Source organism: Variovorax sp. P2_H12 (assembly GCF_056403395.1).
In genome coordinates, this window is record NZ_JBFUFO010000008.1 from 1 (window position 1) to 182419 (window position 182419).

171 protein-coding genes and 1 tRNA gene are annotated in these 182419 nt (G+C 68.8%); 97 read left to right on the forward strand and 75 right to left on the reverse strand.

The window, feature by feature from the left end; translation table 11 throughout:
* From AC1DYK_RS06860 to AC1DYK_RS06885, 6 genes are all read right to left on the reverse strand, one after another.
* Positions 1–468, reverse strand: a 468-nt coding sequence (locus AC1DYK_RS06860) for an SAF domain-containing protein (protein ID WP_478165573.1), incomplete at its 3' end; no start/stop codon positions are given.
* Between the two features lie 12 nt (positions 469–480).
* A complete protein-coding gene (locus AC1DYK_RS06865; RefSeq protein WP_478165574.1) occupies positions 481–1776 on the reverse strand; it encodes a TRAP transporter large permease in 1296 nt (431 codons plus the stop codon).
* A gap of 2 nt (positions 1777–1778) precedes the next feature.
* Positions 1779–2267: a TRAP transporter small permease gene (locus AC1DYK_RS06870; RefSeq protein ID WP_442281570.1), complete on the reverse strand. Its 489-nt coding sequence runs from the start codon at positions 2265–2267 to the stop codon at positions 1779–1781.
* 56 nt (positions 2268–2323) lie between these two features.
* Positions 2324–3295 carry a TRAP transporter substrate-binding protein gene (locus tag AC1DYK_RS06875; RefSeq protein ID WP_478165575.1) on the reverse strand — a complete coding sequence of 324 codons (972 nt, stop codon included), beginning with the start codon at positions 3293–3295 and terminating at the stop codon, positions 2324–2326.
* Between the two features lie 46 nt (positions 3296–3341).
* Positions 3342–4232, reverse strand: a complete 891-nt coding sequence (locus AC1DYK_RS06880; RefSeq protein WP_478165576.1) for an SMP-30/gluconolactonase/LRE family protein — start codon at positions 4230–4232, stop codon at positions 3342–3344.
* Positions 4233–4237: 5 nt separating this feature from the next.
* Positions 4238–5071 carry an NAD-dependent epimerase/dehydratase family protein gene (locus tag AC1DYK_RS06885; protein WP_478165577.1) on the reverse strand — a complete coding sequence of 278 codons (834 nt, stop codon included), beginning with the start codon at positions 5069–5071 and terminating at the stop codon, positions 4238–4240.
* A gap of 66 nt (positions 5072–5137) precedes the next feature.
* On the opposite strand from AC1DYK_RS06885, the gene AC1DYK_RS06890 reads away from it, so the two are divergent.
* The 4 genes from AC1DYK_RS06890 to AC1DYK_RS06905 all read left to right on the forward strand — a co-directional run bounded on the left by AC1DYK_RS06890 (position 5138) and on the right by AC1DYK_RS06905 (position 9474).
* Positions 5138–5950, forward strand: a complete 813-nt coding sequence (locus AC1DYK_RS06890; protein ID WP_478165578.1) for a FadR/GntR family transcriptional regulator — start codon at positions 5138–5140, stop codon at positions 5948–5950.
* Between the two features lie 104 nt (positions 5951–6054).
* Complete coding sequence (locus tag AC1DYK_RS06895; protein ID WP_478165579.1) at positions 6055–7029, forward strand: Bug family tripartite tricarboxylate transporter substrate binding protein; 975 nt, start codon at positions 6055–6057, stop codon at positions 7027–7029.
* 54 nt (positions 7030–7083) lie between these two features.
* The gene (kdgD, locus tag AC1DYK_RS06900; RefSeq protein ID WP_478165580.1) at positions 7084–7995 is read left to right on the forward strand and encodes a 5-dehydro-4-deoxyglucarate dehydratase; all 912 of its coding nucleotides are present in this window, start codon (positions 7084–7086) and stop codon (positions 7993–7995) included.
* A gap of 42 nt (positions 7996–8037) precedes the next feature.
* Positions 8038–9474, forward strand: a complete 1437-nt coding sequence (locus AC1DYK_RS06905; protein WP_478165581.1) for an aldehyde dehydrogenase family protein — start codon at positions 8038–8040, stop codon at positions 9472–9474.
* A gap of 66 nt (positions 9475–9540) precedes the next feature.
* On the opposite strand, the gene mog is transcribed toward AC1DYK_RS06905, so the two are convergent.
* Both mog and yjgA read right to left on the reverse strand, forming a co-directional pair.
* Positions 9541–10134 carry a molybdopterin adenylyltransferase gene (mog, locus tag AC1DYK_RS06910; protein WP_478165582.1) on the reverse strand — a complete coding sequence of 198 codons (594 nt, stop codon included), beginning with the start codon at positions 10132–10134 and terminating at the stop codon, positions 9541–9543.
* A complete protein-coding gene (gene yjgA / locus AC1DYK_RS06915; RefSeq protein WP_478165583.1) occupies positions 10131–10787 on the reverse strand; it encodes a ribosome biogenesis factor YjgA in 657 nt (218 codons plus the stop codon). Before yjgA ends, mog begins: the two co-directional genes overlap by 4 nt.
* A 58-nt stretch (positions 10788–10845) precedes the next feature.
* Here yjgA and pmbA point away from each other — a divergent pair, with 58 nt between their 5' ends.
* A complete protein-coding gene (pmbA, locus tag AC1DYK_RS06920) occupies positions 10846–12216 on the forward strand; it encodes a metalloprotease PmbA (protein WP_478165584.1) in 1371 nt (456 codons plus the stop codon).
* 417 nt (positions 12217–12633) lie between these two features.
* Positions 12634–13836 carry an ammonium transporter gene (locus AC1DYK_RS06925; RefSeq protein ID WP_478087937.1) on the forward strand — a complete coding sequence of 401 codons (1203 nt, stop codon included), beginning with the start codon at positions 12634–12636 and terminating at the stop codon, positions 13834–13836.
* Between the two features lie 139 nt (positions 13837–13975).
* On the opposite strand, the gene AC1DYK_RS06930 is transcribed toward AC1DYK_RS06925, so the two are convergent.
* The 9 genes from AC1DYK_RS06930 to nirB form a co-directional block, all read right to left on the reverse strand.
* Positions 13976–14428, reverse strand: a complete 453-nt coding sequence (locus AC1DYK_RS06930; RefSeq protein ID WP_478165585.1) for an NUDIX domain-containing protein — start codon at positions 14426–14428, stop codon at positions 13976–13978.
* A 2-nt stretch (positions 14429–14430) separates the two neighbouring features.
* On the reverse strand, positions 14431–14880 hold the full coding sequence (locus AC1DYK_RS06935) for a GatB/YqeY domain-containing protein (protein ID WP_478165586.1): 450 nt from the start codon (positions 14878–14880) through the stop codon (positions 14431–14433).
* 111 nt (positions 14881–14991) lie between these two features.
* A complete protein-coding gene (gene rpsU / locus AC1DYK_RS06940) occupies positions 14992–15204 on the reverse strand; it encodes a 30S ribosomal protein S21 (protein WP_007833691.1) in 213 nt (70 codons plus the stop codon).
* A gap of 99 nt (positions 15205–15303) precedes the next feature.
* Positions 15304–16545, reverse strand: coding sequence for a BaiN/RdsA family NAD(P)/FAD-dependent oxidoreductase (locus tag AC1DYK_RS06945; protein ID WP_478165587.1), 1242 nt, complete (start codon positions 16543–16545; stop codon positions 15304–15306).
* A 10-nt stretch (positions 16546–16555) separates the two neighbouring features.
* Positions 16556–17344, reverse strand: a complete 789-nt coding sequence (gene cobA / locus AC1DYK_RS06950; RefSeq protein WP_478165588.1) for a uroporphyrinogen-III C-methyltransferase — start codon at positions 17342–17344, stop codon at positions 16556–16558.
* Positions 17341–18273 carry a DNA-binding protein YbiB gene (ybiB, locus tag AC1DYK_RS06955; RefSeq protein ID WP_478165589.1) on the reverse strand — a complete coding sequence of 311 codons (933 nt, stop codon included), beginning with the start codon at positions 18271–18273 and terminating at the stop codon, positions 17341–17343. The genes cobA and ybiB overlap by 4 nt, the downstream gene beginning before the upstream one ends.
* A gap of 25 nt (positions 18274–18298) precedes the next feature.
* Positions 18299–21118 carry a nitrate reductase gene (locus tag AC1DYK_RS06960; RefSeq protein ID WP_478165590.1) on the reverse strand — a complete coding sequence of 940 codons (2820 nt, stop codon included), beginning with the start codon at positions 21116–21118 and terminating at the stop codon, positions 18299–18301.
* 13 nt (positions 21119–21131) lie between these two features.
* A complete protein-coding gene (gene nirD, locus AC1DYK_RS06965; protein WP_478087950.1) occupies positions 21132–21512 on the reverse strand; it encodes a nitrite reductase small subunit NirD in 381 nt (126 codons plus the stop codon).
* A gap of 20 nt (positions 21513–21532) precedes the next feature.
* Positions 21533–23989, reverse strand: a complete 2457-nt coding sequence (gene nirB, locus AC1DYK_RS06970) for a nitrite reductase large subunit NirB (RefSeq protein WP_478165591.1) — start codon at positions 23987–23989, stop codon at positions 21533–21535.
* Between the two features lie 64 nt (positions 23990–24053).
* On the opposite strand from nirB, the gene AC1DYK_RS06975 reads away from it, so the two are divergent.
* Entirely contained in the window at positions 24054–25763 is a 1710-nt protein-coding gene (locus AC1DYK_RS06975) for a bifunctional protein-serine/threonine kinase/phosphatase (RefSeq protein ID WP_478165592.1), read from the forward strand.
* 119 nt (positions 25764–25882) lie between these two features.
* Here AC1DYK_RS06975 and AC1DYK_RS06980 read toward each other — a convergent pair whose 3' ends face one another.
* Positions 25883–27148 (reverse strand): MFS transporter, encoded by a 1266-nt coding sequence (locus AC1DYK_RS06980; protein ID WP_478165593.1) that lies wholly within the window; start codon positions 27146–27148, stop codon positions 25883–25885.
* 254 nt (positions 27149–27402) lie between these two features.
* On the opposite strand from AC1DYK_RS06980, the gene AC1DYK_RS06985 reads away from it, so the two are divergent.
* The gene (locus AC1DYK_RS06985; protein ID WP_478165594.1) at positions 27403–28686 is read left to right on the forward strand and encodes an ANTAR domain-containing protein; all 1284 of its coding nucleotides are present in this window, start codon (positions 27403–27405) and stop codon (positions 28684–28686) included.
* A 46-nt stretch (positions 28687–28732) separates the two neighbouring features.
* Here the strand turns inward: AC1DYK_RS06985 and AC1DYK_RS06990 are convergent, their stop codons facing one another.
* The 4 genes from AC1DYK_RS06990 to AC1DYK_RS07005 form a co-directional block, all read right to left on the reverse strand.
* A complete protein-coding gene (locus tag AC1DYK_RS06990; RefSeq protein ID WP_478165595.1) occupies positions 28733–29542 on the reverse strand; it encodes an ABC transporter ATP-binding protein in 810 nt (269 codons plus the stop codon).
* Between the two features lie 55 nt (positions 29543–29597).
* Positions 29598–30509 (reverse strand): nitrate ABC transporter permease, encoded by a 912-nt coding sequence (ntrB, locus tag AC1DYK_RS06995; RefSeq protein WP_478165596.1) that lies wholly within the window; start codon positions 30507–30509, stop codon positions 29598–29600.
* Between the two features lie 10 nt (positions 30510–30519).
* Entirely contained in the window at positions 30520–31764 is a 1245-nt protein-coding gene (locus AC1DYK_RS07000; protein ID WP_478165597.1) for a CmpA/NrtA family ABC transporter substrate-binding protein, read from the reverse strand.
* Between the two features lie 323 nt (positions 31765–32087).
* Positions 32088–33365 carry a nitrate- and nitrite sensing domain-containing protein gene (locus tag AC1DYK_RS07005; protein ID WP_478165598.1) on the reverse strand — a complete coding sequence of 426 codons (1278 nt, stop codon included), beginning with the start codon at positions 33363–33365 and terminating at the stop codon, positions 32088–32090.
* A gap of 200 nt (positions 33366–33565) precedes the next feature.
* Between AC1DYK_RS07005 and tsaD the strand changes: the two genes are divergently transcribed.
* Positions 33566–34615: a tRNA (adenosine(37)-N6)-threonylcarbamoyltransferase complex transferase subunit TsaD gene (tsaD, locus tag AC1DYK_RS07010; protein WP_478165599.1), complete on the forward strand. Its 1050-nt coding sequence runs from the start codon at positions 33566–33568 to the stop codon at positions 34613–34615.
* Here tsaD and AC1DYK_RS07015 read toward each other — a convergent pair.
* Together AC1DYK_RS07015 and AC1DYK_RS07020 are read right to left on the reverse strand one after the other, a co-directional pair.
* The gene (locus tag AC1DYK_RS07015) at positions 34563–35354 is read right to left on the reverse strand and encodes an alpha/beta hydrolase (protein ID WP_478165600.1); all 792 of its coding nucleotides are present in this window, start codon (positions 35352–35354) and stop codon (positions 34563–34565) included. The two genes, tsaD and AC1DYK_RS07015, sit on opposite strands and share 53 nt — an antisense overlap.
* A 441-nt stretch (positions 35355–35795) precedes the next feature.
* A complete protein-coding gene (locus AC1DYK_RS07020) occupies positions 35796–36167 on the reverse strand; it encodes an Hsp20/alpha crystallin family protein (protein WP_478165601.1) in 372 nt (123 codons plus the stop codon).
* 126 nt (positions 36168–36293) lie between these two features.
* Between AC1DYK_RS07020 and AC1DYK_RS07025 the strand changes: the two genes are divergently transcribed.
* The 25 genes from AC1DYK_RS07025 (at position 36294) to AC1DYK_RS07145 (ending at position 60339) form a co-directional block, all read left to right on the forward strand.
* The gene (locus tag AC1DYK_RS07025) at positions 36294–37574 is read left to right on the forward strand and encodes a branched-chain amino acid ABC transporter substrate-binding protein (RefSeq protein ID WP_478165602.1); all 1281 of its coding nucleotides are present in this window, start codon (positions 36294–36296) and stop codon (positions 37572–37574) included.
* Between the two features lie 170 nt (positions 37575–37744).
* The gene (locus tag AC1DYK_RS07030) at positions 37745–38902 is read left to right on the forward strand and encodes a pyridoxal phosphate-dependent aminotransferase (protein WP_478165603.1); all 1158 of its coding nucleotides are present in this window, start codon (positions 37745–37747) and stop codon (positions 38900–38902) included.
* 251 nt (positions 38903–39153) lie between these two features.
* On the forward strand, positions 39154–39420 hold the full coding sequence (gene rpsO, locus AC1DYK_RS07035) for a 30S ribosomal protein S15 (RefSeq protein WP_007837783.1): 267 nt from the start codon (positions 39154–39156) through the stop codon (positions 39418–39420).
* A gap of 207 nt (positions 39421–39627) precedes the next feature.
* Positions 39628–41955, forward strand: a complete 2328-nt coding sequence (gene pnp / locus AC1DYK_RS07040) for a polyribonucleotide nucleotidyltransferase (protein ID WP_478165604.1) — start codon at positions 39628–39630, stop codon at positions 41953–41955.
* An 84-nt stretch (positions 41956–42039) separates the two neighbouring features.
* On the forward strand, positions 42040–43038 hold the full coding sequence (locus AC1DYK_RS07045) for an NAD(P)H-quinone oxidoreductase (protein ID WP_478165605.1): 999 nt from the start codon (positions 42040–42042) through the stop codon (positions 43036–43038).
* 11 nt (positions 43039–43049) lie between these two features.
* Positions 43050–43802, forward strand: a complete 753-nt coding sequence (gene tpiA / locus AC1DYK_RS07050; protein ID WP_478165606.1) for a triose-phosphate isomerase — start codon at positions 43050–43052, stop codon at positions 43800–43802.
* Between the two features lie 40 nt (positions 43803–43842).
* On the forward strand, positions 43843–44271 hold the full coding sequence (gene secG, locus AC1DYK_RS07055; RefSeq protein ID WP_478165607.1) for a preprotein translocase subunit SecG: 429 nt from the start codon (positions 43843–43845) through the stop codon (positions 44269–44271).
* Between the two features lie 120 nt (positions 44272–44391).
* Positions 44392–44476, forward strand: a tRNA-Leu gene (locus tag AC1DYK_RS07060).
* 58 nt (positions 44477–44534) lie between these two features.
* The gene (locus AC1DYK_RS07065) at positions 44535–44894 is read left to right on the forward strand and encodes an NADH-quinone oxidoreductase subunit A (RefSeq protein ID WP_478165608.1); all 360 of its coding nucleotides are present in this window, start codon (positions 44535–44537) and stop codon (positions 44892–44894) included.
* A gap of 15 nt (positions 44895–44909) precedes the next feature.
* Entirely contained in the window at positions 44910–45389 is a 480-nt protein-coding gene (locus AC1DYK_RS07070; RefSeq protein WP_021008163.1) for a NuoB/complex I 20 kDa subunit family protein, read from the forward strand.
* 12 nt (positions 45390–45401) lie between these two features.
* Positions 45402–46010, forward strand: a complete 609-nt coding sequence (locus tag AC1DYK_RS07075) for an NADH-quinone oxidoreductase subunit C (protein WP_478165609.1) — start codon at positions 45402–45404, stop codon at positions 46008–46010.
* Complete coding sequence (locus AC1DYK_RS07080) at positions 46010–47263, forward strand: NADH-quinone oxidoreductase subunit D (protein ID WP_478165610.1); 1254 nt, start codon at positions 46010–46012, stop codon at positions 47261–47263. The genes AC1DYK_RS07075 and AC1DYK_RS07080 overlap by 1 nt, the downstream gene beginning before the upstream one ends.
* Positions 47264–47271: 8 nt before the next feature.
* The gene (locus AC1DYK_RS07085) at positions 47272–47805 is read left to right on the forward strand and encodes an NADH-quinone oxidoreductase subunit NuoE family protein (RefSeq protein ID WP_478165611.1); all 534 of its coding nucleotides are present in this window, start codon (positions 47272–47274) and stop codon (positions 47803–47805) included.
* A complete protein-coding gene (nuoF, locus tag AC1DYK_RS07090) occupies positions 47805–49145 on the forward strand; it encodes an NADH-quinone oxidoreductase subunit NuoF (protein WP_478165612.1) in 1341 nt (446 codons plus the stop codon). The genes AC1DYK_RS07085 and nuoF overlap by 1 nt, the downstream gene beginning before the upstream one ends.
* Positions 49146–49165: 20 nt before the next feature.
* Positions 49166–51310: an NADH-quinone oxidoreductase subunit NuoG gene (gene nuoG / locus AC1DYK_RS07095; RefSeq protein ID WP_478165613.1), complete on the forward strand. Its 2145-nt coding sequence runs from the start codon at positions 49166–49168 to the stop codon at positions 51308–51310.
* Complete coding sequence (gene nuoH / locus AC1DYK_RS07100) at positions 51307–52383, forward strand: NADH-quinone oxidoreductase subunit NuoH (protein WP_478165614.1); 1077 nt, start codon at positions 51307–51309, stop codon at positions 52381–52383. The genes nuoG and nuoH overlap by 4 nt, the downstream gene beginning before the upstream one ends.
* Before the next feature lie 11 nt (positions 52384–52394).
* The gene (nuoI, locus tag AC1DYK_RS07105) at positions 52395–52937 is read left to right on the forward strand and encodes an NADH-quinone oxidoreductase subunit NuoI (RefSeq protein ID WP_286529791.1); all 543 of its coding nucleotides are present in this window, start codon (positions 52395–52397) and stop codon (positions 52935–52937) included.
* A 39-nt stretch (positions 52938–52976) separates the two neighbouring features.
* Positions 52977–53627 (forward strand): NADH-quinone oxidoreductase subunit J, encoded by a 651-nt coding sequence (locus AC1DYK_RS07110; protein ID WP_442281527.1) that lies wholly within the window; start codon positions 52977–52979, stop codon positions 53625–53627.
* Positions 53624–53932 (forward strand): NADH-quinone oxidoreductase subunit NuoK, encoded by a 309-nt coding sequence (nuoK, locus tag AC1DYK_RS07115; protein ID WP_286532244.1) that lies wholly within the window; start codon positions 53624–53626, stop codon positions 53930–53932. Before AC1DYK_RS07110 ends, nuoK begins: the two co-directional genes overlap by 4 nt.
* A gap of 13 nt (positions 53933–53945) precedes the next feature.
* Positions 53946–55961, forward strand: a complete 2016-nt coding sequence (nuoL, locus tag AC1DYK_RS07120; protein WP_478165615.1) for an NADH-quinone oxidoreductase subunit L — start codon at positions 53946–53948, stop codon at positions 55959–55961.
* A 24-nt stretch (positions 55962–55985) separates the two neighbouring features.
* Positions 55986–57461, forward strand: coding sequence for an NADH-quinone oxidoreductase subunit M (locus AC1DYK_RS07125; protein WP_478087719.1), 1476 nt, complete (start codon positions 55986–55988; stop codon positions 57459–57461).
* 9 nt (positions 57462–57470) lie between these two features.
* Complete coding sequence (gene nuoN / locus AC1DYK_RS07130; RefSeq protein ID WP_478165616.1) at positions 57471–58958, forward strand: NADH-quinone oxidoreductase subunit NuoN; 1488 nt, start codon at positions 57471–57473, stop codon at positions 58956–58958.
* Positions 58959–58966: 8 nt separating this feature from the next.
* The gene (locus tag AC1DYK_RS07135) at positions 58967–59299 is read left to right on the forward strand and encodes a DUF2818 family protein (protein ID WP_478165617.1); all 333 of its coding nucleotides are present in this window, start codon (positions 58967–58969) and stop codon (positions 59297–59299) included.
* A 1-nt stretch (position 59300) separates the two neighbouring features.
* The gene (locus tag AC1DYK_RS07140) at positions 59301–59891 is read left to right on the forward strand and encodes an NUDIX domain-containing protein (protein ID WP_478165618.1); all 591 of its coding nucleotides are present in this window, start codon (positions 59301–59303) and stop codon (positions 59889–59891) included.
* A 7-nt stretch (positions 59892–59898) separates the two neighbouring features.
* Positions 59899–60339 carry a DUF1178 family protein gene (locus tag AC1DYK_RS07145; RefSeq protein ID WP_478165619.1) on the forward strand — a complete coding sequence of 147 codons (441 nt, stop codon included), beginning with the start codon at positions 59899–59901 and terminating at the stop codon, positions 60337–60339.
* A 268-nt stretch (positions 60340–60607) separates the two neighbouring features.
* On the opposite strand, the gene AC1DYK_RS07150 is transcribed toward AC1DYK_RS07145, so the two are convergent.
* Entirely contained in the window at positions 60608–62389 is a 1782-nt protein-coding gene (locus AC1DYK_RS07150; RefSeq protein WP_478165620.1) for an ABC transporter transmembrane domain-containing protein, read from the reverse strand.
* Between the two features lie 79 nt (positions 62390–62468).
* Between AC1DYK_RS07150 and AC1DYK_RS07155 the strand changes: the two genes are divergently transcribed.
* Genes AC1DYK_RS07155 through AC1DYK_RS07170 form a run of 4 tightly spaced genes read left to right on the forward strand, consistent with a single transcriptional unit; the run spans position 62469 to position 67409 of the window.
* Positions 62469–63023, forward strand: a complete 555-nt coding sequence (locus tag AC1DYK_RS07155; protein ID WP_478165621.1) for a MarR family winged helix-turn-helix transcriptional regulator — start codon at positions 62469–62471, stop codon at positions 63021–63023.
* Complete coding sequence (locus tag AC1DYK_RS07160; protein WP_478165622.1) at positions 63004–64482, forward strand: efflux transporter outer membrane subunit; 1479 nt, start codon at positions 63004–63006, stop codon at positions 64480–64482. The genes AC1DYK_RS07155 and AC1DYK_RS07160 overlap by 20 nt, the downstream gene beginning before the upstream one ends.
* 39 nt (positions 64483–64521) lie before the next feature.
* A complete protein-coding gene (locus tag AC1DYK_RS07165; RefSeq protein WP_478165623.1) occupies positions 64522–65832 on the forward strand; it encodes an EmrA/EmrK family multidrug efflux transporter periplasmic adaptor subunit in 1311 nt (436 codons plus the stop codon).
* Entirely contained in the window at positions 65832–67409 is a 1578-nt protein-coding gene (locus AC1DYK_RS07170; RefSeq protein WP_478165714.1) for a DHA2 family efflux MFS transporter permease subunit, read from the forward strand. The genes AC1DYK_RS07165 and AC1DYK_RS07170 overlap by 1 nt, the downstream gene beginning before the upstream one ends.
* A gap of 8 nt (positions 67410–67417) precedes the next feature.
* Here the strand turns inward: AC1DYK_RS07170 and AC1DYK_RS07175 are convergent, their stop codons facing one another.
* Positions 67418–68308 (reverse strand): LysR family transcriptional regulator, encoded by an 891-nt coding sequence (locus AC1DYK_RS07175; protein ID WP_478165624.1) that lies wholly within the window; start codon positions 68306–68308, stop codon positions 67418–67420.
* Positions 68309–68439: 131 nt separating this feature from the next.
* Between AC1DYK_RS07175 and AC1DYK_RS07180 the strand changes: the two genes are divergently transcribed.
* The 11 genes from AC1DYK_RS07180 to AC1DYK_RS07230 all read left to right on the forward strand — a co-directional run bounded on the left by AC1DYK_RS07180 (position 68440) and on the right by AC1DYK_RS07230 (position 79352).
* Complete coding sequence (locus tag AC1DYK_RS07180) at positions 68440–69591, forward strand: CaiB/BaiF CoA transferase family protein (protein WP_478165625.1); 1152 nt, start codon at positions 68440–68442, stop codon at positions 69589–69591.
* A gap of 62 nt (positions 69592–69653) precedes the next feature.
* Positions 69654–70631, forward strand: coding sequence for a Bug family tripartite tricarboxylate transporter substrate binding protein (locus AC1DYK_RS07185; protein WP_478165626.1), 978 nt, complete (start codon positions 69654–69656; stop codon positions 70629–70631).
* Positions 70632–70657: 26 nt separating this feature from the next.
* The gene (locus AC1DYK_RS07190) at positions 70658–72502 is read left to right on the forward strand and encodes an acyclic terpene utilization AtuA family protein (protein WP_478165627.1); all 1845 of its coding nucleotides are present in this window, start codon (positions 70658–70660) and stop codon (positions 72500–72502) included.
* A 24-nt stretch (positions 72503–72526) separates the two neighbouring features.
* Complete coding sequence (locus tag AC1DYK_RS07195; RefSeq protein ID WP_478165715.1) at positions 72527–72808, forward strand: lanthionine synthetase LanC family protein; 282 nt, start codon at positions 72527–72529, stop codon at positions 72806–72808.
* Entirely contained in the window at positions 72805–73575 is a 771-nt protein-coding gene (locus AC1DYK_RS07200) for an ABC transporter ATP-binding protein (RefSeq protein ID WP_478165628.1), read from the forward strand. The genes AC1DYK_RS07195 and AC1DYK_RS07200 overlap by 4 nt, the downstream gene beginning before the upstream one ends.
* Entirely contained in the window at positions 73575–74285 is a 711-nt protein-coding gene (locus AC1DYK_RS07205) for an ABC transporter ATP-binding protein (RefSeq protein WP_478165629.1), read from the forward strand. Before AC1DYK_RS07200 ends, AC1DYK_RS07205 begins: the two co-directional genes overlap by 1 nt.
* A 59-nt stretch (positions 74286–74344) precedes the next feature.
* Positions 74345–75520: an ABC transporter substrate-binding protein gene (locus AC1DYK_RS07210; protein ID WP_478165716.1), complete on the forward strand. Its 1176-nt coding sequence runs from the start codon at positions 74345–74347 to the stop codon at positions 75518–75520.
* Between the two features lie 49 nt (positions 75521–75569).
* A complete protein-coding gene (locus AC1DYK_RS07215; protein ID WP_478165630.1) occupies positions 75570–76763 on the forward strand; it encodes an ABC transporter substrate-binding protein in 1194 nt (397 codons plus the stop codon).
* 133 nt (positions 76764–76896) lie between these two features.
* Positions 76897–77772 carry a branched-chain amino acid ABC transporter permease gene (locus AC1DYK_RS07220; RefSeq protein ID WP_478165631.1) on the forward strand — a complete coding sequence of 292 codons (876 nt, stop codon included), beginning with the start codon at positions 76897–76899 and terminating at the stop codon, positions 77770–77772.
* Between the two features lie 22 nt (positions 77773–77794).
* Complete coding sequence (locus AC1DYK_RS07225; protein ID WP_478165632.1) at positions 77795–78784, forward strand: branched-chain amino acid ABC transporter permease; 990 nt, start codon at positions 77795–77797, stop codon at positions 78782–78784.
* Between the two features lie 7 nt (positions 78785–78791).
* Positions 78792–79352, forward strand: coding sequence for a hypothetical protein (locus AC1DYK_RS07230; protein ID WP_478165633.1), 561 nt, complete (start codon positions 78792–78794; stop codon positions 79350–79352).
* Here the strand turns inward: AC1DYK_RS07230 and AC1DYK_RS07235 are convergent.
* Genes AC1DYK_RS07235 through AC1DYK_RS07250 form a run of 4 tightly spaced genes read right to left on the reverse strand, consistent with a single transcriptional unit; the run spans position 79328 to position 84580 of the window.
* Positions 79328–80383: a lipocalin-like domain-containing protein gene (locus AC1DYK_RS07235; protein ID WP_478165634.1), complete on the reverse strand. Its 1056-nt coding sequence runs from the start codon at positions 80381–80383 to the stop codon at positions 79328–79330. The two genes, AC1DYK_RS07230 and AC1DYK_RS07235, sit on opposite strands and share 25 nt — an antisense overlap.
* A gap of 11 nt (positions 80384–80394) precedes the next feature.
* The gene (locus AC1DYK_RS07240; RefSeq protein WP_478165635.1) at positions 80395–82959 is read right to left on the reverse strand and encodes an FtsX-like permease family protein; all 2565 of its coding nucleotides are present in this window, start codon (positions 82957–82959) and stop codon (positions 80395–80397) included.
* 26 nt (positions 82960–82985) lie between these two features.
* The gene (locus AC1DYK_RS07245; protein ID WP_478165636.1) at positions 82986–84227 is read right to left on the reverse strand and encodes an RNA polymerase sigma factor; all 1242 of its coding nucleotides are present in this window, start codon (positions 84225–84227) and stop codon (positions 82986–82988) included.
* A complete protein-coding gene (locus AC1DYK_RS07250; protein WP_478165637.1) occupies positions 84224–84580 on the reverse strand; it encodes a YciI family protein in 357 nt (118 codons plus the stop codon). The genes AC1DYK_RS07245 and AC1DYK_RS07250 overlap by 4 nt, the downstream gene beginning before the upstream one ends.
* Positions 84581–84709: 129 nt before the next feature.
* On the opposite strand from AC1DYK_RS07250, the gene AC1DYK_RS07255 reads away from it, so the two are divergent.
* A complete protein-coding gene (locus tag AC1DYK_RS07255) occupies positions 84710–85675 on the forward strand; it encodes a threo-3-hydroxy-L-aspartate ammonia-lyase (RefSeq protein WP_478165638.1) in 966 nt (321 codons plus the stop codon).
* On the opposite strand, the gene AC1DYK_RS07260 is transcribed toward AC1DYK_RS07255, so the two are convergent.
* The 5 genes from AC1DYK_RS07260 to mutL all read right to left on the reverse strand — a co-directional run bounded on the left by AC1DYK_RS07260 (position 85672) and on the right by mutL (position 91604).
* Positions 85672–86328, reverse strand: a complete 657-nt coding sequence (locus tag AC1DYK_RS07260; protein ID WP_478165639.1) for an ABC transporter ATP-binding protein — start codon at positions 86326–86328, stop codon at positions 85672–85674. The genes AC1DYK_RS07255 and AC1DYK_RS07260 overlap by 4 nt on opposite strands.
* The gene (gene miaA / locus AC1DYK_RS07265) at positions 86325–87272 is read right to left on the reverse strand and encodes a tRNA (adenosine(37)-N6)-dimethylallyltransferase MiaA (protein WP_478165640.1); all 948 of its coding nucleotides are present in this window, start codon (positions 87270–87272) and stop codon (positions 86325–86327) included. The genes AC1DYK_RS07260 and miaA overlap by 4 nt, the downstream gene beginning before the upstream one ends.
* Positions 87262–88506 (reverse strand): multidrug effflux MFS transporter, encoded by a 1245-nt coding sequence (locus tag AC1DYK_RS07270; RefSeq protein WP_478165641.1) that lies wholly within the window; start codon positions 88504–88506, stop codon positions 87262–87264. The genes miaA and AC1DYK_RS07270 overlap by 11 nt, the downstream gene beginning before the upstream one ends.
* A gap of 46 nt (positions 88507–88552) precedes the next feature.
* Positions 88553–89518 (reverse strand): alpha/beta hydrolase, encoded by a 966-nt coding sequence (locus tag AC1DYK_RS07275; RefSeq protein ID WP_478165642.1) that lies wholly within the window; start codon positions 89516–89518, stop codon positions 88553–88555.
* Positions 89519–89753: 235 nt separating this feature from the next.
* Positions 89754–91604, reverse strand: a complete 1851-nt coding sequence (gene mutL, locus AC1DYK_RS07280) for a DNA mismatch repair endonuclease MutL (protein WP_478165643.1) — start codon at positions 91602–91604, stop codon at positions 89754–89756.
* A 49-nt stretch (positions 91605–91653) separates the two neighbouring features.
* Between mutL and AC1DYK_RS07285 the strand changes: the two genes are divergently transcribed.
* The gene (locus AC1DYK_RS07285; RefSeq protein ID WP_478165644.1) at positions 91654–92301 is read left to right on the forward strand and encodes a DedA family protein; all 648 of its coding nucleotides are present in this window, start codon (positions 91654–91656) and stop codon (positions 92299–92301) included.
* A gap of 59 nt (positions 92302–92360) precedes the next feature.
* Here the strand turns inward: AC1DYK_RS07285 and AC1DYK_RS07290 are convergent, their stop codons facing one another.
* The 3 genes from AC1DYK_RS07290 to tsaE form a co-directional block, all read right to left on the reverse strand.
* Positions 92361–92657 carry a glycine zipper domain-containing protein gene (locus AC1DYK_RS07290; RefSeq protein WP_478165645.1) on the reverse strand — a complete coding sequence of 99 codons (297 nt, stop codon included), beginning with the start codon at positions 92655–92657 and terminating at the stop codon, positions 92361–92363.
* Positions 92658–92767: 110 nt separating this feature from the next.
* Positions 92768–94195: an N-acetylmuramoyl-L-alanine amidase gene (locus AC1DYK_RS07295; protein WP_478165646.1), complete on the reverse strand. Its 1428-nt coding sequence runs from the start codon at positions 94193–94195 to the stop codon at positions 92768–92770.
* Positions 94192–94689 carry a tRNA (adenosine(37)-N6)-threonylcarbamoyltransferase complex ATPase subunit type 1 TsaE gene (gene tsaE, locus AC1DYK_RS07300; RefSeq protein WP_478165647.1) on the reverse strand — a complete coding sequence of 166 codons (498 nt, stop codon included), beginning with the start codon at positions 94687–94689 and terminating at the stop codon, positions 94192–94194. Before tsaE ends, AC1DYK_RS07295 begins: the two co-directional genes overlap by 4 nt.
* On the opposite strand from tsaE, the gene queG reads away from it, so the two are divergent.
* On the forward strand, positions 94675–95745 hold the full coding sequence (queG, locus tag AC1DYK_RS07305; protein WP_478165648.1) for a tRNA epoxyqueuosine(34) reductase QueG: 1071 nt from the start codon (positions 94675–94677) through the stop codon (positions 95743–95745). The two genes, tsaE and queG, sit on opposite strands and share 15 nt — an antisense overlap.
* Here the strand turns inward: queG and AC1DYK_RS07310 are convergent.
* Positions 95732–96163 carry a hypothetical protein gene (locus AC1DYK_RS07310; RefSeq protein WP_478165649.1) on the reverse strand — a complete coding sequence of 144 codons (432 nt, stop codon included), beginning with the start codon at positions 96161–96163 and terminating at the stop codon, positions 95732–95734. The genes queG and AC1DYK_RS07310 overlap by 14 nt on opposite strands.
* A 43-nt stretch (positions 96164–96206) precedes the next feature.
* Entirely contained in the window at positions 96207–97124 is a 918-nt protein-coding gene (locus AC1DYK_RS07315) for an AEC family transporter (RefSeq protein WP_478165717.1), read from the reverse strand.
* 91 nt (positions 97125–97215) lie between these two features.
* Between AC1DYK_RS07315 and AC1DYK_RS07320 the strand changes: the two genes are divergently transcribed.
* The 6 genes from AC1DYK_RS07320 to AC1DYK_RS07345 all read left to right on the forward strand — a co-directional run bounded on the left by AC1DYK_RS07320 (position 97216) and on the right by AC1DYK_RS07345 (position 103118).
* Positions 97216–98190, forward strand: a complete 975-nt coding sequence (locus AC1DYK_RS07320) for a tripartite tricarboxylate transporter substrate binding protein BugE (protein WP_478165650.1) — start codon at positions 97216–97218, stop codon at positions 98188–98190.
* A 155-nt stretch (positions 98191–98345) separates the two neighbouring features.
* Positions 98346–99260 (forward strand): site-specific tyrosine recombinase XerD, encoded by a 915-nt coding sequence (gene xerD / locus AC1DYK_RS07325; protein ID WP_478165651.1) that lies wholly within the window; start codon positions 98346–98348, stop codon positions 99258–99260.
* Between the two features lie 547 nt (positions 99261–99807).
* Positions 99808–100782 carry a Bug family tripartite tricarboxylate transporter substrate binding protein gene (locus AC1DYK_RS07330; RefSeq protein ID WP_478165652.1) on the forward strand — a complete coding sequence of 325 codons (975 nt, stop codon included), beginning with the start codon at positions 99808–99810 and terminating at the stop codon, positions 100780–100782.
* Positions 100783–100832: 50 nt separating this feature from the next.
* The gene (locus AC1DYK_RS07335) at positions 100833–101396 is read left to right on the forward strand and encodes a TetR/AcrR family transcriptional regulator (RefSeq protein ID WP_478165653.1); all 564 of its coding nucleotides are present in this window, start codon (positions 100833–100835) and stop codon (positions 101394–101396) included.
* Between the two features lie 88 nt (positions 101397–101484).
* On the forward strand, positions 101485–102618 hold the full coding sequence (locus tag AC1DYK_RS07340) for a thiolase family protein (protein WP_478165654.1): 1134 nt from the start codon (positions 101485–101487) through the stop codon (positions 102616–102618).
* Positions 102619–102650: 32 nt separating this feature from the next.
* A complete protein-coding gene (locus AC1DYK_RS07345; RefSeq protein ID WP_478089007.1) occupies positions 102651–103118 on the forward strand; it encodes a MaoC family dehydratase in 468 nt (155 codons plus the stop codon).
* Between the two features lie 6 nt (positions 103119–103124).
* On the opposite strand, the gene AC1DYK_RS07350 is transcribed toward AC1DYK_RS07345, so the two are convergent.
* Complete coding sequence (locus AC1DYK_RS07350; RefSeq protein ID WP_478165655.1) at positions 103125–103928, reverse strand: ferritin-like domain-containing protein; 804 nt, start codon at positions 103926–103928, stop codon at positions 103125–103127.
* A 40-nt stretch (positions 103929–103968) separates the two neighbouring features.
* On the opposite strand from AC1DYK_RS07350, the gene AC1DYK_RS07355 reads away from it, so the two are divergent.
* From AC1DYK_RS07355 to AC1DYK_RS07380, 6 genes are all read left to right on the forward strand, one after another.
* Positions 103969–104493 carry a gamma carbonic anhydrase family protein gene (locus tag AC1DYK_RS07355; RefSeq protein WP_478165656.1) on the forward strand — a complete coding sequence of 175 codons (525 nt, stop codon included), beginning with the start codon at positions 103969–103971 and terminating at the stop codon, positions 104491–104493.
* A gap of 23 nt (positions 104494–104516) precedes the next feature.
* A complete protein-coding gene (gene hslO, locus AC1DYK_RS07360) occupies positions 104517–105515 on the forward strand; it encodes an Hsp33 family molecular chaperone HslO (protein WP_478165657.1) in 999 nt (332 codons plus the stop codon).
* 164 nt (positions 105516–105679) lie between these two features.
* A complete protein-coding gene (locus tag AC1DYK_RS07365) occupies positions 105680–106255 on the forward strand; it encodes an NnrU family protein (protein WP_478165658.1) in 576 nt (191 codons plus the stop codon).
* A 56-nt stretch (positions 106256–106311) separates the two neighbouring features.
* A complete protein-coding gene (locus tag AC1DYK_RS07370; RefSeq protein ID WP_478093002.1) occupies positions 106312–106512 on the forward strand; it encodes a DUF6494 family protein in 201 nt (66 codons plus the stop codon).
* An 83-nt stretch (positions 106513–106595) separates the two neighbouring features.
* On the forward strand, positions 106596–106805 hold the full coding sequence (locus tag AC1DYK_RS07375; protein ID WP_478165659.1) for a hypothetical protein: 210 nt from the start codon (positions 106596–106598) through the stop codon (positions 106803–106805).
* Between the two features lie 50 nt (positions 106806–106855).
* The gene (locus AC1DYK_RS07380; RefSeq protein ID WP_478165660.1) at positions 106856–107338 is read left to right on the forward strand and encodes an adenosine-specific kinase; all 483 of its coding nucleotides are present in this window, start codon (positions 106856–106858) and stop codon (positions 107336–107338) included.
* Positions 107339–107355: 17 nt separating this feature from the next.
* On the opposite strand, the gene AC1DYK_RS07385 is transcribed toward AC1DYK_RS07380, so the two are convergent.
* The 7 genes from AC1DYK_RS07385 to AC1DYK_RS07415 form a co-directional block, all read right to left on the reverse strand.
* Positions 107356–108324, reverse strand: coding sequence for a hypothetical protein (locus AC1DYK_RS07385; RefSeq protein ID WP_478165661.1), 969 nt, complete (start codon positions 108322–108324; stop codon positions 107356–107358).
* The gene (locus AC1DYK_RS07390) at positions 108321–108842 is read right to left on the reverse strand and encodes an ATPase (RefSeq protein WP_478165662.1); all 522 of its coding nucleotides are present in this window, start codon (positions 108840–108842) and stop codon (positions 108321–108323) included. The genes AC1DYK_RS07385 and AC1DYK_RS07390 overlap by 4 nt, the downstream gene beginning before the upstream one ends.
* 16 nt (positions 108843–108858) lie before the next feature.
* Positions 108859–109134 carry a cell division protein FtsB gene (gene ftsB / locus AC1DYK_RS07395; RefSeq protein WP_478092984.1) on the reverse strand — a complete coding sequence of 92 codons (276 nt, stop codon included), beginning with the start codon at positions 109132–109134 and terminating at the stop codon, positions 108859–108861.
* Between the two features lie 142 nt (positions 109135–109276).
* A complete protein-coding gene (gene eno / locus AC1DYK_RS07400) occupies positions 109277–110560 on the reverse strand; it encodes a phosphopyruvate hydratase (protein WP_478165663.1) in 1284 nt (427 codons plus the stop codon).
* Positions 110561–110722: 162 nt separating this feature from the next.
* Positions 110723–111013, reverse strand: a complete 291-nt coding sequence (locus AC1DYK_RS07405) for a DUF1330 domain-containing protein (protein ID WP_478165664.1) — start codon at positions 111011–111013, stop codon at positions 110723–110725.
* Positions 111010–111867 (reverse strand): 3-deoxy-8-phosphooctulonate synthase, encoded by an 858-nt coding sequence (gene kdsA / locus AC1DYK_RS07410; RefSeq protein WP_478088546.1) that lies wholly within the window; start codon positions 111865–111867, stop codon positions 111010–111012. Before kdsA ends, AC1DYK_RS07405 begins: the two co-directional genes overlap by 4 nt.
* A complete protein-coding gene (locus tag AC1DYK_RS07415) occupies positions 111864–113534 on the reverse strand; it encodes a CTP synthase (protein WP_478165665.1) in 1671 nt (556 codons plus the stop codon). Before AC1DYK_RS07415 ends, kdsA begins: the two co-directional genes overlap by 4 nt.
* A 129-nt stretch (positions 113535–113663) precedes the next feature.
* Here AC1DYK_RS07415 and coaBC point away from each other — a divergent pair, with 129 nt between their 5' ends.
* The 3 genes from coaBC to AC1DYK_RS07430 all read left to right on the forward strand — a co-directional run bounded on the left by coaBC (position 113664) and on the right by AC1DYK_RS07430 (position 116064).
* Entirely contained in the window at positions 113664–114893 is a 1230-nt protein-coding gene (coaBC, locus tag AC1DYK_RS07420) for a bifunctional phosphopantothenoylcysteine decarboxylase/phosphopantothenate--cysteine ligase CoaBC (protein WP_478165666.1), read from the forward strand.
* Between the two features lie 37 nt (positions 114894–114930).
* Entirely contained in the window at positions 114931–115377 is a 447-nt protein-coding gene (gene dut / locus AC1DYK_RS07425) for a dUTP diphosphatase (protein WP_478088553.1), read from the forward strand.
* A gap of 195 nt (positions 115378–115572) precedes the next feature.
* A complete protein-coding gene (locus tag AC1DYK_RS07430) occupies positions 115573–116064 on the forward strand; it encodes an outer membrane lipoprotein (protein ID WP_478165667.1) in 492 nt (163 codons plus the stop codon).
* A gap of 60 nt (positions 116065–116124) precedes the next feature.
* On the opposite strand, the gene AC1DYK_RS07435 is transcribed toward AC1DYK_RS07430, so the two are convergent.
* Positions 116125–116649, reverse strand: coding sequence for an FKBP-type peptidyl-prolyl cis-trans isomerase (locus AC1DYK_RS07435; RefSeq protein ID WP_478165668.1), 525 nt, complete (start codon positions 116647–116649; stop codon positions 116125–116127).
* 14 nt (positions 116650–116663) lie between these two features.
* On the opposite strand from AC1DYK_RS07435, the gene AC1DYK_RS07440 reads away from it, so the two are divergent.
* The 3 genes from AC1DYK_RS07440 to AC1DYK_RS07450 all read left to right on the forward strand — a co-directional run bounded on the left by AC1DYK_RS07440 (position 116664) and on the right by AC1DYK_RS07450 (position 118638).
* Positions 116664–117803, forward strand: coding sequence for a JmjC domain-containing protein (locus AC1DYK_RS07440; RefSeq protein WP_478165669.1), 1140 nt, complete (start codon positions 116664–116666; stop codon positions 117801–117803).
* A complete protein-coding gene (locus tag AC1DYK_RS07445; protein ID WP_478165670.1) occupies positions 117793–118296 on the forward strand; it encodes a hypothetical protein in 504 nt (167 codons plus the stop codon). Before AC1DYK_RS07440 ends, AC1DYK_RS07445 begins: the two co-directional genes overlap by 11 nt.
* 93 nt (positions 118297–118389) lie before the next feature.
* Complete coding sequence (locus AC1DYK_RS07450; protein ID WP_478165671.1) at positions 118390–118638, forward strand: hypothetical protein; 249 nt, start codon at positions 118390–118392, stop codon at positions 118636–118638.
* A 146-nt stretch (positions 118639–118784) separates the two neighbouring features.
* Here AC1DYK_RS07450 and AC1DYK_RS07455 read toward each other — a convergent pair whose 3' ends face one another.
* The 6 genes from AC1DYK_RS07455 to AC1DYK_RS07480 form a co-directional block, all read right to left on the reverse strand.
* A complete protein-coding gene (locus AC1DYK_RS07455) occupies positions 118785–119561 on the reverse strand; it encodes an MBL fold metallo-hydrolase (protein WP_478165672.1) in 777 nt (258 codons plus the stop codon).
* Positions 119562–119568: 7 nt separating this feature from the next.
* Positions 119569–120651, reverse strand: coding sequence for an outer membrane protein assembly factor BamC (gene bamC, locus AC1DYK_RS07460; protein ID WP_478165673.1), 1083 nt, complete (start codon positions 120649–120651; stop codon positions 119569–119571).
* A gap of 118 nt (positions 120652–120769) precedes the next feature.
* Entirely contained in the window at positions 120770–121696 is a 927-nt protein-coding gene (gene dapA / locus AC1DYK_RS07465; RefSeq protein ID WP_478165674.1) for a 4-hydroxy-tetrahydrodipicolinate synthase, read from the reverse strand.
* A 41-nt stretch (positions 121697–121737) separates the two neighbouring features.
* The gene (locus AC1DYK_RS07470; RefSeq protein ID WP_478165675.1) at positions 121738–122292 is read right to left on the reverse strand and encodes a class I SAM-dependent methyltransferase; all 555 of its coding nucleotides are present in this window, start codon (positions 122290–122292) and stop codon (positions 121738–121740) included.
* Complete coding sequence (locus AC1DYK_RS07475) at positions 122289–122438, reverse strand: hypothetical protein (RefSeq protein ID WP_478165676.1); 150 nt, start codon at positions 122436–122438, stop codon at positions 122289–122291. The genes AC1DYK_RS07470 and AC1DYK_RS07475 overlap by 4 nt, the downstream gene beginning before the upstream one ends.
* Positions 122439–122446: 8 nt before the next feature.
* Positions 122447–123661, reverse strand: coding sequence for an MFS transporter (locus AC1DYK_RS07480; protein WP_478165677.1), 1215 nt, complete (start codon positions 123659–123661; stop codon positions 122447–122449).
* Positions 123662–123801: 140 nt separating this feature from the next.
* Between AC1DYK_RS07480 and AC1DYK_RS07485 the strand changes: the two genes are divergently transcribed.
* From AC1DYK_RS07485 to AC1DYK_RS07500, 4 genes are all read left to right on the forward strand, one after another.
* The gene (locus tag AC1DYK_RS07485) at positions 123802–125799 is read left to right on the forward strand and encodes a DNA topoisomerase IV subunit B (protein WP_478165678.1); all 1998 of its coding nucleotides are present in this window, start codon (positions 123802–123804) and stop codon (positions 125797–125799) included.
* An 85-nt stretch (positions 125800–125884) separates the two neighbouring features.
* Positions 125885–126748: a lytic transglycosylase domain-containing protein gene (locus tag AC1DYK_RS07490; RefSeq protein ID WP_478165679.1), complete on the forward strand. Its 864-nt coding sequence runs from the start codon at positions 125885–125887 to the stop codon at positions 126746–126748.
* Positions 126749–126824: 76 nt separating this feature from the next.
* Positions 126825–129209, forward strand: coding sequence for a DNA topoisomerase IV subunit A (gene parC, locus AC1DYK_RS07495; protein ID WP_478165680.1), 2385 nt, complete (start codon positions 126825–126827; stop codon positions 129207–129209).
* Between the two features lie 11 nt (positions 129210–129220).
* Positions 129221–129400 carry a hypothetical protein gene (locus AC1DYK_RS07500; protein ID WP_478165681.1) on the forward strand — a complete coding sequence of 60 codons (180 nt, stop codon included), beginning with the start codon at positions 129221–129223 and terminating at the stop codon, positions 129398–129400.
* Positions 129401–129424: 24 nt separating this feature from the next.
* Here the strand turns inward: AC1DYK_RS07500 and AC1DYK_RS07505 are convergent, their stop codons facing one another.
* Positions 129425–130552 (reverse strand): MBL fold metallo-hydrolase, encoded by a 1128-nt coding sequence (locus AC1DYK_RS07505; protein WP_478165682.1) that lies wholly within the window; start codon positions 130550–130552, stop codon positions 129425–129427.
* Between the two features lie 162 nt (positions 130553–130714).
* Here AC1DYK_RS07505 and AC1DYK_RS07510 point away from each other — a divergent pair, with 162 nt between their 5' ends.
* The gene (locus AC1DYK_RS07510) at positions 130715–134215 is read left to right on the forward strand and encodes a patatin-like phospholipase family protein (protein ID WP_478165683.1); all 3501 of its coding nucleotides are present in this window, start codon (positions 130715–130717) and stop codon (positions 134213–134215) included.
* A gap of 27 nt (positions 134216–134242) precedes the next feature.
* Here AC1DYK_RS07510 and AC1DYK_RS07515 read toward each other — a convergent pair whose 3' ends face one another.
* Positions 134243–135841 carry a hypothetical protein gene (locus AC1DYK_RS07515; RefSeq protein ID WP_478165718.1) on the reverse strand — a complete coding sequence of 533 codons (1599 nt, stop codon included), beginning with the start codon at positions 135839–135841 and terminating at the stop codon, positions 134243–134245.
* Between the two features lie 262 nt (positions 135842–136103).
* On the opposite strand from AC1DYK_RS07515, the gene AC1DYK_RS07520 reads away from it, so the two are divergent.
* The 8 genes from AC1DYK_RS07520 (at position 136104) to AC1DYK_RS07555 (ending at position 143147) form a co-directional block, all read left to right on the forward strand.
* Positions 136104–136775, forward strand: a complete 672-nt coding sequence (locus AC1DYK_RS07520) for an amino acid ABC transporter permease (RefSeq protein WP_442281436.1) — start codon at positions 136104–136106, stop codon at positions 136773–136775.
* Positions 136776–136780: 5 nt separating this feature from the next.
* Positions 136781–137434, forward strand: a complete 654-nt coding sequence (locus AC1DYK_RS07525) for an amino acid ABC transporter permease (protein ID WP_478165684.1) — start codon at positions 136781–136783, stop codon at positions 137432–137434.
* 142 nt (positions 137435–137576) lie between these two features.
* Positions 137577–138374, forward strand: coding sequence for a transporter substrate-binding domain-containing protein (locus tag AC1DYK_RS07530; protein ID WP_478165685.1), 798 nt, complete (start codon positions 137577–137579; stop codon positions 138372–138374).
* 25 nt (positions 138375–138399) lie between these two features.
* Positions 138400–139179: an amino acid ABC transporter ATP-binding protein gene (locus tag AC1DYK_RS07535; protein WP_478165686.1), complete on the forward strand. Its 780-nt coding sequence runs from the start codon at positions 138400–138402 to the stop codon at positions 139177–139179.
* A 16-nt stretch (positions 139180–139195) separates the two neighbouring features.
* Complete coding sequence (locus AC1DYK_RS07540; RefSeq protein ID WP_478165687.1) at positions 139196–139933, forward strand: sugar phosphate isomerase/epimerase family protein; 738 nt, start codon at positions 139196–139198, stop codon at positions 139931–139933.
* 207 nt (positions 139934–140140) lie between these two features.
* Positions 140141–141118 carry a sugar kinase gene (locus tag AC1DYK_RS07545; protein WP_478165688.1) on the forward strand — a complete coding sequence of 326 codons (978 nt, stop codon included), beginning with the start codon at positions 140141–140143 and terminating at the stop codon, positions 141116–141118.
* A complete protein-coding gene (locus tag AC1DYK_RS07550; protein ID WP_478165689.1) occupies positions 141115–142107 on the forward strand; it encodes a 2-hydroxyacid dehydrogenase in 993 nt (330 codons plus the stop codon). The genes AC1DYK_RS07545 and AC1DYK_RS07550 overlap by 4 nt, the downstream gene beginning before the upstream one ends.
* A gap of 14 nt (positions 142108–142121) precedes the next feature.
* A complete protein-coding gene (locus AC1DYK_RS07555; RefSeq protein WP_478165719.1) occupies positions 142122–143147 on the forward strand; it encodes a LacI family DNA-binding transcriptional regulator in 1026 nt (341 codons plus the stop codon).
* A gap of 53 nt (positions 143148–143200) precedes the next feature.
* On the opposite strand, the gene AC1DYK_RS07560 is transcribed toward AC1DYK_RS07555, so the two are convergent.
* The 6 genes from AC1DYK_RS07560 to AC1DYK_RS07585 form a co-directional block, all read right to left on the reverse strand.
* Positions 143201–143797 (reverse strand): hypothetical protein, encoded by a 597-nt coding sequence (locus AC1DYK_RS07560; RefSeq protein ID WP_478165690.1) that lies wholly within the window; start codon positions 143795–143797, stop codon positions 143201–143203.
* A 123-nt stretch (positions 143798–143920) separates the two neighbouring features.
* Positions 143921–144712: a cyclase family protein gene (locus tag AC1DYK_RS07565; protein WP_478165691.1), complete on the reverse strand. Its 792-nt coding sequence runs from the start codon at positions 144710–144712 to the stop codon at positions 143921–143923.
* A gap of 32 nt (positions 144713–144744) precedes the next feature.
* Entirely contained in the window at positions 144745–145146 is a 402-nt protein-coding gene (locus AC1DYK_RS07570; protein WP_478165692.1) for a RidA family protein, read from the reverse strand.
* Positions 145143–146066, reverse strand: coding sequence for a Bug family tripartite tricarboxylate transporter substrate binding protein (locus tag AC1DYK_RS07575; protein ID WP_478165693.1), 924 nt, complete (start codon positions 146064–146066; stop codon positions 145143–145145). The genes AC1DYK_RS07570 and AC1DYK_RS07575 overlap by 4 nt, the downstream gene beginning before the upstream one ends.
* Before the next feature lie 10 nt (positions 146067–146076).
* On the reverse strand, positions 146077–146523 hold the full coding sequence (locus AC1DYK_RS07580; protein ID WP_478165694.1) for a hypothetical protein: 447 nt from the start codon (positions 146521–146523) through the stop codon (positions 146077–146079).
* Positions 146520–147602: an aminotransferase class V-fold PLP-dependent enzyme gene (locus AC1DYK_RS07585; protein ID WP_478086074.1), complete on the reverse strand. Its 1083-nt coding sequence runs from the start codon at positions 147600–147602 to the stop codon at positions 146520–146522. The genes AC1DYK_RS07580 and AC1DYK_RS07585 overlap by 4 nt, the downstream gene beginning before the upstream one ends.
* 89 nt (positions 147603–147691) lie before the next feature.
* Here AC1DYK_RS07585 and AC1DYK_RS07590 point away from each other — a divergent pair, with 89 nt between their 5' ends.
* Positions 147692–148384: a Crp/Fnr family transcriptional regulator gene (locus AC1DYK_RS07590; protein ID WP_478086073.1), complete on the forward strand. Its 693-nt coding sequence runs from the start codon at positions 147692–147694 to the stop codon at positions 148382–148384.
* 219 nt (positions 148385–148603) lie between these two features.
* Complete coding sequence (locus AC1DYK_RS07595; RefSeq protein ID WP_478156255.1) at positions 148604–149815, forward strand: saccharopine dehydrogenase family protein; 1212 nt, start codon at positions 148604–148606, stop codon at positions 149813–149815.
* A 45-nt stretch (positions 149816–149860) separates the two neighbouring features.
* On the opposite strand, the gene AC1DYK_RS07600 is transcribed toward AC1DYK_RS07595, so the two are convergent.
* The 10 genes from AC1DYK_RS07600 to AC1DYK_RS07645 form a co-directional block, all read right to left on the reverse strand.
* On the reverse strand, positions 149861–151444 hold the full coding sequence (locus AC1DYK_RS07600; protein ID WP_478165695.1) for an amidase: 1584 nt from the start codon (positions 151442–151444) through the stop codon (positions 149861–149863).
* A 48-nt stretch (positions 151445–151492) separates the two neighbouring features.
* On the reverse strand, positions 151493–153799 hold the full coding sequence (tynA, locus tag AC1DYK_RS07605) for a primary-amine oxidase (RefSeq protein WP_478165696.1): 2307 nt from the start codon (positions 153797–153799) through the stop codon (positions 151493–151495).
* Between the two features lie 125 nt (positions 153800–153924).
* Positions 153925–154914, reverse strand: a complete 990-nt coding sequence (locus AC1DYK_RS07610) for a helix-turn-helix domain-containing protein (protein WP_478165697.1) — start codon at positions 154912–154914, stop codon at positions 153925–153927.
* Positions 154915–155021: 107 nt separating this feature from the next.
* Positions 155022–156452, reverse strand: a complete 1431-nt coding sequence (locus AC1DYK_RS07615; RefSeq protein ID WP_478165698.1) for an aldehyde dehydrogenase family protein — start codon at positions 156450–156452, stop codon at positions 155022–155024.
* Positions 156453–156556: 104 nt separating this feature from the next.
* On the reverse strand, positions 156557–157372 hold the full coding sequence (locus AC1DYK_RS07620) for a helix-turn-helix transcriptional regulator (protein ID WP_478165699.1): 816 nt from the start codon (positions 157370–157372) through the stop codon (positions 156557–156559).
* Between the two features lie 25 nt (positions 157373–157397).
* Complete coding sequence (locus AC1DYK_RS07625) at positions 157398–157853, reverse strand: Lrp/AsnC family transcriptional regulator (RefSeq protein ID WP_478086111.1); 456 nt, start codon at positions 157851–157853, stop codon at positions 157398–157400.
* Positions 157850–158308, reverse strand: coding sequence for a RidA family protein (locus AC1DYK_RS07630; RefSeq protein WP_478086059.1), 459 nt, complete (start codon positions 158306–158308; stop codon positions 157850–157852). Before AC1DYK_RS07630 ends, AC1DYK_RS07625 begins: the two co-directional genes overlap by 4 nt.
* Positions 158305–159285: a transglutaminase family protein gene (locus AC1DYK_RS07635; protein WP_478165700.1), complete on the reverse strand. Its 981-nt coding sequence runs from the start codon at positions 159283–159285 to the stop codon at positions 158305–158307. Before AC1DYK_RS07635 ends, AC1DYK_RS07630 begins: the two co-directional genes overlap by 4 nt.
* A gap of 285 nt (positions 159286–159570) precedes the next feature.
* Positions 159571–162315, reverse strand: a complete 2745-nt coding sequence (locus tag AC1DYK_RS07640; protein ID WP_478165720.1) for a circularly permuted type 2 ATP-grasp protein — start codon at positions 162313–162315, stop codon at positions 159571–159573.
* A gap of 87 nt (positions 162316–162402) precedes the next feature.
* The gene (locus AC1DYK_RS07645) at positions 162403–165897 is read right to left on the reverse strand and encodes a transglutaminase family protein (protein WP_478165701.1); all 3495 of its coding nucleotides are present in this window, start codon (positions 165895–165897) and stop codon (positions 162403–162405) included.
* Positions 165898–166063: 166 nt separating this feature from the next.
* Here AC1DYK_RS07645 and AC1DYK_RS07650 point away from each other — a divergent pair, with 166 nt between their 5' ends.
* The 11 genes from AC1DYK_RS07650 (at position 166064) to AC1DYK_RS07700 (ending at position 179502) form a co-directional block, all read left to right on the forward strand.
* Entirely contained in the window at positions 166064–168481 is a 2418-nt protein-coding gene (locus tag AC1DYK_RS07650; RefSeq protein WP_478165721.1) for a DNA internalization-related competence protein ComEC/Rec2, read from the forward strand.
* A 108-nt stretch (positions 168482–168589) separates the two neighbouring features.
* The gene (locus AC1DYK_RS07655) at positions 168590–169441 is read left to right on the forward strand and encodes an IclR family transcriptional regulator (RefSeq protein ID WP_478165702.1); all 852 of its coding nucleotides are present in this window, start codon (positions 168590–168592) and stop codon (positions 169439–169441) included.
* Positions 169441–170592 carry a thiolase family protein gene (locus AC1DYK_RS07660; protein ID WP_478165703.1) on the forward strand — a complete coding sequence of 384 codons (1152 nt, stop codon included), beginning with the start codon at positions 169441–169443 and terminating at the stop codon, positions 170590–170592. The genes AC1DYK_RS07655 and AC1DYK_RS07660 overlap by 1 nt, the downstream gene beginning before the upstream one ends.
* On the forward strand, positions 170589–170969 hold the full coding sequence (locus AC1DYK_RS07665) for a Zn-ribbon domain-containing OB-fold protein (protein ID WP_478165704.1): 381 nt from the start codon (positions 170589–170591) through the stop codon (positions 170967–170969). Before AC1DYK_RS07660 ends, AC1DYK_RS07665 begins: the two co-directional genes overlap by 4 nt.
* Before the next feature lie 38 nt (positions 170970–171007).
* Entirely contained in the window at positions 171008–172006 is a 999-nt protein-coding gene (locus AC1DYK_RS07670) for a tripartite tricarboxylate transporter substrate binding protein (protein ID WP_478165705.1), read from the forward strand.
* Positions 172007–172010: 4 nt separating this feature from the next.
* The gene (locus tag AC1DYK_RS07675; RefSeq protein ID WP_478165706.1) at positions 172011–172889 is read left to right on the forward strand and encodes a MaoC family dehydratase; all 879 of its coding nucleotides are present in this window, start codon (positions 172011–172013) and stop codon (positions 172887–172889) included.
* Between the two features lie 239 nt (positions 172890–173128).
* Positions 173129–174037 carry a tripartite tricarboxylate transporter substrate binding protein gene (locus tag AC1DYK_RS07680; protein ID WP_478165722.1) on the forward strand — a complete coding sequence of 303 codons (909 nt, stop codon included), beginning with the start codon at positions 173129–173131 and terminating at the stop codon, positions 174035–174037.
* Positions 174037–174831, forward strand: a complete 795-nt coding sequence (locus AC1DYK_RS07685) for an oxepin-CoA hydrolase, alternative type (protein WP_478165707.1) — start codon at positions 174037–174039, stop codon at positions 174829–174831. Before AC1DYK_RS07680 ends, AC1DYK_RS07685 begins: the two co-directional genes overlap by 1 nt.
* A gap of 18 nt (positions 174832–174849) precedes the next feature.
* Positions 174850–176931, forward strand: a complete 2082-nt coding sequence (locus tag AC1DYK_RS07690; protein ID WP_478165708.1) for an acetate--CoA ligase family protein — start codon at positions 174850–174852, stop codon at positions 176929–176931.
* A 102-nt stretch (positions 176932–177033) separates the two neighbouring features.
* A complete protein-coding gene (locus AC1DYK_RS07695) occupies positions 177034–178530 on the forward strand; it encodes a circularly permuted type 2 ATP-grasp protein (RefSeq protein WP_478165709.1) in 1497 nt (498 codons plus the stop codon).
* 15 nt (positions 178531–178545) lie between these two features.
* Positions 178546–179502 carry an alpha-E domain-containing protein gene (locus AC1DYK_RS07700; RefSeq protein WP_478165710.1) on the forward strand — a complete coding sequence of 319 codons (957 nt, stop codon included), beginning with the start codon at positions 178546–178548 and terminating at the stop codon, positions 179500–179502.
* Between the two features lie 44 nt (positions 179503–179546).
* Here AC1DYK_RS07700 and glpK read toward each other — a convergent pair whose 3' ends face one another.
* Together glpK and AC1DYK_RS07710 are read right to left on the reverse strand one after the other, a co-directional pair.
* The gene (gene glpK, locus AC1DYK_RS07705) at positions 179547–181040 is read right to left on the reverse strand and encodes a glycerol kinase GlpK (protein ID WP_478165711.1); all 1494 of its coding nucleotides are present in this window, start codon (positions 181038–181040) and stop codon (positions 179547–179549) included.
* Between the two features lie 12 nt (positions 181041–181052).
* Positions 181053–181823, reverse strand: coding sequence for a DeoR/GlpR family DNA-binding transcription regulator (locus AC1DYK_RS07710; protein ID WP_478165712.1), 771 nt, complete (start codon positions 181821–181823; stop codon positions 181053–181055).
* A 99-nt stretch (positions 181824–181922) separates the two neighbouring features.
* Between AC1DYK_RS07710 and AC1DYK_RS07715 the strand changes: the two genes are divergently transcribed.
* The coding region (locus AC1DYK_RS07715; protein ID WP_478165713.1) for an FAD-dependent oxidoreductase at positions 181923–182419 on the forward strand (497 nt) is incomplete at its 3' end.

Here is a 182419-nt window from a genome sequence, read left to right on the forward strand (position 1 = left end):
CAGCAGCTCGGCCTTGATGCGCTGCACCGCGAACTCGGTGACGCCGGCGACGCACTGCACGGTCTGGGTGATCGCGAGGATGTTGCGCGATCCCACCGAGCCGTCCGGATTGCGGTAGCCCTCGAAGGTGTAGCCCTCGAGCGGCGGCATCGCGGGCGCCTTCACGGTGGCGATCGGCAGGCCTGCGAGCTCGCGCGCGGCGGGCATCTTCAGGAGCCGCTCGTGCACCCAGCTGCCGGCCGCGATGTCATTCAGCGCATAGCCGATCGCGACGTCGTAGCGACGGACCTCACCACCTTCGGGGATGTCCACCAGCGCCACCTTGTGGGCCTGCGGCACCTTCTCGCGCAGCGTCAGGCCGGACGGGAACACCGTGCCGGCCGCCAGCCCGCCGTCGTTGGCCACGATCGCGACGTTGTCGTTCGCATGCATGCGGATATAGAGCGGCGGCTTGACGGCTTCGGACATGGCGGTGTTCCTTTACTTGACGACCATGAAGAGACTCGGGAGCCAGGTCGAGAAGGCCGGCACGAAGGTGACGACGCCGAGCGCGAAGATCAGCGCGCCGTAGAAGGGCCAGATGGTCTTCATCACCGTGCCCACCGAGACGCCGCCGATCGCGCAGCCCACGAACTGCGTCGTGCCCACCGGCGGCGTGTTGAGGCCGAGCGCGCAGTTGATCAGCATCACGATGCCGAACTGCACCGAGCTCATGCCGTAGTGCTGGGCGATCGGCAGGAAGATCGGCGTGCACAGCAGGATGGTTGCCGCCATGTCGAGGAAGGTGCCCAGCACGAACAGGATGACGTTGATCAGCAGGAAGATCACCCACGGCGTGCTCGTGACCTCCGACAGCATCCGCCCCGTCAGCTCGGCCACGCCATAGAGGCTGATGAGGTAGCCGAAGGTGCTCGAGATGCCGATCAGCAGCAGGATCACGCCGGTGGTGCGCACCGCCTTCGAGGCCGCCTTGATGAAGTGCTCCCACTTGAGCGTGCGGTAGACGAAGATCGTCAGCGCCAGCGCATACAGCACGGCCACCGCGGCCGACTCGGTCGCGGTGAACACGCCCGACAGGATGCCGCCGAGGATCAGCACGACGATGAACAGGCCGGGCAGGGCGGCCGCGAAGGAGCGGCCGACGATCTGCCAGCCCGGGAAGCTGCCGGCCGGGTAGCCGCGCTTCACCGCCACCAGGTAGGCCGCCGCCAGGTTGCTGAGCGTGAGCACCGCGGCCGGCAGCAGCGCCGCCAGGATCAGCGCCGCGATCGAGACCTTGCCGCCGGCCGCGAGCGAATAGATGATCAGGTTGTGGCTGGTCGGCATCAGGGCGCCGACCAGTGCCGCGTGGGTCGTCACGTTGACCGCGTAGTCCGCGTGATAGCCCTCCTTCTTCATCATCGGGATCATCACCGCGCCCATCGCCGAGACGTCGGCCACGGGCGAGCCCGAGACGCCGCCGAACAGGGTGCAGGCGACCACGTTCGACATGCCCAGGCCGCCGCGCACGTGGCCCACCAGGTCGCGCGCCAGGTTGACGATGCGATCGGCGATGCCGCCGTAGAGCATCAGCTCGCCGGCGAAGATGAAAAACGGGATCGCGAGGAACGAGAAGATGCCCATGCCCGAGGTCATCTGCTGGAAGCCGACTTCCAGCGGCAGCCCTTCGTAGAGCAGCGTGGACAGGGCCGACAGGCCGATCGAGAACGCCACCGGCACGCCCAGCAGCAGGAACAGCGTGAAGCTCACGCACAGGATCAGGAGAGGAATGGTCATGCTCAGCCCCAGGCGGGTTCGACTTCGCGGCCTTTGGCGAGCGCGATGATGTGTTCGATCGAGAACATCACGATGAGGACGCCGGACACGGCGGCCGGCACGTACTTCCATCCCTCGGAGATCCACAGCGTGGGCAGCCGGTAGTCCCAGACCGACTCGGCCAGCGAGGCGCAGTTCCAGGCCATCGCGGCGCCGAACAGCAGGATCAGGAAATGGATCAGGAATTCCATCTTGAGGCGCAGCCAGTCGGGCGCCAGCACGAGGAAGGATTCGAGGCCGATGTGGCCCGCGTCGCGCACGCCGACGGCGACGCCGAGCATGGTCACGTAGAGCACCAGCAGCAGCGCCAGGCTCTCGGCCCAGGTGGGGGTGTTGTTGAGGACATAGCGGCCGAACACCTGCCAGCTCACAGCGCAGATCACCGCGACGAGGCCGAAGATGCCCAGCCACATGCAGGCGCGAGCCAGCGTGCGGCAGAGTTTCGTGTACATGGTTTGCCTTGGCCCCTCTCGCGTGCGGGAGAGGGGCAGGGTGGGAACGACCGGACCTACTTGGTTTCCTGCACGCGCTTGACCAGGTCCTTGAGCTTCGCGTCGACGATGAACTTGTCGTAGACCGGCTTCATCGCGGCCTGGAACGGGGCCTTGTCGACCTCGATGATCTCGGCGCCGCCGGCCTTCACGGTCGCGAGCGACTTCACTTCGCGCTCTTCCCACTGCCGGCGCATGTAGGGCACCGAATCCTTGGCGGCCTGGCGCAGCCAGCCCTGCTGCTCGGGCGTGAGCTTGTCCCAGGCACGCTTGGAGAACAGCAGCATCTCGGGGGCCATCGAGTGCTCGGTCTTGGTGTAGTACTTGGCGACCTCGAAGGCGCGTGCGCTTTCGTAGGTCGGGTAGTTGTTCTCGGCGGCGTCGATCAGGCCGGTCTTGAGGCCGGTGTAGACCTCGCCCATCGGCATCGGCGTGGCATTGGCCCCCATCGCCTCGAGCATCGAGACCCAGAGGTCGGACTGCTGCACGCGTACCTTGAGCCCCTTCATGTCGGCGAAGCTGCGCACCGGCTTCTTGGCGGTGAACATCGAGCGGGCGCCGCTGTCGTAGTAGGCCAGACCGATGAAGCCCTGCTTCTCGCAGGACTTGAGGATCTCCTCGCCGATCGGGCCGTCGAGCACCTTGTGCAGGTGGTCGACCGAGCGGAACAGGAAGGGCATGGTCGGCACCTGCGTCTCGGCACAGATGTTGTTCATCGGCGCGATGTTGACGCGCACCATCTGGAGCGCGCCGATCTTGGCCTGCTCGATCGTGTCCTTCTCGCTGCCCAGGGCGCTGTTGTTGAACACCTTGATGCTGTCCTTGCCGCCGGAGAGCTGCTTCAGGCGATCGCTCATGAACTTGACCGCGGTCACGGTGGGGTAGTCGTCGGGGTGGATGTCGGCCGACCGGAACTCGGTGGCCTGTGCGGCCATCGCGGTCATGCAGGCCGCGATGGCGACGATGAGTGCGTGCTTGTTGAACTTCATTTGTCTTCCTCTGCTGGTGGTTGTCGTGTTGCTTTGAATATCGGGTTCAGGCGCCGAAGGCCGGCTCCGGGATGCCCTGGGTGCCGGGCCGCAGCGCGAACACGCCGCCGGCCAGCGGCTGGTCCGCGAGGTCGCCGCCCGGGCGGATCGAGGTGACGAACAGCGTGTCGAGCTTCGGCCCGCCGAAGGCGCACATCGCCGGCTTCTTCACCGGCACCGCGAGCGAGCGGTCGAGCCGGCCCTCGGGCGTGAAGCGGTGCACCAGGCCGGCGTCGTTGCCGCAGATCCAGTAGCAGCCGTCGGCATCGACCGCTGCGCCGTCGGGTCGGCCGGGCAGGGGATTCATGTCGACGAAGACGCGCCGCCGCGAGGGCGTGCCGGTGGCGGTGTCGTAGTCGAAGGCCCAGATGGTCTGCACGCTCGGGTGCGAGTCGGAGAGGTACATCGTGCGGCCGTCGGGGCTGAAGGCGAGGCCGTTGGGAACGATCAGGTCTTCGAGTTGCAGCGAAGGCGCGGCGCTGTCCTTGTCATGCCGGTAGAGCCGGCCGACGCGCGCGCCGGCCGCCATGTCCATCTTCATCGTGCCGGCCCAGAAGCGGCCCTGGCGGTCGCAGCGGCCGTCGTTGAAGCGCATGCCGGGCGCGGCGTGCGCCACCTCGGCCAGCCGGGTGGCGGCGAGCCTTCCGTCGTCCTGCGGCGTGATCGAGAACAGGCCGCTTTCCATCCCGGCGATCCAGGCGCCGGGCAGGTCGGCGCGCGGCGCGATGCAGGCGGGCATTTCCTCGCTGGCCCATTGCGTGTGGCCGGCCGCGGACCGGCGGTGCAGCGCCCGTCCCGGAATGTCGACCCAGTACAAGGCCTCTTCGGCCATGGACCACACCGGGCTCTCGCCCGTGCCGCAGCGCGCGTCGACCACGAGTTCGGCCTGGCTCGCCATGGCGCTCAGTCTCCGAAGGGGCCCTGGGCGGTGAAGGCGCCGCCCTGGTAGATCGCATTCGGATCGCCGGGCGCCACCGGCGGCTGCGCCTCGACCTTGGCGCGAAAGACTTCCGAGCTGTCCTGCGGCACGAAGCCCAGGTGCGCGGCCGCCGCGTTGTCCCACCAGACGTCGCGGTTGGCCGACATGCCGTAGACCACCGTGTGCCCGACCTCGGGCGTGAAGAGCGACTTCTCGATCAGCGTGGTCAGGTCGCGGTAGCTGAGCCAGGTGCTCATCATCCGGCGGTTGAGGGGCTCGGGGAACGAGGAGCCGATGCGGATGCTCACGGTCTCGATGCCCCAGCGGTCGAAGTAGAACTGGGCGACGTCCTCGCCGAAGGATTTCGACAGGCCGTAGTAGCCGTCGGGCCGGCGTGCGACGTGCGCGTCCAGGTGCTCGGACTGCTTGTAGAAGCCGATCACGTGGTTGGAGCTGGCGAACACCACGCGCTTGACGCCGTGCCGGCGGGCGGCCTCATAGATATGGAACACGCCCTTGATGTTGGCTTCGAGGATTTCCTCGAAGGGCCGTTCGACCGAGACGCCGCCCAGGTGCACGATGGCGTCGCAGCCGGCCACCAGCGCGTCGACCGCCTGCTTGTCGGACAGGTCGCAGGCCACGACCTCTTCGTGCGGACCCTCGGCCGGCGCAACCGCCGCGATGTCGGACAGCCGCAGCACGGTCGCATACGGGCGCAGGCGTTCGCGCAGGACCTTGCCCAGGCCGCCCGCGGCACCGGTCAGGAGCAGGCGTGCGACTTGCGGCGCGAAGGAGTGCGGGGAAGAAGGGGCGCTCATTGTGTCTCTGTCTGAAGTCGTAAGTTATCGGTTGTCGTACAACGTGGAGACGATTATCATCATCGGATGTCGAACCTGTCAACGGGGTCAACCGCAACCTCCGAAGCCGCCGCCCTCGGCGCCACGCCGCGCCGCAAGGGGCGGGGTCTGGCGCATGGCCTGGTCGACGACCTGGGCGAGAAGATCCGCAGCCAGCAGCTGCGTCCGGGCGACAAGCTGCCGACCGAGTCGGCCATCATGCAGGCCTATGGCGTGAGCCGCACCGTGGTGCGGGAGGCGCTCTCCAAGCTGCAGGCCGGCGGGCTGGTGGAAACGCACCACGGCATCGGCACCTTCGTGCTCCAGCCACGGGCCGCGGGCATGTTCCGGCTCGAGGCCTCGGACATCGCCACCTCGGTCGACGTGCTGGCAGTGCTTGAACTGCGCATCAGCCTGGAGACCGAATCGGCAGGCCTGGCCGCGACCCGCCGCACCGAGGAACAACTCGCCGCCATGCGGCAGGCGCTCGATGATTTCGAGCACAACGTGGCCGTGGCCGGCGATACCGTGGCGCCCGATTTCCGCTTCCACCTGCAGATCGCGCAGGCCACCGGCAATCCCTACTTCGCGGACATCATGAGCCATCTCGGCACCACGATCATTCCGCGCACGCGCATCAGCGCGATCCGCAACCACGATCCGCGCGGCGAGTACCTGAGCCGGGTGAACCGCGAGCACGAGGAAATCTACGCGGCGATCGCGCGGCGCGATGCCGAATCGGCGCGCGCCGCCATGCGCATCCACCTGACCAACAGCCGCGAACGCCTGCGGATCGCCCAGGAGGCGGCCCGGCTCGACGCCGACAAGGCAGCGGCGGCCGGCCAGGCGTCGGCGGCCTGAGGGGCGAGCGGGCCATGGCTGGACAACTTTTCGAACTAGTTGTACGATGACTGATGACATCGCTGCCACGCGATGCTCATTCTTCAATATCCCGGAGACCACCCATGACCTTGAATCGACGCCATCTCGTGCTCGGCGCGCTCGGCGGCAGCCTGCTGGCGGCCGGTGCGGCCCAAGCCGCTGACGCCTGGCCTTCGAAGCCGATCCGCATCGTCGTTCCGTACCCGCCCGGCGGGTCGTCCGACATCATTGCGCGCTCCATCAGCCAGCCCTTGTCGGAAGCGCTGAAGCAATCGGTGATCGTCGAGAACCGGGCCGGCGCCAACGGCAACCTCGGCGCCGACCTGGTGTCGAAGGCACAGCCGGACGGCTACACGCTGCTGCTGTGCGACGTCGGTGCGCTGGCGATCAGTCCGTCGGTCTATACCAAGCTGTCCTTCGACCCCGCCAGGGATCTGCGCGGCGTGACCATGCTGGCCTATTCGCCGCACCTGCTGGTGGTGCATCCGTCGGTGCCGGCCAGCAACCTCAAGGAACTGGTCGCGCTGTCGAAGAAGTCGGACCTCAATTTCGCGGTCACCGCCACCGGCAGTGCGCCGCACCTGGCCGGGGTCGCGCTGGAACGCGCGAGCGGCGCGCGCTGGCAATACGTGCCCTACAAGGGCGGCGTGCAGGCAGTGCAGGACACCGTGGCCGGCCAGACCCAGGTGCTGATGAACGGCATGCTGGCGACGCTGCCGCACGTGCAGAGCGGCAAGCTCAAGGTGCTGGGCGTGTCCAAGGGCACGCGCATGCCGCTGATCGGCGAGGTGCCGACGATCGCTGAGCAGGGTGTGCCCGGCTTCGAATCCGGCACCTGGCAGGGCGTGCTGGCGCCACGCGGCACGCCCGAGGCGCTGGTGCAGCGCCTCAACAAGGAACTGATCGCGATCATCCGCTCGCCCGACATCCGCTCGCGCCTGGCCGGCCAGGGGGCCGAGGTCGTGACCATGACCCCGCCCGAGCAGGACCAGTTCTTCGAGAAGGAACGCGCCCGCTGGGCCAAGGTCGTGACCGCCGCCCAGATCAGGCTGGACTAGTCCGGGCGTCTTGCGACCCCTCCAACCCTTACTTCCACCCACCCCGTTCTTCACATGAATCCCCAAGAACTCAAATCCATCATGGGCTCCGGCCTGCTGTCGTTTCCGCTGACCGACTTCGACCGCAACGGCGACTTCGACCGGAAAAGCTACGAGAAGCGCCTCGAATGGCTGGCGCCCTATGGCGCGAGCGCGCTGTTCGCGGCCGGCGGCACCGGCGAGTTCTTCTCGCTGACCGGCGACGAGTACCCCGGGATCATCCAGGCCGCGGTCGACACCTGCCGTGGGAAAGTGCCGATCATCGCGGGCGCCGGCGGCCCCACGCGCTTCGCGATCCAGTGCGCCCAGGCCGCCGAGAAGGCCGGCGCGCACGGCGTGCTGCTGCTGCCGCACTACCTCACCGAGGCCGGCCAGGAAGGCCTGGCGGCGCATGTCGAGGCGGTCTGCAAGAGCGTCAGCTTCGGCGTCATCGTCTACAACCGCGGCCAGAGCAAGCTCTATCCCGCGACGCTCGAAAAGCTGGCCGAGCGCTGCCCGAACCTGGTGGGCTTCAAGGACGGCATCGGCGACATCGAGCTCATGAGCGCGATCCACCTGCGCCTGGGCGATCGCTTCGCCTACCTTGGCGGTTTGCCGACGGCGGAGGTCTATGCCGCGGCCTACAAGGCGCTCGGCACGCCGGTGTACTCGTCGGCGGTGTTCAACTTCATCCCCCGGACCGCGATGGATTTCTACGCCGCGGTGGCCAGGGACGACACCGCGACCCAGCACCGGCTGCTGAAGGACTTTTTCATGCCCTACCTGGAGATCCGCAACAAGGGCCAGGGCTACGCGGTGAGCATCGTGAAGGCCGGCGCGAAGATCGTCGGCCACGACGCCGGTCCGGTGCGCACGCCGCTGACCGAGCTCAAGCCCGACGAGTACCAGGCGCTGGAAGCGCTGATCGCGAAGCTCGGGCCGCAGTAAGCTGCCCCTTTTTCACCACCTCGATTCCCAAGGATCCCGGCCATGCAGAACTTCGACAACCTCATCAACGGCGAATGGCGCGCCGGTGCCAGCTACAGCGCCAACGTCAACCCGAGCAACCTCGGCGACGTGTTGGGCCAGTATGCGCAGGGCGACGGCGCCCAGGTGGAGGCGGCGGTCGCGGCCGCCACCGCCGCCTTCCCGGCCTGGGCCACCGGCGGCATCCAGGCGCGCTCCGAGGCGCTGGAGAAGATCGGCAACGAGATCCTGGCGCGCAAGGAAGAGCTCGGCACGCTGCTCGCGCGTGAGGAGGGCAAGACGAAGGCCGAAGGCATCGGCGAGGCCACCCGCGCCGGCCAGATCTTCAAGTTCTTCGCCGGCGAGTGCCTGCGCCTCTCGGGTGAAGTGCTCCCCTCGGTGCGCCCGGGCATCGGCGTCGAGATCACGCGCGAGCCGGTGGGCGTGGTCGGCCTGATCACGCCGTGGAACTTCCCTATCGCGATTCCGGCCTGGAAGATCGCACCGGCGCTGGCCTTCGGCAATTGCGTCGTCCTGAAGCCCGCCGACCTGGTGCCGGGCTGTGCCTGGGCGCTGGCCGAGATCATCAGCCGCTCGGGCATTCCGGCCGGTGTGTTCAACCTCGTGATGGGCCGCGGCAGCGTGATCGGCGATGCGCTGGTGAACCATCCGGGCATCCATGCGATCAGCTTCACCGGCTCGGTCGGCGTCGGCCGCAACATCGCGGTGCAGTGCGCCACGAACCACAAGAAAGTGCAGCTCGAGATGGGCGGCAAGAACCCGCAGGTGGTGCTGGACGATGCCGACCTGAACCAGGCGGTCGAGCTCAGCGTGCAGAGCGCCTTCTATTCGACCGGCCAGCGCTGCACAGCGTCGAGCCGGCTGATCGTGACCGAGGGCATCTATCCGAAGTTCATCGAGGCCATGAAAGCCCGGATGGCCAGGATCAAGGTCGGCGATGCGCTGGCGCAGGGCACCGACATCGGCCCGGTGTCGAGCGAGAGCCAGCTCCGGCAGGACCTGAACTACGTCGAGATCGGCCAGGCCGAGGGCGCCACGCTGGCGGCCGGCGGCGAGCGCCTCAAGCTCGATACCGACGGCTTCTACATGTCGCCCGCACTGTTCAGCGAGTCGGTAGCCTCGATGCGCATCAACAAGGAAGAGATCTTCGGCCCGGTTGCGAGCGTGATCCGGGTGAAGAACTACGAGGAAGCGCTGGCCACCGCCAACGACACCGAGTTCGGCCTGTCGGCCGGCATCGCCACGACCTCGCTGAAGTACGCGACCCACTTCAAGCGCCACAGCCAGGCCGGGATGGTGATGGTGAACCTGCCGACCGCGGGCGTGGACTACCACGTGCCCTTCGGCGGCCGCAAGGGATCGAGCTACGGCCCGCGCGAGCAGGGCAAGTACGCGCAGGAGTTCTTCACCGTGGTGAAGACGGCCTACACGCTCTCCTGAGACCTTGCGGGACAGACCAAGAACTGCGCAGCAGTTTTGCTCTGTCCTCAACTGACCAGGCGAGGCCTACGCCGGGCGAATCGCCGACTTGGGCCGGAAGGCCTTGCAGACCGCGTCATCGGTTTCCAGGTAGGGCCCGCCGATCAGGTCGACGCAGTAGGGCACGGCGGCGAAGATGCCCGCCACCGCCTGCGAGCCGTCGGCATTGCGCAGGCCTTCGAGCGTCTCGGCGATCGCCTTGGGCTGACCCGGCAGGTTGATGATCAGGCTGCGGTCGCGGATCACCGCGACCTGCCGCGACAGGATCGCGGTCGGCACGAAGCGCAGGCTGACCTGCCGCATCTGCTCGCCGAAGCCCGGCATTTCCTTGTGGGCCACGGCCAGCGTGGCTTCGGGCGTGACGTCGCGCGGGGCCGGGCCGGTGCCGCCGGTGGTCAGCACCAGCGAGCAGCCGGCGTCCACCAGGTCGATCAGCGCGGCGCTGATGCCGGCCCGCTCGTCGGGGATCAGGCGCGACTCGAAGGTGATCGGATTGCGCAACGCGCGCTGCAGCCATTCCTGCAGGGCGGGCAGGCCCTTGTCCTCGTAGACGCCGCTGGACGCGCGGTCGCTGATCGAGACGATGCCGATGCGCACCGGATCCAGCGCCGGCGCCATCATGCGTCCTCCTCGCGCGACTGGGCCGCGGCCTCGTCCGCGTGGTCCGCGCTGCCATGCACGCGCAGCTGGGCGCGCACGATCTGGAACACCTCGCGATAGGCCTTGCCCTGGCGCGGCGCTTCGCCGGGCGGGCCGGCCTTGATGTCCTTGCGGGCCTGGCGCACCAGCGCGCGCAGCTGCTGGGCATCGGTCGCGGGGTGGGTCTCGATCCAGCCGCCGAGCGCGTCGTCGTCGGCGATCAGCCGGTCGCGCCAGCGCTCGGCCTCGTGCAGCGCCGCGGTTTCCTCGGCCGGCAGGCGATCCTGTTCGGCCAGGGCGGAACGGATCGTGTCGAGGGTCGGGGCGTCGAGGCCGCGCATCAGCTTGCCGATGAACTGCATCTGGCGCCGCTTGCCCTCGAAGTTGGTGATGCGCTTGGCGTCCTCGATCGCGTCCCTGAGCTTGTCGCCCAGGTCGAGCTTGTCGAAGAGGCCGGCGCGCAGGCCGAGCAGGGCTTCGCCCAGCGCCTGCAGTTCGGCGCTTTCGCGTTTGAGGTCGGTCTTGCTGGCTGCGTCGGTGCCCTTGAGCTCGCGTTTGAGCTCCAGATCGAGTTCGCTGCCTTCGGCGACGAACTCGCCACGGACGAAGTAGCCTTTTTTGGGTTTGCGGGACATAGAGGCAATCGTTGGCCGCACCATCGGGAACAGGGGGCGCAAGTATCATAGCCAACACATGACCACATCTTCCTCGCGCGCCGATTCCGGCTTCGCCTACAGCCGTCCCTTTTTCGAAAACCTGGTCGATTCGGCCCTGGCGCACGCCAAGAAGCTCGGGGCCACCGATGCCGGCGCGGAAGCGTCCGAGGGTTGCGGCCTGAGCGTCTCGGTGCGCAAGGGCGAGCTCGAGAACGTCGAGCGCAACCGCGACAAGTCGCTCGGCGTCACGGTCTACGTGGGCCATCGCCGCGGCAACGCCAGCACCTCCGACTTCTCCGAAGCCGCGATCGCCCAGACCGTGCAGGCGGCCTACGACATCGCGCGCTTCACGGCCGAGGATCCGGTCAGCGGCCTGCCCGACGAGGCCGACATCGCCAAGGAGCAGCCCGACCTCGACCTGTTCCATCCCTGGGCTGTCACCAGCGAGCAGGCGGCCCGGCTGGCGCTCGAATGCGAGGCGGCGGCGCTTTCCACGGACAAGCGCATCACCAACAGCGAAGGCGCGGGCGTCTCGGCCCAGCAGAGCCATTTCTTCAGCGCCCACACGCACGGCTTCCGCGGCGGCTACGCGAGCTCGCGCCATTCGATCTCGGTGGCGCCGATTGCTGGCCGCGGCGACGACATGCAGCGCGACGCCTGGTACAGCTCGATGCGCTCGGCCGACGAGCTCGCGAGCCCCGCGGCGGTCGGGCGCTATGCGGCCGAACGCGCGCTGAGCCGTCTCCAGTCGCGCAAGATCAAGACCACCGAATGCCCGGTGCTGTTCGAGTCGCCGCTGGCGGCCGGGCTGCTGGGTGGCCTGGTGCAGGCCACCAGCGGCGGCGCGCTCTACCGCAAGAGCAGCTTCCTGCTCGATTCCCTGGGCAAGAAGGTGCTGCCCAAGCACATCGACGTGGTCGAGGACCCGCATGTGCTGCGCGGCAAGGGAAGCTCGCCGTTCGACGACGAAGGCGTGGTCACCCGCAAGCGCAGGGTGGTCGATGCCGGCCGGCTCGAGGGCTATTTCCTCAGCACCTATTCGGCGCGCAAGCTGGGCATGAAGACCACCGGCAACGCCGGCGGCTCGCACAACCTCACGTTGACTTCGCGCCTGACGAAGAAGGGCGACGACCTCGACGCCATGCTCGCCAAGCTCGGCACCGGCCTGCTGGTGATCGAGCTGATGGGGCAGGGCGTCAATTACGTCACCGGCGACTATTCGCGCGGCGCCAGCGGCTTCTGGGTCGAGAAGGGGCGGATCGCGTTCCCGGTGCAGGAGATCACCATCGCCGGCAACCTCAAGGACATGCTGCTGGGGATCGAGGCGGTGGGGGCGGATGTCTACAACTACGGCGCAAAGACCACCGGCTCCGTGCTGGTCAATCGCATGAAGGTCGCGGGGGCATAGGCTCGCCCCCAGGTCGGGCTCACTGCGTGTAGCCCTCCCACCCCCTACCGGGGGCGCAGTCAGCGGCCCGGCGAAGCCGGTTCCGCGACTGCCCGCCAACAGGCGCGCTGCGCGCAGCCGTAGAAAAACCCCCAGCGCCGATGGCTTTGGCCGGCGCAGCCAGGCCGGTTGGTGAAACACCGCGGAACCGGCTTCGCCGGGCCGCTGGTGTTGCCCCCGGCAGGGGGTGGGCGCCCGGACACGAAGTGCCGGGCAACCTGGGGGCGAGCAACATTTCAGTGCGTCATGCAACGGTATGGGACGGTGGGGCACCGCGGTGAAGCGTATTTGGCACCATTATTGCTTTCGATGGACGTGCCAGCCCCTGATTCAGGGCTGAGAGCACCACATCGACGCAACTTCAACAAGCCAAATTTCATGGATGCACTGACTCGGGGCACGAACGCGCTTTTTCTTCTTCTGGGCGCCATCATGGTGTTGTCGATGCATGCGGGCTTCGCCTTTCTCGAACTGGGAACGGTACGCAAAAAGAACCAGGTCAACGCGCTGGTGAAGATCCTGGTCGATTTCTCGGTCTCGACCATCGTCTACTTCCTCGTCGGCTTCGGCGTCGCCTATGGCACGCATTTCTTCGTCGGCGCCGAGCAGCTGGCGCTCGGTAGCGGCTTCGAGCTGGTGCGCTTCTTCTTCCTGCTCACCTTCGCCGCCGCGATCCCGGCGATCATTTCGGGCGGTATCGCCGAGCGCGCCAAGTTCTGGCCGCAGCTCATCGCCACGGCGGTCATCGTGGGCTTCGTCTACCCGCTGTACGAGGGCATCGCCTGGAACCGGGCCTTTGGCATCCAGGACTGGCTGGTGCGGGTGACGGGCCATGAATTCCACGACTTCGCGGGCTCGGTCGTGGTCCACGCGATGGGCGGCTGGCTCGCCCTGCCGGCGGTGCTGCTGCTGGGCGCGCGCCGCAACCGCTACCGCGGCGACGGCTCGTTGAGCGCCCATCCACCGTCGAACATCCCGTTCCTGGCCCTCGGCGCCTGGGTCTTGTGCGTGGGCTGGTTCGGCTTCAACGTGATGAGCGCGCAGACGATCGACAAGATCTCCGGCCTGGTGGCGGTGAATTCGCTGATGGCCATGGTGGGCGGGACGCTGGTGGCGCTGGCGCTCGGCAAGAACGATCCGGGGTTCGTCTACAACGGCCCGCTGGCGGGCCTGGTGGCCGTTTGCGCGGGCTCCGACCTGATGCACCCGATCGGTGCGCTGGTGGTGGGTGGCGTGGCCGGCGCGATCTTCGTCAAGCTCTTCACCCTGACGCAGAACAAATGGAAGATCGACGACGTGCTCGGCGTCTGGCCGCTCCACGGGTTGTGCGGCACCTGGGGCGGCATCGCGGCGGGCATCTTCGGCACCCGGGCGCTGGGCGGCATCGGCGGCGTGAACCTGTGGGCCCAGCTCATCGGCGTCGCGATCGGCGTGGCTTGGGCACTGGTGGCGGGCGGCGCGGTCTACGGCGTGCTGCAGGCCACCCTCGGACTGCGTCTGTCGCAGGAAGAGGAGTACGAAGGAGCGGATTTGTCGATCCACCACATCAGCGCCACGCCGGAGCGCGAAGCGAGTTGGTGACTCGCCCCCAGGTTGCCCGGCACTTCGTGTCCGGGCGCCCACCCCCTACCGGGGGCAACACCAGCGGCCCGGCGAAGCCGGTTCCGCGGTGTTTCACCAACGGGCCTGGCTGCGCCGGCCAAGCACGCGCGGGTGCGGTTCAGGGGGCCAGGACGGCGCGGACTTTCTCGATGACCCGGACGTAAGGGGCGGCGAAGTGATCCAGCGGCGCGTCGTGCGTTAGCCAGCTGAAGCTGAACACCAGGCCGTCTTCCTCGGGGCTGCCCGAGGCGACGTGTTCGAAAGTCTCGGGCAGCGGCGCTTCGGCGCGCATCAGGTACAGATGCCAGAGCTGCGGGTGGCGGCGCTTGTTGCCTTCGACACCGGCCTCGCAGTCGCGGTCGATGGTGCCAAGCGGCAGCAGTTCACCCAGGTAGTCGATGCCGGACTCCTCCAGCAGTTCGCGCCGCACCGCGGCCTCGGGCGCTTCCCCGGCCTCGATGGTGCCCTTGGGCAGCTGCATGCCCCGGTCCTCGGGGTGGTGGAACACCAGCAGCCGGCCCCGGCCGTCGACCAGGCAGGCGCAGGCCTTGAGGACCGGGCTCGCCTTCACGTTCAGGCGCCCGCGAGCGCTGCCTTCACGGCGGCGCTGACCTGGCCCATGTCGGCCTTGCCGGCCAGCCGGGTCTTGACCGCGCCCATCACCTTGCCCATGTCGCCCGGGCCCTTGGCGCCGAGCTCGGCGACGATCGCCTTGACCTCGACCGCGACCTCTTCGGCGCTCATGCGCTGCGGCAGGTAGACCTCGAGCACCTTGATCTCGGCGGCTTCCTTGTCGGCCAGGTCGGTGCGGCCGCCCTGGGTGAAGGCGGTGACCGAGTCCTTGCGCTGCTTGACCAGCTTGTCGACGATCGCAACGACCATCGCGTCGTCGAGTTCGACCCGTTCGTCGACTTCCTTCTGCTTGAGGGCCGCGAGCAGCAGGCGGATGGTGCCCAGGCGCTCGGAGTCCTTGGCGCGCATCGCGGTCTTCATGTCTTCGGTGATCTGGTCCTTGAGGCTCATGGCAGGCTTTCGTAGATGGAGCGAAAAAACAAAAGCCGCGGCAGGTATTCCCTGGCGCGGCTCGATCCGGGCTGAACCGGGCGTTGGCCCGGGGGCCAACGCTGCAGGTGCTTAGTACAGCTTCTTGGGCAGCTGCATGCTGCGCACGCGCTTGTAGTGGCGCTTGACGGCCGCGGCCTTCTTGCGCTTGCGCTCGGCGGTCGGCTTTTCGTAGAACTCGCGGGCACGCAGGTCGGTCAGCAGGCCGAGCTTTTCGATGGTGCGCTTGAAGCGGCGCAGTGCGACGTCGAACGGCTCGTTTTCTTTTACGCGGATGGTGGTCATTTATGGATCGGTTGGTTGGATTTGGCCCGGAGAGATCGAAGCCCCGGGCCGGGGTTCCTCAACTGAAAAAAGGGGTGGGCCGTTGAGGGGTGGCCGAAGTTAGCCCGAGATTATAGCGTCAGCTTGGGGTCCCGGCGCCAGTGCCTGGGCGCAGGCGTGCGCGCTGGCCCAGGCCCACTGGAAGTTGTAACCGCCGAGCCAGCCCGTGACGTCCACCACCTCGCCGATGAAATAGAGGCCGGGCTGCTTCGATTCCATGGTCTGCGACGACAGGTCGCGAGTGTCGACGCCGCCGGCCGTGACCTCGGCCTTCTTGTAGCCCTCGGTGCCGCTGGGCGTGATCTGCCAGCGCGCGATGCGCTCCGCCAGCGCGGCCAGCGCCCGGTCGGCGGCTTCGTTGATGGGGCGCTGCAGCCCCGCGTCCTGGCCGACCCAGGCGTCCGCCAGCCGGGAGGGCACGAGCGCCGCCAATTCGTTGCCGATCCGCTTGCGGGAGCGCTGCTTGGCATCGCCCAGCGCGGCCGCGACATCGGTGCCGGGCGCGAAATCGATGGTCAGCGGCGCCCCGGGCTTCCAGTAGCTCGAGATCTGCAGCACCGCCGGCCCCGACAGCCCGCGATGCGTGAACAGCAGGTCCTCGTGGAACGTCATCCGTTCCTTCTTGCTGCCGGTTTCGATCTGCACCGGCAGCGCGAGGCCGGCGAGGCCCGCATACGGCTCCCAGGCCTCGCCGCCGAAGGTCAGCGGCACCAGCGCCGGCCGCGGCGCGACCACGCGCAGGCCGAACTGTGCGGCGATCCGGTAGCCGAAGTCGCTGGCGCCGATCTGCGGGATCGAGAGGCCGCCGGTGGCGACCACCACGCGCGGCGCCCGGACCGGGCCGCGGCTGGTCTCGATCCGGTAGCCGCCCTCGTCGGAAAAGGCGATCTCGCCGACGCTGCAGGGCTGCCAGTGCGCCACCCCGCCGGCCGCGCATTCGGCCAGCAGCATGTTGATGATCTGCTGCGAGGGGCCGTCGCAGAACAGCTGGCCCTTGTGCTTCTCGTGGAACGCGATGCCGTGGCGCTGCACCAGCGCGATGAACTGCTGCGGCGTGTAGCGCGACAGCGCCGAGCGGCAGAAGTTGGGGTTGTCGCCGATGAAGTGGCGCTGCGGCGCGCGCACGTCGAGATCGCGGTTGGTGAAGTTGGCGCGGCCGCCGCCCGAGATGCGGATCTTCTCGGCGATGCGCTCGGTGTGGTCGACGAGCAGCACCTTCAGGCCGCGCTGGCCCGCGAGGCTGGCGCAGAAGAGGCCGGCGGCGCCCGCGCCGATGACGACGACGTCGAAGGAAGAGTTCAACGCGCGGTGCTCAGGTGCCGAAGCGCGTCGACGGCACGCCAGCCGCGGTCAATCCGCGCAACACGTCGCCGACCACGATCACCGAAGGGCTCGCCATTTCCGCATTCGCGAGGTCCGCGCGCAGTTCGGCGAGGGTGGTCACGATGTGGCGCTGCTGAGGCAGGCTGGCGTGCTGGATCACGGCCACCGGCGTCGGGCCCGGCAGCCCGTGCAGCAATTCGTCCTGGATGTGGGCCACGCCCGAGACGCCCATGTAGATCACCAGCGTGAGGCGGGCGTCGCGCGCGGTGGCGGCCAGTTGCCGCCAGTCGGTCGGATGATCGCCGGCCGCATGCCCGGTCTTCGCATGGCCGGTGACGAACACCACGCCCTGCGCATGGTCGCGGTGCGTGAGCGGCACGCCGAGTGCCGTGACCGCAGCCAGCCCGGCCGTGATGCCGTTGACCACCCGCACCTCGATGCCGGCGTCGCGCAGGTGCTCGACCTCCTCGCCGCCGCGGCCGAAGATGAAGGGGTCGCCGCCCTTCAAACGCACCACGGTCTCGCCCTCCTGGACCGCGGTGATCATGAGTCGCTCGATGAAGGCCTGCGGCGTGCTGCGGCAGCCGCCGCGCTTGCCGACGTGGACGATGCGCGCGCCCGGCCGGGCATAGGCCAGGATCTCGTCGTTGACCAGGTCGTCGACCAGCAGCACGGTGGCGGCCTGGATCGCCTTGACCGCCTTGAGGGTCAGCAGTTCGGGGTCGCCGGGGCCGGCGCCGACCAGCGTGCAACTGCCCTGGAATGAAAGAGGGATCATGGGGTCTCCGCGGTTTCGGTTTCTTGCGCCAGCTGCGCCAGTTGAAGGATCTGCGCGACCTGCTGCGCGATGGCCTGAGGCAGCGGCAGCTCGCCGGCCAGCACGCGCCGCGTGTAGCCGGCGGTGGTCTCGATGTCGATCTCCCTGGGCAGGCCGGGCACCTCGGCCTGGGTGCCGGGCTGCTGCGCCTGCAGCGCGATGCGTTGCCCGCGCACGAAGCCGTCGACCTGCGCGGTGCGGCGCGGGTCGGCCACGCTCTCGCCCTCGAGGCCGCGCGAGAGCAGGGCGGTCATGCCGGTCAGCTCGAAGGTGGCGGCCATCGAGCGCGCGTATTCGGGATGGGTGTAGCTGCCGACCACCACGCAGTCGCCGAGGCCGGGTTGCATCAGCTTGACCACGCTGTGGCCGGGGTTGCGCAGGCCGACCACGCGGCGCACGTCGAGCAGTCGCTTGAGGCCGGGGCTCAACAGTTCGGTGGGGGCGAACACCGTCTCGCCGTCGGCGATCGGGCGGATCGCCGCCAGCGCCGGCACGTCGAGCGCGGCGAGCACGTTGGACGCCAGCACCCGGGTCGATTCGGTGGCCGCGCCATGCACCAGCACCGGCAGCCCTTCACGCGCCAGCAGCAGCGCCAGCAGCGGCGTCAGCACCGGCAGCCGGCGGGCGCCGTTGTAGCTCGGCAGCACCACCAGCGGCCGCCCGGTGGCGGGAAAGCGCGCCAGCCGGGCATGGGTGGCGTCGAGGAAGCCGGCCATCTCCTCGGGCGTCTCGCCCTTGATGCGCATCGCCAGGCAGAAGGCGCCCATCTCCAGGTCGGTGATGCTGCCGTCCAGCACCTGGCCGAACAGGTCCGTGGCCTGCGCGCGGTCGAGCGACTTGGCGCCGCGCGCGCCGCGACCGATTTCCTTGATGTAGTGGCTGATTCCCATGGGTGCCCGGATTGTCCCGCATGCCTTATGCCGGTTGGGCAGTGGGCTTATGCCTCGCGGCGGAAGTGGCGCGCACCATGCGCTTGAGCTCGGGCAGGCAGGAGCCGCAGTTGGTGCCGCATTTCAAGGCCCCTTGCAGCCCCGCCAGCCGCTCATCGTCGGTCCCGGACCCGGCGGCCAGCTGCGCCTCGATCGCGGTCTGCGAGACGCCGAAGCAACTGCAGATGACCTTGCCGCGCGCCGCCACGCCGGCCGGTGCCGCCGCCCCGGGGCGCAGCAGCTGGCGGCCGTAGGCCTGGGCCGGCAGGCGGTCCTGCAGCAGCGCCTTGATCCAGGCTTCGGCGCGGGTGTCGCCGCCGAGCAGGAATCCCTCGAGACGGGCGTCGTCGCCGTCGCGCACGAGGCGCACCGCGCGCCGTTGACCGCGTTTGGCATCGGCGTAGCGCAGGGTGTCGCTGCCACCCAGTGCCAGCAGGCCTTCGATCTGCGCCAGGACGGCATCGGGCGGGGCCTCGTAGGCCGCGGCGCGGAACAGGATGCCGGTGCGTTCGGGGGCGCCGCCTTCCAGCGCGCTGCCGGCGCCGAAGGGCACGCAGCTCGCGAACGGAAAGGACTGCATCAGCCCGCGCAGCACGCCGGCGGTGTCCAGCGCCGCATCCTGCGGCAGCCAGGCGGCGGCGAGCAGCGACCAGGGCAGCTCGGCCTTCAGGATCTTGACGGCCGCATGCTTGAGCTCGGGCTGCTTCGAGTCGGGGCAGAAGCTCGGCGTCGTGAGCGCGTTGACGCCCGCCAGCCGCTGGCCCGTGCTCGAGCTGCCGCTCAGGTACTCGCCGCCCCAGTGCATCGCGATGAAGGCCTGGGACAGGCCGACCTCGGCACTGGCGGCGAGGGGCAGCACGATCGATCCGCGGCGCGAGGTCACATGCACCAGGTCGCCCTCCGCCAGCTGGCGGCGCGCCATGTCCTGCGGGTGCATCTGCACGCTCGGCTCGGCGGCGTGGCCGAACAGCCGGCCCAGCGTGCCGGTGCGGCTCATGCCGTGCCATTGGTCGCGCAGCCGGCCGGTGTTGAGCGAGAACGGATAGCGCGCCTCGCGCGCTTCGGCCACCGGCTTGTAGGGCGTGTCGACGAAGCGGGCGCGGCCGTCGGGGGTCGGGAAGACGCCGTCCTCGTAGAGCCGCGCGCGGCCGGTGGCTTCGCCCTCGCGCAGCGGCCATTGCTGGGGCGCGGCTTCGAGCATCGCGTAGCTCATGCCGGTGATGTCGAGGTCGCGGCCACGGGTGGTCTCGCGGTGCTCGTTCCAGACCGATTCGGCGTCGGCGTAGGGGAAGAGGGTGCTGGAGATGTCCGGGCGCGCCAGGCGTGCCTCGAGCTTGCGCGCGAAGTCCACGCCGATCGCCCAGTCGCCGTGCGACTGGCCGGGTGCCGGCACCGCCGGGCGCACGCGCGAGATGCGCCGCTCGCTGTTGGTGACCGTGCCTTCCTTCTCGCCCCAGGTGGTGGCCGGCAGCAGCAGGTCGGCGAAATCGCAGGTCGAGGTGGTGGAGAAGGCCTCTTGCACCACCACGAACTCGCAGCGCTCGAGCGCGCGGCGCACGGTCGCCTGGTCGGGCATCGACTGGGCGGGATTGGTGCAGGCGATCCACAGCGCGCGGATCTCGCCATCGGCTGCGGCCTGGAACATCTCGACCGCGGTCTTGCCGGGTGTGGCGGGAACGGCCGGCACGCCCCACAGGGCGGCGACTTCTTCGCGGTGCTGCGGGTTCGCCAGGTCGCGGTGCGCCGACAGCAGGTTGGCCAGGCCACCCACTTCGCGGCCGCCCATCGCATTGGGCTGCCCGGTCAGCGAGAACGGTCCGGCGCCGGGCTTGCCGATCTGCGCGCTCGCCAGGTGCAGGTTGATCAGCGCGGCGTTCTTCGCCGTGCCCGAGGAGGACTGATTGAGCCCCTGGCAATAGAGGCTCAGTGTCGCCGCCGAGGTGGCGAACAGGCGCGCGGCCTGCAGCAGGTCGTCCTTGTCGATGCCGCAGATCTGCGCCACGCGGTCGGGGGTGCAATCGCGTACGGTGGCCTTGAGAGCGTCGAAGCCGCTGGTGTGCTCGGCGATGTAGCGGGCGTCGGTCCAGCCTTCCCACAGCATCAGGTGCAGCATGCCGTTGAACAGCATCACGTCGGTGCCGGGCTGGATGGGCAGGAACAGGTCGGCGATCTCGACCGTGTCAGTGCGGCGCGGGTCGGCCACGACGATCTTGAGCGCCGGGTTGGCGGCCTTCGCATCCTCGATGCGCCGGAACAGGATCGGGTGTGCCCAGGCCGTGTTGCTGCCGACGATGAACAGGCAGTCGGCGAACTGGAGGTCGTCGTAGCAGGTCGGCGGCGCATCGGCGCCAAGCGTCTTCTTGTAGCCGGCCACCGCGCTGCTCATGCACAGGCGCGAGTTGGTGTCGATGTTGTTGGTGCCGATCAGGCCCTTGGCGAGCTTGTTGAAGACGTAGTAGTCCTCGGTCAGCAACTGGCCGGAAACATAGAAGCCGACCGCGTCCGGGCCGTGGTCGCGAATCACCTGGGCGAACTTGTCGGCGGCCAGGTCGAGCGCCGGTTCCCAGCCGATGGCAACGGGTGCGGCCGTGCGCTCGGCCCGGCGCATCGGCTGCAGCAGCCGCGTCTGCAGCGTGACGGCCGCGCTCGCGGTCAGGTGCAGCGTCGAGCCCTTGGTGCAGAGCCGGCCGAAGTTGGCCGGGTGGTCCGGGTCGCCGCGCACACCGGTGATCTGCGCGCCATCGGATTCGATGATCACGCCGCAGCCCACGCCGCAATAGGGGCAGGTGGAGCGTGTTTGGTTCATGGTGTTCCTGAGGTCAAGCTGCGACGGGTCGTTTCGGGCCGGCGACCGGCCGCTCGAGGTCGGTGGCGTGGCTCGCCAGTTCCTCGCTGTCCAGATGCACCACGCCCTCCGTCACCTTGACCGCGAAGCGCGGCGTGCAGCCCTCGTCGGGCGACTTCGCGCAGCCGTCGTCGAGCCCGATGGCCCAGTTGTGCAGCGGACAGGCCACGCTGGTGCCGAACACGATGCCCTGGCTCAGCGGTCCGCCCTTGTGCGGGCAGCGGTCGAGCAGCGCGAAGACCTGGTTCTCGGCATTGCGGAACACCGCGACGTCGACACCCGCGGGACGGGCCACGCGCCGCGCACCCAGCACGGGGATGTCGTCGACGCGGCAGATGGGTTTCCATTCGTTCATGGTCGTGCTCTCCCTTTTCTTCAAACGGTTTGTGCCAGCTTGTCGACCACCGCCACCGGGGTGAACTGCCGGACGTCGACCGAGGCCTGGCTCGACTCGAACCACGGATCGGGCTCGCCGTCGAGCGCGAACTGCAGCCGCTCCCACAGGGTCTTGCGGCCCTCGGCGTCCTCGAGGATCTTCTTCTTCACGTAGTCGAGCCCGACGCGCCCGATGTAGTGCACCGTGCGCTCCAGGTACCAGCCTTCCTCGCGGTACAGCTGCAGGAAGGCGCCCGCGTACTCCATCACCTCCTCGGAGGTCTTCACCTTGATCAGGAACTGCGCCACCTCGGTCTTGATGCCGCCGTTGCCGCCGACATAGATCTCCCAGCCCGAGTCGACGCCGATCACGCCGACGTCCTTGATGCCCGATTCGGCGCAGTTGCGCGGGCAGCCCGAGACCGCCAGCTTGACCTTGTGCGGCGAGTACATCGCCCACAGCGCGCGTTCCAGGTCCTTGCCCAGCTGGGTCGAATCCTGGGTGCCGAAGCGGCACCACTCGCTGCCGACGCAGGTCTTCACGGTCCGCAGCGACTTGGCATAGGCAAAGCCGGAGGGCATGCCGATGTCCTTCCAGACGTTCTCGAGGTCTTCCTTCTTCACGCCCAAGAGGTCGATGCGCTGGCCGCCCGTGACCTTGACGGTCGGGATCTTGTACTTGTCGGCGGCATCCGCGATGCGGCGCAGCTCGTCGGGGGTGGTGTGGCCGCCCCACATGCGCGGAATCACCGAATAGGTGCCGTCCTTCTGGATGTTGGCGTGGCTGCGCTCGTTGATGAAGCGGCTCTGCGGGTCGTCCTTGGCCTCCTTGGGCCAGGTCGAGATCAGGTAGTAGTTGATCGCCGGCCGGCAGGTGGCGCAGCCGTTGGGCGTGCGCCAGCCGAGATTGCGGTAGACCTCGTCGTGGGTCAGGTAGTGTTCCTTGCGGATCGCCTCGCGCACGTCCTGGTGGCTGACGTCGGTGCAGCCGCAGACCGCCTTCTTCTTCGGCGTCGCCGAGTAGTCGCCGCCGGCCGTGAACATGAGGATCTGCTCGACCAGCCCGGTGCACGAGCCGCAGGAGGCGCTGGCCTTGGTGTGCTTCTTGACCTCCTCGAGCGTGAACAGGCCGCGGTCCTTGATGGCCTTGCAGATGGTGCCCTTGGTGACGCCGTTGCAGCCGCAGACCTCGGCCTCGTCGGGCATCGACGCCGCCTTGCTGTGGCCCTCGTGGCCGGTGTCGCCGATGTTCGATTCGCCGAACATCAGCTTGTCGCGGATGTCGTGCACGCTGCGGCCATCGCGCAGGAGCTTGAAGTACCAGCTGCCGTCGACCGTGTCGCCGTAGAGGCAGGCGCCGACCAGCTTGTCGTCCTTGATCACCAGCTTCTTGTAGACGCCGCCGAAGGGGTCGCTCATCACGATCTCCTCCGTGCCTTCGCCGCCCATGAACTCGCCGGCCGAGAACAGGTCGATGCCCGTGACCTTGAGCTTGGTCGAGGTCAGCGAGCCCAGGTAGCGGCCGATGCCGAACTGCGCCAGGTGGTTGGCCGCCACCTTGGCCTGCTCGAACAGCGGCGCCACCAGGCCATAGGCGATGCCGCGATGCGCTGCGCATTCGCCGACCGAGTAGATCCGGGCGTCGGTCACGGTCTGCATCGTGTCGCTGACCACGATGCCGCGGTTGACGTGCAGCCGGGCGCGCTCGGCCAGTTCGGTGTTGGGCCGGATGCCGACCGCCATCACGACCAGGTCGGCTGCGACCTCGGTGCCGTCCTTGAAGCGGATCGCGGTGACGCGGCCTTCGGGGCCGCCGACCAGCTCCTGCGTCTGCGCGCCCATCAAGAACCTCAGCCCGCGGTCCTCCAGCGACTTCTGCAGCAGCTTGCCCGCGACGTCGTCGAGCTGGCGCTCCATCAGCCAGGGCATCACGTGCACCACGGTCACGGTCATGCCGCGCAGCATCAGGCCGTTGGCCGCTTCCAGCCCCAGCAGCCCGCCTCCGATCACCACCGCGTTCTTGTGCGTGCGCGCGGTCTCGATCATGTAGTCGGTGTCGGCGATGTCGCGGTAGGCGATCACGCCCTTCAGGTCGCGGCCGGCCACCGGCAGCATGAAGGGGTTGGAGCCGGTGCACAGCAGCAGCCGGTCGTACGCGGCTTCGGTGCCGTCCTCGGCGCGCACGATGCGCTTCACGCGGTCGATCTCGACCACCTTCTTGCCGGCGTGCAGCGTGATGTGGTTCTCGGTGTACCACTCCCAGCTGTTGAGCACGATCTCGTCGACCGTCTGTTCGCCGGCCAGCACCGGCGACAGCAGGATGCGGTTGTAGTTGGGGTGCGGCTCGGCGCCGAACACCGTGATGTCGTAGAGATCGGGCTCGATCTTCAGCAGCTCTTCGAGCGTGCGCACGCCGGCCATGCCGTTGCCGACCATCACGAGTTTCATCTTCTTCATGGGGCTGGACCTTTCCTGGATTCAATCAAGCGAGTTGCCCGGGGCGCGCGTGGAGAATCGCGCCATGAGCTTTGAAGTGGACATCGGCTACAGCAGCCAGCGCGGGCCGCGCGAAGTCAACGAGGATTTCGCCGGCACCGTGCATGCGCCGCCCGGCGAGGAGGCGCGCGGGCTGATCGCCGCCATCGCCGACGGCGTGTCCACCGGCGGCCGGGGACTGGAGGCCGCGCAGACCACGGTGATGGGACTGCTGGCCGACTATTTCGCGACGCCCGACACCTGGGAGCCGACGGCCGCGCTGGACCGGCTGATCGGCGCCCAGAACGCCTGGCTGGCCGACCACAACCGGCGCCGGCAGGGCGGCGGCACTGCGCTCACCACGCTCACCGCGCTGGTGCTGCACGGCCAGACCTACACGCTGGCGCATGTCGGCGACACGCGCGCCTGGCGGGTGCGCGAGGGCGGCGAGCCGGCCGTGGCGCTGACTCAGGACCACGCCTTCGAGCACCCGGACCTGCGCAGCCGGCTGACGCGTGCGATCGGCCTGGATGACCAGGTGCGGGTCGACTACGCGCAGGGCGACGTGCGCGTCGGCGATTGCTTCGTGCTGAGTTCCGACGGCGTGCACGGCGTGCTCAAGGCGCAGCAGCTGGCCCGGTTCGCGCTGCAGGGAACGGCACTGGAGGGAAGCGAGGCGCTGGTGCGGGCGGCCCTGGCGGCCGGCACGCGCGACAACGCCACCGCGCTGGTGATCCGCGTCATCGGGCTCGATGCGCGCCAGCTCGACGACGAACTCGGCGATGTCCGCCGCCTGGCGCCGCCGGCTGCATTGAAGGTGGGCGACACGCTCGACGGCTACGTCATCACGGCACGGGTGGCCGACACCGGCGTGCACCTGCTCTACCAGGCGCGCCACCCGGTCACGCGGGAACTGGTCGCCCTCAAGACCTTGCATCCCTCGCGCGCTGGCGACCCGCAGGAGCGCGCCATGCTGGCGCACGAGGCCTGGCTGGGCCTGCGCGTCAGCGCGCGCGCCGACAGCGGCTTCGTGCGCGTGCACGAACGTGCCGAGGATGCGAGCGCGCTCTACATCGTGTTCGACTGGCACGGCGGCCGGACGCTCGAGCAGTTGCAGAAATCCGGCCACCGCAGCAGTGCCGCCGAGGTGGTTGCCGCGGCCATCGCCGTCGCGAAGGCGCTGGGCCGGCTGCACCGCCACGGTGTGGTGCACCGCGACATCAAGCCGGGCAACCTGCACCTGGGCGAGGACGGCCGCTGGCGCATCCTGGACCTGGGCGTGGCGCTGTCCGGCCGCGAGGGTGCCGCGCAGCGCGAACTGCATGCCGGCACGCCGAGCTACATCAACCCGGAGCAGTGGGAGGATGCCGGCGCCGATGCGGGGAGCGACCTTTTTGCGCTCGGCGTCACGCTCTACCAATGGCTCGCGGGACGCCTGCCCTACGGCGAGATCGAGCCCTACCAGCTGGCGCGGTACCGGCGCGACCCGGCCGCGCTCTCGCGCATCCGCCCCGACGTGCCGGTCTGGCTCGACCACCTGGTGTGCAAGGCGGTGGCGCGCGATCCCCGCCAGCGCTTCGAGACTGCCGAGGAACTGCTGCTGGCGCTGGAGCGCGGCGCCTCGCGCCCGATCGGTGCGCCGGGCGCCACGCCCCTGATCCGCCGCGATCCGGCTGCGCTTCTCAAGATCGCGCTGGCCGTGTCGCTGCTGTTCAACGCACTGCTCGTGTTCTGGCTGCTGTTCCTGCCGCACTAGCTTGGAACACCCCCGATGCGCCTGCGGCGCCTCCCCCTCCAGGGGGCGATACCAGCGGCCCGGCAAAGCCGGTTCCGCGGTATCCCTGGCCCTGGGCCGCGCGGGTTCCATGCGTCGCTTCATGGCTGGCGCGCCGTCTTGCGCGGAGCGACGTACGTCGCCTCCGCAGGAGCGTGGACCCGCGCGCGACCGCCTTTTTCGGCCCAGGTGCGGGTCCAGCGGATCTGCATCGCGCGCATCACGCCGAGCATCACCAGCGAGAGCGCAGCGAAGAAGACGAAGCCCCAGGTGTAGCTGCCCAGGTATTGCTTGGACAGGCCCATCGCGTTGGGCACCAGGCCGCCGCCGAGGGCGCCGATCTCGCCGATCATCGAGCCGGCCACCGCGGTGCTGGCCGGCCAGCGCAGCGGCACCAGCTGGAACAGCGCGCCGTTGCCCGCGCCCAGCGCCGCGAAGCAGACGATCAGCAGCAGCGTGGTGAGCACCAGCGATGCCGACGAGAGGCCCACCAGCACGAGGCCGATTGCCACCACCGCCAGCACCAGGGTCAGCGTGTTGACGCCGCCCCAGCGGTCGGAGATCCAGCCGCCGATCACCCGCACCGCGGCGCCCATGAAGGCGGCCAGCATGGTCAGCTGGCCGGCCTGCACCTTGCTCACGCCGAACTGGTCGTAGTAGTAGGAGGGCAGGAAGGTGGTGAGGCCGATGAAGCCGCCGAAGGTGACGCCGTAGATCAGGCTGAACACCCAGCCGTCCTTCTCGAACAGGCAGGCGATGTGCTCGCGGAAGCTGGCGTGGCTGTCGATGTCCGGCGGCTCCTTGGCGAACACGATCATCACGATCATCGGCAGCAGGATCGCGCCGGCCGCGACGCCGTAGACGCTCTGCCAGCCCAGCCACTGCGCCAGCGGCGGCGCCACCAGCACCGACACCGCGGTGCCGACGTTGCCGGCACCCACCAGGCCCATCGCGAGGCCCTTGTGCTGCGGCGGGAACCAGCCCGAACCCAGCGACAGCGCGACACCGAAGCTGGCGCCCGCGATGCCCAGCAGCACGCCCATGGCGAGCAGGTCGTTGAAGCTCTTCACCATGAAGAAGCCGAACAGCATCGCCACCGCGATCAGTCCCATCTCGACCAGGGTCGCGTTCTTGCGGCCGATGTACTGCGACAGGATGCCGAGCGGAAAGCGCATCAGCGCGCCCGCGATGATCGGCACCGACAGCATCAGCCCCTTCTGCGCCGGCGAGAGGTCGAAGGTCTCGCCGATGAAGGGCGCCATGGCGCCGTTGAGCACCCAGATGCAGCACGAGAACGAGAAGTACAGGAAGGCCGCGAACAGCGTCGGGCCGTGGCCTGAATGCAGAAAGGTCTTGAAGCTGGACATCGTGTTCAGTGCGAAATGCCGCGGCCCGGCCGTGCGAGGGCCGTGTCGTCGGACAGGGTTGGGGAGATGTGGCCGCGGCGACAGCCGGTGGCCTGACGGGTGTGCCCGGCTTTGGCGTTGCCGGACTGCGGGCAGGAACCTGCCGCTTCACCAAGGCGGTGCTTCGTTACACCGCGCCTTGAATCAAGCAAGGGGCGTGCCAGCAATCGCCTGCTGGCCTGGCCTATGCTTTGCATCGCTTTCCCTGCCCCACCGTGAACCCACTTCTTGTTGTCCTGCCCCCCGAAACCATCGATGGCGCGCTGCCCGCGGCGCTCGCACAGGCGCTGGCCGGGTGCGGCATCGCGCCCGTCGCCTGCGTCGCTTGCGGCGACTTGGTGCGCCAGGCCGAGGCATCGGCACCGCGACAGATCCTGATCTGGCTGCCCGCATCCGTGCCCGAAGCGCTGCTTGGGGCGCTGCGTGCCTGGTCGGGCGGGCCGCCTTGCGCCCTGAGCCTGGTCAGCGCGCCCTTGGACGCCGGCGTGCACGAGCAACTGGTGGCGCTCGGCGTGCACGCCTGGGCGCCGGTCGAGCGGCTCGATGCGCCAACGCTGGCTGCGTTGCTGGTTCGTGCCCGGGCCCGCTGGCAGCGCGAGGCCGCGCTGCGCACCGAGATGGATGCTTTTCGCACCCGCCTGGACGAGCGCAAGTGGATCGACCGCGCCAAGGGCCTGCTGATGTCGGCGCGCGGCATCGGCGAGGACGAGGCCTTCGGCCTGCTGCGCGGCGCCGCGATGCATGCCAACCTGCGGCTCGGCGAGGTCTCGCGCTCGGTGCTCGAGGCCGCGCAGTGGGCCGATGCGATCAACCGCGCCGGCCAGCTGCGCATGCTGTCGCAGCGGCTGGTGCGCGTGGCGGCGCAGGCACTGGCCGGCATCGAGGCGCGGCGCGCCCGGGTGCTGCGCACGCAATCCGTCGAGCGGGTGCAGCACAACCTGGATCATCTCGCCACCCTGGCGCTGGGCGAGGCCGGCACCGCGGCGCTGGCTCGGGTGCGCAGCGCCTGGCAAGACCTGGAAACGGCGCTGTCGGCGCGGCTGGCGGCGCCCGCGCTGCTCGGGATCGATGCGCGGGCCGAGGGCCTGCTCCTGGCCGCCGAAGCACTGACCGACGCGCTCGAAGCCTCCGGCGCGCGCCGGGGGCTGCGCATCGTCAACCTCTGCGGCCGCCAGCGCATGCGTGCGCAGCGGCTGGCAAAGGACGCGCTGCTGGCGTCGATGCTGCCCGCGGCGCGATCGCAGGAGCGGCTGGCGCCGACCATGGACGAATTCGAAGCCGCGCTGCGGGAGCTCGAACAGGCGCCGCTGAGCTCGCCCGAGATTCGGGCCGCGTTGGCGATCGCGCGCGACGAATGGCTCCACCTCATGCGCGGTGTGCGCGGCCTCGACAGCGCCGAGGGGCGCGCGTCGCTGGTGCGCTCCAGCGATGCGCTGGTCGACACCTTCGAGCAGCTCACGGCCTCGTACGAGCACAGTCTGCAGGTCATCATGTCGTGACTCCCGGTGCGCGAGAGGCCGTGCGAGGGGCCGTGAGAGGGCCCGTTCAGGCCGCGACCTTCTCCACATGCGCCTGGCGCGTGTAGAGAAAGTCGATCACCGCCTTGCGCGCGTGCACGTACACCGGGTCCTCGGCCAGTTCCACGCGGTTGCGCGGCCGCGCGATGTCGACTGCCAGCACCTCGCCGATGGTGGCGGCCGGGCCGTTGGTCAGCATCACGATGCGGTCCGACAACAGCACGGCCTCATCGACGTCGTGCGTCACCATCACCACCGTGCTGCGGGTCTTCTGCACGATGGCCAGCAGTTCGTCCTGCAGCTTGGCGCGCGTGAGCGCATCGAGGGCGCCGAAGGGCTCGTCCATCAGCAGCACCTTGGGTTCCATCGACAGCGCGCGGGCGATGCCGACGCGCTGCTTCATGCCGCCCGAGATCTCGCCAGGCCGCTTCTGTGCTGCCGGCGTCAGGCCGACCAGTGCCAGCGCCGCTTCGGTGCGGGCCTTGAGCTGCGCCCTGTTCTCGGTCGCCGCGAACACGCGCTCGACCGCGAGGTAGACGTTCTCGTAGCAGGTCAGCCAGGGCAGCAGCGAGTGGTTCTGGAACACCACCGCGCGTTCGGGCCCCGGGCCCTTGATCTCGCGGTTGGCGCACAGCAGCACGCCCTGGGTCGGCGTCGTCAGGCCGGCGATCAGGTTCAGCAGCGTGGACTTGCCGCAGCCCGAGTGGCCGATCAGCGTGATGAACTCGCCCTTGGCGACGTTCAGGTTGACGTCGCGCAGTGCCAGGAAGCTGCCCTTGGCGGTCCTGAAGCGCTGCTCGACGCCCTGGATGGCGATGTACTTGTTGTCGTCATTCATTGGAAACCTCCGCGCAGCAGCGCTGCGGTATTCGTCTTCGGAACGGCCGTGCGACTCATGACTTGACTTCCTCGAACGTGAACGCGGTGGCGATCCTGATGAGCGCGAACTCGAGCACCAGGCCGACGATGCCGATGACGAAGATCGCGATGATGATGTTGGCGACGTTGAGGTTGTTCCACTCGTCCCAGACCCAGAAGCCGATGCCGACGCCGCCGGTCAGCATCTCGGCCGCGACGATCACCAGCCAGGCGGTGCCGACCGCCAGACGCACGCCGGTCAGCATGTAGGGCAGCACGGCGGGGAACAGGATCTTGGTGAAGATCTTCCACTCGCTGAGGTTCAGTACCCGAGCGACGTTCATGTAGTCGCTGGGCACGCGCTGCACGCCGACCGCGGTGTTGATGATCATCGGCCAGATCGAGCAGATGAAGATGGTCCAGATGGCGGCCGGATTGGCGCCCTTGAACACCAGCAGGCCGATCGGCAGCCAGGCCAGCGGGGACACCGGCCGCAGCAGGCTGATCAGCGGATTGAACATGCGCGAGAGGAACTCGAAGCGTCCGATCGCGAAGCCGGCCGGTATGCCGACCGCGGCCGCCAGCCCGAAGCCCAGCGCCACGCGCTGCAGCGACGAGAGCACGTTCCAGCCCACGCCCTGGTCGTTCGGCCCCTTGCTGTAGAACGGATCGCTGAAGACCGTGAGCGCCTGCTGCCAGGTCGCGAGCGGCGACGGAAAACCGGTGGTGCTCCTGAGCGCCACCAGTTCCCAGACGAGGACCAGCAGCGCGAAGCCCAGCAGCGGCGGCAGCACGCGCAGCCAGACGGCGCGGAAGTCGCGAGGCACGCGGGGCGTGGGCTCGACCGCGGCTGGCGATGGCGACGCCGCCGGCCTGGCGACGCTCTTCGCTGCCGGCGGCATCACCGGCTTGACATCGAGCGGGGAGTGGAAGACGGCACTGACCATGGCGGGCTCCTCAGGCGTGGACCTTGAACGAATCGGCATACTGCTTCGGGTTCTTGCCGTCCCAGACGACGCCGTCGAACAGCTTGCTGCTGCGCATCGTCTCCTTCGGCACCGCGGTCTTGGTGGCGGCGGCGGCCTGCTTGTAGATGTCGATCTGGTTGATCTGCGTTGCCACCTGCAGGTAGTCCGGGTGCTCCTTCAGCAGGCCCCAGCGCTTGTGCTGCGTCAGGAACCACATGCCGTCCGACAGGTACGGGTAGCTGACCGCGCCGTCGTTGTAGAACTTCATGTAGTTCGGGTCGTCCCAGCTCTTGCCGAGGCCGTTGGTGTAGCGCCCCAGGATGCGCTGGTTGATCGCGTCCACGCTGGTGTTGACGTAGCTCTTGTCGGCGATGGTCTCGGCCATCTTGTTCTTGTTCTGCAGGCCGGCGTCGATCCACTTGCCGGCCTCGAGGATCGCGGCGGTCACGGCGCGCGCCGTGTTCGGATACTTCTTCACGAACTCGCCGGTGGTGCCGAGCACCTTCTCCGGATGGTCCTTCCAGATGTCCTGGGTGGTGATGGCCGTGATGCCGATGCCGTCCATGATCGCGCGCTGCCCCCATGGCTCGCCCACGCAGTAGCCGTCCATGTTGCCGACCCGCATGTTGGCCACCATCTGCGGCGGCGGCACGGTGATGACCTTGGCGTCCTTCAGCGGGTTGATGCCGTTGGCGGCCATCCAGTAGTAGAGCCACATCGCGTGGGTGCCGGTGGGGAAGGTCTGGGCGAAGGTGTATTCGGCCTTCTCCTTGGCCATGACCTTGGCCAGCGAGGCACCGTCGACCGCGCCCTTGTCGGCCAGCTTCTTCGACAGCGTGATCGCCTGGCCGTTGTTGTTGAGCGTCATCAGGACGGCCATGTCCTTCTTCGGGCCGCCGATGCCCAGGTGCACGCCGTAGACCAGGCCGTAGAGCACGTGGGCGAAGTCGAGTTCGCCGTTGACCAGCTTGTCGCGCACGCCGGCCCAGCTGGCTTCCTTGCTCGGCACGATCTTCACGCCGTACTTCTTGTCGATGCCGAGCACCGAGGCCATCACGACGCTGGCGCAGTCGGTCAGCGGGATGAAGCCGATCCTGACTTCCTCCTTCTCGGGCTTGTCCGAGCCCTGGGCCCAGACGGCGGCGCGCAGCGCGGGATCGAGCCCGACCACGCCCGCGGCGGCGGCCTGCAGCACACGGCGGCGACTCAGTTTGGGTTTCAGCGCATCGGTCATGGGGCGAACTCCGGAAATGAAAAAGTCGATTCGGAAAAACGAAAAGGCGTCCTCGCCGCGCACGGGCCGCTCGAAGTCGAGCCCCTGCGGGGTAAGGACGCCTTTGTCCGGTTCGGTGGGCCGCACCCGCCGTTGGATGCCACCTGCCTGAAGACCTTCGTCGGTCTATGCCTTGAGTGATAGCAAGCAGCGTGCCAGTACCGTGGTGCTATGAAAAAGAGAGCGTCAATGGTCCATCAGGGCTTGCCAGCCGCCGGGTCTGGAGCGGAACCGGTGCGCCGCGCATCGCTTGTGCAGTGCACCATTCCGGGCCCGCGACGCACTCAGGAAGCCCTGTCGTCGGGCAGGTACTCGGCCATCGCGAGCACCGATTCGGCGACCTCGACCAGCCGGCGGCCCTGGTTCATCGCGGTCCGGCGCAGCATCTTGTGCGCTTCCTCCTCGCTGATGCGCCGGTGCGCCATCAGGAGCCCCTTGGCGCGCTCGACCAGCTTGCGCTCGTTGAGGGCGGCGCGCACGGTCTCGAGCTCGTCGCCCATGGCCTGCAGCCGGCGCGACTGCTCCTGCACCATGTCGAGGATGGAGCGTTCGAGTTGCTTGCCGTAAGGCGCACTGGCGGCCGGCGTGGCCGTGGCAGCCGGCGTCGCCACCGCATCGAGGAAGAAGTCCGCCGCGACGATGCCGGGGCCCTGCAGGCTGGCCAGCAGCGCCTCGTGCGCCTGCAGCTCGGCGCGGGCCTGCGCCGTCTTCTGTTCGCAGAGCTGCCGCAAATCGGCGGCCAACCGCTCCTCGACCGCCTGCATGGCGTCGATGCGGCGCGTGCAGCAGTCGAACCAGACCTGGCTCAGCTCGGTGTCGAGCCACACGCCTGCCGGCGCGGCGCAGGCGATGCGGCGCAGGCGCTCCTGTTCGGCGACTTGCGCCGGCGCCCGGACCGAGGCCCAGAGCTCGCCCAGGCCGGGTGCCGAGAACTCGGCAAAGCGCTGGAAGCAATGTTCCTGCGAGGCGATCAGGTGCAGCCATTGCTGCTGGCGCGCGCTGTCGTTGTAGCCCGAGGCGAAGGCCGCGGCGCCGCAGGCGCGCTCCTGGCCCGCGAACTCCTTGCCCTGCATGAAATTGAACAGCGCCACCAGCCGGCGCGAGATCTCGGGGTCGGTGGCGCCGTCGGCGGCCTCGAAGACCACTGCGATGAGACCGGCGACCAGCTTGACGAAGGCCGCGGTCGAACGGCCGGCATCGAGCTCCATCGCGCCGATGCGCTGCCGCAGCGCGGGCAGGGCGTCCAGCCCGGGCAGCACCCAGGCGATGCGGCTGAAGAGGCGCGCGCCGTTGCCGACCCGACCGCCTTCGGCATCGAGCTGGTCGAAGGCCAGGCGCACGGCTTCCTCGTGCCGCAGGCAGTCGGCCATCTGCTCCTGGCGTTGCGAGGCGAAGCGCCGGCCGCCCGATGCCAGAAAGACATTGGAGATGCCGCGCTCCCGCTGCAGCGCATGGACCAGCCGGGCGATCGTCGCCACCAGCTCGCTGGTGCGCGCGAGCTGCTCCAGCGCGTCGATCTCGCAACGCAGGGCGCCGACCAGGAAGCTCAAAGCGGATTTCATCGTGACTCTTCGAGTTTGCTCTCTGTGTTGCCTGACGACCCAGGCCGGATTTTTCGTGGAACACCGCGGAACCGGCTTCGCCGGGCCGCTGGTGTTGCCCCCGGCCGGGGGTGGGCGGCTACACGCAGTGAGCCAACCTGGGGGCGAGCTCATTGAGCAACATCCGTGCCCTCGGGGCGGACGCCACCTACACTCGCTGGATGCATGTACTGGGAATCGAATCCTCCTGCGACGAGACCGGCGTGGCGCTGGTCGAGGCCGGCGCCAGCGGGCTGCCTCGGCTGGCCGCGCACGCGCTGCACAGCCAGATCGCGATGCACCAGGCCTATGGCGGCGTGGTGCCCGAGCTTGCGAGCCGGGATCACATCCGCCGCGTCCTGCCGCTCACGCAGGCGGTGTTCGACGAGTCTGGCCGGCGGCTGGCCGATGTCGACGTGGTCGCCTACACGCGGGGGCCGGGGCTGGCGGGCGCCTTGCTGGTCGGCGCCGGCGTGGCGTGCGCGCTGGGCGCCGCGCTCGGCAAGCCGGTGCTCGGCGTGCATCACCTCGAGGGCCACTTGCTGTCGCCCTTCCTGAGCGCCGACCCGCCCGAGTTTCCCTTTGTCGCGCTGCTGGTGTCAGGCGGACACACCCAGCTGATGCGGGTCGACGGGGTGGGGCGCTACGCGCTGCTCGGCGAGACCATCGACGACGCCGCCGGCGAAGCCTTCGACAAGAGCGCCAAGCTGATGGGGCTGCCCTATCCCGGCGGCCCGTGGCTCGCGAAGCTGGCGGAGCAGGGCGACCCTGAGGCCTTCAAGCTGCCGCGTCCGCTGCTGCACAGCGGCAACCTCGATTTCTCCTTTGCCGGACTCAAGACCGCGGTGCTGACACAGGCCAAGAAGCTCGGCGACCAGCTCGAAGCCCGCAAGCCCGATCTCGCCGCCTCGACGCAGGCCGCGATCGTCGACGTGCTGCTGAAGAAATCGCTGGCCGCGCTCGAACAGACCGGCCTCGACCGCTTCGTGGTCGCGGGCGGCGTCGGCGCCAACCGGATGCTGCGCCAGCAGCTCGACGCGGCCTGCGCGAAGCGCGGCGTGCGCGTGCACTACCCCGAACTGCACCTGTGCACCGACAACGGCGCCATGATTGCGATGGCCGCGGCGATGCGGCTTCAGGCCGGCGTGCAGGCGCCGACCGGGCACTATGCCTTCGACGTCAAGCCGCGATGGCCATTGGCCTCGCTGAGCGGGCCACAGCAGGGCGCGTGATGCGCCGCCCCCACGCGGCCTCGCTTCGCGTGCGCCTAGCGTCGGTCTGAGAGCCTTCCCGGGTGGCCAGGGTCGGCAGCGGCAGCACGTCGAGCACCTTGCGCCAGAGCTGCGACCACTGCGGCCAGTCGTGGCCGCCTTCGGTGGTGAACACGCGGCCGGCCGGCAGCGCATCGGCCAGCAGATGGTGATTGGACGCAAAGCGGTCGCTGAGTCCGAAGCCCAGATACAGCGGCGGCAGGTGCTTGGCCTGCCGCGGCGACGCGTACTGCTGGAGCCAGGGCCACAGCTTGCGGTCGACCTCCTCGTCCGGCGGCGGCCCTTCGGGCGCCTTCCAGGCGCGCAGGCCGCCGGCCTTGTGGATCTCGGCGCCGATGGGCCGGCGCCCCAGGTAGGGCGCCAGGACGACGATGCCGTCGACCGTGCCCGGTGTCGCCAGCTCGTGGATCAGGGCCCCGAAGCCGCCGATCGAAATGCCCACCAGCCAGATCGACGCATAGCCCAGTGCGCGCTGGGGCCGGATCACGTCGTTCTGCAGCCGCTCGATGAAGGTCTGGTCGTAGTAATAAGAGACGTCGGCATCGACCAGCAGGGCATCGGCCGCGAGTTTGCGTTCCCTGACGGCGTCGATGAATCCTTCGCGCTCGAATTCCTCCGGTTTCAGGAAAGCCCCGGGAAGAAACACCAGCAGCGTGTCGGACCGGGCATGGCTCTGTGCAAACTTCAAGTGCGTTTTCATGGGCGCTTCGATCGGGCGCCCGCTGCCGGCTGCCGCTGCAGTTCGACGAATTCAGGCGCGATTTAAGAAGAAAGCATTGAAAAAGTCGTCACAGAACGTGACGAATTTCGCACTTATTGTGAGTCAGAAACAAGTCGGACAGGTAGCAAAAAAGTTACTCGATGAACTTTTTTTGCTCGCCCCCCAGGTCGGTCTCACTTCGTGTAGCCCTCCCACCCCCTACCGGGGGCAACACCAGCGGCCCGGCAAAGCCGGTTCCGCGGTGTTTCACCAAAGGGCCTGGCTGCGCCGGCCAAATCAATCGCGCTGTGGTTTTTCTACGGCTGCGCGCAGCGCGCCTGTTCGTGGGCAGTCGCGGAACCGGCTTCGCCGGGCCGCTGACTGCGCCCCCGGTAGGGGGTGGGAGGGCTACACGCAGTGAGCCCGATCTGGGGGCGAGCTTTAGTTGATTTGCAGTTGCGCGACGTTGCTGACCGGAACCAGCTTGCCCAGCTTGAGGCTCAGGACCCCGTTCTCGAGCTTCGCCTCGCTGGCGGCGACGTCGATGTCCTGCGGCAGCTCGTAGGCGGCTTTGAGCTGGCGCTTGGCTTCGGCCTTGCTCTCGATGCGGACCACGGCGCCTTCGATGCCGATCGTGAGATCGTCACGCGACAGGCCGGGCACGTCGAGCGTGAGGGTCCAGGTCTTGTCGTCCTGTTCGACGTTGAGCGAGCGTTGCGCGCCGGAGAAAGCCTCGTTGACGAAGCGCTCCAGGCTGCGATCGTGCGAGCGCGGAACGAAGCGGGCGGTGCGGACGGCGGGTGCAAAGAACATGATGAGGACTCCTGAGTGATGACCATCGGGACAAGAATGTGTGTCCCTTACACTGCGCGGCCGTTCAACAGAAGTCGCGTGCCGCATGCCATCCCATCTAGGCACTGCAAAAGGCGTTTCAAGACAATGATCTCCAGCTTTATTTGGCGCCGCAGGGCCTTGAAATTCGCGGCTCTGGCGCTATGCGCCTCGGCGCTGCCGCCGGTGCACGCGCAGGCCGCGCCGCCGATCCGGCTGGCCCTGATCGAGAGCATGAGCGGCCCCTTCGCCAACACCGGCGAGGCCGTGTTCCGCAACCTGCTGTGGGCGGTGGAGCGGGTCAACGCGCGCGGCGGCGTCAAGCTGCCGGGCGGCAACCGCTTCCTGCAGCTCGACCGCTACGACAGCAAGGGACAGAACGAGGAGGCCCTCTCCGCGTTGCGCGCCGCAATGGACGACGGCGCGCGCATCGTGCTGCAGGGCAATTCGTCGGCCACGGCGGCGGCGCTGATCGATGCGATCGACAAGAACAACGAGCGCGACCCGGCCCGGCGCGTGCTGTTTCTCAACTACTCGGCGGTCGACCCGGTGCTGACCAACGAGCGCTGCAGCTTCTGGCACTTCCGCTTCGATGCCCACGCCGACATGCGCGTCACCGCACTGATGCAGGTGCTGCAGGACGACAAGTCGCTCAAGCGCGTCTACCTGATCGGTCAGGACTACAGCTTCGGCCAGTCGGTGCTGCGCGAGTCGCGGCGGCAGCTCGGCGCCGCGCGTCCCGACGTGCAGATCGTCGGCGACGAATTGCACCCGATGGGCCGCGTCAAGGATTTCGCGCCCTATGCGAACAAGATCATGGCCAGCGGTGCGCAGGGCGTCATCACCGGCAACTGGGGCAACGACCTGACCCTGCTCGTGAAGGCCGCGCGCGAAGCGGGGTTCACCGGCAGCTTCTACACCTTCTACGGCAATGCCCTGGGCGCGCCGGCGGCCATCGGCGACGCCGGCATCGGCCGCGTGGTCGCCGTGGCCGACTGGCTGCCGAACGTGCAGACGCCGCAGAGCGAAGCCTTCTACCGCGACTTCCGCACCCGCTTCCCCAAGGCCTCCGATGACTATGTCCACATGCGCATGCAGCTGCTGATTGAGGCGCTGGCGCAAGCTATCGAGCGGGCCGGCAGCGTCGACACGGTGGCCGTGGCGCGGGCCCTCGAGAAGGCCGACGTCACGCTGGCCGGCCAGCGCGGCCACATGCGCGCCGAGGACCACCAGTTCCAGCAGCAGCTCGTGGTCGGCGTCATGGACCGGCAGGGAGCGCCCGGCGTGAAGTTCGATGTCGAGGGCTCGGGCTACGGCTTCCGGGTCATCAAGACGATTCCCGCGAGTCGTGCCGAAATGCCTTCGAGCTGCAAGATGCAGCGCCCCTGAACTGTTGCTCGCCCCCAGGTTGGCTCACTGCGTGTAGCCGCCCACCCCCTACCGGGGGCAACACCAGCGGCCTGGCAGAGCCAGATCCGCGGTGTTTCACCAACGGGCCGGGCTGCGCCGGCCTTGGTAGTGCTGGCGGCCACTTAACTGAACTGCAAGGAAAGATGACCATGCGCAAAGCAATCCAGAATCTCGAAGCCTCCAAGATCCGGGAGGTGGCCAATGCCGGCCTCGGCCGCAGCGACGTGCTGGCCTTCTGGTTCGGCGAGAGCGACGAGGTAACGCCCGAGGTGATCCGACAGGCGGCCATCGACTCGCTGCAGCGCGGCGAGACCTTCTACGCCCACAACCTGGGCCTGCCCGAACTGCGCGAAGCCGTCGCCGCGTACATGAGCAGCCTGCATCCGAAGATCGAGGCTTCGCGCATCGCGATCACCTCGGGCGGGGTCAGCGCGCTGATGCTGGCGGTGCAGGCGCTGGTCGACGCCGGCGACGAAGTGGTGGCGATCACCCCGGTGTGGCCGAACCTCACGGCGCAGCCCGCGATCCTGGGCGCACACGTGCGCTGCGTGTCGCTGGTGCCGAGGGCAGGGCAGTGGACCCTCGACCTGGAGACGCTGCGCGCGGCGGTCACGCCGGCGACCAAGCTGCTGATTGTCAACGCGCCCAACAACCCGACCGGCTGGACGCTGACGCGCGCCGAGCAGCAGGCGATCCTCGACCACTGCCGCGCCACCGGCACCTGGATCCTGGCCGACGAGGTCTACGAGCGGCTCTACTACGAGCCGACGCCGAACGGCTGCGCGCCGAGCTTCCTCGACGTGGCGAAGGCCGACGACCGCCTGGTGGTCGCCCACAGCTTCAGCAAGAGCTTCCTGATGACCGGCTGGCGGCTGGGCTGGCTGGTGCTGCCTGCGGCCCTGATGGACGGCATGGGCAAGCTGATCGAGTTCAACACCTCGTGCGCCAGCGTGTTCACGCAGCGCGCCGGCATTGCCGCGCTGGCGCATGGCAAGGAGATCACGCCCAAGATCGTCGCCCACCTCAAGGCCTGCCGCGACACGCTGGTGCCCTTGCTGGCCGACATCCCGGGCGTCGAAGTCGCTTCGGCGAGTGGCGGCATGTATGCCTTCTTCAAGCTCGAGGGCTTCGGCGACTCCCTCGAAGTCGCCAAGCGCCTGGTGGTCGAGGCCGGCCTGGGCCTGGCCCCCGGCAACGCCTTCGCCCCCGAAGCCCAGGGCTGGCTGCGCTGGTGCTTCGCCTCCAAGGACCCCGGCCGCCTGGTCGAAGGCGTCGACCGCCTCAAGCGCTGGCTCGCCGCACAATAACAATCGGTAGCAATCGGTAGCAATCGGCCGGCGAAGCCCGGCCCCTCGGTGAAACACCGAGGAACCGGCTTTGCCGGGCCTCAGGTGTTGCCCCCGGTAGGGGGTGGGCGGGCTACACGCAGTGAGCCCAACCTGGGGGCGAGCTATAATTTACGAGCTTTGCATCGTGCAAGCGCACGGTGGGTGCAGTTCCAGTGCCCACCGCAAGTCAAACATCCCGAAGACCTCGGGCCGGAACAAAGGAAAACACAATGATCGCAGCCTCCATCAAGGCCGAAGTCGTCAAGGACAACGCCCGCGCCGCCAACGACACCGGCAGTCCTGAAGTGCAAGTCGCACTGCTGACCGCCCGCATCAACGAGCTCACGCCTCACTTCAAGACGCACGCCAAGGACCATCACGGTCGCCGCGGCCTGCTTCGCATGGTGAGCCGCCGCCGCAAGCTGCTGGACTACCTCAAGTCCAAGGACGCCGACCGCTACACCGCGCTGATCGCCAAGCTGGGCCTGCGCAAGTAAGTCGAATCGCATGCAAAAACGCCTGGGTTAGTCCGCTAGCTCAGGCGTTTTTTACTTCGGAGCCGCCAAAACAGAGCGAAGCTGTGTCATTCCAGAGAGGTTCTCCCCGAGCTTCCCTGGAATGGCATCGTGTTCTGAAAAGCGCTCCAGCCCCCGCGGGGCCTGTGGTCGTCACGGGTCGAGCCGCTATCAAAACAGGAGCACACCATGAGCCTCTTCAACAAAGTCACCAAGTCCTTCCAGTGGGGCGACAAGACCGTCGTCCTGACCACCGGCGAGATCGCTCGCCAGGCCGGCGGTGCCGTGACCGTGGACATCGACGGCACCGTGGTGCTGGCCACCGTGGTGGCCTCGAAGTCGGCCAAGCCCGGCCAGGACTTCTTCCCGCTGACCGTCGACTACATCGAGAAAACGTACGCCGCAGGCAAGATCCCCGGCAGCTTCTTCAAGCGCGAAGCCAAGCCCAGCGAGCATGAAACGCTCACCAGCCGCCTGATCGACCGCCCGATCCGTCCGCTGTTCCCCGAAGGCTTCCTGAACGAAGTGCACGTGGTCATCCACACGCTGTCGCTCAACCCCGAAGTCGACGCCGACATCGCCGCCATGATCGGCGTCAGCGCCGCGCTGTCGATCTCCGGCATCCCGTTCAGCGGCCCGATCGGCGCCGCCCGCGTGGGCTACATCAACGGCCAGTACGTGCTGAACCCGGGCCAGACCGCCCGCCGCGATTCGCAGATGGACCTGGTCGTCGCCGGCACCGAAGCTGCCGTGCTGATGGTCGAGTCCGAAGCCCTGCAACTGAGCGAAGAAATCATGCTCGGCGGCGTGGTGTTCGGCCACGAGCAAGCCAACATCGCGATCAACGCGATCCACGAACTCGTGCGTGACGCCGGCAAGCCGGTCTGGGACTGGCAGCCGCCGGTCGAAGACGAAGCCTTCGTCGCCAAGGTCAAGGGCCTGGCCGAAGAAAAGCTGCGCGCGGTCTACCAGATCCGCAGCAAGCAGGCCCGTACGCAAGCCCTGCGCGAAGCCAACGCCAGCGTGATGGCGTCGCTCAAGGAAAGCGGCGAACCCTTCGACGCCGGCAAGGTCAACGACCTGCTGTTCGCGATCGAATCGAAAATCGTCCGCAGCCAGATCCTGGCCGGCGAGCCCCGCATCGACGGCCGCGACACGCGCACCGTGCGCCCGATCGAGATCCGCAACGGCGTGCTGCCGCGCACCCACGGTTCGGCCCTGTTCACCCGCGGCGAAACGCAGGCACTGGTCATCACCACGCTCGGCACCGAGCGCGACGCGCAGCGCATCGACGCGCTGATGGGCGAGTACGAAGACCGCTTCCTGTTCCACTACAACATGCCTCCGTTCGCCACCGGCGAAGTCGGCCGCATGGGGTCGACCAAGCGCCGCGAAATCGGCCACGGCCGCCTGGCCAAGCGCGCGCTGGTCGCGGTGCTGCCGAACAAGGAAGAGTTCCCCTACACGATCCGCGTGGTGTCTGAAATCACCGAGTCGAACGGCTCCTCGTCGATGGCTTCGGTCTGCGGCGGCTGCCTCTCGATGATGGACGCCGGCGTGCCGATGAAGGCCCACGTGGCCGGCATCGCCATGGGCCTGATCAAGGAAGACAACCGCTTCGCGGTGCTGACCGACATCCTGGGCGACGAAGATCACCTGGGCGACATGGACTTCAAGGTGGCCGGCACGACCAACGGCATCACGGCGCTGCAGATGGACATCAAGATCCAGGGCATCACCAAGGAAATCATGCAGGTCGCACTGGCCCAGGCCAAGGAAGCGCGCATGCACATCCTCGGCAAGATGCAGGAAGCCATGGGCGAGGCCAAGGCCGAAGTCTCGAGCTTCGCGCCGCGCCTGACCACGCTGAAGATCAACCCCGAGAAGATCCGCGACGTGATCGGCAAGGGCGGCTCGGTCATCCGCGGCCTGCAGGAAGAAACCGGCACGACGATCAACATCGACGAAGACGGCACCATCACCATCGCGTCGACCGATCCGGAAAAGGCCGAGGCGGCCAAGAAGCGCATCGAGCAGATCACCGCGGAAGTGGAAATCGGCAAGGTCTACGAAGGCCCGGTCACCAAGATCCTCGACTTCGGCGCGCTGATCAACCTGCTGCCCGGCAAGGACGGCCTGCTGCACATCAGCCAGATCGCGCACGAGCGCGTCGAGAAGGTGACCGACTACCTGAGCGAAGGCCAGATCGTCAAGGTCAAGGTGCTCGAGACCGACGAGAAGGGCCGCGTCAAGCTGTCCATGAAGGCCCTGACCGAGCGTCCGGCCGGCATGGAATTCAGCGAGCGTGCGCCGCGTGAAGACCGTGGCGATCGCGGCGATCGTGGTGGTGAGCGCCGCGAGCGTTCGGACCGTGGCGATCGTGGCGATCGTCCGCCGCGCGCCGAGCGTGCGCCCCGCTTCGAGGGCAACGACCGCGGCGGCGAGCAGCAGCCCGAGCAGATGGCCGAGCAACTGCCGCTGCAGGAAAGCGGCCGCGGCGGCGATCATTCCGCTTGACGCGCCGCGATGGCGGCGACGCCATCGCGATTGCGGGCCGGTCGGCATGCGCCGCACGGCGCGCGCCGCATTCAGGAAGAGACCATGAAAGCCATTGAGATCACATCGTTCGGCGCCCCCGAGGTGCTGCGCGTGGCGGAACGTCCGGCGCCGGTCGCCGGCCCCGGCGAACTGCTGATCCGTGTTGCCGCGAGCGGCGTCAACCGGCCCGACGTGCTGCAGCGCACCGGCAACTATCCGGTGCCTCCGGGTGCCTCGGACCTGCCGGGCCTGGAAGTCGCGGGCGAGATCGTCGCGGGCGACGACAAGGCCCTGGCCGAGGCCGGCTTCAAGCTCGGCGACCACGTCTGCGCGCTGGTCGCCGGCGGCGGCTATGCCGAACTCTGCGTGGCGCCCGTCTTGCAATGCCTGCCGGTTCCGAAGGGCTGGAGCGACGTCGAAGCCGCCACCTTGCCTGAAACATTCTTTACGGTCTGGAGCAATGTGTTCGAGCGCGGCCGGCTTCAAAAGGGCGAGACCCTGCTGATCCAGGGCGGCTCGAGCGGCATCGGCGTGACCGCGATCCAGCTCGGCCGCGCGCTCGGTGCCACCGTCATCGTGACCGCGGGCAGCGACGACAAGTGCGAGGCCTGCCTGAAGCTCGGCGCCGACCATGCGATCAACTACAGAAACGCCGATTTCGCCGAGGAGGCCAAGCGCCTCACCGGCGGCAAGGGCGTCGACGTGATTCTCGACATGGTCGCCGGCGCCTACGTGGCGCGCGAGATCGACTGCCTGGCCGAGGACGGCCGGCTGGTGATCATCGCGGTGCAGGGCGGCGCCAAGGCCGAGATCAATGCCGGCCTGGTGCTGCGCCGGCGGCTCACGGTGACCGGCTCGACGCTGCGGCCGCGGCCGATCGCCTTCAAGGGCGCGATCGCCAAGGCGCTGCGCGAGAAGGTCTGGCCGCTGCTCGAAAGCGGCGCGGTCAAGCCGATCATCCACAGCCGCTTCGCCGCACTCGGGGAGCCCAGCGGCGCTGCGCAGGCGCACGTCCTGATGGAATCGAACCAGCACATCGGCAAGATCGTGCTGACCTGGTGAACTAGACAGACATGACGACCAAAAAGAAGCTGATCGCAGGCAACTGGAAGATGAACGGCAGCCTGCCTGCCAACGAGGCGCTGCTGAAGGCCCTGCTGGCCGGCGTGGGCGCCCCGGCGTGCGAGATCGCGGTCTGCGTGCCGGCGCCCTACCTGGCGCAGGTGCAGTCGCTGGTGACCGGCTCGCCGGTCGCGCTCGGCGCGCAGGATCTCTCGGCCCAGCCGCAGGGCGCCTTCACGGGCGAGCAATCGGCTGCGATGCTGAAGGAGTTCGGCGTGCGCTACGCCATCGTGGGGCACTCCGAGAGGCGCCAGTACCATGGCGAGACCGACGAGTTGGTCGCCGCCAAGACCGCCGCTGCGCTGGCCAACGGCATCACGCCGATCGTCTGCGTCGGCGAAACGCTGGCCGAGCGCGAGGCAGGGCACACCGAGGAGGTCGTCAAGCGCCAGCTGGCCGCGGTGATCCACGTCAACGGCCACTGCATCAGCGAGATCGTGGTCGCGTACGAGCCTGTCTGGGCCATCGGCACCGGCAAGACCGCGACCCCGGCGCAGGCGCAGGCCGTTCATGCGGTGCTGCGTGCCCAGTTGCACCACGCGGCGAGCGAACACGCCGCCGGCATCCGCATCCTCTACGGCGGCAGCATGAACGCGGCCAATGCGGCCGAATTGCTCGCCGAAGCCGACATCGACGGCGGCCTGATCGGCGGCGCCTCCCTCAAGGCCCCGGATTTCCTGCAGATCATTGCAGCGGCCCGCTGAAACGCGCGTGCCCGAAGAAAGAACTTAGGAGTTAGAACGAATGAACGTGGTCCTCAATATCCTGGTGGGCGTGCAGATGCTCACCGCACTCGCGATGATCGGGCTGATCCTGATCCAGCACGGCAAGGGCGCCGACATGGGCGCCGCCTTCGGCAGCGGCAGTGCCGGCAGCCTGTTCGGCGCCAGCGGCAGCGCGAACTTCCTGTCGCGCACCACTGCGGTGCTGGCGGCGGTGTTCTTCGCCTGCACCTTGTTGTTGGCCTATTTCGGCCACGCGCGGCCGGCCGGCGGCGGCAGCCTGCTGGAGCGCGCGGCGATCGGCGCACCGGCGGCCGTGCCGGCACCGGCGCCCGCGGCGTCGGATTCCGCGGCGCAGATCCCCAGCGGCAGCGCGCCGGCGGCTCCAGCCGCACCGGCTTCGGCGCCGGCTGCGCCTGCTGCAGGTGCGGGCCAGATCCCGTCCAAGTAAATCCAGTCGAGATCTCTTCAGCCGTCAGTGAAAACGGCTGTTTTTCAGGGTAAACTCTAAAGCTGTTCCGGAAAGCCAAAACCTTACAAGGTTCCTCATGCCATCCGGGCAGCAAAAACCGCGGTCGTGGTGAAATTGGTAGACACGCTATCTTGAGGGGGTAGTGGCGAAAGCTGTGCGAGTTCGAGTCTCGCCGACCGCACCAAATCTCACCGGCAGGAAAAGCACTTCCTGCCGGTGTCAAGCGGTGATTGAACCCCCTGATGAACCTCGATTCCTACCTCCCCGTCCTGCTGTTCATCCTGGTCGGTGTCGGTGTCGGCGTCGCTCCACAGGTTCTGGGTTACATCCTCGGCCCCAATCGGCCTGACGCAGCAAAGAATTCCCCCTACGAATGCGGCTTCGAAGCCTTCGAAGATGCGCGCATGAAGTTCGATGTCCGGTACTACCTGGTCGCGATCCTCTTCATTCTTTTCGATCTCGAAATCGCTTTTCTCTTTCCCTGGGCCATCGCGCTCAAGGAGATCGGTGCCGTCGGCTTCTGGGCCATGATGATCTTCCTGGCCGTCCTCGTCGTGGGCTTCGTCTACGAGTGGAAAAAGGGCGCGCTCGATTGGGAATGACAAGGAATTCGCAAAATGGCCATTGAAGGCGTCATGAAGGAAGGCTTCGTCACCACCACCTACGACTCGGTGGTGAACTGGGCCAAGACCGGATCACTGTGGCCCATGACCTTTGGTCTGGCCTGCTGTGCCGTGGAGATGATGCACGCGGGCGCCGCCCGCTACGACATCGACCGCTTCGGCATGCTGTTCCGCCCCAGCCCGCGCCAGTCCGATCTGATGATCGTGGCCGGCACGCTGTGCAACAAGATGGCGCCGGCGCTGCGCAAGGTCTACGACCAGATGCCCGAGCCGCGCTGGGTGCTCTCGATGGGGTCGTGCGCCAATGGCGGCGGTTACTACCACTACAGCTACTCGGTCGTGCGCGGCTGCGACCGCATCGTGCCGGTCGACGTCTATGTGCCGGGCTGCCCGCCGACCGCCGAGGCGCTTCTGTACGGAATCATCCAGCTTCAGCAGAAGATCCGCCGTACCAACACGATCGCGCGCGCCTGAAGAGCGAGAGACATGACCGACTTTGCCATTTCTCCCGAGGCGCTGAAGACCCAGATCACCGAAACGCTTGGACCCAAGGCCAGGAGCGTCACGCTCGCGCTGGGCGAGGTGACGGTGGTGGTGGCTGCCGCCGACTACCTCGAAGTTGCGACCCTGTTGCGCGACGCCCCCGGCTGCCGCTTCGAGCAGTTGATCGATCTCTGCGGCATGGACTATTCCGATTACCGCGAAGGCGAGTGGCAGGGCGAGCGTTTCTGCGTCGTCACCCACCTGCTGTCCGTCAGCCTGAATCAGCGCGTGCGCCTCAAGGTGTTCGTGCCCAATGAAGACCTGCCGGTCATCGATTCGCTGACGCCCGTCTGGAATGCGGCCGGCTGGTTCGAGCGCGAAGCCTTCGATCTCTACGGCATCGTGTTCGAGGGCCATGACGACCTGCGCCGCATCCTGACCGACTACGGCTTCATCGGCCATCCGTTCCGCAAGGACTTCCCGGTGTCGGGGCATGTCGAGATGCGCTACGACCCGGAACAGAAACGCGTGATCTACCAGCCGGTCTCGATCGAGCCGCGCGAAATCACTCCCCGGGTGATCCGTGAAGACAACTACGGTGGCTTGCACTGATGGCTGAGATCAAAAACTATACGCTGAACTTCGGCCCGCAACACCCCGCAGCACACGGCGTGCTGCGTCTCGTGCTCGAACTCGACGGCGAAGTCATCCAGCGCGCCGACCCGCACATCGGCCTGCTGCACCGCGCGACCGAGAAGCTCGCCGAGTCCCGCACCTTCATCCAGTCGCTGCCCTACATGGACCGTCTCGACTACGTGTCGATGATGAGCAACGAGCACGCGTACTGCCTCGCGATCGAGCGCCTCATGGGTCTCGACGTGCCGCTGCGCGCGCAGTACATCCGCGTCATGTTCGCCGAGATCACCCGGCTGCTGAACCACCTGCTGTGGCTCGGCGCGCACGGCCTCGACTGCGGTGCGATGAACATGCTCATCTACTGCTTTCGCGAGCGTGAAGACCTGTTCGACATGTACGAGGCGGTGTCGGGCGCGCGCATGCACGCGGCCTATTTCCGACCGGGCGGCGTCTACCGCGACCTGCCCGACGCGATGCCGCAGTACAAGGTCAGCAAGATCAAGAACGCGAAGGCGATCGAGCGGCTCAACGAGAATCGCCAGGGCTCGCTGCTCGATTTCATCGACGACTTCTGCAAGCGCTTCCCGAGGATGGTCGACGAGTACGAGACGCTGCTCACCGACAACCGCATCTGGAAGCAGCGCACGGTCGGCATCGGCGTGGTCACGCCCGAGCGCGCCCTGAACCTCGGCTTCACCGGCCCGATGCTGCGCGGCTCGGGCATCGCCTGGGACCTGCGCAAGAAGCAGCCCTACGACGTCTACGACCGTGTGGATTTCGACGTCCCCGTCGGCGTCACGGGCGACTGCTACGACCGCTACCTGGTTCGCGTCGAGGAGATGCGCCAGGCCAACAAGATCATCCAGCAGTGCTCGGCCTGGCTGCGCACCAACCCGGGCCCGGTCATCACCAGCAACCACAAGGTGGCGGCGCCGGCGCGCGAATCGATGAAGGCCAACATGGAGGAGCTGATCCACCATTTCAAGCTTTTCACCGAAGGCTTCCACGTGCCCGAAGGCGAAGCCTACGCGGCGGTCGAACACCCGAAGGGCGAGTTCGGCATCTACCTGGTGAGCGACGGCGCCAACAAGCCCTACCGTCTGAAGATCCGCGCACCGGGCTTCCCGCACCTGGCGGCCCTGGACGAAATGGCGCGCGGACACATGATTGCCGATGCGGTCGCCGTGATCGGCACCATGGACATCGTGTTCGGCGAGATCGATCGATGAGCCAACCCATGCATTCCGACACTTCTTCCCACAGCAGCCAGGCGCCGCTGTCGGCCGCCACGCTGGAGCGGTTCGCCCGCGAGGTTGCCAAGTATCCGCCGGCGGGCAGGCAGTCGGCCGTGATGGCCTGCCTGGCCATCGTGCAGCAGGACGAGGGCTTCGTCAGCGAGCAGCGCGAACGCGAGATCGCGGCCTATCTCGGCATGGCGCCGATCGCGGTGCACGAGGTCACGACCTTCTACAACATGTACAACCAGCGGCCGCTGGGCGCGTACAAGCTCAACGTCTGCACCAACCTGCCGTGCCAGCTGCGCGACGGCGCCGTGGCGCTGGCCCATCTCGAGAAGAAGCTTGGCATCCGCATGGGCGAGACCACGCCCGACGGCATGTTCACGCTGCAGCAGAGCGAATGCCTGGGCGCCTGCGCCGATTCGCCCGTGCTGCTGGTCAACGACCGCACCATGTGCAGCTTCATGAGCAACGAGAAGCTCGACCAGCTGATCGACGGCTTGCGCGGCGCGACCGCGAAGGGAGCCCAATGATGTCGCCCGAGCAAGTGCTCTCGCAGTTCCAGGCCACCGGGGTCCAGACCTGCTTCCACGACCGCCACATCGAGCCGCAGATCTACGCCGGCCTGAACGGCACCAACTGGCGCCTGGCCGACTACGAGGCGCGCGGCGGCTACAAGGCGCTGCGCAAGATCCTCAGCGAGGGCCTGACGCCCGACCAGGTGATCGCCGAAGTCAAGGCCTCGGGCCTGCGCGGCCGTGGCGGCGCGGGCTTCCCGACCGGCCTCAAGTGGAGCTTCATGCCGCGCCAGTTTCCGGGCCAGAAGTACCTGGTCTGCAACTCGGACGAGGGCGAGCCGGGCACCTGCAAGGACCGCGACATCCTGCAGTTCAACCCGCACATCGTGATCGAGGGCATGGCCATCGCGGCTTACGCGATGGGCATCAGCGTGGGCTACAACTACATCCACGGCGAGATCTTCCAGTCCTACGACCGCTTCGAGGAAGCGCTCGAGGAGGCGCGCGCCGCCGGCTACCTCGGCGACGGCATCATGGGCAGCAGCTACAACTTCCAGCTGCACGCCGCGCACGGCTTCGGCGCCTACATCTGCGGCGAGGAAACCGCGCTGCTCGAATCGCTCGAAGGCAAGAAGGGCCAGCCGCGCTTCAAGCCGCCGTTCCCGGCCAGCTTCGGCCTCTACGGCAAGCCGACCACGATCAACAACACCGAGACCTTCGCGGCGGTGCCGTGGATCATCAACAACGGTGGCGTGGCCTACCTCGAGTGCGGCAAGCCGAACAACGGCGGCACCAAAATTTATTCGGTCAGCGGCGACGTCGAGCTGCCCGGCAACTACGAAGTGCCGATGGGCACGCCGTTCTCCAAGCTGCTCGAGCTCGCGGGCGGCGTGCGCAAGGGCCGCCAGCTCAAGGCGGTGATCCCCGGCGGATCGTCGTCGCCGGTGCTGCCGGCCGCGATCATGATGGAGTGCACGATGGACTACGACTCCATCGCCAAGGCCGGCTCGATGCTGGGCTCGGGCGCCGTCATCGTGATGGACGACAGCCGCTCGATGGTCGAGTCGCTCAAGCGGCTTTCGTACTTCTACATGCACGAATCCTGCGGCCAGTGCACGCCCTGCCGCGAGGGCACGGGCTGGCTCTGGCGCGTGGTCGACCGCATCCACAACGGCCGCGGCAGGGCGTCCGACATGGACCTGCTGAACTCGGTCGCCGACAACATCCAGGGCCGCACCATCTGTGCGCTGGGCGACGCCGCCGCGATGCCGGTGCGCGCCATGATCAAGCACTTCCGCCACGAGTTCGAGGCGTTGATTCCGGGCTACGTCCAGCCGACGCCGGCCAAGGCCTGATGAGGCGCTGAGAAAAACATATGGTTGAAATCGAACTCGACGGCAAGAAGGTCGACATCGTCGAAGGCAGCATGATCATGCATGCGGCCGACAAGGCGGGCACCTACATCCCGCACTTCTGCTATCACAAGAAACTCAGCATCGCGGCCAATTGCCGCATGTGCCTGGTCGACGTCGAAAAGGCGCCGAAGCCGATGCCGGCCTGCGCCACGCCCGTGACGCAGGGCATGATCGTCCGCACCAAGAGCGACAAGGCCATCAAGGCCCAGCAGTCGGTGATGGAGTTCCTGCTGATCAACCACCCGCTCGACTGCCCGATCTGCGACCAGGGCGGCGAATGCCAGCTGCAGGACCTGGCCGTGGGCTACGGCGCCTCGTCTTCCCGCTACGAGGAAGAAAAGCGCGTGGTGTTCCACAAGGACGTCGGCCCGCTGATCAGCATGGAAGAGATGAGCCGCTGCATCCATTGCACGCGTTGCGTGCGCTTCGGCCAGGAAGTGGCCGGCGTGATGGAGCTCGGCATGTCGCACCGCGGCGAGCACGCCGAGATCGAGACCTTCCTCGGCGACTCGGTCGACTCCGAGCTGTCGGGCAACATGATCGACATCTGCCCGGTCGGCGCGCTCACCAGCAAGCCCTTCCGCTACAGCGCCCGCACCTGGGAGCTGTCGCGCCGCAAGTCGGTCAGCCCGCACGACTCCACCGGCGCCAACCTGATCGTCCAGGTCAAGAACAACCGCGTGATGCGCGTGGTGCCGCTCGAGAACGAAGACGTCAACGAATGCTGGATCGCCGACCGCGACCGCTTCTCGTACGAGGCGCTGAACGGCCCCGAACGCCTCACGCAGCCCATGCTCAAGCAGGGCGGCCATTGGCAGCAGGTCGACTGGCAGACCGCGCTCGAATACGTCGCCAACGGCCTGAAGCAGATCAAGGCCGACCACGGTGCCCAGAGCATCGGCACGCTGGCCAGTCCGCACAGCACGCTCGAAGAACTGCACCTGGCCAAGCTGCTCACGCACGGCCTGGGCAGCAACAACATCGACTACCGCCTGCGCAACGCCGAGTTCGGCGCGGCCGAAGGCATCCGCTGGCTCGGCATTTCGATCGCCTCGCTGTCGCAGCTCCAGCGCGTGCTGGTGGTCGGCTCGAACCTGCGCAAGGACCATCCGCTGTTCGCGCAGCGCATCCGCCAGTCGGTGCGCAAGGGCGGCGCATTGAGCGCCATCACCTCGCCTGAACTGCTGGCCGATGCCGACGCCTGGGCCATCCCGCTCGCCCAGGCGGTGCGCGCGCCGGCCGACCAGTGGGTCGACGCCTTGGCCGAACTCGCCGGCGCGATCGCCGAGACCACCGGCGCCACGGCACCGGTGGCGCGCAACGGCGCCGCCAGCGACGCCGCGAAGGCCCTGGCCGCCTCGCTGCTCGGCGGCGAGCGCAAGGCGATCCTGCTCGGCAATGCCGCGGCTCACCATCCGCGTGCCGGCAGCCTGCTGGCGCTGGCCAACTGGATCGGCGCCCAGACCGGCGCCAGCGTCGGCTACCTGACCGAAGCCGCCAACACGGTGGGCGCGCAGCTGGTCGGCGCACTGCCCAGGCAGGGCGGGTTGAACGCGGGCCAGATGCTCGCGGGCGGCCTCAAGGCCGCGCTGTTGCTCAACACCGAGCCGGCCTTCGACTCGGCCGCTGGCGAGTCCGCGCTCGACGGCCTCGCGCGTGCGCAGATGGTCGTCACGCTGAGCCCGTTCAAGGCGAACCTCGAAATCAGCGATGTGCTGCTGCCGATCGCGCCGTTCACCGAAACGCCCGGCACCTTCGTCAACGCCGAAGGCCGTGTCCAGAGCTTCCATGCGGTCGTCAAGCCGCAGGGCGAGGCGCGACCGGCCTGGAAGGTGCTGCGCGTGCTGGCCAACCTGCTGGGCCTGCCGGGCTTCGCTTTCGAGTCGACCGGCGACGTGCTGGCCGACCTCGGTTCGCCCGCCCAGGTGGCAGTCGACAAGCTGGCCAACACCACCCGCGCAGCGATCGACACCAGCGACGCGGCACAGCCGGCACCGGTGGTCGCTGGCATCTACCAGCTCGACTCGATCGTGCGCCGGGCACCGTCGCTGCAGCTCACCGCCGATGCCCGCCAGGCAGCGGCCGCACAGGAGGTGTCGGCATGATCGACGCACTGCACGGCTTCGGCCTCGGCCTGGTGTCTGCCGGCTGGTGGACAGGCGTCCTCTGGCCGGTGATCTGGACCCTGATCAAGATCATCGTCGTCGTGATCCCGCTGATGGGCGCGGTCGCCTACCTCACGCTGTGGGAGCGCAAGGCCATCGGCTTCACGCAGATCCGCATCGGCCCCAATCGCATCGGCCCGCTGGGCCTGCTGCAGCCGATCGCCGACGCGCTCAAGCTGCTGACCAAGGAAATCATCCTGCCGACGGTCGCCAACAAGGGCTTGTTCCTGCTGGGGCCGATCATGACCATCATGCCGGCGCTGGCCGCCTGGGCGGTCATTCCCTTCGGTCCCGAGGTCGCGCTGGCCAACATCAACGCCGGCCTGCTGTTCGTGATGGCCATCACCTCGCTGGAGGTCTACGGCGTGATCATCGCCGGCTGGGCCTCGAATTCGAAGTACGCCTTCCTCGGCGCGCTGCGCGCCTCGGCGCAGATGGTCAGCTACGAAATCGCGATGGGCTTCTGCTTCGTCGTGGTGCTGATGGTCTCGGCCAGCCTCAACATGACGGACATCGTGATGGGGCAGGGCAAGGGCCACTTCGCCTCGATGGGCGTCGGCTTCCTGTCGTGGAACTGGCTCTCGCTGCTGCCGATCTTCGTCGTCTACTTCATCTCTGGCCTGGCCGAAACCAACCGCCACCCCTTCGACGTCGTCGAAGGCGAATCGGAGATCGTCGCCGGCCACATGATCGAGTACTCGGGCATGAGCTTCGCGATGTTCTTCCTGGCCGAGTACGCCAACATGTGGCTGGTCTCGATCCTGTGCGCGGTGCTGTTCCTCGGCGGCTGGCTGCCCCCGTTCGACTTCCTGGCCTTCATCCCGGGCTGGATCTGGCTCGGCCTCAAGACCTTCTGCGTGGTCACGATGTTCCTCTGGGTCCGCTCGACCTTCCCGCGCTTTCGCTATGACCAGATCATGCGGCTGGGCTGGAAGATCTTCATTCCGGTCACGCTGGTGTGGCTGGTGGTGGTGGGCGCCTGGATGCAGACCCCCTTCAACATCTGGAAATAACAGGAACTGCCATGACTGCGCCCTCCGCCAGCGCGCTTGCGCGCTCCTCGACGACCGCGTCCGCGCCTTTCTCGCTCAAGGACTTCCTGTCCAGCTTCATGCTGGTCGAGTTGTTCAAGGGCCTGGCGCTGACCGGCAAGTACGCCTTCAGCCGCAAGATCACCGTGCAGTTCCCGGAAGAGAAGACGCCGCTGTCGCCGCGCTTCCGCGGCCTGCATGCGCTGCGCCGCTATGAGAACGGCGAAGAGCGCTGCATCGCCTGCAAGCTCTGCGAGGCTGTCTGCCCGGCGCTCGCGATCACGATCGAATCCGAGGTGCGCGACGACGGCTCGCGCCGCACCACGCGCTACGACATCGACCTGACCAAGTGCATCTTCTGCGGCTTCTGCGAAGAGAGCTGCCCGGTCGACTCGATCGTGGAGACCCACATCTTCGAATACCACGGCGAAAAGCGGGGCGACCTGTACTTCACCAAGGACATGCTGCTCGCCGTCGGCGACCGCTACGAAAAAGAAATCGCCGCCAACAAGGCGGCGGACGCCAAGTACCGCTGAGGCGGTTGGCCCGAACCTCGAAGAAAACGAATCCGACCCATGGACGTCAAGACCGGTCTGTTCTATCTGTTTGCCGCGGTACTGCTGTTCGCAGCTTTCCGCGTCATCACCGCGCGCAACCCCGTGTATGCGGCGCTCTACCTGGTGCTGGCGTTCTTCCAGGCATCGGCCATCTGGCTCCTGCTGCGCGCCGAGTTCCTGGCCATCACGCTGGTGCTCGTCTACGTGGGGGCGGTGATGGTGCTGTTCCTGTTCGTGGTCATGATGCTGGACATCAATGTCGAGGGCCTGCGCGAGGGCTTCTGGAAGCACTTCCCGCTGGCCGCCGGCGTCGGCGCGCTGATCGCGCTCGAGATGGCCGCGGTGCTGATGGGCGGTTTCCGCCTGACCTCGCCGAAGACGCTGTCGGCGATCCAGGGCCCGGAGACCTCGAACACGCTCGAGCTCGGCAAGCTGCTCTATTCCCAATACCTCTATCCGCTGGAGATTGCCGCGGTGATCCTGCTGGTTGCGATCGTCGCCGCCATCGCGCTGACGCTGCGCAGGCGCAAGGACAGCAAGTACGTGAATCCGGCCGACCAGGTCCGCGTGAAGGCGCGCGACCGCGTGCGCATCGTCCAGGTGCCCGTCACGCGCCAGGCTGAACCGGTCGCGGAGCAACCCGCGGCTGCTGCGGAGACCAAGGCATGACGCTCACGCTCGGACACTTCCTTTCGCTCGGCGCGATGCTCTTCGCGCTGTCTGTCATCGGCATCTTCCTGAACCGCAAGAACCTGATCGTGCTGCTCATGTGCGTGGAGCTGATGCTGCTCGCGGTCAACATGAACTTCGTCGCCTTCTCGTACTTCCTCGGCGACATGCACGGACAGGTCTTCGTCTTCTTCATCCTGACGGTCGCGGCGGCCGAGTCGGCCATCGGGCTGGCGCTGCTGGTGCTGCTGTTTCGCAACAAGTCGAACATCAACGTCGACGAACTGAATGCGCTGAAGGGCTGAAGAAGGTTTACTCATGAGCGCTACTCTTTCCGCATCCACCCTCCTGGCCGTTCCGCTCGCGCCGCTGGTCGGCGCCGTCGTCGCCGGCCTGTTCGGCACGAAGTTCGCTGGCAACCACATCGGCCGCCGCGTCACGCACTCGCTGACCATCTTCGGCGTGCTGGTGTCCTTCATCATCTCCGCCATGACGCTCAACAGCGTCGTGAACGACGGCGCGCGCTTCAACGCCACCATCTACGAATGGATGACCGTCGGAGGCCTGAAGATGGAGATCGGCTTCCTGGTCGACGGCCTGACCGCGATGATGATGTGCGTCGTGACCTTCGTGTCGCTGATGGTGCACGTCTACACCATCGGCTACATGCAGGAAGACGACGGCTACAACCGTTTCTTCGCCTACATTTCGCTCTTCACCTTCTCGATGCTGATGCTCGTGATGAGCAACAACATGCTCCAGCTGTTCTTCGGCTGGGAGGCGGTGGGCCTGGTGTCCTATCTGCTGATCGGCTTCTGGTACAACCGGCCGACCGCAATCTTCGCCAACCTGAAGGCCTTCGTGGTCAACCGCGTGGGCGACTTCGGCTTCATCCTGGGCATCGGCCTGATCGCCGCCTACGCCGGCACGCTGAACTACGGCGAAGCCTTTGCCAAGGCCGACGCGCTGGCCAAGATCACCTTCCCGGGCACCGAGTGGCTGCTGATCACCGTGATCTGCATCTGCCTGTTCATCGGCGCGATGGGCAAGAGCGCGCAGTTCCCGCTGCACGTCTGGCTGCCCGACTCGATGGAAGGCCCGACCCCGATCTCGGCGCTGATCCACGCCGCGACCATGGTCACGGCCGGCATCTTCATGGTGGCGCGGATGTCGCCGCTGTTCGAGCTGAGCGACACGGCGCTGAGCTTCATCCTCGTGATCGGCGCCATCACCGCGCTGTTCATGGGCTTCCTGGGCGTCGTCCAGAACGACATCAAGCGCGTGGTGGCCTATTCCACGCTGTCCCAGCTCGGCTACATGACGGTGGCGCTCGGCGCTTCGGCCTATTCGGTCGCCGTGTTCCACCTGATGACCCACGCTTTCTTCAAGGCGCTGCTGTTCCTCGGCGCCGGCTCCGTGATCATCGGCTTGCACCACAACCAGGACATGCGCTGGATGGGCAATGTGCGCAAGTACATGCCGATCACCTGGATCACCTCGCTGGTGGGTTCGCTGGCGCTGATCGGCACGCCGTTCTTCTCGGGCTTCTATTCCAAGGACAGCATCATCGAGGCGGTGCGCGAGAGCCACCTCTGGGGCTCGGGCTTCGCCTACTTCGCGGTGCTGGCGAGCGTGTTCGTCACCGCCCTGTATTCGTTCCGCATGTATTTCCTGGTGTTCCACGGCAAGGAGCGCTTCGACCAGAACCCGGACGCGCACCACGACGACCACGGTCACGGCCACGACGACCATCACGAGCCGCACGAGTCCCCCTGGGTGGTCTGGGTGCCGCTGGTGGCGCTGGCGATCCCGTCGGTCGTGATCGGCTTCATGACGATCCAGCCGATGCTCTTCGGCGAGTTCTTCAAGGGCGCGATCTTCGTCGGCGAAGATCACCACGCCATGAAGGAACTGGCCGAGGCCTTCCACGGCCCGTTCGCGATGGCCCTCCACGGCCTGACCGCGGCGCCGTTCTGGCTCGCGCTCGGCGGCGTGGTGGTGGCCTGGTACCTGTACCTGGTCAACCCGGCCGTGCCGGCCGCGATCAAGCGCGCCTTCGGCCCGATCTACACCCTGCTCGAGAACAAGTACTACATGGACTGGTTCAACGAGAACGTCATCGCCCGCGCCACCCGCGCGCTGGGCACCGGCCTCTGGAAGGGCGGCGACCAGGGGATCATCGACGGTGCCATCGTCAACGGCTCCTGGAAGCTGGTCGGCCGCGTCGCGGGCGCAGTGCGCTGGCTGCAGTCGGGCTATATCTATCACTACGCCTTCTCGATGCTGCTCGGCATCTTCGTTCTGATGTCGTACTTCGTCTGGTTCAAGCGGTAAGCGGCTCTCTGGAGAAAAACAAAAATGGGTTTGTTGAGCCTTGCCATCTGGATGCCGATTGCCTTCGGCGTCGTGCTGTTGGCCTTCGGTCGGGACGAACACGCGAGGGGCGTGCGCTGGGTTGCGCTCGTCGGTTCGGTCGCGAGCTTCCTGGTCACCTTGCCGCTCTGGTCGCGTTTCCAGAACGGAACTGCCGCGATGCAGTTCGTCGAGAAGGAGCGCTGGATCGATCGCTTCAACATCAACTACCACATCGGCCTGGACGGCATCTCGTTCTGGCTGGTGCTGCTGACCGCCTTCATCACCGTGATCGTGGTGATCTCGGCCTGGGAAGTCATCACCGAGCGCGTGAACCAGTACATGGGCGCCTTCCTGATCCTCTCGGGGCTCATGATCGGCAGCTTCTCGGCGCTTGACGGCCTGCTGTTCTACGTCTTCTTCGAAGCCACGCTGATCCCGATGTACCTGATCATCGGGATCTGGGGCGGTCCGAACAAGATCTACGCGGCCTTCAAGTTCTTCATCTACACGCTGCTCGGCTCGCTGTTGATGCTGGTCGCGCTGATCTACCTGTACAACCAGTCGGGCGGCAGCTTCGACATCCTGAGCTGGCACAAGCTGCCGCTGTCGGGTACCGCGCAGACCCTGCTGTTCTTCGCCTTCTTCGCGTCCTTTGCGGTCAAGGTGCCGATGTGGCCGGTCCACACGTGGCTGCCCGACGTGCACGTCGAGGCACCCACGGGCGGCTCCGCGGTGCTGGCGGCGATCATGCTGAAGCTCGGCGCCTACGGCTTCCTGCGGTTCTCGATGCCGATCGCGCCCGATGCCTCGCACGAATGGGCCTGGCTCATGATCGCGCTGTCGCTGATCGCGGTGATCTACGTCGGCCTGGTGGCGCTGGTGCAGCAGGACATGAAGAAGCTGGTGGCCTATTCGTCGGTGGCCCACATGGGCTTCGTGACGCTCGGCTTCTTCATCTTCAACGAACTCGGCGTCGCCGGCGGCATCGTGCAGATGATCGCCCACGGCTTCGTGTCGGGCGCGATGTTCCTGTGCATCGGCGTGCTCTACGACCGTGTGCATTCGCGCCAGATCGCCGACTACGGCGGCGTGGTCAACACCATGCCCAAGTTCGCCGCCTTCGCGCTGCTGTTCGCGATGGCCAACTGCGGCCTGCCGGCCACCGCCGGTTTCGTCGGCGAGTGGATGGTGATCCTCGGCGCGGTCAAGGCCAACTTCTGGCTCGGCCTGGGGGCCGCCACCGCGCTGATCTTCGGCGCCGCCTACACGCTGTGGATGTACAAGCGGGTCTACCTGGGCCCGGTCGGCAACGACCACGTGAAGGAACTCGGCGACATCAACGCGCGCGAATTCCTCATGCTGTCGCTGCTCGCGATCGCGGTGCTGTGGATGGGCCTCTATCCCAAGCCTTTCACCGATGTGATGAATGCCTCCGTGGATGGGCTGCTGCAGCACGTGTCCGTCTCCAAGCTGCCGTAAGAGAACAAGATGATTGACAAACTCAGCTGGATGACGATCTACCCCGAGGTGGTGCTGCTGATCATGGCCTGCGTCATCGCGCTGGTCGATCTGTCCGCGACCAGCCCGCGCCGTACCGGCACCTATGTGCTGACCCTGCTCACGCTCGCGATCGTCGCGGTGCTGACCGGCTTCAACGCCGCCGAGGGCAAGACGATCTTCGGCTTCGGCGGCATGGTCGTCAGCGATCCGATGGGCAGCTGGCTCAAGTGCTTCGCGACCCTGGCCCTGATGGTGACGCTGGTCTACGGCCGGCCCTATGCCGCCGACCGCGGCATGCTGCGCGGCGGCGAACTGTTCACGCTCAGCCTGTTCGCGCTGCTGGGCATGTTCGTGATGATGTCGGGCAGCAACTTCCTGCTGATCTACCTCGGCCTCGAACTGCTGACGCTCTCGAGCTATGCGCTGGTGGCTCTGCGCCGCGACAACGCGGTGGCCAGCGAGGCCGCCATGAAGTACTTCGTGCTCGGCGCCATGGCCAGCGGCTTCCTGCTCTACGGCCTGTCGATGATGTACGGCGCCACCGGCTCGCTCGACATCAACGAGGTGTTCAAGGCCATCGCGAGCCGCAACGTGAACCACCAGGTGCTGGTGTTCGGCCTGGTGTTCATCGTTGCCGGCCTGGCGTTCAAGGTCGGTGCCGCGCCGTTCCACATGTGGGTGCCCGACGTCTACCAGGGTGCGCCGACCGCGGTCACGCTGATGATCGGCGCGGCGCCCGAACTGGCGGCTTTCGCGATCATCATCCGCCTGCTGGTGGAGGGGCTGCTGCCGCTGGCGATCGACTGGCAGCAGATGCTCGCACTGCTGGCCATCGCCTCGCTGCTGGTTGGCAACCTGGCCGCCATCGCGCAGACCAACCTGAAGCGCATGCTGGCCTACTCGACCATCGCGCAGATGGGCTTCATGCTGCTGGGCCTGGTGGCGGGCGTGGTCAACGGCAACACCTACAACGCCCAGTTCGCCTACAGCGCCTCGATGTTCTACATCGTGACCTACGTGCTGACCACGCTGGCGGCTTTCGGCATCATCCTGCTGCTGGCGCGCGAGGGTTTCGAGAGCGAGGAGATCACCGATCTCGCCGGTCTCAACCAGCGCAGCCCGCTCTATGCCGGCGTGATGGCGATCGCGATGTTCTCGCTGGCCGGCATTCCTCCGCTGGTCGGCTTCTACGCCAAGCTGGCCGTGCTGCAGGCGTTGATCGCCTCGGGTCAGGCCCTGTACATCGGTCTGGCCGTGTTCGCGGTCATGATGTCGCTGATCGGCGCCTTCTACTATCTGCGCGTGGTCAAGGTGATGTACTTCGATGCGCCGGTCACGGCCAGCACGGTCTCGGCGCCGGCCGACGTGCGCACCGTGCTGACGCTCAACGGCGCCCTGATCCTGGTGCTCGGCATCCTGCCCGGTGGTCTCATGACGCTGTGCGCGAAAGCGATCGTGGCCACCTTGGCCACCTGAGCGCGATCGTGTCACAAAGCGCGTCGGTCTGGATGGTGCTGGGGGTTGCGCTGCTGGCAGCCAACTTGCCCTTCCTCAACGAGCGCCTGTTCGGCCTGGTGCCGCTCCCGGCCGGTGCCAAGTCGCTCGCCGTCCGGCTGGCCGAATTGGTGCTGCTCTATGTCGCGGCCGGCGGCATCGGCCTGCTGTTCGAACGCCGGGCCGGCCAGATTGCGTCGCAGGGCTGGGAGTTCTATGCCGTCACGGGGGCGCTGTTCATCGTGCTGGCCTTTCCCGGGTTCACCTGGCGCTATCTCATGAAGCACCGACACGGTGGGATGAATCGTCCCCACGCGCACTGACATGACCGACACGCACCTGAGGGAAGAGCTCACCGCGAGCGAACTGCTGTTCAAGGGCAACTTCCTGCACGCCAAGCGCGATACGGTGCGCCTGCCCGACGGCCACTCCGCGACGCGCGAGTACGTGGTGCATCCGGGCGCGGTGGTGGTGGTGCCGCTGCTCGACGACGGCCGCGTCGTGCTCGAGCGCCAGTACCGCTATCCGGTCGCCCACGTGATGACCGAATTCCCCGCCGGCAAGCTCGATGCGGGCGAAGAACCGCTGGTCTGCGGCCAGCGCGAGCTGCTCGAGGAAACCGGCTACACCGCGCGCGAGTGGGCCCGCGCCGGTGCCATGCACCTCGCCGTGGCGTACTCGACCGAGATCATCCACATCTACTTTGCGCGCGGCCTGACGCTGGGCGATCGTCAGCTCGATCACGGCGAGTTCCTCGACGTGATCAGTGCCACGCCCGAGGAGCTGATGGGCTGGTGCCGCGACGGCACGGTGTCGGACGCCAAGACGCTGACCTGCACGCTCTGGCTCCAGAACGTCCTGTCGGGCGAATGGGTGCTCGACTGGCACGACACATCTTTGCCCGCCGGCCGATAATCGGCCCATGAAGGTCCTCAACCTCCAGTGCGCCCACGGCCACGGCTTCGAGGGGTGGTTTGCATCGCAGGATGCATTCGACACCCAGCTCGCTGGCGGCCTGGTGGAGTGCCCGATGTGCGGCGACACGGCCATCACCAAGCTGCTGGCCGCGCCGCGGCTGAACCTCGGCAATGCCAAGCCGCCGGTCGAAGCGCCGCCGGCCAGGGCGTCGGCCGTCGATTCACCCGAGGCGCGCTGGTTGCGCGCGGTGCGCGAGGTGATCGCCCAGACCGAGGACGTCGGTGAGCGCTTCGTCGACGAAGCGCGAAAGATGCACTACGGCGAAGCCGAGGAGCGCGGCATCCGCGGCCAGGCGACGCCCGAACAGGCCCGCTCGCTGGCCGAAGAAGGCATCCCCGTCTTCACGCTGCCCCTCCCGGCAGCCCTCAAAGAAACACTGCAGTAGTCTCGCCCCCAGGTTGCCCGGCACTTCGTGTCCGGGCGCCCACCCCCTACCGGGGGCAACACCAGCGGCCCGGCGAAGCCGGTTCCGCGGCGTTTCACCAACGGGCCTGGCTTCGCCGGCCGGGGAACTGGCGCTGTGGTTGTTGTTCGGCTGCGCGCAGCGCGCCCCTTCGTGGGCAGTCGCGGAACCGGCTTCGCCGGGCCGCTGGCTGCGCCCCCGGTAGGGGGTGGGCGCCCGACACGAAGTGCGGGCAACCTGGGGGCGAGCGTCAAGTGTTGAATTGGAGGGCGGCCAGCCGCGCGTAGACGCCGTTCTGCGCCACCAGCGCCGCATGCGTCCCCTGTTCGACGATGCCGCCGTGGTCCAGCACCACGATGCGGTCGGCCTTCTGCACCGTGGCGAGCCGGTGGGCGATGACCAGCGTGGTGCGGCCCGACATGGCGGATTCGAGGGCCGCCTGCACCATGCGCTCGCTCTCGGCGTCCAGCGCGCTGGTGGCTTCGTCGAGCAGCAGCAGCGGCGGGTTCTTGAGCATCGCGCGGGCGATCGCGATGCGCTGGCGCTGGCCGCCCGACAGGCGTACGCCGCGCTCGCCCAGGAAGGTGTCGTAGCCCTCGGGCAGGGCCCGCAGGAAGCCGTCCGCGAAGGCGGCGCGGGCGGCGGCGTGGACTTCCTCGACGCTGGCGTCGGGCCGGCCGTAGCGGATGTTCTCGAGCGCGCTGGCCGAGAAGATCACCGCATCCTGCGGCACCAGGCCGATGCGCTTGCGCAAGTCATCGAGCGACAGCGCCGCCAGCGGCGTGCCGTCGAGCGTGATGCGGCCGGACTGCGGGTCGTAGTAGCGCAGCAGCAGCTGGAACACGGTGCTCTTGCCGGCCCCGCTCGATCCCACCAGCGCCACGGTCTCGCCGGGCGCCACCTGGAGCGTGAAATCGCGCAGGGCAGGCGTGCCGGGCCGCGAGGGATAGTGGAAGCCCACGCCCTCCAGGCTCAGGGCGCTGCCGGCCTTGGGCACCGGCGCCTGGGTCGGCTGCTCCGGCGACAGGATCACCGGCCTGGCATGAAGCAGTTCCATCAGACGCTCGGTGGCGCCGGCGGCGCGCAACAGGTCGCCGTAGACCTCGCCGAGCACGGCCGCGGCGCTCGCGAGGATGATCACGTAGACCACGGTCTGCCCGAGATGGCCGGCCGTGATGTCGCCGCGCAGCACCGCTTGCGTGCCCTGGTACAGGCCCCAGAGCAGCGCCGCCGAGGTGGCGATGATGATGAATGCCACCAGCACCGAGCGCGCACGCGTGCGGCGCACCGCGGTGCGGAAGGCGCTGTCGGTCGAGGCATCGAAGCGCGCCGCCTCGCGCGCTTCGGCGGTGTAGCTCTGGACCACGGGAATCGCGTTGAGCACCTCGGCCGCGATCGCGCTGGAATCGGCCACCCGGTCCTGGCTGGCGCGCGACAGCTTGCGCACGCGGCGGCCGAACCACATGCTGGGCAGCACGACCAGCACCAGGATGCCGAATACCTGCACCATCACGTAGGGATTGGTCCAGACCAGGATGGCCAGGGCGCCGACGCCCATCACCGCATTGCGAAGCCCCATGCTGAGCGAGGAGCCGACCACGGTCTGCACCAGCGTGGTGTCGGCGGTCAGGCGCGACAGCACCTCGCCGGTCTGGGTGGTCTCGAAGAACACCGGGCTTTGCCGCAGCACATGGGCGTAGACGGCATTGCGCAGATCCGCCGTCACGCGCTCGCCCAGCCAGCTCACCGTGTAGAAGCGCGCTGCCGAGAACAGCCCGAGCGCCACGGCGACCGCGAACAGGGCGACGAAATGCTCGCGCAGCGCCATCGTCTGCGCCCCCTTGTCGGTCGAGACCAGGCCGCCATCGATGAGGCTGCGCAGGGCGATCGGGAATACCAGGGTGGTCGCCGCCGCCAGCACCAGGAACACACCCGCGAGGACGATTTGCGTGCGGTAGGGGCGCAGAAAGGGCGCCAGGCCCGACAGGGACTTCGGCGAGCCTTTGGCGAGTGAGGGAGAGGGGGAAGCCATATCCGAGCGATTCTAGCGAAACGCTTGCCTCACCAAAGGTCGCCTTGACAGTAATTGCCGAGGCAAATAATATGCGGGTATGTCCGAATCCAAGACCCCTGAGGACCGCTCCACGGCACCTTCGCCCGGCAAACCGCCGGCGGTCGAGGCTTTCTACAAGCCCGAGAACTACCGCGCGGAGGAGAGCATCGGCTACATGATGCGTCGCATCCTGAGTGCGGTCTCCCAATCGGTCGAATCGCACATGTGCGAGCCCGGCAGCCCGACCTATCCGCAGTGGGTGCCGCTGCACAAGCTGCACACGGGCAAGGTCACCACGGTGGCCGAACTGGCGCGCGAGTGCCTGCTCGATACCGGCGCCATGACGCGCCTGCTCGATCGCCTCGAGGCCAAGGGCCTTTGCCGGCGCGTTCGCTCGGTGGCCGACCGGCGCGTGGTGCATATCGAGTTGACCGACGAGGGCCGCGCGGCGGCCCGCGAGGTGCCGCAAATTCTCAGCCGGGTGCAGAACGAACACCTGGCCGGATTCACCAACGAGGAGTGGGAGCAGCTCAAGAGCTACCTGCGCCGCATTCTCGACAACGCACAGGCCTTGTCGGCCCGTGGAGAAAAAGATGACTCGACCTCTTCCTGAGCGAGCCTCGCGGTGTGCGAGTGCGGTCGCCACGGCCGTGCTGGCGCTGGCCATCGCGGGTTGCGCCGACATGGGCGCGATCGCCTCGAACCCGAAGCTGCAGACCGCGGAAAGCCTTGGCCTGGCCGCCGCACCCGCCGCCCAGGCTGAACCGACGCTCGACAGCCAATGGTGGTTGGCCTTCGGGGATCCGCAGCTCAACGCGCTGGTCGACCAGGCCACCGAAGGCAACCCCAATCTGCAGATCGCCCTTGCCCGGCTCGCGCGCGCCCAGGCGTCCGTGATGACGGCCGAGGCGGCCGACAAGCCCCAGATCCACGGCGCCCTCGACCTGACGCGGCAGAAGTTCAGCGCCAACTCCATCTATCCGGCGCCGCTCGGCGGCTCGGTCCAGGAAACCGGCACGCTGCAGATCGGCGCCAGCTGGGAACTCGACTTCTTCGGCAAGAACCGCACGGCGCTGGACGCCGCGCTGGGCACGGCCAATGCGGCCGCGGCCGAGGCCGATGCCGCGCGCATCCTGCTGGCGAGCAACGTGGCGCGCGGCTACGTCCAGTGGGCGCGGCTGAACGACCGGCTGGTGGTGGCCCAGCGCGCGCTGGCACAGCGCGAAGAACTGCTCAAGCTGGTGCGCGACCGCGTGTCCGCCGGCCTGGACACGCGCCTGCAGCTGAAGCAGAGCGAAAGCAGCGTGCCCGAGGCCCGCCAGCAGATCGAGGCGCTGGACGAGCAGATCGCGATCTCGCGGCACGCGCTCGACGCCCTGGTGGCGAAGCCCGGCGCGACCCAGGCGCTGGCGCCGCCGAGGCTGGGCAACTTCAAGGGCATGGCCCTGCAGCAGACCATTCCGGCCGATCTGCTGGGCCGGCGCGCCGACATCGCCGCCGCGCGCTGGCGCGTCGAGGCCGCGAGCAGCGACGTCGCGAATGCGAAGACGCAGTTCTATCCCAACGTCAACCTGGTGGCCTTCGCCGGCTTCTCGAGCATCGGCTTCGGCAACCTGCTGAAGTCGGACAGCCAGCAGTGGGGCGTCGGACCCGCGATCCGCCTGCCGATCTTCGAGGGCGGCCGCCTGCGCGCCAACCTGCGCGGCAAGTCGGCCGATCTGGACGCCGCGATCGACAGCTACAACGCCACCGTCTTCGACGCAGTGCGCGACGTCGCCGACCAGGTCACGAGCGTGCAGTCGGTGGCGCGCCAGCAGATCCAGCAGCGTGAGGCGCAGGACGCCGCCGAGGCCGCCTACGACATCGGCCTGCAGCGCTACAGCGCGGGGCTCGGCAACTACCTGGACGTCCTGACGGCCGAGATCACCGTGCTGGCGCAGCGCCGCGACGGTGTCGACCTCGCGGCGCGGGCACTTGAAAGCCAGGTCGGCCTGGCGCGCGCGCTGGGTGGCGGCTGGCAGCCCTCGGACGCCACCCGGACCGCCGCCGCGCCTGCGGCCGCGCATCCCTGAACACTCCCGAACACTGCTTCGAATCCGAAAGACACCGTCATGGACAACAGCAACAACGCCCCATCCGCTGCGCCGATCGAGCCCATCGCCCAGGCGCCCGCCGCCAACAACAAGCGCCGCCGTGCGCTGACCGCGCTGGCCTCGGTGGTGGTTCTGGCCGGCGCCGGCTGGGGGGTCTACGAATGGCTGGTCGCGAGCCACTATGAAACGACGGACAACGCCTACGTGCAGGGCAACGTCATCCAGATCACGCCGCAGATCGGCGGGACCGTGATGGCGATCATGGCCGACGACACCGACCTGGTGAAAGCCGGCCAGCCGCTGGTCCAGCTCGATCCCTCCGATGCCCGGGTGGCGCTCGAGCAGGCCGAGGCCGCGCTGGCGCAGGCGGTGCGCCTGGCACGCACGCTGTATGCCAACAACGGCTCGCTGGCGGCGCAAGTGACGCTGCGGCAGGCCGACATCGTGCGCGCGCAGAGCGACATCGCGCGGGCGCAGGACGACCTCAAGCGCCGCCAGGCCCTGTCGGGCAACGGCGCCGTGTCGAAGGAGGAGCTGAACCATTCCGAGACCGCACTGGCCAATGCCAAGAGCCAGCTGGCGGCGGCGCAGGCCGGCGTGCTCTCCGCGCGCGAACAGCTGACCAGCAACCAGTCGCTGACCGAGGGCACCTCCGTCGAGCGGCATCCGAGCGTGCTCGCGGCTGCGGCCAAGGTGCGCGAGGCCTATCTCGCCACCCAGCGCGTCGCGATGCCGGCACCGGTCGAGGGCTACGTGGCCAAGCGCACGGTGCAGCTCGGCCAGCGCGTGGCCGCCGGCACGCCGATGATGTCGATCGTGCCGCTCAACCAGCTGTGGGTCGATGCCAACTTCAAGGAAGTGCAGTTGCGCAATATCCGTATCGACCAGCCGGTGAAACTCACGGCCGACCTGTACGGCAAGAAGGTCGAGTACGACGGCCGGGTCGCCGGCCTCGGCGTCGGCACCGGCTCGGCCTTCGCGCTGCTGCCGGCGCAGAACGCCACCGGCAACTGGATCAAGGTGGTGCAGCGGGTGCCGGTGCGCATCGCGCTCGACCCCGAGCAGCTCAAGGCCAACCCGCTGCGCGTGGGCCTGTCGATGGACGCCGAGATCGACATCTCGAAGAAGGACGGCAAGGCGCTGGCCGACGCGCCACGCGGCAGTGCGCTGATCCAGACGCAGGTCTACAGCAAGCTCGACGGCGGCGCCGATGCAGAGGTCGAACGCATCATCGCCGCCAATCTGGGCCGCAATGCGCCGCGCCAGGCGCCGGCGGCCAGCGCCGCGCCGTCTGCGACGCCGACGCCTTCGCCAGCGCATCCCGGCTGATCGGGCGAGCGCGCGCGATGTCGAACGCCACCGCTTCCCAGCCGCTGCCGCCGCTCGAGGGCCCCGCCCGCGTGTGGGGCACGATCGCGCTCTCGGCCGCGACCTTCATGAACGTGCTCGACACCTCGATCGCGAACGTGTCGCTGCCGGCGATCGCCGGCGACCTCGGCGTCAGCTCGACGCAGGGCACCTGGGTCATCACCAGCTTCGCGGTGGCCAACGCCATCGCGGTGCCGCTCACCGGCTGGCTCACGCAGCGCTTCGGGCAGGTGCGGCTGTTCATGACGAGCGTGCTGCTGTTCATCATCAGCTCGTGGCTCTGCGGCCTGGCGCCGAACATGACGACCCTGATCGCCTTCCGCGCGCTGCAGGGCTTCGTGGCCGGGCCGATGATCCCGCTGTCGCAGACGCTGCTGCTGTCGAGCTATCCGCGCGCCAAGGCGGGCCTCGCGATGGCGATGTGGTCGATGACCACGCTGGTCGCTCCTGTGATGGGGCCGATGCTCGGCGGCTGGATCACCGACAACATCTCCTGGCCCTGGATCTTCTACATCAACATCCCGGTCGGCCTGCTGGCCGCGGGCATCACCTGGGCCATCTACCGCAAGCGCGAGAGCGTGACCCGCAAGGTGCCGATCGACGGCATCGGGCTGGCGCTGCTGGTGCTCTGGGTGGGTGCGATGCAGCTGATGCTCGACAAGGGCAAGGAGCTCGACTGGTTCCATTCGGCCTTGATCATGACGCTGGCGGTGGTGGCGGTGGTCGGCTTCGCCTTCTTCCTGATCTGGGAGCTGACCGACAAGCATCCGGTGGTCGACCTGTCGCTCTTCAAGCGGCGCAACTTCTGGTCGGGCGCGCTGGCGACGGCGGTGGCCTATGGCCTCTTCTTCGGCAACGTGGTGATCCTGCCGCTGTGGCTGCAGCAGTTCATGGGCTACACCGCGACCCAGGCCGGCATGATCATGGCGCCGGTCGGAATGCTGGCGATCATCTTCTCGCCGATCGTCGGCCTCACGGTGGGCAAGGTCGACCCGCGCCGCTACGCGACCTTTTCGTTCCTGGTGTTCGCGCTGGTGCTGTGGATGCGCTCGAACTTCAACACCCAGGCCGACTTCTGGACCATCATGATCCCGACCATCATCCAGGGCGTGGCGATGGCCTTCTTCTTCATTCCGCTGGTGACCATCACCTTGTCGGGCCTCTCGCCCGACCGGATCCCGGCGGCCTCGGGCCTGTCGAACTTCCTGCGCATCACCGCGGGCGCGATCGGCACCTCGAGCGCGACCACCTTGTGGGAGAACAGGGCGGCCTTGCACCACGCGCAGCTGGTCGAATCCGTGAACCAGGGCAGCGCGGCAGCGAACAGTGCGATCGCCAACCTGGGCGCCGGCGGCTTCAGCCCCGAGCAGGTGCTGGGCCAGATCAACCGCATCGTCGACCAGCAGTCCTTCATGCTGGCCACGAACGACGTGTTCTACGGCTCCGCGATCCTGTTCCTGCTGCTGATTCCGCTGGTCTGGCTGGCCAGGCCGGCCAGGGGCGCAGGCACCTCGGACGCCGCGGCCGGCGCGCACTGAGCGGGCCCTCACGCAAGCCGCTGGAGCGACTCCATGAACGCCCGGCTCACGGGCGAGAGCGACCGGCCGACCCGCGTGACCACGCCGACCGGCCGGGACATCACGGGCCGCTGCAGCGGTATCGCGACCAGGTCGTCGTTCTTGATGAGTTGAAGGGCCAGCCGCGGCAAGGCCGTGAGGCCGAGGCCCGCCGCCACCAGGGCTCCCGCCACGGCGATGCTCGGATACTCGATGGCCGGCAGGATCGGCAGGCCCTTCTGAAGAAAGGCCGCGTCGGTGATCGGCCGGATGCTGCTCCTGAAGCTGCTCGCGATGAACGGGCGGGCCGCGAACGCGGACCACGGCACCGAGGATCTCGCGCTCAGTGGGTCGTCGCGACGACACAGCAGCACGAAGGGGTCGTCGAGCAGATGGCGGTAGAGCAGGGGCTCCTGCGGCGCCGGCCGCACGCTGATGGCCATGTCGGCCTTCCCTTCGTCGATGGCCGTTCGCAGCAGGTCCGCGGGCCCCTCGATCAGCGAGAACTGGACCTGCGGGTGCAGCAGGCGGAACGCGGCGATCGCTCGCGGCAGCAGTGCCACGCCGGCCGAGGGCAGCGACGCGACGGTGACGTGGCCGCTGCGGCCCTCCAGGAACTGCGACAACTCGCTGAACGAACTGTTGAAGTTCTCCAGGATCCGCAAGGCGATCGGGAGGAGCTCCTTGCCGGCCGGCGTGATTTCCACATGCCGCGTGTCGCGATCGAACAGGCGCGCGCCCAGCGCCGACTCGACCACCTTGATCGTCCGGCTCAAGGCCGGCTGCGATACGTGCAGCGCCTGGGCCGCCGATCGAAAGTTGACCGTCCGGGCGACTTCGACGAAGGCCTCGAGTTGCTGAAGGGTGATGCCGATCCGCATGCCGTGTTCGTGGTGAATTGATCCGATTGGGTTATCAGAGTTATAGGATTATTGTCCTTCCCACATCAGGCGCATGCCGCCAGAATTTGTTGCTGTACGGAGACGTGAGGTCGAGAGACCTCGGCAAACGCATGAACAACATTCTTGAAGGCATTCGCGTGCTCGAGCTGGGACAGGTCCTGGCGGGGCCTTTCGCCGGCGCGATCCTGGCCGATCTCGGCGCCGAGGTGGTCAAGCTCGAACGTATCGAAGGCGGGGACGACGCCCGCCACATGGGCCCGGCGTTCCGCCATGGCGATGCCCACAACTTCCACATCTTCAATCGCGGCAAGAAGTCGGTCGCGATCGACCTCAAGAGCGACGAGGGCCTGGCGGCGTTCGAGCGCCTGGTCGCGGACACCGACATCCTGATCCACAACCTGCGCCCCGGCGTCACGAAGACGCTGGGCATCGACGGCCCCGCGCTGTGCGAGAGGCACCCGCGCCTGATCTATTGCGAGATCTCCGCGTTCGGCCACACCGGGCCCATGCGTATGCTGCCGGGCTACGAGCCGTTGATCCAGGCCTTCAGCGGGCTCTCCAGCATCAACGGCGGCCCCGAGGATCCACCGATGCGCACCGGCGCGTCGGTCTGCGACCAGGGCAGCGGCATGTGGACGGTCATCGGCGCGCTGGCGCTTCTTCAGCGCAGGCATTCGACGGGCAAGGGCGGTGTCGTCAGCACCTCGTTGCTGGAGACGGCACTGGTGTGGACCGGCCAGAAGGCCGACGCCTACGTGAACGAAGGCCGGCTGCCGGATCGGCACCGCTCCGGCCATCCGGGCTTCGTGCCGTACGAGGCGTTCGAGACCGCCGATGCACCGGTGCTGATCTGTTGCGGCAACGACCGGCTGTTCGCCAAGCTCGCGCTCGAGCTCGGCCGCGCCGACTGGATCGAGGACGAGCGCTACGCCACCAACCGTGCGCGCCTCGGCCACAAGGCGGCACTGCTGGCAGAGCTGGCCCCGTTGCTGAAGGCGCAAACGCGCTCGCAGTGGCTCTCGCGCTTCAAGGCCTCCGGCGTCCCCTGCGCCCCCGTGCACACCGTGCCCGAGGCCATCGCCCATCCCCAGGTCGAAGCGCTGGGCATGTTGCAGGCGGTGCCCGGCGAAGACTTCCGCTTGACGGCGCTGCCGTTGTCGATCGACGGCGTGCGCCCCGCGCACCGCGCCGTGGCGCCGCGGCTGGGTCAGCACAACGCCGACTACGGCATCCCTTCAAGAGAGAGCGGCAGCGATGCCTGACCTGCCGAGGCGCGGCCGGCGTCGTTGACCGCATCCAGCCCATTTTTCAAACAGGAGACCACATGCCTCGTTTCTTCCATCGCGCCCTGGGCACTTCGGTGGCCGTCGCCGCCCTGATGCTGTGCGGCGGACTCGCGCACGCGCAGTCCTACCCGGACAAGCCGATCACAATCGTGGTGCCTTTCGCCGCGGGCAGCGGTACCGATCAGCAGGCGCGCAGCATGGCGCAGGCCCTGAGCACCGAATACAAGGTGCCCGTCGTCGTCGACAACAAGGCGGGCGCGAGCGGCTTCATCGCCGCGCAGTACGTCGCGAAGGCCGCGCCGGACGGCTACACGATGCTGATGACCACCAACACCACGCACGCGGCCAACGAACACCTCTACAAGAAGCTGCCCTACGACCCGGTCAAGGACTTCACGCCCGTGGCGCTGCTGTCCAAGGGCCACATGCTGCTGCTCGTGAACGAGTCGTCCCCGATCAAGTCGGTGGCCGACCTGATCGCCGCGGCGAAAAAGGCGCCCGGGAAGCTCAACTTCGGCAGCGGCAGTTCCTCCAGCCGGGTGGCCAGCGAGCTGCTCAAGCAGATGGCGGGCGTCGACATGGTCAACGTCCCCTACAAGAGCAACCCGATGGCGATCACGGACCTGCTGGGTGGGCAGGTCGACTTCATGTTCGCCGACGCGCCGACCGCGCTGCCCCAGGTCAAGAGCGGGAAGCTGCGCGCCCTCGCGGTGAGCGGCACCCGGCGGCTCGCCGCAGCCCCCACGGTGCCGACGGTGGACGAGGCCGGCGTCAAGGGGTACGACATGTCGTACTGGACCGCGGTCTACCTGCCGCCGAAGGCGCCGGCCGCGGTCACGGCCAAGCTCAACGAGATGCTGATCAAGGTCTCCGCATCGCCCGCCATCGTGGCCTATCAGGCGACTTCGAGCGGCGAGGCGGCGACGAGCACGCCGGAAGGCCTGGCGGCGTTCCAGACCGCCGAATCCCAGAAGTGGGGCCGCGTGATCCGGGCCGCCGGCATCGAGGCCGAGTGATTCGCTGATTGTCGGAAGGAACGATGATGAACAAGCGGACCGTGAGGATCGGTGGCGCCTCGGGCTTCTGGGGCGACAGCTCGGTGGGAGCGCCGCAGCTGGTCGAGCAGGGCGAGATCGACTACCTGGTGTTCGACTACCTGGCGGAGCTCACCATGTCGCTGCTGGCCGGCGCCAGGCTGAAGAATCCCGACATGGGCTATGCAACCGATTTCGTGACCTCGGCCATGGCCACGGTCCTGCCGATGGTGGTCGCCAAGAACATCCGGGTGATCGCGAACGCAGGCGGCGTCAATCCGAAGGCCTGCGCTGCGGCCGTCGAAAAGCTGGCTGCCGGCCTCGGCCTCGAGGTCAAGGTCGCGGTCGTCACGGGCGATGACGCCCTGCCTCTGATCGACGCGCTGCGCGCGCAGGGCATCGGCCACATGACGACGGGCGAGCCCTTGCCCGAGCGGCTGGTCAGCGCCAATGCCTACCTGGGGGCGGCGCCGATCGCGGGCGCCTTGGCCGCCGGCGCCCAGATCGTCATCACGGGGCGCTGCGTCGACAGCGCGGTGACGCTGGGCGCGCTCATGCACGAGTTCGGATGGAGCGCCGACGACTGGGACCGCCTGGCGGGCGGCAGCCTCGCGGGCCACATCATCGAATGCGGATGCCAGGCCACGGGCGGGCTTCACACCGATTGGGATCGGGTGCCCGACTGGGCGCACATCGGCTACCCCATCGTCGAATGCGCGGCCGACGGCTCCTTCACGGTCAGCAAGCCGCCGGGCACCGGCGGACTGGTCTCCCGCGCCACGGTCGGCGAGCAGCTGCTCTACGAGATCGGCGACCCGTCGGCCTACTTGCTTCCGGACGTGGTGTGCGACTTCCGCAACGTCGGCATCACCGAGACCGGGCCAGGCGAAGTCCGCGTGGCCGGTGCCAAGGGCCGTCCGCCCTCCGACAAGTTCAAGGTCACCGCCACCTATGCCGCGGGGTACCGCTGCAACGCCGAGCTGCTGATCGTCGGCTTCGACGCCGCGGCAAAGGCCCGGCGCACCGGCGAGGCCATGATCCGTCGGACGCGCGATCTCTTCGAAGCGCGTGGCTGGAGCGACTTCAGCGCGACGCACATCGATGTGCTGGGCGCCGAGTCCAGCTATGGGCCGCATGCGACCCGGCATCCGCCGAGGCAGGCCGTGCTGCGCGTCGCCGTGACGCATGCCGAGAAGGCCGCGCTCGAGGTGTTCGCGAAGGAAATCTCCGCGGCCGGAACCTCCTGGGCGCCGGGCACCACCGGCATGGGCGGCGGCCGGCCTTCGGCGGCGCTGTCGATCCGCCAGTTCCCGTTGCTCGTCGACAAGGCGCTGTTCACGCCCTTCGTCGAACTCGGTGGCCAGCGGTGGGCCGTGCCGGCGAGTTCGCTGTCCTCGGGAGCGCAGACGCCCGAAGCTCCCGGTGCGCAGGGTGGCGCCTTGGCCGACCTGGCCAAGGACGACACCACCGCGCTCGATGACGACCGGGTCGAAGTTCCGCTGATCCGGCTGGCCTACGCCCGCAGCGGCGACAAGGGCGACACCTCGAACATCGGCGTCATGGCGCGGCATCCGGCCTTCCTGCCGTCGCTGCGCGCCCAACTGACGGCGGAGGCGGTGGCTGCCTACCTGGCGCATCTGGTCCGGGGAAAGGTGACCCGCTATGAACTGCCCGGCATCGACGCGATGAATTTCGTGTGCGAAGAAGCGCTGGGCGGCGGCGGCATGGCGTCGCTGCGGGTGGACCCCCTTGGAAAGAGCATGGCGCAGATCCTGCTGTCGATGCCGATCCAGGTCGCTGCCCGGCAGCTGGATGCGGCGGCTGCCGGCGCGCTGGCCCCTCGGGAGTCCTGACCGGGCGAGCGGGGAGAGCAGGCGCTGCGAAAGAGCTCGAACCTGTGCCATGGAACGGGAGGCAACGGCTACGCGTTCCTCAAGCGGTACCGTCGCTTCGGCGACACGAAACTGGAGCGCGCGCGTGCCTTCGCCATGCACTGCCGGCGTGCCGTCGCCGGGGCCGAGCCCCGGCTAGGCATTTGCCCCAGTAGGCAAGTCTTGCCGCCGCCGCAAACAATGCGGTCCGCGCAACCATGGTGGTGCGCTGAGATGGACCGCATGACCGAATTTTTCTGCCAGCCAATGGGCGACCGCGCGAGATGAGCGACATCATTCTCGAAACACGCCAGCTCACCAAGGAATTCAAGGGCTTCACCGCGGTCAGCAAGGTCGATCTCTCGGTCGTGCGCGGCTCGATCCACGCGCTGATCGGCCCCAACGGTGCGGGCAAGACGACCTGCTTCAATCTGCTGACCAAGTTCCTCGAGCCGACCTCGGGCACGATTCTCTTCAACGGATTGGACATCACGAACGAGCGCCCGGCGCAGATCGCGCGGCGCGGCATCATCCGCTCGTTCCAGATCTCGGCGGTGTTCCCGCACCTGACCCTGCTCGAGAACGTGCGCCTGGGCCTGCAGCGGGCGCTGGGCACCTCCTACCATTTCTGGAAGAGCGAGAAGTCGCTGAAGCCGCTCGATGCCCGCGCCCGCGTGCTGCTGGCCGAAGTCGGTCTCGAGGACCTGGCCGACGAGCTCACCGTGAACCTGCCCTACGGCCGCAAGCGCGCGCTCGAGATCGCGACCACGCTCGCGATGGAGCCCGAACTGATGCTGCTCGACGAGCCGACCCAGGGCATGGGGCACGAGGACGTGCACCGGGTGGCCGAACTGATCAAGCGGGTGTCGGCCGGCCGCACGATCCTGATGGTGGAACACAACATGAGCGTGGTCTCGACCATCGCCGACACGATCACGGTGCTGCAGCGCGGCGCGGTGCTGGCCGAGGGGCCGTACGCCGAGGTCTCGCGCAATCCGCAGGTGATGGAGGCCTACATGGGCACCACCGACGGCGCACTGCAGGGAGCCCACTGATGGCAACCCCCGCACTCGAGATCAAGGGCCTGCAGGCCTGGTACGGCGAATCGCACGTGCTGCACGGCGTCGACATGGTGGTGCAGCCCGGCGAAGTCGTCACGCTGCTGGGGCGCAATGGCGCCGGCCGCACGACCACGATGCGCGCCGTGCTCGGCCTGACCGGCGCCCGCAAGGGCAGCATCAAGGTCAACGGCGTCGAGACCATCCACATGGCGACGCACCGCATCGCCCACCAGGGCATCGGCTATTGCCCGGAAGAGCGCGGCATCTTCGCCAGCCTCTCGTGCGAGGAGAACCTGCTGCTGCCACCGGTGCTCAAGAGCGCCGACAAGGGCATGTCGGTGGACGAGATCTACGCCATGTTCCCGAACCTGGCCGAGCGCCGCAACAGCCAGGGCACGCGGCTGTCGGGCGGCGAGCAGCAGATGCTGGCGGTGGCGCGCATCCTGCGCACCGGCGCCCGGCTGCTGCTGCTCGACGAGATCTCCGAAGGCCTGGCGCCGGTGATCGTGCAGGCGCTCGCCCGCATGATCCACACGCTGCGCGGCAAGGGCTACACGGTGGTCATGGTGGAGCAGAACTTCCGCTTCGCGGCCCCGCTGGCCGACCGCTTCTACGTGATGGAGCACGGCCGCATGGTCGAGGCCTTCGGCGCCGCCGAGCTCGAGGCCAAGATGCCGGTGCTCAACGAGCTGCTCGGTGTTTGATTTTTTTTTCGCAACCAGTTGATCGGACGGAGGTCCCCATGAAGAACCAGTTCAGCGCAATGACCCTGGCCATCGCCGCGATGGCGCTCGCTTCCGGCGCCGCACAGGCACAAGAGAAGGTGAAGATCGGTTTCGTCACCGACATGTCGAGCCTGTACGCCGACCTCGAGGGCAAGGGCGGTGCGACCGCGATCCAGATGGCGATCGACGATTTCGGCGGCAAGGTGCTCGGCCAGCCGATCGAGCTGCTGACCGCGGACCACCAGAACAAGGCCGACATCGCCGCCTCCAAGGCCCGCGAATGGATCGACACCGCGGGCGTGACCATGGTGTTCGGCGGCACCAACTCCGGCACCGCCCTGGCGACGGCCAAGGTGGCGCAGGAAAAGAAGCGGGTCTACTTCAACAACGGCGCCGCCTCCTCGGCGCTGACGAACGAGCAGTGCAGCCCCTACACGGTGCACTATGCCTACGACACCGTCGCGCTGGCCAAGGGCACGGGCGGCGCGGTGGTCGACCGCGGCGGCAAGAGCTGGTTCTTCCTGACCGCCGACTACGCCTTCGGCCATGCGCTCGAAGCCGACACCGCGGCGGTGATCAAGGCCAAGGGCGGCACGGTGGTCGGCGCGGTCCGGGCGCCGCTCAATGCCTCGGACTTCTCGTCCTTCCTGCTGCAGGCACAGAATTCGAAGGCGCAGATCCTCGGCCTGGCCAACGCCGGCGGCGACACCATCAACTCGATCAAGGCCGCGAAGGAATTCGGCATCGGCAAGACCATGAAGACCGCGGGCCTGCTGATCTTCCTGACCGATGTCCACAGCCTGGGCCTGAAGAACACCGAAGGCCTGCTGCACACCACGAGCTGGTACTGGGACCTGAACGACGACACCCGCAAGTTCTCCAAGCGCTTCTTCGACAAGACCAAGCGCATGCCGACCGACATCCAGGCCGCCGACTACTCGGCCACGATGACCTACCTGAAGGCGGTTCAGGCGGCCAAGACCACCGATGCCGACAAGGTGATGGCCGAACTCAAGAAGACGCCGATCAACGACTTCTACGCCCAGGGCACGATCCGCGCCGACGGCCGCATGGTGCACGACATGTACCTGGTCGAAGTCAAGTCGCCGGCCGAGTCGAAGCAGCCCTGGGACTACCTCAAGGTGATCGCCAAGCTGCCGGGCGACCAAGTGTTCACGCCCAAGGCCGACTCCAAGTGCGCGCTCTGGAAATGACGCGCCGATCCAACGATTTCTCTCACTCATCTCTCTTTTTGATTCGACAATGAAAAAAACAATCGCGCTGACTGCTGTCTCCCTCGCCGTCGCCCTGGCGGCCGGCAGCGTCCAGGCCCAGGAGAAGGTCAAGATCGGATTCATCACCGACATGTCCAGCCTCTATGCCGACGTCGAAGGCAAGGGCGGGGCGACCGCGATCCAGATGGCGATCGACGACTTCGGCGGCAAGGTCAACGGCCTGCCCATCGAGCTGGTCACGGCCGATCACCAGAACAAGGCCGACATCGCCGCCTCGAAGGCGCGCGAGTGGATCGACACCGACAACCTCACGATGCTGTTCGGTGGCACCAACTCGGGCACCGGCCTCGCGCTGGCCAAGGTCGCGCAGGAGAAGAAGCGCGTCTTCATCGTCAACGGCGCGGGGACCTCGGCGCTCACCAACGAGCAATGCAGCCCCTACACCGTGCACTACGCCTACGACACCGTGGCGCTGGCCAAGGGCACCGGCGGCGCGGTGGTGGGGCAGGGCGGCAAGAACTGGTTCTTCCTGACGGCCGACTATGCCTTCGGCGCGGCGCTCGAGGCCGATACCGCCAGGGTCGTGAAGGAGAAGGGCGGCACGGTGGTCGGCGGCGTCAAGCATCCGCTCAACGCATCGGACTTCTCTTCGTTCCTGCTGCAGGCGCAGAACTCCAAGGCGCAGATCCTCGGCCTCGCGAACGCGGGCGGCGACACCATCAACGCGATCAAGGCGGCGAAGGAATTCGGCATCAACAAGTCCATGAAGATGGCCGGCCTGCTGGTCTTCATCACCGACATCCACAGCCTGGGCCTCAAGAACACCGAAGGCCTGCTGCTCACCACCAGCTGGGACTGGAACCTCGACGAGAAGACCCGCGCCTTCGGCAAGAAGTACTTCGACAAGACCAAGCGCATGCCGACCGACATCCAGGCCGCGGACTATTCGGCCACGACGGCCTACCTGAAGGCGGTGCAGGCCGTGAAGAGCACCGACGCCGACAAGGTGATGGCGGAACTCAAGAAGACGCCGATCAACGACTTCTACGCCAAGGGCACGATCCGCGCGGATGGCCGCTTCGTGCACGACATGTACCTGATGCAGGTCAAGTCGCCGTCCGAGTCGACCCAGCCGTGGGACTACTACAAGATGGTTTCCAAGCTGCCGGGCGACCAGGTCTTCACCTCCTTGGCCGAAAGCAAGTGCGCCCTCCTGAAATGAAACACCCCCGGGGCGCCTGCGGCGCCTCTCCCTCCAGGGGGCGATACCAGCGGCCCGGCGAAGCCGGTTCCGCGGTATCCCTGGCATGGGCCCACGCCGCCGGGAGTGGCGCGGCGGCCTCTTTGAACAGTCTATGAACATCTCGCTTCCTGCCTTGTTGAGCCAGCTCCTCCTGGGGCTGGTCAACGGGTCGTTCTACGCGATCCTGAGCCTCGGGCTCGCAGTGATCTTCGGCCTGCTCAACGTGATCAACTTCGCGCACGGCGCGCTGTTCATGCTGGGCGCGGTGCTGACCTGGATGGCGATGAATTATTTCGACGTCAACTACTGGGTCATGCTGGCGGTGGCGCCGGTCATCGTGGGCCTGTTCGGCGTCCTCATCGAACGCCTGCTGCTGCGCTGGATCTACAAGCTCGACCATCTGTACGGCCTGTTGCTCACGCTCGGGCTCACGCTGCTGATCGAGGGCGTGTTCCGCTCGGTCTACGGCGTCTCGGGCCTGGCCTACGACACGCCCGACGCGCTCGCGAGCGCCACCGACCTCGGCTTCATGATCCTGCCCAACTACCGGGCCTGGGTGGTGGTGGCCTCGCTGGTGGTCTGTTTCGCGACCTGGTTCGTGATCGAGAAGACCCGGCTCGGTGCCTACCTGCGCGCCGGCACCGAGAACCCACGCCTGGTCGAGGCCTTCGGTGTCAACGTGCCGCTGATGATCACGCTGACCTACGGCTTCGGTGTCGCGCTGGCGGCCTTCGCGGGCGTGCTGGCCGCGCCGGTGATCCAGGTCTCACCGCTGATGGGGCAGAACCTGATCATCGTGGTGTTCGCGGTCGTGGTGATCGGTGGCATGGGCTCGATCATGGGCGCCATCCTCACCGGGCTCGGGCTCGGTGTCATCGAAGGCCTGACCAAGGTGTTCTATCCCGAGGCCTCCTCGACCGTCGTGTTCGTGATCATGGTGATCGTGCTGCTCATCCGGCCGGCCGGCCTGTTCGGCAAAGAGAAATGACGCGGCCCCAACGCATAGAGCCATGAGAAAAATAACCCCTGTTGTCTACGCGCTGCTGCTGATCGCGCTCGTTGTCGCACCCTTCGTCGGCGCCTATCCGGTGTTCGTGATGAAGCTGATGTGCTTCGCGCTGTTCGCCTCGGCCTTCAACCTGCTGCTGGGCTACACCGGCCTGCTGTCCTTCGGCCATGCGGCCTTCCTCGGCGGTTCGGCCTACGTGGCCGGCCATGCGATGAAGGTCTGGGGCCTGACGCCCGAGCTCGGTCTCATCGCCGGCACCGCGGCCGGCGCCTTCCTGGGCTGGATCTTCGGCCTGCTGGCGATCCGTCGCCAGGGCATCTACTTCGCGATGATCACGCTGGCGCTGGCCCAGATGGTGTTCTTCGTCGCGCTGCAGGCCAAGTTCACCGGCGGCGAAGACGGCCTGCAGGGCGTGCCGCGCGGCAAGCTCTTCGGCCTGATCGACCTGCAGAGCGACCTCACGATGTACTACGTCACGCTGGTGATCGTGGTGGCCGCCTTCCTGCTGATCGTGCGCACCATCCATTCGCCCTTCGGCCAGGTGTTGAAGGGTATCAAGGAGAACGAGCCGCGCGCGCTGTCGCTGGGCTACGACGTCAGCCGCTTCAAGCTGCTGGCCTTCGTGATCTCGGCCGCGCTGTCGGGCCTCGCGGGCTCGCTCAAGACGCTGGTGCTGGGCTTCGCGACGCTGTCCGACGTGCACTGGAGCGCCTCGGGCCAGGTGATCCTGATGACGCTGGTCGGCGGCCTCGGCACGCTGTCGGGCCCGCTGGTCGGCTCGGCCGTGGTGGTGCTGCTCGAGAACAAGATCGGCGAGTTCGGCCACCTGCTGGCGCGTCTCACGACCATCGACTGGTTCAACACCCTGGGCGAGTCGGTCACGATGGTGACGGGCCTGATCTTCGTGGTCTGCGTGCTGGCCTTCCGGCGCGGGATCATGGGCGAGATCATTGCCTTCATCGATCGGCGGCGTGGGGTGGTGAGGGGTTGATCGGCTGATGCTGCTGGGGGAGTCGCCGTTGCATGACGGCTTCATGATGCCCCTCAGCCGTCAGCACAATGATTTCCCGCCGCCCCTCCAGCGCCTGCGCGTGCATCGAGCGCGCCGCCATGCGGCTGACGAAGGTCTCGCGCGGGGCGCGGCATTTTCAGAACCGTCTGATGCCCTGCAGCGGCCGAACGGCGGATCATCGCCGTGCATGAAAACGACCGCACTGCCCTTCCGATCGGTTCCCGCCCGCGCCAGGTTGGCGCAGGTGCCCGAACTTCGGCAACTCTTCGATGCCGGACGCCACTACCTGCGCGGCAAGGCGTCGCTGTATCAGCTGCACGCGCGCGTCAGCCATTTCCGAGTCTTGGCGAAGGCAGCGGGCTCGGCGCCGGCCGTGCTCGCGCTGCTCGACGAATGGGCCGGCAGGGTCGAGCGGCGCTGGAGCGCGTGGGCGATCGAGGCCAGGGCCCAGGCCGAGGGGGAGTTCCGCGCCTGGCTGCGCGGGCAGCTGGTCTTCGATCGCGGCGCGGTCGATGAGCGCGCTCAGAGCTTCAGTGCCTGCGCGTAACCCGTGAGCTCGAGGTAGCCGCGGCCCACGGGCTGGCCGCCGGCGTCCAGCAACTCGCTCAGGCCTTCCCAATACACCGTGCCGGTCGAGCCCTGGCCGTCGAGCTCCTGGTCGTCGAGCAGGGCGCGCACCGTGAAGGTGCCGGCAGGCGTGTGGATGCGCCATCGCGTCGGATAGGCGGCCCGCGTGCGTGGGCTGGTCCAGTGGGCCTCGGCCTCGAAGCGCAGCGCGTCCGGGCCGAACACCTGCAGCCGGCCATCGGCCGTGCGCAGCGAGCCACCGTGCCACAGCGCGGAGCCGTCGCGACGGCGCAGCCTGAAGGCCGTCAGCGCGCCGCCATCGAAAAGGTTCATGCCGATCCAGTCCCAGCCGACGGCCTCGGGGTGCAGCAATGCCTCGCTCCACTCGTGGTCGAGCCAGGCGCGGCCCTGCACCTCGAAGCGCCGGCCTTGCAGGCTCAGGCTGCCCGACGCCGCGAGTTGCGGCTCGCTGTAGTAGTAGCTGGCCTGGTCGGGCTCGGGACCCTTGCGCGAGAGGCCGGCGCTGCCCTGCAGCAGCACCGGCTGGGTCGGGTCGAAGCGCAGGTCGAGCGCGAAGCCCGCGGCCGGCAGGCGGGCCGCGTAGCCCTGGCCGTCGCGCTTGAGCGACCAGTCGCGCAGCCGGACGTCGGTGTCGGCTTCGGAGGCGGACGCCACGCCGAAGCCTTCGCGCGCGATGCGCTGGTCGTGCCACAGCCGGCGTCCCTCGAGGTCGGTGATGGCGGCGTGCGCGAAGATCAGCTGCCGCGCCGCGAAGGCGGACTGGATCGACTGGGCGGCGTCGACGCGCGAGCGGAAGAAGGTGAGCTGGAAGCCGAACTCGCGCGCGCCGGCCCGCGCCTGGCCCGTGATGTACCACCACTCGGTGCGCAGCTCGGGGTGGCTGCCGTAGTCGCGCGGGAATTGCAGCACGCGCGGCGGCAGGGCCCAGGCCGCCGGGCCGGCGAGCGCCGACAGCAGCACGGCGCGGCGCGACAGGCCAGGGGACCGCATCGGCCGCCTTGTCACCAGTCCTCCTTGACCGCCATCACGGCGTCGTGGTCCGCGGCCGCGCGGCCGGCGAGCCAGGCCGTGACCGTGCCGGCCGCGACCACCGCGGCGCACAGCGCGGCAAGCCGCGCCCAGGGCACCTGCAGGTCCATCGTCCAGTGGAAGCTCTGGGGGTTGACCACGTGCACCAGCACCACCGACACCGCGAGCCCGAGCGCCAGCCCGGCGACGGCGCCGATCGCAGTCCAGGCCGCGCCTTCGCCGGCGACGATCGCGAGCACCTGTGTGCGCGTGAAGCCCAGATGCGCGAGCAGGCCGAACTCCTTGCGCCGCGCCAGCACCTGGGCGCTGAAGCTGGCCGCGATGCCGAACAGGCCGATCGCGATCGCCACCGCCTGCAACCAGTAGGTGACCGCGAAGCTGCGGTCGAAGATGCGCAGCGAGGTGGCGCGGATCTGGGCCACCGAGGACATCTCGATCGGCTCGGCCGCGCCGAGCTCGCGCGCGGCCAGGGCCCGCACCGCCTCCTGCACCGAGCCTTCGGCCGCGCCGGGCGCGAGCCACAGCGCGACGTCGCTGACCCCGGCCTCGCCGGTCAGGCGCTCGAAGTCGCGGGCGTCGATCGTGACGGCGCCGAATTGCCGCACGTAGTCGCGCCAGATGCCGGCGACGAAGAACACCGGCGGCGATGCACCGCGGCGCTCGCGCTGCGGACCCCAGGCGCGCGCGAGCGGCTCGAAGGCCGTGCCGGGCCGGGCCCCGTAGAGCTCGACCATGGCCTCGCTGACGTAGATCCCGACCTGTCCGGCCGGCACCGGCAGCGCGGCGCCGGTCAGCGGCAGCGAACGCCCGACGTCGTCGTCCAAGGTGCGCGCGATCAGCGTCACCGCGGGCCGCGACGGATCGATCAGCAGTGCGCGCGTGCGCAGCGTGCCGGTGCGCGCCACGCCGGGCAACTGCGCCAGGGCCTGCACGAAGGCCGGCGCGAAGAGGGCCTGCTCGCTGCCCGAGCCCGCGCCCGCGGCGTTGCGCAGGTACAGGTCGGCCGGCAGCACGATGTCGAGCCAGTGCGTGACCGAGTCGCGGAAGCTCGCGACCATCACGGTGAGCGCGACGGCGAGACTCAGGCTCGCGACCACGCCACTGACCGCCACCGCGGCGGTGCCTCGCATGCGCCGGGCGCGCTCGATCGCCAGCAGCGGCAGCAGGCGCCGCGCGGCCAGCGGCGCGAGCCGGTCATAGACCCCCGCGATCAGCCACGGCAGCGCGCCGATGCCGCCGACCAGCAGGAAGCCGACCGAGAGGTAGGCGGCGATCGGGATGCCGAAAATCGCCGGTGCCGTGGCCAGGGCGACGCCGGCGGCGATCAGCAGCAGCGCGATGCGATGCGCACCGTCGCCCGCCGGCGCGGCGCCCAGGCCCTTGAGCGTCTGCGCTTCGGGCAGGGCCTGCGCGGCGCGCGCCGGCCACCAGCCGCCGACGCCGGCCGCGAGCACGCCGAGTGCGCCGTAGGTCCAGGCCGCGCCCCAGCTCCAGCGCAGGGTCGGCGCGACACCGTCGAAGTAGCCGCCGCCGAGGTCGCCGCCCAGCAGCTTCAGCGCGAGCTGGGCGAGCGCGGCGCCCAGGGCGATGCCCGCGGCGCTGCCGATCAGCCCGAGCACCAGCGATTCGGCCAGCACCAGCCGCAGGCGCTCGCGCGGCGTGAGTCCGAGCACGCCGAGCAGCGCGAACTGCTGGGCACGCTTGGCGACGCTCAGCGCGAGCACCGAGAACACCAGGAAGGCGCCCGTGAACAGTGCCACCAGCGCCAGCACCGTGAGGTTCACGCGGTAGGCGCGCGAGAGGTTGCTGACGCGCTCGGCCGCATCGCCCGGCTCGGCGATCTGGATGCCGGTCGGCCAGTCCGGCGACTGTTGCAGCGCGCCGATGAAGGCCGCGTGGTCGGTGCCCGGCGCCAGCCGCAGGTCGATGCGCGTGAGTTGGCCGGCACGGCCGAACAGGTCTTGCGCGGCGCCGATGTCCATCACCGCCAGCGCGGCACCGCCGGCCGCCACCTGGCCGGCGACCTGCAGCGACTGCCATTGCGTGCCGACGCGCAACCGCAGCTGCGTGGCATCGTCGCCGACGGCCTTGCGCGCGGCGGCATTGAGAAAGACCTGGCGCGGCGCGAAGAGCGAGAAACGGTCGCCGCCTTCGGCCGGGCGCGGCATCAGCGCCGGCGCGATGGTCGGCAGGGCGAGCGCGTCGATGCCGACGACCCGCAGCGGCAGCCGGCGCTCGCCGACCTGCGCGACGCTTTGCAGTTCGAGCACGGGGCTGGCGAGGGCGACCCCCGGCTGCCGGACCACCTGCGCGAAGACGGCCTCGTCGAAGCCGCCCTGCGCAGCGCGCAATTCGAGGTCGGGCTGGCCGTTGACCGAGCGCACCGCGCTCGAGAATTCGTCGAGCGCCGAGGCATTGATCAGCTGCACCGAGAAGGCCAGCGCGACGCCCAGCATCACGGCGACGACCGCGGCCGCGTTGCGCCACGGGTGGTGGCGCAGTTCCTGCCACGAGAAGCTGAACAACAGGGCCCTCATGCGGCCCATTCTGCGCGATGCGCGGGTCACAGGCGATCGGATGCGGCGGCCAGCCAGGCGCGGATCGCCGGGCTGGTGCTGAGGCCGGCCGCGCGGGCATAGGCCTGCCGCGCCGCGGCCACCTGGCCGCTGCGGCCCAGCAGGTGCGCGCGCGCCGCCCAGTAGGGCTGGTAGTTCGCGACCTCGGCCGGCGCGATGGCATCGAGCGCCTGCAGGCCGGCCGCCGGCGTTTCGGCTTCGGCCACGGCGCAGGCTCGGCCGACCTGCGCGCCGGTGCCCGGGCGTAGCGCGATCAGGCCGTCATAGAGCGCCACCAGCGCATCGGCCGGCACCTGCGCGCCGAGCCGTCGCGCGCAATGCGCCGACTGGATCGCGGCTTCGATCTGGTAGGCGCCGAGCGACTCGAGGCTGGCGGCACTCTGCAGCGCCCGCTCGGCCTGTCCGCGCAGCTGCGGGTTCCAGCGCGCGACCTCCTGCGCGTCCAGCGGCACGTAGTCGCCTGCGGCGTTGCGCCTCGCCGCGGCGCGGCTTTCGCAGAACAGCATCAGCGCCAGCAGGCCCAGCGGCTCGGGTTCCCGCGGCAGCAGGCCGCAGAGGATGCGGCAGAGGTCGATCGCCTCGGCCGTGAGGCCGCGCTGCGAGGCGTCGGCGCCGTCGACCTCGTCCCAGCCGGTGCCGTAGGCCGCGTAGATGCCGTCGAGCACGTCCTGCAGCCGCTGCGGCAGGTCGTTCGCGTGCGGGAACTCGAACGGAATACCGGCGGCCCGGATGCGTGCCTTGGCCCGCACCAGGCGCTGGCCGAGCGTGGCCGGCGCGCTCAGGAAGGCACCCGCCATGCGGGCGGCGTCCAGCCCGAGCACGGTCTGCAGCATCAAGGGCGCGCGCGCCGCGGCGTCGATGGCCGGATGGGCGCAGACGAAGAACAGGCGCAGCCGCTCGTCGGGCACTGCCTCGCCGCCGTCCGCGTCCTCCTCGAACTGGTCGGCCAGAAGCAGCAGGCTCTGCGCCGCCTCGTCCTGCACCCGGCTGTGGCGCCAGGCGTCGAGCGTGCGGTGGCGCGCCACCTGCAGCAGCCAGGCCTCCGGCTTCGCGGGCACGCCGTCGGCCGGCCAGCGCTCGAGCGCCCGCGCGAAGGCGTCGGCCAGCGCGTCCTCCGAGGCTGCGATGTCGCGCGTGCGCGCCGACAGGATGGCGACCAGCCGGCCATACGACTCGCGGGCCGCCCGCTCGGCCGCCGCGCGGGCCTCCCGGACGGCCACGTCCGTCACATCGTGGGTGTGGTGAACACCGGCCGCACCTCGACACCGCCGGTGCTGGCGCAGGGCGCGCGCGCGGCCCATTCGAGCGCGGTGTCGAGGTCGGGCACCTCGATCACGAAGTAGCCGCCGAGCTGCTCCTTGCTGTCGGCGAAGGGCCCGTCCTGCACCTGGCGCTTGTCGCCGCGCACCCGCAGCGTGGTGCCGGTCATCGGCGGTTGCAGGCCGTGGCCGCTGAGCGTGACACCCGACTGGCGGATCGCGCCCACGTAGTCCATCCAGCCGGCCCGGTAGGCCTGGGCCGCTGCCTCGTCGCGCTGGTCGAACTCGGACTGGGGTTGGTAGAACATCAGCATGTATTGCATGGAAATCTCCACGAAGGAAAACACACGAGCAGGATCGCTCACTGCAATGACGGCGCACGGGCGGGCATTTCGACAGTGTGCGACAGGAATCGTGCATTTTTCGATGACCGCCGCGCTAAGCTCGTCGCCATGCAGACACTTCCGACCTACGACGACGTGATCGCCGCGGCCGCGCGGCTCGAAGGGCATGCGCACCGCACGCCGGTGCTGCGCTCGCGCACCGCCGACGCCCGCTGGGGCGCGCAGTTCTTCTTCAAGTGCGAGAACTTCCAGCGCATGGGCGCCTTCAAGTTCCGCGGCGCCTTCAATGCGCTGTCGAAGTTCGATGCCCGGCAGCGCCAGGCCGGCGCGATCGCCTTCTCCTCGGGCAACCATGCGCAGGCGGTCGCGCTGGCGGCGCGCATCCTCGGCATGCCGGCCGTGATCGTGATGCCCACCGATGCGCCGGCCGCCAAGCTCGCCGCCACGCGCGAGTACGGTGCCGAGGTGCTCCTCTACGACCGCTTCACCGAGGACCGCGAGGCGCTGACGCGGCGGCTGGCCGAGGCGCGCGGCATGACGCTGATCCCGCCTTACGACCATCCGGACGTGATCGCGGGCCAGGGCACGGCGGCGAAGGAACTGTTCGAGGAGGTCGGCGCGCTCGATGCGCTCTACGTCTGCCTCGGCGGCGGCGGCCTGACCAGCGGCTCGGCGCTCGCGGCGCGCGCGCTGGCGCCGGACTGCCAGGTCTACGGCGTCGAGCCCGAAGCCGGCAACGACGGCCAGCAGTCGCTGCGCGCCGGCCGCATCGTGCACATCGACACCCCGAAGACCATTGCCGACGGCGCACAGACCCAGCACCTGGGCGAGTACACCTTCGGCATCATCCGGCGCGATGTGACCGACATCGCCACGGTCAGCGACGCGCAGCTGGTCGACGCCATGCGCTTCTTCGCCGAGCGGATGAAGATGGTGGTCGAGCCCACGGGCTGCCTCGCCTTCGCGGCGGCCTGCGCGGCGGGCGAGGCGATCCGCGGCCAGCGGGTGGGCGTCATCGTGAGCGGCGGCAACGTCGACCTGGCGCGCTTCGCCGCGCTGCTGTCCGCAGCCTAGGCCCGAATCCCTTCGGCGCTCAGGTGCAGCACGCGGTCGGCGCGCGCGGCCGCGGCCTCGGAGTGCGTGACCAGCACCAGCGAGGCGCCGTGCTCGCGGGTCTGCGCCAGCAGCACGTCCATCACGCGCACGGCGGTGGCGGGATCGAGGTTGCCGGTCGGCTCGTCGGCCAGCAGCAGTGCGGGCCGGTGCACCAGTGCGCGCGCGATCGCCACGCGCTGGAGCTGACCGCCGCTCAACTGCTGCGGCAGGCGTTCGCCGAGGCCGGCGAGGCCGACCGCATCGAGCATCCGGGCGACGCGCTCGGTGCTGCCCGGCCCCTGTTGCCCCAGCAGCATCAGCGGCAATGCGACGTTTTGTGCCACGTCCAGGTGCGGCAGCACATGGAAGGCCTGGAACACGAAGCCGACGTGCGCGCGCCGCCACAGAGCGCGCGCCTCGGCGTCGAGGGCGCCGATGTCGGTGCCGCCGTGCAGGACCGTGCCGGCATCCCAGTGGTCGAGGCCGGCCATGCAATTGAGCAGGGTCGATTTGCCGACACCGGATTCGCCCACGATGGCGACGAATTCGCCGGCCGCGACCTCGAGCGACACGTGCTCGAACACCGGCAGGTCGCCGTAGTGCTTCCCCAGGTCCGTGATGCGCAGCGTCATGGGAGCTCGGCGACGAGCCGGACGACCTGCGCGACCGCGTCGGGGGCTTCCGCGGCGATCACGCGGCGCTGCGGCATGCTGCGCAGCCAGGTCATCTGGCGTTTCGCGAGCTGGCGGGTGGCGGCGATGCCGCGCTCGCGCAGCTCGGTGATCGGCCAGGCGCCATCCAGGGCTTCCCAGGTCTGGCGGTAGCCGACGCAGCGCATCGACGGCAGGTCCGCCGCCAGGTCGCCGCGCGCGCGCAGCGCCTGCACCTCGGCGATGAAGCCGGCCGAGAGCATGGCGTCGAAGCGCGCCGCGATGCGTTCGTTCAGCCAGGCGCGATCGGTGGGCTCCAGGGACAGCAACGCGACCGCCGGCGTTCCCCGGCTCGCGCGGCCCGCGGCATGGAAGCTGGCCAGCGTCTGGCCGCTCGTGTGCCAGACCTCCAGCGCACGCTGGATGCGCTGGCTGTCGTTGGGCGCCAGCCGCGCCGCCGTGATCGCATCGACCTTGGCGAGGCGGGCGTGCATCGCCGGCCAGCCGAGCGCGGCGGCGTCGGCCTCGAGCTGCCGGCGCAGCGCGGGATCGGCCGCGGGCATCGCGTCGATGCCGTCGGCCAGCGCCTTGAAGTAGAGCATCGTGCCGCCCACCAGCAGCGGGAGCTTGCCGCGCGCCGCGATCTCGCCGATCAGGCGCCGGGCGTCCCCCACGAACGCGGCGGCGCTGTAGGCCTCGCGCGGATCGCGGATGTCGATCAGGTGGTGCGGCACTTCGGCGAGTTCCGCCGGGGTGGGCTTGGCGGTGCCGATGTCCATGCCGCGGTAGACCAGGGCCGAGTCGACGCTGACGATCTCGACTGGGCGTTCGCGGGCGATCTCCAGCGCCGCCGCGGTCTTGCCCGAGGCGGTGGGCCCGGCGAGCGCCACGTAGCGCAATGCGTTCGATGTCGGATCAGCGGCCACGCGGCTCCCCGTACCTGCGCACCAGGGTCCACGCGACGGCGGCGATGCAGACGCTCCAGAACCAGACGCCGAGCACCAGCGGCATCACGGTGCCGTCCATGTGCGCGCCGAGCCAGCCGCCGATGGCGAAGGCGGCCAGCATCATGAGGAAGCCGTTGAGCGCCGAGGCGGCACCCGCTGCCTGCGGGAACGGGCCGACCGCGCCGGTCTGGCCGCAGGGCTGGTGGACGCCGTGCGCGATCATCACCAGGGTCTGCGGACCGACGATGGCCGCGACCGACACCACGCCCGCCAGCGCCAGCAGGCCCATCGACGTGCCGCCCGCGAGCGTCAGCCAGGCCGCCCGCGCGACGCTGCGGCGCACGCCGTGGCGCGCCAGCCAGCGCCGGCAGACGAAGGTGCCGGCGATGTAGGCCAGCGAGTTCCACAGCATCACGGCGCCGTATTGCGTCTTGCTGAGCCCGAGCACCTGGATGAATACGAAGGACGACGCGGCCAGGAAGGTGAACAGCAGGCCGTAGGACGCGGTGGTCAGTGCGCTGAAGGCCAGGAAGACCGGGTTGCGCAGCACCGTCGCCCAGGTGGCGACCAGCGCCCCGGCGCGCAGCGCGTCGGGATTGCGGCGCGTCAGGGTCTCGTCGAAGCGCAGGGCGATCAGCGCCAGCGTGAGGGCGCCGAACACGGCCGGCGCCAGCAGTGCGACGCGCCAGCCGAACAGGTCCGACACCAGCCCTCCCAGGGGCACGCAGAGGCAGGCGATGATGCCCAGGCCGGTCAGGGCGCGGGACATCACGCGCGCGCCGTCGGCCGGCGGATAGAGGTCGCGCACGATCGCGCGCGCCGCCATCACCGCCGCGCCCATCGCGGCGCCCTGCAGGGCGCGCCAGACGATCAGGATCTCGATCGAGGGCGCCATCGCGCCGCCGATGCTGGCGGCCACGTAGCCGCCGAGGCCCCACAGCAGGACCGGCCGGCGGCCGAAGCGGTCGGACAACGGTCCGAGCACCAGCTGCGAGACGCCGAAGGCCAGCAGCAGGGCGCTCAGCGTGAGCTGCGCGTGCGACATGCGGGCGCCGAGTTCGGCGGTCAGCGTCGGCAGGGCGGGCAGATAGAGGTCGGTCGTGACCGGCTGGATGCCCAGCAGCAGGGCGAGCATGAGGACGACCGCGGCCGGCGACATGCTCGAGGCAGACGGCGCGATGCGGGAAATGGCCGGTGCGACAGGAGGCGGCATGCGCCCAAGGTTAACAAAGGCGCCGCCGCGGGTCGCCGCAGAGCGCTCAGATCGCCGGGGCGGACAGGCGATGGGGCCGCAAGGCGGTCGTCTCGGCAGGCGCCGGCAGCAGCAACGGCGCGGGCTTGGGGGGGGCATCCGCGCCCGTGGCGGTTTCGAGCGGCGGCTCCTTCATGCGGAACAGCTGCGACAGGGCCGCCCGGTACTGCCCCTGGCCGATCGAATTCGCATTGTGGTGCGAGCCGCCCTCGACCAGCACGAACATCTTCGGCACGGTCGCGGCGTCGTAGAGCTTTCGGCCCAGGGTCGGGTTGATCAGGCTGTCGGCCGCGCCATGCACCACCAGCAGCGGCGCGCCGATGTCCTGGACCTTGCTGATCGCCTCGAAGCGCTGGGTGATGAAGGGACCGAAAGGCAGCCAGCCCCACTTGAAGCTGCTCGCCACGTCGGCGATCGAGGTGAAGGTGCTCTCGACGATGGTGCCGCTCTCGTCGTTCACGCGCGACGCCAGGTCGATGCCGATTGCGCCGCCGAGCGAGTGGCCGAAGATGTAGCGCGCCTGCTTCGGGTGCCGGGCCGCGAGCCAGGCCCAGGCCGCGCGGGCGTCTTCGCGCGCCGAGTCTTCGGAAGGCAATCCCTTGGAACTCTTGCCGAAGCCGCGGTAGTCGATCGCCAGCACCGAGAAGCCCAGTTCGTGCATGCGGCGCATGCGGGGTGCCGAGCCGGCCACGTTGTAGCGCGCGCCGTGCAGATAGAGCAGCACCGGCGTGTCCTGCGTTTCGGGGGCGCCGCCGAGCCACAGCCCGTGCAGGCGCGCGGACTCGCCGGTCAGGGAGGACTGGAAATCGATCCAGACGTCGTCCATGCCCTGGCTCATGGCCTCCGAATTGCCCCAGCTGCGGTCGCTGGGCTGGAAGATCCACTCGCGCTGCTGCTCGTCGAGGGTCGAACAGCCCCCGGCCAGCAGGGCGACCAGGGCGGTGGCGGATGCGAACAGGGACCAGGATTTCATGGAAGGCTGAAAGACAGGCACAGGGCCGGAAAGTTCAACGACAGATTCCATGCAACGTCCATGCCGGGTTGGGCGATGACCCTGAAAACCCTTGGTACCCGGGGCGTGCGGCCGCGGTCGGATCGCGTGATCTGTAAGAAAACCGCAAGGTTTCTTTCACAATTTCACACGGATCGCTTGCGCTGAGGGACCGTGGCAGTCGCCATGCCGCACGTCAAAGCGGGCAGGCCGAGGCTCAGCGCCCGCGCATGAAGAGCGCGTCGAGCTCCCGCACCGACAGCTGGCGCCAGGTCGGCCGGCCGTGATTGCACTGGTCCGAGCGCTCGGTGGCCTCCATCTGGCGCAGCAAGGCGTTCATCTCGTCGAGGGTCAGCTTGCGGTTGGCGCGCACGGCGCCGTGGCAGGCCATGGTGGACAGCAGTTCGTTCTGGGCCCGCTGCACCACGGTGCTGGCGTCATGGTGGGCCAGTTCGGCCAGCACGCTGCGCGCGAGCTCCACGGGGTCGCCGTCGGCCAGGGTTCCGGGCACCGCACGCACCGCCAGGGTGCGCAGCGAGAACGGCGTGATCTCGAGGCCGAGCGCGGGCAGCACGGCGGCGCAGGCTTCGGCGGTGGCCACTTCCTGCGGCGTGGCGGCGAAGGTGGCCGGGATCAGCAGCGGCTGGCTGCTGATGGCGGCACCGTCGAGCTGGGTCTTCAGGCGCTCGTAGACGATCCGCTCGTGCGCGGCATGCATGTCGACGATGACCAGGCCCTGGCTGTTCTCGGCCAGGATGTAGATGCCCTGCAACTGGGCCAGCGCGCGGCCCAGGGGCCAGGCTTGGGCTTCGGCCGCGGCGCTCGGACCTGTGCCGGGCGGCACGGCGGCGAAAGCCGGCGCAGCCTCCGAGGCGAAGGGCGGCGCCGGGCGCTCCAGCGAAGTCTCGCGCGGCGCGGCCGGCCACATGGCGGCCGCGTCGCCGAGCCCGCGCTCGCCCGCGAAGTGCATCGCCGGCTGGGTCCAGGCGGCCGAGGCGGGCGCCAGTCGGGGCTTGAAGAAGGGTTCCGCCGGGGCCGCGCTCGCCTCGCCGGCCCGCGGGGCGGCCAGCGCGTCCTCGATCGCGTGGCGCACCGCCTGGTGCACCTCGCGGCCGTCGCGGAAGCGCACCTCGATCTTGGTCGGGTGCACGTTGACGTCGACCCGGGCCGGATCGATCTCGAGGTACAGCGCATAGACCGGTTGGCGCTGGCCGTGCAGCACGTCCTCGTAGGCGCTGCGCACCGCGTGGGCCAGCACCTTGTCGCGCACGAAGCGGCCGTTGACATAGAAGAACTGCTGGTCGGCGCGCGAGCGCGCCGCATCGGGAATGCCGGCGCGGCCGGTGACGCGCACCGGGCCGGCGCTGCGATCGACCGCCACGCTGTGGGCCACGAAGTCGTCGCCGAGCGTGTCGGCCAGGCGCTGGTCGCGCGAGTCGGCGGCACGCCATTGCTCGACCAGGCGGCCCTCGTGCCAGATCGAAAAGCCGACCTCGGGACGCGCCAGCGCATGGCGCCGCACGGCCTCGATGCAGTGTGCGAGCTCGGTGGCGTCGGTCTTGAGGAATTTGCGCCGGGCCGGGGTGGCGAAGAACAGCTCGCGAACCTCGACCGTGGTGCCGGKGGCGCGCGCCMCCGGCCGCAGTTCGCCGGTGCGGCCGTCGAGCGCGAAGGCGCTGTCGGCACCCGCGAAGCGCGACAGCACGCTGAGCTCGGCGATCGCATTGATGGCGGCCAGCGCCTCGCCGCGAAAGCCCATCGTGCCCACGGTCTCGAGGTCGCCCAGGCTGGCGATCTTGCTGGTGGCGTGCCGGCGCAGGGCCAGCGGGAGTTCCTCGCGCGGCAGGCCCAGGCCGTCGTCCTCGACCGAGATCAGCCGCACACCGCCGGCCGAGAGCCGCACCGTGATCTGCCTGGCGCCGGCGTCGAGCGCGTTGTCGAGCAGTTCGCGCACCACCGAGGCGGGCCGCTCGACCACTTCGCCGGCTGCGATCTGGCTGATCAGTTCGTCGGGAAGTTCGCGGATCGGCCGGCGCGCGGCGGCGGTGGAAGAAGGAAGGGCGCTCACGGGGACATTCTAGAAGGGCGCCCTTGCGCGCACCGGGATAATGCGCGCCATGGAATTCATCAGCTTTCTCATCGACTTCATCCTGCATGTCGACAAACATCTCGAGGCCTTCGTCATCGCCTACGGGCCCTGGGTCTACGCGCTGCTGTTCCTGATCGTGTTCGTCGAGACCGGGCTGGTGGTGATGCCCTTCCTGCCCGGCGATTCGCTGCTGTTCATCGTCGGTGCGCTGTGCGGCGCGGGCCTGATGAGCTTTGGGCTGGCGGTGCCGATCCTGCTGGCGGCCGCGATCCTGGGCGACCAGTGCAATTTCAGCATCGGGCGCTATTTCGGGCCGAAGGTGTTCCAGTGGGAGAACTCGCGCTTCTTCAACCGCAGGGCCTTCGACCAGGCGCATGCCTTCTATGAGCGCTTCGGCGGCGTCACGATCATCGCGGCGCGTTTCCTGCCCTTCATTCGCACCTTCGCTCCCTTCGTGGCGGGCGTGGCCGACATGACGCGCGGCAAATTCACGCTGTTCAATGTGGTGGGTGCGCTGCTGTGGGTGCTGAGCCTGTGTACGGTCGGCTACTTCTTCGGCAACCTGCCGATCGTCAAGGACAACCTCGAGAAGGTCATCTGGGCGCTGATCCTGGTGCCCGGGCTGATCGCGCTGTTCGGTGCCTGGCGCGCCCGCGGCGCGTCGGCGGCGCGCTGAGGCGCGGCCAAAAAAAAAAGCGCACCGGGGTGCGCTTTTCAATTCCTGCCTGGCCTCGCTCAATAGTTCGGGCCGTTGTTCGGGTAGTAGCCGTTCGGGGCGTAGTAGTTGTTTGGGGGGTAGTAGCGCCGCTGGTTTCGTTCGTCGACGCTGCGGCCCACCTGGTTGCCGATCAGCCCGCCGACCGCGGCGCCACCCACCGTGGAGGCCGTGTTGCCGCCGATCGCATGGCCGATCACCGCGCCGCCGACGGCACCGCCTGCGGTGCCGAGCTGCTGATTCGGGCCGCCCGCGCAGCCGGCCAGGGCGGTGATGCCCGCGGCGGCGGCCGCCGCGATCCAGAGTCTTGTCTTCATATCGTCCACCTTTCAGTGATTGGTGGATTCATTGTTCGAAAAAGCGCGGCGCCGCATGTAGGAGCGAGCCTCGGCGCATTGACCGAATGCGCTGCAATTCCTGTACGGAACTACAGCTGCCGGCTGCGCGCCAGCGGCGGGTTCTGCGCGAAGTAGCTCTGGATGCCTCGCATCAGCGCATCCGCCAGGTCTTCCTGATAGGCCGTGCTGCGCAGCTTGGCCTCTTCCTCGGGATTGCTGATGAAGGCGGTCTCGACCAGCACGCTCGGGATGTCGGGTGCCTTGAGCACCGCGAAGCCGGCCTGCTCGACCTTCGGCTTGTGCAGCCGCGCGCCGATGCCGCGGATCTCGCCGAGCATCGCGCCGCCGAGCTTCAGGCTGTCGTTGATCTGCGCCGTGGTGCTCATGTCGAGCAGCGCGCGCTGCACCTGCACTTCGTGGTTGCCCACGTTGACGCCGCCGACCTTGTCGGCCTGGTTCTCCTTGTTGGCAAGCCAGCGCGCGGCGCTGCTCGAGGCGCCGCCCTGGCTCAGCGCGAAGACGCTGGCGCCGCGGGCCTCTGGGGTGGTGAAGGCATCGGCATGGATGCTGACGAACAGGTCGGCCTGCACCCGCCGCGCCTTCTGCACGCGCACGCCCAGCGGCACGAAGAAGTCGGCGTCGCGCGTCAGGTAGGCGCGCATCGGATTGCCATTGACGCTGCTCGCATTGATGCGGGTGCGCAGACGGTGCGCGATCTGCAGCACGATGTCCTTCTCGCGGGTGCCGTTGGAGCCGATCGCACCCGGGTCTTCGCCGCCGTGGCCCGGATCGAGCGCGACGATGATGATGCGGTCGGTCTGGTTCGCGGTGGCGCCGCGGTTGGCCGTCGCGGAGGGCGGCGGCGCAGCGCTGGCCACCGGTGGCATCGGCATCGGCAGCGGCCCGACCGGGGCCGACGGGCGGTTGGCCTGCGTGACCGACACGGACGGCGCCGGCCGCGCCGATTGCTGCGCCATCAGGTCGCCGAGGGGGTCGACGGCGGGCTCGGGCGCCGCCGCGGTGTCGCGGCCCGGCGCCTTGGGCGCGTCGCGCATCCGCTCGGCGATCAGCGCCTCGAGCGGATCGATGGCCTGCTGCGGATAGAGGTCCAGCACCAGCCGGTCGCGGTAGGCCGCCACCGGCGCCAGCGAGAACACCTGCGGCGCCACGGCCTGCTTGAGGTCGAACACGATGCGCACCACGCCCGGCGCGAACTGGCCGACGCGCAGGCCGTTGATGAAAGGGTCGTCGGGCTTGATCTTTCCGACCAGCTCGCGCAGCGCCGGGTTGAGCTCGATCCCGTTGATGTCGACCGCCAGCCGCGGCGGGCTGCCCACCACCAGCTGCTGCGAGCTGAGCCGGCCATCGGACTCGATGGTGACACGCGTGTAGTCGGCCGCAGGCCAGACCCGCACCGCCATGATGGTGGCGCCACGGGCGATCTCGTGCAGGCCCAGCAGCAGCGCGATGCTGCCGCCTTGCAGCAGCACGCGGCGCTTCAGTCCTCTGGCCTTCATGCCGCGTCGGCGAGCAGGCGCGTGCCTCGCTCGGTGTGGGCGCGCAGCGTCACGGTGCGGGTGTCGTCGGTCATTGCTTCGATTTTAATAGCGAGGTCCGCAAGCGGAATGCGCCCTGCCGCGTTTTCAGGCCATTCGGCCAGCTTGACGCCCGGACCCGCGAAGATGTCTCGGAAGCCGGCGTCCTCCCATTCGCGCGGGTCGCTGAAGCGGTAGAAGTCGAAATGGAAGATCGCCAGCCCGTCGGGCGCCTCGTGCGGCTCCACGACCGCGTAGGTTGGGCTCTTGATGCGTCCGGCGATGCCGAGCGCGCGCAGCAGGTGGCGCACGAAGGTGGTCTTGCCGGCGCCCAGGTCGCCCTGCAGCGAGATGAAGGCATCGCGCAGCGCGGGCGAGCGCGCCAGCGCCTTCGCCAGGACGCCAGTGTCGTCTTCGGTTCGCCAGACCTGGGTGGCGCTGTGCGTTTCTACAATCGGAAGGTGATCGGCAGCCATCAACTCGTCAACAGGATTCAGGCCTTGGCCCGGGAGCTCGGATTCTCCCAAATCGGCGTCGCGGGCGTCGACTTGTCGAGCGCAGAGGCCGGATTGATGCAATGGCTGGCCGAAGGCTTCCACGGCGAGATGCACTACATGGCCGCGCATGGCACCCGTCGCGCGAGGCCGGCCGAGCTGGTGCCGGGCACGGTGTCGGTGATCACCGCGCGCATGGACTACCTGCCGCGCGCCACGCCGGACGAATGGCAGGCCGTGGAGTTCGCGCGGCTCGAGCGGCCCGGCGAAGGCATCGTCTCGCTCTATGCCCGCGGCCGCGACTACCACAAGGTGCTGCGCTCGCGGCTGGCCAGGCTGGCCGAGCGCATCGCCGCCGAAGTCGGTCCTTTCGGCCACCGCGCCTTCACCGATTCGGCGCCGGTGCTCGAGGCCGAACTGGCCTCGCGCAGCGGGCAGGGCTGGCGCGGCAAGCACACGCTGGTGCTCGATCGCGAGGCCGGCTCGATGTTCTTTCTCGGCGAGATCTACGTCGACATGGCGCTGCCGCCCAGCGAGCCGGTCACGCCGCACTGCGGCAGTTGCCGCGCCTGCATCGACATCTGCCCGACGCGCGCGATCATCGCGCCGCATCGGCTGGACGCGCGGCGCTGCATCTCCTACCTGACGATCGAGCATGCCGGAGCGATCCCGCTCGAGCTGCGCCCCCTGATCGGCAACCGCATCTACGGCTGCGACGACTGCCAGCTGGTCTGCCCATGGAACAAGTTCGCCAAGAAGAGCGCGCTGCCCGACTTCGATGCCCGCGACGGGCTCACGGGCCGCCAGCTCGGCGAGCTGTTCGCCTGGAGCGAGGACGACTTCCTGCGCTTCACCGAAGGCAGCCCGATCCGCCGCATCGGGCATGAGCGCTGGCTGCGCAATGTGGCGGTGGCGCTGGGCAATGCGCTGCGTGCCGGGGAGCCGGGTGCGCGCGAGGCGCTGGCCACTCGCCGCGCCGACCCGAGCGCGCTGGTGCGCGAGCATGTCGAGTGGGCGCTGGCGTTCAGTGCCGGATGATGGCCGAGATGTGGGCCGTGCCGGTGTCGAGCGAGCGCATCGAACTGAGGCGGATCGAGGCGTACTTCAGAGCTGGGTTGTTGATCAGCTTGCCGACGAAGTGGCCGTTGAAGCGCGTATCCCGGCAGCCGGTCGCCACCAGGTCGATCGAGGCGTTGGCCGGCGTGATGTAGTCCACGCTCGAACCGGCCAGCGTGCAGGCCGCCTCGGGCACCGCGCCGTACACCGTGCCATCGAGCTCGATCTGCAAGCTGCCCGCGAACACCGCCGGCGGGCCCTCGGCGCCCGTGTCCGGCTGGGCGACGTAGAACAGGAAGGGGCCGCTCCAGGTCCCTTGGTAGTGGGTGTATTCCTGCGCCTGCGCTGCCGCCGTCCAGGTCGAAGCGACGGCGACGGCAGCCAGAAGCGGGTAGCGCATCGCCGCATGGTAGCGGGTCGAGGCCCGGGCCTGTTCACAGGCCCTAGCGGATGAGCGCCAGCGCAAAAGGCAGGCTGGCCACGCCGAACAGCGTCGACAGCGTCACCAGCCCCGCGACGTAGGGGCCGTTGTAGCCCATGCGCGTCGCCAGCACATAGGCGCTCGACGCGGTCGGCACGGCCGCGAAGGTCAGCAGCACCGCGGCCTGGGCCGGATGCAGCTGCAGCACCACGGCGAGCCCCCAGCCGATGAGCGGCAGCAGCAGGTGGCGGATCGTGAGCACTGACACCGCCAGTACCTTGCCGCGCGCAATGGTGGCGAACTGCATGCCGGCGCCGGCCGCCATCAGCCCCAGCGCCAGTGAGGCCGCGCCGATGCGCGTGAGCGTCGGCTCGATCCAGCCCGGCACGCCCAGGCCGAGCAGGTTGGCGGCGAGGCCGCTGAGCGTCGCGATGATCAGCGGGTTGCGAAGCAGCTGGCGCGCCAGCCCGGTCTGCGCATGCCGCGCCATCGGCCAGACCGCCGCGATGTTGAACATCGGCACGCAGACCCCGATCAGCACTGCGATCATCAGGAGTCCCTCGGGGCCTGCGATCCGGTCGGCCAGTGCCAGGCAGATGAAGGAATTGAAGCGAAACGCGATCTGCGCGCTGGCTGCGTGGTCGCGGCGGTCGATGTGCTCCCCGATGCCCGGCAGGAAGGGCAGGGCATAGGCCAACGCGATGCCGCTGAGGCCGACGCCGACCCCGGCAGTCAGCAGGTTTGAGGTGGCTCCGAAGTCGAGCGGACTGCGCACGATCGAGTGGAACAGCAGCACCGGAAAAAGAAAGTAGTACACCAGGCTCTCGACCTGATCCCAGACGCGGCGGTCGAGGGGCGTGTAGCGGCACAGCAGCCAGCCGCAGGCGATGAGGGAGAAATCGGGGAAGAGGAGCTGGGCATAGTTCACCGCTTCGAGGATATCCGCCTCGGCCGTGGGTTATCCACGTGGTGCCGGCCGGGGCCACCCGTTAGCATCCGCACTTTCGTTTCTTGGCCCTAGGAGGCTATCAATGCAACGTCGTCAATGGAGTGCAGTCGTCGGTGCGGCCGCGCTGTTCGCGGTCGCTGGTTCGAGCTGGGCGCAGGGCTACCCGAACAAGCCGATCGAACTCCAGGTGCCTTTCGCACCCGGTGGCACCACGGACATCGTGGCGCGCGTCATTTCGGAGCCGCTGGGCAAGGCGCTCGGACAGAACGTGATCGTGATCAACAAGGCCGGCGGCGGCGGCATCGTGGGGGCCGCCGAAACCGCGCGCGCCGCGCCCGACGGCTACAAGCTCGGCGTCGCGACGGTGTCGAGCACGGCCGCCAATCCGGCCATCAACCCGAAGGTGCCGTACGACCCGATCAACGACTTCACGCCGATCGTGAACATCGCGGCGACGCCGAACATCATCGCGGTGCACCCGAGCTTTCCGGCCAAGAACTATGCCGAGTTCGTGGCCGAACTCAAGAAGAACCCAGGCAAGTATTCGTATGCCTCGTCGGGCACGGGCGGTATCGGCCATCTGTTGATGGAGCTGTACAAGAACCTGACCAACACCTTCGTGACCCACATTCCGTACCGCGGCGCCGGACCGGCGCTCAACGACGTGGTGGCCGGGCAGGTGGCGATCATTTTCGACAACATCCCGTCGGCGCTGCCCTTCATCCAGACCGGCAAGCTGGTGCCGATCGTGGTGTCCGCGCCGCAGCGCCTGGCCGCGCTGCCGAATGTGCCGACCTTCAAGGAAGTCGGCCTGGAGCCGGTCAACCGCATGGCTTACTACGGCATCCTGGGGCCCAAGGGCCTGCCGAAGGAAGTGGTCGACAAGGTCAACGCCGGCGTCAAGAAGTCGGTCGAAGACCCGGCGGTGCGCAAGCGCATCGAGGACACCGGCTCGCTGATCGTGGCCAACACGCCCGAGCAGTTCGCGGCCCAGATCAAGGCCGAGTACGAGGTCTACAAGCAGGTGGTCGCGAAGCAAAAGCTCTCGCTCGACTGAGTGGCTCGCCCCCAGGTTGCCCGGCACTTCGTGTCCGGGCGCCCACCCCCTGCCGGGGGCAACACCAGCGGACTGGCAAAGCCAGATCCGCGGTGTTTCACCAACGGGCCTGGCTGCGCCGGCCTTTTTGCGGCCTTTTTGTTATCTTGCGGCGGATGACAACTGCCGCCGATACGCTTTCCGATACCCCCGAGATCGACGACTTCGTCGATGCGCTGTGGCTCGAGGACGGCCTGTCGAAGAACACACTCGCGGCCTACCGCCGCGATCTCGCGCTGTTCGCCCAGTGGCTGCGCGTGCAGCGCGGCAAGCCGCTCGACGCCGCGCTGGAAAGCGACCTGCAGGCCTACATGGGCGCGCGCCTGTCCGACAAGGGCAAGGCGACCTCGGCCAATCGCCGGCTCACCGTGTTCAAGCGCTATTACCGCTGGGCCCTGCGCGAGCACCGAATCGCCGCCGACCCGAGCCTGCGGCTGGCGCCGGCCCGGCAGATGCCGCGCGCGATCAAGACCTTGTCGGAGAAGCAGGTCGACGACCTGCTGGCCGCGCCTGACGTCGACACGCCGCTGGGGCTGCGCGATCGCGCCATGCTCGAGCTGATGTATGCCAGCGGGCTGCGGGTCAGCGAGCTGGTCGCGCTCAAGGTGTTCGAGCTGAGCCTCAACGACGGCGTCATCCGCGTGCTGGGCAAGGGCAGCAAGGAGCGGCTGGTTCCCTTCGGCGGCGAGGCACGGCGCTGGATCGAGCGTTATTTGCACGATGCGCGGCCCTTGATCCTCGATGGCCAGCAGACGCCGGACCTGTTCGTCACCGCGCGCGGGGCGGGCATGACGCGCGTGATGTTCTGGATCATCGTCAAGAAGAACGCGCTGGCCGCCGGCATCCACGTGCCGCTGTCGCCCCACACGCTGCGCCATGCCTTCGCCACCCACCTGCTCAACCATGGCGCCGACCTGCGTGCGGTGCAGCTGCTGCTGGGCCATGCCGACATCTCGACCACCACGATCTACACGCACGTGGCGCGCGAGCGGCTCAAGCAGATGCACGCGAAGCATCATCCCCGGGGGTAGGGTGGCTCGCCCCCAGGTTGGGCTCACTGCGTGTAGCCCGCCCACCCCCTGCCGGGGGCGCAGCCAGCGGCCCGGCGAAGCCGGTTCCGCGACTGCCCACGAACAGGCGCGCTGCGCGGAGCATCAGCTCGCCCCCAGGTTGGGCTCACTGCGTGTAGCCCGCCCACCCCCTACCGGGGGCGCAGCCAGCGGCCCGGCGAAGCCGGTTCCGCGTCTGCCCACCAACAGGCGCGCTACGCGCAGCCGTAGAAAAACCCCAGCGCCGATTGCTTTGGCCGGCGAAGCCAGGCCCGTTGGTGAAACACCGCGGAACCGGCTTCGCCGGGCCGCTGGTGTTGCCCCCGGTAGGGGGTGGGCGCCCCGACACGAAGTGCGGGGCAACCTGGGGGCGAGCAACAGTCCTACCGCGGAACCGGCTTTGCCGGGCCGCTGGTGTTGCCCCCGGTAGGGGGTGGGCGCCCGGACACGAAGTGCCGGGCAACCTGGGGGCGAGCCCTCCCAGCCGGCAGAATGCCGGCATTGACCATTCATCGCAGGAGTCGCATCGATGCCCTTGACCGTCCGTCCCCGTGCCCTGGCCGCCGCGCTCGGCCTGGTTTTCTTCAGTGCTGCGGCATCGGCGCAGGCGGTGCCCAAGACCATCCGGCTGGTGGTCGCCTATCCCTCGGGCGGCGTCAGCGACGTGGTCGCGCGGGCGCTGGCCGACAAGCTGGCCGCGCAGCTCGGCAGCACGCTGGTGGTCGAGAACAAGGCCGGCGCCAGCGGCACGATCGGCATGGATGCGGTCGCCAAGGCGGCGCCCGACGGCGCCACCCTGGGCTTCTCGGCCATCAGTCCGCTGGTGCTGAACCCGCACCTGGGCCGCTCGCCCTTCGATCCAATCAAGGACATCGCGCCGGTGGCGAGCGTCATGTACTCGCCGGTGCTGCTGATGGCGACACCGGCGACCGGCATGCGCGACCTGCGCAGCCTGCTCGAAGACGCCCGGGCGCGCCCCGGCGCGGTGCGCTGGGCCACATCCGGCCAGGCCTCGCTCGGCCACATCGTGCTGGAGCAACTGCGCGCGGCGGCCAAGGTCGACATCACGCACATTCCGTACAAGGGCGGCGGCCAGCAGCTCAGCGATGCGATCGGCGGCCAGTTCGAGATCCTGTCGACCAACGCGGGGCCGGCCGTCTCGGCGCAGATCCAGGCCGGCAAGCTGCGGCCGCTCGCGGTCGGCGCGCCGGCGCGGCTGGAGAACCTGCCGAAGGTCGCCACCCTGGCCGAACTGGGTTACCCCGCGGCCAACCTGTCCTCGCAGTTCGGTGTCTTTGCGCCCGCGGGCACGCCGGCCATCCTGATCGAGAAGTACAACGTGGAGATCAACAAGGCGCTGGCCAGCCCCGATCTGCGCGCCAAGCTGCTGGCGACCGACAACGTCCCCACCGGCGGCCGCGCAGAAGCCTTCGCCAACGAGATCGCGACGGAATACGAGAACAACGCCCGGATCGTGAAAGCCGCGGGCATACGGGCTGACTGAACAGGCCCGCGTGGCTTGACCATCCGGATTGCCTACCTTATAGTAGGTAGATGATTGCTGCAAACACCTTGGCTGGCGCCACCACGCGCGAGCAGATCCTGGGCGTGGCGCGGGAGCTGATCCAGACCCGCTCCTACCTCGGCTTCAGTTTCCAGGACGTGGCGGACCGGGTCGGCATCCGCAAGGCGAGCCTGTACCACCACTTCGCGACCAAGGAGACGCTCGGCGTCGAGGTGCTGCGCGCGGCGGCCCAGGCGTTCAAGGACTGGACCGCCAAGCCGCGCAGCACGCCGCAAGCCTCGCTCGATGCCTACTTCCGGATGTACCGCAACGGCCTGCACGCGGGCGAGGGCGTCTGCCCTGCGGGTGCATTGGCGCCGGGCTGGGACTGCATCGACGAGGAACTCAGGCGGGCCGTGCGCGATTTGCGCAACGCGCAGATCCTCTGGCTGACCGGCGTGCTGGGGGCCTTGTCGCCGGGCGGCAAGGTCGGCGCTTCGGCCAGCTATGTGTTCGCGGCCTGCCAGGGCGCCCTGCTGTCGGCGCGCATGACCGGGCAGGTCGAGGATTTCGACGAGGCCATCGACCAATTGAAGCATTCGCTTGCGCGCTGAGCGATAAGCGTTTCCCCGGCACGCTTCGGCGTGCCTTGTTTTGGCAAGAAAAACTACCGATTGGTTGGTAGTTAACTGGAGTAAAACCATGAAAGCCGTCATCGCGGGCTATGTTCGTTCCCCGTTCCATTTCGCGAAGAAGGGCGCACTGGCCGGTATCCGGCCCGACACGCTGGCCGCGCAGGTGGTCGGCGGCCTGCTGCGGCGCATCGATCTCGATCCTGCGCTGATCGAGGACGTGATCCTCGGCTGCGCCTACCCCGAGGCGGCCCAGGGCAACAACCTGGCGCGCATCGTCGGCCTGCTGGCCGGGCTGCCGCACGAGGTCGGCGGCATGACGGTCAACCGCTTCTGCGGCTCGTCGATGCAGGCGATCCACATCGCGGCCGCGCAGATCGAAGCCGGCATGGGCGAGGCCTTCCTCTGCGTCGGCGTGGAGTCGATGACGATGGTGCCGCAGGGCGGCTTCAACTTTTCGCCCAACCCCGAATTGCTGGCCGACACCGACGCCTACATCTCGATGGGCGAGACCGCCGAGAACGTCGCCGAACGCTGGAATGTCAGTCGGACCGACCAGGAGGCGCTGGCGGTGCAGTCGCACCGCAAGGCCGCCGAAGCGCGCGAGCAGGGTCGGCTGGCCGACGAGATCGTCGCCATCGCGCTGACCGGCGGCGACAGCGTCGGGGCCGATGGCTGCATCCGCCCGGCGACCTCGGCCGAAGCGCTGGCCGCGCTGCGTCCGGCGTTCCGGCCCGACGGCGTCGTGACCGCGGGCACCTCCTCGCCGCTGACGGACGGTGCCGCCGTGGTGCTGGTCACGAGCGACACCTTTGCCGCACGGCACGGCCTGCAGGCACTGGCACGGATCAAGTCCTTCGCCTCGGTGGGTGTCGATCCGGCCGTGATGGGCATCGGGCCGATCCCGGCCACGCGCAAGGCGCTGGCGCGTGCCGGCCTCACGGTGGCCGACCTCGACGTGGTCGAGATCAACGAGGCCTTCTCGTCGCAGGCGCTGGCCTGCATCCGCGAACTGGGGCTCGATCCGGACAAGGTCAACCTCGACGGCGGCGGCCTCGCGATCGGCCACCCGCTGGGCGCCACCGGCGCGCGCATCACCGGCAAGGCGGCGTCGCTGCTGGTGCGTGAGAACGGCCGCTACGCGCTGGCCACGCAATGCATCGGTGGCGGGCAGGGCATTGCAACGATCCTCGAGCGCGTCTGACAATGACCCACCCAACGACAGTGGAAGTCCCCATGCCCGAATCCAGCGCCTCGACACCCAGGCTGTACCTCGAAGACCTTGCGCCCGGCGATCGCTTCACGAGCGGCGAGCATGCGCTCGATGCCGCGCAGATCATCGACTTCGCGACCCGCTTCGATCCTCAGCCCTTCCATCTCGACCCGGAGGCGGCGCAGCGCACCTTCTTCCAGGGCCTCGCGGCCAGCGGCTGGCACACGGCGGCGATCACGATGAAGCTGCTGGTCGAGAGCGGCATCCCGCTGGCCGACGGCATCATCGGCTCGGGTGGCGAACTCAGCTGGCCCAAGCCGACCCGGCCGGGCGACGTGCTGCACGTCGAGAGCGAGGTGGTCGAGGTGGTTCCCTCGCGTTCGCGACCCGAACGCGGCATGGTGCAGATGCGCTGCGAGACACTGAACCAGCACGGCGACGTGCTGCAGCGCTTCTCGCCGAAGCTGGTGGTGTCGAAGCGGCCTTCGTAGCCGCGCTCAGCCCTGCTGCAGGCCCAGCAGTTCCTCGTCGGTGAAGCCGGCCCGTGCGCGGGCCTCCAGGTTGAACGGCGCCCGCAGCCGCGGCGCCTCGTGCCGCCGGTACAGCACGCGGTAGTGGGCGATCGGCTCGAACCCGTCGCGCTCGCACAGCCAGCGGTACCAGTGGTTGCCGATCGCCACATGGCCGACCTCGTCGCGCAGGATGATGTCGAGGATGGCGCAGGCCGCCAGCGCATCGGGGGTGCCGACCCGGCGCAGCTTGGCCTGGATCAGCGGCGTCGCGTCCAGGCCGCGTGCTTCCAGCGTGCGCGGCACCAGCGCCATGCGGGCGAGCACGTCGCCCCGGGTCTTCTCGCACATGGACCAGAGGCCGTCATGGCCGCTGAAGTCGCCGTAGGCATGGCCCATGGTGCGCAGATGCGTGTGCAGCAGCGTGAAATGCTGCGCCTCCTCGTCGGCCACGCGCAGCCAGTCGCGGTAGTAGGCCTCGGGCATGCCGTCGTAGCGCCAGGCGGCATCGAGCGCCAGGTTGATCGCGTTGAATTCGATGTGGCAGATCGAATGGATCAGCGCGGCGCGGCCTTCGGGCGTGAAGGGCGAGCGCTTCTCGACCGCGGTCGCCGACACGCGCAGCGGGCGTTCGGGGCGGCCCGGGACGCCGGCATCGTCGCCGGCGATGCGCAGCGGCAGGCTGTCGATCGACCCCGGCCCGAGGCCGGCGACCAGGGCCCGGGTCGCGGCCACCTTGAGGTCGGGGTCGGTGAGGCGCAGCGCGGCCAGGGCGCCAAGGCGGGGATGCATCCCTACAATTCTAGTTTTTGTTCTTCTGGAGACACACGCGATGGCCCTCTATGAACTCGACGGCGTGGCGCCGCAACTCGCCGAAGGTGCCTGGGTCGCCGACAGTGCGCAGGTCATGGGCAACGTCGTCCTGGGCGAGAACGCGAGCATCTGGTTCGGCGCCGTGCTGCGCGGCGACACCGAGACCCTCACCATCGGGCGCAACAGCAATGTGCAGGACCTGTCGGTGCTGCATGCCGACATCGGCTGTCCGCTCACGATCGGCGACAACGTCACGGTCGGCCACCAGGTGATGCTGCATGGCTGCACCGTCGGCGACAACTCGCTGATCGGCATCCAGGCGGTGGTCTTGAATAACGCCAGGATCGGCCGCAACTCGATCGTTGGCGCCGGCAGTGTCGTCACCGAGGGCAAGGAATTTCCGGACAACTCGCTGATCATCGGCTCGCCCGCCAAGGTGGTGCGCACGCTCGACGATGCGGCCGCCGCCAGGCTGCGGCAAAGCGCCGAGCACTATGTTGAAAACGGCCGTCGCTTCGCGAAGGGCCTCAAGAAGATCGCCTGAAAGGGCGGGAGAGCGAGTTCCCATTGAGCGAGTTGCACAAGTTCCTGTTCGACGGCATGCCGGTGCGCGGCATGATCGTGCGCCTGACCGATGCCTGGCAGGAGATCCTGGCGCGGCGCGCGTCCAACAGCGCCACGGGCGCTTATCCGGCCCCGGTGGCCGAACTGCTGGGCGAGATGACGGCCGCCGCCACGCTGATGCAGGCCAACATCAAGTTCAATGGCGCGCTGATCCTGCAGATCTTCGGTGATGGGCCGGTCAAGGTCGCGGTCGCCGAAGCCAAGCCCGACCTGAGCGTGCGCGCCACCGCCAAGGTGGTGGGCGAGCTGCCGGTCGGCGCGCGCCTGCCCGAGATGGTGAACGTGAGCAACAAGGGCCGCTGCGCGATCACGCTCGACCCCAAGGACAAGCTGCCGGGCCAGCAGCCCTATCAGGGCGTGGTGCCGCTGTTCGGCGACCGCGGCGAGAAGCTCGGGCGCCTGAGCGAGGTGCTGCAGCACTACATGCTGCAAAGCGAGCAGCTCGACACCACGCTGGTGCTGGCGGCTGACGACAAGGTGGCTGCGGGGCTGCTGATCCAGCGCCTGCCGGTCAAGGGCGAGGCCAACCTCGAGGGCACCTCCGGCAGCGACCACGACCAGGCCAACGAAGACCAGATCGGCCGCAACGAGGACTACAACCGCATCTCGATCCTGGCCTCGAGCCTGACCAGGGACGAATTGCTGACGCTCGACGTCGACACCATCCTGCGGCGCCTGTTCTGGGAAGAGAAGCTGCTGCGCTTCGAGCCGCAGGCCGGCTTGCTGGGGCCGCATTTCGCCTGCACCTGCGGCCGCAGCCGGGTCGCGAACATGATCCGCGGGCTCGGCATGGAGGAGGCCGAGAGCATCCTCGCCGAGCGCGGTGACATCGAGGTCGGCTGCGACTTCTGCGGCAAACAGTACCGCTTCGATGCGGTCGATGCGGCCCAGATCTTCACCGCACCGGGCGACCAGATGCCTGGGAGCGCGGTGGTTCAGTAGGGGGCGCCACCCAGAGGTGCGTACGCCAGTCGGCGGATGGCTGGCGACCCGCGCTTCGGTGAGACAGAATGCGGGCGAAGGGCAGCCACGCTCGGTTCTGCCCGGTTCCATCGCCCGTCGTTCGACGACCACTGCGGCCAGCAGCGCCGCCCGGAGAAGCTCTCATGTCTCTTCTTGTCGTTGGCCTCATCCTGTTTCTCGGCATTCATTCGGTGTCGATCGTCGCCCCGGCCTGGCGCGATGCGCAAGTCGAACGACGTGGCGAGCGGCTCTGGAAAGGCATCTATGCCCTGCTCTCGCTCGTCGGGCTGATCGTGCTCATCCATGGCTACGGCGTCGCCCGCCAGTCCCCTGTGGTCCTCTACACGCCGCCACCCGCGCTGCGGCATGTCGCGCTGCTGCTGATGCTGCCGGTGTTTCCACTGCTGTTTGCGGCCTACCTCCCCGGGCGCATGCAGCGAGCGGCCAGGCACCCCATGCTGCTCGCCGTGAAATTCTGGGCGGCGGCGCATCTCCTGGCCAATGGCACGCTGGCCGACGTGCTGCTGTTCGGCGCCTTCCTCGTCTGGGCCGTGGCCGACCGGATTTCCGTCAAGCGCCGTGCCGTGCCGCACCGCGTGCCGGGAGCCCCGCCCAGTGCCCTGAATGACATCGCAGCGCTCACCGGGGGCCTGGTGGTGTACGTCGGGTTCCTGTTCTGGGCCCACGCGTGGCTGACGGGCGTATCGCCGCTGGGCTAGCCTTGCCGAAGCGCCAAGTCGATGACAACATGAGCGACGTAGATCAGGAGGCCCCGATGGACGACGAGACACTCAACCTCAGCATTCGGAAGTTTCTCAAGATGGTCGGCGTCAACTCGCAACGCGACATCGAGCAGGCGGTGGCGAAGGCCGTCGCCGCCGGCGCCGTCGCCGAGACCCTTGCCGCCACCATGACCCTGGAGATCCCGCAACTGGGTCTCAAGGTCAAGTTCGACGGCGACATCAAGCTGCAGTGACACCCCACTCCAACGGGCTTTCCGGGTACGCGCTGGCGCCCAGCGCCCTGCGACGTGCGTGAGGCCTTCCACCGGAGGACGCCATGGACGAAAGATCCCGAATCGACGATGCACGCTTTGCGCAAGCCGTGCAGCTCGTCGCCGCGGCCGTATCCGCCAATTCGCTGAGCAGCGATCGGAGCTTCGATGCGCCCACTCACCAGGACGTCATTCGCGTGGCGCTGGTTCGTGCGTATCTCACGCTGGGGGATGCGCGCGACGAGATCGAAGAGCAGGCGCGCAGTCCGGATTGACCCGCGCTTGCCAGACCCCCGGCAGGGGTCGCAACGTCAAGGAGACTGCCATGGAACTGACTACCGTCCCGATCGACAAGCCGGCCGATCTCAACGTCATCCTCGGCCAGTCGCACTTCATCAAGACGATCGAAGACTTGCACGAGGCGATCGTGCAGACCGTGCCTCAGATGAAGTTCGGCATTGCATTCTGCGAGGCCAGCGGGCCCGCCCTGGTGCGTCGGACCGGGAACGATGCGGAACTCGTCGCGCTGGCCCAGAAGAACGCCCTGGCGCTGAGTTGCGGCCATTGCTTCATCGTCTTCATGACCGATGGATTCCCGGTCAACATACTGAACGCCATCAAGGCGGTGCCCGAGGTGTGCGCCATCTACTGCGCGACCGGCAATCCGGTGGAGGTCATCGTGGCGGACACGGGAAGCGGGCGTGGGATTCTCGGCGTTGTCGATGGCGTCAAGAGCAAGGGCATCGAAACCGAGTCCGACGTCGAAGCACGCAAGAAGATGCTGCGCCAGTTCGGCTACAAGCTCTGAGCAACGAGGGCTGGCGCCTATGGCCCGGAACCCGTCGTCTCGAAGCCGCTGAACCGGATGTCCGGCGCGCTCGTGTTGTGGCGCGATGGCACCGTCCGGCCGAAGCGGACCTGCGCCGCCTCGAGCGTGGAGACCGAGGGCAGGTCCTGCGTCTGCATGGCCGAGGAGGGCGTGGCCTGCCAGCTCAGCGCGCTGACGTCGGCGTTGTCGGCCGTCACGTACATCGAGCGCAGCACCGCGAAAGGCTGGTCGCGGCGGGTCGGCGGCGCGAGGGCCACCTCGAGCGCGGTGCGCGTCCGGCTGATCTCCGCGACCTTCACGTCCGCCCGCCCGCCGCCGACGAAGCGCAGGCGGAAGGCGAGCGGCTGGGTCCTGACCTCGATCGAGGCGATGTTCACCACCGGCCGCCCGTCCGTCTCGACCGGCCCCATCAGGAAGGACGAGCCGTAGACGCCGTCGCCGAAGCGGGCCTTGGGCAGCGGCTTGAGGCGCCAGTAGCCGTCGGCCGGGTACATCACGATCGCCTCCAACGGCTTGGCGCCGGGCTTCTTGGCGAAGACCTGCAGCAGGTGGATGTCGTCCTCCGACCGCTGGCCGACGCGCACCGGCACCCGGTGAGGGCGCCAGAAGGTGGGCAGCGTGATGCCGACGATCATCCATTGCCTGCCGTCATGGAGCACCACGCGACGCGGCTTGAAGGCGTAGCTCGGATCGGTGGGATGGGCGCCGCCGTCGAAGTTGCAGTTGGAGAAATCGGGCGCGGTGGTGTCGGCTCCGATGCCGGCCAGGTAGGGCGGTTGCAGCGCTTCGACGCGAAAGCGCGCGATGCCGCGGCCGCTCAATGCCAGCGACACGTTGTCTTCCTCGGCGCAGGCGGTCGGTCGGGTCTTGTTCTCGACCGTGACGGTGGCGGGCGCGGCGGTCGCGCCGGCGCCGAGCCAGAGGACGCAGGTGCAGAAGGCGTTGCGCAGGCAGGCGTGGGTCATGCAGCGGTGCCGGCTTCGCGGCGCCGGCCGAGGAGATCGGTGAAGAGCCGATGTTCGCACGCCGGGTCGGAGCACTTGTCGCAGCTCCAGGGCGCGACGCTTCGGCCGCTGCCGGCATCCCCGGCGCCGATCGCGTTGCAGGCATTGGCCAGGCGCTCGCTGCCGCGGCCGTGGATGACGGCGAAGGGGAGTTGTGCGCCGGCGAGCGCCGCGCGCAGCAGGGCGTCGGTGCGCTCCCGCCGTAGCCAAGACTCGGGTCCGAACTCGGCCGGCAACGAAAGGTCGAGACCCATGAGCAGGGTGCACGCGTATCGGCGCTGTGCCGCGAGCGCCCCTGCGTAGAGCGAGCGGTCCCCGGTGAGAAGTTCGTGCGAAACGGCCTCGCCGAGGGCCGTGCCGTCGGCCACCGTCACGCCGTGGTCCTGCAGCCGTGCCGCGAGCGCGCGCGCCAGTTCCGTCTTGCCGGTGCGTTCGGCGCCGAGCAAGGCGATCGTGCAGCCGGCGGGAAGGGCGGGCATCATGCCGAGGCGCCCGTCAGCGCGTGATCTGGACGAACACTTCGTTGGGCTTGACCATGCCGAGCTCCTGGCGGGCCCGTTCCTCGACCATTTCGAGTCCTTCCTTGAGATCGTTGACCTCGGAGGACAGCCGCTCATTGTTGATCGCCGCCTTGGCGTTGGATTCCTTCTGATCGGCCAGCTTGTCCTGGAGCTGCGCCACGTCGCGCACGCTGCCGCGCCCGGTCCAGAGCTGCCACTGAAGAATCAGCAGCAGCAGGACCAGGATGATCGGGACGATGCGTGAGCGCATAAACAACTAAGACGGAATTCTCAGGTCGGCGACGCCCGGTCTTCGCCAGGAACACCGCGGGACCGGCTTCGCCGGGCCGCGGGTGTTGCCCCCGGAGAGGGGGTGGGCGGCCACACGAAGTGGGCCAACCTGGGGGTGAACGTCATCTCAGGTTGTAGAAGGCGCCGCGGCCGGGGTAGGAAGCGACATCACCGAGGTCTTCCTCGATGCGCAGCAGCTGGTTGTACTTGGCGATGCGGTCCGAGCGCGACAGCGAGCCGGTCTTGATCTGGCCGGCGTTGGTGCCGACCGCGATGTCGGCGATGGTCGAGTCCTCGGTCTCGCCCGAGCGATGGCTGATCACGGCGGTGTAGCCCGCGCGCTTGGCCATCTCGATCGCGGCGAAGGTTTCGGTCAGGGTGCCGATCTGGTTGATCTTGATCAGGATCGAGTTGGCGATGCCGCGGTCGATGCCTTCCTGCAGGATCTTGGTGTTGGTGACGAACAAGTCGTCGCCCACCAGCTGCACGCGCTTGCCCAGGCGTTCGGTGAGGTGCTTCCAGCCGTCCCAGTCGCCTTCGTGCATGCCGTCCTCGATGCTGATGATCGGGTACTTGTCGACCCAGCTCGCCAGCATGTCGGTCCAGCTCTCGGCCGTGAGGCTCAGGTTCTCGCCGGCCAGCACGTACTTGCCGTCCTTGTAGAACTCGCTGGCGGCGCAGTCGAGGCCCAGGGCGATCTGCTCGCCCGCGACGTAGCCGGCCTTGTCGATGGCTTCGAGGATCAGCTGGATCGCCGCTTCATGGCTTTCGACGCTGGGTGCGAAGCCGCCTTCGTCGCCGACCGCCGTGCTGATGCCGCGGTCGCCCAGGATCTTCTTGAGCGCATGGAACACCTCGGCGCCATAGCGCACCGATTCGCGGAAGCTCTTGGCGCCCACGGGGATGATCATGAACTCCTGCAGGTCGAGGCTGTTGTTGGCGTGGGCGCCGCCGTTGATGACGTTCATCATCGGCACCGGCAGCTGCATGCCGCCCATGCCGCCGAAGTAGCGGTACAGCGGCAGGCCGGATTCTTCGGCCGCGGCGCGGGCCACGGCCATCGACACGGCCAGGGTCGCGTTGGCGCCCAGCCGGGCCTTGTTCTCGGTGCCGTCGAGGTCGAGCAGCGTGCGGTCCAGGAAGGCCTGCTCGCTGGCGTCCAGGCCCAGCACGGACTCGGAGATTTCGGTGTTGATGTTCTCGACCGCCTTGAGCACGCCCTTGCCCAGGTAGCGGCCCTTGTCGCCGTCGCGCAGCTCGATGGCTTCGCGCGAGCCGGTCGATGCGCCCGAAGGCACGGCCGCGCGGCCCATGGTGCCCGATTCGAGCAGCACGTCGCATTCGACGGTGGGGTTGCCGCGGCTGTCGAGAATCTCGCGCCCGACGATGTCTACGATTGCACTCATTTTCTCTTGCTCCGAAAAAAACCTGGTAATCAATCAGCTATCAAAACATGCCACAGCCTCATTCCAGGGATACCGCAGAACCGGCTTTGCCGGGCTGCTGGTATCGCCCCCTGAAAGGGGGTGGGCGGCTACACGAAGCGAGCCAACCTGGGGTTCAGCTTGTTACACACCTTCGACGACGATCATGCGCATGACCGCAGCGCCCTGACGCGACGCGCGCGCCTTGCCGTATTCGGGCGAGTCGTTGAATTTCTTCGCCGCCTCGACGCTCGGAAACTTGAGGATCACGATGCGCTGGGGATTCCAGTCGCCCTCGAGCACCTCGACCTTGCCACCGCGCACGCAGACCTCGGCGCCGTGCACCTTCATGGCTTCGGAGGACCACTTCTTGTAATCCTCGTATTGCGTCGGGTTCGTCACCTCGACATTCGCGATGATGTAGGCGCTGGTCATTGCTGAAAAATGTCCTCGAGAAATGCGTTCTTCTTGGTGACGCGGTCGAGCGCCAGCAGCGTCTCGAGCAGCGCCTTCATGTGCTTGAGCGGCACGGCGTTGGGCCCGTCGCTCAGCGCCTTGGCGGGGTCGGGATGGGTTTCCATGAACAGCCCCGCCACGCCGACCGCGACCGCCGCGCGCGACAGCACCGGCACCATCTCGCGCTGGCCGCCCGAGCTGGTGCCCTGGCCGCCGGGCAGCTGCACCGAATGCGTGGCGTCGAACACCACCGGGGCGCCGGTCTCGCGCATGATCGCGAGCGAACGCATGTCCGAGACCAGGTTGTTGTAGCCGAAGCTGGCGCCGCGCTCGCAGGCCATGAAGCTGTCCTCGGGCAGGCCCTTTTCCTTGGCCGCCGCGCGCGCCTTGTCGATCACGTTCTTCATGTCGTGCGGCGCGAGGAACTGGCCCTTCTTGATGTTGACCGGCTTGCCCGACTGCGCCACGGCGCGGATGAAGTCGGTCTGGCGGCACAGGAAGGCCGGTGTCTGCAGCACGTCGACCACCTGGGCCGCGGCGGTGATGTCTTCTTCCGTGTGGACGTCGGTCAGCACCGGCAGGCCGAGTTCGCGCTTGACCTTGGCCAGGATCTCCAGGCCCTTGTCGCGGCCCGGGCCGCGGAAGCTGGTGCCCGACGAGCGGTTGGCCTTGTCGAAGCTGCTCTTGAAGATGAATGGGATGCCGAGCGAGGCGGTGATCTCCTTGAGCGTGCCGGCGGTGTCCATCTGCAACTGCTCGGACTCGACGACGCAGGGTCCTGCGATCAAGAAGAAGGGCTGGTCCAACCCGATGTCGAATCCGCAGAGTTTCATGCCACCACCTTGAGAGCCTTCTTGTCCGCGCCCTGATGTTCGAGCGCCGCCTTGACGAACGCATTGAACAACGGATGACCGCCCCACGGCGTGGACTTGAATTCCGGGTGGAATTGCACGCCCATGAACCACGGGTGCACGTTCTGCGGCAATTCGACGATCTCGGTCAGGTGCTCGCGCTGCGTCAGTGCCGAAATGACGAGGCCGGCGCGGCGAAGTTCGTCGAGGTAGTTGACGTTGGCTTCGTAGCGATGGCGGTGCCGCTCGGTCACGACGTCGCCGTAGATGCTGTGGGCCAGCGTGCCGGGCGCCACGTCGGAGCTTTGGGCGCCCAGGCGCATGGTGCCGCCGAGATCGGACTTCTCGTCGCGGGTCTTGACCGTGCCGTCGTTGTCCTTCCACTCGGTGATCAGCGCGATCACGGGGCAGGGGGTCTCGGGGTCGAACTCGGTGCTGTTGGCGTTCTTGAGGCCGGCCACGTTGCGGGCGTACTCGATGGTCGCGACCTGCATGCCCAGGCAGATGCCCAGGTAGGGCACCTTGGTCTCGCGGGCGAAGCGCGCCGCCGCGATCTTGCCCTCGACGCCGCGCTGGCCGAAGCCGCCGGGCACCAGGACGCCATCGTACTTGCCGAGCCGCGCCACGTCCTGCGGCGTGATGGTCTCGGAGTCGATGTAGTCGATCTTCACGCGCGCGTGGTTCTTCATGCCGGCGTGGCGCAGCGCCTCGTTGAGCGACTTGTAGCTGTCGGACAGGTCGACGTACTTGCCGACCATCGCGATCGACACGTCCTTCTGCGGATGCTCGACCTCGTAGACCAGGTCGTCCCAGCGCTGGAGCTTGGCCGGCGGCGTATTGATGCGCAGCTTGTCGCAGATCAGGCCGTCCAGGCCCTGCTCGTGCAGCATGCGCGGCACCTTGTAGATGGTGTCGACGTCCCACATCGAGATCACGCCCCATTCGGGCACGTTCGAGAACAGCGAGATCTTGGCGCGCTCGTCGTCGGGAATCGGCCGGTCGGCGCGGCACAGCAGGGCGTCGGCCTGGATGCCGATGGCGCGCAGTTCCTTGGCGGTGTGCTGGGTCGGCTTGGTCTTGAGTTCGCCGGCCGCGGCGATCCACGGCACGTAGCTCAGGTGCACGAAGGCCGAATTGTTGGGGCCCATGCGCAGGCTCATCTGGCGCACGGCCTCGAGGAAGGGCAGCGACTCGATGTCGCCGACGGTGCCGCCGATCTCGACGATCGCGACATCGACCTCGTGCGCGGTGTCGATGCCGGCGCCGCGCTTGACGTATTCCTGGATCTCGTTCGTGATGTGCGGAATCACCTGCACCGTCTTGCCCAGGTAGTCGCCGCGGCGCTCTTTCTCGAGCACGGACTTGTAGATCTGGCCGGTGGTGAAATTGTTGGCACGGCGCATGCGCGTCGTGATGAAGCGCTCGTAGTGGCCCAGGTCGAGGTCGGTCTCGGCACCGTCGTCGGTGACGAACACTTCGCCGTGCTGGAACGGCGACATCGTGCCGGGGTCGACGTTGATGTACGGATCCAGCTTGATGAGGGTGACATTGAGGCCGCGCGATTCAAGGAGGGCGGCGAGCGAGGCGGAGGCGATTCCCTTGCCCAGGGAGGACACCACACCGCCGGTGACGAAGACAAATTTGGTCATGCCAGTTCCGGACGCAGATCCGGGAAGTGGGAAATAGGGATTATAGATGTGGGGCATTGCTCGCCCCCTGATGGCGCCCCGCACTCGACGGCCCCCCGGCGTTCATCCCCGGCGCTTTAAACTCCTTAGATGCAACAAGAACTCGTTGGCAAACACATCGTCCTGGGTCTCACGGGGGGCATCGCCTGCTACAAGTCGGCCGAATTGTGCCGGCTGCTGGTGAAGGCCGGCGCCACGGTGCAGGTCGTGATGACCGAGGCGGCCGAGCAGTTCATCACGCCGGTGACCATGCAGGCGCTGTCGGGGCGGCCGGTCTACGGCTCGCAGTGGGATGTGCGCGAGCCCAACAACATGCCGCACATCAACCTGAGCCGCGAGGCCGATGCCATCGTGCTGGCGCCCGCCAGTGCCGATTTCATCGCCCGGCTGGTGCAGGGGCGCTCCGACGAATTGCTGAGCCTGCTGTGCCTGGCGCGCCCGGCCGAGCGGGTGCCGCTCCTGATCGCGCCGGCCATGAACCGCGAGATGTGGATCCATCCGGCGACCCAGCGCAACCTGCGCCAGGTCGATGCCGACGGCGCGCGCGTGCTGGGCGTGGGCAACGGCTGGCAGGCCTGCGGCGAGACCGGCGACGGCCGCATGCTGGAGGCCGAGCAGCTGCTCGAGGAAGTGATCGCCCAGTTCCAGCCCAAGGTGCTGGCGGGCCAGCAGGTGGTCGTGACCGCCGGGCCGACCTTCGAGGCGCTCGACCCGATCCGCGGCATCACCAATCATTCATCGGGCAAGATGGGCTTCGCCATCGCCCGTGCCGCGCGCGATGCCGGTGCCGAGGTCACGCTGGTGGCCGGCCCGGTGCACCTGGCGACGCCGCGCGGCGTGCGCCGCGTTGACGTGCTGTCGGCCCGCGAGATGCTCGACGCGACCCTGCAGGCCGTGCAGGCGGCCTCGATCTTCGTCGCCACTGCGGCCGTGGCCGACTGGCGCCCGGCTTCGCACAGCGAGCAGAAGATCAAGAAGGATGGCAGCGGCAAGCCGCCGGTGCTGCACTTCGTCGAGAACGACGACATCCTGCTGACCGTCGCCCAGGGTGCGCGCGCCCAGGGCGGCCAGCTGTTCTGCGTCGGCTTCGCGGCCGAGAGCGAAAATCTGGAAGCCCATGCCAAGGCCAAGCGCGAGCGCAAGGGCATTCCGCTGCTGGTCGGAAACATCGGTCCGCTCACCTTCGGGCAGGACGACAACAGCCTGCTGCTGGTCGACGCCCACGGCGTGCGCGAATTGCCGCGCGCGCCCAAGCTCACGCTGGCGCGCGATCTGGTGGCCGAGATCGCGGCCCGCCTTCCCACCGCCGGTTCGCGTTGAACCGGCCCTCTCTCATCACACGCACAGGTCACAAGAATTGAAAGTCGACGTTCGCATCCTCGATCCCCGCATGCAGGACCAGCTGCCTGCCTACGCCACGCCCGGCAGTGCCGGGCTGGACCTCCGGGCCTGCCTCGACGCGCCCATCACGCTGGAGCCCAATGCCTGGCAACTGGTGGGCACGGGCATCGCGATCCACCTGGCCGATCCGGGCTTCGCGGCGCTGATCCTGCCGCGCTCGGGACTGGGCCACAAGCACGGCATCGTGCTCGGCAACCTGGTCGGCCTGATCGACAGCGACTACCAGGGCGAGCTCAAGATCAGCGCCTGGAACCGCAGCGACACGCCCTTCGTGCTGCAGCCCATGGAGCGGCTCGCCCAACTGGTGATCGTGCCGGTGGTGCAGGCGGCGTTCCAGGTGGTGGCCGATTTCCCGCCCAGCGAACGGGGCGAGGGCGGCTACGGATCGACAGGCAAGCACTGAACACCCGAGGTCGGCACCTGTAGGCCGTCGCCTTCAGGCGAGCGTCTCGCAGGGCCACACGTAAAGAGCGGAACCGGCGATGGCCTTTCGCCTTCGAAGGTATCAAGCTGTGTCGAGGTCATCCCGCATGCCTCTGCCGCGTTGAATTCCCATCCGGCCTGCATTGGCCCCCAGTTTCCTGAGGAGCAAAACACCATGAAGATTCCCGTCCGCCTCGTTTCCGTCGGCGCCTCCGTCCTGGCACTGGCCGCGCTGACGGCCTGCGTCGCGCCGGCACCGGTCTACCAGACCACCAGCTACCCCTATCAACCGGTGCAGCCGATGCCGCAGGGCCACTATGTCGAGTACGGCCGTGTCGCCAACATCGAGGTGATCCAGAGCCAGTCTTCGGGCGCGGCGCCGAGCGGCGCCGGCGCGGTGGTCGGCGGTCTGGCCGGCGGCGTGCTCGGCCACCAGGTCGGCAGCGGCCGCGGCAATACCGCGGCGACCATCGCCGGTGCGGTCGGCGGTGCGCTGATCGGCAACGCGGTCGAGGCCAACAACAATGCGCCGCGCACCTACCAGAGCTTCCGGGTCTCGGTTCAGACCGACAACGGCGGCTTCCGCGCCTTCGACGTGCCGAGCCCGGGCGACCTGCGCGTGGGCGATCGCGTTCGCATCGACAACGGCCAGATCTCGCGCTTCTGATCGAGGCCCAGGCGCGAAAAAGCCGGGCAGGGCCCGGCTTTTTTTCGTTTGCGTCGCGGCTCAGTGCAGCAGGTCGTTGCCCGGCGCGGTGGTCGGGACCTTGAAGAATCCGGTGCCCGCCGTGGCGCGGCCGATTTCTTCTTCGGTGGCTTCGCGCACCGACTTCACGGTCATGTCGAGCCGGATCGCGATGCCCGCCAGCGGATGGTTGCCGTCCAGCACCAGATGCTCGGGATAGATCTCGCTCACGGTGTAGAGCACGTCCTTGGGCATGTCGGGGTTCACGCCCTTGGGCAGCGCCGTGCCGTCGAAGCTCATGCCTTCCTCGGTCTCGGGCGGGAACAGCGAGCGCGGCTCCAGAAAGAGCAACTGGTCGTTGAAGTCGCCGAAGGCCTGTTCGGGTTCGAGCTGCAACTGGACCCGGGCGCCCGGCTCATGGCCGAACAGGGCGGCCTCGATGGCGTCGAAGAGATCGTCGCCGCCGACCAGGAACTCCACCGGGTCGTCGAGCACGTCCAGGACTTCGCCCAAGGTGTCTTTCAGTGTCCAGGTCAGGCCGACCACGCATTGTTCAGTGATTTCCATTGGACAATTCTCCCATGGAGATTGATCTACCCCTGTCCCTGCTCGGCGGCCTCAGCGCCCGCCAGTTCATGCGACGCCACTGGCAGAAGAAGCCTCTGCTGGTCCGCCAGGCCGTGCCCGGCATGGTGCCACCAATCGCACGCTCTGCGTTGTTCGACCTGGCCGCCCGCGAGGAGGTCGAGTCCCGGTTGATTCGCCACCGCGATGCCGGCTGGACCCTGAAGCACGGGCCTTTTGCGCGCCGCGCCTTGCCCGGGCTCCAGCAGCCCGGCTGGACCCTGCTGGTGCAGGGCGTGGATCTGCACGATCAAGGCGTTCATGAACTGTTGCAACAGTTCCGTTTTGTTCCCGATGCCCGGCTCGATGACCTGATGATCAGCTATGCGAGCGATACCGGCGGCGTCGGGCCGCATTTCGACAGCTACGACGTGTTCCTGCTGCAGGCGCAGGGACGGCGTCGCTGGTCGATCGGCAAGCAGCGCGACCTCGGCCTGCAGCCCGACGTGCCGCTCAAGATCCTGGCCCGCTTCGAAGCCGAGCAGACCTTCGTCCTCGAGCCCGGCGACATGCTCTACCTGCCGCCGCGCTATGCGCACGACGGTGTCGCGGTCGGAGGCGACTGCATGACCTGCTCGATCGGCTTGCGTGCGCCGGCCGCCGCGCCGCTCGGCGCCGACCTGTTGTCGCGCATTGCCGAGGCGCACGCGGATGCGCTGCAGGACGAACCGGCTCGCGCCGCGGTGCACTACCGCGACCCGTCCCAGGACGCACTCGCGACGCCGGCCGCCATGCCTCAGGCGCTGCAGGCCTTCGCGCGCGAGGCGGTGCTGGCTGCCGTGCGCGACGGCGAGGTCATCGACCGCGCGCTCGGCGAATCGATGACCGAGCCGAAGCCGACGGTCTGGTTCGATGCCGGCGAGCTGCCGCAGCGCTGGAACGAGGTGGCGCTGGACCGTCGCACGCGCATGCTTTACGACGCGCGCCATCTCTACATCAACGGCGAGAGCTTCCGGGCCGCGGGCCGCGACGCCACGCTGATGCGGCGGCTGGCCGACCAGCGAACGCTCGGGGCGCGCGATCTGGCGGGCGCCAGCGAGGATGCGCTCGCGCTGCTGGGCGACTGGTGCGAAGCGGGGTGGTTGCATGCCGGATGACGCGGTCGGTGTCGACCTGCCCGAAGGCGCCTTCGATGGCCGCCAGGCCTTCCAGGCGCACCTGCATGCCGCGCTCGAGGCGGCAGCGCGCCAGAACTGGCGCGAGATCGTGCTGGCCGACCCCGACTTCCTGGACTGGCCGCTCGGCGAGCGCGCGAGCGTCGAGGCCCTGCAGGCCTGGTCCGCCGCCGGGCGCAGCTTCGTCCTGCTGGCGCAGCGATTCGACGTCTTCGCCCGCGAACATGCGCGCTTCGTCCATTGGCGTCGGATGTGGAGCCATATCGTCGATTGCCGCGCCTGCCATGGCCCCGGGCTGCCGCAGGTGCCCAGCGCGATCTGGACGCCCAGCTGGTTCCTCCAGCGCATCGACGTCGAGCACGCGCGAGGCGTCTGCGGCAGCGCGCCGCAAGCGCGGCGCGCCCTGCGCGAGCGCATCGACGAATGCCTGCGCCACGCCAAGCTGGCCTTTCCCGCGGACACGCTGGGCTTGTAAGCCAATGCCGCGAATCGCACCGGATCGGGGCGTCGGGCCTGAGCGCGGGTCTAGAATTTTTTCCTCTGCCATCTTCATCCAAAGGAGCCCCCAATGAAGAAGTCCGCCCTGCTCGCTTCGCTGATCGCCGCTGCCGCATTGACTGCGTGCGGCAAGAAGGAAGAGTCGGCGCCGGCGGTGGTCGCGCCACCTCCCGCACAGGTCGCGCCGCCGGCCGCACCTGCCGCGCCTGCCGCGCCCGCAACAGCGCCATCCGCCGAATCGTCTTCCGCGCTGGACGCCGCCAATCAGGCGACCGAGGCCGCGAAGAAGAATGCCGAGACCCCGCCCGCCAAGCCCTGAGGGCTGATCCACCACCCGAAAAAAAGCCGCCCCCGGGCGGCTTTTTCATTCAGGGGCTCAGGCTCAGGCCGGCGCCGGGCCGCCCCAAGGCGGCCTGCGGCCCCCTCGGGGGGCAGCGACTACACGAAGTGAGGGAGCGTGGGGGCTTATAGATCAAGCCAGGGCGAGCCTTCGGCGGCCGTGGCGGTGAGCATGTCCTGCTCGGTGGCGCCCAGCGCTTCAGCCATCACGCGGCGCACGATCTCGGGCCGGTTGTTCTGTTCGCTCAGGTGCGCCGCCAGGACATGGCGCAGGCCGCCGTGGTGCACGGCGCGCGCAATGGCCGCGGCCGCGGCGTTCGAGAGATGCCCGTAGTTGCCGCCGACGCGCTGCTTGAGGAAGGGCGGATAGGCCGAGCCGGCCAGCAGGTCGCTGTCGTGGTTGAACTCGAGCAGGAGGGCGTCGAGGCCCATCAGGCGGGCCAGCACGTGTGGCGTCGCGTGGCCCAGGTCGGTCAGCACGCCGAGGCTGCGCGCGCCGTCGGTGCAGCGCAGCTGCAGGGGCTCGCGCGCATCGTGCGGCACGGTGAAGGGCTGGATGCAAAGATCGCCGACCTCGATGTCGACGCTGTCGCGGGCGAGTTGCAGGCGGCCTTCGAAATCGTGCCCGCCGGTTGCGAGCCAGGTGCCCTCGCTCATCCAGACCGGGATCCGCTCGCGGCGCGACAAGGCCCGCGCGCAGCCGATGTGGTCGCCGTGCTCGTGCGTGATGAAGATGGCGTCGATGTCGCCGGCGGCGAGCCCGGCCCGCGCCAGCCGCGTATCCAGATGCCGCAGCGCGAAGCCGCAGTCGACCAGCACCCGCGAGATGCGGCCGCCGCTGGACGCCTCGACCAGCGTGGCATTGCCGGTGCTGCCGCTGCCCAGACTGCGGAAGCGCAGCATCGACCGGCTACTTCAGGTCGTCGGCAATCACCTGCACGATGCGTTGCGCATTGGCGGTGCTGTCGGCTGCGCCGGCTTCGTTCAGAACCGACACCGTGCTGGTCTCGCCCTGGCCCTTGACCAGGATGCGGAACTTGAGCGGCGCGTCGGTCTTGCTCGAGCCGAAGCTCAACAGCTTGGAGAAGATGGTCGGTTCCGACTTGTTGGGGTTCGGCGGCACGTAGCGCACGAAGTAGGTGCCGGCGGCGCGGTCGCGGTCTTCCACCGTGAAGCCGGTGCGGTCGAGCGCCAGGCCGACACGGCGCCAGGCGCGTTCGAAGTTGTCGTTGATCTGCACCACCGGCTGGCCGCCGATGTTGGCGATCTTGGCCGTCTGCGGCGCTGCGCCGGTGGCGGCGAGGACCTTCGACTGCTCTTGCGAGACACCCAGCTTGACCATCAGGCGGCGCAGGAATTCGGCTTCGAGTTCAGGATCGCTGGCGCGCGGCTGCCAGGTGGTCTGGTCCTTGCGCGAGCTGCTGTAGACCTCTTCCATGCCGCGGTGGCTGATGAAGATCTCGGTGCCATTGGGCGTGCGTTCCAGCCGGGTGCGGAAGCGGTCGAGCTCGCCGGTCGAATAGACCGAGTCGAGCAGCTTGCCGATCGTGCTGCGAAGGATGTCCTGCGGCAGCTTGGCGCGGTTCTCGGCCCAGTCGGTTTCCATGATGCCGAGGTTGCGCTGGTCGGAGGTGAGCAGGAAGCCGCTCTCCAGCCAGAAGTCGCGCACCGGGTCCCAGAGCTGGTCGGCCGGCCGGTTGATGACCAGCCAGCGCTGCGTGCCGGCACGTTCCATGCGCACATCGCCGACCGAGCTGACGGCGGTCGGCAGGCTCGGCGAATTGGCGAGGCCGGCCTGGTAGGAGTTGGCCGTGACCGCACCGCCCGGCACCGCATAGCGGTTGTCGCGCGACAGCTGCGTCAGGTCGGGCGGCACTTCGAGGGTCGGGGCCTTGCCGGCGCTCTTGTAGTCGATCTTGTCGCTCTCGAGGGCCGAACAGGCGGCGAGGCTGGCGACCAGGGCCAGCAATGCGAATCGCGAAATGGTTTTCAACGTCTGCTTCCTTTTTGGAATGTTGAGCTCGATCGATGGGCGCGGCGCCCGCTTCTTCAGAGCGCGGACCGGGCAAAAAGGTTGCCGGCGTCCGCGAACGCCCGCTGTAAAGAGGGGGTCAGTTCTTGAGGAGGCCGCTGGCGCGCAACGCGGATTCGACCACCGGCCGGCTGGCTTCGGCCAGTTCGGTGAGGGGCAGGCGCAGCGCGCCGCCGCACAGGCCGAGCCGTGCCATCGCCCACTTGAGCGGAATCGGGTTCGGCTCGACGAACAGGTGGCGGTGCAGCGGCATCAGTTCGAACTGGATCTGCATGGCGCGCTTCACGTCGCCGGCGATCGCGGCCACGCACAGTTCGTGCATCTTGCGCGGCGCGATGTTGGCCGTGACGCTGATGTTGCCCTGGCCGCCGCACAGCATCAGCGCGACCGCGGTCGGGTCGTCGCCGGAGTACACGGCAAAGCGCTTCGGCAGGTCGCGGATCAGCCACTGGGCGCGTTCGATGTTGCCGGTTGCTTCCTTGATGCCGATGATGCCGGGCACTTGCGCCAGCCTCAGCACGGTATCGTGCGCCATGTCGGCGACGGTTCGGCCGGGCACGTTGTAGAGCACCGTCGGCAGGTCGCCCACCGCTTCGGCGATCGCCTTGAAGTGCTGGTACTGGCCTTCCTGCGTCGGCTTGTTGTAGTAGGGCACCACCTGGAGCTGGCAATCGGCGCCCACGCCCCTGGCGAACTTGGCGAGCTCGATGGCTTCCTTGGTGGAATTGGCGCCGCAGCCGGCCATCACGGGCACGCGGCCGCGCGCCTGTTCGACCGAGACGCGGATGATCTCGCAATGCTCTTCGACGTCGACCGTCGGCGATTCGCCGGTGGTGCCGACGACGCCGAGACAATCGGTGCCTTCGTCGATGTGCCAGTCGATCAGCCGGCGCAGGGCGGGGTAGTCGACACTGCCGTCGTCATGCATCGGCGTGACGAGCGCAACGATGCTGCCTGTCAGTTGCTCCAAGGGAATCTCTTTGTGGGTTGCCCGAAAAGCAGCCATTCTACTGATCTGGCCGCCTCCGCCGGGAAGGGGTGGCCCGGCTAAGCCGGCAGGAGCAGGTGGCGCGGCGGTGTCGCAGACGGTGCGGCGGGCGGCCGCACGGCTGCAATGCGCTGGACGAAACGCTCGGGTTCGGGCAGGAAACCGTCCTCGTAGGCCACCACGCGCAGGCCGGCGCAGGCGGCCAGCAGTTCGCCGGGCTGGAGCAGGAAGTCCGGCCGCGATGGCTTGCCGACGCTCTCGTTGCCCGCCGCAAAGGTTTCATAAAGCAAAACGCCGCCGGGCGCGACCGCCGCGACGATGTCCGGCAGGCGCGGGCGCCAGAGGTAGTTGGTGACGATCACCGCGCCGAAAAGCCGGCCTTCGAAGGGCCAGGGGCCGTCCTCGATGTCGGCCTGAACGGCGCGACCGAACGATGCCGCGGCATCGATCGCGTCCTGCGAGCGGTCGACGCCTGTAGCGGGGTGGCCGCGGTCGCCGAACCAGCGCATGTGGCGGCCGCTGCCGCAGGCGACGTCCAGCACCGTGGCGCCGGGCGCCAGCAGGTGCGACCAGCGCACGATCCAGGGCGAGGGTGCGAGTGCGGCGTGGTTCAAAAGCAGGCCCAGATCTGGTCGGCCAGCGTCACCAGGAAGCCCGGACGCGTGTAGAGCGCGAACACGCCCGCCAGCGCGAGCGCGGCGGCGCCCAGCCAGCCGGCGTGGACGAGGCGATGGCGGGTGGGGCGGGTGGTTTCAGACATGTCTGTGGTCAAGCAGGTTGGATTCTCGGTCGCAAAATCGCGTTTTCCTTGACCGGCAGGTTGATCAGCGCAGCCATCACGCCGAGCCCGATCGAGACGTACCAGACCAGGTCGTAGCTGCCCAGCCGGTCGTACAGATAGCCGCCCAGCCAGACCCCCAGGAAGGAGCCGACCTGGTGGCTCAGGAAGACGAAGCCGCCCAGCATCGACAGGTGGGCGACGCCGAAGATCTGGGCCACGATGCCGCTGGTCAGCGGCACGGTCGAGAGCCACAGGAAGCCCATCGCGGCGGCGAACACGTAGACCGAGAGCGGCGACAGCGGCGCCAGCAGGAAGACGGCGATCGCCGCCGCGCGGCTCAGGTAGATGGCCGCCAGCAGCTTGCGCTTGGCCAGCCGGGAGCCCAGCGCGCCCGCGGTGTAGGTGCCGAAGATGTTGAACAGGCCGATCAGCGCCAGCGCATAGCTGGCCACCTCGGGCGAGAGCCCCTTGTCGCGCAGGTAGCTCGGCATGTGAATGCCGATGAACGCCAACTGGAAGCCGCAGACGAAGTAGCCCGCCGTCAGCATCACGAAACTGGGGTACCTGAAGGCCTCCTGCACCGCCTGCGCGATGGTCTGTTCGCGCTTGCCGCTGGCGGCGGCGAGCCGCGGTTCGCGCAGCGCGTAGGCCAGCGGGATGATCAGCAGCACCATCGCCGCCAGCGCCAGCAGCGCGGTCTGCCAGCCGAGCCGGGCGATCAGCTGGCCCTCGACCGGCACCATGAGGAACTGGCCGAAGGAGCCGGCGGCGGCCGCCACGCCCATGGCCCAGGAGCGGCGCTCGGCCGGGACCTGGCGCCCGATCACGCCGTAGATCACGGCGTAGGTGGTGCCGGCCTGGGCGGCGCCGATCAGCACGCCGGTGGTCAGCGCGAACAGCAGCGGCGTGTGCGACAGCGCCATGCCGGCCAGTCCCAGCGCATAGAGCACGGCGCCGGCCACCAGCACCCGGAAGGCGCCGAGCTTGTCGGCCAGCATGCCGGCGAAGACGCCGATCACGCCCCAGGAAAGGTTCTGGATGGCGAGCGCGAGCGAAAAGGCCTGCCGCGTCCATCCCTGGTCCTGGGTGATCGGCTGGAGCCAGAGGCCGAAACCGTGTCGGATTCCCATCGACAGGGTGACGATCATGGCGCCGCAGATGAGCACCCGCTGGATGCCGAGCGGCTGGGAAGAAGAGGTCATTGCGGAAAATGTACCCAAAAGCCGGGATCGGCGTCGGGCGCCTGCCGGCGGCGATTGTTGAAATTTTCGGCGGCCTTTGATGCGGTCCGCGCGCCGGGGCCCGCGGGCGGCCCCGGAACCAAGGCCTAGAATCCCGCGCCATGGCAAGCAAGGAACCAGGCAGTTACGGCGAGGCGTCGATTCGCGTCCTCAAGGGCCTCGAGCCCGTCAAGCAGCGGCCGGGCATGTACACCCGCACCGACAACCCGCTGCACATCATTCAGGAAGTACTGGACAACGCGGCCGACGAGGCGCTCGCGGGCTACGGCAAGAAGATCAAGGTCACACTGCATACCGATGGCTCGGTCAGCGTCGAGGACGATGGCCGCGGCATTCCGTTCGGCCTGCATCCGGAAGAGAAGGCGCCGGTGGTCGAGCTGGTGTTCACCCGGCTGCATGCGGGCGGCAAGTTCGACAAGGGCTCGGGCGGCGCCTACAGCTTCTCGGGCGGCCTGCACGGGGTCGGCGTGTCGGTGACCAATGCGCTGTCGACCCGGCTCGAAGTCGTCTCCTACCGCGAAGGCTCGGTGGCGCAGCTGGCCTTCTCGGCCGGCGACGTGATCGAGCCACTGAAGCTTCGACCGCAGGAAAGCGCGGCCGGCTCGAACGGCGATGGCCCGCGCGACCGCAAGCAGGGCACCACGGTGCGCGCCTGGCCGGATCCGAAGTACTTCGAGTCCGCCGCGCTGCCGATCAACGAGCTGACCCATCTGCTGCGCAGCAAGGCGGTGCTGATGCCCGGCGTCACGGTGACGCTGGTGGTCGAGAAGACCAAGGACGTCCAGACCTGGCTCTACAAGGGCGGCCTGCGCGACTACCTGATGCAGACCCTCAACGGCGAGCCGGTGATCCCGCTGTTCGAAGGTGCGGGCCATGCCGACAAGAACGCCGACAACTTCGCCGAAGGCGAGGGCGCCGACTGGTGCGTGGCCTTCACCGAGGATGGCCAGCCGGTGCGCGAGAGCTACGTCAACCTGATCCCGACCAGCGCCGGCGGCACCCACGAGAGCGGATTGCGGGACGGCCTGTTCAACGCGGTCAAGAGCTTCATCGAGCTGCATTCGCTGCTGCCCAAGGGCGTCAAGCTGCTGCCCGAGGACGTGTTCGCACGCGCTTCGTACGTGCTGTCGGCCAAGGTGCTCGACCCCCAGTTCCAGGGCCAGATCAAGGAACGGCTCAACTCGCGCGACGCGGTGCGACTGGTGTCCAGCTTCGTGCGGCCCGCGCTCGAGCTGTGGCTGAACCAGCACGTGGACTACGGCAGGAAGCTCGCCGAACTGGCCATCAAGGCCGCGCAGACGCGGCAGAAGGCCGGGCAGAAAGTCGAGAAGCGCAAGGGCTCCGGCGTGGCCGTGCTGCCCGGCAAGCTGACCGACTGCGAGAGCAAGGACATCGCGCACAACGAGGTCTTCCTGGTCGAGGGCGATTCGGCCGGCGGCAGCGCCAAGATGGGCCGCGACAAGGAAAGCCAGGCCATCCTGCCGCTGCGCGGCAAGGTGCTGAACACCTGGGAAGTCGAGCGCGACCGGCTGTTCGCCAACACCGAAATCCACGACATCTCGGTGGCGGTCGGCGTCGATCCGCACGGGCCCAACGACACGCCCGACATGTCGGGCCTGCGTTACGGCAAGGTCTGCATCCTGAGCGATGCCGATGTCGACGGCTCGCACATCCAGGTGCTGCTGCTGACCTTGTTCTTCCGCCATTTCCCGAAGCTGATCGAGGCCGGCCACGTGTACGTGGCCAAGCCGCCCCTGTTCCGGGTCGACGCGCCGGCGCGCGGCAAGAAGCCGGCCTCCAAGTTCTATGCGCTCGACGAGGGCGAGCTCACGGCGATCCTCGACAAGCTGCGCAAGGACGGCGTGCGCGAAGGCGCCTGGAGCATCAGCCGCTTCAAGGGGCTGGGCGAGATGAACGCCGAGCAGTTGTGGGAGACCACGCTGAACCCCGACACGCGGCGGCTGCTCCAGGTGCGGCTGGGGCGCTTCGACACCCAGGGCACCGAGGGCGAGATCACCAAGCTGATGGGCAAGGGCGAAGCCGCCGCCCGCCGCGAACTGATGGAACTGCGCGCCGATGATGTCGAGATCGACGTCTAGGCCGGCGCCGGGCCATGAACATTTTGTGACGCTGTGAGCGGTCGGACAGGCCCGTAGCCATCCATAGTGCCGCATGGCAAACCTCATGAGAGCCCTTGGACGCTTCCTGCTGCTGTCGGCGCTGCTGCTGATCGCGGCGCAGCGCGTCCACGCCGCCGACGTCTTCGGCTACATCGACGACAAGGGCGTGGCGCATTTCGCATCGGAGCAGATCGATCCGCGCTACCAGCTCTTCTTTCGGGGCGGCCAGAGCTTCGACACGGCCAAGGGCCTCGGCCTGCCCCGGCTGGGCGCGAAGGGCGTGATCGACGGCAAGGTGCCGCCTGCTTCGCAGGCGCTGCTGGCGTTGTTCGAGGCCTCGCCGAACTACAGGCCCGCGCAGGGCGCACTGCGCGATGCGGCGCGGCGCCATTCGATCGACTACGAGCTGCTGCAGGCGCTGGTCGCGACCGAGTCGGGATTCGATGCGCAGGCCGTGTCGCCCAAGGGCGCATTGGGTTTGATGCAGGTGATGCCGGCCACCGCGCAGCGCTATGGCGTCACGACGGACAGGCGGGCGACGATCGAGAAGAAGCTCTTCGACCCGCACATCAACGTCGCCACCGGCTCGCGCTACCTGGGCGATCTGCTCGCGATGTTTCCCGGCCAGATCGAGCTGGCGCTGGCGGCCTACAACGCGGGCGAGGGCGCGGTGCAGCGCGCCGGCAACAGGATCCCCAACTACCGCGAGACCCAGAACTACGTCGCGACCGTGCTGCAGCTCTACGCCTACCTGAAGCCTTCGGCGCCGCACGGGCGCGGCAATGCGCCCGGCCGCATCCGCATGGAAATGACGGTGCCGCAGGGCGGCGCGCTCGGACGTGGCAACATGCCGTCCGAACCGCGCGGCGTGCCGGCGCTGCCCGCCGATGCCGGGCCGGTGCCTGAAACGCCTGCCGAAACGGAATAAGTCGGCGGCGATCCGGACACCGGGCTGAGCGCAAGGCGCAGGCTCCCTCCCTGAATTTCTTCATCATTCTTTTTCCATGGACTCTCAACCCACGCTCGATCTGCAGAGCCCCGAAGACGATGGCGCGCTGACGCTGGCCGACTACGCGCAGACCGCCTATCTCGAATACGCGCTCAGCGTGGTGAAGGGCCGCGCCTTGCCCGACGTCAGCGACGGCCAGAAACCGGTGCAGCGGCGCATCCTCTATTCGATGTCGCGCATGGGGCTGGGCTTCGGCGGTGCCAACGGCACCGTGGGCGCCAAGCCGGTGAAGAGCGCGCGCGTGGTGGGCGACGTGCTCGGCCGCTTCCATCCGCACAGCGACCAGGCCGCCTACGACGCGTTGGTGCGCATGGCGCAGGACTTCTCACAGCGCTATCCGCTGGTCGACGGCCAGGGCAACTTCGGCAGCCGCGACGGCGACGGCGCCGCGGCGATGCGCTACACCGAGGCGCGGCTGGCCCGCATCACGAGCCTCCTGCTCGACGAGATCGACGAGGGCACGGTCGACTTCATCGCCAACTACGACGGCTCGACCGAGGAGCCGCGCCTGCTGCCGGCACGGCTGCCGTTCACGCTGCTCAATGGCGCGAGCGGCATCGCCGTCGGCCTGGCGACCGAGATCCCGAGCCACAACCTGCGCGAGGTCGCCGACGCCTGCGTGGCGCTGATCAAGGCCAACGGCCAGCTGACCGACGAGGAACTGTTCACCCTGGTGCCCGGCCCCGACTATCCGGGCGGCGCGCAGATCATCAGCAGCGCGACCGACATCGCCGACGCCTATCGCACCGGCCGCGGCTCGCTCAAGGTGCGGGCCCGCTGGAAGATCGAGGAACTGGCGCGCGGCCAGTGGCAACTGGTGGTCAACGAGCTGCCGCCGGGCGTCAGCTCGCAGAAGGTGCTCGAAGAGATCGAGGAGCTCACCAACCCCAAGATCCGCGCCGGCAAGAAGGCGCTTTCGGCCGAGCAGACGCAACTGAAGGCCGCCGTGCTGTCGCTGCTCGACGTGGTGCGCGACGAGTCGAGCAAGGACGCGCCGGTGCGGCTGGTGTTCGAGCCCAAGACCTCGCGCATCAGCCAGGAGGAGTTCACCACGATGCTGCTGTCGCAGACCTCGCTGGAGAGCTCCTCGTCGATCAACCTCACGATGGTGGGCATCGACGGCAAGCCGACGCAGAAGTCGCTGCGCCAGATCCTCAACGAATGGATCGCCTTCCGCGAGATCACGGTCGAGAAGCGCTCGCGCCATCGGCTCGGCAAGGTGCAGGACCGCATCCACATCCTCGAAGGGCGGCAGCTGGTGCTGCTCAACATCGACGAGGTGATCGCGATCATCCGCGCCGCCGAGGATCCGAAGGCGGCCTTGATCGCGCGCTTCAACCTGAGCGACCGGCAGGCCGAGGACATTCTCGAGATCCGGCTGCGCCAGCTGGCGCGGCTGGAGGCGATCAAGATCGAGCAGGAGCTCAAGGGCCTGCGCGAGGAACAGAAGAAGCTCGAGGACATCCTCGGCAGCCCGGCCGCGCTGCGCCGCCTGCTGGTGAAGGAAATCGAGGCCGACGCGAAGAGCTTCGAGGACGCGCGCCGCACGCTGATCCAGGCCGAGAAGCGGGCCGTGGCCGAAGTGCGCGTGGTCGACGAGCCGGTGACGGTGATCGTGTCGCAGAAGGGCTGGGTGCGCACGCAGAAGGGCTGGGCCAGCGAGCGCGCCGCGGGCGCCGCGGCACCCGAGTACAGCTTCAAGTCGGGCGATACGCTGTATGGCGCCTTCGAATGCCGCTCGGTCGACACGCTGCTGGTCTTCGGCACCGCCAAGGACAAGGGCGTGCGCGTCTACAGCGTGCCCGTGGCGTCGCTGCCGGGCGGGCGCGGCGACGGCCAGCCGGTGACGACGCTGATCGACCTCGACAGCGGGACGCATGTCGCGCATTACTTCGCGGGCCCGCTGACCGCCAACCTGCTGCTCGCGAACACCGGCGGCTACGGCTTCATCGCGGCGGTCGAGAACATGATCTCGCGCCAGCGCGGCGGCAAGGCCTTCATCGACGTCGGCGAGGGCGAGCAGCTGTGCCGGCCGTCGCTGGTCGGCGGCGCCGGCGGCGCCGAGCCGCTGCCGGCGGCCACGCACGTGGCTTGCGCTTCGACCGGCGGCCGTATCCTGACCTTCGACATCGGCGAACTCAAGGCGCTGCCGAAGGGCGGCCGCGGGCTCACGCTGATCGATCTCGAGGCCAAGGACACGCTCGCGGGCGCGGCGGCCTACACCCGCAGCGTGAAGATCGAAGGCATCGGCCGCGGCGGCAAGGAGCGCGAGGAGGCGCTGGAGATCCGCACGCTCAACAACGCGCGCGGCACCCGGGCACGCAAGGGCAAGGCGGCCGATCTCGGCTTCAAGCCGACCGGCATCGTGCGCGTGCTGTAAGGGAGGCGCGCATGGAAATCGGAATCATCGGACTCGTGATCGCGGTCGTGRGCGGCCTCGCGAGCTTCGCGCTCGGCCGCTGGCTGTCGAGCCGGCGGCGGCAGAAGAAGGCCCGGCAGGCCCGCGCGGCGGCCGAGGCCGGGCAGAGCCGGCAGGTGCGGCGGGCGCGGGAGCGGCGGCAGAAGCGCTGAGCCCCGGCTGCCCACCGAGGGCCGCTACTTCAGACCGGCCCACCAGCGCAGGTTGGTGCGCGGCTGGCCGATCGTCAGCACTTCGCCGATCACCGGCGTGGCGATTGTGATCTGCTTGCTTTCCGACAGGTCGGCGATGCGGTCCAGCGGGTCGTGCCAGGTGTGGAAGGCGATGTCGAAGGTGCTGTTGTGCACCGAGTAAAGCACCTTGCCGCGCAGGTCCTCGAAGGCCTGCACGCTCTCCTCGGGCGTCATGTGGACCGAGGGCCAGTAGGCGTCGTAGGCGCCGTTCTCCATCATCGCCAGGTCGAAGCCGCCGAAGCGCTCGCCGATGTCGCGGAAGCCCCTGAAGTAGCCCGAGTCGCCGCTGTAGAAGATGCGCTGGCCGCCGCTCTGGACCACCCACGACGCCCACAGCGTGCGGTTGCGATCGTTCAGGGTGCGGCCCGAGAAATGCTGCGCCGGCGTGGCGGTGAGCCGGACGCCGTCGTACTGCGCGTCCTGCCACCAGTCGAGCTCGGTGACCCGGTCGGCCGCCACGCCGAACTCGACCAGCCGCGCCTTGACACCCAGCGGCACGAAGTAGCGCCGCACCCGTTGCGCCAGGTACTCGATGGTCGCGGTGTCGAGGTGGTCGTAGTGGTCGTGCGAGAGGATCAGCCCGTCGATCGGCGGCAGCTGCTCGAGCGCGATCGGCGGCTTGTGGAAGCGCCGCGGGCCCAGCCACTGGAAGGGCGAGGCGCGCTCGCTGAACACCGGATCGATCAGCCAGAACTTGCCCTGCAGCTTGAGCAGGTGCGACGAATGCCCGAGCCGGACCAGGTGGTTGGTCTGCGGGTCCAGTGCTTGCAGCATCGCGGCGTCGAGGGCCTGCACCGGAATCGGATCGGTCGGCACGGTGTCGATCTTGCTTTCGAACAGGAATCGCGACCAGATCTTCCAGCCGCTGGCCGAGGGCAGGGCATCCGGGTTCGGCGGGTTCTGGAAGCCGCAGCCCTTGAACTGCGGCGACCGGACATAGGGGCTTTCGCAAACGCCGCTGGTCGTGCAGGCGGCCAGCAGCGTGCACGCCGCCGTCGCAAGGCCCGCACACAGGCGCCGCAGTCGGTGCGGTTGCGCTGTGGGCAGGGTGTCGGGGGGCGCTGTCGCCATGGGGGGGTGATCCTGAAGGAGCGGGAGGTGGACGGGGCGGCGCGAGCTTAACCAATCCACCGCAACAGGAACCGCGCAGCCCTTGTGCTGCGGCATAGGCCGTTCGAGCCATTGATCGATCGACTCGTGCATGAAATATTGCATCGAACGACGAGGAGCCGAATGGACGAGACCATCCAGAAGCTGGTCGCCGAGCGTCGACGCGCCCTGCATGGCGCCGACGACGGGCGACGGCCCTGGGGGCTGGCGCTGTCGGGTGGGGGCATCCGCAGCGCCACCTTCTGCCTGGGCCTGCTGAAGGCGCTGGCGGCACGCCGGCAGTTGCTCAAGTTCGACCTGATGTCGACCGTGTCGGGCGGCGGCTACATCGGCGCAGCGCTCGGTCGGCTGTGCACCGATGCCCAGTCGGCCGAGGAGGTGCGCGAGATCGAGCGCGCCCTCGCCGACGTCGACCGCGCACGCTTCGGCTGGTGGCTGCGCGCCAATGGCCGCTATCTGATTCCGGGTGGCCTGCGCGACACGCTGTTCGCCACCGCGCTCTATCTGCGCAACCTGCTGGCCACCCACATCGAGCTCGCGATCGCCGCCAGCCTGATCGGCATGGTGCTGGCGGCCACCAACCTGCTGCTGTGGGATGCCGTGTTCCGCGCGGTCGACCTCAACCGGGTGCCGCCCGACGCGGTGGTGCGCACCACCGATCTCGACGCCATGCAGTACATGCGCCTGGTGGTCGAGTGGGCCACGCGATGGCCGACGCTGTGGTTCACGCTGGTCGGGCCCTTCCTCGCCTCGGTGGTGCTGGCTTGCGCCTATTGGTCGGTGCGTGACCGGCTGTCCATCTCGTCGATGCTGCTGCAGGCGGCGATGTGGCTGGCGCTGGGCATCGGCGCTGCCGTCGTCGCACCGGCGCTGATGCTGCGCTACAGCGGCCCGCCCTGGCTGGCGCCGGCTTTCGAGGCGTTTGCCGCCTGCTGGGTCGTGGCCCTGCTGTGGGTGCTGTACCGCAGCCGCAGGCAGTCGCCGGCCCAACTGCGCAACGAACTGACCGACCGGCTGGCCTCGGTGCTCAACACCGCGCTCCTCATCGTGATGCTCGGCCTGCTCGACCGCAGCGCCTGGTGGCTGGCCGCCGAGGGCCAGGAGCAGCGGGTTTCGTACGGTGCGGTGCTGCTGGTGGCCGCCGCGGTGCTGCGCGGCGTGCTGCCGATGCTGCTGTCGCACCGGCAGGAGCTGCCCGGCATCGGCAAGACGCTGGTGATGACGCTCGCCAGTCTGCTCGGGCTGGTGCTGGCCTTCTGCCTCGCGGCCTGGTGGATCGGCGTCGTGTATGCGGCGGTGCTGCTGCCGGTCTTCACGCCGGCGGGGCTGGACTTCATGCGCGGCTGGGCCTGGCTCGGCACGATCGCCGTGATCATCGGCATCTATGCCTTGGCGACCGGGCGCAACTTTGCCTTCCTGAATGCCTCGTCGCTGCACATGTTCTACAAGGCGCGCATCGTGCGCGGCTACCTCGGGGCCGCCAATGCGCGGCGGCTCGGCGCCCGGCCGACCGACAGGATGTCGGGGCTGGAGCCCCCGCAGGTGCCGGTGGGCGAGGTCGACGCGCACGATGACATCTCGCAGTTGCGCTACGCGCCGCAGGCCCGCGGTGGGCCGGTGCACCTGGCGAACGTCTGCATCAACCAGACGCACGGCACCAAGGATCGGCTCTTCAACCGCGACCGCAAGAGCCAGCCGCTGACCATCGGGCCGCTCGGCTGGATGCAGGCCGGCGGCGCCCAGTGGGCCCAGGCCCACGGCGACGGCGCGCTCACGCTGGGCGCGTGGATGGCGATCTCCGGCGCGGCCTTCGCGCCCGGGCTCGGGCGGCTCACCAAGCGCGGCATCTCGGCGTTGTCGGTGTTCGCGGGCCTGCGGCTGGGCTACTGGTGGAACAGCGCCGGCGCCGGCATCATGCAGCGCGGCGCGGTGGTGCATGCGAGCCCGCTGTTGATGAAGACGCGCTTCTTGCTGCTCGAGTGCTTCGGCGCCTTTCCGGGCAGCAGTTCGGCCAACTGGTACCTGAGCGACGGCGGCCATTTCGAGAACACCGGTGCCTACGCGCTGCTGCGTCAGGAGGCCGCCCTGATCGTGATCGCCGACTGCGGCGCCGACCCGGACTACCGCTTCTGCGACCTCGAGATCCTGATCCGTCGCGCCCGCATCGACCTCAACGCCGAAATCACCTTCATGAAGCCGCAGCCCGGCGCCGAGTGGACGCACCTGGGTGCCTTCGGCTCGCTCAACGACCTGGCCTCGCCGACCAGCCAGGCCTGCCTGGCGCTCGCACAGGTCCGCTACGCGAGCGGCGCCACGGGGCAGATCGTGCTGGTGAAGCCCAATGTCTCGGCCTCGCTCCCGGTCGACCTGGTGAACTTCAAGGCCGCCAATCCGCTGTTCCCGCAGCAGCCGACCACCGACCAGTTCTTCGACGAGGCCCAGTGGGAGAGCTACTTCCGCCTCGGCTCGGAGATCGGCTTCCGGCTCGACGAGGAATTGCTGGAGCACGTGGCGCTCGGTGCACCGGGCCTGTTCGTGCTCGATGACGGCCAGCCGGATTCGAGCGCCCGCAGCGCCAAGGCGAGCGACAAGGACAGCGCCACGGCCACCGCGGTGGGGTCGATGAGCCGGCTGCAGGCCCGCGTGCTCAAGGCCGGCGCGGTCACGGCATCGATCGGCATCGGCACCGCCGCCACCTTCGGCGTCGCCGCCTGGCAGGGCATCGACAGCTGGCGCGCGCMGCGCGCCGACCAGGAGAAGTCGGAGAACAGCGCCTTCAAGGACCTCACCGAACGCTGGGCCCATCTGCGCACCGGCGGTGGAGGCGGCGATGCGCCGGCCCTGCTGGCGGCCGAACTGCTGCGTACCGGCGATCTGCTGTGCCGGGAGGGCAGCGACAACTTCATGGCCAAGTTCCGCCTGTCGGTGCGCCTGGTCGACGACGCCAAGCAGGCCTGCGCGAGCGAAGCCGCGGAGCATCGCTCGCCGGCCTGCGCGCGCTTGCTCGATCCGGGCAACGGCATCGACTGCCTGCAGCCTGCGCAGGCGCCGCCGTGCGCACCGCGCTATTGGGCGCGCGACTACAGCGGCCAGACCGGCTCGAAGCAGAACTGCAGCGGCATCCTGCCGGTTCCGTTCCGGCTGGCGGTGTGGGTGCGCGACCGGCTCACGGGGGCAGGCCGCGACGAGCAGGTGGCGGCCGCGCCGCCGATCTCGGCCGCGCCACCGCCCACCTATGCCCCGTCGCCCGACGGCACGAGCGCGCCGCAGCCGGCACCCGCGCCGGTCGCCCCGGACGCCTGCGACGGTGCGGTGGTCTACATCCTGACCTATGGCACCGGGCTGCGCGACAAGGCCCGTGCCTGGCGTGGTCCCTGGCGTGCGCTGGGCGCGTCGGTGCCGCCGATCGAGGACCTGCTGAGCACCTCGCGCCGCGCCGGACGCGCGCCGCCGGTCGGCCATCCGGTGCCGACCGTGGTGATCCGCGAGGAGTCCTCGCGCGCCTGCGCCCAAGCCCTGATCCAGACCGCGGCGTCGCCGACCGGGCAGCCCTGGGTCATCAAGCTGCTGCCGCGCCCGATCGCGGCGGACCCCGGCGCGATCGAGGTCTGGTTGCCGCGCTGAGGTTCCGCCCCTGGGTCGGGTGAGCACTCAGTCCGAACCCGGTCGCCAGACCCGGGCCAGCACGCCGAGCTTGGTGCGCAGCGTGTGGCGCTCGTCGGACAGCGCATCGATGAAGTCCGACAGCCGCTTCGACTTGACCATCGTGTAGACCGTGAGCCAGGTCGTGAAGACGAAGACGATGCCGAACCAGATCAGCTTGCGCCACAGCGGCGACTCGGCCTCGGCCAGCAGGTTCATGCCGAGGAAGCCGGTGGTGATGGTGCCGATGAGGCCGAAGAGGGTGACCACCGTGAGCCGCACCACCGTGTTGGCCTGTCTTCGCAGGCTGTCGGCGTCCAGGTAGGTGTTCATGTCGGCGATGCGTTCCTTGACTTCGTCGTAGAGCGGATCGAGCCCGAGGTGCGTGGCGCACAGGTGCGACAGCGCGCGCACCTGCGCCTGTTCCGAGATCTCGTGGAACCAGTAGCGGTGCGTGAAACGAAGGAAGCCCTCGAAGCTGGCGCGGATCGCGCGCTTGAAGCGCTTGACGCTGGCGACGTCGTGGACGTCGAGCATGCGCAGCGCCTCGACCAGCCGGTCGGAGTACATCAGCAGCGCCGCCTTCTGGAAGTGCGCGATCAGGAACAGCAGGAAGTGCTGGTGGCGGAACTGCGCCAGCACGCCGCGGTCGCGGCAGCAGAAGTACTCGGCATGGGCGTCGCCGATCACGATGAGGGCGCGGCCGTTGCACAGGTAGCGCGTGCGCGGCGCCGCGCCGGCGTCGACCCAGAAGCGGTCGTAGCAGTAGCGCCGCTCGAAGTCCTCGACCAGTTCGTCGGCGTAGGGCAGGGGGCCGCCGGCGCTGGTGGCCGGCTCGGTCGCGCSGGTCACCAGCGCCAGCCGGATGAAATCGTTGCGCGAGAGCCGGCGCGGGTCGTCGAGCGCGAGGTAGGCCATCACCGGCATGCGGTAGTACTCGATCTGGCGGAAGCGCAGGGCGCCGGACTCGTCCGAATGGTCGCTGACCAGCGGCCGCATCAGCCAGGCCCAGTGCGCGGCCAGCCGCGGCGCGCGATGCTCGGCCACGTGCGACATGAAGGCCTCGCGCTGCTGCGCGTCGGAGCACGCGAGCACGCTGCCGTCGGCGGCCAGCCACTCGACGCTGCTCATGCAGTGCAGCGCCTGGCCCTGCGCATCCCAGCCGCCGGGGTAGGCGCGGCCGAAGCGGTAGAGGATCTCCTGCGCCTGCGCCAGGCTCAGCTGGTCGGCGCCGACCTCGACGTTGAGCATCACCACATCGACGTCGAAGAAGAAGTAGAGATCGACGTGCACCACCTGCAGCGTGATCGGTGCGTCGCCGGGCCGCCCCACCACGCGCACCGCGGCCACGTCGCTGCGGCGGAACACGCGCATCGGCGAGTCGCCGTCGTTGGCGCCGCCGGCCGCGCGGCCCTTGCGGCCGTCGCCGTACAGGAAGCGCTGCACGTAGGGCAGGAAGCTCACGAACTCGTTGTAGTGGCGCTCGTGGAAGCGGTCGCTGGCGCCGGTGTATTCGTCGATTTCCTCGCGCCACGGCGAGGCGTCGCCGAGGTCTCGCAACACCTGCCAGGGTCCGCGATGTGCGTGGCGCGGCCGCACGGTCGGCATCAGGCGCAAGGGCCACAGGAGGGTCTGGCGCAGGTGCTGCACGGCGGGTGCGGCCACTGCGCCGGAAATCTCTGCCTCGGTGTCCACCAAGTCTGTGATCGGCATCCCGCAGTGTAGGCATGCCGGCGTCCAGGGCGGGTGTCTAGGGGGAATCCCTAATGTGGTGCTGAAACCGGTTTCACATATACTGCGCTGCACCGCGACGAAGTGCGTTTTTCGCGCGGTGCACCCACACCGAACCTGTTTCGAATCGACGCCCCCCGTGAACTACCAATTCCAGTTCGACGCCGTCTTCGCCGCCTGGCCGCTGCTGCTGAAAGGCACCTGGATCACGATCCAGCTGTCGCTGGTCGCCACGCTGCTGGGCCTGGTGGTGGCGGTCTTCTGCGCCTGGGGCAAGACCTCGGGCCCGGCCTGGCTGCGCTTCATCGTGAACGCGTACATCGAGGTCATCCGCAACACGCCTTTCCTGGTGCAGCTGTTCTTCTTCTTCTTTGCGCTGCCGGCCATCGGGCTGCGCTGGTCGCCCTATACCGCGGCGCTGACGGCGATGGTGGTGAACCTCGGCGCCTATGCCGCCGAGATCGTGCGCGCCGGCATCGAGTCGATTCCCAAGGGCCAGATCGAGGCGGGCCGGGCGCTCAACCTGAAGCCCTGGGAGATCTTCCGCTTCGTGATCATCAAGCCCGCGCTGAAGGCCATCTACCCGGCGCTCACGAGCCAGTTCATCCTGCTGATGCTGAGCTCGGCCGTGGTGTCGGTGATCTCGGCCGACGACCTGACCTCGGTGGCCGCCAACCTGCAGTCGCAGACCTTCCGCAGCTTCGAGATCTACATCGTGGTCGCCGGCATCTACCTGGCGCTCTCGCTCGCGTTCTCGGCCCTGTTCAAGCTGATCTACAGGCGCACCCTCAACTATCCGGATCGGCGCTGAACATCATGCGTACCTTCGGCTTTCCCGAATTCCTGTTCATCCTCGAAGCGGCCCAATGGACGCTGGCGCTGTCGGCGATCGCCTTCGTCGGCGGTGCGATCCTGGGCCTCGTGATCGCGCTCGCGCGCACTTCCGACAGCAAGATCGCCCGCGCGCTGTCCACCGCCTTCATCCAGGTCTTCCAGGGCACGCCGCTCCTGCTGCAGCTGTTCCTGATCTTCTTCGGCGCGCCGGTGCTGGGCCTCGACATCAATCCGTGGATCGCCGCCGGCGTCGCGCTGATCCTCAACAGCGCCGCCTTCCTCGGCGAGATCTGGCGCGGCTGCATCCAGGCGATCCCGCGCGGCCAGTGGGAAGCGGCCGAGGCGCTGAGCCTCGACTACACATCGCGCATGCGCGACGTCGTCCTGCCCCAGGCCTTCAAGATCGCGCTGCCGCCGACGGTCGGCTACCTGGTGCAGATCATCAAGGGCACCTCGCTGGCGGCCATCATCGGCTTCACCGAAGTCACGCGCGCCGGGCAGATCATCAACAACGCCACCTTCCAGCCGCTGCACGTCTTCACTACCGTGGCCGCGATCTATTTCGTCATCTGCTGGCCGCTGTCGCTGCTGGCCGCGCGCATGGAGCGCAAGCGGGCACAGGCGCTCGGGAGATGAAGCACTCCCCCAGTCTTCGCGCACTTCGTGTCGCGCGCGCCTTCCCCCTCGCCGGGGGCAACACCAGCGGCCCGGCAAAGCCGGTTCCGCGGTGTTCCCGGAATCGCTCCTCATTCTTTCTGTTCAATCAAGGAGACCTGACATGATCCGTTCCACCACCCGCCGCGCTGCGATTGCAGCCCTGGGGCTCGGCGCTGCACTGACCGCGTTCGCCCCTTTCGCATCCGCCCAGACCGTGGCCGACATCAAGAAAAAGGGCGAGATCACGATCGGCATGCTGGTCGACTTCCCGCCCTATGGCACCACCGACGCGAAGAACCAGCCCGACGGCTACGACGCCGACGTCGCCAAGCTGCTGGCCAAGGACTGGGGCGTCAAGGCCAATATCGTGCCGGTCACCGGTCCGAACCGCATTCCCTTCCTGTTGACCAACAAGGTCGACCTGCTGGTGGCCTCGCTGGCCGTGACGCCCGAGCGCGCCAAGCAGGTGCAGTTCTCGCAGCCCTATGCGGCCGCGACCGTCGTCCTGTACGGCAAGAGCGGCACGCCGATCAAGAGCGCGGCCGACCTGAAGGGCCTGCGCGTGGGCGTGGCCCGCGCCAGCACGCAGGACGTGGCCGTGACCAAGGCAGCGCCCGAAGGCACCGAGATCCGCCGCTTCGACGACGACGCCTCGGCGATGCAGGCGCTGATGTCGGGCCAGGTCGATGCGATCGGCTGCTCGGTCACGGTGGCGGCGCAGATCGCCAAGCGCGTGCCGGCCAACACCTTCGAGAACAAGTTCACGTTGCTGCAGCAGTCCATGGGCATCGCGATGCGCCCGGGCCAGGACGACCTGCTCAAGAACGTGAACGAGTTCGTATCGAAGAACACGGCCAACGGCGAGCTGAACAAGCTGTACCAGAAGTGGCTGCAGACCGACCTGCCGAAGCTGCAGTAAACCGGACCGATTCCAGGGAACATCCATGACCGACGCAGTCACGACCGCCGCAGGCGCTGATCCGATCATCCGCATGGAGTCGGTGAACAAGTGGTACGGCAGCTTCCAGGTGCTGACCGGCATCGACCTGTCGGTGCGCACGGGCGAGCGCATCGTGATCTGCGGGCCCTCGGGCTCGGGCAAGTCGACGCTTATCCGATGCATCAACCGGCTCGAGACGGTGCAGAAGGGCCGCATCGTGGTCGACGGCATCGAGCTCACGGCCGGCGGCAAGAACGTCGACGCCGTGCGGGCCGAGGTCGGCATGGTGTTCCAGCAGTTCAACCTGTTCCCGCACCTCACGATCCTGCAGAACTGCACGCTGGCGCCGATGCGCTCGCGCGGCATGAGCAAGTCGCAGGCGGAAGAGGTGGCGATGAAATACCTCACGCGCGTGCGCATTCCCGAGCAGGCGCAGAAGTACCCGAGCCAGCTCTCGGGCGGCCAGCAGCAGCGGGTGGCGATCGCGCGCGCGCTGTGCATGGCGCCCAAGATCATGCTGTTCGACGAGCCGACCTCGGCACTCGACCCCGAGATGGTCAAGGAAGTGCTCGACACCATGATCGGCCTGGCCGAGGACGGCATGACCATGCTGTGCGTTACGCACGAGATGGGATTCGCGCGCAGCGTGGCCGACCGGGTGATCTTCATGGCCGACGGCCAGATCGTCGAGCAGGGCCCGCCGGCCGAATTCTTCGGCCATCCCAAGCACGAGAAGACGCGCCAGTTTCTCGGACAAATCCTGAGTTCCCATCAAGCGCACTGACGCCGCGATCGACGACATGACGCCGGTACTGATTTCTCTTTCATCCTTCGGCGCCGCGGAGATCGGGCGCCACGGCCAGCTCTGGTGCGCGCAGCTGGCGCGCGCCGCGGGCGCCGACAGCGTCGAGGTGCGTGGCGAGCTGCTGCGCGACCCGGCCTCGGAGCTGCCCGCCATGGCCGGGCTGGCCTCGGTCTATTCCAGCCCCGAAGGCCTCTGGGCCGAAGGCGGCTGGCTCGACAGCGCCGCGCTGGCCCGCGGCATCGCCGCCGCGACCACGCTGGGCGCCAGGCGGCTCAAGATGTCGATCGGCGACTTCGGCCCGGCCTCGCACGGTTCGCTGTGGGGATTGAAGGTGCAGCTCGCCGAGACCCGGGTCGAGCTCGTGATCGAGAACGACCAGACCGTCGCCGCCGGGACGCTTGCGGCGCTGCAGGCCTTCTTCGACGCGGCCGACCGCGCCGGGCTGGAGCTCGGCATGACCTTCGACATGGGCAACTGGCACTGGGTCGGCGAGTGTCCGCTGCAGGCGGCCCAGGCGCTGGGCCGCCGCGTGCGCTATGTGCACTGCAAGGGTGTGCAGCGGCTGCCGGCCAAGTGGGTGGCGGTGCCGCTGGCCGATTCGGTCGCGCCCTGGCGCGCCGTGCTGCGGGCGCTGCCGGCCGATGTGCCGCGCGCCATCGAATACCCGCTGGTCGGTGACGACCTGCAGGCCGTCACGCGCGACCAGATCACCCACATCCGCTCCGTGATATGAAACACCCCCGAAGCGCCTGCGGTGCCCCGAGTCGCTGCCTGAGGCAGCGGCTCTTCGGGTCCGTCCAAGCCTGCGCAGGCAGGCTTGGAGCTGCGGACCTCAGCCCCTCCAGGGGGCGATACCAGCGGCCCGGCAAAGCCGGTTCCGCGGTATTCCCGGCTTCGGGCTGCATCGGTTTCATGGGGCGCGGGCCTGTAGAAAACTGAGATGACCGACGCTTCTCTTTCCACTTCCACTTCTGCTGCCGCCTTCGACGTCGCGCTGTTCGGCGAGGCCATGCTGCTGCTGGTGGCCGACCGGCCCGGGCCGATCGAGAACGCCACCGCCTTCCACAAGCGCACCGCGGGCGCCGAGACCAACGTCGCGATCGGCCTTTCGCGCCTCGGCCTGCGGGTCGGCTGGGCCAGCCGGCTCGGCACCGACTCGATGGGCCGCGCGCTGCTCGCCACCATGCAGGCCGAAGGCATCGACTGCTCGCACGTGATCAGCGATGCGGCCCAGCGCACCGGCTTCCAGTTCAAGGGGCGCGTCACCGACGGCAGCGATCCGCCGGTCGAATACCACCGCAAGGGCTCGGCCGCCAGCCACATGGGCCCGGCCGATGTCGACGAGGCCTGGCTGCGCTCGGCGCGCCACCTGCACGCCACCGGCGTGTTCGCGGCGATCTCCGACACCAGCCTGCAGGCGGCCATTAGGAGCATGGACGTGATGCGCGCGGCCGGCCGCACGATTTCCTTCGACCCCAACCTGCGCCCGACGCTGTGGTCGTCGCCGGAGACCATGCGGCACTGGATCAACGACCTGGCGGCGCGCGCCGACTGGGTGCTGCCCGGCCTGGAGGAGGGCCTGTTCCTCACCGGTGAAAGCACGCCCGAGGGCGTGGCGCATTTCTACCGTGCACGCGGCGCCAGGCTGGTGGTCGTGAAGCTCGGTGCCGGGGGCGCCTACTACGACAGCGATGTCGCGGGCAGTGGCCGAGTCGAAGGCTTCCCTGTGAAGGACATCGTCGATACCGTGGGCGCCGGCGACGGCTTCGCGGCCGGCGTGGTCAGCGCGCTGCTCGAAGGCAAGGCGGTGCCCGATGCGGTGCGGCGCGGCGCCTGGATCGGCGCCCGCGCGGTGCAGGTCCTCGGCGATACTGAGGGCCTGCCGACTCGCGCAGAACTCGAGGAGGCCGGATTGTGACTGCTGCCCGCAAGAACGTGCTGGTGTTTCGCGAGCTTCCCGACGACCAGCTCGCGCGCCTGCAGGCGGTGCACGAGGTCACGGTCGCCAATCCACGCCTGCCGGCGCAGCGCGCGGCCTTCGACGCGGCGCTCGCCAAGGCCCATGGCCTGATCGGCTCCAGCTACCCGGTCGACGATGCGCTGCTGGCGCGCGCGCCGCAGCTCGAAGTGGTGTCCAGCGTCTCGGTCGGCGTCGACAACTACGCGCTGGCGTCGCTGCACGCGCGCGGCATCACCTTGTGCCACACGCCCGGCGTGCTCGACGAGACCGTGGCCGACACCGTGTTCGCCCTGCTGATGGCCACCAGCCGGCGCGTGGTCGAGCTCTCGAACCTGGTGCGGGAAGGCCGCTGGACGAAGAACATCGGCGAGGATCTGTTCGGCTTCGACGTCCACGGCAAGACCTTGGGCCTGCTGGGCTTCGGCCGCATCGGCCAGGCGGTTGCGCGCCGGGCCGCGCTCGGATTCGGCATGCCTGTGCTCTATCACGCGCGCCGGCCGGTGGAACTGGCCGCGCAGGCGCCCGAGCTGCAGGGCCGTGCCGCGCACACGCCGCTGGACGAACTGCTGGCCCGCGCCGACTTCGTGGTCGCGATGCTGCCGCTGTCGGACAGCACACGCGGCATGGTCGATGCGAAGTTCTTCGCCGCGATGAAGCCGGGAGCTATCTTCATCAACGGCGGCCGCGGCGCCACGGTGCAGGAAGACGCGCTGCTCGCCGCGCTCGAGCGCGGCACGCTGCGTGCGGCCGGCCTCGACGTCTTTGCGACCGAACCGCTGCCCGCGGATTCGCCGCTGCGCACCCATCCGCGCGTGACGCCGCTGCCGCACATCGGCTCGGCCACGCACGAGACCCGGCATGCGATGGCCGAACTCGCGACCACCAATCTGCTGCGGGCGCTGGCCGGCGAGCGCCCCACGGCCGTCTACGACACCGCATCCGCTTGAGCGCCCGAACCTCCATGCAGCGCCCGGCCCGCGCCACCATCGCCGACGTCGCCAAGGCGGCCGGCGTTTCCAAGGCCACGGTCTCGCGGTTCCTGAACCACCGCGAGCGGCTGCTGAGTCCCGACATCGCGGCCCGCGTCGAGGCCGCGGTCGCGCAGTTGGCCTACACGCCGAGCCCGATGGCGCAGGCCCTGAGCCACGGCCGATCGCGCCTGATCGGCCTGATCGTGGCCGACATCACCAATCCGTATTCGGTGGCTGTGCTGCGCGGCGCGGAGAAAGCCTGCCAGGAGGCCGGCTACCTCGTGATGCTGTTCAACCTGGGCAACGACATCGACCGCGAGCGCGAGGCCATCGATGCGCTGGCCGGCTACCAGGTCGATGGCTTCATCCTCAACACGCTGGGTCGCGGCGCGGGGCTGGTCGACGCCGATGCGCTGTATGGCAAGCCCGCCGTGCTGGTGGACCGGCGCCATGCGGGCATGCACACGGACTTCGTGTCGCTGGACAACCCCGCGGCCATGCGCGCGGCCTGCGGCCACCTGGTCGAAGGCGGGCACCGCGAGCTGCTCTACATCACGGAGCCGCAGAAGGGCGTGAGTTCGCGGCGCGAGCGCACGGCGGCCTTCGGGGCCTGCATCGCGGCGCACGAGCCGCGAGTGGCCGGCGAGGTGTACGAATGCACGGGTGACGACAGCGAGGGCCTCGATGCCGCGCTGCGCGCCCTGCACAAGCGTGCGAAGCGCGGCAAGCGTGCCGCGGTGCTGGCGGGCAATGCGGTCGTGACCTTGCGCGTGGCCGCGGCGATGGCGCGGCTGGGCTTGCGCTTCGGAACCGATATCGGCTTCGTCGGTTTCGATGACGCCGAATGGGCACCGCTGATCGGCCCCGGGCTCAGCGCCATCGCGCAGCCGACCGAGGAAATCGGCCGGGTCGCGGCGACCTGCCTGCTCGAACGCCTGCGAGGCCTGGAAGGGCCGGCGCGCCAGTTGCTGCTGCCGGGGGAGTTGGTGGTGCGGGGATCGTCGAGCAGCGCTTGACGCGCGCTTGTCCATCGCGCCATCGCGCCGTGGACTGAACGGCGCGCTCCGTCCTATCGAATGACCGCGCGACGGTAGCTGCGCCGCGCGACGCCGGCGTACGACACGGGCGTCATGGGCATGCCGATGACGTCGATGAACACCGAGACTTCCGCTCCCTTGGCCGGCATGTTGCCCTGCAGGACCTTGATCGTGTAGGACAGGGCGGAGCCTTTCAGTACGGGCGTCTGCAGGATCGCTACCACTTGCCGCATCGACTTGCCTTCGATGATGGAGATGTCGGCATTGGGCGGATCCGAAAGAAAGCTGTCCTTGCCCTTGCTCCAGAAGGGAACGAATGCTGCCGTTTTCATGTTTCCGGCGATGTGTTCAGGGCGGTCGGAGAAGAACACCGTGATCGGGCTCACATCCTTCAGAGTCAGTTTGCCGTTCGTCTTGTCGTAGGTCATGCTGTTCGCCGTCTGCACGAACAGGAAGTCGGCCGGCTTCGCCGGCGCATCGGCGCCCTGTGCCCTGGCGGTCTCGAGCGCGGGCGTCGAGGCGAGCAAGGTCGCGGAGGTCACGAAAACGCGTCGGGTCGTCATGAAGATTCCCCCTACGTGGTTGAAAGAAGCTGCAATTCCTGGGAGCCCGTCCCACAGGGGCAGCATGTCCGAGGTTGACCCTCGAATTGTTGACGTGCGTCAATTCGGACACGGATCAAGTGAAACCGAATGAGAGTTCCGGACCGCGCAGCCGCGAAGGATGGGCGCCGCCGGCGAGCGGATGGGCGGCTAGCCGCCCGGATCGCCCTCGACCAGCGCCAGCACCCGCAACGGACTGCCCGAGCCCGCCTGGATCTTCAACGGCGCAGAGACGATCAGCGCTCCCGTCGGCGGCAACTGGTCAAGGTTCTTCAGGCACTGCAGCCCATAGCGGTTGGCGCCATGCATCAGGGTGTGGCACGGATAGGCCAGTGGCCAGCCATGCGATTGACCCGCATCGGTGTTGATCGTCTCGACGCCGAAGCCATGCACGTTGCGCTCGCGGATCAACCACTCGACCGCCTCCTGCGTCGGCCCCGGCGTATGGGCGCCGTCGTCGCGCATATTGACGAAGGCGGCCGGGTCGGCGATCCGCTTCGACCAGTCGGTGCGAAGCAGCACCCAGGCGCCTTCGGGAATGCGGCCGTGGCGCACTTCCCAGGCCTGCAGGAAATCGATCGTCAGCAGCCAGTCGGCATCCTCGGCGACCTCGGCGCTGGCATCGACCACCACCGCCGGCGCGATGAAGTTGCCGGTGTCGATGGTGTCGACCGTGTTGCGCGGATGGTCCTTGCCCGTGACCCAGTGCGCGGGTGCGTCGAAGTGCGTGCCGGTGTGCTCGCCGCAGGTGAAGTTGTTCCAGTACCAGCCAGGGCCGGCCTCGTCGTAGCGCGAGATGCGCTCCATCTTGAAGGCGGCGACCTGGCCGAACTGCGGCGGCAGCTGCAATGGCGGGAAGTCCTCGCTCAGGGTGTGGGTGAGGTCGATCGTGCGGACCGACCGGTCGCGCATGGCCGTGGCCAGCTGGGTCAGGAGGTTCATCGTGGCTTCCAATCAGACAGGGAAAAGGAGACTCAGGCGCGGCGCCGGGCGGTGACTTCGAGTTCGACCTTGGCGCCCTCGACCGCCAATGCGCTGCACAGCGTGGTGTTGGCCGGGCGGTTGGCGCCGAAGCGGCGCTTGAGCACACCGCTGACCGCGATCACATCGCCGCGATCGGGCACATAGACCCGCACCCGCACCACGTCGGCCAGGCTGGCCCGCGCCTGCGCCAGCGCGCTTTCGATGGTGTCGAGCGCGACATCGCACTGCTGCTCGGCGGTGGCCGGAAACTCGCCGGTGGCGAAAACCTGGCCCAGCGTGCCCGAGACGAAGATCCAGTCGCCGTCGACCACGGCGCGCGAGTAGCCGGCCAGCTCCTCCCAGCGGGAGCCGCTCTGGATGAACGTGCGTGGCGTATCGGAGTCGATGCTCATTGCGCCTTGAACCCCGAGTCGCGGATCACCTTGCCCCAGCCGCGCGAGGCATCGACCACCCACTGCTCGACCTCCTTGGCCGGCGCCGGCGTCACCTCGTTGCCCATCTTGGCCAGCCGTTCCTGCAGGTCGGGCTGGGCCAGGGCGATCTTCATCGCGCGGTCGAACTGGTCGACGAATTCGACCGGCAAGCCCTTCGGCCCGAAGAAGGCCAGCCACGGGTTCTTGTCGATGCCGCTGTAGCCCAGTTCGAGGAATGTGGGGATCTCGGGCGCGGTCTTGCTGCGCACCTGGCCAGAGCTCGCGAGGATGCGCACCTTGCCGGCGCGGTGGTACTCGATCAACTCGGTCATCGAGGCAATGCCGATCGGGATCTGGCCCGCGAGCAGGTCCTGCACCATCGGGGCTCCACCCTTGTAGGGCACCGAGTTCATCGTGACGCCGAAGGACTTGCCGATGACGTGGCCGATGAACTGCGGCACGCTGCCGGCCGCCGGGATGCCGTAGTTGGCCTCGTTCGGATGGGCCTTCACCCAGGCGCCGAGCTCGGCCATGGTCTTGACGTCGGTGGCGGCGCTGACCGCGAGCACGTTGTAGTAGGAGGCCACGCCGGCCAGCGCCGTGAAGTCGGCCACCGGGTCGTAGCCGGCGGCGGCGAGGGTCAGCGGAATGATCACTTGCGTGTGGTCGATCGACAGCATGATGGTCGAGCCGTCGGCCGGCGCAGCCTTGAGCAGCTGGGCGGCGATCTGCCCGCCGGCGCCGGGCTTGTTGTCGACCACGAACACCTGGCCGTTCATGGCCTTGCCGAGCTTGTCGATCACGGCGCGCGCCACCACCTCGGTGGCGCCSCCCSGCGGGAAGCCCACCAGCACGCGGATCGGGCCGCTGAATGCCTGGCCGAGTTGGCGTCGGTTCATGATCTGTTCCTCATCGTGGTTTCAAAATCGGCGGCTCGTCCGTGGCGGCGCTGCGTTCCAGGCGGGCCTGGATCAGCAGCACCTCGAGCTCGTGGCAGCGCACCAGCCGCAGCCAGCGGGCGTCGTCCATGTCGGCGCCGCGCGACGCATGCAGGGCGATGCGGCAGCCGCCGGTGGCCGCATCGGGCTCGACCGTGGCGTGAATGCGGGGGGCGAGCGCATCGGGCGCGCCACCCACGTGGTAGGTCACGGTCATGCGCGACCGGTCCACGACCGGGCGCACCCAGCTCGGCGTGTCGTCGAACAGCGAGTGGCCGCGCACCATGCCGCCGCCGACCGCCTCGGTCTGCCAGCAGCCCAGGGCCCATTGGCCGACCGCCAGGCCATCGCAAAGGAAGTCCAGGGCCTGCTGCGTGCTCGCGCGGCAGTGGACCGAAGCGCTGTGGATGGCCGTCATCGCGTCAGGCGAGCCAGCGCGCGCAGGGCGCCCACGACGTCGTCGGCCGTGTTGTAGAAGTGCGGCGCGATCCGGATCACGTCGTTGCGCGCCGAGACCACGTAGCCCGACTGCAGCATCTGCGCTTCGACCGCGGCGGCGTTGGCGATGCGGATCGCGGTGTTCGCGCCCTTGGCGGCGGGGTCCAGGGGGCTCGCGACCTCGAGGTCCAGGCGCGCCGCCTCCTCGATGGCCACGGCCGACAGCTGCTGCAGGTAGGCCTCGATCGCCGGCACCCCGATCTCGTTGAGCAGGGCCATGCTGGCGCGCGCGACGCTGGCGCACATCATGGGCGGCGTGCCGGTGTTGAAACGCGTGGCGCTGTCGGCGAAATCGAGCTGCGCGGGATCGAAGGCGAACGGGTTGACGCGGCCGAACCAGCCGGTGACCGTGGGCACGAGCTGCCGCGCCAGCGCAGGCCGCACATAGAGAAACGCGATGCCCGGAATGCCCAGCAGGTACTTCTGGGCACCGGCGGCCAGGATGTCGACCTCCTGGGCGCGGACGTCGATCGCGATCGAGCCGGCGGACTGGTAGGCATCGACGAACTGGATCGCGTCGTGCGCGCGCGCAGCCCGGCCGGTGGCCGCGATGTCGACGATCTGGCCGTCATAGAAGCAGGCCTGCGACACCGACACCAGTGCCGTGCGGTCGTTGACCGCCGCCGCGACCCGTGCGGTGGTGTCGGTGCGGCCCGCCTCGGCCGGAACCAGGCGGACCTGCGCGCCGCGCGGCTGCTGTGCCAGCCAGACGTGGCAGATCGAGGGAAAGTCCAGCGTGCTCGTGACGACGTCGGGGCGTCCGCCGTCGAAGCGCAGCGCCGAGGCGATCGCCGACGCGGCATCCGACACGCTGCCCAGCACCGCGATGTCCTCGACATCGGCGTGGATCATGCGTGCGAACTCGGCGCGCGCCAGGGCCACCTGGTCCATCCAGTAGCCCCAGTCGGCGCCGCGGCGCACCCAGACGTCGAGGTACTCGTCGATGGCCTGGCGCACCGGCAGGCTCAGCGCGCTTTGCGAGCAGCTGGACAGCTGCACCGCGTTGTCCAGGATGGGAAAAAGCTTTCGGTATGAGGAGAATGGATGTTTCATGAAACTGCCCGCCGGGACGACGGGGCTTCGAGGCGATGAACAAGAACGCAGAGACGACGGCTTCCCCTTCGGCGTGGATCGAGGTGCCGCATTTCCGCTGGGAGATGCTGATGGCGCAGGGCGCGCCGCGGGTGGACTTCCGCAAGGGGCAGACCCTGTTCTCGCAGGGCGACGCCGTGACCCATGTCCACGTCGTCGAGCAGGGCCGTGTCCGGCTGGTGCTGCTGTCGGAGGCCGGCCACGAGAAACACCTGGCCATCGTCGGCACGCAGGGGATGGTCGGCGAATGCAGCGCGTTCCTGGACGGCCGGCATTCGGTCACCGCGGTGGCCTCGTCGGACGTGGTCACGCGGCAGGTGGCGCTGGCCCAGCTGCTGCAGTCCATGGCGCGCGACGACGCGTGCATGCGCCAGGTGCTCTGGCTCATGAATGTCAAGCTGCGCGTGCTGGCGCACCAGAACCTGCTGCTGAGCCAGGCGACGGCGACGCAGCGGGTGGTCCATCACCTGGTGCAGTTGGCCGGCACCTACGGCGAGGCGCAAGGGCAGGGCGTCGCGATACGGATCTCGTTCACCCACCAGGAGATGGCCAACCTCGCCGGCCTGAGCCGGGTCATGACCTCCAACGTGCTGATGCAGCTGCAGGAGCAGGGCCTGATCGAGATGGTCAAGTCGCATTGCGTGATTCGAGAGATGCAGGCGCTGAGGCAGCGGGCCGTGGTCTTGTGAAGGACATCGGGTCGATGGCGATCCAGTGTAGGAACGGCTCGCGGCGCCGTATGTCAACGGCTTTACAAGCCGGCATCTTTTTCTCGCCGTGCCCGGCTTGCGGCGCTGGCTGACCTTTCGATCGTCCGGGCCGTCGTTTCGTCCGTGCAGGGCGGTCCTTCGACGCAATGGCGGCTTCCGCCTGACGGCGGGGCCTCCTAGAGTCTGTTCTTGCATTCGATGGATGCCAGGGAGGACCCGATGATCTCGATTCGCAACGTGCTGGTGCTGGGGGCCGGCAAGGTGGGTGGCACGGTGGCCGACATGCTGGCCGACTACCACCGGATTCCGGTCACGCTCGCCGACCGCGAACCCCCGCGGCGCGCGCTGGACGACCGGCTGGTGCGGCGCACGGTGCTCGATGTCGGGGACGACGCGGCGCTGGCGGCGGCATTGGCCGGGCACCAGCTGCTGATCAACGCGCTGCCTTTCCAGCAGGCCGGGCGCGTCGCGGCGGCCGCGCGCGCGCTCGGTGTGCACTACCTCGACCTGACGGAGGATGTCGCGGCCACCCACGTCATCCGTGGCCTGGCCGACGGGGCCGACACGGTGCTGATGCCGCAGTGCGGCCTGGCGCCCGGCGTGATCGGCATGCTGGGGGCCCACCTCGCCGGCCGGTTCGACGAACTGCACGACCTGCATCTGCGCGTCGGCGCTCTCTCTCGCCACGCCACCAACGGTCTGCGCTACAACTTCACCTGGAGCATCGACGGCCTCATCAACGAATACTGCCATCCTTGCGCGGCCATCGTGCAGGGCCAGCCCGTGTCGGCGCAGCCCCTCGAAGGGCACGAGACATTGGTGCTCGACGGCGACACCTACGAAGCCTTCAACACCTCGGGCGGGCTCGGCACGCTGTGCGAGACGCTGGCGGGCCGCGTGCGCAACCTCGACTACAAGACGCTGCGCTACCCGGGCCACCGCGATGCGATGGCGCTGCTGCTGCACGACCTGCGGCTGGCCGAGCGGCGGGACCTGCTGCGGCAGGTGCTGGAGTACGCCGTGCCGCACAGCCGGGAAGACGTGGTGATCGTGTTCGCCTCGGCGTCCGGCCTGCGTGGCGGGCGCCTCGAGCAGGAAACGCGCATGGCCCGCATCCAGGGCGGCCGCCTGCGCGGCGTGGACCGCACCGCGATCGAACTCGCCACCGCGGCGGGCGTGGTCGGCGTGTTCGAGCTGCTGCGCACGGGCCGCCTGCCGGCGCGCGGTTTCGTGGGGCAGGAGCGGGTGGCGCTCGAGGCCTTCCTGGCCACCCGCGTCGGCAGCTGCTTCGCCGCGCTCGGCGAACCGGGTGGCGGCGCGGCGCCGGCCGGCCCGCATCGCGGCGCCACTTTCGCCCATGCTTGGCCGCCTCAGGCGCGACGTCGCGCACGCAAGGAGCCACAAGCATGAACGCCGCTGGCGCAGCGCATCCGGTTCGATTGACCCGTGTCGTCTTCAGGCGAGCAGCGGGCTGCGCCTTGCCGTGTACTTCGACGCCAGCTCGTAGGCGTTGCCGATCTGGAGCACTGCCAGATCCGCCTGCGCGCGGCCCATCACCTGGAGACCGATCGGCAGCCCGCCCGGACCGAAGCCGGCCGGCACGCTCAGCACCGGCACGCCGGCCAGCGTGCCGCCGACGACGACCTCCATCCATCGGTGGTAGGTGTCCATCGTCCTGCCGTTGACGCTCTTGGGCCAGTCCAGCTTGGCATCGAAGGGAAACACCTGCGCCGATGGCAGCACCAGGTAGTCGTAGCTCTGGAACAGCGTGTTGAGCGCCTGGTACCACGCGCTGCGATCGATGGAGGCGCGGTAGACGTCCGCGCCCGAGACCTTGAGGCCCTTCTCGACTTCCCAGACGGCTTCGGGCTTCATCATGGCTCGCGTCTTCGGATCGGCATAGAGCCCGCCGGCCACGCCCGCGACGAGGAAGCCGCGCAGCGTGAGCCAGGTCTTCCACAGGCGCTCCATCGAGAAATCGGGCTGAACCGCTTCCACCGTGCAGCCGATGGTCTCGAAGTGCTTGAGCGCCTGGGTGCAGGTGTCGAGCACGCCGGGCTCCATCGGCAGGTAGCCGTTGTAGTCGCCCATCCAGCCGATGCGCGCGCCTTTGAAGTCCTTGGCCAGCGGCCTGGTGAACATCGCCGGGTCCTGGTCGATCGACAGCGGCACGCGGGCGTCATGGCCGGCCTGCACCGACAGCAGCATCGCGAGATCCGCCACGCTGCGGCCCATCGGGCCTTCGTAGCCGAGCTGTTGAATGAAGACCTCGTTGGTCGGGCCGTAGGGCACGCGCCCGAACGAAGGCCGGAAGCCGAAGACATTGTTCCACCCGGCCGGGTTGCGCAGCGATCCCATCATGTCGCTGCCGTCGGCCACGGGCAGCATGTTCAATGCCAGCGACACGGCGCCGCCGCCGCTGCTGCCGCCCGCGCTCTTCGTCGGATCGAAGGCATTCAGCGTAGTGCCGAACACGGCGTTGTAGGTGTGCGAGCCGAGCCCGAATTCCGGCGTGTTGGTCTTGCCGATCAGGATCGCGCCGGCCTTGCGCGCCCGCTCGACGACGATGGCGTCGGTCTTCGGCACGTAGTCCTTGAGGATCGGCGAACCTTGCGTGGTGACGATGCCGGCCGTGGCCGCGAGGTCTTTGGGCGCTTGCGGAAAGCCGTGCATCCAGCCGACACTGCGGCCTTCGTTCTTCGCTGCCGCCAGCTGGGCGTCGCGCTGCCGGGCCTGCGTGAGCAGCCCTTCGCGCGCCTGCAGCGAGACGATGGCGTTGACCGTCGGATTGAAGCGGTCGACCTGCGCCAGATAGGCGTTCATCACCTCCACGCACGAGACGCTGCGCGATTGGATGGCGCGCGACAAGGCGATGGCCGACCAGCCGGTGATCTCGCCGGCGGGCCGGGTGACCGGACTCGCGCCCTGGGCCAGCGCAGCCAGCGGTGTGGTCGCGAGCAGGGCGGCGCCAGCCTTGAGGAAGTCGCGGCGATCCGTGGTCGCGCCGCCAAGGGATGGCGATGGGTCGAAGTCTTGCATGGGATGTCCTCGTGGTCTGGATGTTGGAATGGAGGTGAAGCGAGCGGCTCACTTGGCCGGCTGGTTCAGCCCGAGCGTGGGCGTCTCGTCGAAGTAGTTCCAGGGCTTCAGCAGCGCGTGGACCCATTCGGTCGGCATGATCGGCCACTCCTCGGCGCGCGCGACGTGGGTGGTGCCGGTGGTCAGCCAGACCACGTTGTCGGTGTTCACGATCGGCTGGTCGTCGGCGGTGAACTGGCCGAGGCCGGTGTCCTTGCCCGAGCGATTGGGATACTTGCCTTCGGGGAACTTCTCCTGCGGGTCGTAGCGCGTGACCCAGATCTGGCGGTCCATGAAGCTCAGGCGGTGGTTGATCCACTCGTCCTTGGCAAAGTTGGCGCCCTTGGCGATCGGGTGCGTGCCGCCCGCGTAAGGAATGAGCTGGTACGAGACCGGATTGCCGACCTTGTTGAGCCGGTTCGGGTTGCTCAGGAGACGGATGGTCGACGCATCGAACTTCTGAGCTGCCGCCTTCTCGCTCGCCACCGTGCGCTGCACGGTCTGCATGGTGCTGGTGCGTGGCCCGCCGCGCGTGTTCTTCTCGACCACCGGGTCGATCTCGGTCAGCGAGTTGGCCTCGCCATCGACGTCGAGGTCGAGCCGGAAGTTGTAGATGTGCTGGTGCGTGGTGCCGACGATGTTGTGGTCGAGCAAGGTGCCGTAGCGCGTGTCTTCGGCGGCGGTCGGATCCTGCATGGTGCGCGCCTTGACGCCCTTCACGGCTTCGATGCCGGTCGCGCCGGCGTTGATGCCGATGGTGCCGTTCTCGGCGAAGACCCAGTCGAACATGTAGTCGTAGTTGCCGACGGTGCTGATCCAGCGCACCACCAGTTCACGCCGCTCGGTGCTGACGTTGGGTTTGCCCATCTCCTGGTGCTTGAACTCGGGGCCGGCATAGCGCTCGAACACCGCGATCGCGTTGGGCACCTTGGCCGGAGCGCCCGCGTAGTCGGCCAGCGTGGCATCGAGCAGCACCGCGTTGTCGGGCGCGTCGCGGCCGCGCGCGATAGGCGAAGTCAGCGTGCCCATGCCGTACTCGCCCGAATCGAGGTAGGCCTTGAAGTACCAGCCCACGTCGGGGTCGCCGTAGGGCACGATCATGCCGCCGAGCGAGCCTTCGTACATGACCTTGCGGCGCGTGCCGCGGTCGTTGTAGGTGACGGTCGAGAGCACCAGCCCGACGCGCGAATCGAGCCGCACATGGAAGTCCCAGTTGCGCCAGTGCAGCGTGTTGCCGCTGATGGTGTAGTTCTTGCCCTCGGGCTCGGTGATCTCCAGCGGCTTGGGCGCGGGGGACGCGCTGCGGTCGCGGCCGTCGTAGGGCGTCGGCTTGAGCGGCACCGGGATCACGCCCTGGTCCTCGATCTTCACGACCTTCTTGTGCTCGAGGTCCACCACCGCGACCAGGTTCTCGATCGGGTGGGCCCAGTAGTTGCCGTCGCCCACGTCAAGGTAGCTCACGACCTTGAGCAGGCGTTCCTCCTGCTTCAGTTCGTCCTTGCCGTCGAAGTAGCCGACCGTCAGCGGCGTCGCGACCACCTTCCTCACGTCGTGGATGTCACGCTTGCGCAGCGCCTGCGCGTACTCGGGGCTGCCTTCGATGGCCGATTGCACCGTGGCGAAGTCGTCGAGCAGAACCATGCCGTGCGCGCCCTCGATGGGCTTCCAGCTCGTGACGCTGCGCGCCGCGAGGTCGATCGTGCCTTCGATCAGCTTCTTGCCGTCGAGCACCACCATCGAGGCCTGGCGGGGCGCGCGCACGGGCTGGCCGGTGAGCGCGAAGTTCCATGCTTCGTCCTTCGGGGGCGTCTTCAGCGTGATCTCGGTGAAGCGGTAGCCGGGCTGGTAGCGGCCGGAGAACTTGAGGATCGCGACGACCGCCTGGATCTCGTCGGCGGTCAGCGGGTTGAGCGGACTCGGCGTGCGCTCCACCGCGAAGGTCTTGTCCAGCCCCGACTGGAATACCTGGTTGATGAAGTCGTGCGACACATAGGCCGTGTTGGCCCGCATCGTCACCGGCACGTCGAGCTGCACCGGCTGTCCGTTCACCATGGCGGTGCGTGAACCCGGCTTGACCCGCACCAGCATGCTGTTGCGCGAAATCGTGAAGACGTTGGCGAAGCCGTCCCAGCGCACCGCGGCACCGAAGTCCTCCAGCGTCTTCTTCAGCGGCACCATGTGCGCCGCGCCGCCATGGGCGTGCGCGGGCGGCGCGAAGGTTGTGAGCGCGGCGCAGGCCGCGAGCACCGCGATGGCCGTCAGTGCGGCGGCGCGCTGGCGCAGAGGGCGGGAATCTGAAAACTGTGGATGCTGCATCGAAGTCCTGCGTCGCTGTGGGAGTGGTTTCGACGGAGGTTACGAGGCAGTGCACGGGGCCCGTTATCCCGATTCGGCAAGACTTCGCCCCGGGCCTCGAACGACCTCCACGGGCCGCAAGCCGGTCAGTGGGTGGTCAGCATGCCGGTCGGCGTGGCCCTGGCGGCACCGCGCGCGCGGGTCGCCGAGGGCAGTTCGCCGAAGTGCTGGCGGTAGTCCGCCGCGAAGCGCGACAGGTGCCAGAAGCCCCAGCGCGCGGCGACGTCGCCCACCGTCTCGTCGCTGTGCGCGAGCAGTTCGCCGCGCACGCGGTTCAGGCGCATCACGCGCAGGTAGGTCACGGGGCTCAGGTGCAGGATCTCTTCGAACGCGTATTGCAGCGCTCGGCGCGAGGCGCAGGTGGCCTGACACAGGTCGGGCACGGTGATCGCCTCGTCGGCATGGGCGTGCATGTAGTCGCGCGCGGCGTAGAGGATGCGCCGTCGCGCGGCGGCGCTGGGCCGCACGCTCGCTTCGTGGCGATCGCCGGCCACGCCGTCGAGCATCGCCTCCGAGAGCGAGAGCGCCAGCATGCGCTGCGCCGCGGGCTCCTGCAGCAGCGCAGGCTGCAGCCGCGCGAGCGCGAGCGCGGAATCGACGAGTTGCGTCATCCCGGCCTGGACGGCCGCAGACGAAGCCAGCACGCACGGGCCTTGCAATGGCTGCGCGACCTGCTCGCCGCCGCGCAACTGGGCGGCCAGTGCCGACAGGTGCGCGGTGTCGATGGAGATGCCGATCACGTCCATGCCCGCGCCCGCGATCAGGTCGAATTCGGAACCGGACGACACGGCGATCAAGCGGTCGCGATCGAGCGCATGGCCGCAGAACCAGCCGGCCTCGGTCACGGGATGCATCAGGCCGACCGTGAGCGTCCCGGCGCGCGGCATACCGCACTGGAAAACCGCGCGGCTCGCAGTCTCCACGAACACCTGCACCGGTCCCACGCGCAGGTCCTCCACGTGGCCGCTGAAACGGCCGGCAGAGATCTGCTCGTACTTCTGGTCCCAGGCGCTCAGCCCGGCGGCATGCTCGTCCGCATCGCGGGTGTCGAGGGTGGTGTAGCGGACGTCTTCCATGGCGGTATCCGGACGGATTCGGCGCAAGAAGCGTGCCGCAGGCCCCGGCGTTTCGGAAGCCGGATTACCCTGATGGTCGGGTTTCTGCCGCTCGTTTTGGCACGCCGTTACTTCTTGATGCTGATGACGCGCGGCTGCGTGACCGACTTGAGGCCGTCGATGCCGAATTCCACCCCCCAGCCCGAGCGCTTGACGCCGCCGAAGGGCACCATGGGATGGATCGCGCCATGCTGGTTGATCCACACGGTGCCGGCCCGGATGCGCGAGGCGACCGCTCTGGCCTTGTCGATGTCGGCGGACCAGACGGAGGCGCCGAGTCCGGCGTCGAGCCGGTTGGCGCTCGCGATCGCGGATTCGAGGTCGCTGTAGCGAATGACCGGCAGCACCGGGCCGAACTGCTCCTCGTCCACCAGGCGGCTGCCGTCGGCGATGTCGGTGACCAGCGTCACCGGATAGAAGTGGCCCGGACCGCCGGGCGCCTTGCCGCCGCAGACGATGGTCGCTCCGCCTGCCCTGGCGTCCTCGACCAGCGCCACCACCTTGTCGTACTGCATGCGGTTCTGGATCGGGCCGATCACGGTACCGGTCGCCAATCCGTTGCCCATCGGCATGGCTTGCGCGAGCGCCTTGAGCTCGGCGACCACGGCGTCGTGCAGGCCGTCGGGCACGTACAGCCTCTTGGCGCAGGCGCAGGTTTGGCCCATGTTGAGGAAGGCGCCCCAGAAGAGCCCCATCGCGATCGCCTTCGGATCGGCATCGGGCAGCACGATCGCGGCGTCGTTGCCGCCCAGTTCCATCGTCGTCGGCGTGAGATTGCGCGCCGCCGCCGCGGCGATGCGCGCGCCGGTGGCGTTCGAGCCGGTGAACATGATCTTGTCGATGCCGCTGTTCTCCACCAGGGCGGCGCCGACATCGCCGCCGCCGGTCACGGTGTTCAGCACGCCGGGCGGCAGCACCTCGGCCATGATGCGGACCATCTCCAGCGTGCCGATGCTCGTGTATTCGGAGGGCTTGAGCACCACCGTGTTGCCGGCGCGCAGGGACGGGACGATCTGCCAGATGGCGATCAGCAGCGGCCAGTTCCAGGGCGCGATAGCGGCGACCACGCCGAAGGGCTGGCGGTGCATTTCGTCGCGCCGCGTGGCGTCCTCGAAGACGACTTCCACCGGCAGCTCGAGGCTTGCGGGCACCTGTGTCCAGACTTCGCAGCCCCAGAGCTCGAAGCGCGCGCCGGGTACCTGGTCGGGACCGACGCCGCCGAGCGGCTTGCCCTGTTCGCGCGTCACCCATTCGGCGAGGTACTCGGAATTGGCCGTGATGGCTTGCGCGACCTGCATCAGCAGCGCCTGGCGTTCGGCGTCGGGACGTGCGGCCCATGCGGGCTGCGCGGCGCGCGCCGCGGCGACGGCTTCGGCCACCTGTTGCGGCGTGGCGTGCGGCACCAGGCCCAGCGTCTCGCCGGTGGCGGGGTTCTTCGATTCGAAAGTGCGGGCGGCGGCGGCGGGGCGGCCGTTCACGGTGTTCTGAAAGGTTCTCACGGGGTGTCTCCAGACGGTGGATGGTGGCCCGCGCAGTCTAGGGAGCGCGCCCGCGCTGCTCCATCGCGAAGATTCGCGATAGGGTTCACCCCCATGGAGCGCCGTCAGTGGGGCAGGTGGACCGACAGGGCGCCCGCGAGGCGTGCGGTCGAGGACACGCCCAGCTTGTCGCGCGCGCTGCGCAGCTGGTGGTCGACGGTCGAGAAGGAGCGCTTGAGTTCGCGCGCGATCTCCTTGTAGCTCATCCCGGTGGCGGCCATGCGCGCGACCTTCAGCTCGGCCGGCGTGAGTCCGGCGAGGGCCGCAGGATCGGGAGCGGCCAGTGCAGCGTCGCGCGCATCGTTGAGCGAGCGTGCCGCCGTCAGCACCGGCGTGAGCACGGCGCGTGCGAGCAGCGGAAGGTGGGCGCAGGCCTCGGAGCGCCAGGCCGTGCGGGGCTCGATCCAGTCCGCGCACAAGAGGCCGAGCGAGCGTGCGCCGTCGTGCAGCGACACGGCCAGCTTGGTGCGGGTGCCGATGGTGCCGAGCTGAGCACGCATCTGCGGCCCGAAGCGCGCATCGCTCGCGATGTCGCCGAACACCACCACGCCCTCGGCGGCCCAGACGGCGGCCAGGCTCGGATCGCGGGCATCCATCGCGAATCCGATCACCGAAGGCACGGCGCGGCCAGGGCGCAGCGATTCGGCCAGCGGCGCATACAGCGCCTGCCCGGGTTCGGCGAAGCCGCCATCCACCCGATCGGCGTCGAGCAGTTCGCGCAGGCATTCCAGGCCCACGCGCCAGCACTGGAGCGGGTCTTCGACGTACAGCAGCATCTGCGCCGCGAACTCGCGGGCCGGGCGCCAGGGAAGCGCGCGGCGGTCGTCGAGCAGACTGCCGCGCAGTCGGCGTTGGGTCTGGAGCACGTCGTCGCTGTGCATCGGATGGGTTCCCCGGGGTCCGGGATTATGGCGCCACCGCGCTGCGCCGATCGATCTTGCGGCTCAGCACCACCGAGGTGTGCGTGTGCTGGATGCCTTCGATCAGGCCGATGCGGTCGAGCAGCGCGTCGAGCTGCTCGTTGGTCTCGCAGCGCAGGGCCAGCATGTAGTCGTACTGGCCGCTGACGGCCGAGAGTTCCTCGACCTCGGGCAGCCGTTCGAGCGCGCGGACCACCGCGGCGCCGGCCTTCGGCGCCACACTGAGCCCGCAGTAAGCGCGCACGGCGGCGTGTTCGAGACGCTGGCCGAGCCGCACGCCATAGCCGGCGATCACGCCGTCGCGCTCCAGCCGCGCGATGCGGGCGACGACCGTGGTGCGCGCCATGCCCAGCTTGCGCGCCAGCGTCGCGGCGGGCTCGCGGGCGTTGGCCTGGAGCAGGCTCAGCAGGTGGCGGTCGGTGTCGTCCAACGAACTGCTTATTCGATTTCGGCGATCAGTTCGATCTCGACGCAGGCACCCATCGGGATCTGCGCGACGCCGAAGGCGCTGCGCGCGTGGGCGCCCTTTTCGCTGCCGAAGACCTCGGCCATGAACTCGCTCGCGCCGTTGGTCACCAGGTGCTGCTCGGTGAAGGTGCTGGTCGAATTGACCAGGCTCATGAGCTTGACGATGCGCTTGACCTTGTTCAGGTCGCCGACCGCCGCGTGCAGGGTGCCGAGCAGGTCGATCGCGATCGCGCGCGCGGCCTGCTTGCCTTCGTCGGTGCCGAGCGTGGCGCCGAGCTGCCCGACCCAGGGCTTGCCGTCCTTGCGGGCGATGTGGCCCGAGAGGAACACCAGGTTGCCGGTGCGCGCGAAGGGCACGTAGGCCGCGGCCGGGGTGGCCACGGGCGGCAGGGTGATGCCGAGGCGGGACAGCGTGTCGTAGACGTTCATGAGGACTCCTTGTTCTGGGTTTGAGATTGGGATTGGGATTGGGATTGCGATTGGGACTGTGCGATGCGGACGGCTTCGTCCTTCAGCTCCTCGAGCGGCCGCACGGTGACCCTGACATCCAGCGTGTGCCGGGCCCCGCCATGCAGCACGCCGCGCATCGGCGAGACGTCGGAGTAGTCGCGGCCGATGGCCAGCGTCACGTAGTCCTCGCCGGGCTGGCGGCCGTTGGTCGGGTCGAAGTCGGCCCAGTCGCCGGGGCCGTCGGTGCCCGGCAGGTAGAGCGACACCCAGGCGTGGGAGGCATCGGCGCCGATCAGGCGCGGGCGGCCGGGCGGGGGCTGGGTCAGCAGGTAGCCGCTCACGTAGCGCGCCGGCAGGCCCAGGGTGCGCAGGCAGGCGATCATGATGTGGGCGAAGTCCTGGCAGACGCCCTTGCGCTGCGCCAGGGCCTCGATTGCCGGCGTGCTGATCTCGGTGCTCTCGGCGTCGTATTCGAAGTCGCGGAACATGCGCAGCGTGAGGTCCATCGCGGCGTCGAAGACCGGCCGGCCCGGTGCGAAGCTGGGCCGCGCGTAGGCGGCGAAGTCGTCATGCCGCGGCACGTAGCGCGACGGGAAGACGAACTCGGAGGCCAGGTCGTAGCCCGAGTCCTTGACGTAGCGGAAGCGCTCCCGGACCTCTTCCCACGGCAGCTCGGGCGCCGCCGCCGGCGACAGCACGGGTTGCGCGGTCTCGACCACGCTCTCGGCGGTCACCACCAGCTCGTCGTGCGTCGACTCGAGCGCGAAGAAGGCGCGCGCATTGCCGTAGACATCCGGCGACTCCTCGTGCAGGGCGGGCGTCGGGCTGATCGTCAGCGCATGGCTCACGAGGCGCTGCGAGACGGTGTCCAGCGGCTTCAGGTGCGCCAGGTGCTGCGCCGTCTCGACCGGCGGCGCGTAGTCGTAGCGCGTGGCATGGGTGACGTGGAGCAGCATGGGGGGACACTTTACTCGCCCCCAGGTTGGGCTCACTGCGTGTAGCCCGCCCACCCCCTACCGGGGGCGCAGCCAGCGGCCCGGCGAAGCCGGTTCCGCGGCTGCCCACGAACGGGCGCGCTTCGCGCAGCCGTAGAACGACCACTGCGCCTCTTCATTCGGCCGGCGCAGCCAGGCCCGTTCGTGAAACACCGCGGAACCGGCTTTGCCGGGCCGCTGGTGTTGCCCCCGGCAGGGGGTGGGCGCCCGGACACGAAGTGCCGGGCAACCTGGGGGCGAGCAATGTCACGCCCCGACGGAGCGCAGGGATTCGGAAGTCAGGGTGAAGTACCGCGTACCGATCGCATCCGACACATGGTAGGCGGCCGCCTCGCAGCTAGCGAAAACGTGCACCAGCGCCGGGTACTGCTGGTCGGGACCGGGATCGCACAGGCCTTCGAGGGTCCAGCCGTCGGGGTCGGGCAGGTCGAAAGACAGGGCGGTGAGCTTGTCGGGCGCGCTGCCCGCGAGCTTGGCGATGCGCTTGCGCAGCGTCTGCGTGACCCAGGCCAGCGAGCGCGGGTTGTCGCCGTCCAGCACCAGCAGGTCGACCAGCGTGGCGACGTCGCGCCGCTGCTGGTAGCGCGCATGGAAGGTGATGGTGCTGTCGAACAGCGCCACCATGGCCTCGAAGCCGCTGATCTCGTGCACCGAGCCGGTCTCGAAGCCGGCCGCCAGCGCGCTCGAGAGGAAACCCAGGCGCTCGATGTGGCGGCCGATCGACAGCAGCCGCCAGGCGTCGTCGCGCGTCATGCGGTCGGTCTGGGCGCCGGTCATGGCCGACAACGCGCTGCTGGCCGACTCGAGCAGGCCCAGCACGGCGCCGGTGGCGTAGCCGCCCTCGGTGTTCTCGCCGGCCTGCTCGGCGCCGCGGCGCAGGAAATCGGTCTCGGCGCGCACGATCTGGTTCCAGTGGTCCTGCGACAGCCGCTCGCGCACCGCGGCGGCCGCCTGGCGGATGCAGCGCAGGCTGTAGCCCACGCTGCCACCCTGGTCGACGTTGCCCATCTCGGCGATCAGCGCCCGCTCGAACACGCGCCGCGACTTCGGCAGGCTCGGCACCTCGGGCGGCACCAGCGCATTGCGCAGCGCCAGCCTGTGCAGCCAGACCAGCAGCGCGCGGGCGGAGTGGTTCTCGCCCCCGAGCAGGTCGATGGTGAGCCGCGCCAGGCGCACCGCATTCTCGGCCCGCTCGGTGTAGCGGCCGAGCCAGAACATGTTCTCGGCCGCCCGGCTGGTGACCGGGGCCCGGTGCCGCGCCAGCGAGGCCGGCGTGGCGTGCGGCTGCAGCAGCGTGGTGCGGTCGACCTCGCCCTCGGTGCGCACCCAGACGTCGGCGCTGCTGCCGCCGCGCTGCATCGAGGCGATCTGGGCGTCGCGTCCCGCCAGCCGCGCGAGGCCGCCGGGAAGCACCCGCCACGAGCGCGGTCCGTCGCTGACCGCGAACACGCGCAGCAGCACCGAGCGCTGCGCGATGTGGCCGCGGCCGAGGTCCGGCGTCCAGGTCGGCATCTGCGACAGCGGCAGGTAGCTCTGCACCGTGTGGGCCTCGCCCTGGCGCACGATGCGGCCGGCCCATTCGTCGAGCTCGCGCCGTCCCATGTGGTGGCCGAGCACCGCATCGAAGCTGGTGTGCGAGTCGAAGTCGGGGTAGGTGGACTTGATCGCGCAGTCGGCCAGCTGCGGCAGCACGGCTTCCATCGCGGCGCGTTCGCCGCACCACCAGGTGGGCAGGGCCGGCAGTCGCAGCTTCTCGCCGATCAGGCGGCGCGCCAGCGCGGGCAGGAAGCCCAGCAGCGCGGGCGATTCCAGGAAGGCCGAGCCGGGCATGTTGGCCACCAGCACGTTGCCGGCGCGGATCGCCTGCAGCAGGCCCGGCACGCCGAGCGTGGAATCGGGGCGCAGCTCGAGCGGGTCGAGGTACTGGTCGTCGAGCCGCTTGACCAGCCCGTGCACCGGCCTGAGGCCCTGCAGGGTCTTGAGGTACAGGCGCTGGTCGCGCACCGTGAGATCGCTGCCCTCGACCAGCGTGATGCCGAGGTAGCGCGCCAGGTAGGCATGCTCGAAGTAGGTCTCGTTGTAGGGGCCGGGCGTCAGCAGCGCGATGTGCGGCGGCTGGCCGGCCGGGCACATGCGCTGCAGGCCCTCCATCATCGCGTTGTAGGTGGCGGCCACGCGCTGCACCTGCAGGTTCTCGAAGGCCTGCGGGAACTGGCGTGCGATCGCGAGCCGGTTCTCGAGCAGGTAGCCCAGGCCGGAGGGCGCCTGCGTGCGCTGCGAGACCACCCACCAGTTGCCGTCGGGCCCGCGTGCGAGATCGAAGGCCGCGATGTGCAGCCAGGTGTCGCCGGGCGGGCGCACGCCGTGCATGGCCCGCAGGTAGCCCGGGTGGCCCTGGACCAGCGCAGGCGGCAGCAGCCCCTCGGCCAGCAGCTGCTGGGGCCCGTAGACGTCGGCCATCACCCGGTCGAGCACGTGCACGCGCTGCTGCACGCCGGCCTCGATCTGGGCCCAGCTCTCGGGCGAGACGATCAGCGGGAACAGGTCGAGCGACCAGGGCCGCTGCGGACCGTCGGCATCGGCGTAGACGTTGTAGGTGACGCCGTTGTCGCGGATCTGGCGCTCGAGGCTGACGGCGCGCCGCGGCAGGTCGTCGAAGCCGCCCGGACCCAGGTGCTCGAAGAAGTCGGCCCACGCTGGGGCCAGTGGCGTCTGTTCGTCCGGACCGGAATCGTCGTCGTCTTCGGCGACCGGCGCGGCAGGCGGGACGGACGAGGCTTCGTAGAGCGGCGCCGGCTGTGAAAAGGGTGAGGCGGGCGCAGCCGGACGCGATGCGTCCTGCGGCGTGGCGGCGCCGCGCAGCTCATCGAAATGGCCCGGCGCGGCCGGGGGAGCGATCGAGGCCGCGAGCGCAGCAGGCGCTTCCAGCGCCTGGGCGTCGAAGAGGGATTCGTTCTGTGGGTCCACGGTGGGATTGTTACTCGCCCCCAGGTTGCCCGCACTTCGTGTCGGGCGCCCACCCCCTGCCGGGGGCGATACCAGCGGCCCGGCAAAGCCGGTTCCGCGGTATCCCTGGCTTTAGCGTCTCAGGTCCAGCGTGAAGGGGAACTCGCGGCTGCCGGCCAGCTCGATGGTCGCCGGCGGCGTGCGCATCAGCCCCGGCGTGTGGCCCATGCGCGAGAAGCGCGAGTGGCGCCGGCTTTCGGCCTCGTAGGCGTTGACCGGGAAGGTGTCGTAGTTGCGGCCGCCCGGGTGCGCCACGAAGTACTGGCAACCGCCGAGCGAGCGCTTCATCCAGGTGTCGACGATGTCGAAGGTCAGGGGTGCATGCGCGCCGATGCTCGGATGCAGCGCCGAGGGCGGATTCCAGGCCTTGTAGCGGACGCCGGCCACGAACTCGCCGACGGTGCCGGTGGGCTGCAGCGGCAGCACACGGCCGTTGACGGTGATGACGTAGCGGCTTTCGTTGAGGCCGGTGACGCGCACCTCGATGCGTTCGAGCGACGAGTCGACATAGCGCACCGTGCCGCCGGCCGAGCCTTCCTCGCCCATCACGTGCCAGGGCTCGAGCGCGTTGCGCAGCGACAGCTCGACACCCATCGCCTGCACCTGGCCGACCAGCGGGAAGCGGAACTCGAAGTGCGGCGCGAACCAGTTCGGGTCGAAGGCGAAGCCGGCCTGCCGCATCTCGCTGATGACGTCGTCGAAGTCCATCCTGACGAAGGTCGGCAGCAGGAAGCGGTCGTGCAGCTCGGTGCCCCAGCGGGTGGCCGGCGCCTGGTAGGGGGCGTCCCAGAAGCGGGCGATGAAGGCGCGCAGCAGCAGTTGCTGCGCGATGCTCATGCGGGCATGCGGCGGCATCTCGAAGGCGCGCAGCTCGAGCAGGCCCAGGCGGCCGGTGCTGGAGTCGGGCGAGTAGAGCTTGTCGATGCAGAACTCGCTGCGGTGCGTGTTGCCGGTGACGTCGACCAGGATGTTGCGCAAGGTCCGGTCGACCAGCCAGGCCGGCATGTTCTGGCCGTGGATCTCGCGGTTGCGGGCGATTTCCTTGAGCGCGATCTCGAGCTCGTAGACCTGGTCGTTTCGGGCCTCGTCCACGCGCGGCGCCTGGCTGGTCGGGCCGATGAACATGCCCGAGAACAGGTAGCTCAGCGACGGATGGTTGTGCCAGTAGAGCAGCAGGCTGGCCAGCAGCTCGGGCCGGCGCAGGAAGGGGCTGTCGGTCGGAACCGCGCCGCCCATCACGAAGTGGTTGCCGCCGCCGGTGCCGGTGTGGCGGCCGTCGGTCATGAACTTCTCGGCCGACAGGCGGGTCTCGAACGCGGCGTTGTAGAGGAACTCGGTGTGCTCGACCAGCTCGCGCCAGTTGTGCGCGGGATGGATGTTGACTTCGATGACACCGGGATCGGGCGTGACCTGCAGCATCTTGAGGCGCGGATCGCGCGGCGGCGGATAGCCTTCCATCACGATCTTCACGCCGAGCAGCTCGGCCGTGGCTTCGATCGCGGCGACCAGGTCGAGGTAGTCCTCCAGCCGCGCCAGCGGCGGCATGAAGACGTAGAGCACGCCCGAGGCGCTGCCGACCTTTTCGGCCGCCGGTCCGTTGGCGCGGCGCGGGTCGCGCACCTCGACGCACAGCGCGCTGCGGGTGATCCAGTGGGCCGACTCGCCGCGCCGCGGCTGGCGCGGCGTGGTCGGGTCGATGGCGGCGTCTGCCGTCGGGTGGGGGCCGTCGCCCGGCGCCTGCCTGCGCAGCGCCGCCGGCGCCGCTTCGGGCGCACCGAAGGCATAGGGCACGGCGCCGCGATCGGCATCCGCGCCGGCCGGCAGGCCCGCGTAGCGTGCACGGTAGTCGGCCGATGCCGGCAGGCTGGCGCGCGGCGCGGTCGGGTCGCGCTCGATCAGGTAGGGGTAGTCGCCCTTGCTGGTCCAGGGCTGCGAATCGAGCGGCAGCCGGTAGCCCATGGGCGAATCGCCCGGGATCAGGTACATGCGGTCATCGCGCAGGAACCAGGGGCCGGTCTTCCAGCCCGGACCCGCGAGCGCGGGCGCATCGGTGTCGGCGTTGGCGGCCTCGATCGGCAGCATGTAGCCGATCACGGCGTCGAGCTTCTGCGTGAACACGCGTCGCAAACGGACGCGCTCCATCTCGTCGTCGAGCCTGGAGTCGAAGGGGTCGACGTTGACCGGCAGCCGGCGCTCGCGCCAGAGGTAGTAGTACACGTCCTCGTAGCCGGGCTGGATGTAGCGCTCGGTCAGGCCCAGGCGGTGCGAGAGCTCCGTGGTGAAGCGGCGCGCATCCTCGCTGGTGTAGTGCGTGGGCGTGCGCTCGTCGGCGAAGAGCGCCGGGTTGTGCCACAGCGTCTGGCCGTCGGCGCGCCAGAAGATCGACAGCGCCCAGCGCGGCAGCTGCTCGCCCGGGTACCACTTGCCCTGGCCGAAGTGCAGGAAGCCGCCCTTGCCGTATTCGGCCCGCAGCTTGTGCACCAGTTCGGTCGCATAGCCGCGCTTCGTGGGGCCGAGGGCGTCGGTGTTCCATTCGGCGGCGTCGCGGTCGCTGGTGGCCACATAGGTCGGCTCGCCGCCCATCGTGAGGCGCACGTCGCCGGCCGCGAGGCGCTTGTCGACCGCATCGCCCAGCGCCAGCACCTCGGCCCATTGCGCTTCGGTGTAGGGCTTGGTGACGCGTGGCGACTCGTGGATGCGCGTGACCTTCATCTCGTGGCCGAACGCGACCTCGGCTTCGTCGACCGCGCCCTCGATCGGCGCGGCGCTCGAGGGCGTCGGCGTGCAGGCCAGCGGGATGTGGCCTTCGCCGGCCAAGAGGCCCGAGGTGGCGTCGAGTCCGATCCAGCCCGCCCCGGGCAGGTAGACCTCGCACCAGGCATGCAGGTCGGTGAAGTCGACCGTGGTGCCGCTCGGGCCGTCGAGCGCCTTGACGTCGGGCGTGAGCTGGATCAGGTAGCCCGACACGAAGCGCGCCGCCAGGCCGCAGTGGCGCAGCAGCTGCACCAGCAGCCAGCCGGAGTCGCGGCAGGAGCCCGAGCCGTTGGTCAGCGTCTCCTCGGGCGTCTGCACGCCGGGCTCCATGCGGATCAGGTAGTTGACGTCCTGCTGCACCTGCTGGTTGATGCCGACCAGGAAGTCGATGGTGCGCTGTGCCTTGCGGTCGACCTTCTCGAGGTAGGCCTGCACCAGCGGCGTGGCCGCGTCGGCCACCAGGTAGGGCGCCAGCTCCTGCGCCTGCGCCTCGGTGTACTTGAAAGGGAAGTTCTCGGCCTGCGGCTCGAGGAAGAAATCGAAGGGGTTGTAGACCGCCATCTCGACCACGAGGTCGACCGTGACCTTGAACTCGCGCGTCTTCTCGGGGAACACCAGCCGCGCCTGGTAGTTCGCGAACGGGTCCTGCTGCCAGTTGACGAAGTGCTCTTCGGGCTCGACCCGCAGCGAGTACGAGATCACGTTGCTGCGGCAATGCGGCGCCGGACGCAGGCGGACCACCTGGGGGCCGAGTTGCACCGGACGGTCGTACTTGTAGTGGGTGACGTGGTGAAGGGCGGCGTGGATGGACATTGTTTCTCGGTGCGTCGAGGATGCCTCGGGGTGAGTCGCATACTAGCCGACACAGAAAGCAATTTGCGCGCCAAAGAAGCGCACAAGGGAGTGAGTTGCAGATGGAATCGGGAGTCGTCTCGTGACGGCCGGGCGGCGGACGCGCGCCCTGGCGGTCTTCGCCGCGATGGCGGGCTCGGTGCTCGGCGCTGCGCTGCAGCTGCAGCAGGCGGCGCTGTGGCACTGGGCGTTCTATGCGGGCCTGCTCACGCTGGCCGCGTGCGGCTGGCTGGGGCTCGGTGCGCTGCGCTGGCCGTCGGCGCTGTGGCTGCCGACGGCGCTGCTGCTGGGCGCGATGGCCGGTGGCGGCTCGGCGGGCTGGCGCGCCGCGGACTACGCGGCCGGCGCCCTGTCGCCGGCCGTCGAGGGACGCGATCTGCTGGTGGAGGGCCGGGTCGCGAGCATGCCCCAGCTTGGCGCCGGCGCGACCCGGTTCGCGTTCGAGCTCGAGTCGGCGCGCTGGGCCCMGGCGGCGGACGCCGGCGACGGCCCGCCGCCGCAGGTGCCATCGCGCGTCTCGCTGGGCTGGTACGACACGTCCACGGGCCCTTGGGCGCGTCCGGCCGAGGAGGCCGACAAGCCGGCGCCGCTGCACGCGGGCGAGCGGTGGCGCTTCGCGGTGCGGCTGCGGGCGCCGCACGGCAGCCTCAACCCGCATGGCTTCGACCATGAGCTTCGCCTGTGGGAGCAGGGCGAGCACGCGACCGGCCAGCTCCGCACCGGCGTCCGCGATCCCGCGCCGGAGCGCCTGGGCTCGACCTGGCGCCATCCGGTCGAGCGCTTGCGCGAATCGGTGCGCGATGCCGCTTTCGAGCGTATCGACGACCCGCGCCGGGCCGGCGTGGTCGCGGCGCTGGTCACGGGCGACCAGAACGCGATCGAGCGCACCGACTGGGACGTCTTCCGTGCCACCGGTGTCGCCCACCTGATGTCGATCTCCGGCCTCCACATCACGATGTTCGCCTGGCTCGCCACCGCGCTCGTCGGCGCCCTGTGGCGCCGCAGCGGCCGCCTGATGCTGCACTGGCCGGCGCAGCATGGCGCGCTGGTCGGGGGCGTGCTGCTGGCCGCGCTCTATGCGGTGTTCAGCGGCTGGGGCGTGCCTTCGCAGCGCACCGTGCTGATGCTCACCGCCATCGGGTTGCTTCGCCTCACGGGCCGGCGCTGGCCCTGGCCCTTCGTCTGGCTCTTCGCCTGCGCCGTCGTGGTCGCGGCCGACCCCTGGGCCCTGATGCAGGCGGGCTTCTGGCTGAGCTTCGTCGCCGTGGGCGTGCTGTTCGCCTCCGACGGCGCGGCGCCCGCCGTCGCGCCGGCAGGCCTCGCCGGGCGCCTGCTGCGCCTGCTGCGCGAGCAATGGGTCGTGACGCTGGCGCTGACGCCGCTCACGCTGCTGCTGTTCCAGCAGGTCTCGGCCGTCGGCCTGCTGGCCAATGCGGTTGCGATTCCCTGGGTCACGCTGGTCGTGACGCCGCTGGCGATGCTCGGCGTCGTTGCCGCACCGTTGTGGCATGCCGCCGCGTGGTCGGTGCAGGCCCTGTCGTGGGTGCTGGAGTGGCTCGCCGGCCTGCCGTTCGCGGCCTTGTCGATGCCGGCGCCGCCGCTCTGGATGGCGGTGGCGGGCGTTCTGGGCGGCACCTTGCTGGCGATGCGGCTGCCGGGGTCGCTGCGCCTGCTCGGGGTGCCGCTGCTGCTGCCGGCGCTGCTGTGGCAGGCGCCGCGGCCCGCCGCGGGCGAATTCGAACTGCTCGCGGCCGACATCGGGCAGGGCAACGCCGTGCTGGTGCGCACCGCCACGCACAGCCTGCTGTACGACACGGGCCCGCGCTACGGCCCCGACAGCGACGCCGGCCAGCGGGTGCTGGTGCCGCTGCTGCGGGCGCTCGGCGAGCGGCTGGATGCCGTCGTGCTGAGCCATCGCGACAGCGACCACGTGGGCGGCGCGCCCGCGGTGCTGGCGGCGCAGCCGCAGGCGACGCTGCTGAGTTCGATCGAGGCCGAGCACCCGCTGCAGGCCGTGCGGCCGGCTCGGCGCTGCGAGGCCGGCCAGCGCTGGCACTGGGATGGCGTCGATTTCGAGGTCCTGCATCCGCAGGGCGACGATTACGCCGCCTTCGTCAAGCCCAGGCCCAACGCCATCTCGTGCGTGCTGCGCATCGGCAACGGCCGCGCGACCGCCCTGCTGGCCGGCGACATCGAGCGCCTGCAGGAGGCGGCGCTGGTGGCGCGCACGCCGGACCTGCGCGCCGATGTGCTGCTGGCGCCGCACCATGGGAGCAAGACCTCGTCGACCGCGCTGCTGCTCGACGCGGTGCGGCCGCGCATCGCGCTGGTCCAGGCCGGCTACCGCAACCGCTTCGGGCACCCGGCCGCGCAGGTGGTGGCGCGCTATCGAGAGCGCGGGATCGCGCTGGCCGAGTCGCCGCGCTGCGGCGCTGCGACCTGGACCAGCACGCGGCCGGAGCAGCTGGTCTGCGAGCGGGAACGGCAGGCGCGCTATTGGCATCACGTCGTGCCCCGAACGCAGGTCGTCGGGGTTTCCCCTTGAAAAGTTTCATTCACCGCAACTTTTTGTCTTTCGCTTGACGATGGGGAGCGCCGGAACTTCAATGAATGCCAGACAAACAGGTTCCGTAGAACGAAACACAGGCATACGATGGCCGTCCGTCCCCGCTCCGTCCCCTCCGTGCTCGCCAACAGCGCCACCGAGCCGACCTCGTCGGTCGAGCGCGCCTGCCGCATCCTGCGAGCCCTGTCCGACCCGGGCGTCGCACGGCTGACCGACATCGCGCTGGCGACCGGCCTCGACAAGACCACCGTGCTGCGCCTCATCGAGGTGCTGATGCGCGACGGCTTCGTGGTGCGCGATGCCGATACCAAGCACTACAGCCTGGGTGCCGAACTGCTCGTGCTGGGCGCGGCGGCGCTGGCGCGCTTCGACCCGCGCCCGCTGGTGCGCCCCAGCCTGCTGCGCCTCACCGGCACCTTCGAGGACAGCGTGATCCTGTCGATCCCGAGCGGCATCGAGTCGCTGTGCGTGGACGTCGAGGAGGGGCGCTTCCCGATCCGTGCCAACTACCTCTCGATCGGCAGCCGCCGCCCGCTCGGCGTCGGTGCCGGCAGCCTGGCCTTGCTGGCCTGGATGCCCGAGGGCGAACGCAAGGCGGCGCTCGCCGTCATCGCGCCGCAGCTCAAGCGCTACCCGCGCATCACGCCGAAGCTGCTCGAAGCCCGGGCGATGGAGGCGCGCGAGCGCGGCTACGCGGTGCTGCTCGATGTGGTGGTCGAGCGCATGGGCGGCATTGCGATGCCGATCCTCGGTGCCGACGCAAGGCCGGTCGCGGCGATCAGCATCGCGGCGCTCAACGACCGCATCACGTCCCGCGAGGCCGAGTTGGCGAAGGCGCTGCGGCGCGAGTGCGCGACCTGCGAAGTGCTCTGGAGCGGCGCTGCGCACCAGAGCGCCATGGCCACCCGCAGTGCCGGCCGGCGCACCAGGGTCCACTGATGGCCGCAACCGCCTACCTCGCGGGAGCGGGCAGCACCGCCTTCGGCCGTCACGAAGGGCTGGGCGCGCTCGACCTGATGGCCCGGGCCGCGCAGCAGGCGCTTGACACGGCCCGGCTGCAGCGGGCCGACATCGACGGCGTGCTGTGCGGCTATGCGACCACCTTGCCGCACCTGATGCTGTCGACGCTGTTCTGCGAGCGCTTCGCGCTGCGGCCGGCCTATGCCCACAGCCTGCAGCTGGGCGGCGCCKCGGGCGCCGCGATGCTGATGCTGGCGCGCGAGCTGGTGCGCGCCGGGCGCTGCCGCAACCTGCTGGTGGTGGCGGGCGAGAACCGGCTGAGCGGCCAGTCGCGCGACAGTTCGATCCAGACGCTGGCGCAGGTCGGCGACGCCGACTTCGAACTGCCCAACGGCGCTTCGGTGCCGGCCTACTACGGTCTGCTCGCATCGCGCTACATGCATGAGACCGGCACCCATGAAGAGGACCTCGCCGAGCTGGCCGTGCTGATGCGCGACCATGCGGCCGGTCACCCGGACGCCCACCTGCGGACCCCGATCTCGCTGGCCGAGGTGCTCGCGTCCCGGCCGATCGCGGCGCCGCTCAAGCTGCTCGACTGCTGCCCCATCTCCGACGGCGCCATGGCCCTGGTGGTGTCGGCCGCACCGCGTGGCAAGTCCCGCGTGGCGTTGACGGGCGCCGGGCAGGCGCACCGCCACCAGCACCTGAGCGCGATGGCCGACGTCATGCAATGCGGCGCCTCCGAGGCGGCCTCGCGCGCCTTCGACGAGGCGGGCCTGGCCCGAGGCGACATCGACTGCCTCGGCATCTACGACTCCTTCACGATCACCCTGGCCATGCTGCTCGAGGAGATCGGCTTCGCGCCGCGTGGCGGGGCGGCCGGGCGCGTGCGCCACGGCGACTTCCGCGCCGATGGGCCGCTGCCGCTCAACACCCATGGCGGACTGCTCTCCTTCGGCCACTGCGGCGTCGCCGGCGGCATGGCGCACGTGGTCGAGATCTTCCGGCAGATGGCGGGGCAGGCCGGCGAACGCCAGCTGCGCCGTCCTCGGCACGCCTTCGTGCATGCCGACGGCGGCGTGATGTCCTCGCACGTGAGCCTGATCCTGTCGCGGGAGGGAGCGCCATGAGCGCGGAGCAAGGCGCACTCGCCGCGCCTTTCGTCGAAGGCCTGGCGCAGCAGGTGCTGCGGTTCCAGTCCTGCGGCGACTGCGGCAGCCCGCAGACCTTGGCGCGCTACGCCTGCGCGAACTGCGGCGGCACGCGGCTGCTCTGGCAGGACGCCTGCGGCCGTGCGACCGTGCGTGCCGTGACGGTGGTGTCGCGGGCGCCGTCCGATGCCTTCCGCGCCCTCGTGCCGTACACGCTGGTGCTGGTCACGCTCGACGAGGGCCCGCGCCTGATGGCCCATGCCGCGGCCGGCGTGCGCATCGGCGAGCGCGTCTCGGCGACCTTCTTCGCGCACCAGGACCGGGTGCTGGTGCGCTTCGAGCCCGCGCGCGCCTGAGCGGCTTTCTTCGATCACAAAAAAGCAGGAGACACGGCATGCATTCCTTCCTTCGATGCCTTTGCGGCCGGCAACGCCTCGCTGTGCTGGGGGCCGCGCTGTGCCTGGCCGCCGCTGCGACGGCCCAGGCCCAGGCGCCGGGCTATCCGGTCAAGCCGGTGAAACTGGTCGTGCCGTATCCGCCCGGTGGCCCGACCGACATCGTGGCGCGGGTGGTCGCGCAGAAGCTCTCGGAGCAGACCGGCCAGCAGTTCATCGTCGACAACCGCGCCGGCGCCGGCGGCAACCCGGGTGCCGAACTGGTGGCGCACAGCGCGCCCGACGGCTATACGCTGGTGGTGGCGACCACGGCGCACGCCATCAATCCCTCGTTGTTCAAGAACCTCGGCTACCGGTTGCTGAAGGACTTCGCGCCGGTGTCGCAGCTCACCAGCGGGCCGCTGGTGATCGTCGCCCATCCGGCCCTGCCCGCGAACAACGTGGCGCAGCTGATCGCGCTGGCCAAGGCGAAGCCGGGCGAGCTGAATTTCGCCTCCTCGGGCAACGGCCAGTCGACCCATCTGGCGGCCGAACTGTTCGACTCGATGGCCGGCGTGAAGATGAAGCACATCCCGTACAAGGGCAGCGCACCGGCGCTGACCGACGTGATCGCGGGCCAGACGCAGCTGATGTTCGACACCATGCTGTCGGCCATGCCGCACGTGAAGAGCGGCAAGCTCAAGGCGCTTGCAGTGACCAGCCCGAAGCGCTCGCCGGTGGCGCCCGATCTGCCCACGGTGGCCGAATCCGGCCTGCCGGGCTACGAGGCCATCGCGTGGAACGGGCTGCTGGCGCCGGCCGGCACCCCGCCCGAGGTCGTGGCGCGGCTCAATGCCGAAATCAGGAAGGCACTGGCGCTGCCCGAGGTCAAGGACAAGTTCGAGGCCCAGGGTTTCGCCGCGAGCTGGAACACGCCCGAGGCATTCGGCGGCTTTCTGCAGGCCGAGGTCGACAAATGGGCCAAGGTGGTCAGTGCCTCCGGTGCGACGCTGGATTGACGCCATGATCGATCCCGCACGCCTGAGGCACTGGCCCTTCGCCGACGTCGTTCATCGCTACACGGCCGAGGACACGATGCGCTACGCGTTGGCGCTCGGCGTCGGCGCCGACCCCATGGACCCCGCGCAGATGCGCTTCGTCAACGACACCGCGGCCGGCACGCCGCTGGCCTTGCCGACCCTGGCGGTGGTGCTCGGCTATCCGGGCGCCTGGATGCAGGGTGCGGCCACCGGCATCGACTTCACGCAGATCGTGCACGGAGAGGAACAGGTGGTCTGGCACCGGCCGCTGCCGGCGGCGGGCACGGTCGTGGCACGCCATCGCGTGACCCGCATCGTCGACAAGGGGCCGGGGCGGGGCGCCACGGTCACCTATGACAAGGATCTTTTCGACCAGGCCAGCGGCGCGGCGCTCGCGACCGTGACGCACACCACCTTCGCGCGCGGCAACGGCGGCTTCGCGACCGAGGCCGCGCCGGGGGACGCGCCGCCGCCGGCGCCCGCGGCGGTGCCCTCGCGCCCGCCCGACCGCGTGGTCGACATTCCGACGCTGCCGCAGCAGGCCTTGCTCTACCGGCTGTGCGCCGACCGCAACCCCTTGCATTCGGATCCCGAAGTCGCGCGCGCCGCGGGCTTCGAGCGGCCGATCCTCCATGGCCTGTGTACCTGGGGCATCGTCGGCCACGCGGTGCTGGCGCAATGCTGCGGCCATGACCCGGCGCGCCTGCTGAGCCTGTTCGCGCGCTTCTCGGCGCCCGTGTTCCCGGGCGAGACCTTGCGCGTGGCGCTGTGGCTCGAAGGCGGCGATGTGCGCTTCCAGGCCCGCGTGCCGGCGCGCGACAGGGTCGTGCTCGACCACGGCCATGCGCGGGTCCGGGGATGAATGGCCCCCACGCTCCCCCACTTCGTGTGGGTCGCTGCCCCCCGAGGGGGAGTCAGCAGGCCGCCCGTCAGCGCGAAGCGCGGACTTCGCCGCGCTGGCGGCCCGGCGCCGGCCTAGATTTCTCACCCAAGGAGGCTCTCGTGAATACCCAGGATATCGATCCCACCGTCGCGCCGCTCACACGTCGCCACTGGCTCGCCGGCGCCGCCGCCGCGAGCGCCGCCATCGCCTGGCCGGCGATGGCGCAGCAGGCCTTTCCGGTCCGGCCGGTGCGTTTCGTCGTGCCTTTTCCTCCCGGCGGCCCGGTCGACACGACGGCCCGCGCGGTCGCGCTCAAGCTGTCCGAGATCTGGGGCCAGCAGGCCATCGTCGACAACCGCGCGGGCGCGGGCGGCATCGTCGGCGCCGAGATCGCGGCCAAGTCGCCGGCCGACGGCTACAACCTGCTGGTGTGCAGCATCCACCACGCGGTGCTGCCGAGCCTGAAGCCCAAGCTGCCCTACGACATCGAGCGCGACTTCGTGCCGGTGAGCTTCGGTGCCATGTTTCCGGTGGTGCTGGTCGCGCATCCGGCGGTGCCGGTGCGCAACGTCGCCGACCTCATCGCATTGGACAAGGCGACGCCGGGCAAGCTGAGTTTCGGATCCTCGGGCAGCGGCGGTGGAACGCACCTGGCCGGCGAGCTGTTCAACATGCAGGCCGGCACCCGGTTGCTGCATGTGCCCTACAAGGGCAGCGCACCCGCCATGACCGATCTGCTCGGCGGGCAGGTGCAATTCATGTTCAGCGATGCGCCCACGGCCCTGCCGCAGATCAAGGCCGGCAAGGTGCGTGCCATCGCGGTGGCGAGCGCGCGCCGTTCGGTGCTGCTGCCCGACGTGCCGACCGTGGCCGAGTCCGGACTGCCTGGCTACGAGGCGTACTCGTGGGCGGCGTTCGTGGCGCCGGCCGGCACGCCGAAAGACATCGTTCAGCGCCTCAGTGCCGACCTCAACAAGGCGCTCGACGATCCGCAGGTCAAGCAGCGACTGCACGAAGTCGGTGCCGAAGCCATGCCGAGCACGCCGCAGGGCTTCGGGAAGATGCTCCACGCGGAAATCGACAAGTGGACGCGCGTGGTCCGCACCGCCAACATCCAGGTGGACTGATGAGCGCACAGGACCTCGACCCCGGCCCGCGCATGCTGTCCCGGCGCGATGGCCCGGTGCTCGTGCTGACCCTCAGCAACCCGGCCGCGCGCAACGCGATGCATCCGTCGCTCTATCGCACCGCGGTCGAGCGGATGCGCGAGGCCGCGGGCGATCGCCAGATCCGCGCCATCGTGCTCGCCGGCGAGGGCGATCATTTCTGCGGCGGCGGCGACCTGAAGCGACTGGCCGACCAGCGCCGCCGGCCGCGCGAGGAACAGCTCGGGCACCTCGATGCGCTGCACGACTGGGTGATGGCGATGCACGATGCGCCGCAGCCGGTGATCGCCGCGGTCGAGGGCGCGGCGGCCGGCGGCGGCTTTTCGTTGTGCCTGGGCTGCGATCTGATCGTCGCTGCCGAGGATGCGAAATTCGTGATGTCGTACGTCAAGGTGGCCCTGTCGCCCGACGGCGGCGGCTCCGATTCGCTGGCCCGCGCCTTGCCGCCGCAGGCGGCGCTCGAACTGCTGCTCGACGGCGGCGTCTGCAGCCCCGAGCGGTTGCATGCGCTGGGCGTGGTCAACCGGCTGGTGCCGCACGGCCAGGCGCTCGAAACGGCGCTGGCCTGGGCGCATCGGCTGGCCGCCGGCCCCTTCGATGCCCAGGCGCGCATCAAGCAGCTGGTGCACGCCGCGCGCGGACGCTCGCGCCGGGCGCAGCTCGACGCCGAGCGCGATGCCTTCGTCGAGAGCCTCTACAGCGAGGCCTGCGGCGACGGCATCGCCGCCTTCCTTTCGGCCCGCCATCGCGGGTAGCCCATTTCCTGGAACTTCATGTCCGATCTGCTCGAATCCGCCCTCAATCCCCAATCGGTCGCGGTCATTGGCGCCTCCGAGAACATCCACAAGATCGGCGGCCGACCGATCTACTACATGCAGCGGCACGGTTTTCGCGGGCGCATCTACCCGATCAACCCGGCGCGCCAGGAGGTGCAGGGCCTCGAGAGCTACGGCTCGCTGGCGGCGCTGCCCGAGGTGCCCGACCTGGCGCTGGTGATCGTCGGCGGCGACAAGGCCGTGGCCGCGGTCGACGAATGCGCCGCGCGCGGCGTCAAGTCGGCGGTGGTGATCGCCTCCGGCTTCGGCGAGGCTGGTGCACAGGGGAGGGCGGTGCAGCAGGCAATGGCCGACCGGGCGCGGGCCGCGGGCATGCGGCTCTACGGCCCCAACACCCAGGGCCTGGCGAATTTCGGCAATGGCGCCATCGCCGGCTTCTCGACCCTGTTCGTCGAGGTACCGCCGGCCGACGGGCCGATCGGCATCGTGAGCCAGAGCGGCGGCATGAGCGCCATGGCCTACGGCCTGCTGCGCGGGCGCGGCCTGGGCGTGCGCCATGTGCATGCCACCGGCAACGAGGCCGACGTCACCGTGTCAGACCTCGCCTGGGCCGTCGCCCACGATCCGGAAGTGAAGCTGCTGCTGCTCTATCTGGAGACCATCGCCAACCCCGGGATGCTGGCCCGCACCGCCGCCTATGCGCGCGAGCGCGACCTGCCGATCGTCGCCGTGAAGGCCGGGCGCTCCGAAAGCGGGCAGAAGGCAGCGTCGTCGCACACCGGTTCGCTGGCCAACGAAGACCGCGCGGTCGATGCCTTCTTCAAGCACCACGGCATCTGGCGCGTGCGCGACCCGCACGCGCAGGCACTGGCGGCCGAGGCCTATCTCAAGGGCTGGCGGCCCGAAGGCCGGCGGCTGGTGGTGATCAGCAATTCGGGCGCGAGCTGCGTGATGGGCGCGGACGCTTCCGAGGAGCTCGGCCTTCCCCTGGCGGAGTTGTCGCCGCAGACGCGCCAGGACGTGGCCGACAGGCTGCCGGGCTTCGCGACCGCCAGCAACCCGATCGACATCACGGCGGCACTGCTGTCCAACAGCGGCCTGTTCGGCGACGTGCTGCCGGCGGTGGCGCAGGACCCGGCGGCCGACCTGTTCTTCATCCACATCCCGGTGGCCGGGGCCGGCTACGACGTGGAAGCCTTCGCCGCCGACACGGCCAGGTTCGAGGCCGGCACCGGGAAGCCGGTGGTGGTCGCGGCCTGGCAGGCCTCGGTCGCGGCCCCCTTCAAGGCCAGGGGCATCCCGACCTACGCCAGCGAGGCGGAGGCGCTCGGGGTGCTGGCGCAGCTCGCTTCGCACACGGCGCTGATGCGCAGGCCGCAACGTGCGTGGCCGGCCGAACCCTTGCCGCCGCTGCCGACGGGGACTGGCCGATTCCTGAACGAGGCCGAGAGCCTTGCGCTGCTGGCGGCGCGTGACATTCCGGTCGTTGCGCACCGGCTCTGCCGCTCGGCACGGCAGGCGCGCGACGCCTGGACGGCGATGGGCGTGCCGGCGGTGGTCAAGGCCTGCTCGGGCGACGTGCCCCACAAGTCGGAACACGGGCTGGTGGCGCTGCACGTGCGCAGCGCCGACGATGCCGCCGCGCTGTTCGAGCAGCAATGGACCCGGCTGGCCGAGCTCGGTGCTTCGCAGGACGGCGTGATCGTGGCCGCGATGCACCGCGGCCGGCACGAGTTCATGGTTGGTGCGCGGCAGGATCCGGTTTTCGGGCCGGTGGTGGTGGTCGGCGACGGCGGCAAGTATGTCGAGGCGCTGCAGGACGTCGCCGTGCTGCTGCCGCCGTTCGACAGTGCCGACGTCGGCGCGGCCCTGCGTACCCTGCGCATCGCGCCGTTGCTGGAGGGGGTGCGCGGCGAGCCGCCGCTGGACGTCGCCGCCCTGTGCGCCGTGGTCGTGGCGGTCGGCCGTCTGATCGCCGCGGCCTCGGGACGGATCGCCTCCATCGACGTCAATCCGGTGCTGGTGGGCGCCCGGGGGGAGGGTGCCATGGTCCTCGACGCCCTCGTCGAGCGAGCCTGAGCACGCGACGGCCGTACCCGTCATCCGGGCAGGCCCGGAGCGCGACGGCCGGGATCTTGGCCTTGAACTTGCTAAGCTATGGTCAAGGAGATTGGTCGTCCCATGCACAAATTCGATGAGATGTACGAACAGCTGCCCTACCACGGCGCAGCGGTGCGAAGCCACTACAAGCGTTACGACCAATGGCTTGCGAGGCAGCCCGGCGAGGTGATGCGTTCGCGGCGCGAGGAGGCGGAAATGATCTTCCGCCGGGTCGGCATCACCTTTGCGGTCTACGGCGCGAAAGACGAGGACGGCTCGGGCACCGAGCGGCTGATTCCCTTCGACCTGCTGCCGCGCATCATTCCCGCGCACGAGTGGGCCTCGATGGAAAAGGGCCTGGTGCAGCGCGTGACCGCGCTCAACCGCTTCATCCATGACGTCTACCACGGCCAGGAGATCATCAAGGCCGGCGTGATCCCGGCCGAGCAGATCCTGAACAACGCCCAGTACCGGCCCGAGATGGTGGGCGTCAAGGTGCCCAACGACATCTACTCGCACATCTCGGGCATCGACATCGTGCGTGCGCCCGATGCCCAGGGCAACGGCGAGTACTACGTGCTCGAGGACAACCTGCGGGTGCCCAGCGGCGTGAGCTACATGCTGGAAAACCGCAAGATGATGATGCGGCTGTTCCCGGAGCTGTTCAGCCAGAACCGCATCGCGCCGGTCGCCCACTACCCCGACCTGCTGCTGGAAACCCTGCGCGCCTCGGCGCCGCCGGCCACTGCCGAGCCCACCGTGGTGGTGCTCACGCCTGGCATGTACAACAGCGCCTACTTCGAGCACGCCTTCCTGGCGCAGCAGATGGGCGTCGAACTGGTCGAGGGCCAGGACCTGTTCGTCAAGGACGACTTCGTCTACATGCGCACCACGCGCGGGCCGCGCCGGGTCGACGTGATCTACCGCCGGGTCGACGACGACTTCCTCGACCCCGAGGTGTTCCGCCCGACCTCCACACTGGGCTGCGCCGGCCTGATGCGCGCCTATCGCGAAGGCAACGTCGTGATCTGCAACGCGGTCGGCACCGGCGTGGCCGACGACAAGTCGATCTACCCCTACGTGCCGAAGATGGTCGAGTTCTATCTGGGCGAGAAGCCGATCCTGAAGAACGTGCCGACCTACATGTGCCGCAACAAGGACGACCTGGACTACACGCTGGCCCACATGAAGGACCTGGTGGTCAAGGAGGTGCACGGTGCCGGCGGCTACGGCATGCTCATCGGCCCGGCCGCGACCCAGGCCGAGATCGAGGACTTCAAGAAGGCGGTGCTGGCCAAGCCCGACGGCTACATCGCGCAGCCGACGCTGAGCCTGTCGACCTCGCCGACCTTCGTCGACGCCGGCATCGCGCCGCGCCACATCGACCTGCGGCCCTTCGTGCTGTCGGGCAAGGAAGTCCAGATGGTGCCTGGCGGCCTGACGCGGGTCGCGCTCAAGGAAGGCTCGCTGGTGGTCAATTCGTCGCAGGGCGGCGGCACCAAGGACACCTGGATCCTCGAGGCCGACCGCGGCAGCAAGCCGCGGGCGCCGTCGCAAACCCAGAGCCAAGTGGCCTGATCGGAGGAACGTCTCATGCTGTCACGCACCGCCGATCACCTCTACTGGATGTCGCGCTACACCGAGCGGGCCGAGAACACCGCGCGCATGCTCGACGTCAACTACCAGACCTCGCTGCTGCCGCAGTCGGCCGAGGTCGCGCAATACGGCTGGCAGGGCCTGCTGTCGATCAGCGAGCTGCTGCCGCTCTACAACGAGAAGCACGAGGGCTTCAAGCCCGACGAGGTGATGGAGTTCATGGTCAAGGACGAGTCGAACCCGTCGTCGATCCTCTCCTGCCTGCGGGCCGCGCGCGAGAATGCGCGGGCGGTGCGCGGCGCGCTGACCACCGAAGCCTGGGAGACCCAGAACACCACCTGGCTGGAGGTCAACCGGATGCTGCGCAGCGGCGACTTCGAGCGCGATCCGGCGCAGTTCTTCGAATGGGTCAAGTTCCGCTCGCACCTCTCGCGCGGCGTGACGCTGGGCACCATGCTGCAGGACGAGGCCTTCTACTTCTCGCGGCTGGGCACCTTCATCGAGCGCGCCGACAACACGGCGCGGCTGGTCGACGTCAAGTTCCACGCGCTCAACAGCGAGTTCTTCGGCACCGCCACCGAGGAGGACCAGGAATACGACTTCTATCATTGGAGCGCGATCCTGCGCAGCGTCTCGGCCTTCGAGGTCTACCGCAAGGTGTACCGCGACGTGATCAAGCCCGAGCGCGTGGCCGAGCTGCTGATCCTGCGCCCGGACATGCCGCGTTCATTGCATGCCAGCCTGCACGAGGTGGTCAGCAACCTCGACATGGTCAAGAACGAGCAGAGCGCCGAGACCCAGCGCCGCGCCGGCAAGCTATTGGCCGACCTGCAGTACGCGACGGTCGACGAAATCCTCGCGACCGGGCTGCACGCCTACCTGACGCAGTTCCTCGACCGGGTGAACGAGCTGGGGTGGCGGATCAGCCAGGACTTTCTGGTGCCCGGACACTGAGGATTGCCTTCAGCTTCACGGGACCTGATCGGCGTTGACCAGAATCACACCAGCGTCGCCCGCCGCACCGCCAGCTCCCAGCGCCCCATCGCCTCGTCCGCCTTGGCCCGGCTCAGGGTCGGCATGAAGCGCCGCTCGATGCGCCACAGCTTCGACAGCTGCGCCACGTCGGTGTAGACGCCGGTCGACAGCCCGGCGAGGTAGGCGGCGCCCAGCGCCGTGGTTTCCGTGACCTCGGGCCGCACCACCGGGATGCCCAGCAGGTCGGCCTGGAACTGCATCAGCAGGTCGTTCACGCAGGCGCCGCCGTCGACCCGCAGTTCCGCCACTGGTGCGCCGCCGGCGGCGACCGCGTCGCGGCTCATGGCCTGCAGCAGCGCGGCGCTCTGGTAGGCGATGCTCTCCAGCGCGGCGCGCGCGATGTGCGCGACCGTGGTGCCGCGCGTCAGCCCGGTGATGGTGCCTCGCGCATCGGCGTTCCAGTAGGGTGCGCCGAGCCCGGTGAAGGCCGGCACCATCATCACGCCGCCGGCGTCGGGCACGCTCTCGGCCAGCGCCTGCACCTGGGCGCTGCCCTGGATCGCCTTGAGGCCGTCGCGCAGCCACTGCACCACCGCGCCGCCGACGAAGACGCTGCCTTCCATCGCGAACTGCGGCGTGGCGCTGGTCTGCGCCGCGCTGGTCACCAGCAGGCCGTTGTGCGAGGGCTGGAAGGCGCCGCCCGTGTGCATCAGCAGGAAGCAGCCGGTGCCGTAGGTGTTCTTCGCCATGCCGGCATCGAAACAGGCCTGGCCGAAGAGGGCGCTCTGCTGGTCGCCCGCGACGCCGCCGATCGGCAGGCTGCGTCCGAGCAAGGCCGCGTCGGTGTCGGCGAAGTGCGCGCTCGAGGGCTTGACCTCGGGCATCAGCGAGGCCGGGATGCGCAGCGCCCGCAGCAGCTCGGCATCCCAGGCGTTGCGGTGCACGTTGAACAACATCGTGCGCGAAGCGTTGCTGACGTCGGTGACGTGCACCTTGCCGCCGGTGAGCTGCCAGACGAGCCAGCTGTCGACCGTGCCGAAGGCGAGTTCGCCGCGCTCGGCCTGGGCCCGCGCGCCGGCCACGTTGTCCAGCAGCCAGCGCAGCTTGGTGCCCGAGAAATAGGCGTCGATCACCAGGCCGGTCTTTTCGCGGATCGTGTCGGCCATGCCGTCTTCGCGCAGTTGCACGCACAGCGGCTCGGCGCGCCGGTCCTGCCAGACGATCGCGTGGTGCAGCGGCTGGCCGGTCTTGCGGTTCCACAGCAGCGTGGTCTCGCGCTGGTTCGTGATGCCGAGCGCATGGATGTCGCCGGCCTCGATGTTGGCCTTGGCCAGCACCTCGCGCGCGGTGGCCAGTTGGCTCGCCCAGATCTCCATCGGGTCGTGCTCGACCCAGCCGGGCTGCGGGTAGATCTGCGTCAGCTCCCGCTGGGCGACGGCCACGATGCGGCCCTGGCTGTCGAAGACGATGCTGCGTGAACTGGAGGTGCCCTGGTCGAGGGCCAGCAGGTAGGTCATGGAAGGGTTCCTTCAGGTCTCGCGAGCGATCTCGCAGCGCACTTGCGCCTGCGCCAGCAGTTCGGGGAAGGGGGGAGGCGGCTCCGCATCCGTGAACAGGCAATCGATCTGCGACAGCTTCGCCAGCTCGATCATCGCGGGCCGGTTGAACTTGCTCGCGTCGGCCGCGAGCCAGACCTCGCGCGCCTGCGAAATGATGGTCTGGGCCACCTTCACCTCGCGCAGGTCGAAGTCGCGCAGCGTGCCGTCGTCCTCGATGCTCGAGACGCCGATCAGCGCGATGTCGACCTTGAACTGGCGGATGAAGTCGACCGTCGCCTCGCCCACGATGGCGCGGTCGCGCAGCCGCACCGAGCCGCCCGCCACGATCACCTCGCAGGCCGGGTTGTCGCTCAGGATGCTCGCGACGTTGAGATTGTTGGTGATCACGCGCAGCCCCCGATGGTGCAGCAGCGCCTTGGCGATCGCCTCGGTGGTGGTGCCGATGTTGAGGATCAGCGAGCAGTCGTTCGGCACCCGCGCCGCCACCGCGCGCGCGATGCGCGCCTTGCCTTCGGCGTGCAGGGTCTCGCGCTGCCGGTAGCCGATGTTCTCGGTGGTCGAGCTGGGCACGCGCACGCCGCCATGGAAGCGCGTCAGCAGGCCTTCGTCGGCCAGCCGCTGGACGTCCCGGCGCACGGTCTGGAGCGTCACGTCGAGCATCTCGGCGAGCTGCTCGACCGTGATCGAGCCGCGCGAGCGCACGGTGTTCAGCAGCTTGAGCTGGCGGGGGTTGGAATTCACGGGGGAAAAGACAAATGGAGCGCTCGCTACTTTATAACGAAACAAAACGAATGGACTTCAGGGTTAACGCCGAAGAAAATCGCGCCATAAGGAACCAGAATGAAAAGATTCGAAAGCGAAAAATCCCTTGAACGCGGACTGAACCCCATCGCATCGGAACCCATTGCCGTGAGCACCACCGCCTCGCCACCGACCGACTCCGCCGCCGACTGCGACGTGCTGATCGTCGGCGGCGGCATCAACGGCTGCGGCATCGCGCGGGATCTCGCGGGCCGCGGCTTTCGCGTGCTGCTGTGCGAGAAGGACGACCTCGCCGCCCACACGTCTTCTTCGTCGACCAAGCTGATCCATGGCGGCTTGCGCTATCTCGAGTACTACGAGTTCTCGCTGGTGCGCAAGGCGCTGCAGGAGCGCGAGGTGCTGCTCAAGAGCGCGCCGCACATCATGTGGCCGCTGCGCTTCGTGATGCCGCACGACCCGTCGATGCGGCCGGCCTGGATGATCCGCATCGGCCTGTTCCTGTACGACCACCTGGCCAAGCGCGAGGTGCTGCCGGGCTCGCGTACCGTCGACCTGCGCCGGCACGAGGCCGGCGC

What these genes read in the sequence shown, in the direction of transcription:
- AC1DYK_RS07700 (WP_478165710.1), top strand. Translation starts at nt 178,546, where the DNA reads ATGCTGTCACGCACCGCCGATCACCTCTACTGGATGTCGCGCTACACC.
- AC1DYK_RS06990 (WP_478165595.1), bottom strand. Translation starts at nt 29,542, where the DNA reads ATGAATGACGACAACAAGTACATCGCCATCCAGGGCGTCGAGCAGCGC.
- AC1DYK_RS06890 (WP_478165578.1), top strand. Translation starts at nt 5,138, where the DNA reads ATGTCGAACCTGTCAACGGGGTCAACCGCAACCTCCGAAGCCGCCGCC.
- eno (WP_478165663.1), bottom strand. Translation starts at nt 110,560, where the DNA reads ATGAGTGCAATCGTAGACATCGTCGGGCGCGAGATTCTCGACAGCCGC.
- tpiA (WP_478165606.1), top strand. Translation starts at nt 43,050, where the DNA reads ATGACGACCAAAAAGAAGCTGATCGCAGGCAACTGGAAGATGAACGGC.
- AC1DYK_RS07630 (WP_478086059.1), bottom strand. Translation starts at nt 158,308, where the DNA reads ATGAACGTCTACGACACGCTGTCCCGCCTCGGCATCACCCTGCCGCCC.
- AC1DYK_RS07270 (WP_478165641.1), bottom strand. Translation starts at nt 88,506, where the DNA reads ATGCCGCCTCCTGTCGCACCGGCCATTTCCCGCATCGCGCCGTCTGCC.
- AC1DYK_RS07380 (WP_478165660.1), top strand. Translation starts at nt 106,856, where the DNA reads ATGGAACTGACTACCGTCCCGATCGACAAGCCGGCCGATCTCAACGTC.
- AC1DYK_RS07695 (WP_478165709.1), top strand. Translation starts at nt 177,034, where the DNA reads ATGCACAAATTCGATGAGATGTACGAACAGCTGCCCTACCACGGCGCA.
- dapA (WP_478165674.1), bottom strand. Translation starts at nt 121,696, where the DNA reads ATGGCTGCTTTTCGGGCAACCCACAAAGAGATTCCCTTGGAGCAACTG.
- AC1DYK_RS07555 (WP_478165719.1), top strand. Translation starts at nt 142,122, where the DNA reads ATGCAGCGCCCGGCCCGCGCCACCATCGCCGACGTCGCCAAGGCGGCC.
- nuoN (WP_478165616.1), top strand. Translation starts at nt 57,471, where the DNA reads ATGATTGACAAACTCAGCTGGATGACGATCTACCCCGAGGTGGTGCTG.
- AC1DYK_RS07540 (WP_478165687.1), top strand. Translation starts at nt 139,196, where the DNA reads ATGACGCCGGTACTGATTTCTCTTTCATCCTTCGGCGCCGCGGAGATC.
- kdgD (WP_478165580.1), top strand. Translation starts at nt 7,084, where the DNA reads ATGAATCCCCAAGAACTCAAATCCATCATGGGCTCCGGCCTGCTGTCG.
- AC1DYK_RS07225 (WP_478165632.1), top strand. Translation starts at nt 77,795, where the DNA reads ATGAGAAAAATAACCCCTGTTGTCTACGCGCTGCTGCTGATCGCGCTC.
- AC1DYK_RS07595 (WP_478156255.1), top strand. Translation starts at nt 148,604, where the DNA reads ATGGATGCCAGGGAGGACCCGATGATCTCGATTCGCAACGTGCTGGTG.
- AC1DYK_RS07665 (WP_478165704.1), top strand. Translation starts at nt 170,589, where the DNA reads ATGAGCGCGGAGCAAGGCGCACTCGCCGCGCCTTTCGTCGAAGGCCTG.
- AC1DYK_RS07560 (WP_478165690.1), bottom strand. Translation starts at nt 143,797, where the DNA reads ATGCTGCCCCTGTGGGACGGGCTCCCAGGAATTGCAGCTTCTTTCAAC.
- AC1DYK_RS07165 (WP_478165623.1), top strand. Translation starts at nt 64,522, where the DNA reads ATGGACAACAGCAACAACGCCCCATCCGCTGCGCCGATCGAGCCCATC.
- AC1DYK_RS07235 (WP_478165634.1), bottom strand. Translation starts at nt 80,383, where the DNA reads ATGCGGTCCCCTGGCCTGTCGCGCCGCGCCGTGCTGCTGTCGGCGCTC.
- AC1DYK_RS07220 (WP_478165631.1), top strand. Translation starts at nt 76,897, where the DNA reads ATGAACATCTCGCTTCCTGCCTTGTTGAGCCAGCTCCTCCTGGGGCTG.
- AC1DYK_RS07020 (WP_478165601.1), bottom strand. Translation starts at nt 36,167, where the DNA reads ATGTTCTTTGCACCCGCCGTCCGCACCGCCCGCTTCGTTCCGCGCTCG.
- AC1DYK_RS07330 (WP_478165652.1), top strand. Translation starts at nt 99,808, where the DNA reads ATGCCCTTGACCGTCCGTCCCCGTGCCCTGGCCGCCGCGCTCGGCCTG.
- AC1DYK_RS07600 (WP_478165695.1), bottom strand. Translation starts at nt 151,444, where the DNA reads ATGCAAGACTTCGACCCATCGCCATCCCTTGGCGGCGCGACCACGGAT.
- AC1DYK_RS07175 (WP_478165624.1), bottom strand. Translation starts at nt 68,308, where the DNA reads ATGCGGATCGGCATCACCCTTCAGCAACTCGAGGCCTTCGTCGAAGTC.
- tsaE (WP_478165647.1), bottom strand. Translation starts at nt 94,689, where the DNA reads ATGGCTGCCGATCACCTTCCGATTGTAGAAACGCACAGCGCCACCCAG.
- pnp (WP_478165604.1), top strand. Translation starts at nt 39,628, where the DNA reads ATGAGCCTCTTCAACAAAGTCACCAAGTCCTTCCAGTGGGGCGACAAG.
- AC1DYK_RS07080 (WP_478165610.1), top strand. Translation starts at nt 46,010, where the DNA reads ATGGCTGAGATCAAAAACTATACGCTGAACTTCGGCCCGCAACACCCC.
- AC1DYK_RS07085 (WP_478165611.1), top strand. Translation starts at nt 47,272, where the DNA reads ATGCATTCCGACACTTCTTCCCACAGCAGCCAGGCGCCGCTGTCGGCC.
- AC1DYK_RS07535 (WP_478165686.1), top strand. Translation starts at nt 138,400, where the DNA reads ATGACCGACGCAGTCACGACCGCCGCAGGCGCTGATCCGATCATCCGC.
- AC1DYK_RS07285 (WP_478165644.1), top strand. Translation starts at nt 91,654, where the DNA reads ATGGAATTCATCAGCTTTCTCATCGACTTCATCCTGCATGTCGACAAA.
- AC1DYK_RS07160 (WP_478165622.1), top strand. Translation starts at nt 63,004, where the DNA reads ATGACTCGACCTCTTCCTGAGCGAGCCTCGCGGTGTGCGAGTGCGGTC.
- nuoI (WP_286529791.1), top strand. Translation starts at nt 52,395, where the DNA reads ATGACTGCGCCCTCCGCCAGCGCGCTTGCGCGCTCCTCGACGACCGCG.
- pmbA (WP_478165584.1), top strand. Translation starts at nt 10,846, where the DNA reads ATGACCACATCTTCCTCGCGCGCCGATTCCGGCTTCGCCTACAGCCGT.
- AC1DYK_RS07455 (WP_478165672.1), bottom strand. Translation starts at nt 119,561, where the DNA reads ATGCTGCGCTTCCGCAGTCTGGGCAGCGGCAGCACCGGCAATGCCACG.
- AC1DYK_RS07375 (WP_478165659.1), top strand. Translation starts at nt 106,596, where the DNA reads ATGGACGAAAGATCCCGAATCGACGATGCACGCTTTGCGCAAGCCGTG.
- AC1DYK_RS07030 (WP_478165603.1), top strand. Translation starts at nt 37,745, where the DNA reads ATGCGCAAAGCAATCCAGAATCTCGAAGCCTCCAAGATCCGGGAGGTG.
- ftsB (WP_478092984.1), bottom strand. Translation starts at nt 109,134, where the DNA reads ATGCGCTCACGCATCGTCCCGATCATCCTGGTCCTGCTGCTGCTGATT.
- AC1DYK_RS07155 (WP_478165621.1), top strand. Translation starts at nt 62,469, where the DNA reads ATGTCCGAATCCAAGACCCCTGAGGACCGCTCCACGGCACCTTCGCCC.
- AC1DYK_RS07255 (WP_478165638.1), top strand. Translation starts at nt 84,710, where the DNA reads ATGCAGACACTTCCGACCTACGACGACGTGATCGCCGCGGCCGCGCGG.
- AC1DYK_RS07145 (WP_478165619.1), top strand. Translation starts at nt 59,899, where the DNA reads ATGAAGGTCCTCAACCTCCAGTGCGCCCACGGCCACGGCTTCGAGGGG.
- AC1DYK_RS07580 (WP_478165694.1), bottom strand. Translation starts at nt 146,523, where the DNA reads ATGACGGCCATCCACAGCGCTTCGGTCCACTGCCGCGCGAGCACGCAG.
- AC1DYK_RS07075 (WP_478165609.1), top strand. Translation starts at nt 45,402, where the DNA reads ATGACCGACTTTGCCATTTCTCCCGAGGCGCTGAAGACCCAGATCACC.
- AC1DYK_RS07000 (WP_478165597.1), bottom strand. Translation starts at nt 31,764, where the DNA reads ATGACCGATGCGCTGAAACCCAAACTGAGTCGCCGCCGTGTGCTGCAG.
- AC1DYK_RS07205 (WP_478165629.1), top strand. Translation starts at nt 73,575, where the DNA reads ATGGCAACCCCCGCACTCGAGATCAAGGGCCTGCAGGCCTGGTACGGC.
- AC1DYK_RS06870 (WP_442281570.1), bottom strand. Translation starts at nt 2,267, where the DNA reads ATGTACACGAAACTCTGCCGCACGCTGGCTCGCGCCTGCATGTGGCTG.
- nirD (WP_478087950.1), bottom strand. Translation starts at nt 21,512, where the DNA reads ATGAACGAATGGAAACCCATCTGCCGCGTCGACGACATCCCCGTGCTG.
- AC1DYK_RS07240 (WP_478165635.1), bottom strand. Translation starts at nt 82,959, where the DNA reads ATGAGGGCCCTGTTGTTCAGCTTCTCGTGGCAGGAACTGCGCCACCAC.
- AC1DYK_RS07570 (WP_478165692.1), bottom strand. Translation starts at nt 145,146, where the DNA reads ATGAGCATCGACTCCGATACGCCACGCACGTTCATCCAGAGCGGCTCC.
- AC1DYK_RS07200 (WP_478165628.1), top strand. Translation starts at nt 72,805, where the DNA reads ATGAGCGACATCATTCTCGAAACACGCCAGCTCACCAAGGAATTCAAG.
- tynA (WP_478165696.1), bottom strand. Translation starts at nt 153,799, where the DNA reads ATGCAGCATCCACAGTTTTCAGATTCCCGCCCTCTGCGCCAGCGCGCC.
- AC1DYK_RS06960 (WP_478165590.1), bottom strand. Translation starts at nt 21,118, where the DNA reads ATGAACCAAACACGCTCCACCTGCCCCTATTGCGGCGTGGGCTGCGGC.
- nirB (WP_478165591.1), bottom strand. Translation starts at nt 23,989, where the DNA reads ATGAAGAAGATGAAACTCGTGATGGTCGGCAACGGCATGGCCGGCGTG.
- AC1DYK_RS07350 (WP_478165655.1), bottom strand. Translation starts at nt 103,928, where the DNA reads ATGCATCCCCGCCTTGGCGCCCTGGCCGCGCTGCGCCTCACCGACCCC.
- AC1DYK_RS07005 (WP_478165598.1), bottom strand. Translation starts at nt 33,365, where the DNA reads ATGAAATCCGCTTTGAGCTTCCTGGTCGGCGCCCTGCGTTGCGAGATC.
- AC1DYK_RS07150 (WP_478165620.1), bottom strand. Translation starts at nt 62,389, where the DNA reads ATGGCTTCCCCCTCTCCCTCACTCGCCAAAGGCTCGCCGAAGTCCCTG.
- AC1DYK_RS07370 (WP_478093002.1), top strand. Translation starts at nt 106,312, where the DNA reads ATGGACGACGAGACACTCAACCTCAGCATTCGGAAGTTTCTCAAGATG.
- AC1DYK_RS07125 (WP_478087719.1), top strand. Translation starts at nt 55,986, where the DNA reads ATGGGTTTGTTGAGCCTTGCCATCTGGATGCCGATTGCCTTCGGCGTC.
- AC1DYK_RS07680 (WP_478165722.1), top strand. Translation starts at nt 173,129, where the DNA reads ATGGCGCAGCAGGCCTTTCCGGTCCGGCCGGTGCGTTTCGTCGTGCCT.
- AC1DYK_RS07320 (WP_478165650.1), top strand. Translation starts at nt 97,216, where the DNA reads ATGCAACGTCGTCAATGGAGTGCAGTCGTCGGTGCGGCCGCGCTGTTC.
- AC1DYK_RS07355 (WP_478165656.1), top strand. Translation starts at nt 103,969, where the DNA reads ATGGCCCTCTATGAACTCGACGGCGTGGCGCCGCAACTCGCCGAAGGT.
- nuoF (WP_478165612.1), top strand. Translation starts at nt 47,805, where the DNA reads ATGTCGCCCGAGCAAGTGCTCTCGCAGTTCCAGGCCACCGGGGTCCAG.
- nuoL (WP_478165615.1), top strand. Translation starts at nt 53,946, where the DNA reads ATGAGCGCTACTCTTTCCGCATCCACCCTCCTGGCCGTTCCGCTCGCG.
- kdsA (WP_478088546.1), bottom strand. Translation starts at nt 111,867, where the DNA reads ATGAAACTCTGCGGATTCGACATCGGGTTGGACCAGCCCTTCTTCTTG.
- AC1DYK_RS07480 (WP_478165677.1), bottom strand. Translation starts at nt 123,661, where the DNA reads ATGACCTCTTCTTCCCAGCCGCTCGGCATCCAGCGGGTGCTCATCTGC.
- AC1DYK_RS07295 (WP_478165646.1), bottom strand. Translation starts at nt 94,195, where the DNA reads ATGAAGGCCAGAGGACTGAAGCGCCGCGTGCTGCTGCAAGGCGGCAGC.
- AC1DYK_RS07210 (WP_478165716.1), top strand. Translation starts at nt 74,345, where the DNA reads ATGACCCTGGCCATCGCCGCGATGGCGCTCGCTTCCGGCGCCGCACAG.
- AC1DYK_RS07385 (WP_478165661.1), bottom strand. Translation starts at nt 108,324, where the DNA reads ATGACCCACGCCTGCCTGCGCAACGCCTTCTGCACCTGCGTCCTCTGG.
- AC1DYK_RS07670 (WP_478165705.1), top strand. Translation starts at nt 171,008, where the DNA reads ATGCATTCCTTCCTTCGATGCCTTTGCGGCCGGCAACGCCTCGCTGTG.
- AC1DYK_RS07110 (WP_442281527.1), top strand. Translation starts at nt 52,977, where the DNA reads ATGGACGTCAAGACCGGTCTGTTCTATCTGTTTGCCGCGGTACTGCTG.
- yjgA (WP_478165583.1), bottom strand. Translation starts at nt 10,787, where the DNA reads ATGTCCCGCAAACCCAAAAAAGGCTACTTCGTCCGTGGCGAGTTCGTC.
- AC1DYK_RS07545 (WP_478165688.1), top strand. Translation starts at nt 140,141, where the DNA reads ATGACCGACGCTTCTCTTTCCACTTCCACTTCTGCTGCCGCCTTCGAC.
- rpsO (WP_007837783.1), top strand. Translation starts at nt 39,154, where the DNA reads ATGATCGCAGCCTCCATCAAGGCCGAAGTCGTCAAGGACAACGCCCGC.
- AC1DYK_RS07275 (WP_478165642.1), bottom strand. Translation starts at nt 89,518, where the DNA reads ATGAAATCCTGGTCCCTGTTCGCATCCGCCACCGCCCTGGTCGCCCTG.
- AC1DYK_RS07435 (WP_478165668.1), bottom strand. Translation starts at nt 116,649, where the DNA reads ATGGAAATCACTGAACAATGCGTGGTCGGCCTGACCTGGACACTGAAA.
- rpsU (WP_007833691.1), bottom strand. Translation starts at nt 15,204, where the DNA reads ATGACCACCATCCGCGTAAAAGAAAACGAGCCGTTCGACGTCGCACTG.
- AC1DYK_RS07345 (WP_478089007.1), top strand. Translation starts at nt 102,651, where the DNA reads ATGCCCGAATCCAGCGCCTCGACACCCAGGCTGTACCTCGAAGACCTT.
- AC1DYK_RS07690 (WP_478165708.1), top strand. Translation starts at nt 174,850, where the DNA reads ATGTCCGATCTGCTCGAATCCGCCCTCAATCCCCAATCGGTCGCGGTC.
- AC1DYK_RS07530 (WP_478165685.1), top strand. Translation starts at nt 137,577, where the DNA reads ATGATCCGTTCCACCACCCGCCGCGCTGCGATTGCAGCCCTGGGGCTC.
- AC1DYK_RS07590 (WP_478086073.1), top strand. Translation starts at nt 147,692, where the DNA reads ATGAACAAGAACGCAGAGACGACGGCTTCCCCTTCGGCGTGGATCGAG.
- AC1DYK_RS06935 (WP_478165586.1), bottom strand. Translation starts at nt 14,880, where the DNA reads ATGAGCCTCAAGGACCAGATCACCGAAGACATGAAGACCGCGATGCGC.
- AC1DYK_RS06865 (WP_478165574.1), bottom strand. Translation starts at nt 1,776, where the DNA reads ATGACCATTCCTCTCCTGATCCTGTGCGTGAGCTTCACGCTGTTCCTG.
- AC1DYK_RS07335 (WP_478165653.1), top strand. Translation starts at nt 100,833, where the DNA reads ATGATTGCTGCAAACACCTTGGCTGGCGCCACCACGCGCGAGCAGATC.
- AC1DYK_RS07180 (WP_478165625.1), top strand. Translation starts at nt 68,440, where the DNA reads ATGAACAACATTCTTGAAGGCATTCGCGTGCTCGAGCTGGGACAGGTC.
- AC1DYK_RS07365 (WP_478165658.1), top strand. Translation starts at nt 105,680, where the DNA reads ATGTCTCTTCTTGTCGTTGGCCTCATCCTGTTTCTCGGCATTCATTCG.
- AC1DYK_RS07340 (WP_478165654.1), top strand. Translation starts at nt 101,485, where the DNA reads ATGAAAGCCGTCATCGCGGGCTATGTTCGTTCCCCGTTCCATTTCGCG.
- AC1DYK_RS07675 (WP_478165706.1), top strand. Translation starts at nt 172,011, where the DNA reads ATGATCGATCCCGCACGCCTGAGGCACTGGCCCTTCGCCGACGTCGTT.
- xerD (WP_478165651.1), top strand. Translation starts at nt 98,346, where the DNA reads ATGACAACTGCCGCCGATACGCTTTCCGATACCCCCGAGATCGACGAC.
- AC1DYK_RS07610 (WP_478165697.1), bottom strand. Translation starts at nt 154,914, where the DNA reads ATGGAAGACGTCCGCTACACCACCCTCGACACCCGCGATGCGGACGAG.
- ybiB (WP_478165589.1), bottom strand. Translation starts at nt 18,273, where the DNA reads ATGGGAATCAGCCACTACATCAAGGAAATCGGTCGCGGCGCGCGCGGC.
- AC1DYK_RS07215 (WP_478165630.1), top strand. Translation starts at nt 75,570, where the DNA reads ATGAAAAAAACAATCGCGCTGACTGCTGTCTCCCTCGCCGTCGCCCTG.
- AC1DYK_RS07430 (WP_478165667.1), top strand. Translation starts at nt 115,573, where the DNA reads ATGAAGATTCCCGTCCGCCTCGTTTCCGTCGGCGCCTCCGTCCTGGCA.
- AC1DYK_RS07415 (WP_478165665.1), bottom strand. Translation starts at nt 113,534, where the DNA reads ATGACCAAATTTGTCTTCGTCACCGGCGGTGTGGTGTCCTCCCTGGGC.
- AC1DYK_RS06895 (WP_478165579.1), top strand. Translation starts at nt 6,055, where the DNA reads ATGACCTTGAATCGACGCCATCTCGTGCTCGGCGCGCTCGGCGGCAGC.
- nuoK (WP_286532244.1), top strand. Translation starts at nt 53,624, where the DNA reads ATGACGCTCACGCTCGGACACTTCCTTTCGCTCGGCGCGATGCTCTTC.
- AC1DYK_RS07185 (WP_478165626.1), top strand. Translation starts at nt 69,654, where the DNA reads ATGCCTCGTTTCTTCCATCGCGCCCTGGGCACTTCGGTGGCCGTCGCC.
- AC1DYK_RS07065 (WP_478165608.1), top strand. Translation starts at nt 44,535, where the DNA reads ATGAACCTCGATTCCTACCTCCCCGTCCTGCTGTTCATCCTGGTCGGT.
- AC1DYK_RS07475 (WP_478165676.1), bottom strand. Translation starts at nt 122,438, where the DNA reads ATGTCTGAAACCACCCGCCCCACCCGCCATCGCCTCGTCCACGCCGGC.
- cobA (WP_478165588.1), bottom strand. Translation starts at nt 17,344, where the DNA reads ATGATCCCTCTTTCATTCCAGGGCAGTTGCACGCTGGTCGGCGCCGGC.
- AC1DYK_RS07635 (WP_478165700.1), bottom strand. Translation starts at nt 159,285, where the DNA reads ATGCTGCTCCACGTCACCCATGCCACGCGCTACGACTACGCGCCGCCG.
- AC1DYK_RS07290 (WP_478165645.1), bottom strand. Translation starts at nt 92,657, where the DNA reads ATGAAGACAAGACTCTGGATCGCGGCGGCCGCCGCCGCGGGCATCACC.
- AC1DYK_RS07440 (WP_478165669.1), top strand. Translation starts at nt 116,664, where the DNA reads ATGGAGATTGATCTACCCCTGTCCCTGCTCGGCGGCCTCAGCGCCCGC.
- nuoH (WP_478165614.1), top strand. Translation starts at nt 51,307, where the DNA reads ATGATCGACGCACTGCACGGCTTCGGCCTCGGCCTGGTGTCTGCCGGC.
- AC1DYK_RS07505 (WP_478165682.1), bottom strand. Translation starts at nt 130,552, where the DNA reads ATGGCGACAGCGCCCCCCGACACCCTGCCCACAGCGCAACCGCACCGA.
- AC1DYK_RS06905 (WP_478165581.1), top strand. Translation starts at nt 8,038, where the DNA reads ATGCAGAACTTCGACAACCTCATCAACGGCGAATGGCGCGCCGGTGCC.
- AC1DYK_RS06885 (WP_478165577.1), bottom strand. Translation starts at nt 5,071, where the DNA reads ATGAGCGCCCCTTCTTCCCCGCACTCCTTCGCGCCGCAAGTCGCACGC.
- AC1DYK_RS07655 (WP_478165702.1), top strand. Translation starts at nt 168,590, where the DNA reads ATGGCCGTCCGTCCCCGCTCCGTCCCCTCCGTGCTCGCCAACAGCGCC.
- AC1DYK_RS07015 (WP_478165600.1), bottom strand. Translation starts at nt 35,354, where the DNA reads ATGAAAACGCACTTGAAGTTTGCACAGAGCCATGCCCGGTCCGACACG.
- ntrB (WP_478165596.1), bottom strand. Translation starts at nt 30,509, where the DNA reads ATGGTCAGTGCCGTCTTCCACTCCCCGCTCGATGTCAAGCCGGTGATG.
- AC1DYK_RS07045 (WP_478165605.1), top strand. Translation starts at nt 42,040, where the DNA reads ATGAAAGCCATTGAGATCACATCGTTCGGCGCCCCCGAGGTGCTGCGC.
- AC1DYK_RS07405 (WP_478165664.1), bottom strand. Translation starts at nt 111,013, where the DNA reads ATGACCAGCGCCTACATCATCGCGAATGTCGAGGTGACGAACCCGACG.
- AC1DYK_RS07450 (WP_478165671.1), top strand. Translation starts at nt 118,390, where the DNA reads ATGAAGAAGTCCGCCCTGCTCGCTTCGCTGATCGCCGCTGCCGCATTG.
- AC1DYK_RS07525 (WP_478165684.1), top strand. Translation starts at nt 136,781, where the DNA reads ATGCGTACCTTCGGCTTTCCCGAATTCCTGTTCATCCTCGAAGCGGCC.
- AC1DYK_RS07645 (WP_478165701.1), bottom strand. Translation starts at nt 165,897, where the DNA reads ATGTCCATCCACGCCGCCCTTCACCACGTCACCCACTACAAGTACGAC.
- AC1DYK_RS06980 (WP_478165593.1), bottom strand. Translation starts at nt 27,148, where the DNA reads ATGTCCAGCTTCAAGACCTTTCTGCATTCAGGCCACGGCCCGACGCTG.
- tsaD (WP_478165599.1), top strand. Translation starts at nt 33,566, where the DNA reads ATGCATGTACTGGGAATCGAATCCTCCTGCGACGAGACCGGCGTGGCG.
- AC1DYK_RS06925 (WP_478087937.1), top strand. Translation starts at nt 12,634, where the DNA reads ATGGATGCACTGACTCGGGGCACGAACGCGCTTTTTCTTCTTCTGGGC.
- AC1DYK_RS07190 (WP_478165627.1), top strand. Translation starts at nt 70,658, where the DNA reads ATGAACAAGCGGACCGTGAGGATCGGTGGCGCCTCGGGCTTCTGGGGC.
- AC1DYK_RS07490 (WP_478165679.1), top strand. Translation starts at nt 125,885, where the DNA reads ATGAGAGCCCTTGGACGCTTCCTGCTGCTGTCGGCGCTGCTGCTGATC.
- AC1DYK_RS07445 (WP_478165670.1), top strand. Translation starts at nt 117,793, where the DNA reads ATGCCGGATGACGCGGTCGGTGTCGACCTGCCCGAAGGCGCCTTCGAT.
- AC1DYK_RS06875 (WP_478165575.1), bottom strand. Translation starts at nt 3,295, where the DNA reads ATGAAGTTCAACAAGCACGCACTCATCGTCGCCATCGCGGCCTGCATG.
- AC1DYK_RS07260 (WP_478165639.1), bottom strand. Translation starts at nt 86,328, where the DNA reads ATGACGCTGCGCATCACGGACCTGGGGAAGCACTACGGCGACCTGCCG.
- secG (WP_478165607.1), top strand. Translation starts at nt 43,843, where the DNA reads ATGAACGTGGTCCTCAATATCCTGGTGGGCGTGCAGATGCTCACCGCA.
- nuoG (WP_478165613.1), top strand. Translation starts at nt 49,166, where the DNA reads ATGGTTGAAATCGAACTCGACGGCAAGAAGGTCGACATCGTCGAAGGC.
- AC1DYK_RS07620 (WP_478165699.1), bottom strand. Translation starts at nt 157,372, where the DNA reads ATGCACAGCGACGACGTGCTCCAGACCCAACGCCGACTGCGCGGCAGT.
- mog (WP_478165582.1), bottom strand. Translation starts at nt 10,134, where the DNA reads ATGATGGCGCCGGCGCTGGATCCGGTGCGCATCGGCATCGTCTCGATC.
- AC1DYK_RS07485 (WP_478165678.1), top strand. Translation starts at nt 123,802, where the DNA reads ATGGCAAGCAAGGAACCAGGCAGTTACGGCGAGGCGTCGATTCGCGTC.
- AC1DYK_RS07025 (WP_478165602.1), top strand. Translation starts at nt 36,294, where the DNA reads ATGATCTCCAGCTTTATTTGGCGCCGCAGGGCCTTGAAATTCGCGGCT.
- AC1DYK_RS06880 (WP_478165576.1), bottom strand. Translation starts at nt 4,232, where the DNA reads ATGGCGAGCCAGGCCGAACTCGTGGTCGACGCGCGCTGCGGCACGGGC.
- coaBC (WP_478165666.1), top strand. Translation starts at nt 113,664, where the DNA reads ATGCAACAAGAACTCGTTGGCAAACACATCGTCCTGGGTCTCACGGGG.
- AC1DYK_RS07140 (WP_478165618.1), top strand. Translation starts at nt 59,301, where the DNA reads ATGACCGACACGCACCTGAGGGAAGAGCTCACCGCGAGCGAACTGCTG.
- AC1DYK_RS07685 (WP_478165707.1), top strand. Translation starts at nt 174,037, where the DNA reads ATGAGCGCACAGGACCTCGACCCCGGCCCGCGCATGCTGTCCCGGCGC.
- AC1DYK_RS07390 (WP_478165662.1), bottom strand. Translation starts at nt 108,842, where the DNA reads ATGCCCGCCCTTCCCGCCGGCTGCACGATCGCCTTGCTCGGCGCCGAA.
- AC1DYK_RS07565 (WP_478165691.1), bottom strand. Translation starts at nt 144,712, where the DNA reads ATGAACCTCCTGACCCAGCTGGCCACGGCCATGCGCGACCGGTCGGTC.
- AC1DYK_RS07310 (WP_478165649.1), bottom strand. Translation starts at nt 96,163, where the DNA reads ATGCGCTACCCGCTTCTGGCTGCCGTCGCCGTCGCTTCGACCTGGACG.
- AC1DYK_RS07070 (WP_021008163.1), top strand. Translation starts at nt 44,910, where the DNA reads ATGGCCATTGAAGGCGTCATGAAGGAAGGCTTCGTCACCACCACCTAC.
- AC1DYK_RS07230 (WP_478165633.1), top strand. Translation starts at nt 78,792, where the DNA reads ATGCTGCTGGGGGAGTCGCCGTTGCATGACGGCTTCATGATGCCCCTC.
- AC1DYK_RS06975 (WP_478165592.1), top strand. Translation starts at nt 24,054, where the DNA reads ATGAGCTTTGAAGTGGACATCGGCTACAGCAGCCAGCGCGGGCCGCGC.
- parC (WP_478165680.1), top strand. Translation starts at nt 126,825, where the DNA reads ATGGACTCTCAACCCACGCTCGATCTGCAGAGCCCCGAAGACGATGGC.
- glpK (WP_478165711.1), bottom strand. Translation starts at nt 181,040, where the DNA reads ATGACCTACCTGCTGGCCCTCGACCAGGGCACCTCCAGTTCACGCAGC.
- AC1DYK_RS07250 (WP_478165637.1), bottom strand. Translation starts at nt 84,580, where the DNA reads ATGCAATACATGCTGATGTTCTACCAACCCCAGTCCGAGTTCGACCAG.